Below are 224177 nucleotides of genomic sequence, written 5' to 3' on the forward strand. Positions count from 1 at the left end.
GGCCGTGCACGGCCTGCCCGAGGACGCGCTGCTGGACATGGGCGACTTCGCCGGGGCCGTGCTCAAGTACCTCAAGCGGCACCCGGTGGAGCGGCTGACCATCGCCGGCGGCTTCGCCAAGCTCTCCAAACTGGCCGCCGGCCACCTCGACCTGCACTCGGCCCGATCCCAGGTGGACAAGGGCTACCTGGCCGGGCTGGCCCGCCTCGGCGGCGCCGACGAGGAGCTGGCCGAGGCGGTGGCGCAGGCCAACACCGGGCTCCAGGCGGTGCAGCTCTGCCGGGCGGCCGGTGTGCCGCTCGGCGACCTGGTCGCCGAGGCCGCCCGGCAGACGGCGCTCGGCGTGCTGCGGGGTTCGCCGGTCGCGGTGGACGTGATCTGCATCGACCGCGCGGGCACCATCGTCGGCCGGGCCGGCTGAGACCGCACCGGTGGTGCGGACGGTCACTCGCAAGAGTGGCGGTCGCGCTCGGGGGAGTAGAGGTGGCTGTCGCGGAACTCGTCGGCGGCCAGGGTGCGGCCGACGATGATGACGGCGGTGCGGATCAGGCCGGCCTCGTGCACCTGGGCGGCGATGTCGGCGAGGGTGCCGCGCAGGATCAGCTCCTCCGGGCGGCTGGCCATCGCGACCACGGCGGCCGGGCAGTCGGCGCCGTAGTGCGGCAGCAGCTCCTCGACCACGCTGTCCACGTAGCGGGTCGCCAGGTGGAGCACCAGCAGGGCGCCGCTGCGGCCGAGGGTCGCCAGGTCCTCGCCGGGTGGCATCGGGGTGGCCTGGCGGGCGACCCGGGTCAGGATCACCGTCTGGCCGACCGTCGGGACGGTGAGCTCGCGCTTGAGGGCGGCTGCCGCCGCCGCGAAGGCGGGCACGCCGGGGACGACCTCGTACGGGATGCCCGCCGCGTCGAGGCGCCGCATCTGCTCGGCGACGGCGCTGAACACGGACGGGTCGCCCGAGTGCAGGCGGGCCACGTCCTGGCCCTCCTCGTGCGCCCGGACGATCTCGGCGACGATCTGGTCCAGGTCGAGTTTGGAGGTGTCGACCAGCCGGGCCCCGGGCGGGCACTCGTCGAGGAGTTCGCGCGGCACCAGGCTGCCCGCGTAGAGGCAGACGCCGCTCGCCGCGAGGATGCGCTGGCCGCGCAGCGTGATCAGGTCGGCGGCGCCGGGCCCGGCTCCGATGAAGTGGACGGTCACGCGGGGGACTCCTGGGTGAGGTGGCGGTGGGCTTCGGTGTGATCAACCTACCGATGCCGGGTCAGGTGGTGGACGTGGGCTTGGTCACCGGACGGGTCGGCTCGGGCCTGCGCGCGGCCCGGGTGGTGGCGGCGCTGGCTCGGCCGTCGACCCGCTGGAGCGGCGACCGCTGGTGCGGTGGCCGGTCGGTCGGTCGGTTGGTTGGCCGGTTGGCCGGTCGGGCTCGGTGACCGCACCGACGCCGCCCTCGGCCCGGGCACCGGTCAGGCGGGCTTGACGACCGACCACTGGGTGACCGGCATGGCCTGCTTCCAGCCGGTGAAGCCGCCGACCGGGACGGCGTGGGCCACGGCCAGGCGCAGCAGTTCGCCGCCGTGGCGGCGGTACCAGTCGGTGAGCAGGGCCTCGGATTCGAGGGTCACGGTGTTGGCCACCAGCCGTCCGCCCGCCGGCAGGGCGGCCCAGCAGGCGTCGAGCAAGCCGGGGGCGGTGAGGCCACCGCCGACGAAGACGGCGTCCGGGGTGGGCAGACCGGCCAGGGACTGCGGGGCCGGGCCGGTGACCACGCGCAGCCGCGGGACGCCGAGGGCGGCGGCGTTGCGGGCGATCCGTTCGGCCCGGACGGGGTCGCGCTCCACGGTGACGGCCCGGCAGCCGCGGTGGGCGCGCAGCCACTCGATCGCGATGCTGCCCGAACCGCCGCCCACGTCCCAGAGCAGCTCGCCGGGCCGGGGCGCGAGGGTGGCCAGGGTGGCGGCGCGGACGTGCCGCTTGGTCAGCTGCCCGTCGGATTCGTACGCCTCGTCCGGCAGGCCCGGCACCAGCGGCAGCCGGGGGGCGTCGGGGGTGGCCGTGCACTCGACGGCCAGCAGGTTGAGCGGGTCGCCGACCGGGTGCGGCCAGGCCTCGGCGGTGCCGGTCAGGGTGCGTTCGGCCGGACCGCCGAGCTGTTCGAGCAGGCGCAGCGGGCTGGGGCCGTAGCCGCGCTCGCCGAGCAGGGCGGCCACGGCGGCCGGGGTGCTCGCGTCGGCGCTCAGCACCAGCAGGCGGCGGCCGGGGTGCAGGGCGAGGGTGAGCGAGTCGAGGGGGCGGCCGACCAGGCTGACCACCTCGGTGTCCTCCAGCGGCCAGCCGAGCCGGGCGCAGGCCAGGCTCACCGAGGAGGGGTGCGGCAGCACCCGCAGCGCCGCGGGCCCGACGGTCTCGGCCAGCGCGCGGCCGATGCCGTAGAACATCGGGTCGCCGCTGGCCAGCACCGCCAGCCCGCGCCCGCCGTACTCGGCCAGCAGCCCGGGCACGGCCGGGCGGAGCGGCGAGGGCCAGGCCACCCGCTCCGCCGTCACCTCGGCGGGCAGCAGGTCAAGCTGACGCGGCCCGCCGAGCACCACCCCGGCCTCGCGCAGCGCCGCGCGGGCGGTCTCGGCCAGGCCGGGCCAGCCGTCGGCGCCCACCCCGACGACCGTGATCGGCCGGTTCGGCGGCACCGGGGGCTGGGGGGCGGCGGCCAAGGGGTACTCCTCGCGCGTTTCGGGGTCCGGGTGGCGTCCTGCCTGGTCGGACGGGGCAGTCCGCAGCCTACCGGGGGTCCGCGGTGAGCCTGGTGGGGTGGGCCCGGAGTGGGCGGCGCAGGGGGAGGTCTTGGCTGGTCCGGTGGTGTGAAGCTCCGATTGCGTCCTGGTCGGGGGGCGCAGTAGCCTCACCGGGCCGACGGATCGTCAGCAGACGGTCGGCTGGACGGAGTGGGGGCGGTCGGGTGTGAGCGGGCTGGGGGACATCGCGAAGGGCCTCGTCGGGTTCGTCGGGGACGCGCCGTTGGCGCACATCCAGGCCGAGCTGGCGGCGCTGGCCGGACAGGTCGGCGACCTCGCGCAGGAGCTGGAGCGGACCAAGGATTCGGTGCACTGGGAGGGCGGCGCGGCCGATGCTTTCCACCGGCATGCGGACCAGCGGGTGCAGGATCTCCGTGCGCTGGTACGGGAGTTGGATGCCGCCGCCGGTGCGGCGGGCGGCGTGGTGGTGGCGGGTGGCCTGCTCTAGCGGCCTGCTCCGGCGCAGCGGGTACGGCGCCGGGCGCGGCGGGGCCGGCGGACGGCACGGGAACGACGGGGAACGACGGGGGACGAGATGGCTGAGCACTACCGGGTCTCGCCGGACCAGCTCGACCAGCTGGCGCGGCAGTGGGAGGCCGAGGCGGCCAAGCTGGAGCAGGTGGCTCAGCGGGTGCGGGCGCTGCTGGGGGAGTTCGGCAAGGCCGAGCTGACCACGCTGCTCAGCCGGGGGCTGGTCGCGGCCGAGCTGGTGGTCGCGGTGGAGAAGGTGGTCAAGGACGCCGAGGGCAAGGCCGGCGAGCTGGCCGGCTCGCTGCACCAGGACGCGGCCGGGATCGCCAAGTGCGCCGAGAACTACCGCGAGGCCGAGGCCGGGGTGACGGCCGGCCTGCCCGGTGGTGGCAGCGGCGGCAGCGTGCCGCCGCCCAAGCACCCCACCGGCGGCACTGGCACTGGTAGTGGCGGTGGCAGTGGTTCTGGCGGTGGCAGTGGTTCCGGCGGTGGTCACCACCCCGTGCCGCCGCCCCCGCAGCACCCGACCGGCGGTGGCAGCAGCGGCGGCGGCGGCTCGCACGCGCCGCTGCCCAAGGGCGAGTACGCCAACCGCGAGCAGGTGATGGCCTGGATTAACCAGGCCTTCGACATCCTCAAGGCCAACGGCGTGCCGGCCGACCGGCTCAACGCCGAGGGCGTGCTGCTGATGATCGAGCACGAGTCCGGCGGCAACCCGCGGGCGATCAACAACTGGGACAGCAACGCCAAGGCCGGCCACCCGTCCAAGGGCCTGATGCAGACCATCGACTCGACCTTCCAGGAGCACACCCTCCCGGGTCACGGGGACATCTACAACCCCGTGGACAACATCATCGCGGGCACCCGGTACGCGCTGAGCACCTACGGCTCGATCGACAACGTGCCGGGCGTGAAGGCCGTCAGCCAGGGCAAGCCCTACGTCGGTTACTGATGCTCCGTCAGATCCATTGTCAGCGCCTGCGGGTGGCCTCCAGCTGGAGCGCCCGCAGCGCCACCTCGATGGCGAACCGGCCTTCGGGGTCGCTGAGTTGGGCGCCGAAGGCGCGGTCGAGCAGGCGCATCCGGTAGCGGACGGTCTGCGGGTGCACGCCGAGCGCCTCGGCCATCTGCGCGGCCGTGCCGCGGGTGGTGAGCCAGGTGCGCAGGGTGTCGATCAGGCGGTGGCGCTGGGCCGGGGTGAGGTTGGCGAGCGGGCTGAGGTGGCGGGCGGCGAGCTGGCGGATCAGGCCCGGGTCGCCGAGCAGCCAGAGCGGGAGCAGGTGGTCCTCGCTGCGGGTGAGCGGGCGGTCGGCGATCACGCCGTTCTCGGCCAGCACCAGGGTGTGCCGGGCCCAGCGCAGCGAGTCGGCCGCCTCGTCCAGCGAGGTGGTCGGGCCGAGGGCGGCCCGGCAGCCGGCCAGCGCGTGCTCCAGGGCGGTGCGCCGCTCCTCGTCGAGCCGGCCGGGGATCAGCAGGTGCGGGTCGGGCTCGCCGAAGTCCACCAGCACGTCCCGGTCCAGGGCCGCGCGGGCGGGCAGCCCGGGGCTGCGTAACGCGACCATGGTCACCTCCTGCGGGAGCGGCCAACCGGCGTGCTCGGCAAGCTCGTTGAGTGCGCCCCGGGCGACGGTGGTGCCGCCGAGGATCCGGCGCAGCAGCCGGCGGCGGCGGTTGTCGGGCTCCTCGCCGAGCTCGGTCATCGCCTGCTGGTAGCCCTCGCGGGAGAGTTCGGCGATGTCGCCCATGTAGGCGAAGAGCGCGTCGGCGAAGGCGAGCATCACGGTGACCGAGAGGTTGTACCGCTTGCCGACGGTGCGCACCCGGCGCAGCGCCACCTGGCAGCCGATCCGGTAGGCGGCCTGGAGCATGTCCAGGCTGCGCCCCTCGTAGGCCTCGAACCGGCCGAAGCGGCGGCAGATCTCGTCGCGTAAGGAGGTGGTGGCGGCCGGGGCGGCGATCTGGTCGACGAAGGTGGCGATGTTCTGCTCGATGCCGACCCAGATGACCCGGGCGTTGGGCCCCTCCAGGAGCTCGCCGTACTCGGGGATGGCGGCCACGATCTCGGAGGCCATCTCCTTGAGCAGGCTCGGCAGTTCGGGCCGCATGACGGCGGCCAGCTCACGCGGGATCGGCCCCAGCGGCTCGGTGCGCTCCGGGGGTTGTCTCGCCACGGTCATGCTTTCGGCCCCCAGCTGGTCGCGTAGCGTACAAACTCTCTCGGCGGCATCGTGAAAGATAGACCACCGGGAGCGATCGGTGCACCCTCCGCGCACGGAAACTTCCGCCGGGTCAGGTCGGTGGCCCCCGAGGGCAGCCCTCCGGGTCCGAACGGCCGGGGGTGGGGCTGGCCGGTCCAGGTGGTCCGTGCGCGGTGGGGGTGCTCATTTCCTTATAAAGGCGAACTGCGTTCTGTTGCTTGGGAGATAAAAAAATACCCGCCGGTAAGTCGATGTCGGGAATCTCGGACCGGAGTGTTGCGCCCTCAGTTACCCGTGCGTAACGTCCAGAACCATGACGGCGGCCGAGTCGTATCGGTGCAACGTCCCAGGTAGCGGGCCGTCGTCGGATTCCCGCGGTGCGTCACACCGTAATTCCGGTGAATCCGGCCCGCGAACTCCGAGAAAGGATCAGACGTGCGCAAGCTGACCAAGACCTCCATGGTTGCCGCCGCCGCGCTCACTGCGGCCCTCGGCATGACCGCTTCGGCCACGGCCGCCGGCACCTGGACCGCCACCCCCGGTGGGGCGTGGACGGCGAAGGCGACCTCGCCGAAGCTGGTCGACACCGCCACCGGCACCCAGCTGAGCTGTGCATCCTCCAGTGCCGCGGGCACCCTCGGCAGCGGCTCCGGCCTGAACGGCACCGGCATATCCTCCATCACCTCGGTGAGTTGGACGAGCTGCACCGGCCCGCTGGGCATCACCTTCGCGGTGACGGCGCAGGGCCTGCCCTGGTCGCTGAACGCGGTGAGCTACAACGCCACCACCGGTGTCACCACCGGCAACATCACCGGCGTGAAGGCCCACATCAGCGGCGCCGGCTGCACCGCCGACTTCGCCGGCGCGACCAGCACCAGCACCGCCACCCTCAACGGGACGTACAACAACTCCACCCACACGCTGAGCCTCAGCGGCGGCAACCTGCACGCCTACAACGTGTCCGGCAGCTGCCTCGGTCTGCTCAACAGTGGCGACGCGGGCAACTACACCGCCAACTACGTGCTGGCCGGGGCGCAGACCATCACCCAGCCCTGATCCGGTACGGCTGATTCCGGTCGGTCCTCCACCCGGCCGGTGCTCAACGGGCCCACCGCCCCCGTCTCCTTCCGGGAGTGGTGGGCCCTGCCGTGTCCGGAGCGTCGCGCACCGAATGACAAAGCGGGGGTTGGCAGTTGTCATCCGTTGACAATATTTGTCCGTCGGCACGAGATCGGGAACTTTCCTGTGTGCGATCACTTGTCGCTGCTTGTTACCGGACCGTAGTGTCCTGCGTCCCGAACGAATTCCGGCCTGAGGCCGTGCAGTTGCTGCCAGGAGAGGGGCACGGGCATGAGGGGTGAGCCGACCCGGCGCGCTGCGCGCCTGGCGGCGGTGGCCGCCGCCGGGTTGCTGGCCGGGCTGCTGCCCGGCACCGAGCCGGCCTCGGGCGGGCAGGCCGCGGAGCTGCCGCTGGCGTACGACTGCGGCATCCCTGGGGGCAGTCGGCCCGTCACAGTGGAGCTGAGGCAGGGCTACCCCGCCTCGGCCACCGCCGGAGTCGCCTTCCAGCCGGGCCAGTTGACGGTGCGGGTGCCGCTACCGGCCGGGGTGCTGCCGAGCGGCACGGTCGGGGTGAGCGGGACGGCGAGCCTGGCGGCCACCATCAGCTCGGGCGGCAGCTCGCTCGCCACCGACTGGTCGGGGCTGACGGCCACGGTGACACCGCTGCCCGGCAGCGGTAACGGCCTGCTGACCTTCACCGGGCCGGTCGCGCCGGTCACCGTCTCGGCGCCCGGTGCGGTCGTGTTCACGGCCGGCACCCTCTCGCTCGACCTCAGCCCGCTGCAGACCGTCCCCGCGAGCCCCTCCCCGGCGGCCACGCCGAGCGGCGGCCCGAGTGGCAGCCCCGGCGGTACGGCGCTGACCCTGCACGCGGCGGCCGGCCCGGGCCGGCTGGCCGTCTCCTGCACCCTCGCGGCGGGCCAGCAGGGGCAGTTGGGCACCGTCGCGGTGGGAGCCTCGGCCGCACCGGGCACCCCGGGGGCCACTGCTTCGGGAAGTGCCGGAGGATCGCCGAGCAGCACCGCTTCGACCGGCGCCACCCCGACCGGTACCGCCTCCGGATCCGCCGCACCGGGCGGGTCCGGGAGCGGGATCAACTCGGCTGGCCCGAGCGCCAGTTCCTCTGCGAGCGGCAGCAAGCCACTGGCGAGCAGCGGCAAGCCGACCAGCTCCGCGCCCGGCCGGCCCGGTGCCCCGGTGATCTCGGTGCGGCCCGCGTACCACTCCGGTGTCGACACCTGCCCGCCCGTGCCGACCGGCGTCCTCGACCCTGCCCGGCTGCCGCCGGTGCCGGTCGGCCACGGCGTGCACGTCATCCCCCCGGCGGGGGTGGAGTTCCCGCCGAACCCGGCCTGCGCCTACGCCGACGGCTTCGCCAACGTGGCCAAGCTCGGCCAGGCCACCCTGATCAACGACCCGGCCCGGCAGCCGACCCTGGTGTCCGTCAACATGACCCGGCGGTTCGTGGTCTCCTGGCAGCCGCCGGTGCTGTACAACGAGGCCGATTCGCTGGGCGAGATGCACCTGCCGGTGGCCGATTCGACCTTCCTCACCTACGGCTTCGTGCCGACCACGGCGAAGATGGAGTTCACCTCGCTCGGCCTGCTCACCATCGTGACGGTCGGCAACACCAACTGGAACCAGCCGGTGCTCTCCACCATCGGCGGCTACCAGTCGATCCGGATCTTCGACGTCAAGGTCAACGGCGTGCCGCTGGACGTCGGCCCGACCTGCCACACGGCCCAGCCGGTGGACCTGGTGCTGCACGGGCGGCAGGACGACTACCTGCCCGGTGGCGGTGACGGCAAGCCCGACTACACGATCCAGACCGGCGGGCCGCTCTCCCAGACCGACCTGTTCATCCCGGCGTTCACCGGCTGCGGCAGCCACGGCGAGAGCTTCGACAACCTCTTCACCGCCGCCGTCTCGGGGCCGGGCAACTCGCTCAACCTGATGCAGGGTCCGCTCTGCACCCCCGCGAGCGACCAACCCAACGGCTGCGAGCCCGAGATCGTCGTCCCCGACCCGCCGCGCCACCGCTGAGCGCGGACCAGCCGCTGAGCGCCGTGCGACGTGCCGAGCGCCGCACGACGGTCGAGCGCCGAACGACTGCTGAGCGCCAAACGACCTCGACTCCGGGAGGTGTCATGGGCATCGAAGTGATCGTGGAAGGTCTGACCAAGTCCTTCGGCGAACAGACCGTCTGGCAGGACGTGACCCTCACGCTGCCCGCCGGTGAGGTCAGCGTCATGCTCGGCCCTTCCGGGACCGGCAAGACCGTCTTCCTCAAATCCGTGATCGGCCTGCTCAAGCCCGAGCGCGGGCGGGTGCTGGTGAACGGCGTCGACATGGTCAACAGCCCCGAGCGGGACGTCTACGAGGCTCGCAAGCTGTTCGGCCTGATGTTCCAGGACGGCGCGCTCTTCGGCTCGATGACGCTCTACGACAACATCGCCTTCCCGCTGCGCGAGCACACCAAGAAGAAGGAGAGCGAGATCCGCCGGATCGTGCTGGAGCGGATCGAGATGGTCGGCCTGATCGGCGCCGAGGGCAAGCTGCCCGGGGAGATCTCCGGCGGGATGCGCAAACGGGCCGGGCTGGCACGGGCGTTGGTGCTGGACCCGCAGATCATCCTCTGCGACGAGCCTGACTCCGGCCTCGACCCGGTGCGCACCTCCTACCTCTCCCAGCTGCTGATCGACCTCAACACCCAGATCGACGCCACCATGCTGATCGTCACCCACAACCTGGACATCGCCGCCACCGTGCCCGACAACATGGGCATGCTGTTCCGGCGCGAGCTGGTCGCCTTCGGGCCGCGCGAGCTGCTGCTGACCAGTGAGGAGCCGGTGGTGCGGCAGTTCCTGACCGGCCGCCGGGCCGGGCCGATCGGGATGTCCGAGGAGAAGGACGAGGCCCAACTCGCCCAGGAGGCGGGCTGGGAGGCCGGCCCGCCCGGGCCGCTGGTGCCGCAGCTGGAGCCCTCGCCGGGCCTTGGCCCGCGCGCCGCCGTCGACCGGCGCCGGGCCCGGGTGCTCTCGATGTGGGACCAGCTGCCGCCCGCCGCCCGGGAGGCCGTCCGCACCGGGCTGGCCCCGAGCCAGGGCGGCCCGGCGTGAGCGCCCCGGCAGCCGACCGGCCGGCCAAGCCGGTGGGGCGCCCGTACCGGCCGGGCTTCCCCGGGCTCGGTGCGCTGCGGCAGACCGGCCGGCTCTTCCAGCTCGCCGCCACCACCGTGCGGGACACCTTCCGGCGGCCGTTCCAGTGGCGCGAGTTGATCGAGCAGTTCTGGTTCGTGGCCAGTGTGACCATCCTGCCCGCCGCCCTGGTCTCGATCCCGTTCGGCGCCGTGATCGCACTGCAAGTGGGCTCACTGGCCCAGCAGTTGGGTGCACAGTCGTTCACCGGTGGGGCGAGCGTGCTGGCCGTGATCCAGCAGGCCAGCCCGCTGATCGTGGCGCTGCTGATCGCGGGGGCGGGGGGCTCGGCGATCTGCGCCGACCTCGGCTCCCGGAAGATCCGCGAGGAGCTGGACGCGATGGCGGTGATGGGCGTCTCGCCGATCCAGCGGCTCGTGGTGCCGAGGGTGCTGGCCACCATGCTGGTGGCCGTGCTGCTGAACGGCCTGGTGTCAGTGGTCGGCACCCTCGGCGGCTACTTCTTCAACATCGTGCTCCAGCACGGCACTCCGGGCGCCTACCTGTCCAGCTTCTCCGCCCTGGCCCAGCTGCCCGACCTGTACGTGAGCGAGTTCAAGGCGCTGGTCTTCGGCTTCATCGCGGGCATCGTGGCCGCCTACCGCGGCCTCAACCCGCGCGGCGGCCCGAAGGGGGTGGGCGACGCGGTGAACCAGTCGGTGGTGATCACCTTCCTGCTGCTCTTCCTGGTCAACGTCGCCATCACCGGCGTCTACCTCCAGCTCGTCCCGCAGAAGGGAGCCTGAGCCGTGGCCCTGCTCGACAAGCTGGACGAGACCGGCGACCACCTGCTCTTCCACCTCACCGCCCTGCTCTGGGTGCCGCGCACGCTGCGCCGCTACTCCCGCGAGGTGCGCCGCCTGCTGGCCGAAGTGGCCTTCGGCAGCGGCGGGTTGGGCGTGATCGGCGGCACCGTCGGAGTGATGTTCGGGATGACCCTGTTCACCGGCACCGTGGTCGGCCTGCAGGGCTACGCGGCGATGAACCAGCTCGGCACCACCGCCTTCACCGGCTTCATCTCCGCCTACTTCAACACCCGCGAGATCGCCCCGCTGGTGGCCGGCCTCGCGCTCTCCGCCACCGTCGGGGCCGGCTTCACCGCCCAGCTCGGCGCGATGCGGATCAACGAGGAGGTGGACGCCCTGGAGGGCATGGGCATCCGCTCGATGCCGTACCTGGTCACCACCCGGGTGATCGCCGGGATCGTGGCCATCGTGCCGCTCTACGGCATCGGCCTGCTCAGCAGCTATCTCGCCTCGCGGGCCGTCACCGTCCTCGTCAACGGCCAGTCGGCGGGCACCTACGACCACTACTTCAACCTCTTCCTCTCCCCGGCCGACGTGCTGCTCTCCACCCTCAAGGTGCTGCTGTTCAGCATCGTGGTGATCCTCGCGCACTGCTACTACGGCTACACCGCCAAGGGCGGCCCGGCCGGGGTCGGCATCGCGGTGGGCCGCTCGGTGCGCAACGCCATCGTGGTGATCAGCCTGGCCGACTTCCTGCTCAGCCTCGCGATCTGGGGCGCGACCACGACGGTGCGGGTGGCCGGATGACCGCCAACGGATCCAACGCCCGCCGCAGGTACCGCCGTTACGGCCGCCGCGGCGCCGGAGTGGTCTTCCTGCTGGTGCCCGCCCTGCTGGCCTGGCTGGCGGTGGCCGTCTACGACCGGGCCTTCACCGACTCCGCCGACGTCACGGTGGAGACCGGCAGCGCCGGCCACGAGCTGCACCTGAACGCCGACGTGAAGCTGCGCGGGGTGGTGGTCGGCCAGGTGCGCCGGATCAGCAGCGACGGCGGCGGCGCCCGGCTCACCCTGGCGCTCGACCCGGCCAAGCTGCCGCAGATCCCCGCCCAGGTCTCCGTCCAACTGCTGCCCACCACGCTCTTCGGCGAGCGGTACGTGGCCCTGGTGCCCGACACCCCGCAGCCCGCCGGCCACCTGGCCGCCGGCGCGGTGATCCGGCAGGACCACTCGGCCGACGCGGTCGAGCTCCAGCAGGTGCTCGACCACCTGATGCCGGTGCTCACCGCCGTGCAGCCCGCCAAACTCTCCGCCACGCTGAGCGCGGTGGCCACCGCACTCAGCGGCCGGGGCGCGCAACTCGGCCAGACCCTGGACTCGTTGGACGCCTACCTGAAGCAGCTCAACCCCGAGCTGCCCACCCTGAACGCGGACATCCGCGAGCTGGTCACCGTCAGCCGGGCCTACGACCGGGCCGCGCCCGACCTGGTGCAGGCACTCACCGACTTCACCCGCACCAGCTCCACCATCGCCCAGCAGCAGGCCGGCCTCGCCGAGGTCTACGGCAGCACCACCAGCGCCGCGCAGGACCTCACCGCCTTCCTGCAGCAGAACAAGGACAACCTGATCCACCTGACCGCCGACAGCACCGGCACGCTCAACCTGCTGGCCGAGTACGCCCCTGCCTTCCCCTGCACGCTGCGCACCATGGCCACCTTCGTGCCGGCCATGGACCACGCGCTCGGCAAGGGCACCGACCAGCCGGGGCTGCACGTCAGCGTCAGCACGCTGCCCTCGCGCGGCGGCTACCAGGCGGGCACCGACGCCCCGAGCTACCGGGCGAGCACCGGCCCGCAGTGCTACGCCGTGCCGTACACCGGGCGGACCACCCCGCTCAGCAACGCCCCTTCCTTCACCGGGCCGGACCCGAGCAGCCTCGGCCTGCCCAACTCCCCGCAGGAGAACCACCTTGTCGGCGAACTGCTCGCCACCGCCACGCCGGCCCCGGCCGCTGCCGCCCCCGCCGGGCCCGGGGCGCCCGACTGGGCCAGCCTGCTGGCCGGGCCGGTCTACCGAGGGGCGGAGGTGACGGTGCGATGAGAAGGCGCAGCCTCGCCGGGCCGGTCACCAAATCGCTGGTCTTCGTGGTGGTCACCAGCCTGGCCACCGGCGCCCTGGCGCTCAGCATCGCGGACACCGGGGTGGGCGACACCGTCGGCTACACCGCGCAGTTCACCGACGTGACCGGCCTGGCGCCCGGCGATTCGATCCGGATCGCGGGCGTGCGGGTCGGGCAGGTGGACAGCGTCGGCGTGGTCGACCACCGGGTGGCCCAGGTGCGGTTCTCGGTGGACCGGGACAAGCCGCTGCCGGAGACCGTCACCGCCTCGGTCAAGTACCTCAACCTGGTCGGCCAGCGCTACATCGACCTGGAGCGCGGCCCCGGGGCGGTCGGCGCCGACCTGACCCCGGGCGGGCTCATCCCGCTCGCCCGCACCACCCCGGCGCTCGACCTCACCCAGCTCTTCCACGGCTTCCAACCGCTCTTCCAGGGCCTGGCCCCCGACCAGGTCAACCAGCTCGCCAACGAGATCGTCCAGGTGCTCCAGGGCGAGGGCGGCACGGTGGACGGACTGCTGCAGTCGATCGGCTCGCTCACCACCACGCTGGCGGCCAAGGACCAGGTGATCGGGCAGGTGGTGGACAACCTCAACGCCGTGCTGGCCACCGTCAACGGCCGGGAGAGCGGCTTCACCGACCTGGTGGCCACCCTCCAGCAGCTGGTGAACGGCTTCGCCGCCGACCGGGCCCCGATCGGCCAGTCGATCAGCGCCATCTCCCAACTGGCCGACAGCACCGCCGGGTTGCTCCAGCAGGGCCGGGCCCCGCTGAAGGACTCGATCGCCCAGCTCGGCCGGCTCTCCACCAACCTGGCCGACAACTCGGGCGAGTTGGAGAGCTTCCTGCGCAACACCCCGGAGAAGATGCGGACGATCGGCCGGGCCGCCTCCTACGGCTCCTGGCTCAACCTCTACCTCTGCGAGGCCACGGTCACCGGCGTCACCACCTACGACGGCAGCAAGGCGCCGACCGGCCTGCCCGTCACCGAATCGAGGTGCCGAGGATGACTCGCACGCCCGACACTCCCCGGCGGGGCCCGCTGTACCGCCCGCTGCGCGAACGCAATGCGGCGGCCGTCGGCGCCCTCGGCCTGCTGCTCCTGCTGCTGCTCACCGCGGTCGCCTACCGGGCCGACGCGCTGCCGTTCATCGGCCAGGGCACCCACTACGACGCCGAGTTCAGCGACGCCGCCGGGCTGCGGCCGGGCAACGAGGTGCGGATCGCCGGGGTCAAGGTGGGCAAGGTGACGGCCGTGTCGCTGGACGGGGCGAAGGTGAAGGTCGGCTTCGCGGTGCAGGGCGCCTGGATCGGCGACGCCTCCACCGCCGCGATCGGCATCAAGACCCTGCTCGGCGAGAAGTACCTGGCCGTCGACCCGCTCGGCGCCCACACCCAGGACCCGAGGGACCGCATCCCGCTGGCCCGCACCACCTCGCCGTTCGACGTCACCCAGGCCTTCGACCAGCTCGGCCGGACGGCCGGCGCGATCGACGGCAAGCAGCTGGCCCAGAGCTTCCAGGTGATCGCCGACACCTTCAAGGACACCCCCGCCTCGGTGCGCACCGCCGCCGACGGACTCTCTGCGCTCTCCAGGACCATCGCGAGCCGGGACGACCAGCTCGCGCAACTCCTGGCCGGGAGCAAGCAGTTGACCAAGACGCTGAGCGAGCAGAACGGCCGGTTCGAGCAGATCCTCGGCGACGGCAACCTGCTGCTCGGCGAGATCCGGCAGCGGCGCGACGCGATCCACCAACTGCTGACCGGTACGCAGCAGTTGAGCACCCAGCTGACCGGCCTGGTGGCCGACAACACGCGGCAGCTCGGGCCGACGCTGGACGCGCTCGACCGGGTCACCGCCGTGCTGGCCGCCAACCAGAGCAGCCTGGACCAGACCCTCGCGCTGGCCGGGCCGTACTACCGGCTGCTCGGCAACACGCTGGGCAGCGGGCGCTGGTTCGACGGCTACCTGTGCGGGGTGATCCCGAAGTCCTACCTGCCCGCAGGCAGCACCCCGGCCAGCGGGTGCCTGCCGGCCAAGCCCCAAGGCGGTCACTGATGGCCATGCATCCCCTGCGCCGCCGGGCGCTCACCGGGGCCGCCGCCCTGGTCGTGGTCGGCGGCGTGGTGACCGCCGGCGTGGTGGCCGCCCGCCCGCCCGAGGGCAAGCACCTCACCGCCGTGTTCGACCACGCCACCGGCGTCTACCCGGGCTCCGACCTGCGGGTGCTCGGGGTCAAGGTGGGCACCGTGGACTCGGTGCGACCGGAGGGCACCAAGGTGCTGGTCACCCTCACCCTGGACGCGGGCGTCCGGGTGCCCGCCGAGGCCCAGGCCGTGGTGGTCGCCCCCAGCGTGGTGGCCGACCGGTACATCCAGCTCACGCCGGCCTGGACCGGCGGACCGGAGATCGCCGACCACACCGAGATCCCGCTCTCCCGCACCGCCAACCCGCTCGAACTCGACCAGCTCTACCAGTCGGTGACCCAACTCGCCGACGCCCTGGGCCCGAACGGCGCCAATGCCACCGGGGCGCTCTCCCGGCTGCTCGACACCGGCGCGCAGAACCTCGGCGGCAACGGAAAGGCGATCGGCGACTCGATCGCCGGCCTCGGCCAGGCCGGCCGCACCCTCTCCGGCCACAGCGGCGACCTGTTCGCCACCCTGGACTACCTGCAGTCCTTCACCGCCATGCTCAAGGAGAACGACGGCAAGGTGCGCACCGCCACCGACCAACTGGCCTCCGTGACGGGCTTCCTGGCCCAGGACCGGCAGGACATCGGCGCGGCCCTGCAGCAACTCGCCACCGCGCTCGGCCAGGTGAAGGGCTTCATCCAGGACAACCGGGACCGCCTGAAGACCGTGGTCGAGCGCCTGGCGCCGATCACCCAGTCGCTGGTCGACCAGCGCACCTCGCTGGCCGAGCTGCTCGACACCGCTCCGCTGGCCGCCGACAACGTGCTGAACGCCTTCGACACCACCAACGGCACCCTGGACGGCCGGGTCGATCTCAACGAACTCGGCGGCGCACCAATGCCGTTGCCCCTGCCACTGCCCCCCACCGGCACCATCGGCTCCGGAGGTACCCGATGAGGCGCGCCACGGCCGCGGCCGGCCTGCTGGCCCTCACCACCCTGGCCGGCTGCTCCGGCTCCTTCCACGGGATCCAGGACCTGCCGCTGCCCGGCGGCGCCGACCTCGGCAGCCACCCGTACGAGGTGACCGCGCACTTCGCCGACGTGCTCAGCCTGGTGCCGCAGGCCGCCGTCCGGGTCAACGACGTGGCCGTGGGCCGGGTCACTGGCATCGCGCTCGCCCCCGGCGACTGGTCGGCCGTGGTCACCATGCGGATCAACGGCGACGTGCACCTGCCCGCCAACGCCTACGCCCACCTGGAGCAGTCCAGCCTGCTCGGCGAGAAGTACGTGCAGCTGAGCAGCCCGCCCACCGGCCAGAGCGCCGCCGGCAGCCTCGGGGCGGGCGGGGTGATCCCGGCGAGCCGGACCGACCGCAACCCCGAGGTGGAGGAGGTGTTCGGCGCGCTCTCGATGCTGCTCAACGGCGGTGGAGTAGCCCAACTGAACACCATCACAACTGAGTTGAACAAGGCGCTGACCGGCAACGAGCCGCAGCTGCGCTCGGCGCTGGCCCAGTTGAACACCCTGGTCGGCAATCTGGACGCCCACCGCAAGGACATCACCGACGCGCTGGACGGCGTCAACAAGCTCTCCGCCACCCTGGCCGCCCGCGACCAGCAGATCGGCACCGTGCTCACCGGGCTCAGCCCCGGCCTCAAGGTGCTCGACCAGCAGCGCGGCGCCCTGGTCACCATGCTCCGCTCGCTGGACACCCTCTCCGGCGTCGTGGTGGACACCGTGAACCGCAGCCGGGACGACATGGTGGCCGACCTGCACGCCCTCGCCCCCACCCTGCAGCGCCTGGCCGACGCGGGCAAGGCCCTGCCGGACGCGCTCCAGGTGCTGCTCACCTACCCGTTCACCGACGAGGTGTTGCGCGGCGTCAAGGGCGACTACCTCAACCTCTACCTCGACCTCACCGCCGCCCCGGGCACCCAGATCATCCCGGCGCTCTCCCCGGACGACAACGCCTCACCCCCACCGCTCCCCAGCCCGTCCCCGACGGACACCCCCACTGACCAGCCCACGGACACTCCGACCGACACCCCGACCGACACCCCCACGGACGCCCCGACCGATACGCCCACGGACACCCCTACCGACACTCCGACGGACACGCCCACCGACACTCCGTCCGACACCCCCAGTGACACGCCCACCGACCCGGCTCCGCAGCACCGGACCGCCAGCCCGCGCCCGCCGCTGCCGCTGCCCCCGGTCACCGCCCCCACCACGACCGGTCACCCCGGCGGAGGCCGCTGATGCTCACCCTCGCCACCCGGCTGAAGAACCTCGCCTTCCTGCTCATCGCCGTCCTGGTGCTGGGCTACCTGGGCATCCGGTACGCCGACCTGGGTCGGTACGTCGGCCTGCGCGGCTACTACACCGTGCGGGTCCAACTCCCCGATACCGGCGGCCTGTTCGAGCACGCCAACGTGACCTACCGGGGCGTCTCGGTGGGCCGGGTCGGGCCGATCCGGCTGACCCCCGACGGGGTGGAGGCCGAGCTGCGGATCCAGGACTCGGCGCCGCGCATCCCCACCCACCTCAAGGCCGTGGTGGCCGACCTCTCCGCCGTCGGCGAGCAGTACATCGACCTGCGCCCGACCAGCGACGCCCCGCCGTACCTGGGGAACGACTCGGTGGTGGCCCGGGCCGACGCGAGCGTGCCGCCGCCGGTGACCAACCTGCTGACCAGCGTGGACTCGCTGGCGAGCTCGGTGCCGGTGCAGTCGCTGCGCACGGTGGTGGACGAGTTCGGCGCGGCGTTCAACGGCCAGGGCGCCAACCTGCAGGCGCTGCTGGACAACAGCGGCCACCTGCTCGACTCGGCGAGCAAGGCGCTGCCCGGCAACATCACGCTGATGGAGGACGGGCGGGCCGTGCTCTCCACCCAGATCGAGGAGAGCGAGGCGCTGCGCTCCTTCGCGAGCAGCGCGGCCCAGCTGGCCGCACAGCTCAACGCCTCCGACACCGACCTGCGCCGGCTGATCGCCGCCGCCCCCGAGGCCACCGGCCAGGTCGCCGCGCTGCTGCGCGACCTGAACCCGAGCCTGAGCGTGGTGCTGGCCAATCTGCTGACCACCTCCGACCTCGCGGTGACCCGCCAGCGCGGCCTGGAGGAACTCCTGGTCCGCCTCCCGGCGGTGGCCGCCGCCGGCGCCACCGTGATCGACGACAAGGGAGCCCACCTCGGCATGGCCGTCACCTTCTTCTCACCGCTGCCCTGTACCGCAGGCTACGGCGGCACCACCTACCGCAACGGCCTGGACCTCAGCCCGGCCCCCGCCTTCAACACCGCCGCCCGCTGCACCGCCGACCCCAGCACCGGCGTCGAGGTCCGGGGCTCGGCCAACGCCCCCGGTGGCGCCCCGCTCGCGCCGCCCGCCCAGTCCGGCGCGCTGCTCCCCGCCGTCGCGAATCAGCCGACCGGCCGGACGGCCATCCCGCAGCTCCCCGGTGCCCTGGGCCTGCCCGCCCTCCCGCAGGGCCCGACCGACCTCGGTGGTCTGCTCGGACTGGTGGCCCGATGAGCGCCCCGACCCAGGCGCGGACGGTCGAGGACGCGGTCGAGGCGGAGGAGCGGTCGGCGGCCGAGCGGCCGGGGCCGCGCCGGGCCCACCGCTGGCTGGCCTGGGCCGTGGTGGTGGCCTCGGCGGTGTTCTGCGCGGTGGCCACGGTGACGTACCAGCAGGCGCGATCGTCCGAGGCACTGGCCTACGGCCGGGCCCGGGACGCCGCGCTGGCCGACGCCCGGCAGGGGCTGGCCCGGCTGAACACCGTGCAGGCGGCCACCGTGGAGGGGAGCCTGCAGAGCTGGCTGTCGGCCACCACCGGCCCGCTGCACGAGCAGCTCCAGCGCACCGGGGGCGCCGACGCCACCACCCTGCGCCAAGCGGGGGCCTCGGCGCGCGGCACCGTCACCGAGGCCGCGCTCACCGAGCTGGACACCCGGGCGGGCACGGCCCGGCTGATCGCCACCGTCACGGTGGAGCTGACCCCCAAATCCGGTGCGCCGAGCACCGACCGCAAGCGCTTCGAAGCGGGCCTGGCCCGGACCCCGGACGGCTGGAAGATCACCTCGCTGACCGCCGTCCCGGTCGGCGCGAGCTGAGAGGAGACCCGGCGTGAGCAGCGAAGAGAACATCGAGCCCCGAGGTGAGCGCCGCTGGTGGCTGCTGCCGACCCTGGTGGCTCTGGCCCTGCTGGCCACCGGCGGCTACCTGGTCCGCCAGGCGGGGCAGGCGGAGGACGCGGCCGACGCCAATCGGGCGCTGACCGACAGCCGGGCCACCACGGAGGTGATCGGCGACGTGGGCAATGCGCTCGGCCGGATCTTCTCGTACACCCCGGCCGACGCGGATGGCACGGCCAAGGCCGCCGGGCAGCTGCTCGACGGCCGGGCGGCGCAGCAGTACCAGACCCTGTTCGCCCAGGTGCGGCCGCAGGTGAAGGACCAGCAGCTGACCCTGACCTCGCGGGTGGTGCGGGCCGGAGTGACGCAACTGGCCCGTGACCAGGCCGAGTTGCTGGTCTTCCTGGACCAGAGCTCGCAGCGGGCGGGCAAGCCCGCGACCAGTGCGGCGGCCCAACTCTCGGTGACGGCCCGCCGTGAGGGCGGGCACTGGCGGATCACCGAACTCAAGAACCGGTAGGGGAGCGGGAGATGGCGGGAGTGAAGCGGCACCCGGTGCTGCTGGCGGCGCTGGCCCTGGTGCTGGCGGCAGTGGTGGCCGCCGGCTGGACGGGTTGGTCCTGGTACGCGGCCGCGCACGACGACACGGCCTCCTACGCGCGGGCCCGGGACCAGGCGCTGGCGGCGGGGGAGCAGGCGATCCAGAACATGAACACCCTGGACCACGCTGACCTGACCCGGGGCCTGGACCTCTGGGAGTCCTCCACCACGGGCGACCTGCACGACCAACTGGTGCAGGGCCGATCGGAGTTCAGCAAGCAGGTGCAGCAGGCCCAGACGGTGAGCACGGCCAAGGTGCTGGCCGGGGCGGTGACCGAGCTGGACGAGCGGGCCGGCCGGGCCGGGGTGATGGTCGCCCTCCGGGTCACCGTGCAGGCCCCGAAGGCCCAGCCCGCCACCAAGGAGACCCGAATGCTCGGCGAGCTGACCCGTACGGCGACCGGCTGGAAGCTGAGCGCCCTCGGCCAGGCCCCGATGGGCTCCACCGCCGGCCAGTAAGCCGCCCTGCTCGTCCTGGAGAGGATCCGCCCCGATGTCGACCACCACCACCCGCCACCTGATCAACCGCCGGCGCCGCCTGGCCGCCCGCCCGACCTCCCCCGACGTGATCCGGCCCGAGCCACCGGAGCCGCAGGACCAGGCCACGCCCGAGGAGGCCCCCGCCGCCGGTCGCCCGGGCCGGCTGACCCACCGCGCCCTGCTGCCCCTGCTGGCCGCCCTCACCGTGCTGCTCGGCGGCTTCAGCGCCTGGGCGGCCACCCACGCCGCCGAGCTCCGCACGGGCGGCGGCTCGCACAACGCCGCCCTCGCCGACCCGGCCCGGACCAGCGAGGTGAAGGGCGCCGTGACGGCGGCGGTGAACGCGCTGTTCTCGTACAACTACGCCGACACCGCCCGCACCGACAACGCGGCGAAGTCGCTGCTCACCGGCGGCGCCGTGCAGCAGTACGCGGGGATGCTGGCCCAGGTGCGGCAGCAGGCGCCGCAGCAGAAGTTGGTGCTGACCACCACGGTGACGGACAGCGGGGTGGTGCAGCTGGACGGCGACCGGGCCCGGCTGCTGGTCTTCGCCGACCAGCGCAACACGAGCACGGCGGCCGGCAGCGGGCAGTCGAGCTACGCCGCCGCGATGTTCGCGGTGGACGTGATCCGCCAGGGCGGCAGCTGGCGGATCAGCAACCTCGACACGTTCAACTCCTGACCCGCGCGCCCGCCGCCGGCCGAGTCCGTGGGGCACAAGGCGTCCGAGTACCTGTTCCTTCTTGAGGCTAACTCAACTCGACTCAGCCGAGGTACGGCGTCGGCCGGGCCTCGCGGAAGTGCTGGAGGCGGAGCCGCTGTGTGTGGTGCATGGGTAGGCCATCCAGTTCCTTGGGGGTGACCCACCGCAGTGCCGTGGACTCGTCAGAGATGGCCAGCTCTCCGCCCACGACCCGGGCCGTGAAGCACACGTTGAACTGCCGCCGCACCTCTCCGTCGCTGTACGCGATGATGTGGCGCGGGTCAGTGTAGGTGCCGACCAGCCCGGTGATCTCGACGTCGAGGCCGGTTTCCTCCTTCACCTCCCGGACCGCCGTGCCGGGGAGGGAATCGCCCAGGTCCATCCCGCCGCCGGGCAGGGCCCACAGGCCGCTGTCGGTTCGACGCTGCATCAGGATGCGTCCGGCGTCGTCGGTGACCACGGCCGAGGCGGCTACCACCATGCTGTTCGGGGCCGGGGCGGCCGGGTCGTCGTAGTACTCGGTGCGTGCCACTGGTCAGCCTTCCATCAGGGGTCTTGCCATTGCCCACACGGCGTCGAAGCTTGCGGCGTAGCTGTCGAACATGCCGCCGTCGCCCGCTCGGCGGAGGTGCCAGACGGGTGCGCCGAAGGCGTTCACGCCCCACACATCGGCGTTCACCATCATGTGGTCGTCGGCGCGGTAGAGGCTGTTGTACAGGGTGGTGCCATGGGTCCGGACCTCTACGCCAGGCACACCGAGTAGAGGTCGGTAGTGCATCGCGGCGAGCCGGCATCGGGACTCGATCCCGTGCCCGAACTTCTCCTCCCTGCCGCGCTGTTGGACATTGGCTCTGTCTGCGTCCCCGAGGGCGATCCGGATGCGGCACCCTTCGGCCGCCTGCCTCTTCAACTTCTCGTTGAGGCGCGGGTATGCCTCGTGCAGGAAGACGGCGCCGGCCATGACGGCGCGTAGACGCTCGTTCGCCATGCTTGCCTTTGCCGTTGTCATGGGGACCTTCTGCCGCATGCGGGACATCCCGAAGTGCCGTCTGTACGAGGTTCCACCGTCCTGGGTGACGTCAGATCATCAGTGAGGGGGCGCGTGAATCCTGACGCGAACCGCCCAGTCGACGCGACTGGGGCGGACCTCAAGTCGCTGCTGCACTCCCTCTCGCTCGATACCGGATCGGCCCGATGGACCTGGGCCGGGACGACTACGACCCGGTGGAGTACCACGCGTTCATGGAGGCGTTGGAGCGGGACGGCGTATCCCTGCCGATAGCGTTCCTCCGGCTGATGGACCACGACGGGCAGCACTGACTGCCGGTGATCAACCCAGCCCCGCCCGCGCGATCCGGGAGCCGGCGGAGCGTCAGAACGTGTAGGTGAAGTGGGCCTTGGAGAGGATGCCGGGAGCGACGTCGAGGTTGACGTAGCTTGGGGCGGTCTCGCTGGAGAAGCCGAAGGTCATCGTGGTGCTCTGGCCCGGGGCCAGGGTGCCGCCGGCGAAGTCGCCGATGCCGCGGCCGCTGTCGATGATGCTGCGGGTGGCGCCGCCATCGGAGACGGCCGTGGCGGTGGCCAGGCCGAGGTCCACGTTCTTGCCGCCCTTGTTGGTGAAGACGACCTTGACCTGGTAGTTGTGCGCGCCGGTGCCGATGCCCTCGTACTCGCCGGGGGTGTAGGCGACGGGCGCGGCCGGGGCGATCTCCAGGCCGTTGCCCAGCTTCACGGCGTCCGTGCCCAGCACGGCGGTCTGCCCGCCCGGGGTGGCGGCGGCCGTCCCGGCGACCTTGCTGCCGGTGTCGGTGGAGAGGCTCTTCACGGCCTTGTCGACCCCCAGGAAGACCGTGCAGATCACCACGACGGTCAGGACCAGCCCGAGCACCCCGGTGAGGATCCCGCCGATCGCGGCTCTGCGGCCCACGCCGAGCCTGCGGGCCTTGCCGAGGCCGACGAAGCCGCAGACCACCGCCGGGATGGCGACCAGCCCGGAGACCAGGTTGAGCCCGGGCACGATCCCGCCGACCAGGGCGATCACGCCGCAGACCAGCGCGGCCGTGGCCGCGCCGTTGGTGGGGCGGGGCTGCGCCGGCTCGGGCAGCACGGAGGGCGGGGGCGGGGTCAGGTGGGTCTGGGGCACGACGGAGTTCCTTCCGGCAGGGGCGGGGGCCATGGGGCGGGAGCCACCAGGGCAGGTGGAGGCAGTGCCCCCGAGGTCGTCAGGGGGCACGGCAGGTCAGTCAGGAGTACAGGGCCCGTACAGGCGCAAGGGCCGCCGCAGCGGCCCTTAGTAACTCCATACAATCAGCCGCCGCGAGGCGCGGGCCGCCGCACAGGTCCCGAGTTGCCGGGTCGAAGGTCCCATCCGGCCGGGATGCGCCGCGTAGCGGCGGGCAGCACGATGAGCGGAGGAACGATCACCCCCGGGCGCCCGGGGCACGGCGGCGGCACCGCGGACGGGAGGCGGCCGATGGGCGGCGGCGACAGCCACTGGCCGGAGCTCACCGGGCCGCTGCGGCAGATCCTGGAGGGCACCGCAGCCGGGGTCGGCGTGCTCGACACCGAGCTGCGGTACCGGTACGTCAACCCGGCGCTGGCCCGGATGAACGGGGTGCCCGCCGCCGAGCACCTCGGCCGCACCATCGCCGAGGTGGTGCCCGGCATCGACGCCCGCGAGGACGTGCTGCGGGCCGTGCTGGCCGACGGCGAGCCGAGGGAGACCACCTCCAGCGGCCACACCCGCGCGCTCTCCACGCTGCGCCGCCGGTACTGGCACGGCGCCTACCACCGGCTCACCGAAGGCGGCCGCACCACCGGCCTGGTCGGCATCGTGCTGGAGGTCACCGCCTCCCGCGAGCAGCAGCACGAGCTGGAGCAGGCCCGCAACCGGCTCACCCTGCTCGACGCCGCCGCCACCCGGATCGGCACCACCCTCCACATGGACACCACCTGCGGCGAACTCGCCGACTACCTGGTGCCCACCCTGGCCGAGATCGCCACCGTGGAGGTGCTGCCCTTCCAGGACGCCCCGGAGGCCCGGCCCGCCACCAAGGGCCACCTGCGGCTGCGCCGGGCGGCGATGGCCGCCCTGGCCGAGCTGCGCGAGGAGGTGGGCGCCTTCGGCACCCCGGGGGAGTACGTGGACTACCAGCCCGGCTCGGCCGTGCCGCGCTGCCTGGCCACCGGGCGGCCGGTGATCTCCAACGTGCCGGACGACGAGACGCTGCGCCGGGCCGCCCCCAACGCCGGGCGGGTGCCCGGGTACCGGGCGCTCGGCATCCACTCCGCGCTGGTGGTGCCGCTGGCCGCCCGGGGCCACCAGATCGGCACCGTCACGCTGACCAGGGTGGCCGGCTCGCCCGCCTTCACCGGGGACGACGCCACCGCCGCCCAGGATCTGGTGCGCCGGGCCGCGATCAGCCTGGACAACGCCCGCCGCTACACCCGCGAGCACTCCATCGCCCTCGACCTGCAGCGCGCCCTGCTGGCCGACCCGGGCGAGCCCCACCCCGACCTGGACGTGGCCTTCCGCTACCGCCCGGCCGGCACCAGCGCCCTGGTCGGCGGCGACTGGTACGAGACCGCCGCGCTGCCCGACGGCCGCACCCTGCTGGCGATCGGCGACGTGATGGGCCACAGCCTGGAGGCCGCCGTCGAGATGAGCCACTACCAGGCGATGCTGCGGGTGCTGGCCGGGATGCAGCTGCCGCCCGAGCAGATCCTGGAGCAGATGGACACCCTGCTCGGCCGGGCCAAGGCCGCCCGCCCGGCCACCTGCCTGGTGGTCACCGCCGACCCGGCCGGCGGCAGCTGCCGGTACGCCAGCGCCGGTCACCTGCCCCCGGCCGTGGTCCACCCCGACGGGCGCACCGCCCTGCTCCCGGTCAACCCCGGCCCGCCGCTGGGCACCGGCCTCGGCGGCTACCGCTCGGCCACGGCCGAGCTGCCCGCCCACCACACCCTGCTGCTCTACACCGACGGCCTGGTCGAGCGCCGGGGCGAGGACATCGACGACTCGCTGCGCCGCCTCACCCGCCTCAGACTGCCCCCGCACGCCCCGGCCGACCAGCTGCTCGACGCCGTGCTCGCGCTGGCCCCCGCCCCGGCCGAGGACGACATCGCGCTGCTGGCCGCCACCGCCCTGCCGTACGGCTCGACGGTGTGACCCATGGGCCTGACCAGCCACAAGGTGCTCCTGCTGGCCGCGCTGATCACGGTGGCGCTGGTGGCCGGCACGCTCTGGATCTGGCCGCGGCTGGCCGTGCGCAGCTGGCCCGCGCTGTTCGCGCGCCTGGCCACCGTGCTGCTCACCCAGCTGGCGCTGGTCTGCACGCTCGGGCTCCTGGCCAACGACTACTTCGCCTTCTACAGCTCCTGGGGCGATCTGCTGGGCACCGACCACGGCGGCCGGGTCACCCTGACCACCACCGCCGGGGGAGGGCCGGGCCCGGCCGCCGGGGTGGTGCCGCTGCCAGCCGACGAGGTGCACGGGCCCGGCGCGCCCGGGCAGGCCCCCGACCAGGTGGGGCGGCTCGACCACGTCCGGCTGCCCGGCGCGGTCAGCGGGCTCAGCACCGACGGGTACGTCTACCTGCCGCCGCAGTACTTCCAGGGTGCCTACGCGCACAAGGCCTTCCCGGCGCTGGTGGTGCTCACCGGCTTCCCCGGGGACGCCAAGAACCTGGTCACCAAGCTCGACTACCCCGCCAGCCTGCTGCGCCTGCTGCGGGCGGGCGGCGTCACCCCGGTGGTGCTGGTGCTGCTGCGGCCCTCCCCCTCGATGCCCCGGGACAGCGAGTGCGAGGACGTGCCGGGCGGCCCGCAGGCGCTGACCTACTTCACCACCGACGTGCCGGCCGCCGTCCGGGCCTCCTACCGGGTGCTCGGCGGGGCGCACGCCTGGGCGGCGATGGGGGATTCGACCGGGGGCTACTGCGCGCTGAAGTTCGCGCTGACCAGGCCCGAGGTGTACGCCTCGGCGGTCTCGCTCTCCGGCTACTTCCGGGCGGCCGAGGACGTGACCACCGGCGACCTGTTCGCCGGCAGCCCGCAGCGCCGGCAGGACGCCGACCTCACCTGGCGGCTCACCCACCTCCCGCAGCCCGCCGTCTCGCTGCTGCTCGCCGACAGCCGGCAGGACGGCAGCACGTACGCCGACAGCACGGCCTTCGCCGGCCTGGCCCGGCCGCCGCTCACCGTGGACCGGGCGAGCGTGCCGACCGGCGGGCACAACTTCACCACCTGGACGCAGCTGATCCCGCCCGCCCTCCAGTGGCTCTCACCCCGGCTGACCCCGCCGGGCTGAACCAGGTGGCCCTCACAGGCCCCGGGCGCCGTCGATCCGCTCGCGGAGCAGGTCGGCATGGCCGTTGTGCCGGGCGTACTCCTCGATCAGGTGCACCAGCACCCAGCGGAGCGAGACCACGCCGCGCCAGGAGTCCACCCCCTCGAGGTCCAGATCGGGCGCACCGGCGGTGAACTCCTCGGCGAAGGCGACCTCGGCTCGCCAGGCGGCCCAGGCCGCCTCGATCACGGCCGGGTCGGCCACCGCGCCGTCGAAGTCGGCATCGGGGCACTCGGGCGTGCCGTGGAGCGGGGCCAGGTCACCGCGGCCGGCCAGCACCCGGCGGAACCAGCGGTGCTCGACCTCGGCGAGGTGGCGGACCAGGCCGAGCAGCGAGAGCGTGGAGGGCGGCACCGAGCGCAGCGCCAACTCACCCGTCAGACCGGCGCACTTGAGCTCCAGGGTGGCCCGCTGCGCCGCCAGCAGGTCGGTGAGCAGGGTGCGCTCGTCGGCGTTGGCGGGCGTGCGGAAGCGGGTGTCCGCCTCCTCGGGGACGGACAGTCCTGCTCTGCGCTCGGCCACGGGTGTGCCTCACATCCGGTCGGGGCTCTCGATGCCGAGCAGGTCGAGCCCGTGGGCCAGGGTACGGGCCGTCAGGTCGCAGAGCGCGAGCCGGCTCTCCCGGACGGGGCTCTCGGAGCGCAGCACCGGGCAGTGCTCGAAGAAGGTGGTGAAGGCGCCGGCCAGGCCGAACAGGTAGGCGGCCAGCCGGTGGAACTCCAGCGACTCCCCGACGGACTCCACCACCGCGCCGTAGCCGAGGAGTTCGAGCGCGAGCGCCCGCTCGGCCGGCTCGGTGAGCACGAAGGCCGCCGCCCCGGACCGGTCGGGCTGCTGCCCGGCCCGCCGGAAGATCGAGCAGATCCGGGCCCGGGCGTACTGCAGGTACGGCGCGGTGTTGCCCTCGAAGGAGAGCATCCGGTCGAAGTCGAAGACGTAGTCCTTCTGCCGGTCGATCGACAGGTCGGCGTACTTGACCGCGCCGATGCCCACCGCCCGTGCCACGGCGGCCCGTTCGGCCTCGTCGAGCTCCGGGTTCTTCTCGGCGATCACGGCGGAGGCCCGGGTGACGGCCTCGGTGAGCAGGTCGACCAGCTTGACCGAGACGCCGGCCCGGGTGCGGAGCATCCGGCCGTCCGGCCCGAGCACCGAGCCGAAGCCGATGTGCTCGGCCCGCGCGGGGGCGGCAAGCCAGCCGGCCTCCGCCGCCGTCTCCCGCACCATCTGCAGGTGCTGCCGCTGCGGCAGCCCGACCACGTAGAGCACCCGGTCGGCGCCGAGGTCGGCGAGCCGGTACCGGATGGTGGCCAGGTCGGTGGCGCCGTAGCCGAAGCCGCCGTCGCTCTTGCGGACGATCAGCGGCAGCGGCTCGCCGTCCCGGCCCCGGTGCTCACCGGGGAAGACGCAGCTCGCGCCCGCGCTCTCCCGGAGCAGCCCGAGCCCGGACAACTCCTCGACCACCGAGGGGAGTACCTCGTTGTAGGCGCTCTCGCCCCGGAAGTCCCCGGGGGTGAGCCGGACGCCCAGCAGGCCGTAGACGGCCAGGAAGTAGGTCTGCGATTCGGCCACCAGCTGACGCCAGAGCCGCAGCGTCACGTCGTCGCCGCCCTGGAGCAGCACCACCCGCCGCCGGGACCGCTCCCGGTACTCCTCGGAGGCGTCGAACTTGGCCCGCGCGGCCTGGTAGAAGCCGCTCAGGTCGCCCACCGAGAGCTCGTGCGCGGCCTCGGCCTCGCCGATGTCCAGCAGGTGCTCGACCAGCATGCCGAAGGGGGTGCCCCATTCGCCGAGGTGGTTCTGCCGGATCACCTCGTGGCCCCGGGCCTCCAGCACCCGGACGGCGGCGTCGCCGATGATGGTCGACCGCAGGTGGCCGACGTGCATCTCCTTGGCCGCGTTGGGCCCCGAGTAGTCGACCACCACCCGCTCGGGCTCGGCCGCCGTCGGCACGCCCAGCCGCTCGTCCGCGGCCCGGGCCGCGAGCAGCCCGGCCAGCGCCGCGTCCGAGAGCGTCAGGTTGACGAAGCCGGGCCCGGAGATCTCCACCGCCGAGCAGAGGTCGGCCAGTTCGGCCTTGGCGACCACCTCGGCGGCCAGCGCCCGGGGGTTGGTGCCGAGCCGCTTGGCGGTGGGCAGGGCGGCGTCCGACTGGAAGTGGGCGTGCTGGGAGCGGCGGACGAGCGGATCCACCGTCTCGCCCGTCACCGTCTCGTACGCCGTCTGCAGCCGCTCGCGCAGCAGCTCTTCCAAGTTCGTCATGGGCGCGAAGGTAGCGGAGCCGCCGGGCCGCCGTCCACGGCTTTTCCGCAGGTGGGCGGCGGTCGGCCGGCGGTCGGCGGACGGGGCCCGGGCCCGCTGCCGGTGGCCTGCCGGGCTGCGCCGGCGCAGGGGCCGCCCGGCCGTCAGTCGGAGTCGGCCAGCACGGCTTCGGCGGTGCGTAGCGCGTCGTCCAGGGCGGCCCGGTCGGCCTTCAGGGCGGCGGACTCGCGCTGTTCGGCGGGGAGTTGGAGGCGGGCTTCGGCGTCGAACCAGATCTTGGCGACCTGGGTGCGAACTCGGCAGGCGATGTCGGCGACGGCCGTCTTGCGTTCTGCGGTGGAGACGCCGGAGCTGTCCCAACCGGCGTTCGCGTCCATCGGCTCGCGGTAGTGGTAGCCCTGCTCCGCCATGCAGGCCGACCAGCGGCCGAAGGCCTCGACCACGGCGGGCTCGCGCTTGGCCTGCCCCCAGGCCTCGCCGGCCAGGGTGTCGGCCAGCTTGCCGTGCTCGCCGGCGCCGAGCTGCGCCCGGCTCTTGATCGCGCAGGAGTCGACGGTGGCCGGCTGGGTGCGCATGGTGTCGGCGAGGGCGGCGTCGTAGGCGGCCTGTTCGTCCGCGTCCGGGTGGTAGCCGCGTCGCTCGGCCAGGGCGGCGTCGTGGATGCCGTACCGCCAGTCGGTGTAGGTCTTGCCACCGAGCTTGGGCAGGGGCGCCGGCGCCTCCCAGTCGGCCAGGCCGCCCTCCCGCACGCAGCGCTGGGTCAGCACGGTGGCGGCCTTGGCCAGCTTGGCCTCCTCGGCCGGGCTGAGGCGGTACGCCTCCAGCGGGAGCCGCCAGGTGGCCGGGTCGGCCGGGTCAACGGGGGGCTCGCTGGCGGAGGGGCTCACCGAAGCGGCGGCGGCCGGGGCCTCGGGGCTGGCCTGGTCGGTGCCCGGGCCGGTGCAGGCGGCGAGGGCGCAGGCAGCGGCGGCCAGGGTGAGCAGGGGCCGGAGTGCCGTCATGGCAGGCACCGTTCTCTTGGGAAAGGTAAAGGGTCGGTCATGGCATTAGAGCAGCCGGGGATCGGGACGAATCGGACAGTCCGGCTCAGTGGCCCTTAACGTTTCCGCATCCTTCGTGTGCACAGCGACTTCGCCCCCGTCGTCCGGCGGGGATTGCTTGACAGTCTCAACTATGTAGGTCTACGGTCGGAGCAGTTACTTCAGCAAGTCAATGATTCAGGAGTACCACCATGAAGGCCATCACCTACCGCAGCTACGGCGGCCCCGAGGTCCTGGAGTACGTCGACGCCCCGATGCCGAAGCTCGGGCCCGACTCGGTGCTGGTCAAGGTCCGCGCCGCCTCGGTCAACCCGGTGGACTGGAAGATCCAGGCGGGCTACCTGGACGGGGTGCTGGACGCGGTCTTCCCGGTCGTCCCGGGCTGGGACGTGGCCGGGGTGGTCGAGCAGGTCGGCGTCGGCGTGACCGAGTACGCGGTGGGCGACGAGGTGATCGGGTACGTGCGGGAGGACATGGTCGGCCGAGGCACCTTCGCCGAGTACGTCGCTGCGCCGGTCCGCACCCTCGCCCGCAAGCCGGCCGCGCTGAGCTTCGAGCAGGCGGCGGGCCTGCCGCTGGCCGGGCTCACCGCCTACCAGGCGCTGGTCGGGGCGCTCGCCGTCAAGCCGGGGGAGACGGTGCTGATCCACGCGGCGGCCGGCGGGGTCGGTTCGCTGGCCGTGCAGGTGGCGGTGAGCCTCGGCGCGCGGGTGATCGGCACCGCGAGCGAGCGCAACCACGACTACCTGCGCGGGCTCGGCGCCGAGCCGGTGGCCTACGGCGAGGGCCTGGCCGAGCGGGTCCGCGTGCTGGCCCCGGCCGGGGTGGACGCCGTGCTCGACCTGGTCGGCGGCGAGGCGCTCCAGCTCTCCCCGGCCCTGCTCGCCGAGGGCGGCCGCCTGGCCTCGATCGCCGACGGGGCCGTGCTGGCCCTCGGCGGCCGGTACGTCTTCGTCCGCCCCGACACCGCCGACCTGACGGCCCTGGCCGAGCTGGCCGACACCGGCCGCCTCCAGGTGGAGGTGGCCGCCACCTTCCCGCTCGCCGAGGCCGCCGACGCCCAGCGGCTGAACGCCGAGGGCCACACCCGCGGCAAGATCGTGGTCACCGTGGCCTGACGGCCGGTAGGGACACGGCCACCGGAGGTCGGACCGGGTCCGCCGCCCTCTCGAGGGCGGCGGACCCACAGGGGTCAGACCGGGTCCGTCGCCGTCCCGAGGTCGGCGGCGGTGCCCGCCAGGATCTCGCGCGCCTCGGCGGCGGAGAGCGAATCCGAGTCGCTCGCCGCGATCTCGGCGAGCAGGGCGCGGTGGGCGGCCTCCAGCGCCTCGGCCGGCTCGGTCTCCACGTCCGGGGCGATGCCGGTCAGCTCCCAGTTGGTGCCGTCCACCGGGCTGATCGCGCGGGCCACCGGGATGGTGGCCTCCAGGTGGGGGTGGACGGTGAAGCCCTGGCGCGGGTTGGCCCCGCCGCCGGTGCGCTCGCCGTAGACCAGGGCACGCCCCAGCTGCTTGAGGTCGTAGGTCAGCTCCTCGCCGGCCGAGAAGGTGGCCCGGCTGGTCAGCACGGCCAGCGGCTTGCCGCCGCCGAAGCGCGGGCCCGGCACGTGCGGCGGGCTCCAGTAGTCCCGCTCGGTCTCGGTCTCGCGGTCGTAGAGCGTGTTGAGGTGGGTCGGCTCGTCGAACAGGTACCCGCAGATGTACGCGACGGTGTTCGGGTCCCCGCCCACGCACTCGCGCAGGTCCAGCACCAGCGCCTCGGCGCCCGCCACCAGGTTGAGCCCGGCCGTCAGGGTGTCCGCCGTCATGCTCAGCGGGAAGAGGATCGGCGCGAGCTTCAGCACCGCCACCCCGCCCGCCAGCCGCTCCACCCGCGGCACCCCGCCGAGCGAGGTCTCGGCCTTCCGGGTCAGCTCCGTCATCAGCGCGCCGTCCTTCACGTCCGGCACCTCGTACGGGTGGAACTTCAGGCGCAGGTGGCGGTCTCCGTTGACGGACTGCAGGTCCTCGGTGACCAGCGCGCCGAGCTGCTCGGCGTCGGTCACCTCGGCGTAGCGCCCGGCGGCGAGGCGGTCCCCGAGCACGGCGGCCGTCTCGACGCCCACATCCGGGAAGACGTAGAAGTCGGTGGTGAGGCGGGCGGTCTCCTCGACGATGCGGGTGATCTCGTCGGGCTGGAGCGCGGTCATCCGGTGGTTCCCCCTGGTACGGCGGTCGGTCTGTCCGGGTGATCATGGCCTGCCCACCGGCCCGTGGCAAGGGACGGTAAAGCCCCGCTGACCGCTCGTGGCACCGCGATCTTCCTGCGCTAGAGTGCGCCCGATCTCCGCTGGCCGGCAGCGGGCACACCGGCAGCGGGAACGCGGAAACCGAGGGGCCGTGACTGAGGAGACCACCCGGACCAGGCCCGGGCCGCCGCCCCCGGTGGTGGCCGCGCTGCCCGTGGCGGAGCGCTCCCGGGCCGGCGAAGTGCTGCGCACCGCCTGGCAGGTGACGGTCTGTCTGGTGGTGGTGGGCTTCGCGCTCTCCCAGGTGGTGCCGGATTTCGTGCACCGGGTCGGGGTGGCCGCCTTCCAGGCCTGGGGCACCGTGCTGGCCGCCGTGGTGCTGCAGGGGGTGCCCTTCCTGCTGCTCGGCACCCTGGTCTCGGCCGCCGTCAGCGCCCTGGTGCCCGACCGGGTGCTCACCCGGCTGCTGCCGCGCAACCCCGTGCTCGCCGTGCCGGTGGCCGGGGTGGCCGGGGCGGTGCTGCCCGGGTGCGAGTGCGCCTCGGTGCCGGTGGCCGCCGGGCTGATCCGGCGCGGGGTGGCCCCCGCCGCCGCGTTCGCCTTCCTGCTCTCCGCTCCCGCGATCAACCCCGTGGTGCTGGTGGCGACCTCGATCGCCTTCCCCGGCCACCCCGAGATGGTGGCCGCCCGGCTGCTCGCCTCGCTCGGCTGCTCGGTGACGATGGGCTGGCTCTGGCTGCGCCTCGGCCGCCCGGAGTGGCTCAAGCTGCCCGGCCGGGCCCCGGCCGCCCGGGCCGGCGGGCGGATCGACGCCTTCCTGCGTGCCCTCCAGCACGACTTCCTGCACGCCGGCGGGTTCCTGGTGCTCGGTGCGGCGGCCGCCGCGACCTTCAACATCCTCGTGCCGCCCTCGGTGCTCGAGACCTTCGCCGGCTCGCCCTGGCTCGCGGTGCCGCTGCTCGGCGCGCTCGCCGTGCTGCTCTCGATCTGCTCGGAGGCCGACGCCTTCGTGGCCGCCTCCTTCGGCGGCTTCTCGCTCACCGCCCGGCTGACCTTCATGGTGGTCGGCCCGATGGTCGACCTCAAGCTGATCGCGCTCCAGGCGGGCACCTTCGGCCGGTCCTTCGCGGCGCGGTTCTGCGCCGCCACCTTCGGCGCGGCCGTGCTGGCCAGTGCCCTGGTCGGGGGAGTCCTGCTGTGAACCGGCTGCGCGCGCACCTCCCGGGGCTGCTCCAGGCCTCGATCCTGCTGCTGGTCGGCGGCGCCGTGCTGCGGGTCAGCCTGTTCAGTGAGCTCTACCTGCGGTACGTCAAGGCGGGGCTGCGGCCGGTGCTGATCGCCTCCGGCCTGCTGCTGGTCGCCCTCGGCCTGCTCGCCGCCGTCCGCGACCGGGGCGGCCCGGCGGCACACGACCACCACGAAGGGGAAGGCCACCGGCACGGCGCCGCCGGGCCGCGCTCGGCCTGGCTGCTGATCGCCCCGGCCGTGATGCTGCTGCTCTTCGCCCCGCCGGCGCTCGGCTCCTACACCGTGGCCCGGGACGGCTCGGGCGCCGTGGCCAAGCGCACCTCCTTCCCGCCGCTGCCCGCGACCGGCCCACTGACCCTGACCCTGAGCGACTACGGCTCGCGGGCGGTCTGGGACGCCAACGCCTCGCTGCGCGGTCGGACGGTCCGGCTGACCGGCTTCGTCACGCCCAAGGAGGGCGCCGACTGGCGGCTGAGCCGACTGATCGTCACCTGCTGCGCGGCCGACGCCAAGGTGGTGGGGGTCGCCGTGCACGGCGCCCCGGCTCCGGCGGCCGACAGCTGGGTCACCGTCACCGGCAGCTGGCACCAGGGAAGCGCACTGCCCACCCTGGACGCGGCCACCGTGACAGCGATCGCCACCCCCAAGGACCAGTACCAGGACACCGTGCAGCCCTGAGTCGAGGACGGGTGGGCCCGGGCGGTCGGGGGCCCGGGCCCACGGTGGGTCAGACGCGGCCGACCAGGGCGAAGCCCGCCTCGTCGACCGCGCCGCGCACCGTCGCCTCGTCGAGGTCGCCCTCCGAGGCGACGGTGACCAGGCCGGCCTTGGCGTCGGCCGTCACCGAGGTGACCCCGGGCAGCGCGGCCAGGCCGAGGCTCACGGTCTTCTCGCAGTGGCCGCAGCTCATCCCCTCGACGGAGAAAGCGGTGGTGACGGACATTCGGGTACCTCCAGCGGATCGGTGGTCGGGAGCCTCCAGCAGAGCGCACCGCGGCAGCCGGATGCGGGGACACGCCGAGCCGGTGCCCCCAACGAGTGGCTCCCGCAGGCGACATGTCGATCTGTCGCCGGAGATCCGGACCGTTCCGTTCACTCGAACGGGTGGTCGTCGTGATGGTTCGCCCTGCCCGGGGCAGGCGCCGTCAGAGCAGGCGGTCGAACCAGGCGTGGATCCGCCGGAGCGCGTCGAGCTGGTGGGCGCGCTCCCGGAGGCCGTGGCCCTCGCGGGGGTAGACGCGGAGCTCGTGCTCGACGCCGAAGTGGCGCAGGGCGCGCTGGAAGTGGATCGCCTGGCTCAGCGGCACGTTGGTGTCCTCCTCGCCGTGCAGGATCAGCACCGGGGTGCGGATGGCGGCGGCGTAGGAGATCGGGCTCTGCCGGTCGTGGCGGTGCGGGCCCGGGCCCTCCCAGCCGGTGCTGCCGCCGAGCGCGGCGTCGAGGAGGCCCCAGTCGCCGGTGCCGGCCTGCATGCCCCAGTCACTGATGCCCGCGCCCATCACGGCGGCCTTGAATCGGTCGGTGCGGCCGATCGCCCAGGCCGCCAGGAAGCCCCCGTGGCTCCACCCCGAGATGCCCAGCCGCGCCGGGTCGGCGACCCCTTCGGCCACCAAGTGGTCGATCCCGCCGAGGACATCGGTCCACTCCGCGCCGCCGACCGCGCCCGCCGCCGTGGCGGCGAACTCGTGGCCGTGCCCCGAGCCGCCGCGCGGGTTGGCCAGGAAGACCGCGTACCCGGCGGTGGCCAGCCACTGGCCGCAGTCCACCACGGTGAGGGCGAACTCGTCGGCGTGGCGGCCGTAGGGCCCGCCGTGGACCAGGGTGACCAGCGGGAACGGGCCCTCCTCCCGGGTGCGGCCGACCGGCAGGATCAGCAGGCCGTCCAGCGGGAGCCCGTCGGCGGCCCGGTAGGCCAGCCGCTCCTGCACTCCCCAACCGACCCCGCGCAGCTCCGGTGCGGTGTCGCTGAGCCGGGTCAACGGGCCCCCGGTGGGCCCGGCGTGGACCTCCTTGGGTGCGTACGCCGTGCTCGCCAGCAGGGCGAGGGTCTCGCCGGAGCGGCTCGCGCTCACCCCGGTGAGTAGGCCCGGGTGGTGGGACAGTCGGCGGAACCGCAGGGTCGCCGGGTCGAGCCGGTGCAGGGCGGTGTCCAGTCCGTCGGCGAACAGCGCGAGCGGCGGGCCGTCCGCGACCTGGGCGAGCTCGGCCGGGCAGACGGTCAACTCGGCGGTGAGGTTGCAGTGTTCGGGCACCGGGCCGCTCGCCGGTGGGACGGTGTCGAGCACGGCGAGCCCGCCGATCAGCTCTCCGGGGGTCACGGCCAGGTGGGCCAGGTGCCAGCCGTCCTCGTGCCGCCACCAGACCGGGGAGTGCGCCTCGGCCCCGACCGGGCCCAGGTCATGGACGGCCCCCGACTCCGGTTCCACCAGGTGGAGTTCGGCCGTCAGCACGCCGGGGCCGAGCTCGGCGGTGGACCAGCTCAGCACCGCCAGCGGCCCGCCGTCCGGGCGCTGGGCCACCTCGACCACGTGCCGGTCGCCCAGGCCCGTCACGGTGCGCAGCGCGCCGGTGGCCAGGTCGAGCAGGCGCAGCCGGGTGACGGGCAGGTGCCGGCCCCAGACCTTGGCGTCCTCCCGTTCGGCGGTCCGGCGCTCCTGCTCGGCGGTGGGTTCGTCGGCGGCGAGCAGGGCGACGGTGCGGCCGTCGAGCAGCGGGTGGTGGTCGGCGATGCCGCCGCGCCAGGTGGTCAGGGCTTCGTCCGGGCCGAAGTCCGGGCCGAAGTCCGGGCCGGAGTCGGGGCCGGAGTTCGAGCCGTCGTCCGGGTGGATGCGGATCCGGATCCGGTGAAGTTGGGGGGTGCCGGGCTCCGCGCGGTCGGAGGTGAAGTAGAGCGAGGCCGAGTCGGGGGCCCACTTCGGGGCGAGGTCGTCGGCCGTGCCGTCGGTGAGCTCGCGCGGGGGCGTGCTGCCGTCGGCGGCGCCGATCAGGATCGACCCCTGCGGGCCGCCGTTGCGACCGCCGTCCCGGCCGCTGTCCTGGCGGCCGTGGGCGAGCACGCCGTAGGCGACCAGTCGGCCGTCCGGTGAGACGGCCGGGGTCACGGCGGCGGCCAGGTCGGCGATCAGCTCGGCGGTGAGGGGGGTCGGCGGTGCGGCGCTCGGCTGCGGCATGTACGGGCTGCCCTTCGCTCGTCGGTATGACAACTCGCCACGGTGGCAAGCGGACATCCTGTCGCACGGGCGAGCCGAGGGCAGGTCGATTTCCGGCGGGCCGGCGGTCTTCGGCGCGCGGCCGGGCTCAGCGCAGGGTGGTGCCGGCCGGGGCGTCGAGGAGGGGGAGGTCGGTGCGGGTGGGCAGGCCCTCTCAGTCGCCGGGGGTGGCGACGGCGAACGCGCCGGTGAGGGTGGCGCGTTCGAGGCGGGCGGCTGGGGGGAGGTCGTCCAGGAGGCCGGAGAGGTAGCCGGCCACGAAGGCGTCGCCCGCGCCGACCACGTCCCGCACCAGCCCGCCGAGCCGGTCCTCCCGGGTGAGCAGCCCGGTCGGTCGCACCTCGCGGTCGGCCCGCACCTGCCGGACGTCCACCCGCTCGGCCCGCAGCGTGCGCAGCACCAGCTCGCCGAACTCGTCCTCGCCCACCCGGCCGACCCAGCCCGCCCGGTGGCCGAGCCGGGCCAGGCCGATCGCCACGGTGGCCTCGGAGCCCGCGACGGAGAGCGCCATCGGCGCGCCGAGCCGCACCGGCCCGGTGGCCCGGAGGGCGGCCATGGTCTCGCCGAAGGTGACCACCTCGGGGTGGTGCGGTGTGTGGTCCACGGTGGTTCCTTCCCGGGAGTGTCGGTTCATCTCGCGGCTGCCTCGGTGAGGGCCGCGCGCCAGTGGGCGGCGCGGGTGCGCAGCGCGGCGAGATCGCCGCCGTCGGCCGCGTCGCCGATCAGCGGGGAGCCGACGCCGACGGCCACCGCGCCGGCGGCCAGGTAGGCGGCGGCGGAGGCCGCGTCCACCCCGCCGACCGGGAGGAACGGCACCTCGGGGAAGGGCGCGCGCAGGGCGCTCAGGTAGGCCGGGCCGCCGAGCGAGGCCGGGAAGAGCTTGACGGCCAGCGCGCCGCGGCGCCCGGCCTCGATCACCTCGGTCGGGGTGAAGGCGCCGATCAGGTGCGGGAGTCGGCTCTCCGTGTCGGTGATGCCGGGGGTGACCAGGAAGCTCGCCCCGGCCTCGGCGGCCCGGGCGGCGTCGGCGGCGGTGAGCACGGTGCCCGCGCCGAGCAGGGCCGAGGGCCCGAGGCTGCGGCGGGCCCGTTCGATCACCCAGAGGGCGTCGGCGGTGGTGAGCGAGACCTCGCTCGCGGTGAGGCCCTCCTCGGCGAGGGTGAGCACGGTGCGGAGGGCGGCCTCGCGGTCGCGGCCGCGCACGATCGCCAGGGTGCGGCAGGGGAGTTCGGCGAGGTTCACGCGGGTGGGCCCTCTTGGTCGGGGTGGCTGGTGGCGGTGAGATCGAGCTCCCAGCGCAGCACGCCGCTCGCGGGGACGGTGGCGGCGTCGGGCCCGGTGTCCTCGGCCCCGGCCTCGACCTCGGCCAAGTCGAAGACCCGGCCGAGCATGGGCTCGACGCCGATGCTGCGGTAGGGGGCGGTGGCCGGGAAGCCGCCGAGGTTGCGCCAGAGGGCGACGGAGCAGGGCGTGCCGGCCTCGGCCCGCAGGGTCAGGGTGAGCTGGTCGGCGCCGTCCTGGACGGTGACGGAGGGGCAGTCGGTCAGGATCGCCCCGACGGCGGTGCCGTCGGCCGGGCCGAGCCGCTCCAGCGGGAGGCCGCAGGGGGCAGGCCAGGGGCCGGTGCGGTACCGGGCCCCGGGCGGCCAGGGGGCGGCGAGCAGCTCCGCGGCCTCGGGGAAGAGCCGGGTGGGCGTGCCGGCCGGGGCGAGCAGCCGGGCCGCGGGGGAGAGGTCGAGCAGGGCGTGCGCGGCCCAGAGGAAGCGGTAGCCCGGGGTGGCGCGCAGCTCGTACGAGACGGTGGTGGTGGGGGAGTTGTGGGCTATCCGGCGGCGGAGGGTGTAGTCGGGGGTGACCAGCAGGTCGTCCTCGCCGGACCGGTGCCAGGGGCGGGACCAGGCGTCGCCGTGGTCGGGCAGGCCGCGCACGGTGGGCAGGCACTCCTCCAGCCCGCCCGCGTCCACGAAGGCGTCGCCGGGTCGCACGCCGGCCCGGGCCGGGTCGGGCCGGTGCCAGAGCCACTCGCGTCCGGCGGCGCGCAGCGAGGTCCAACGGCCGCCGTGGGCCAAGTCGGTGGCGATGTGGAGGGGGTGGGTCACCATTCGGCGAAGGACCCGTCCTCGTGCTGCCAGACCGGGTTGCGCCAGCGGTGGCCGACGGCGTCGGCCCGGCGGACGGCGGCCTCGTCGATCTCGATGCCCAGCCCGGGGCCGGTGGGGAGGGCGGCGTGGCCCTCGGTGAAGCGGAACGGGGTCGGGTCGAGCAGGTGGTCGAGCAGGTCGTGGCCCTGGTTGTAGTGGATCCCCAGGCTCTGCTCCTGGATCAGGAAGTTGGGCGTGGTGAAGGCGAGTTGGAGGCTGGCGGCGAGGGCGATCGGGCCGAGCGGGCAGTGCGGGGCGAGCGAGACGTCGTGCAGCTCGGCCAGGGCGGCGATCCGGCGGACCTCGGAGATGCCGCCGGCGTGCGAGACGTCGGGCTGGGCCACCGCGATCCCGCTGCCCAGCACCTCGCGGAAGTCCCAACGGGAGTAGAGCCGTTCGCCGGTGGCCAGCGGCACGGAGCTGCAGTCGGCGAGTCGGCGCAGCTCGCGGGAGTGCTCGGGCAGCACCGGCTCCTCGACGAAGAGCGGGTGCAGCGGTTCGAGCAGCGGCAGCAGGCGACGGGACATCGCGGTGGACATCCGGCCGTGGAAGTCGATCGCGATGTCCCGCTCCTCGCCGAGGACTTCGCGGACGGCGGCGACCCGGTCGAGCACCTCCTGGGTGCGGGCGGGGGTGTCGATGGCGCGCAGCTGCGCGGAGCCGTTCATCTTCACGGCGGTGAACCCGGCCTCGGTCTGGGCCCGGGCGAGCTCGGCCACCTCGGTGGGCCGGTCGCCGCCGATCCAGGCGTAGACCCGGACGCGCTCGCGCACGGCCCCGCCGAGCAGTTGGTGCACCGGCACCCCGTAGGTCTTGCCCGCGATGTCCCAGAGCGCCTGGTCGATGCCGGCCACGGCGCTGGAGAGCACCGGGCCGCCCCGGTAGAAGCCGCCCTTGGTGAGCACCTGCCAGTGGTGCTCGATCCGCAGCGGGTCCTGCCCGATCAGGTAGTCGGCCAGCTCGTGCACGGCCGCCCGCACCGTCTCGGCCCGGCCCTCCACCACGGGCTCGCCCCAGCCGACCACCCCTTCGTCGGTGGCCACCCGCAGGAAGAGCCAGCGCGGCGCGACCAGGAAGGTCTCCAGCCCGGTGATCCTCACCTCCCCTCCTCGTCGTGCAGCAGTCGGTGCAGGTCGGCGGTGGCCTGGGCGAGCAGGCGGTGCACGGCCTGCTCGGCGGCCTCCGGGTCCTGCGCGCGGACGGCGGTGAGGACGGCGCGGTGGGCGGGGAGGGAGTCGGCCCAGGAGTCGGCGCCGTGCACCAGGTCGTTGCGCACCCGCAGACCGGTCTCGATCACCACCTCCATCCGGGTGAGGAGTTCGTTGTGGGCGGCGGCGAGCAGGGCACGGTGGAAGCGGAGGTCGGCCTCGACCAGGGCCGCGCCGTCCGCGCCGGCCTCGGCCATCGCGGCCAACGCCTCGTCCAGGGCGGCGAGATCGGCCTCGTCCCGGCGCTGGGCGGCCAGCCGGGCGCCGGCCGGTTCGACGATGGCGCGGACCTCGGCGAGGTTGTCGAGGAAGCCCTCGGCCGGCACGCCCTGGCCCTGCCAGCGGAGCAGGTCGCTGTCGAGCAGCCGCCAGTCGGCGCGCGGGCGCACGAAGGTGCCGCGCTTCTGCCTGGAGGCGATCAGCCCCTTGGCCGCCAGCACCCGCAGGGCCTCGCGGACCACGGTCTTGCTGACGCCGAGCTCCTGCTCCAACTGCTCGGGGTGGATCGGTGCGCCCTCGGGGTACGCGCCGTCGACGATCCGGCCGCCGATGATCTCCACCGCCTGCCCGTGCAGGCCGCGGGCGGTCACGCCGAGTCCTTGAGCACGGACCAGCCGCCGTCGACCACCAGGGTGGTGCCGGTGATGTACGAGGCCTCGGCGGAGGCGAGGAAGGCCACGGCGGCGGCCACCTCCTCGGGGCGCCCGAAGCGCTTGACCACGGTGCCGGCCACGCTGGCGGCCCGGCCCGCCGCGTCCACCCGGTCCCAGGCGGGGGTCAGGATCGGGCCGGGCAGCACGGTGTTGACCCGCAGCAGGGGCCCGTACTCCACGGCCAGCTGGCGGCCGAGCGCGCAGAGCGCGCCCTTGGCCGCCGCGTAGGCCGGGTGGCCCGGCAGCCCCATCAGAGCGTGCACCGAGGAGGTGAGCACCAACGCGCCTTCGGCGGCCTGCAGTTGGTCGGCCAGAGCGCGGACGGCCAGCCAGGAGGCCTTGAGGGTGACGGCCAACTGGCCGTCCCACTCGGCCTCGGAGAGCTCGTGCGCGGGCTTGACCACCACGGCGTAGGCGTTGCTGTGCAGGACGTCCAGCCGGCCGTACCGGGTGCGGACGTGCTCGGCCAGGTCGGCCCAGACCGCCGCCGAGGTCACGTCGCCGTGCCGGTACTCGGCCCGGCCGCCGGCCGCCTCGATCTCCGCGACGATCGCCTGCCCGGCCCGGTCGGCGAGGTCCACGGCGATCACCGCCGCTCCTTCGGCTGCCAATCGCCGCGCGGTGGCGGCGCCGATGCCGCCGGCCGCGCCGGTCACCACCGCCACCCGGCCGGTGAATCGTCCACTGGTGTCGCTCATGCGCGCCACCCTAGCCCTTGGCATTAATTATGCAAATATCTTGACGACCCTCCGTCACTCGCGCCAAGCTGGCCGTGCCCCGCCCCGGGTCGCCCGGCCGAGCCACCCCTCCGGCTCGCCGTCCCCCACCGATCCGGGTCCGGCCGCCCGGGTCCCCTCCCGGGCGGCCCGGGGCCTCCTGCGCGCGATCGGGTAATCTCCCGGTAAAGCCAACCCGTCGTCAGCAGGATGCAGGGTGCAGGATGTGCTCCGTCCACGGACCAGCGCACGAGCCGGCGCAGGGAACAGCGCGCGGACCAGCCCACGAGCCGGCGGCCATCGCGGCCGAGATCGAGCGGCGGATAGCCGACGGGCGCTACCCCACCGGCACCAAACTGCCCAGTGAGCAGGCCCTCGCCGGGGAGTACGGGACGACCCGGGCGCGGGTGCGGACGGCGCTGGCCGCGCTGGCCCGGCGGGCCGTGCTGGTCTCGCGGCCGAACTCCGGCTGGGTGGTGCAGAGCGGGCACCGGGCGCAGACGGTCGGTCAGATGCGGGCGTTCTCGCGGTGGGCCGCCGAGCACGGCCGGGAGGCCAGCGGGCGGATCGTGCAGCGCGGGCGCGGCGGCGCCACGGCGGGGGAGGCCCGGCTGCTCGGGATCGGGCTGGGCGAGGAGGTGCTGCGGTTCACCCGAGTGCGGACGCTGGACGGACGGGCCGTCATGGTCGAGCGCTCCACCTGGGCGCCCTGGGTGGCCGCCGTGATCGACGCCCTGCCGGACGACGCCCCGTCGGTCTTCGGCGCGCTGGACGCCGCCGGCGTCGACGTGCTGCTCGGCGACCACCGGATCGAGGCGGTGGCCGCCTCCAGCGACGACGCCCGGCTGCTGAACGTCCGCCGCTCCAGCCCGCTGCTCCAGGTCAGCCGCACCAGCGCCACCCGCGACGGCCGCCTGATCGAGGTGGCCACCGACCGGTACGTGGCCGACGCGGCGGCCATCGACGTCCGGGCCGACGACGTGGCCCCCACCCTGCTGCCGCCGGCCGGCTGAGCAGCGGCCCACTGCGCACACTCGGCGGGCGAATCCCACCGTTCGTGCCCGGAACGGGGCCGGGGTCGGCCGGAGTTCACTGGGCATTCACCCGTGGCGCTTTGGATCCGGTGCGTCCTCCCCAGGTACCCACCGGCTGCAGGAGCCCCCCATGACGAGCACCCCCGACCCGTCCCGTCCCGGCCACCTTGCCGGGCTCTCCCCGGAGTTGCTGAACTCCGGCCTCTCCCGCCGGGGCATCCTCAAGGCCCTCGGCCTGTTCGGCGGTGCCGCCACGCTCACCGGCGGCGCCGCGGCGGCCGCCCAGGCGGCCGGCGGCAGCCAGGCGGGGCCGGCCGGCCAGGCCGCCTACGTGCTGCCCGCAGGCTTCAGCGGCACCATGGCCGACCTCAAGCACGTGGTGATCCTGATGCAGGAGAACCGCTCCTTCGACCACTACTACGGCGCGATGCCTGGCGTGCGCGGCTTCAACGACAAGCAGGCGCTGCGCTTCCCGAACGGCACCGACGTGTTCGCCCAGCCGAACGGCAGCGCGGTGGCCCGCCCCAAGCACGTCACCACGGTGGCCCAGACCACCACCGGGCTGGACCACAGCTACGGCGGCGGCACCAGCGCCTGGAACGGCGGCAGGTACAACAACTGGGTGCCCGCCAAGAGCGCCGCCACCATGAACTACCTGACCGGCGACGAGATCCCCTGGCAGTGGTCGCTGGCCAGCAGCTACACCCTCTGCGACAACTACCACTGCTCGGTGATGGGCCCCACCACGCCCAACCGGCTCTACCTCTGGACCGGCACCTCCAACGGCGTGACCGCCAACGGCGGCGAGACCGCCGGCAACCGGGCCTGGCAGACCTACCCCGAGGCGCTCCAGGCGGCCGGCGTCTCCTGGCGGGTCTACGTGGACAACAACAGCGGCGACGGCTGGCGCGGCGACTACGAGGACAACCCGATCCGCGGCTTCGCCACCTTCACGCCCAGCGCCGCCAACCTCGCCGACCCGGTCAAGACCGCCCCCGGCACCGGGCTGGTCTGGCGGGCCAACTCCTTCCCGTACGCCCCCGACGGCCTGCCCGACGACGACAGCGACACCAACCTCGACGGCGTGCTGCGCGAGTTCATCGCGGCCTGCGCCCCGGGCGCCGCGCACCCGCTGCCGCAGGTCTCCTGGGTGGTCGCGCCGTACGAGTGGTCCGAGCACCCCTCGGCCAACCCCGAGCACGGCGCGCACTACACCAACCGGGTGCTCAAGGCGCTGCAGAGCAACCCGGACATCTGGAACCACACCCTGCTGATCCTCAACTTCGACGAGAACGACGGGTACTTCGACCACGTGCTGCCACCCTTCCCGGAGACCGGCACCGCCGGGGAGTACTCGGGCAGCACCCCGATCGGCTACGGCGCCCGGGTGCCGATGACGCTGGTCTCGCCCTGGACGCGCGGCGGCTGGGTCAACTCCGAGGTGTTCGACCACACCTCGGTGATCCGCTTCCTGGAGGTCTGGACGGCCTCGCTGGGCACCCCGGCGAAGAGCACCACGATCACCCCCTGGCGGCGCGGCATCAGCGGCGACCTGACCAGCGCGATCGACTTCTCCCGCCCGGTCCTGGACACCCCCGCGCTGCCGGACACCGCCGCGCTGGTGGCCATCGCCCGGGCCGGCGGCATCATCGCCACCCAGGTGCCCACCGGCGACAAGTGGGCCGACTACCCGGCGCTGCGCCCGCGCCCGCTCGCCTTCCACCCGCACGGCACCTTCACCGAGGACCGCCGCACCGGCAAGGTGACGGCCGCGCTGAGCCTGGTGGGCGGCCCGGCCGGCAAGGCCGTCAGCCTCCAGGTCTTCCCGGACAAGTACAGGGCCTTCGCCAACACCCCGTACACGGTGACCGCCGCCGCCCCGCGCACCCACACCTGGGACGCCACCGCCTACCAGGGCCGGTACGCCTTCTCGGTCTACGGGCCGGACGGCTTCGTCCGCTCGCACGCCGGCACCGTGCTGCCCGCCGGGCAGAACAACGCGGGCGTGCCCCGGATCGAGGTCGACCTGGTCACCGGCGCGCAGCCCGCCCTCGCGGTCACCCTGCACAACGACGGCCTGCGGCAGGTGCACTACACCCTGACCGCCAACGACTTCCTGGGCGGCACCCAGGACTTCTGGGTCGCCCCCGGCGCCACCACCCAGGTGAGCTGGCCCACCTCGGACGGCTACTACGACCTGGTGCTCACCGCCGACACCGGCAACGGCTGGCGCCACCGCTACGCCGGCCGCATCGCCACCGCCTGACCCGCTCGAGCGCCCCCAGCCCGTACCACCCCTCCAGGAGTCACCCCATGGCCGTCCGGCCACTCCCACCCCTGGCCGCGCTGCTCGCGGCCGCCCTCGCCCTCGGCGCCGCGACCCCCGCGCTGGCCGACCCGACCCACGACCCGCACGACGCCGTGCTGCCGGTGGTCTCGTACACCTTCGACGGTGACACCGGCAGCACCGTGCTCGACGACTCGGGCCACGGCAACAACGGCACCTGGAGCGGCACCCCGGCCTACGCGGCCGGGGTGTCCGGCCGGGCGCTGCACATCAGCGCGGGCAAGAACTTCGTCACCCTGCCCAAGGCGGCCGGCCAGACCGACGGCACCGGCAGTTTCTCCTTCCAGACCTGGTGGTACGACAACGCCGCCACGGCCGACGCCCCGCTGGTCTCCAACCAGGACTTCAACTCCTGCGCCAACGCGGGCTTCAGCCTCTACCACCTGAGCGGCACCTACCAGCAGCGCTCCTGCTTCGCGGTGGGCGGCACCAAGACCTACAGCCCCACCCGCACCGCCTCGATCCAGAACGGCTGGCACCACCTGGCCGTGGTCCAGGACGCCGCCGCGCACACCTACGCGTACTACGTGGACGGCGTGCTCGCCTCCAGCACGGCCACCGGCTCGGGCACGAACGCCGCCAACTTCGCCTCCGGCAGCCCGATCCGGATCGGCCAGGACGGCGCCGGCGCGTACAGCGCCACCGAGGACGCCCTGGTGGACGACTTCACCTTCTACAACCAGGCCATCACGGCCGACCAGATCGCGGCCGACTACGCCGCCACCAACCCCGCCACGCACCTCCCGGCCGCCGTCACCGTGCACTTCGACGGCAACGGCGCCACCGGCGGCAGCACCGCCGACCAGCAGCTGACCTACGGCCAGGGCGCCGCGCTGAACGCCAACGGCTTCACCAAGGACGGCTCCGGCTTCCTCGGTTGGGCCACCAGCCCGGCGGGCCGGGTCGAGTACGGCGCCGGGCAGCAGGTCACCGACCTGCCCGCCACCGACGGTGGCAAGGTCACCCTCTACGCCGTCTGGGGCAAGGTCCGGGCGGCCGGCGACACCGCCGCGCCCATCGTCTCCTACGACTTCGAGGCCGACCAGAACGGTGTGGTGAGCGACGGTTCGGGCCAGGGCGCGGACGGCTCCTGGCACGGCACCGCGACCTACGCCAAGGGCTTCGCCGGCAAGGCCGCGCACGTCAGCTCCGGCAGCAACTTCGTCCGGCTGCCGCTCAGCGCCGGCCGCACCGACGGCTCCGGCAGCTTCTCCTTCTCCACCTGGTGGGGCGAGTACGCGGAGACCTCGGACACCGCCCTGGTGAGCAACCAGGACTCCAACTCCTGCTTCAACGCCGGGATGTCGCTCTACCACCTCTCCGGCACCTCGACCACCCGGGCCTGCTGGGGCCAGCCCACCGGCACCACCCGGCAGTACTCGGCCACCAGTGCCACCGCTCTGCAGGGCAGTTGGCACTACCTGACGGTGGTGGTCGACCGCGGCGCGCAGACGCTCAGCTACTACGTGGACGGCAAGCCGGTCACCACCTCGGCGGCGGGCCAGCTGACTTCGGCCACCAAGCTGCTCTCCGGCCTGCCGTTCACCATCGGCCAGGACGGCACCGGCGCCTACGCCGCCTCGGTGGACGCCCTGGTGGACCAGTTCGACTTCTACGACCAGCCTCTGACGGCCAGTCAGGTGGCCAACGACTACAACGCCACCAAGCCCGCCGCCACCGTGCTGCCGGACGAATCCACCGTGGACATCCAGCCGCCGGTCTCCACCCTCCCGGCCGGCTTCGTCACCGACACCTTCCACGCCCGCCAGACCCGGGTCGGTACCGCGATCACCCAGCCGCTGGCCGCCCTCTGGCACGGCGCGGCCGTCACCTCGTACACCCGCACCGGCGGCGACGACTGGCTCTCGGTGGACGCCCAGGGCGTGGTGCACGGCACCGCCCCGGCGAGTGCGCCGCAGCACCCCGGCACCGTCACCGTGCAGGCCACCGACGGCAGCACCACCGGCAGCATCACCGTCGAGGTGCCGGTGCTCGCCGCCGGCGAGGCCCCGCAGCTGGCCACCACCACCTGGAACCTCTGGGACGCCGGCAGCCACGTGGACGACGCGCTGCTCAAGGACCTGGCGGTGATCGGCGGCAACGGCTTCGACGTGATCGGCGTCCAGGAGGACGGCGGCACCGTCGCCCACCAGCTGGCGCAGGCCCTCGGCTGGTACGACCGCGAGGGCCCCGGCGGGGTCGGCATCCTCTCCGCCTGGCCGATCTCCGCCGACGGCGTGGTCACGGCCGGCCCGGCGCTCGGCGTCACCGTCTCGGTGGCCGGCCGCGACCTGCGGGTCTGGACGGCCGCCCTGGACGAGGGCGGCTACGGCCCCGACGCGGCCTGCGCCGAGCCCGGTGCCGACCCGGCGGCCGTGACCGCCGCCGAGCGGGCCACCACCCGCTACGCCCAGGCCCAGGCGCTCGCCGCCGCCCTCAGGCCCGAGGCGGCCGCGGCCGGCCGCACCCCGCTGGTGCTGCTCGGCTCGCTCGCCTCCCCCTCGGCCGCCGACTGGACGGCCGCCACCGCCGCCGCGCACTGCGGGACCGGCGCCGTGGACTGGCCCGCCACCGGCGCGCTCACCGCCGCCGGCCTGACCGACTCCTTCCGGGCGGCCAACCCCGACCCGGCCGACAACCCCGGCACCACCTGGTCGCCGATCGCCACCACCGGCCCGCACGACCGGATCGACTACGTGGACTACGCGGGCGCCGACCTGCGGGTGCTCGGCTCCAACACCCTGGTGGCCGGCTGGCCCTCGGCCGAGAACGTCAACGCCAACGCCTGGACCAGCGACCACACCGCCGTGGTCACCACCTTCAGCCTCGGTACCCCGCAGCCGCCGGTGGTCAGCACGGCGATCACCCCGGGCGCCCCCGACGGCCGCTCCGGCTGGTACGTCACCGCCCCCGTGGTCACCGCCTCCGCCACCGACGGCTCGGCCCTCGCGCCCGCCCTCGAGTACCGCACCGGCGGCGGCAGCTGGGCCCCGTACCCCGGCCCGGTCACCGCCGCCGAGGGGGCGCGGAGCTACGAGTTCCGCGCCACCGGCCACACCGGCCTGACCGGTGACCCGGTCGCCGTCCCGGTCCGCTACGACGGGACGGCGCCCAGCACCACCGCGAGCACCACCCCCGGCGCCACCAGCACCGCCCCGGTCACCGTCACGCTCACCGCCGGCGACACCGGCTCCGGCGTGGCCGGCACCGAGTACCGCCTCGGGGAGGGCGGTTGGACGCCCTACGCCGGCCCGTTCACCGTCGCCCCGCTCTTCGCGGACCAGACCCTCAGCTACCGGTCCACCGACATCGCCGGCACCACCGAGCCCGACCGCCGGCTGGTGATCCCCGCGATCAAGCCGGTCGCCCCGGCGATCAGCACCACCGCCACGGCACCCCGGTACGGCACCGCCGCCACCGTCACCGTGACGGTCAGCTCCCCGGGCCTGCCCGCCACCGGCACGATCACCCTCACCGAGGGCACCACCCCGCGCGGCACGGCCCGGCTGGCCGACGGCACCGCCACCTTCACCCTCCCGCCCGGCCTGGCCGCCGGCGGCCACGTGCTGCTCGCCGCCTACGCGGGCAGCGAGCTGCTCACCCCGGCCGGCCAGACCCTGCTGCTCACCGTCGGCCTCCCGCCGGCCTGGAGCGCCACCGCCACCTACCGCGCGGGCGACCAGGTCTCCTACCGGGGCGCGGCCTACACGGCGAGCTGGACCACCAAGGCGCAGCAGCCGGGCGACCCGCAGGGCCCCTGGCAGGAGTACGCGCTGACCGAGGACGGCACTGCCGCCTGGACGGCCTCGCACGTCTTCGAGGGCGGCGAGCTCGCGGTGTACCAGGGCCGGATCTACCGGGCCGGCTGGCACACCCGCAACCAGACCCCGGGCTCGCCCACCGGCCCCTGGGAGGAGCAGGCCCCCGCCGGCCCGGACGGCCTGGCCCCCTGGACGGCCACCACGGTCTACCTCGCCGGTGCCGAGGTCAGCTGGCAGGGCGGCACCTACCAGGCCCGGTGGTACACCCGGAACCAGACCCCGGGCACCCCGAGCGGCCCCTGGCGCAAGCTCCCCTGAGCCCGTCGGGGCACGGGCCTCTCCGACGGACCAGGTCGGAGAGGCCCTGGGCCGGATGCCCCCGAATTCGGCCCTCCCGACGCCGACCGGCCCCGCCGCTCCCTGCGGCGGGGCCGGTCTGCTCTCCGCGTCTCAGCCCTGGGCTCAGCCCTGGGCGCGCAGGTGCGCGAGCACCAGCGGGTCGATCCGGTCCTGCACCAGGCGGCCCTCCAGGTTCTCGACCCCGGCCCAGCGGTCGAGCGAGTCGTAGCCCAGCGCGGCGACCCGGCGTCCGACCTCGGCGGCCAGCTCGCCGGTCAGCTCCAGCAGGGTGGCCGGGTCCGGGACGCCGTGCAGGATCTCGTGGATGCCCAGCAGCCGCCGCAGCTCGGCCACCGGCTCGGCGTGGTCGTCCACCCGGAGGTCGTAGGCTATGTCGCCCGAGCCGCCGAAGCCCCGGCCCCGGTCCACCACGTACAGCGCCGCGCTCTGCCTGCCCCGGCGGTCACCGCCCGCCGCGTCCCCGGCCGCCAGCGCGGCCACCAGCCTTTCGGCGAAGGGGAGTTCGGCCCCCGTCAGCCAGGCCGCTTCCATGTCCCGGACCACCTCGGGCCCGGTCAGCACATTGCCCTGGATCGCGTATCCGTCCCCGGTGAGACCACCCGCCCAGGGCAGGCACTCCTCCCCGGTGTAGCCGGCCCCGGCCCCCTCGGGCCCGACCACCCCGAGCTGGCGGTGGATCCGGTCCGGATCGGCGGCCGTCAGCCCGGCCACCACCTGTTCCGGAGCCACCCCGGTGCGCAGCAGCGCGAGTCCCTGCTCGCGGTACGCGAGATTGGCCCAGGCCTGAGTGGCCAGGGCCCCGGCCCCGGCCGCAGCGGCCGGGACGGCGGAGCCGACGGCGAGAAACTTGCTGGCCACGGCCACCCCGAGGGCGGAACCGGACCGAGCCACGATGGAAAAGGTCACGCCGGCCGACGATAGCCCCACCGGCCGGTCCCGTCCACGCCCCCGGACAGCGCCAGCCGGCGCTGTCCGGTCCGCTGCTGCCCGGCGCGGTCAGGTGCGGTCCTGCGCGGTGCTGCCCGGCGCGGTCAGGCGTCGAAGCCCAGCACCGACTCCACCGGCCGCCGCAGCGACCGCAGCTGCGGCGCCGGTGCGTAGGAGAGCCGGAAGAGCAGCAGCTCGGCCTCGCCCGGCCGGTGCGGGGCGATCGCGTCCAGCCGGGCGCGCAGGCCGCGCAGCGTGGCGACCTCCTCGCCCGCCAGCCCGACCCCGCCGCCACGCTCGACCCGGGCGAGCAGGTAGGTGAGTGCGGTGAGGGGTTGCAGGCCGAGCCCCAGCGAGGTGGCCGTCAGCCAGAGCCGCTGGACGGCCCGGCCGCCCCGCAGGTACGCCTCCGGCCCGGTGCCCGCGATGCTGAGCAGGCCGACCGCAGAGGAGGCCGCCACGGTCTTCCGCGCCGGCTCCTCGAAGGAGGAGCCGCCCCCGACCGTCCGGAGGAAGGCCAGATTGGGCCAGTGCCGGGCGACGGCGACCCCCGCCAGGTCGGTGCGGTCGAAGCCGAGCGTGGCGAGGTCGATGCCGTCCCGGGTCCGCCGGGTCTCGGCCTCGCTCCACCGCAGCTCGCCCATCATGTCCCGGTGCAGCGGCTGCGACATCATCCGCAGCCGGTCGGCCACCCCGAGGATCCGCCCCAGCTCGGCCAAGTCGTCCCTGTCGCTGACGAGTTGGAGTCTGGCTCCGCTCTCCTCGGCGCAGCTGGCCAGCGCCGCCGCCGCCCTCTCGTCGAGCGGCACGGCCGGGCCCGGCTCGCGATTGGTCACCCGCTGCTCGATCCAGCCGGCCAGCGGCGGCCGTTCGGCGGCCGGGTCGGCGGTGAAGGTGAGCCGGTAGGCCAGGTCCGGGTCGGCCGGGTCGGGGCAGGGCTCGGCCTGGCAGGCCCATCCGGCGGCCCGGGCGGCCAGATCGATGTTCTCCACCGCGGCCCCGATCGCCAGCCGGCTGGCCGAGCGCTCGAAGTCCAGTACGGTGAGCGGCTGTTCGTGGTCCACCCGGCAGTCCAGTGCCCGCCCGCGCCAGACGAACCGCCACGGCTGGGTGTTGCCGCCGGAGGGCGCCTGGATCCCGTACCCGACCAGTCTCCGCACCCCTTCCTCGTCCAACTCCAGCCCCCGCTCGGGGAGAACGAGCTCCTCCGTCTTCAACTCCTCCCCGACGGCGGCCTCCTCCCGCTCGGGCAACGGCAACTCCGTCCCGTCCCGGACCAGTTCGGCCGGATCGACGAACCACCGGCCCGAGGCGGTGAAGCCGCCGAGCAGCAGCCGGCGGGCGGTGTCGGTGACCAGGGCGGCGCCCAGTGCCACGCCCGAGGCGAGTTGGGGCCAGGAGGAGATGGTCTGCCCGATCTCGACCAGGGAGGGGACGAAGCGTTCGGAGGGCCGGTCCTGGTCGAGGATCCGCAGGACGTACGGCACCTTCTCGCGGCTGGAGAGCGTCTTGAGCTCGGCCGCCGTCACGCCGTCGAGCAGGCCGTGCAGCAGTGGCCGGCCCGGGTCGAGGTCGAAGCGCTCCACGTCGAGCATGCCGCGTTCGTTGGTCTCCATCAGCACCGGGATGCCGTGCGCCCGGGCGCGCTCGCGGGCGTGGACCTTGAGGTGGAGGTCGTCGCACTCCTCGACCAGCAGATCCACCCGCCCGCCCGCGCTCCCGTCCCCGGCCAGAAAGGCGTCGATCGAGGACTCGTCCAGCCCGTCCGGCCAGGTCTCGATGCTCAGATAGGGGTCGATCTCGTACATCTGCCGGGCGGCGATCACCACCTTGGGCAGGCCGAGGTCGGCCACCGAGGCCCGCAGGCGGTTGAGGTTGGAGAGCGAGAGGGTGTCGAAGTCGGCCAGCCGGAACCGGCCGCCCACCCCCTCCTGGGCCAGCGTGACGGCGCTGGCCGCACCGACCGAGAGCCCGATCACGGCGATCGTCCGCTCGGTCAGCAGGGCCTGCTCGGCAGCGGTGATCTTGTACCGGTTCCGGGACTGCCGCAGCTCGCGGTACTCCTCCCGGGGCAGCACGTGCACCAACCGCCGCGACCACGGGTACCAGACCCAGCTCCCGTACTCGGCCGGCCGTCCGCTCAGGTACGAGTCCACCGCCCCGGCCAACTCGCCCGCCCCGGGCCGCCAGTCGGGCCGGCGGGCGGTCAGCAGCTCGCCGACCTGTTCGGCCAGGGTGTCGTGCAGGGCGGCCACCTCGCCGCGCAGGGCGCCCAGCTCCGCGTACCGGTAGAGCACCGGCTGCCAGGAGGTGTCGTCGGCCGGCCCGGCCGTCAGCTCGTCGAGGTTCACCGCGCGCCCGCCAACTGCCCCAGCAGTGCGGCGGCTTGGCGGAGCACCGGGTCCGGCAGCAGGTCGCCCTCGGCCAGGGCCGAGTCGAGCAGGGCCAGGGCGGCCGTTAGCTTCTCGTCCCGGCGGAGCAGCTCGCTCAGCCGGTTGACGGCGAAGTACGAGGTCAGGCCCGGGAAGGGCGTGTCCGGCAGCGGGTGGTCGCGGTGGAAGCGGTAACCGCAGCGCTCCAGCGCGGGCAGCCGCGGCTCGGCGGCGCTGCCCACCAGGACGGTGGCACCCATCCGGGCCGCCGCCGCGCTCGCGGTGACGGTGAGCAGCCAGGCCAACTCGGCCCGGCGGTCGCGCCGGATCGGCTCGGCCCAGAGGCCGCAGGTCTCCGCCACCGTCTCGCCCGCCGCCCGCTCGCCCGCCACCAGGCGGCTGAACTCCGGGCTGGCCAGGTGGACTTCGGAGGGCGTCAGGCCCGCCGTGGGCAGATGCAGCCGGATCCCGCCGAGCAGGGTGCCGTCCTCGTCGGAGGCGGCGACGGCGCGGATCGGATCCCGGGTGGTCTCCGGGTGGTCGGTGCCGTACCGGACCATCGCCTGATGGCCGAGCCGGCCGTAGGCCCGCTCCTGACCGGCCAGGAAGGCCCGGTAGAAGGGAACGTCGAGATGGATGTCGAAGAGTCGCAGCCGCACGTGGTACCCCCGTGGCACGTCGCCGGATCGAACGGACGGACGACATCCTGCCATTCGGTGTACGACCTGATGAAGCATCAGCCCGGAACGGGAGAGGGCGCGGGCAGAGCGCGGTGGCGGCTGCCGCCCGATCCGTCCGGTACCGGATGGTCGTTTCCTGGGCCGTCACCGCGCGTTCCGCCGCCGCTGGCCCCCGTGTGGCCCGGGGCTGCCAATCTCCCGGCGTTCACCCGAGCACAGGAGGCAGCAGTGGCACCGAACCCTTCCCGCAGGACCGTCATCCGCAGCACGGCGGTGGCGGGTTCACTGGCCGCCCTGCCCGCCTCCACCCTGCTCTGGAGTCAGCCCGCCGTGGCCGACGCCCCCGGCCCGGAGCAGGTGCACCTCAGCTACGGTAACGAGCCCGCCCGCGAGATGACCGTCTCCTGGGCCACCGCCGGCACCGTCCGCCGGCCCCGGCTGCGCCTGGGCACGGCGCAGGAGGGCTTCGGCCGGGTGGTCTCCGCCGAGACCCGCACCTACGTGGACGGCCTCAACAAGGTCGAGACCTACACCCACCGGGTGCGCCTGCACGGCCTGCGCCCCGACACCGCGTACGTCTACGAGGTCTCGCACGACGGCGCCACCCCCAAGCGCGGCACCTTCCGCACGGCCCCCGAGCGCGGGCGCGTCCCGTTCCGCTTCACCAGCTTCGGCGACCTGGGCACCGGCTCGGCCGCGTTCTCGAAGTCCTCGATCCACGGCGCGGCGGCCGTCCGGCACGTGGAGCAGTTCAACCCGCTCTTCCACCTGCTCAACGGCGACCTGGCCTACGCCAACAACAACACCAGCCGGCAGCCGCAGGCCTGGGACGCCTTCATGAACAACATGTCCGTCTCGGCGGCCAACCGCCCGTGGATGCCGGCCCCCGGCAACCACGAGGTGGAGGCCGGCGGCGGCGAGCTCGGCTACGCCTCCTACCACACCCGGTTCGACCTGCCGGACAACCACACCCGCGATTACTGCGGCAACTGGTACAGCTTCCAGGTCGGTTCGGTGCTCTTCCTCTCCATCGACGGCAACGACCTCGCCGTCGAGGACGACGCCAGCATCGACCCGGCCACCGGCCAGTCGATCTACATCTCCGGCTACAGCGAGGGCGCCCAGCTGCGCTGGCTTGAGCGCACCCTGGCCCGGGCCCGGGCCGGTCGCGAGGTCGACTGGATCGTGGCCTCCATGCACCAGTTCGCGATGTCCTCCTCCGCCGCCAGCCACGGCGGCGACCTCGGCATCCGCGAGCAGTTGCTGCCGGTCTTCGACCGCTACCAGGTCGACCTGGTGCTCTGCGGCCACGACCACGACTACGAGCGCACCTACGCCGTGCGCGGCACCGACCCGGGCAGCCTGCTGCGGCCCGCCGTGGCCAGCGACGAACTCCGCGACATCGACACCTCCCAGGGCACCGTCCACCTGATCCTCGGCGGCGGCGGCACCGCCTCGCACGACGACACCTTCCTCAGCGACCCGGCGGGCGGCGTGCCGGACGCGTTCGTCCGCACCCAGCGGCTGACCTTCAAGGCCGACCCGGACGCCAAGGAGAAGGCCACCTGGTCCGCCGTCCGCGACCCCGACACCGCCTTCCCCTACGGCGTCGCCGTCTTCGACGTGGACCCCGGCCACCTCTCCGGCGGCCGCACCACCATCACCGTCAGCTACTACCACACCCCCGCCGCCACCCCGGCCGTCCCCGTCCCCACGCCGGTCCTCTTCGACCGCTTCACCCTCCACCGCCTCCGCCGCGACGGCCACCCGTCCCACCACGGCGACCTCGTCACCACCAACGTCTGACGTCCGACGTCTGTCCCTGATGCCGCCCCGGCCCACGACGGCCGGGGCGGCATCGGCCGTCCGCCGGCGCCGAGCCCCGGCCTGCGCCGCCGACCACCACCGTGCCGCCCGCCGGCCGGGCGTCGGCCTGGTGCGCCCGACCCCACCCCGCCCACCGCCCGGCCTGACTCCCGACAGTCGAACTGCCTTCCACCACGCCACCTTCCGGTAGCGCATCCAGCCCTGGCAGACTGACCCCCGCCATGACCGCGACCCACACTCCCCACGAGCCCCGCACGGCCGCGACCGACGTGCGGCTGGTCCGTGCCGCCGCGTTCGCCTCGGCCGGTGCGGTGCTCGGTACGGCCGGGCACGCCGCCGCCTGCGGCGGCCTGGCCTGGGGCATGGTCGGGGCCGGCTGGCTCTTCCTCTTCTCGGTCGGCACCCTCGCGGCCGGCCACCGGCGCGGCCCCCGCTCGATCGTCGCGGCCACGGCCCTCGGCCAGGTCCTGTTCCACCTGCTCTTCCAACTCGCCGCCGCCGCACCCGCCCCACGGGTGGGCCTTGCACTCCCGGCCGCCGGCCACCTCGGCCACGCCACCGGGGGCCTCGGCCTCTCCTCCGCGATGTTCGGCGCCCACCTCGCCGCGGCCCTGGCCGTCGGCGCGGTGCTGCACCAGGTCGAGACGGCGCTCTGGCGCCTGCTCGGCCTGGCCCGCCGAGTCCGCGCGGCCGGCCGACGCCTCGCCCACCACCTCGCCACCCTGCTGGCGCGACTGGCCGGAGGCCCGGCCCAACCGCCCCTCCCGAGGCGGCCCCGCCGCCGCCCCACCCCCCTCCGCAGCGCGAAGCCCGCCCTGCTCACCCACGTCCTGGCCCGCCGCGGCCCACCGACCCCGGCGTACGGCCGGCCGTAACCCGGGCCACCCGCCCGCCTCGGCCAGGCCGTACGCACGGGCACACCCGCCGCAGTCGGGACCCAGCAGCGCAGGCTTCCGCCCGGCTCCGCCCACACAGCGCCCGCCGACAACCGGTACGCGCTGCCCGGCACTCGCCGGGGTCTGCCATGCGCTCGCGCGTTCGACGGTCCCTCAGCTGCTGAGACCGGTTGCGCCGCCCGGGGACGAACCCCGCCCCGGCCACCCGCGCACCCCAGCCGCTCTCCCGACCACCGAACGCCGAACCCTCGGCCGCCCGCGTCCCGCGTCCCGCGTCCCGCGTCCCGCGTCCCGCGGCGCAGGCCTGCCCGTGCCCTCACTTGGCTGCCGCCCGCCCTGTGGGGCGGCGCTCCACCGCCGCGCCCACACCGCGCCGCGATCCACCGTCCGGCAGTACTCCGCCGCGCGGCCGCTCCGCCCTGCCGACCACCGGCCGGGCGGACGGCACCGCGCGCCCGCTCCCCAGGAGGGGACCTCCATGCGTACGTCCACCGCTCGCCGCCTCGCCACCCCGGGCGTCCTGGCCGCCGCCACGCTCGCGGCCACCGCCGTCCCGGCCTTCGCCCACGTCACGGTCCAGCCCGGCACGGCCGCCCAGGGCGCCTACACCGCCGTGGCCTTCCGCGTCCCGGACGAGAGCGACAAGGCCTCCACCACCAAGCTCGAGGTCAGCCTCCCCGCCGACCACCCGGTCGCCTCGGTCGCGATCCAGCCCGTCCCCGGCTGGACGGCGGTGGCCGCCAAGACCCAGCTCGCCACTCCGCTCAAGACCGACGACGGCGACTCCATCACCGAGGCCGTCTCCACCATCACCTGGACCGCCGACCCCACGGCCAAGATCGCCCCGGGCCAGTTCCAGGAGTTCAAGGTCTCCCTCGGGCCGCTCCCCACCGACACCGACGCCCTGGTCTTCAAGGCCCTCCAGACCTACGACGACGGCACCGTGGTCCGCTGGATCGACGACACCAAGCCCGGCCAGCCCGAACCCCAGCACCCGGCCCCCACCCTGACCCTCACCAAGGGCGTCGCCCCGACCCCCACCACCCCGCCCAAGACCACCCCCGCCGCCGCTGCACCGACCACCTCCTCCGCCGACTCCACCGCCCGCACCCTCGGCGTGATCGGCATCGTCATCGGCGCGATAGCCGCCCTCCTCGGCGCCCTCGGCTTCCGCCGCCGCCCCTCCGCCTGACGCCCCGCGAACCATCCGGCTGACGGCGGGCCCCGTCCCGCCGTCAGCCGTACCCAAGCCACGGGCGAGAACACGAACAGGTACTCCTCGAGGCCCGACGGAACCTCGGCGCCGCTGCGTTCCACCGCCTCGGCGTCAGGGGCGGTCCGGCGAAAGACCTGGAGCAGGAAGCCCGTTCGGGCCGCTTGGAGGTCCAGCGAGACGCCGGCGGCGACCCGTAGTTCGCTCATCCTCCGCTGCTCTCAGACCGTTGCGGGACGGCCGTCACACGCCGTCAGCTGTACGCGATGCGTTCGACCTCGAAGAGCTGTGCGGCGCCGATCCGGCCCTCGTCCAAGGAGAGCAGCCAGTCCACCAGCTCCGGGCCGACGAGCAGCTCGTCGTAGAAGCCCAGCCGGAGCCCGGCGAGTCGCCGTTCTTCCGGCCAGTGACCGATCCAGTGGTCGAGTGCGTCGTCCAGGTGCCGGTCCGCGGCCTCGGTCCGGGTCTCGGCCCAGATGGCCAGCCATGGGGTGAGGATGCCCGTGCTGACGGCGACGGTCTCCAGGACGGCGGTCGCGGGGTCGGTGGCCGGGTACGCGTGCAGGGTCGATCGCCACCAGTCATCCCAGACCTGCTCCAGGGCCTGCCGCTCCGGGGCCGGCCACTCCCGCCAGTGGGCGGCGAGCAGCCGGGAGGCGATCAGCCCGTGGTCGAGGTGCAGTCGACCGGTGGCCAGCAGGCGGACGATCCGGGGCGTCATCCGGCGGTAGAGGCTGGCGAAGTCGTCCCAGTGGTCGACGGACATGCGGGCGACCGAGCTGATCAGGCGGTCCGGCACCACCTGCGCGGGGCCCGCGAGAGCCGCGAGGTCGGCATCCGCGTAGCAGTGGGTGCAGCCGCCGACCGTGGGCGAAGGCTCGGCGAGCAGCGGTGCGAAAGCGGAGTCGAGCGCGTCGAGAGCGAGCAGGAGTCGCTGGGGAGGGGTGGTCATGAGCACCTACGGGGGACCTCATCCGGCACGCCGGAGAAGGGAACGACCCTACCACCGAGCCGGATGTGGTACGTGCACGTCCTAGAGTTGCGCGATCAGGTCGGCGACGGCGGCTTCCACCTCCGTCTCGGTGTGGGTCTCAAGGCGGTGGTACTGGACGTCCTTGAGGAATTCGGGGAGGGCGGTCGGGCGCAGGCGGACCGGGAAGAGGCGGGCCTCGCCCTGGACGCTGGCCTGGTAGAGGCGGCGGGATTCCAGGAGGCAGTAGTTGCTGGAGAGGTAGTCGGGGGAGAGGAGCAGGACGCCGACGGCGCTCTTGGCGAGGCTGCCCATCAGTTCGTCCATCCAGTTGTGGCCGGCCCGGATCGAGCCGGTGCGGCGGTAGTCGAAGACCTCCTGGAAGGAGGAGCGCAGGACGCGGCTGAAGACGGCCGCGATCTCGCTGTCCTCCCGGGCGTAGCTGAGGAAGACCTGCTCCTTGCGCAGGGTGGCCGCGCGGAAGTACCGGGCGGCCTGCTCGGCGTCGTGGATCAGCCGGGGCTGGCGGCCGATGACGTGCAGGGTCTCCTCGAAGGCCTGCCCCAGGGCGGCCGGTTCGCTCCACTGGAGGACGGCCCGCGGGTGCCGGTCCTCCAACTCGCCGAGCACGGTGGTGTCCACGGCCTCCGCCGGCGCCGCCTCCGAGGCCTCGGCCCGCGGCTCGCGGACCAGCTGCAGCGAGGGCACCCCGTGGCCCAGCATGAAGGAGGCGGCCCCGACGGCGGCGGGGTGGTCGATCGCGACCACGCCCCAGTCGAGTTCGCGCATCCGGGTGGTGAAGGCGAGGTCGAAGCGGGGCGGCCAGGGGAGGTTCACCGGCTCCCAGGCGGCCGTCCGCAGGGCGTCCTCGAGGAGCGGGCCGACCTCCGCGCGGGTGTCGGGAGGCAGTAGCAGGCCGACGGAGTGCTTGTGGAAGGAGGAGCGGCTGGAGGACCGGGCGGTGATGCTGGACTCCAGGCGGCCGACGAAGGTGCGGAAGGCCTGCGTCACCCGGGCGGAGAGCACCGAATCCTCGGCCTCGGTGATCTCCTGCTGGTCGTACTCGATCACCCAGATGTCCGCGGGGGCGCGCAGCACCGGGCCGTAGCGGTGGTCGCAGAACACGATGGCCGGCCGGTGGCAGCGGGCCGCGATGCCCAACTCCAGGAGGAAGTACCGGGCTTCGTGCCGCAGCGCGGCCAGGCTCCAGTTCTCCTGGGCGTCCCCGGGGAGGGGGTAGATGCCGACGAAGGCGTCGGCCTCGCGGATCATCCGCTCCAGCCGGGTGGGGCTGGTGAAGGTGAGGCCCTCGTCCACCCGGAAGGAGACCTGCTGGACCCGGCTGATCAGCTGCCAGAAGTAGAGGTTGATCTCCGGCGAGCGGTAGCGGTGGCTCAGGAAGATGTTCGGCCGCCGCGTCCGGGGGTGCTCAGCCACGGCTGCCGCCCTCCTGGTCGGTGCCCACCACGGCCCGGACGGCGGAGGTGTCCACCACGTCCTGCTGCCGGAGCTTCGCGTAGACCGCGTCGAAGGTGTAGCCGGCGATGAAGCCGACCGAGAGGACGAAGAAGAGCAGCCGACGGGCACCGCCCGTGGTCAACAGGTCGGGTGAGGTGGCCAGTTGGGCCGTCACGAAGAGCAGGACGGCGATCGCCCCGGCGGACATGCCGAGCACGGCGGCCCGCGCCCAGTCCTGGCCCCGGTCCACCGCCGTACGGGTCATCGCGCCCGCCGTCGCGGTCAGCAGCGCACCGGCGATCAACGCGATCAGGTTGACCGCGGCATTGCCGCCCGCCGCGTACGTCAGCGGGATGGTGGCCAGCCCGGTGATCAGCAGCAGTGCACTGGCCGCCAGCCCCAGCCCGCTCCGGCGGGCGGCCCGCCGCTCCAGGCGCTCGCGCTCCGCCGCGGCCTCGCGCTGACGGCGGCGCTGGCCGAGCAAGGTGGCCAGGATGCTCGCGGTGGAACCGGGGTGCCAGGCCGCGCCGAGTGCCGAGATCTCCTCCTCGGTGGCCTGGTTGCGGACGCGGTTGAGGGTCTCCCAGGCCGTCCGCCCGCCGCCGCCGAAGGCGGCAACCGGGGCCACGGGTATGTCGAAGGCGAGCGCCACCATGGCGGTGATCAACGTGGTCCGGCCGCCGCCGACCAGGATCAGCCCGTCAACCTCGCGCAGCGAGCGGTAGAAGGCGACCTCCCAGTCGTCCCCGGGCTCGTGCCGGTGCTCGAACGCCGCCGGCTGCGAGGCGGCCTCGGGGAACCGCCCGCCGCTGCTCCCGAAGGCCGGCCGCACGTGCACCGACCCGGCCGGGACCGGCCCGTTCGCCAGGTAGCCCGCGACCACGTGGCCGTCGATGAACCGGGGCTTGCTCGAATACACCACGAGATCGCAGCCGGCCTCGGCCACCGCCGCGCCGATCTCCCGGCCCACCGCCCCGGCCTCCTCGGCGGTCCAGGCCTGCTCGTCCCCGAGCCCCCCGGCGTGCGCCCCACCGACCACGGCCACCCTCGGCCGCTCGCCCACCCCGTCGCCCCCACCGCTCGCCGCCAAGGCTCCTCCTCCGCTGCGCCGCCCGGTCACTGACACCGAGTCAGGCTAGCGCCGCCCGTAGGGCCAACGAACAGGCGGTGGCCGGTTCGCGGCCGTCGGGGGCCGGGCTGCGTCGGCTCAGGAGACGACGGCCACCGGGTGGCCGGAGTGGTGGTAGGCCATCCCGTAGCCGGGTACGGGTGAGAACACGTCCGACTGCGGATAGTCCGACATCACCATGGTGGGGTGGTTGCGGTGATCGGCGGTCGCGGCGGCGGCAGCTCCGGTGGCGGCGGCCACCGCCGGCGCGGTGAGGGCCAGGACGGCGGCGGACAGCAGGGCGGTACGGCGGGCGGAGCGGTGCACTGACGGTCTCCTCTGTCGAGGTGCTCGATGTGCTTGCTTCTCGGTCTCGGTCTCGGGTTCGGCGGCGGGCGCGGGCCGGCCGCGGGTCGGTCAGGTGCCGGACGGCTCAGGTCAGGCACTCCTCCAGCGCTGCGGCGAACTCACGCATCGACGGGTGACGCAGCCGAGGGTCGGCGTGCAGCGCGGTGCCGAGGACGGGCGCCAGGCCGGGCCAGCTGCGGGCCGGCCAGCCGGTCACCAGTGCCTCGCGATCGACGGTGGAGCGCGGGCCCGGGACGGTTCCGTTCAGGACCTGGCCCAGCACGGCCGCGACCGCGTACTGGTCGGAGGCGGCGGTCGGGCGGCCGTCGCTGACGAAGCCGCCCGGGACGGGGAGCAGTTCGAGCTCGGGCGGGGCGTACAGCCGGGTGACCTTGCCGCCGCGGGCCGGGCCGGCCGGGCCGGCGAGCGGGCGGGCGTTCTCGAAGTCGACGAGGGCCGCCTCGCCGTCCGGGGTCAGCAGGATGTTGGTGGGGCTGACGTCGCCGTGGGCGATCCCGTGCTCGTGCAGGCGGGTGAACGCCTCGGCCACCGCGCCCGCCACGGCGGCGAACAGCTCCGCCGTCTCCGGGGTACGGGCCCGGGCCACCGGCCCGTGTTCGTGCAGCCAGTGGGCCAGGGGCACCCCGGAGCGCCACTCGCTCGCCAGGTACCGCACGGCGCCGCAGCTGTCGTGGCCGAGCGGTCGCGGGGCCAGGCCGGAGTGGCGGAGTTGGTCGAGGACGGCGCGTTCGTGGTCCAGCAGGGCGAGTTCGGCGGCCGGCGCGGCCAGGCAGGCGAGCTTCAACGCCACCGGCCCGTGCGCCCGGTAGACGGCGGAACACCCGCGCGCACGGAGGCGGGCGGCCGTCACGAACCCGCCCACGCGAAGCCCCGGCACGTCTTCGTGCGCGCACCCGTGCCCCTGAACCGGTGTCGCGTGATTCGGTGTCGCGTGATCCGGTGCCACCCGCCGCCTCCCGTCCGCCGCTCGGGCCGTCGGCCGGATCAACGAGGGCGGCGTCATCCGGACACCTCCCGGCGGTCGAGATGACCCAACCGGCCCCGCCAGGGCGTCCCCGGCGTCGGCGAAGGGCGCCGGGGGGCGCCCGGGAGCGCGCCTGAGGTGGCCGAATAGTGATGCGGTACAGTCTGGGCCGCTCGGGCGGCAGCCGCCCGATGTCATGGCCGGAACAGCACTGGACAGCAACGGGGGACAGGCAGTGGCGATCGACGATCTTCCAGGGCCGGTCGTGACCTTCCTGAACGTGATCGGCGTGCCCTGGCCGTACATCAACGAGGACGAGGTCCGGCAGTTCGCCACCATGGTGCGCCAGTTCGGCGAGGCGGTGGAGCGGACGCACGCCGAGGCGACCCGGACGCTGGGGGACTTCGCGCAGGCGTACCAGGGTGCGGCCACCCGGCAGATGCAGTCGGGGTGGGCCAAGCTGTCCGAGCGGCACACCCAGGAGCTGGTGGCGGGCTGCCACGTGCTCGCCGAGGCGCTGGAGATCGGCGCGGACGTGATCGTCGCGCAGAAGGTCGAGGCGCTGGCGGAGTTGGCCGTGATGGCGGCCACCTTCATCGCCGACCAGGCGGCGGCCGTGGCCACCTTCGGCCTGGCCGAGGCCGCGGTGCCGGTGATCGTGGAGACCGGCAAGAAGCTGCTGGAGACGCTCAAGCAGCAGATCATCCAGTACATCATCGGCGAGATCATCGAGGCGGCGGCCAAGCCGCTCTTCGCGAAGATCGAGCACGCCATGTCCGGACTGGACTGGGGGCAGGCGGGCGCGGCCGCGGCCGGCGACGCGGGGGACGGGTTCATGATCCACCACGGCGATGCCGGCGGTCACCTCCAGGTGCTGCGCAGCCACACCGACACCTTCCGCGAGCACGCGCAGACCCTGCGCGCCGGGCTCGAGGGGCTGGCCTTCTGATGGCGGGGGGAGGCGAGGAGAAGGCCGTCTTCCACGCGCTGCGGACGGACGCGCTCGACGCGCTGCCCAAGATCGCCGAGAAGCACGCCGCCGTGGTGGAGGACGCCGTCGAGAAGGGCGGGCGGAACATCGCCGCCCACGCGGCCAACGACGCCAAGCTGGTCGAGGACCTCAAGCCCCGGCCGCCCACGAGCGAGGTCAAGGCGCCCCAGGTGCCCGGCGCCCGCACGGCCACCGACTCGGTCACGCCGGCCGGAGCGGAGAAGGACCTGCGGCCCACCTTCGAACCGAAGGCCGAGGTCGAGCCGGGCCCGCGCCCGGACGAGACCCCTTGGCACGGCAACAGCGCGCTGCGCGACGGCCCCAGCTACCAGCAGGAGATCGACGACCAGCTGCGCCCGCGCGGCCTCGACCGCGCCGAGCACGACCGGCTCCGGCTCAGCCCCACCAACGACCTCTCCGAGGCCGAGGCCCGCCAGGTGGTCGAGGTCCGCGACTCGATCAAGCTCGAAGAGGGCCGGATGGTCACCAAGGTGGTCAAGCCCGAGATCGCCCAGGCGTACCTGGACAACGCGGCCAAGCTCGGCACCCGTGACTTCAACCCCGGCGAGTTCCGGGGCTCCATCGCGCGCGGGTCCGACACCGCCGACCTGCGGAGCATGGACGAGCTGCGGGACGGGCTCGCCCTCGACGACGGCGGGGCCGGCTGGTCGCCCGTCCCGCCGGGGGCCACCGAGGCGTACCAGCTGCGCTTCCCCGCGCCGCACGGCATGGCGGCCGACCCGACCCTCGGTGCGGTCGGCGACCAGGCACTGGCGGACAAGGTGGCCGGCATGGCCGGGCAGACCCCGGGCCGGGCCTGGGACGAGCCGTTCCTCGGCACCGGCTACACCGGTGGCGGCGTGCCGGAGTGGGACGCCAAGCCGACCGGCTTCCCGCACCATGCTGAGATATGGCGCATGAACGCCGACGGCACCGAGGAGGCCGTCGGCTACTTCGACAAGAACGAAGGGCTGTGGAAGTACCATGACTGACCCCGCCGGCCGCCGCTACCAGGTCAAGGGTGAGCTCGCGGCCTTCCGAGGGGTGCTCTTCCCCGCCCGGACCGCCGCCGGCCTGTGGCCGTACGTGGAGCTGCTGCCCGAGCCCGGCGCCGCCGCGCCCGAGGGCGTCGAGCCGCGGCGGGCCGCCGACGGCTCGGTGGCCGGGTACCCGGTGGCGCCGGAGCAGCTCGAGGCCTGGTACGCCGTGCACTGGACCTTCCACTGGCGGGGCGAGCCCTTCGAGTGCACCGGGGCCACCGACACCACGATCGCCGGCACCTACCTGGGCACCGACCAGGAGTTCGCCAAGGCGCACCTGAAGCGACGGGTGATCGGCTACCGCGGCGAGTTCCCGCGCGCCGAGGTCACCGACCCGACGGAGCACCGCGAGGACCTGCTCGGCCCCCGTACCGCCCTGGCCCGCCGTCTCGCCGAGGCCGGCCACTTCCGCCCGGCGGTCCAAGCGACTTACCGGGGCCGCACCTACCCGGCCGCCGCCGAGCCGGACGCCACCGGCCGGATCGGCCTGACCGGCGCCGACCTGGCCCACTCCGACCTCCCCGTCGACCCCCAGGACCCGACCCGCCACCTCGCCGCCCCGGCCCAACTCGACGCCTGGTACCGCACCCACTGGACCTTCCACTGGCAGGGCGGCCCCTTCCAGGCCGTCGGCACCTCCGAGGGCCGGATCAAGGGCGTCTACACCGGCGCCGACTGGGGCTTCGTCGACGGCCTCCAACTCACCCAGGAGCCCGCCCCCGACGGCGCCCGCCCCCACTACACCGTCGAGGTCGCCCTCGACGAGGTCACCGACCTCGAACAGCACCGCACCGACCTGCTGCCCCCGCTCACCGACTGACCCGCCCCCGGGTGCTCCTCGGCGCGCCTCGCCCGGCCACCGGGGTTGCTAGTGCTGCTCCGCGGAAGTTCGTGGAGGGTGTTGATCAGGCGGCTTTGAGCGGGGTGCCTTCGTAGGTCCACCGGTAGGGCCTTGCGGTGTCGTTGTGCCCGATTACGTAGGCCTGCAGCTTATCGATCAGGTCGTCGCGGCTGGAGAAATCGCCGTGCCGCACGACCCGGCGGGTCAGGGCGGAGAAGAACAGTTCGACCTGGTTGAGCCACGAGGCGTGCGGCGGGGTCCACCGGACGTGCCAGCGCGGGCGGGCCGCCAGCCACGCTCTGGTGTGTCTGGCCGTGTGAGAGGAACCGTTGTCGAGCACGACGTGGATCTCCTTGCCTGGGGCGATCGCCCGGTCGAGTTGCTCCAGGAACGCGGTGAAGGTCACCGCGTCGTTACGGGTGATCACCTCGGTGAGCACCTCACCGGTGCAAACATCGAGCGCGGCCACGAGGGAAGCCGTGCCGTGGCGCCGGTACTCGAACTCCTGCCTGACCGGCTCGCCGGGCCGCGCGGGACGCCCAGGACAGCGGCGCGAGCGGGCGGCGATCGCGGTCTTCTCGTCGATCGAGAGCACCACCGCTCCCTCGGGCGGATCCAGGTAGAGGGCGCACACCTCGGCGGCCCGCTGCCAGAAGTCCGGGGTGTCCCGCCGGGTGAGCCAGCCTCGCACCTTGTGCGGCTTCAGGTCTAGGCCGGCCAGGATCCGGCCGACCTGGGAGGCGGAAACCGGCGCGAAGCACGTGCCGGCCACCCGCCGGGCGATGGCCCGGTGCGACCAGGTCGACTCCGGATACGGCGGCGCGCTGGTCGCGGTGGCCACGATCGCCACGCGGACCTCGGGCCCGTACGATCGCGGCCGGCCCGAGCGTTCGGCGTCCCGCAGGCCGCCCAGACCCAGGGCTGCGAACCGCCCCCGCCACTTGCGCACCGTGTTCACGCTGACGTCCAGCTCCCGGGCGATCGCGCCGTTGGCGAGTCCGTCCGCCGCCGCGAGTACGATCCGGGCCCGCAGCACCACCCGCACCTCGGACTTCGCCGAAGCCACCGTCCTCACCAGCCGCTCACGGGCCTTGGCCTCCAGCACCACCGCAACCGCCGTCCCCGCCCGTCGCCCACCATGCACGGCCAACGATCATGGCGGGCCGCCGCCGCACCCGGCAGGATGGGCCCGTGCCGAAGAATCCGCCGGAATCTATGCAGCACCACCTACGCCAGCGCCTGAACCGCCACGCCCGCGAACGCTGGCCGCACGTGGACGCCATCGGGGTCCGCTTTCGCGCCGGATTCGCCTACCTGGCAGCCGAGTTGCCCGGTGGACAGAGCCTGCCGCTGTGTCGCCTGCGCTTCACCGGCGTGCTGCACACCTGGGGCTTCGCCCTCTACCTGGCCAGCAGCGACAGCTACAAGGACAACATCCTGCCCAGCGAACTACCGGCCGGCTCCCCGAGGAAGCCCTCGACTGCGCGGGCGACCTCTACCTCAGCGGACTGGCTATCTGATCAACACCCCTCCACGAACTTCCGCGGAGCAGCACTAGGGTCGACAGCTGGCGATGTTCCGCTGTTCGAAGCCCGGCCCTCGGCCACCCCGTCCTGGAGCTGCTCAGCGAGCGCCCGCACGCGGTGGCCGAGCTGCTCCCGCAGGTCGGCGTCGAGCCGGCCCATCTCTCCCAGCAGCCAGCGGTCCTGCGCCGCAGGACCGAGTACCGGTATTACGAGTTGAAAATTTATGAAAGTCGTCAGGTTGGATAGGGTCGGAGCATGAGCGACCACCTGCCCCCGTGTCCGAAGTGCTCCAGCGAGTACACCTACGAGATGAACGCCCTGATCGTCTGCCCGGAGTGCGGCAACGAGTGGGTGCCCGCGGGGGACGAGGGCGAGAGCGCCACCGGCGAGCGAGTGATCAAGGACTCGGTCGGCAACGTCCTGAACGACGGTGACACCGTGACGGTCGTCAAGGCGCTCAAGGTCAAGGGCAGCGTCTCGGGCATCAAGGCGGGCACCAAGGTCCGCAACATCCGGCTGGTCGACGGCGTGGACGGCCACGACATCGACTGCCGGATCGAGGGCTTCGGCGCCATGCAGCTCAAGTCCAGCGTGGTCAAGAAGGCCTGACGCCCCGGCGGCGGCCCCGGGCCGAACCCCGGGCCCGACCGGGCCTCGGTCAGTCGAGCCCTTCGACGATGCGGAACTCGCGCTCGACGCCGTCGGCCAGCACGGCCAGCGCCTCCTGGTAGGCCGCACTCTCGCGCGCCGCGACGGCCTGCTCGAAGCTGTCGAACTCGATCAGCACGGTGCGCTCGGCGACTCCGCCGTCGTACGCCGCGACCCGACCGCCCCGGACGAAGGTCCGACCGCCCCCGGCCCGGACGGCCGGAGCGGCCAGCTCGTTGTAGGCGGCCAGCTTCTCGGGGTCCGCAATGCTGCGGTAGACGCTGACCCAGTAGCCCTTGGGCATGGCACGAACCTCCAGTGTCGGGATGAGCGGATCTGCCGTACGCCGGGCCGGCCGCCGGGTCGGCGATGACCATCAGGGCGGTTGCCCGGTCACCGCCGGGCCCCTCGCGGCCCCGGCTTTCGAGCCCCACCAGATGCTCCAGCGCCCCGGCCTCCTGGCCGGAGCGGGGCGCCTCGTCGAGCCCGTGGCGCATGCGCAGGGCGATCTACCCCGTGGTCGCGCCGGTAACCGCCGTCGCGCTTCCGAGCCCCTTTCCGCCCCACCCTCACCGGCGCTCCCGGGTGACGGAGCCTCAGGGCCGTCCCTGGTGCTCCTCCCGTGGCTCTCGTCCGGCGATTCCCGCGCCGAAAGCACCGAAGAGGCGGTCGCGAAGGGCGTCGAGGCGCTGGAGGCAGTCGTCCAAGGCGGCGACCGTCGCGCCGGTCTCGTCTCGCAGACGTCGTCCGACGTGGTCCAGCTGGTGCTGGATGTGGTCCCAGCGTGCTTCGGCGGTGGGTTCAGGCGCGTCGTTGGTCACTGTCCTGGCGGAGCTGGTCGGTGTGGTCGGAGAGGGCGTCGAGGCGGTCCGTGAGCGCCGGGTGGGCGGCTGCGAGGTGGGGGCGGATCTCGGCGAGCGGGGCGAGGAGGCCGGCCGGATCGGGGGCGCCGAGTGCGGTGGTGAGCGCGGCCTGAGCGGCGCGGCCCCGGGGCGGGAGGCCGGTGAGTGCGAGGGCCTGGGCAGCGAGGACACGCAGGTCGGCAGCGTTCGCACGGGCCCAGTCGTCCACCGTGCGGTCGGCGGCCCGGCGGTCGCGGACGGCCTTGACCCGCTCGGCGCCGGTGCTCTTCCCGGTGGCCGGGCGCAGTCGCAGGTAGCGGTTCTCGGCGGCTTGACGGCTGGCGACGCCCATGGGCCGGGCCAGGTCGGCCCAGGTGGCGCCGGAGGCCCGGGCGGTCTCCACCAGGCCGGCTTCCCAGGTGGCGAGGCGGCCGCGCAGCTCGTGCAGCAGCAGGACGGCGGCCAAGGCCTGCACCGGGTCGGCCGGGGGTTCGTCGGCCCCCGGTCCGGCGGTCTCGGCGGTGCGCATGGCCTCGTCCATGGCGGCCAGCGCCGCCGCCGCGGCGAGGAACGACACGGGGTTGTCGCCGTCTTCGGGGCCGGTCGGTCTCGCGCGCACCATTGTCACTCTCCTGGCGACTCTCGCAGTTGTCATCGGATGGATGACATGTTAGAACGGATTCAGGTGAAGCGCACTGGCACCCACAGTCCTGGAGGTGTTTCGCATGCTGATGCGCACTGACCCGTTCCGCGATCTGGACCGTCTGACCCAGCAGTTCCTGGGTGCGAACGGCACTTGGTCCCGGCCCGCCCCGATGGCGCTGGACGCCTGCCGTGTCGGGGACGAGTACGTGATCTGCTTCGACCTGCCGGGCGTGGATCCGGAGGCGATCGACATCGACGTCGAGCGGAACATGCTGACCGTCAAGGCCGAGCGCCGTCCCCGCCACCAGGGCGAGGACGTGAAGTGGGAGCTGTCCGAGCGCCCGCTCGGCGTGTTCTCCCGGCAGGTCATGCTCTCCGACACCCTCGACCCGGAGGGGATCAGCGCCGACTACGACGCGGGCGTGCTGACCCTGAAGATCCCGGTCGCCGAGAAGGCCAAGCCGCGCAAGATCGCGATCAGCCACAGCGGCGACCGCAAGCAGATCCGGGCCTGACCGCCCTGGCCGGGCCGTCCCGCGCGCACACCCCCGTCGCGCGGGCGGCCCGCCCTCGCACACCACTCCCGCACCGGCCCGCACGGCGGGCCCGCGAGGCAGGTGAGGTGCCATGACCAGCAAGGACACCATGGCCGCGGTGGTCCGGGCGTACGGCGATCTCGACCTGGACACCGCGCCTGCCCTGTGCCGCGACCTCACCGCGGCCCTTCCCCGCCACCGGCAGGTCGTCCTGGACCTGTCCGGGGTGGACTTCATGGACTGCTCGGGCATCGGTGCTCTCGTCCACGCGCAGAACCAGGCCGACCACCTCGGTGTCGCCCTGGAGGTGCGCGGGGCCGGTCCCGCCGTCCGGCGGCTGATCGAACTGACCGGACTCGGCACCCGGGTGACCCTCCGGCCCTGACCGGACGGCTCCCGCCCGAGCATCCCGAAGGGAGACACAGAGTGACACTCCGATGGGAAGCCTTCCTGGATCGCGTCCAGGAGCGCGGTGCGTACGCCACCCGGGACGAGGCCGAGCGGACGGCGCGCGTCGTCCTGGCCCTGCTCGGCGCCCACCTCCTCGGACAGGTCCGCGCCGACCTCGCCGCCCGGCTGCCCGAAGCCCTGGCCCTGGTCCTCCTCAACCCGCTGCCCGCCACCGAACCGCTCACCCCCGAACGGTTCGTACGCGCCACCGCCGCCTGGATCGAGGGCGCCACCGAGGCCACCGCCGTGTGGGACATCGGCGCCGTCCTGTCCACCGTCGTCGACGCCGCCGGCCAGGACCTCATGCACCACATCCTGCTCCAACTGCCACCCGGCTACGAGGCGCTGTTCGGCCGACCGGAGCGCGACCTCCGCCCCTGACCCACCCTCATCCGGCCGCCCCAGGCGGCCCCGACCACCGAAGGCCCGCCATGACCTGGCACCAACTCCTCGACCACGTCCGCCGGCTCGGCCAGTACGCCACCGAGCAGGAGGCCCAGCAGGCCCTCGACGTCGTCCTCGGCATACTCGGCTCCCAGCTCGGCGGCGACGAACGCTGCGCCCTCGCCACCGTCCTGCCCGAGCGCGCCCGAGCCACGTTCGTCGCACCGATCCCGCTCACCCGGCCTGCCACCGCGCCGGCTTTCGTCGAGGCCGTCGCCCGCAACCTCAACACCACGCTGGCCCAGGCCCGCTGGCACACCTCCACCGTCCTGGCGGCCCTCGCCGACGCCGCCGGCCCCGACCTCACCGATCGCCTCCTCGCCCACCTGCCCCGCGGCTACGCCTTCCTCTTCGGGCGCGCCGACCTCATCGCCGCAGCTGCCTGAACCGGGCGGCACCACACGTCCTGCGGGGCGCAGATTACCTCCCTCTCGGACACCGAAAAATCTATGCTCGCTGGAGTAGACATTGCCCCGCGGTGTGGTTAGTGTTTCTCTCGTAGACGCGGTCAAGAAGTAACCGCCAGACACGAACTGGCGGGTAGAGTTGGAGAAGTCTGCAGGTCGGCACGGTTGCGGGATCCTGGCGCCAGGGTTGGTGCAGTAGGCGACAGGGTTGGCAGCCGGGCCGGGTGGCCCGCGGTGATCAGGGGCCGCCACGAGTGGTATCAGCAGTCGCAGTACGCGGTATCCCAGCAAAGGCGCCAGACTGCGGGCGCGCGTGCTGGGAGTCCGGCAGTGGGGTTCCAAGCCGAGCAGGTGAGCAGGACGGGCGACGGGGCTGGCTGTCGGACCACGTGGCCCACCAGGGCCCTGGCATGACAGGCAAGTGGCAGTTCAGCAGTACCGAGAAGGTTCGTAGTATCCGCAGTTGGCAGTATCAGTCCGTGAAGAGGATGAACGGAGGGACAGAGCGCCATCAGGATCGCCCGGCCCGTGAAGACGTCACCCGGGCGGACACCGCAGACCCCCTTTTGAGTACGAGGACGGTGGTTTCCGGTCACGCATACGCGATCCCTGCATCCCCCCACCGACGGGGAGTTGCGGAACAAGGAACCCGGCCCCGGCCGGTAGATGGTGTTGTTTCCCCTTCGGGGCCCCGGAGCCGCTTTGGCGCCGGGGCCCCTCGACGCGTTCCCCAGGAACCAAGAGAGGTGCAGTGACTACGACGACCGACAAGCCCCACACCCCCGACAGCGTCAGCTCGTTCGACGATGACGACTACCCCGCCTACACGATGGGGCGCGCCGCCGAGATGACCGGCACCACCCCAGGCTTCCTACGCGCCCTGGGCGAGCAGGGCCTCATCACTCCGCTACGCTCCGGCGGCGGCCACCGCCGCTTCTCCCGCTACCAGCTGCGGATCGCGATGCGCGCCCGCGACCTCGTCGACCAGGGCACCGCCATCGACGCGGCCTGCCGGATCGTCATCCTCGAGGACCAGCTCGAGGAAGCCCTGCGCATCAACGAACAACTGCGCCGCTCGCAGGCCGGCCCGGAATCCGCAGCCGACACCTGATCCGACGACCTCCCCCCGCCTCGTGGACAGGCCCGCGGTGAGCGCCAGTGCTCGCCGCGGTCTGCCGAGCGCGGGCGGGCCGAGGCGGCGCGGAGTCCCGAGCGGCCGTCCGCGCCGGGTTCGCTCCCGCCGGTAGGTGTGACGGGGCGGGGGATGATCGGCCGGATGGTCCCTGCGGCTGGGTGCTCAGAAGGTGAGCAGGCCGATGGCGTGGCCGTCGTGGTCCACCACCGGCCACGCGTCGAGACGGCGGGCCCGCATGGCGGCGGCGGCCGAGGCGGCGGGCAGGTCGGCGGTGGCGAACGGGGCCCGGTCGAGGACGATGTCGCGCACGGCTGTGCGTTCGGTGTACCAGGACCGGGCCTGGAACGGCGCGAGGTGCAGGCGGGTCAGCAGCCCGGCGCAGCGGCCGTCCTCGTCGCGGACGAGGACGTGGTCTGCGCCGGAGCTCCGCAGGATGTCCATCGCCGTGTCGACCATGACGTCGTCACTGATCTGCAGCTCCGGGCGTTTCATGAGGTCGCCGACCGTGGCGGTGGGCACGGGGCTTTCGAGGGTGCTGAGCATGAGTGGACTCCTTCGCGTCCGTGCCGCCGTCCGTGCCGCCGGTCGGGGCGGGGGTCGGGACACTGGCGGTGGTAAGGGGGACGGCTCTGGCGAGCGGGCACGGCCCGCGCGGTGTCCTACGCGGCGAGGGTGACGCGCCTGGGCGCCGCGTTGCGGGAGCCGGTGGCGGCCTGCGTGTTGCGGCCGGCCTGTGCGGGGCGGTTGCGGCGGTTGCGGTTCGCGGAGGTGTTGCGGCGGGGGCGTTCGACGACGGGGTCGGGGATCACGGTGGGGATGCCGGTGGGCACGCGGGCGCCGGTGATGCGGGCCAGCTCCTCGTCGCCGGCGCTGACCCTGGTGGTGACGGGGGTGATGGCGGCGGTGGCCAGCATGCGGGCCATCCCTCGGCGCTGGTTGGGCAGCACCAGGGTGACGACGGTCCCGGACTCGCCCGCCCGGGCGGTGCGGCCGCCGCGGTGCAGGTAGTCCTTGTGGTCGGTCGGCGGGTCCAGGTTGACGACCAGATCGAGCCCGTCGACGTGGATGCCGCGGGCGGCGACGTTGGTCGCGATCAGCGCGGTCACCTGGCCGGTGCGGAACTGCTCCAGGGTGCGGGTGCGCTGGGGCTGGGACTTGCCGCCGTGCAGCGCGGCCGCCTTCACCCCGCTGGCGAGCAGGTCGAGCACCAGGCGGTCGGCGCCGTGCTTGGTGTCGGTGAACATGATCACCCCGCCCTCGCGGGAGGCGATATGGGCGATCGTGGCGGCCTTGTCGTGGTTCTGCACCTGCAGCACGTGGTGCTCCATGGTGCTGACCGCCCCCGCGGACGGGTCCACCGAGTGGGTGACCGGGTCCTTGAGGAAGCGGCGGACCAGGCGGTCGACGTTGCGGTCCAGGGTGGCGGAGAACAACATCGTCTGGCCGCCCTCGGCGACCTGGTCGAGCAACTCGGTGACCTGCGGCAGGAACCCCATGTCGGCCATCTGGTCGGCCTCGTCCAGCACCGTGATGCCGACCTCGTCCAGCCGGCAGTCACCGCGCTGGATCAGGTCCTTGAGGCGTCCGGGGGTGGCCACCACGACCTCCGCACCGCGGTTCAGCGCCTGGGCCTGGCGGCCGATCGACATCCCGCCGACCACGGTCGCCATCCGCAGGCGCACCGCGTGGGCGAAGGGGGTGAGGGCCTCGGTGACCTGCTGGGCCAGCTCGCGGGTGGGCACCAGCACCAGTGCCAGCGGGCGGCGCGGCTCGGCCTTCCGCCCGGCGGTGCGGGCCAGCACCGCGAGCCCGAACGCGATGGTCTTGCCGGAGCCAGTGCGCCCGCGGCCCAGCACGTCACGGCCGGCCAGCGAGTTCGGCAGGGTCGCGGCCTGGATCGGGAACGGGGAGGTGACGCCCTGGCGGGTCAGCACCGAGAGCAGCGCGCTCGGCATGTCCAGCTCGCCGAAGGACTCGACGGCCGGCAGCGCCGGGGTGGTGCTCACCGGCAGCGCGAACTCGGCGTGCGAGGAGGAGCCCTGACGGCCGCCCCGACCGGAGGAAGGCCGGCCACCGGCCGGGCGGTCGCCGTAGAAGGAACCGCCACCGGAGCGGGACCCGTGGGTGCCGGCGCCGGAGCGGGAGCCCGTGGCGGAGCGGGAGTCGGAGCTCCGGTAGGAGGAGCGGCTGGAGCGGTTCATGCGGGGAACCTTCCTCGGGGTGGCACGTCACGAGGAAGGCTCCGCAGCGCGGAGGCGCCGGGCGGAGCTCGCAAGGAACGGGCCGGAAGTGTGACGGACGGGGCGTGGACGGTAGAACCGTGCGGCACGTCACCTACGGTCGGCGCTCACCGCGAAGGTGCGGGAGCGAAAGACCTCGAACCGTGAAGCCTCACGGCAGGGCGCCGATCCGGACGCGGCGCCGGGCGTCTCGCGTGGGGATGGCTGCCGGTGGCGGAGCCAGGGGGCCTGAAAGGCCGGGGCGTGCGTCGTGGCGCAAGGCCGAGGGGCCCGCACCGAGCGTGTACGCGGTGCGGGCCCCTCGCTGCCGGGCGGGGTGCCTTCAGCAGTAAGAACTACAGCGGGCGAATGTTCTCCGCCTGCGGGCCCTTCTGGCCCTGCGTGACGTCGAACTCGACCTTCTGGCCCTCGAGCAGCTCACGGAAGCCGTTGGCGTTGATGTTCGAGTAGTGGGCGAAGACGTCCGGGCCGCCACCCTCCTGCTCGATGAAGCCGAAGCCCTTTTCCGCGTTGAACCACTTCACAGTGCCATTAGCCATAAAGAAATCTCCTTCAGAGGCTGTCCGAAGCCCGCACTGTGCGGGATCCGAGTGCCGAGATGATGACCCACCCGGAGAGGAGCCGGGAAACAGAAATGCGCCTGCGAAACATCAGCAGGCGCACACAAAGTTCATGGGAACCACTACTGCAACTGAGATCGACTCTAGCAGGCCGTGGCCTTCCGTGGTGGATCATTTCCCTCCGGGTTTCGCGGGCGCCTCCTGCGGGGCGCACCGCCTCCGGTGCCCCGATGAGGCCAACACGCCGCACTGGCAGGAACGTTGAAGGCGTGGCCGGGGGTCGTGTGCGCCTCGGCGGCTCAACCGGCGGAGGCGAGGAGAATGGGACCGGGGCGCTGTCGAACGGGCCCGGCGCAGCGATTTCTGGCGCATACTGCAGGGAATGACGAAATCAGCAGCAGTCCGCCGGCCCCTGCCCACCAGCCCCTTCAAAGCCCAGGCCCAGGCACCGCTCAAGCGGTTCGCCGTGGGCGACCGGGTGACTCACGACCGCTACGGCCTCGGTCGGGCCATCGGCGTCGAGGGCGACAGCGACATCGCCGTACTCGTCGACTTCGGATCGCGCCAGGAGCGCATCACCCAGCCGTACACCGAGATGTTCAAGCTCTGATCCCGAGCAGTGCCAGGGCCGGCCGCCGGCCGCTCGCGCCGCCCCGCCGCTCGGCGTGACGGGGTGAGGGCGGCGCGAGGGGCCGGTGGCCGTGTCATATTCTTGGGTCCATGTCGAACCCTGACGGGCTGCTCGTCGACATCGCGGCGATGGTCGAGTCCGAGCGCAGCAATCAGATGTCCCTGACCGTGGTGGTCCCCGGCGCGGTGATCACCGGCAGACTTGCGCCGGTGACGCTGTGGTGGGACCGAGTGGCGGAGGTCCTCCAGGCATCGGAGCACCTCAAGCCGTTCGCCGCCCTCTTCGCGTCGCCTCCCGAGGGCCCGGCGGTGCGGCCCACCCACCTGCACTTCCATCGGGCGAAGATCCTCCAAGGCGACTTCGGCCTGCCCCACACCGGCGGCATGTACCGCATCGCCATCGAGGACGTCAGCAGTTGGACGGTCGGGGACCTCAGCTACTCCGACTCCTGACGCCCGACGTAGCCGTGGCGTGGCCGCCTCGGGCAGCCACGCCACGCAACGGTGCTCGGCCCGGGCTGCGAGCCGGAGCGTGCTCGGAAGGCGTCCCCGAGAACGAGAGAACCCCCGATCAGAGACCTGATCGGGGGTTCTGCTATCTGGTGTCCGAGGGGGGACTTGAACCCCCACGCCCGATAAAGGGCACTAGCACCTCAAGCTAGCGCGTCTGCCATTCCGCCACCCGGACAGGGTGTGTGCCTCGGGGTTTCGCTTGCTGTTCCCCTTGGCGACACGGAGAACACTACCAGGGTTCCGAGCTGGTTCTCACCAGTGTTTTGGCTGCTCGGGGGCGGGAGTGGTGGGGGAACGGTCGGAAGGGGGTGGGGAGCGGACGGGAACGGTCGGGGGGTGGTCGGAAGTGGTCGGGTCGGGCCAAGTTGGCTGTCGCTGCCACGGAGTGGGGCGGTGCTCTCCTAGCCTCGGTGCACCGAGGGAAGCCTTGAGCGGAACGCCGGATTCCCCGTTGTGCCGGAAGGCGACCGGAAGGCGAAAGGCGGCCTGGAGTGGAGCAGATCGGTGGGGCGGCCGAGCCGGTGGTCGGGCGAGGGCGGGAGCTGGAAGGGCTGGAGCCGCTCGGGGCCGTACCGGGGGAGGGGTCGGCCGAGGGGCCGGAGCCGGGGGTGTGGCGGTTCTCGGCGGTGGCCCACGAGGCGGCGGTGCCGCAGACCCGGCACGCGGTGCGCGACCGGCTGCTCGCCCAGGGGATGGCCGGGCAGCAGTACCAGGAGCTGATCGACGACGTGCTGCTGATCGTCTCGGAGCTGGTGAGCAATGCCGTGACGCACGCCGCCGTGCTCTCCCCGTACCTGACGGCGGAGCTGCGGATCGGCGGCGGCTGGGTGCGGATCTCGGTGGAGGACGGCCACCCGTACCGGCCGAGGGCCCTGGAGAGCGATCTCGGGCAGCTCGGCGGGCGGGGGCTGCTGCTGGTGAAGAGCGTGACCCTGCAGGCCGGCGGCGTCTGCGACGTGGAGCGGACGGGCGAGGGCGGCAAGGTGATCTGGGCCTCGCTGCCGATCCCGGAGAAGTCGGGGAGCGACCAGCACGAGGGCCCCGGGGCGCTGGCCGAGCTCGGCTTCGAGCCGGGCCTGGAGGAGGGGCAGTGGTCGTTCTAGGGCTTCGTCCGCAAGAGCGGCCCTGACTCGGGGGTGGGCGGCGGCCCGGCGCCGCCGCCCACCCCCGAGGGCGGCTACCAGTCGCGGCCGGCGATCTCCCGGATCCCCGGGAGGGCGGCCTCGAAGACCGTCCGGAACCAGACCGAGAACGGCCGCTCGGCCTCCAGCGCCTTGAGCTCCTCGGCCGTGACGAACAGGGTGTCGTCCACCTCGTCCGGGTCCGGGTTCAGGTCGGCGGTGACCAGGCCGACGAAGAGGTGGTTCCACTCGCGCTCGATCAGGCCGGAGGCCTCGTCGGGCAGGTCGTAGCGGACGGTGCCCGCCTCGCAGAGCAGGGCGGGGGCGGCGCCCAGCTCCTCGGTGGTGCGGCGGGCGGCGGCGACGAAGGGGGCCTCGTCCGGGTAGGGGTGGCCGCAGCAGGTGTTGGACCAGACACCCGGCGAGTGGTACTTGCCGAGGGCGCGGCGCTGGAGCAGCAGCCGGCCCTGGCGGTCGAAGAGGAAGACGGAGAAGGCCCGGTGGAGCCGCCCGGGCTGCTGGTGGGCGGAGAGCTTCTCGGCGGTGCCGATGGTCACACCCTCGTCGTCGACGAGCTCCAGCAGGATCTCCGGCGCGGTCAGGGTCTGGGGGGTCGAGCTCTCGGACAAAGGGGCCTCTTTCGGCACGAGGGGACCGGAGCCGTGGCCCGGGCATGCGGGCCCGGCCCGGCCCGCCAGGTCCGGCGGTCGGCTGCACGGCGCCGACGGGCCCTCGCCGAGCCCGGGCGGACGGTGGCCACGGCTCCGGCGGAGCAGAAACGACTCCGGTGGAGAAAGGGGAGACCTCTGGCGGATCGCGGGCGGGCCGTGGCCGGTTCGCGAGGGTTTCGCGGTGCGGCCCCGACATCGTCCACGACACCTCCACGGCTCCACCGCGGAACGGCCGTACGACGTACCTGGGACGGGACGGAGGCTTGCACCGGCGTCGGGGGCCAGTCTGCCGTATGGGTCGAGACCCTGGGTGATCTGACGCTCACGACGGCGCGAAAGACTCGAACGCAGCCGAACAACGGACCAAGTTGTTCGATTTGTGACCGAGTTGGTCGGTCTCCGGTCGACGTTCGGTCGGTTCCGCTTCACCCGCTGTCCGGCTGCTCGTCAGGTCGCCGTGGGGCTCGGAGTGGTAGGCGGCTTGAACCTTCGACCCGCCGTCCGGAATGATGATCCGCACGGTCCGGGGTCGTCAGCTGCGGATAAGTGCTGCCTGCTGCCGTTTCGATGGCGAACTGATGGTCCGGTAGCCTCGATCGGTGCGTCCGGTTCTGTCCGAAGCGCCCCCAGCCGTGCCACCTGCCGCCTGTTCGAGACCGGATCAGGCGCGAACCGGGTGCGGCAGCGACACCGACCGAGAACGCACCGACCCAGAAGCAGGCACCGGGAGACCGGCGCCCGACCCCCACCGTCCCACCGCACTCCGTTGTGGCCGGACCGCACACCACCGCCAGGGAGTGAGTCCCGCTGTCCACTGTGATCGTGACCGGCCCCGCGCTGCTCGACAGCGCCGAGGCCCGCTCCGAGGCGCACCCCGGGGCCCGCTCCGCCGAGACCGCCCGCTCCGGTGCCGCCGCCGGCTCCGATGCCGCCGGCCCGGGCGGGACGCGGACGGCCGTCGAGACGACCGCCGCCCCGGCCCTGTCGCCGACGCTCGCCGCCGACCTCGCGGCGCTCGGCTTCGACCGGGTGCTGCACGCCGCCGACCCCGCCGAGCTGGCCGCGCTGGCCGCCACCGTGCTGGCCCCCGTGGCGGGCCGGTCCGGCGGCCGCCGCAGCTCGCGCGAGGCGAAGGCCGAGCGAATAGCGGTGGTGGACGGCGGCTTCACCGGCCACCGGCACGCCCTGCGGCTGGCGCTGACCGACCCGCGCTTCCCGGCCGCGGCCGTGCCCGGCGCCGTGGTGCTGGCCGGCCCGCAGGCCCGCACCGCCCTCGCGGCGGCGGCCCACGCGCTGGCCCCCACCCCCGCCCCGGCGGCGGAGCAGCTGCACCCGGCGGACCGCATCCCGCACCAGGCCGGGCCGGCGCACCTCGAGACGGAGACCGCGGCCCCCGCCGGGCTGCCCCTGCCCGACCGCCTCGCCGCCGCACTGGACGCCCAGGGCGTCCCGGTGCAGCGCCCCGAGCTCGGCGCCCTGGTCGCCACCGTGCCCGCCTCGGCGAGCGAGCTGCGGGCCGCCCAGGCGGCCGTGGCCGAGGTGGACGAGGAGGCGATCCGGCTGCGCCGGGCGGTCAAGGCCCGGGACGGCTTCTTCACCACGTTCTTCATCAGCCCCTACTCGCGCTACGTGGCCCGCTGGTGCGCCCGGCGCGGCCTCACCCCGAACCAGGTGACCACGGCCTCGCTGCTGGTCGCGCTGCTCGCGGCCGGCTGCGCCGCCACCGGCACCCGGGGCGGCTTCGTCGCGGCCGGCGTGCTGCTGATCGCCTCCTTCGTCCTGGACTGCACCGACGGCCAGCTGGCCCGGTACGACCTCCAGTACTCCACGGTCGGCGCCTGGCTGGACGCCACCTTCGACCGGGCCAAGGAGTACTCCTTCTACGCGGGCCTGGCGCTCGGCGCCGCCCGCGGCGGCGACCACGTCTGGGCGATGGCGCTGGCCGCGATGGTGCTGATGACCTTCCGGCACAGCGTGGACTTCTCGTTCATGGCCGCCGACCAGACCAGCGCCGCCTCCGCCGCCGCCGCCTCCGCGAAGGCCACCGGGGAGAAGGCCGCCCCGGGCGCCCCGGGCGCGCCGGTCAACACCAGCCCCACCGCCCAGCTATCCAACCGGCTGGACCGGGTCGGCTGGACGGTCTGGGCCCGCCGGATCATCGTGCTGCCGATCGGCGAGCGCTGGGCGATGATCGCCGTGCTCACCGCCTGCACCACCCCCCGGATCACCCTCTCGGTGCTGCTGGTCGGCTGCGCGCTGGCCTGCTGCTACACCACGGCGGGCCGGGTGCTGCGCTCGATCAACCGCCGGCGCCCCCGCCCGGACAAGGCCGCCGCCGAGGTGGCCGCGCTGGCCGACGGCGGCCCGCTCACCGAGCTGCTCGCCCCCGTGCTGCGCCCGGTCCACCGCCTGCCGGGCCTGGCCGCCCCCGTGCTGGCCGCGCTGGCCGCCGTCGGGCTCCCGGTCGCGGTCTACACCAGTGCGGGCACCTGGCAGGCCGTGGGCGCCGCTGCGGGCTACGTGCTGCTCAGCTCCCTGGTACTGGCCCGCAGGCTGACCGGCGCGCTGGACTGGCTGGCCCCCGCCTTCTTCCGGGCCGGGGAGTACCTCACCGTGCTCGCGCTGGCGCTGCGGCTGGACATCGGCGCGCTCCCGGCCGCGTTCGGGCTGGTCGCTGCCGTCGCCTACCATCACTACGACACGGTGTACCGCCTGCGCGGCGGCACCGGGGCGCCGTCCCGATGGCTGGTACGGGCGACCGGCGGGCAGGAGGGCCGGGCACTGCTCGTGACGGTCATCGCGGCGCTCGCGTACCACGGCAGCCCCACCGGCCCGATCGGTCACCAGGGTGCCGGGGCGTCCGCCCTGCAGACCGCCATGGTGGCGCTGGCGGCCGTTCTCGCCCTGGTCGTGGTCGCCGAGAGCATCCACTTCTGGGTCCTCGGGGATGCCACCGCCGAACACGACGAATCAGGAGACACCGCATGATCGGCCTCGTTCTCGCCGCCGGCGCCGGCCGCCGGCTGCGCCCGTACACCGACACCCTGCCCAAGGCACTGGTGCCGGTGGACGGCGAGCGGACCGTCCTGGACCTCACCCTCGGCAACTTCGCCGAGGTGGGCCTGCGCGAGGCCGCCATCGTGGTGGGCTACCGCAAGGAGGCGGTGTACGACCGCAAGGACGCGCTGGAGCAGAAGTACGGCGTCAAGCTCACCCTGGTCGAGAACGACAAGGCCGAGGAGTGGAACAACGCCTACTCGCTCTGGTGCGCCCGTGACCTGTTCGGCGAGGGCCTGCTGCTCGCCAACGGCGACACCGTGCACCCGGCCTCGGTGCAGCGCACCATGCTGGACGGCAACGACCGGCGGATCAAGGAGGGCGACGCCCCCGGCATCCTGCTGGCGCTGGACACCGCGAAGAAGCTGGCCGACGAGGAGATGAAGGTCGTCGTCGACCCGGCCACCGGGGTGCGCCGGATCACCAAGCTGATGGAGCCGGCCGAGGCGACCGGCGAGTACATCGGCGTCACGATCATCAACCCCTCGGCCGCCGGCGACCTCGCCAGTGCCCTGCAGGCCACCTTCGAGCGCGACCCGCAGCTGTACTACGAGGACGGCTACCAGGAGATGGTCAACCGCGGCCTGCGGATCGACGTGCAGCCGATCGGTGAGGTCTCCTGGGTCGAGGTGGACAACCACGACGACCTGGCGAAGGCGCGGGAGATCGCGTGCCAGTACTGACCCGGCTGGTGCCCTCGCCGGTCTTCGTGGAGATCCGCTCGGGGGCGCTGAACGCCCTCGGCGGGATCCTCGCGGACCAGCGGCTCTCGGCCAACGGGCGGATCGCGGTGGCGATCAGCAACGGCTCCGGCGCCAAGCTCCGCGCCCGGCTGGAGCCGCTGCTGCCCGACGCGGTCTGGTTCGAGGTGGCCGACGGCACCCTGGACTGCGCCGTCGGCCTGGCCGACCAGCTGCGCGGCGGGCACTTCGACGCCCTGGTCGGGCTCGGCGGCGGCAAGATCATCGACGCGGCCAAGTACGCCGCCGCCCGGGTCGGCCTGCCGATCGTCTCGGTGGCCACCAACCTGGCGCACGACGGCCTCTGCTCGCCCGTCTCCACCCTCGACAACGACGCCGGGCGGGGCTCCTACGGGGTGCCCAGCCCGATCGGCATCGTGGTCGACCTGGACGTCATCCGACAGGCCCCCAAGCGCTTCGTGGCGGCCGGGATAGGCGACGTGATCTCCAACATCTCCGCCTGCGCGGACTGGGAGCTCTCGCACCGCGTCACCGGCGAGCCGGTGGACGGGCTGGCCGTCGCGATGGCCCGCTCGGCGGGCGAGAACGTGCTGCGCCACCCCGGCACCCTGGAGGACGAGGACCTCCTGATGTGCCTCGCGGAAGCCCTGGTACTGTCCGGCATCGCGATGAACATCGCGGGCAGCACCCGGCCGTCCTCGGGGGCCTGCCACGAGATCTGCCACGCCCTGGACGTGCTGTACCCCAAGCGCTCCGCGCAGCACGGGGAGCAGTGCGGACTGGGCGCCGCGTTCGCCAGCCACCTGCGGGGCGAGCACGAGCTCACCGGCCTGATCGCGGAGCGCCTGCGCTTCCACGGCCTGCCGGTCACGGCGGCTCAGATCGGCTTCTCGGAGGCGGAGTTCACCGAGGCGGTGCACTACGCTCCGAACACCCGGCCGGGCCGCTTCACCATCCTGGAACACCTCGACCTCTCCCCTTCAGACATCAGGGACGCGTACGCCGACTATGTCCAAGCCGTCAACAGCTGACCGCCCCCCGGTGGACCTCACCCGCCGCCCCTCGATCGAGGAGCTGCGCGCCGTGATCCACCCGGAGGGCATGCTCCAGCGCCGCAGCGCGGAGCACTGGGCGGGCCGCCTCTACATGCGCAGCATCTCGCTGCGCATCACCCGGGTGCTGTCCACCATGACGGTGATCACGCCCAACGGGCTGACCTACCTGATGATGTTCACCGGCATCCTGGCCGGCGCCGCCCTGGTGATCCCCGGCATCGCCGGTGCCCTGCTCGGCGCCCTGCTGATCCAGGTCTACCTGTTGCTCGACTGCGTGGACGGCGAGGTGGCCCGCTGGCGCCGGCAGACCTCGCTCACCGGGGTCTACCTGGACCGGGTCGGCCACTACATGTCCGAGGCGGCCCTGCTCACCGGCCTGGGCCTGCGCGGGGCGGACCTCTTCCACCGCCAGGGCACCGCCTCGCACTGGGAGTGGGCCTTCCTCGGCACGCTGGCCGCGCTCGGCGCGATCCTGATCAAGTCCGAGACCGACCTGGTGGACGTGGCCCGGGCCCGCAGCGGCCTGACCGCCGTCGAGGACAGCGCCTCGGTGCCGCGCTCGGCGGGCGTGGCCAAGGCCCGCAAGGTGGCCTCGCTGCTCAAGTTCCACCGCCTGGTCGGAGCGGTCGAGGCCTCGCTGTTCATCCTGGCGGCGGGCATCGCCGACCAGGTGCACGGCGGGCTGTACTTCACCCGGCTCGCGGTGGTCGTGCTGGCCGCGATCGCGATGCTCCAGACCGTGCTGCACCTGCTCAGCATCGTGCTCTCCAGCAGGCTGCGATGAGCACGGCCACGGACTTCAAGCTGGGCGCCGTCATCATCACGATGGGCAACCGCCCGGCCGAGCTGAACGCGCTGATCGAGTCCGTCCGGGCCCAGGAGGGCCCGGCCGTCGAGCTGGCCGTGGTCGGCAACGGCGCGCCGCTGCCGCCGCTCCCGGCGGGCGTGCGCAGCGTCGAGCTGCCGGAGAACCTCGGCATCCCCGGCGGGCGCAACGTCGGCATCGAGCTGTTCGGCCCGGACGGGCGGGAGGTGGACGCCGTCCTCTTCCTGGACGACGACGGCGCCCTGCCCCTCAAGGACTCGGCGAAGCTGCTCCGCGAGGCGTTCACCGCCGACCCGGAGCTCGGGATCGTCTCGTTCCGGATCGCCGACCCGGACACCGGCGAGACCGCCCGGCGCCACGTGCCCCGGCTGCGGGCCAGCGACCCGCTGCGCTCCTCCCGGGTGACCACCTTCCTGGGCGGCGCCAGCGCCGTCCGGACGGCGGTCTTCCCGCGGGCCGGCCAGCTGCCCGGCGAGTTCTTCTACGCCCACGAGGAGACCGACCTCGCGTGGCGCGCGCTGGACGCGGGGTGGTCGATCGACTACCGCGCGGACATCGTGCTGCACCACCCCACCACCTCCCCGGCCCGGCACGCCACGTACTTCCACAACGTGGCCCGGAACCGGGTCTGGCTGGCGCGACGGAACCTTCCGGCCCCCCTGGTGCCTCTCTACCTGGGGGTCTGGTTGCTGCTGACCCTGGCCCGGCGTCCCTCCGGCGAGGCCGCCAAGGCCTGGCTGGGCGGCTTCCGGGCGGGCTGGAGCGAGCCCTGCGGCCCGCGACGGCCGATGAAATGGCGTACTGTATGGCGATTGACCAGGCTGGGTCGACCGCCAGTCATCTGATCGCAGCCGCCGGCGGCCCCCGTCGCCGGCGGACAAATCCCCCCGTGAACCCTGTGGGTCCCCACCGGCCGCCTTGCCGGACCGATCCCGCGAAGGACGAATGTGTCGACAGTGAGTGACTCCGTCAGCCTCTCAACTCCAGGTGGAGCTGATGCGGGTCTGACCCCGAAGCAGTTGGCGGACAAGTACGGCCTGACGGTCAGCGGCAAGCGCCCCGGGATCGTGGCGTACACCAAGCAGGTCTGGCAGCGACGCCACTTCATCGTGGCCTTCGCCACCGCCCGCCTGGTCGCCCAGTACACCACCGCCAAGCTCGGCCAGCTGTGGCAGGTGCTGACCCCGCTGCTCAACTGCGCGGTCTTCTTCCTGGTCTTCGGCGTCATCCTGAAGAGCCGGGACGGCATCCCCGTCTACATCGCCTGGCTCTGCGTCGGTGTCTTCACCTTCCAGTTCACCCAGAGCGCGATCCAGTCCGGCACCCGGTCGATCTCCGACAACCTCGGCCTGATCCGCGCGCTGCACTTCCCGCGCGCCTCGATGCCGATCGCCTTCACCGTGATCCAGCTCCAGCAGCTGCTGATCTCGATGGTCGTGCTGGTCGTCATCGTGCTGGCCAACCAGGTCCCGCCGAGCGTGACCTGGCTGCTGGTGATCCCCGCGTTGATCCTGCAGGCCATGTTCAACACCGGCCTCGCCCTGGTGATGGCCCGGATCGGCGCCAAGGCCTCCGACATCTCGCAGCTGATGCCGTTCGTGCTGCGCACCTGGATGTACCTGTCGGGCGTCATGTACAGCGTGCAGGCCCAGCTGGAGACCTACCCGAAGATCGTCCAGAAGATCGCGGACCTCAACCCGGCCTCGGTCTACATGGACCTGATGCGGTACGCGTTCATGCCGGACAGCTTCGACAAGAAGAAGTACCCCGCGCACGCGCACGACGCGGCCGGCCACGCGCTGCCGCACTACCTGACCCTCCCGCACCACGTCTGGGCGATCGCGATCGCCTGGGCCGTCGTCGCCCTCGCCTTCGGCTACCTGTTCTTCTGGAAGGCCGAGGAGGAGTACGGCCGTGGCTGACACCGCAACCACCGAGACCCCTGGAGCAGCGGCGATGACCAAGGCCGACACCCGCATCCCGACCGTCGTCGTGGACGACGTGCACATCGTCTACCGGGTGCACGGCGCCGGCTCCGGCAAGGGCTCCGCCACCTCGGCGCTCAGCCGGCTGATCTCCAAGCGCAGCTCGCCCGCGATCCGCGAGGTGCACGCCGTGCGCGGCATCAGCTTCACCTCGTACCGAGGTGAGGCGGTCGGTCTGATCGGCTCCAACGGTTCCGGCAAGTCGACCATGCTGGCCGCCATCGCGGGCCTGCTGCCGACCGAGAAGGGCGGCATCTACACCAACGGCCAGCCCTCGCTGCTGGGCGTCAACGCGGCCCTGATGAACGACCTGACCGGTGACCGCAACGTCATCCTGGGCTGCCTGGCGATGGGCATGTCCCCGGAGGAGGTGAAGCGTCGCTACCAGGAGATCGTGGACTTCTCCGGCATCAACGAGAAGGGCGACTTCATCTCGCTGCCGATGCGCACCTATTCCTCGGGCATGGCGGCCCGCCTGCGCTTCTCGATCGCGGCGGCCAAGACCCACGAGGTGCTGCTCATCGACGAGGCGCTCGCCACCGGTGACCAGAAGTTCCAGAAGCGCAGCGAGGCCCGGATCCGGGAGCTCCGCAAGGAGGCCGGCACGGTCTTCCTGGTGTCGCACAACAACAACGCGATCCGGGACACCTGCGAGCGGACCATCTGGATCGAGAAGGGCGAGATGGTCATGGACGGCCACACCGACGAGGTCGTCCGCGAGTACGAGAAGTTCAACCGCGGCTGATAATCCGAATGCTCCGGCCTCCCTGCCTTCTGAGACGGGGAGGCCGGAGCATTTTGGTAGAGGCGTTCGGATTACGGCTGACGTGCCGCTCGGATTAGCGGCACTCGTGCACTGTGCCCTGCAGGTTGTTGTACGTTCCGGAGTCCCAGATGGGAGTGCCCGACGGCGTGTAGATCACCAGATTGCCGTCGTCCTGCACGGCGACGCGGCCCTCTGCGGCGGAGGAGTCCCCCCAGATGCACTCGAGCTGGTGGCCGTACCAAGGGTGAGAGAACAACTTGATGTACCCCTCGTGCGAGAAGCTCAGGAGGTCGGGTGTCCACCCGTTGCCCTGGTAGGTGCCGGTGGCCCACATGGCGTGGTTGTCGCTGATGCGGTAGAGCACCAGGTTGCCGTCGCACTGGAATGAGAGGCGGACCGTGCTGGAAGAAGTCGACCAGCCGCACTTCTCGTCGGGAGTGGAGAGAAGGAGGGGAATTGATTGCGTAGCGGCGGATGCGCTCGGGCTCACACCCAGAACGGTGGCGAGCGCGGAGGCGACGCATGCTGCGGTAACGGAAAGGCGCTTGACCATGCGATTCACGTGCGGATCTCCAGAATTTCTAGACGATGGCCGTGGTGAAGTGGTGCGTCAGTTCGTGTGTAAAGACTATGAAGGTCGAAGATCATCCGCAACAGAATTTTTGAATATGGGCATATGGAGCGATTGCCACGCAAGAGTAAAGACGTGATTCTTGTGGCTGATTGCCTGGCAATGCCGCGCTTGTCCGTTTGACCGGCCCGGGGTGCGTCATGGGAGGCTCGCCGAGACGGGCTGGCAATCGGAAGCGTGTCCGAGGTGGCCACCGTGCCCGAGCGGTGTAGAACGGGGGAGTGACGGCAGTGGCGGCTTCGGCCAAATCAGACAATCAGACGGACGGCACCGGGTCGACGCTGAGCAAGGCGGACCTGGAGAACTTCCCGGTGGCGCCCGGCTTCCTGCCCGCCGCCTGGCGCACCGACCTGATGGCCGTCTACGGCTTCGCCCGGCTGGTCGACGACACCGGGGACGGCGACCTCGCCGACCCGGCGGGGACGGCCCGGCTGCTGGGCGTCACTCCGGCGGAGCAGCCCGACGAGACGGTCTTCAGACTGGCCATGCTGGACGGTCTGGAGCGCGACCTGGACCGGGCCTTCGAGGCGGCCCTGCCGGGAGCCGCGGGGGAGCCGCCCCGGCACCCGCTGCTGCGGGCCCTCGTCCCGCTGGTGCGCCGGCACGAGGTGGAGCCCGAGCCGTTCCGCCGGCTGATCGAGGCCAACCGGGTCGACCAGGTGGCCGACCGCTACCCCACGTACCAGGACCTGCTCGAGTACTGCACCCTCTCCGCCGACCCGGTCGGCCGGCTGGTGCTGGCGCTGGCGGGGGTGAGCACCCCCGAGCGGATCGCGCTCTCCGACGCCGTCTGCACCGCGCTGCAGATCGTCGAGCACCTCCAGGACGTGGCCGAGGACCTGGCCCGCGGGCGGATCTACCTGCCCGGCGAGGACCTGGAGAAGTTCGGCGTCACCGAGGCGATGCTGGCCGAGCCCACGGCTGGTCCGCAGGTCCGGGCGCTGGTCGCGTTCGAGGTCGAACGAGCGCGCACCCTGCTCGATCGCGGCGCACCACTGGTCGGTACGGTTCGGGGAAGGCTCCGACTGCTCCTCGCGGGTTTCACCGCGGGCGGGTACGCGGCCCTGGCGGCGATCGAGACCGCCGGGTACGACGTGCTGGCGACGCAGGCGAAGCCGGACAAGCGCCGCCTCGCAGTGAAGGCGGCGACACTCTTCGCGAAGGGAAGGTGAACGCCCGCGTGGCGGCATCACCACTGGCCTCGGCTCAGGTCATGGCGGCGTACCGGTACTGCGAGGCGGTCACCGCCCTCCAGGCCCGGAACTTCAGCTACGGCATCCGCCTCCTCCCGGAGGCCAAGCGGCTCGGCATGTCGGCGCTCTACGCCCTGGCCCGCCGGGTCGACGACATCGGCGACGGCGACCTCCCGGAGGACCGCAAGGCCGAGCAGCTGCTGCGCACCCGCGAGCTGCTCGACGAGGTGCGCAAGGGCGAGGTGAGCGAGGAGGACACCGACCCGATCAAGGTGGCCCTGGCCGACGCCGCCCGGCGCTTCCCGATCCCGCTGGACGGCTTCGACGAGCTGATCGACGGGGTCGAGATGGACCTCAAGGGCGTCGAGTACCGCACCTACGAGGAGCTCAAGGTCTACTGCCGGTGCGTGGCCGGCGCGATCGGGCGGCTCTCGCTCGGCGTCTACGGCTGCGCCGACCCGGTGAAGGGCGCCGAGTACGCCGACACCCTGGGCCTGGCCCTGCAGCTCACCAACATCCTGCGCGACCTGCGCGAGGACGCGCTCAACGGCCGCACCTACCTGCCGACCGAGGACCTGGTCCGGTTCGGCTGCCAGCAGGGCTTCGCGTTGGACCGCCCGGCGGCCGGCGCGGACTTCACCGGGCTGATCGCCTTCGAGGCCGCGCGGGCCCAGGAGTGCTTCGAGGAGGGACTCAAGCTCCTCCCCCTGCTCGACCGCCGGAGCCGGGCCTGCACGGCCGCGATGGCGGGCATCTACCACCGCCTGCTCGGCCGGATCGCCGCCGACCCGGAGTCGGTTCTGCGCGGTAGGGTCTCGTTGCCCGGTTGGGAGAAGGCATACGTGGCACTGGCTGGGCTCGCCGGAGGGCGTTCTTGATTCTTCGGCCAGTTCTGTCACGCTGTGTCAGCAAGAATGTACCCAAGGGTGGACACGTGGTGTCCATGAGCCGAGAGCGACACCAGGGGAGGGGGAGAAGTCATGACGTCACGGCCTGACACCACCCCCACCGCCGTGGTCGTCGGCGGCGGCCTGGCCGGCCTCACGGCGGCCCTGCGCCTCGCCGAGGCCGGGCAGCGGGTGACCCTGCTGGAGAGCAGGCCCAGGCTGGGCGGCCTGGCCTTCTCCTTCCGCCGCGGCGAGCTGACCGTGGACAACGGCCAGCACGTCTACCTGCGGTGCTGCACCGCCTACCGCGGTCTGCTCGACCGGCTGGGGGCCGCCGGGCTCACCGAGATCCAGCCCCGGCTGGACGTCCCGGTGCTGGCCGTCTCGCCCGACGGCAGCCGCCGCACGCTCGGTCGCCTGCGTCGCGCAGAGCTACCGGTGCCGCTGCACCTGGCCGCCAGTCTGGCCCGCTACCCCCACCTCTCCACGGCCGACCGGCTGCGCGTGGTGCGGGCCGCACTGGCTCTGCAGGGCCTCGACCTGACGGAGTCGGGCCTGGATCGAATGTCATTTTCCGAGTGGTTGGGCCGCCACGGACAGACCCCGCAGACCCTCGCGGCCCTCTGGGACCTGGTCGGTGTGGCGACCCTCAACGCCACCGCCGAGCAGACCTCGCTCGCGCTCGCCGCGATGGTCTTCAAGACCGGTCTGCTCTCCGACCCCGGCGCCTCCGACATCGGCATCGCCAGCCGCCCGCTGGGCGAGCTGCACCACGACAAGGCGCTGGCCGAGCTGGAGCGGGCCGGGGTGCGGGTGCTGCTGCGCGCCAAGGCCACCGAGCTCAAGACCGGCGAGGGCCGGCACGACGTGCGGCTGGAGGGCGGGGAGCTGCTCAGCGCCGACACCGTGGTGCTGGCCGGCGCCCAGGAGTCGGCCGCCGCGCTGCTGCCCGCCGGGGCCGTGGAGCAGCGGATCGACCTGCTGGGCCACGCGCCGATCCTCAACGTGCACGTGGTCTACGACCGGCAGCTGCTGCGCCGCCCGTTCTTCGCGGCGCTCGGCTCGCCGGTGCAGTGGGTCTTCGACCGCACCGCGCACTCCGGCCTGGCCGCGAGCGGCATCGGCGAGCGGCACCCGGGCGCGCAGTACCTCGCGCTCTCGCAGTCGGCCGTGCAGGAGGAGATCGACCTGCCGGTGGCCGAGCTGCGCCGCCGCTACCTGCCCGAGCTGGAGCGCCTGCTGCCGGCCGCCAGGGGCGCCGAGGTGCTCGACTTCTTCGTCACCCGGGAGCGCACGGCCACCTTCGCGCCCGCCCCGGGCACGGCGGCGCTGCGCCCCGGCGCGCGCACCAGCGTGCCCGGCCTGCTGCTGGCCGGCGCGTGGACGGCCACCGGCTGGCCCGCCACGATGGAGAGCGCCGTGCGCAGCGGGCACGCCGCCGCCGACGCCGCCCTGGCGGGCGGCCGGCTGCCCACCGACCGGGGTGACGGCAGGTGGCCGCGATGACGGGCGCCACCGACCTCACCACCACCGCATCAGCCCCGGCGCGCGCCGCGCGCCGGGCCCCTCACGGACAGGGAGCACCCGTGGAGCCTCGTACGGGCACGGCCGCCAGAGCTGCGACACCGCTCAAGGAGGTGCCGTCGGTCCCCGAGCTGCTGGCGCAGGCCCGCGCGCTCTGTACCCCGGCGCTGCGCTCGGCCGTGGCCCGGCTGGCCGCGCCGATGGACACCGTGGGCGCCTACCACTTCGGCTGGATCGACCGGGACGGCAACCCCGTCGCCGGGGACGGCGGCAAGGCGGTGCGCCCGGCGCTCGCGCTGCTGTCGGCCCGGGCGGCCGGGGCCTCCTTCGAGGCCGGGGTGCCCGGCGGGGTCTCGGTCGAGCTGGTGCACAACTTCAGCCTGCTCCATGATGATCTGATGGACGGTGACGAGACCCGGCGGCACCGGGCCACCGCCTGGACGGTCTTCGGCCCCGCGCAGGCCATCCTGGTCGGCGACGCGCTGGCCACGCTGGGCACCGAGGTGCTGCTGGACGCGGCCGTGACCGGCGGGGCCACCGCCACAGACGCGGCCCGCGCCGTGCGGCTGATCACCACCGCGACCCGCAAGCTCATCGACGGCCAGGCGATGGACGTGGCCTTCGAGCAGCGCGACACCGTCACGGTCGAGGAGTGCCTGACCATGGAGGGCGGCAAGACCGGCGCCCTGCTGGCCGCCGCCGCCGCGATCGGCGCGGTGCTCGCCGGGGCCGACGACCGCGTCTCGGACGCGCTCCAGCGCTACGGTCACCACCTGGGCCTGGCCTTCCAGGCCGTGGACGACCTGCTCGGCATCTGGGGCGCCACCGAGGTGACGGGCAAGCCGCACTGGGGCGACCTGCGCCAGCGCAAGAAGTCGCTGCCGGTCGCCGCCGCGCTCGCCGAGGGCGGGGCCGCCTCCCGCACCCTGGCCGAGCAGCTGGCCGACCCGCGCGGCCGGGGGGAGGAGAGCGAGCCGCAGCTCGCCGCCCGGGCCGCCCTGATCGAGCAGGCCGGCGGCCGCGCCTGGACCCAGGACGAGGCCCGCCGCCAGCACAAGACCGCCCTCGCCGCCCTGGACGAGGTGCCGATGTCCGACGAGGTGCGCGAGCACTTCGTCGCACTCGCCGAATTCGTGGTGGTACGAGAGAGGTGAATGCACGTTGACAGCAACCGCGGACGGCCGGCTCGACCCTGAGTACGATTCCGAGCCGGTCGCGGTGACCGAACGACCGTCAGTCATGGGGAATCTGAACGGTCGTCACAGCACAGTGGGGCACGCCGCCCTGCCATCGGACGGGGCGACCACCCCCGCCGAGGCACTGGCCCGGGCCACCAGCCACCTGCTCTCCCTCCAGCACGCGGAGGGATGGTGGAAGGGTGACCTGGAGACCAACGTCACGATGGACGCCGAGGACCTGTTACTGCGGCAGTTCCTCGGAATCCGTACGGCGGAGGAGACCGCCGCGAGTGCCGCCTGGATCCGCTCCCAGCAGCGGGCCGACGGCACCTGGGCCACCTTCCACGAGGGCCCGCCGGAGCTCTCCGCCACCGTCGAGGCCTATGTCGCGCTCAAGCTCGCGGGGGACGACCCGCAGGAGCCGCACATGGCCGCCGCCGCCGCGTACGTGCGGGCGGCCGGGGGGATCGCCGCCACCCGGGTGTTCACCCGGATCTGGTTGGCGCTGTTCGGCTGGTGGCCGTGGGAGCGGCTGCCGGAGATGCCGCCGGAGGTGATGTTCCTCCCGCGGTGGCTGCCGCTGAACATCTACGCCTTCGGCTGCTGGGCCCGGCAGACCATCGTGCCGCTCACCGTGGTCTCGGCGCACCGCCCGGTGCGCCCGGGCCCGTTCGAGCTCACCGAGCTGCACACCGACCCGGCGGATCCCTTCCCGGAGCGGCCGCTCTCGCCGGCCGCCAGCTGGGACGGGCTGTTCGAGCGGCTCGACAAGCTGCTGCACGCCTACCACCACGTGGCCGCCCGGCCGTTGCGCCGGCTGGCCCTGGCCAAGGCCGGCCGGTGGATCGTGGAGCGCCAGGAGGCGGACGGCTGCTGGGGCGGGATCCAGCCCCCGGCGGTCTACTCGCTGATCGCCCTGCACCTGCTGGGCTACGAGCTGGACCACCCGGTGATGAAGGCGGGCCTGGCCTCCTTCGACAAGTTCACCGTGCACACCGAGGACGGCCGCCGCTGGATGGAGGCCTGCCAGTCGCCGGTCTGGGACACCTGCCTGGCCACCATCGCGCTGCGCGACGCCGGCCTGCCGGCCGACCACCCGGCGCTGGTGACCTCGGTGGGCTGGATGCTGGACGAGGAGATCACCATCCCGGGGGACTGGTCCGTGCGGCGGCCCTCGCTCACCCCGGGCGGCTGGGCCTTCGAGTTCGAGAACGACAACTACCCGGACGTCGACGACACCGCCGAGGTGGTGCTCGCCCTGCGCCGCGTCACCCATCCGGAGCAAGCCAGGCTGGACGGCGCGGTGAGCCGCGCGGTCGAGTGGGGCCTGGGGATGCAGTCGCGCAACGGGGCCTGGGGGGCCTTCGACGTCGACAACACCAGCACGCTGCCGAACAAGCTGCCGTTCTGCGACTTCGGCGAGGTGGTCGACCCGCCCTCGGCGGACGTCACCGCGCACATGGTGGAGATGCTGGCCGAGGTCGGCCTGGCCGAGGACCCGCGCACCCGGCGGGGCATCGCCTGGCTGCTGGCCAACCAGGAGGCCGACGGCTCCTGGTTCGGCCGCTGGGGGACGAACTACATCTACGGCACCGGTTCGGTGCTGCCCGCCCTGGTGGCGGCGAAGCTGCCCACCGACCACCCGGCGATCCGCCGGGCCGTGGGCTGGCTGGAGAGCCGGCAGAACGCCGACGGCGGCTGGGGCGAGGACATGCGCTCCTACGCCGACCCCGAGCAGTGGTCCGGCCGGGGGGCCTCCACCGCCTCGCAGACCGCCTGGGCGCTGATGGCGCTGATGGCGGCCGGCGAGGGGATGGCGGGGGCGCGCAGCGAAGCGGTCGAGCGGGGGGTGCGGTGGCTGGTCGACACCCAGCTGCCCTCCGGCACCTGGGACGAGCCGCAGTTCACCGGCACCGGGTTCCCCTGGGACTTCTCGATCAACTACCACCTCTACCGGCTGGTGTTCCCGGTCACCGCGCTCGGCCGGTACCTGCACCAGACCCCGCTGGGCGGTGGGCGGCGGTGACTCGTGCACCCCTGCTCGTGCTCTGCGCGCTGGCGCCCGAGGTCTGGGCGCTGCGCGGCGGGGACTGGACGGGCGCCGCGGGGGCACCCGTGCTGGCCCGCACCGGGATGGGCCCGGCCCGGGCCCGGGCCCGGGCGGCCGGGCTGCTCGCCTCCGGGCGGTACGGCGCCCTGGCGGTGGCGGGCTTCGGCGCCGCCGTCGGCCCGGGCTGCTCGCCCGGGGACGTGATCGTCGCCGACCGCGTCCAGGACGGCCGGGGGGCCGCCCACCCGCTCGCCTCGGCCGCACCACTGGCCGGGGCGCTGCGGGAGCGCGGTCTGACCGCGCACATCGGACCGCACCACACCGCCGACCACGTGGTCCGCGGCCTGGAGCGGCGGGCCCTGCACGCGCAGGGCGCGCTGGCCGTGGACATGGAGGCCGCCGCCGTACTGGCGGCCCACGCCGAGCTCCGCCCCGACCTCCCCGTGGCCGTGCTGCGGGTGGTCGTCGACACGCCCGAGCGCGAGCTGCTGCGCCCGGGCACCCTGCCCGCCGGTCTCCGGGCCTGGCGGGCCCTGCGCGCCGCAGTACCGGCGCTCACCGCCTGGCACCGTTTCGCGGCTTCCGCCACCGAATCCCTGCCCTCGACGCTCCCACAGGAGGCGAGCTAACCATGGCCATGCCGCTACGCCAGTCCATCCGCGTCAGCACCTACTTGATGCAGCAGAAGCTCATGAAGCGGGACAAGTTCCCGCTGATCGTCGAGCTCGAACCGCTCTTCGCCTGCAACCTCGCCTGCGAGGGCTGCGGCAAGATCCAGCACCCGGCCGGCGTGCTCAAGCAGCGCATGCCGGTGGCCCAGGCCGTCGGCGCCGTGCTCGAATCCGGCGCCCCGATGGTCTCCATCGCCGGCGGCGAGCCGCTGATGCACCCGCAGATCGACGAGATCGTCCGCCAGCTGGTGGCCCGCCGCAAGTACGTCTTCCTCTGCACCAACGCGCTGCTGCTGCGCAAGAAGCTGGACAAGTTCACCCCCTCGCCGTACCTGACCTTCACCGTGCACATCGACGGCCTGAAGGAGCGGCACGACGCCTCGGTGGCCAAGGAGGGCACCTTCGACGAGGCGGTGGCCGCGATCCGCGAGGCCAAGCGCCGCGGCTTCCGGGTGACCACCAACTCCACCTTCTTCAACACCGACACCCCGCAGACCATCATCGAGGTGCTCGACTACCTCAACGACGAGCTCAAGGTCGACGAGATGATGATCTCCCCTGCCTACGCCTACGAGAAGGCGCCCGACCAGGAGCACTTCCTCGGGGTCGAGCAGACCAGGGAGCTCTTCCGGAAGGCCTTCGCCGGGGGCAACCGCCGCCGCTGGCGGCTCAACCACAGCCCGCTCTTCCTGGACTTCCTGGAGGGCCGGATCGACTTCGAGTGCACCGCCTGGGGCATCCCGAACTACTCGCTGTTCGGCTGGCAGCGGCCCTGCTACCTGATGTCCGACGGCTACGTGCCGACCTACCGCGAGCTGATCGAGAAGACCGACTGGTCCAAGTACGGCCGCGGCAAGGACCCGCGCTGCGCCAACTGCATGGCCCACTGTGGCTACGAGCCGACGGCCGTGCTGGCCACCATGGGCTCGCTCAAGGAGTCGATCCGGGCCGCCCGGGAGACCCTCGGGGCGTAGCGGTCCTCACCCGCACCACGGCACAGCCCAGCGTGTGGGCAGGCGCGCCCGCCGCGTCGGCCGCACGCTGGGATCCGGACCGTCCACGACCCGCGAGGTGAACCCATGTCACGCCCGCCCCTCCTGCTCGGCATCCACGGCCCGGCCGACCTCCGGGCGGTCGCCCCCGCCGACCTCCCGGTGCTGGCCGAGGAGATCCGGGACTTCCTGATCGACGCGGTGACCCGCACCGGCGGGCACCTCGGCCCCAACCTGGGCGTGGTCGAGCTGACCATCGCCCTGCACCGAGTGTTCGACTCACCCACCGACCGGATCCTCTGGGACACCGGCCACCAGTCCTACGTGCACAAGCTCCTCACCGGCCGTCACGACTTCTCGCGGCTGCGGGCCAAGGGCGGACTCTCCGGCTACCCCTCCCGGGAGGAGTCGGAGCACGACGTGATCGAGAACTCGCACGCCTCCACCGTGCTCGGCTACGCCGACGGCCTGGCCAAGGCCCACCAGCTGCTCGAGCGCCCCGACCGGCACACCGTCGCGGTGATCGGCGACGGCGCGCTCACCGGCGGGCTGGCCTGGGAGGCGTTGAACAACATCGCCGACGCCAAGGACCGCCCGCTGGTCATCGTGGTCAACGACAACGAGCGCTCCTACGCCAAGACCGTCGGCGGCCTGGCCCACCACCTCGCCACCCTGCGCACCACCAAGGGGTACGAGCGGTTCCTGGCGCTGGGCAAGGGCGCGCTCCAGCGCACCCCGGTGGTCGGCCAGCCGATCTTCGAGGCGCTGCACGGCGCCAAGAAGGGCTTCAAGGACGCCTTCGCCCCCCAGGGCCTGTTCGAGGACCTGGGCCTGAAGTACCTCGGCCCGATCGACGGCCACGACCTGGGCGCGGTGGAGCAGGCGCTGCGGCAGGCCCGGGGCTTCGGCGGGCCGGTCATCGTGCACTGCCTGACCGTCAAGGGCCGCGGCTACCGCCCGGCCGAGCTGGACGAGGCCGACCGGTTCCACGCCGTCAACGCGATGGACCCGTACACCTGCCTGCCGGTCAGCCCCGCCTGCGGCACCTCCTGGACCTCGGTGTTCGGCAAGGAACTGGTGCGGCTCGGCGCCGAGCGCCAGGACCTGGTGGCGATCACCGCCGCCATGCTCCAGCCGGTGGGCCTGGCCCCCTTCGCCGCCGCCTACCCCGAGCGCACCTTCGACGTGGGCATCGCCGAGCAGCACGCCGTCACCAGCGCGGCCGGCCTGGCCACCGCCGGGCTGCACCCCGTGGTCGCGGTCTACGCCACCTTCCTCAACCGCGCCTTCGACCAGGTGCTGATGGACGTGGCCCTGCACAAGCTGGGCGTCACCTTCGTACTCGACCGCGCGGGCATCACCGGCAACGACGGCGCCTCGCACAACGGCATGTGGGACATGTCGATCCTGCAGGTCGTCCCGGGCCTCAGGCTGGCCGCCCCGCGCGACGCCGAGCAGCTGCGCGAGCAGCTGGGCGAGGCCGTGCGGGTCGAGGACGCGCCCACCGTGCTGCGCTTCCCCAAGGGCGAGACCGGCCCGGCCGTGCCGGCCGTGGAGCGGATCGGCGGGGTGGACGTGCTCCAGCGCACCGGGCCCGACCCGGACATCCTGCTGGTGGCCGTCGGCGCGCTGGCCCCGGCCTGCCTGGACGCCGCCGCGCTGCTGCTGGCCGACGGCTTCACCACCACCGTGGTCGACCCGCGCTGGGTCAAGCCGGTGCCCGAGGCCCTGGTCGAGCTGGCCGCCCGGCACCGCCTGGTGGTCACCGTGGAGGACAACGGCCGGGTCGGCGGCGTCGGCTGCGCCGTCGCCCAGGCCCTGCGCGACGCCGAGGTGGACGTGCCGCTGCGCGACCTCGGCATCCCGCAGGAGTTCCTGGCCCACGCCTCCCGGGGCGAAATCATGGAGGAGGCCGGCCTCACCGGCACCGGCGTGGCCGCCCAGGCCGCCGCCTTCGCCAAGCACCTGCTACCGATCCGAGGAGCGAACCCGCACCATGCCTGAGCCAGGTCTCGACCTCGCCGCCCTGCTCGCCGAACGCGGCGCCGAGCGTTACGAGCTGCACGCCAAGTACCTCAACCCGCAGCTGCCCCGGATGCTGCACACCATCGGCTTCGACAAGACGTACGAGCGCGCCGAGGGCCCGTACTTCTACGACTCCGAGGGCCAGGAGTACCTGGACATGCTGGCCGGCTTCGGCATCTTCGCCCTCGGCCGGCACCACCCGGCGGTGCGCTCGGCCGTCCAGCAGGTGATGGACCTCGACCTGCCCGACCTCACCCGCTTCGACTGCGCCCCGCTGCCCGGGCTGCTGGCCGAGGCCCTGCTCGCCGAGGCCCCCGGCCTGGACCGGGTCTTCTTCGGCAACAGCGGCACCGAGGCCGTGGAGACGGCGCTGAAGTTCGCCCGCTGCGCCACCGGCCGCCCGCGGGTGCTCTACTGCGACCACGCCTTCCACGGCCTGACGGCCGGCGCGCTCTCGGTCAACGGCGAGGGCGGCTTCCGCAAGGGCTTCGAGCCGCTGCTGCCGGACACCGCGATCCCGCTCGGCGACCTGGGCGCGCTCGCCCGCGAGCTGCGCAAGGGGGACGTGGCCGCGCTGATCGTCGAGCCGATCCAGGGCAAGGGCGTGCACGCCCCGCCGCCCGGCTGGCTGCTCGCCGCCCAGCAGCTGCTGCACGAGCACAAGGCGCTGCTGATCTGCGACGAGGTGCAGACCGGCGTCGGCCGCACCGGCGACTTCTTCGCCTACCAGCACGAGGAGGGCGTGCTGCCCGACCTGGTCTGCGCGGCCAAAGCGCTCTCCGGCGGCTACGTGCCGATCGGCGCCACCCTCGGCAAGAGCTGGATCTTCGAGAAGGTCTACTCCTCGATGGACCGCGTGCTGGTGCACTCGGCCAGCTTCGGCTCCAACGCCCAGGCGATGGCGGCCGGGCTCGCCACCCTGCACGTGATGCGCGAGGAGAAGGTGGTCGAGAACGCCCGCCGGGTCGGCGACCTGTTCCGGGCCCGGCTGAGCGAGCTGATCGACAGGTACGAGCTGCTCGCCGAGGTGCGCGGACGCGGGCTGATGATCGGCATCGAGTTCGGCCGCCCCAAGTCGCTCAAGCTGCGCACCGGGTGGACGGCGCTGCAGGCGGCCCGCAAGGGCCTGTTCGCGCAGATGGTGGTCGTGCCGCTGCTCCAGCGGCACCGGATCCTCACCCAGGTCTCCGGCGACCACCTGGAGGTGATCAAGCTGATCCCGCCGCTGATCATCACCGAGCGCGAGGTGGACCGCTTCGTCGAGGCGTTCACCGACGTGATGGACGACGCCCACCGGGGCAGCGGCCTGATGTGGGACTTCGGCCGCACCCTGGTCAAGCAGGCGGTCAGCAGCCGCTAGAGCTCGGTCCGCCGGCGGCGGACGACCACGACCAGGTCGGCCGCCGCCAGCAGGGTCAGCACTCCGCAGGCCACCGCGAAGACGGTCAGCGTGCCGTCGGTGGGCACCGAGCGGCCGTCGGAGTGCGCCGTCCAGAGGGCGAAGCCGGCGGTGCAGAGCGCGAAGAACGGGGTGAAGACCACCGAGAGCAGGAAGCGCAGCCTGAGGTCGCTGCGCGCGGTCACCGGCTCGGTGCCGCTGCGCCACTCCCGGGGCGTCTTCGCACTCACCCTTCCAGACTAGGGCGCCGGCGGGCGCCAGAGGGCGATGATCCGGCGGTCCAGCTCGGCCACCGTGGGCTCCACCAGGGGCAGGGCGAGCAGCACCAGGGCGCCCGCCGCCCAGCCGGCCAGCACGTCCGAGATCCAGTGGGTGCCCAGGTAGACCGTGGTCAGGCCGATCGAGACGGCGGTGAGCCCGGCCAGCACGGTGCCCAGGCGGCGCCAGCGGACGGCCAGGTAGGCCAGCACGCCCCAGGTGACCACCGCGTTGGCGGTGTGGCCGGAGGGGAAGATGGTGCCCCCGGAGAAGAGCTCGGGCGAGCCGATGTAGTGCGCGTAGTGCGGGCCGAGCCGCCCGGTGACGATCTTGACCGCGCCCACCGTGACGTTGAGCAGCAGCAGGGCCGCGCCCATCACCAGCAGCGGCCGCACCGTCCGGGCCCGCCAGCAGCGCCAGCCGAGCCAGGCGCAGGCCACGATCGCCGAGGGCCCGCGCTGGCCGGCCACGATCCAGACGTTGAGGAAGGGCTGCACCTCGGGCCACTGCTTGTAGGGCCGCAGCTGCTTGAGCGCCCAGTCGAGGTCGACCAGTCTGGTGTCGCAGACCACCGCGACCACCACCAGCAGGTAGACCAGCCCCGTCAGGCCGAAGAGCAGCGCGTGCCGCTTGCTCATCGGCGGCCAGTCGCCGGTGTCGCTCGCCGCCGGTCTGGGGGAGTCGGTGGATGGGGTCTGCACTCGCACGGAGCCGACACTACCGGGTGAACCCGGAGTAAACGGTCACCCCGCAGAGTGATCACGAACAGGCGCGCAAAGGGGCGCGAGCTCGAAGCGCTCGCGCCCCCGTGGGGGATTCTGTGGGGTCCTGGGGAGAGTTGGGGCCGCCCGGCCCGCCGGTCAGGGCAGCAGGCGCTCGACGGCCGCCGCGCCCTGCTCCTCCAGCTGCTGCTTGGCCTTCGCGAGGAGCGCGGGCGTCGGGGTGCGTCCCGAGGCCATCACCAGGTCCTCCGGGTCCACCGGGTGCTCGGCACCGGTGTGCAGCAGGTGGTCCGGCGTGGGCTTGGAATCGACGTCACTGGTCTCGCTCATCGGTGCCTCCCGGGGTCGAGCGCCGCCCGGGCCCACCCGGGCGGTCGCCGCGTCTGCCGTGCGGCAGACCTCCGCACCCCGAGTCTCCCCCCACCCCGCCCGGCCCGCATCGCGAGCGGGCGCGGTGGGGGAGGGGGGATGCCGCCGGTCCTCTCCTTATATATAGGAGAGGTAAAAGAAGCCGGTCGGCCGGTTTTGCCGGGCGCCGCTCGGTATGGATGCGGAGCGCCGTTGGGGCGACTAGTCGAGCGGCCCGCCGGCCACGTAGATCACCTGGCCGGAGACGAATCCGGCGGCCTCGGCGGCGAGGAAGGAAATCGTGTTGGCGATGTCGGCCGGAGTGCCGACCCGGCCGACCGGGATCTGGGTGGCGGCCGCCGCCATGAAGTCGTCGAACTCCATGCCGACCCGGGCCGCGGTGGCGGCCGTCATGTCGGTGGCGATGAAGCCGGGGGCCACCGCGTTGGCGGTGACGCCGAACTTGCCGAGCTCGATCGCCAGGGTCTTGGTGAAGCCCTGGAGGCCGGCCTTGGCGGCCGAGTAGTTGACCTGGCCGCGGTTGCCCTGGGCCGAGGAGGAGGAGAGGTTGACGATCCGGCCGAACTTGGCGTCGACCATGTACTTCTGGACCGCCCGGGTCATCAGGAACGCACCCCGCAGGTGAACGTTCATGACCGTGTCCCAATCAGACTCGGACATCTTGAAGAGCAGGTTGTCCCGGAGCACCCCGGCGTTGTTGACCAGGACGACCGGGGCGCCCAGCTCGGCGGCGATCCGCTCGACGGCGGCGGCCACCTGCTCGGCGTCGGAGACGTCGGCGCCGACGGCCAGGGCCCGGCCGCCCGCCGCGAGGATCCGCTCGGCGGTCTCCTTGGCCGACTCCTCGGTCAGGTCCAGGACGGCGACGGCGTACCCGTCGGCGGCGAGCCGCTCGGCGGTCGCGGCGCCGATGCCGCGGGCGGCACCGGTGACGACGGCGACCCGGGCGGCGCTGTGCTGGGAGGGGACGGACTGCTCGGTCATGCTCGTACTCGTCTCTCTCGGTCGGGTGACGGGTACAGGTCGCCCCGCAGGACGGGCCTGACCCGGATGGGTGGTGGTGAGAGCGCTGCGGCGGCAACCCTACCGGCGGGTAGGGTTCCGAACCAGAGGGCAGAGTCGCAGGTGACAGAGGGTGAGGGCAGTTCGCGGGCGTCCGTAGGTCGCGGAACTGGTCGTGATCGCGACAGGTTGTGGAAATATGCCAACTTCAACGAACAGCCGTCCACTATTGGCCCCCGCCTGCCAGTACGGGCCGACCGTTTGTATAGTGTGCGCCAGCAGCCACCGGCTGCACGGCTGGCGCGCTTACCTTCACAGCAGGACGCTCACTCGCCGTTACTGCCCCGCCCGGGTGTCCCACACACACCGGGTGTGACATCGGGACGGATTTCATGGTGCTGGGGGAGATCCCGACGACCCGTGTGCCCGGTCGACTTCAGCAGTCGCCCGGTCACCTCATCCGCGTGGCCCAGCAGGTACACACCCGCTTGTGGTCCGAACATGTAGGTACCGAACTGACCGCTCCGCAGTTCGCCGTGCTCCTGGTGCTCGCTCTCGAACCCGGCGCTGACCAGCGCACGGTGGGCGAGCGCGCGTCCCTGGACAAGGCGACCATGGCGGAGATGGTCGCCAGGCTGGTCCGACGCGGTCTGGTGCTCCGGCGCCGCGACCCCGCCGACGGCCGGCGCAAGTTGCTGGCCCTCTCGCAGAACGGTGCACAGGCCGTCCGCGAGGCGACCGGCGGAGTGGTCCGCGTGCAGCGGACGCTCTTCGAGCCGCTGACCCAGGACGAGCAGCAGGAGCTCGTCCGGGTGATGGCGAAAATAGCCAGACTGGAGCCCGGGGCGGTCGCCATGGTGACCGACTCCCGTCCGGTGCTGGACGCCCAGCGGGCGATCGGCTACCTGATCCGGGTGGCCCAGCAAGTCCACACCAAGCTCTGGTCCGACAAGGTCGGCTGCGACCTGACGGCTCCTCAGTACGCGGTGCTGGACGCGCTGGAGACCGAGCCCGGGGCCGATCAGCGCACCGTCGGCGAGCTCGCCTCGCTCGACAAGGCGACGATGGCGGAGATGGTCAGCCGCCTCGTCCGACGCGGTCTGGTGCTGCGTCGGCGCGACCCCTCGGACGGACGGCGCAACCTGCTCTCGCTCTCGCCGGCCGGACAGGAACTCCTGCACCGGTCGACCGCGGGAGTCCGCGAGGTGCAGGAACTGCTGCTCGCCCCGCTCGAGCCGCACGAGCACGAGACCGCGCTCGCGCTGCTCGCCAAGGCAGCCAGGCTGTAGCCGAACTGCTTGTACCATCGCAGGAACGATTTACCGGACGGGCGTAGGTGCTGAACGCCTGGCCAACGCAAGAGGGGTCGCACTGCCGGCCGGGCACGAAGGGTGTGCCCGGCCGGTGTGCGGCCCCTCTTGTCGTCGCTACGCCGCCACGGGCTAGTTCCAGTCGAAGCCCTGCGGGTCCGGGCCGATCCGCTCGCCGGTGGCGAGGCCGGCCAGGGCCGACAGGTCCGCCTCGTCGAGCTCGAAGCCGAGCACGTCGATGTTCTCCCGGATGCGGGAGGGGGTGACGGACTTCGGGATGGCGATCACGCCGCGCTGGAGGTGCCAGCGGAGCACCACCTGGGCGGGGGTGCGGCCGTGCTTCTCGGCCACCTGCACCAGGGCCGGCTCACCGAGCAGGGTCTTGCCCTGGCCGAGCGGGCTCCAGGCCTCGGTCGCGATGCCGTGCTCGGCGTGGTACGCCCGCAGCTCGTCCTGCGGGAAGTACGGGTGCAGCTCGACCTGGTTGAGCACCGGCACCAGGCCGGACTGCTCGCGCAGCGCGTCGAGCTGGGCCGGGCCGAAGTTGGAGACGCCGACCGCGCGGGCGCGCCCGTCGGCCGCCAGCTTCTCGAAGGCGCTCCAGATGTTGCCGAAGCTGCCGTGCATCGGGCGCGGCCAGTGGATCAGGTACAGGTCGACGTAGTCGAGGCCGAGCTTGGCCAGCGAGGCGTCGAACTCGCGCAGCACCGCGTCCTGGCCCTGCGGGCCGGACCAGTCCTTGGTGCCCGAGTTCCACAGCTTGGTGGTGATGTACAGCTCCTCGCGGGGGACGCCCGCGGTGGCGATGCCCCGGCCGGTGCCGGTCTCGTTCTCGTAGATGGCGGCGGTGTCGATGCTGCGGTAGCCCGCCTCGATGGCGGTACGCACGGCGGCCTCGGCCGCGTCGTCCTCGACCTGCCAGACGCCGAAGCCGAGCTGCGGGATCCGGGTGCCGTTGTTGAGGGTGATGCTGGGAATCGTGCTCACGAGAAAGGGAAACCCTCCGGATTGTCCTGATGGTGCCGCTGGGGAGTAACCGGCCTCGGTGGGGCGTTGTTCCCGGCTCGCTGGAATTGGCCCGCACGTGTCGAACGATCGGCATTCCCGGGCTGCGCCCGGAAAACCTGTTGCGTGCGTCACGTGCCGCCCGGCAGGCTCGGACTCCCAGTAATCGGCACACCGTGACCCCCGGGCCCGGCCGGTCCATCGCAGAGCCCAGGTGGCGTCGCGAACATCCCTCGCGTTTCCGAGGGAGAGGCCCCGGAGATCCGCCTTCCTCGCAAATCCGTGCGAGTGCATTCCGCCTTGCTCACTCCTCATGCTCATGACGGAGCGTCATGCCGCTCACCTCCCTCCCCCTGCCCGATCCCGGCCGCCCCGACCTGCGCGGCGCGCTGCCCTTCCTGCGCTGGCTCGGCCGCAGCCAGCGCCGCGGCCAGGTGCTGGCCACCTGTTGGTCGCTGCTCGAGCTCGGCGGCCAGGCCGCGCTGCCCGCCGCGCTCGGCCTCGGCATCCAGGCCGCCGTCGACCGGAGCCAGGCCGGCGTCTGGCGGGCCGCCGCCCTGGTGCTCGCCCTGGCGGTGCTCCAGTCGATCGGCGGGGTGCTCTGCCACCGCCAGGCGGTCTGGAACTGGATCACCGCCGCCGCCCAGACCAGACAGCTGCTCGCCCGGCAGGCCTCGCACCTGGGTGCCGGGCTGGTGCGCCGGATCGCCACCGGCGAGATCGTCGCGGTGGGCAGCGGGGACGTGGAGAAGATCGGCTGGTACGTGGAGCTGGTGGCCCGGCTGCGGGCCGCCGTGCTGGTCTGGCTGGGCGTCAGCGTGGTGGTGCTGGTGCGCCAGCCGCTGCTCGGCCTGGCCGTGCTGCTCGGCGTGCCGGTGCTGGCCGTCGCGGTCTGGCCGCTGCTGGGCCCGTTCGAGCGCCGGTACACCGAGCAGCGCGCGCTGGGCGGCAAGGCCGGGGCGCTGGCCGCCGACACGGTGGCCGGCCTGCGGGTGCTGCGCGGCATCGGCGGCGAGGAGCTCTTCCTGGCCCGGTACCGGGCCGCCTCCCAGCTGGTCCGGGGCGCCGCCGTGCGCAGCGCCCGGATCCAGTCCCTGCTGGAGGCCCAGCAGGTGCTGCTGCCCGGCCTGTTCGTCATCGGGGTCACCTGGTACGGCGTCGAACTCGCCCTCTCCGGCCGAGTCCAGGTCGGCGAGCTGGTCGCCGTCTACGGGGCGACGGCCTTCCTCGCCTCGCCGCTGCGGGTGATCGGCGAGGCGGCCCGGGCCTGGAGCGTCGCCCGGGTCTCGGCGGGGCGCGCGGTCCGGGTGCTCGCCCTCGACCGGGGCACCGCGGCGCCGGTCGAGGGCGCGGCGCTGCCGGCGGTGGAGGCGGCCGACCTGTACGACCCGGTGACCGGGCTGACCGTGCGGGCCGGGCGGCTGACGGCCGTGGTCTGCGGGGATCCGGACGCCGCCGGGGCGCTGGCCGCCCGGCTCGGCGGGCACGTGCCGCTCGCCGAGGGGGAGCGGGCCGAGCCCGGGGCGCGGCTGGGCGGGATGGCGCTGGACGCCGTACCGCTGGCCGAGGCCAGGGCGGCCGTACTGGTGCACGACAAGGAGCCGGTGCTGCTCTCCGGCACGCTGGCCGAGCTGTTCGAGGTGCCGGCCTCCGGGCGGGTGGCGGTGCCGGAGGCGGTGGCCGCCGCCCAGGCCGAGGACGTGCTGACCGCCCTGGCCGACGGCTCGCCCGAGTGCGGGGGAGACCCGCTGCGGGCTGTGGTCACCGAGCGCGGCCGCTCGCTCTCCGGCGGCCAGCGCCAGCGCCTGGCGCTGGCCCGGGCGCTGCTCGCCGACCCGCCGGTGCTGGTGCTCGACGAGCCCACCAGCGCCGTGGACGCCCACACCGAGGCCCGGGTGGCGGCCGGCCTCACCGCCCTGCGCAAGGGCCGCACCACGGTGGTGCTCGCCACCAGCCCGCTGCTGCTCGACCGGGCCGACACCGTCGCCCTGGTCCACCGGGGCCGGGTCGCCGCGACCGGCACCCACCGCGAGCTGCTGCGCAGTCATCAGGAGTACCGGGCCGTGGTCACCCGTGCGGACGACCGCCCGGCCGTCACCGTTCAGGAGGAGTCGTGAAGCCGCCGGTCGTACAGGAGAGCGGGCCCGCCACCATGCTGCCGGTGGGGTCGCCGGGGGCGGTGCGGGCGTACGTGCGGGAGCTCGGGCGGCGGCACCGGCGGGGGTTCGGGGCCGTGGTCGGGCTGCACACGGTGGCCACCCTGGCCGGGCTGGTCGGGCCGTGGGTGCTGGGCGCCCTGGTGCAGCGGCTCAGCACGGGAGGCCCGGTGGGGCTCGGGTGGGCCGTCGGCTGGTACCTGGTGGCGCTGGCCGCGCAGGCCGCCTTCACCGGGTGGTCGCGGCTGCGCGGCGGGGTGCTCGGCGAGGAGGTGCTGGCCGACCTGCGGGAGGACTTCCTGGTGCGCTCGGTGCAGCTGCCGCCCGGAGTGCTGGAGCGGGCCGGCACCGGCGACCTGGTCTCGCGCGGGACGACCGACATCGACCGGCTGGCCAAGTCCGTCCGGGAGGCGGTGCCCGAGCTCGCGGTGGCGGTGGTCTCGGTGGTCGTGGTCTTCGCCGCGCTGCTCTTCACCTCCCCCCTGCTGGGCCTCACCTCGCTGGCCGGGGTGCCCCTGCTGCTGGTCACCTCCCGCTGGTACTTCCGCCGGGCCCCGCAGTCCTACCGCGCCGAGGGCGCCGGCTACGCGGCGGTCAACACCGTGCTGGCCGAGACGGTGGACGCCGGGCGCACGGTGGAGGCGCTGCGCCTGGGCGAGCGCCGGGTGCGGCTGACGGACCGCAAGATCGGCGAGTGGGTGGCCTGGGAGCGGTACACCATGTGGCTGCGCACGGTCTGGTTCCCGAGCGTGGACGCCACCTACGCGCTGGCCGTGCTGGTCACCCTCACGGTCGGCGGCCTGGCCGCCGCCGCGGGCCGGCTGGGGGTCGGTGAGCTGACCGCCGGGGTGCTGTACGCGCAGGCGCTGGTGCACCCGGTGGACCGGATCCTGCGCTGGTACGACGAGATCCAGGTCGGCCAGGCCTCGCTGGCCCGGCTGGTGGGCGTGCGGGAGGTGGCGGCGGTCGAGACGGACGAGGAGGCCAGGCCGAGCGGGCGTCAGATGACGGCCGAGCAGGTCAGCTTCGGGTACCGCGAGGGCGCGGACGTGCTGCACGGGATCAGCCTGGCGGTGGCGCCGGGCAGCCGGGTGGCGCTGGTCGGGCCCTCGGGGGCGGGCAAGTCCACCCTCGGGCGGCTGCTCGCGGGCATCTACGCGCCGGGCCGGGGCAGCGTCACGCTCGGTGGGGCGGCGCTGGCCCGGATGCCCGCCGAGCGGGTGCGGGCCGAGGTGGCCCTGGTCAACCAGGAGCACCACGTCTTCGTCGGCACCCTGCGGGACAACCTGCGCCTCGCCCGGGCCGAGGCCTCCGACGCCGAGCTGCACGAGGCGCTGGCGGCGGTGGACGCCACCGGCTGGGTGGCCGCGCTGCCCGGCGGCCTGGACACCGAGGTGGGCTCGGGCGGCACCGCGCTGACGCCCCCGCAGGCCCAGCAGCTCGCGCTGGCCCGCCTGGTGCTGGCCGATCCGCACACCCTGGTGCTGGACGAGGCCACCTCGCTGCTCGACCCGCGCGCGGCCCGGCACCTGGAGCGTTCGCTGGCCCGGGTGCTGGCCGGCCGCACGGTGATCGCGATCGCGCACCGGCTGCACACCGCGCACGACGCGGACGTGATCGCGGTGGTCGAGGGCGGCCGGATCAGCGAGTACGGCAGCCACCCCGAGCTGGTGGCCGCCGCCGGGCCGTACGCGGCGCTCTGGCGCTCCTGGCGGGACGAGTAGTCCCTCGTGCGGGTGCAGGCGTTAGGCCTTTGGGTGGACGAGCGGGTGGCGAGCCGTCACGCGGGAGGAGGCGCGGCGCAGACTGCGAAGGTGACCAAGACTTCAGACGGCTCGTCATCCACCGGATCGCGCGGGGGCGGCCAGATCGCGGGCATCCCCAACCGGGTGATCGCGATCGGTGCCATCGTCATCCTGGCGATCTGGTTCCTGTTCGCGAACCTGGACAAGGTGAAGATCCAGTTCTGGGTGTTCACCGTCTCCTCGCCCCTCTGGATCGCCCTGCTCGCCACCCTGCTGGCCGGGTTCGCGCTCGGCTGGCTGGTCAAGGGCCGCCGGGGTTGAGCGGCACGGCGGCCCCGCCCGGCTCCACCCCCGCCGACACCCCCGGCGCCACGCCCGGCTTCACCCCGCTGATCGAGCTGCGGGGGGTGAACAAGCACTTCGGCAGCCTGCACGTGCTGCAGGACGTGGACCTCACCGTCGGCCGGGGCGAGGTGGTGGTGGTGATCGGCCCCTCCGGCTCGGGCAAGTCCACGCTCTGCCGGGCGATCAACCGGCTGGAGCAGATCGAGAGCGGCACCATCACCATCGACGGGGTGCCGCTGCCCGAGGAGGGCAAGGGCCTGGCCAGACTGCGGGCCGAGGTCGGGATGGTCTTCCAGTCCTTCAACCTGTTCGCGCACAAGACCGTGCTGCAGAACGTGGTGCTCGCCCAGGTGAAGGTGCGCGGCCGGGCCAAGCCCGAGGCCGAGCGCACCGCCCGGGAGCTGCTGGAGCGGGTCGGGCTGGCCGAGCAGGCGGACAAGTTCCCCGCGCAGCTCTCCGGCGGCCAGCAGCAGCGGGTGGCGATCGCCCGGGCGCTGGCGATGAGCCCCAAGGCGCTGCTCTTCGACGAGCCCACCTCGGCCCTCGACCCCGAGATGATCAACGAGGTGCTGGACGTGATGCGCTCGCTCGCGCACGAGGGCATGACCATGGTGGTGGTCACCCACGAGATGGGCTTCGCCCGCTCGGCGGCGAACCGGGTGGTCTTCATGGCCGACGGCCGGATCCTGGAGGACCGCACCCCCGAGGAGTTCTTCAGCGCCCCGGAGACGGACCGCGCCCGGGACTTCCTCTCCAAGATCCTCAAGCACTGAGGGGCCGCCCGGTGACCCGCAAGACCGTCGGCGCGGCTCTCCTCGCGCTGCTCCTGCTGGCCGGCTGCGGCAAGCCCGGTACGCCGCCGCCCAAGGGCCCGCAGCCCAGCTCCCTGCCCAGCTACCAGGTGCGCAGCACCGACGCGGTGCAGGGCTCGCCCACCCTGGACTCGGCCCGCAGCCGGGGCCACCTGGTGGTCGGCGCCAAGGAGGACCAGCCCTACCTGGGCCAGAAGAACCCGGCCACCGGCGAGTACTCGGGCTTCGACATCGAGATCGCCAGGATGGTCGCCGCCGACCTGGGCTTCGGCCCCGGCCAGGTGCAGTTCCGCACGATCGCCTCCGCCAACCGGGAGACGGCCCTGCAGAACGGCCAGGTGGACTACTACGTGGGCACGTACACCATCAACGACAACCGGAAGAAGCTGGTCGGCTTCGCCGGACCGTACTTCGTCGCCGGGCAGGCGCTGCTGGTGCGCAAGCACGAGGACTCGATCCGCGGCCCGCAGGACCTGGCCGGCAAGAAGGTCTGCTCGGCGGCCGGCTCGACCCCGTACCAGCGGATCCAGCAGCAGTACCCCAAGGCCCACCTGGTCGGCTACGACACGTACTCGGCCTGCGTGGACAACCTGATCACCGGTCAGGTGGACGCGGTGACCACTGACAACGCGATCCTGCAGGGCTACGCGGCCAAGGTGCCCGACGAGTTGAAGATCGCCGGGCAGCCGTTCTCCACCGAGCCGTACGGCATCGGCACCCCGAAGTCGGACCGGGCGCTGCGGCTCGCGCTGGACGACGCGCTGGCCCGGCACGAGGCGAACGGGGACTGGAAGGCCGCCTACCAGGCGACGCTCGGGCTCTCCGGGGTGCCGGCGCCCGTGCCGCCGCCGATCGACCGGTACTGAGGGGGCACGCGAGTTGAAAGTCCTGACCGACAACTTCTCCACCTACTGGCACGGCTTCCTGGGCACCCTGGAGCTGACCGGGGTGAGCGCCCTGCTCGCCCTGGTGCTCGGGGTGCTGATGGCCGCCTGCCGGGTCTCGCCCGTCGGGCCGCTGCGCACGCTGGGCGCGGCCTGGGTCACGGTGCTGCGCAACACCCCGCTGACGCTGCTCTTCTTCATCGTGGTGCTGGGCCTGCCCCGGTTCGGGGTCTCGCTGCCGTTCTTCACCTTCGCGGTGCTGGCGCTGGGCTGCTACACCTCGGCCTTCGTCTGCGAGGCGCTGCGCTCGGGCATCAACACGGTGCCCACCGGTCAGGGCGAGGCGGCCCGCAGCCTCGGGATGACCTTCGGCCAGACCCTCGGCCTGGTGGTGCTCCCGCAGGCCTTCCGCTCGGTGATCGCCCCCGTGGGCAGCGTGATGATCGCGCTGGCGAAGAACACGGCGATCGCCGGCTCGTTCAGCGTGGTCGAGCTGCTCGGCACCTACCGGACCCTCAACGAGCTGGGCTACAGCATCATCTGGACCTTCGTCTGGATCGCCGTCGGCTACCTGGTCATCACCCTGGCGATCAGCGCCGTCTTCAACCTGATGGAGCGCAAGTGGGCGGTGGCCCGGTGACCCGCACGGCGAGTGCGTCCGCGCTGTACGACGTCCCCGGCCCGAAGGCGGCCGCCCGGCACCGGCTGTACGGGGGGCTCGCCCTGCTCGGGCTGGCCGCCCTGCTCGGCTGGGTGGTCTGGGAGCTCTTCGACACCCACCAGTTCACCTACCAGAAGTGGATGCCCTTCGAGTACCAGGGCATCCAGCGGCTGCTGCTGCACGGCCTGGGCAACACCCTCAAGGCCTTCGGCCTCACCGTGCTCTTCGCGCTGCCCTTCGGCGCGCTGTTCGCCGCCGGCCGGCTCTCCGACCACCGGGTGGTGCGCTGGGCCTCGACGCTGGTGGTCGAGTTCTTCCGGGCGATGCCGCTGCTGGTGATGATCTTCTTCATCTTCGTCGCGATGAAGGTGCAGCCGCTCTGGGCGCTGGTCGCCGGGCTCACCCTCTACAACGGCTCGGTGCTGGCCGAGGTCTTCCGGGCCGGGGTGCTCGCGGTGCCGCGCGGGCAGCGGGAGGCCGCGTTCGCGCTCGGCCTGCGCAAGACCCAGGTGATGGCGTACGTGCTGGTGCCGCAGGCCAACCGGGCGATGCTGCCCAGCATCATCAGCCAGCTGGTGGTGGCGCTCAAGGACACCTCGCTGGGCTTCTTGATCACCTACGAGGAGTTCCTGCACGCGGGCAAGCTGATCGCCACCAACCTGGACTACGACCTGCCGTTCATCCCGGTGGTGCTGGTGATCGCGCCGGTCTACATCGGGCTCTGCCTGCTGCTCTCCTGGCTGGCCCGCTGGGTCGAGCGACGCGGGCGGCGCAGCCCCCGGGTCAAGGGCGGGGCGCCGATGGCCAAGGCCGGGGTGGCGCTGGGGCTGCCGCCGGAGGCGCGGCAGTGAGATCGTGACGGCGATGTTTCGACCTCCAAGCTGTGGTTGAGGAACTGGTTCACCACCCCAACTTCTGCTTATGATTCCGATGTGTTCGACTCACGGCACATCAAGACCTTCCACGAGGTGGTCAGCTCGGGTTCGTACTCGGCGGCCGCCCGGGCGCTGGGCTACACCCAGCCCGCCGTCACCCAGCAGATGAAGGCGCTGGAGCGCTCCGCCGGAGTGCCGCTCTTCACCCGGGCCGGCCGGGGCCTGCGGCTCACCGAGGCCGGCGAGGCGCTGGCCCGGCACGCCGAGACCATCCTCGGCAGTCTCACCGCCGCCCAGCAGCAGCTCGGCGCGCTGGCCCGGCTGCGGGCCGGCCGGGTGCGGATCTGCGCCTTTCCCAGCGCCAACGCCACCCTGATCCCCGAGGCCACCGCCCGGCTGCTGGCCGACCACCCCGGGGTGCGGGTCGAGCTGCTCGAGGCCGAGCCGCCCGAGTCGGTGCACCGGCTGCTGCGCGGGGAGTGCGACATCGCGCTGGCCTTCACCTACCCCGGCTCACCAGGGGTGGTGAGCTCCGGCGCCGAGAACGGCCCGGAGGAGCTGGTGGAGATCCCGCTCCTGGAGGACCAGCTCACGGTGCTGCTCCCGGTCGGCCACCCCTTCGCCCGGCGGCACGCCGTGCGGCTCTGCGACCTCACCGAGGAGCGCTGGATCGCCGGCTGCCCGCGCTGCCGGGCCAACCTGCTGCAGATCTGCGCCGAGGACGGCTTCGCCCCCGACGTGGTCTTCACCACCGACGACAACCTGGCCGTGCAGAGCCTGGTGGCGGCCGGGGTCGGGGTCGCGCTGATGCCCTCACTGGTGCTCTCCTTCCTGAGCCACCGGAAGGTGACCGGCCGTCTGGTGGAACCGCACGTGCGGCGGCGGGTCTGCGCGTACGTGCTGCGCGAGCACCTGCGGGTGCCGGCCACGGCGCTGGTGCTCGACGAGCTGCGGGCGGTGGCGGCGGCCCGGCAGGGGTGCTGAGCCCTGTTGGACAGGAGCACGCTTTCGCTGACTGATAAGCAGATATTTGAAAACGGTGAACGAACTGTCGTTGGACGTGATGGCTGAACCGGTCGGACGCTGTCCACATGACGGAATCCGCCACCATCGGTGTCAGTCACCGCACCGACCGCATGCTCAGCCTGCTGGACGACCTGCGCGCCGTCGTCGGCCGGGGCCTCGCGCCCGAGCTGACGGCCTACCTGGCGGGTGAGGCGCTCGTCCCGTTCCTGGGCCGCGCCGATCTCCTCACCGCCGAGCAGCAGCTCGGCCACCCCGACCGCTACCGCCAGCACCTGGTGCACGCCGAGGCCGACGGCAGCTTCTCGCTGGTCGCCCTGGTCTGGCTGCCCGGCCAGGGCACCTCGATCCACGACCACCTGGCCTGGTGCACCACCGGCGTCCACCGCGGCCAGGAGACCGAACAGCGCTACCGCCTGGTCTCCGACGGCCGCACTGCCCACCTGGCCGCCACCGAGCGGGTGGTCAGCGGGGTCGGCGAGGTCTGCGGCTTCGCCCCGCCCGGCGACATCCACCGGGTCACCAACTCGGGCACCGAGACCGCCATCTCGCTGCACGTCTACGGCGCCGACATCGCCCGGATCGGCAGCAGCGTCCGCCGGGTCTACCGCCTGCCCTCCGAGGAGTGCTGAGCCCGCGATGGCACTGACCCTGCGGGCCGCCGCGCGTCCGACGGCCACCCCGACCACCCCGTCCGGCATGCGCCGGGACGCCCCCGGCCTGCTGCTCGCCGCCTGCGGGGTGGCCACCGCCTGGGGCGTGCACGCCGTGGCGCCCGTGGTGCCGCGGCTGACCGCCGCCGTGCTGCTCGGGGTGGCCGCCGCCCACCTGCCGCTGCTGCGGCCGGTGGTCAAGGGCATCGCCCGGCCCGGGCTCTCGATGGCGGGCAAGCGGCTGATGCGGGCGGGCGTGGTGCTGCTCGGCCTCAAGCTCAGCCTGCACGACGTGGCCGGGCTCGGCTGGGCCACCGTGGCCATGGTGCTGAGCGTGGTGGCCGCCACCTTCTTCGGCACCCTCTGGCTCGGCCGCAGGCTCGGCCTGCCCGGCGACCAGCCGCTGCTGATCGCCACCGGCTACTCGATCTGCGGAGCCTCCGCGATCGGCGCCGTCAGCCAGGCCGTCGGCAGCGAGGAGGAGGACATCGCCTCCTCCGTCGCCCTGGTCACCCTCTGCGGCACCCTGGCCATCGCCGTCCTCCCGCTGCTCCAGCACCCGCTCGGCCTGGACGCCGACGCCTTCGGCCGCTGGGTCGGCGCCTCGGTGCACGACGTGGGCCAGGTGGTCGCCACCGGCCAGACCGCCGGCCCGGACGCCCTGCGCGAGGCCGTGCTGGTCAAACTGATGCGCGTCACCCTGCTCGCCCCCCTCACTGCCGGCGTCGGCCTCGCCCTGGCCCGCCGCCGCGAGGGCAGCCCGGCCACCGGCACCCGGCCCCCGCTGCTGCCGCTCTTCGTGGTCGGCTTCCTCGCGATGATCGTGCTGCGCACCCTGGTCGACCTCCCGGCCGGCCTGCTCTCGGGCGCCCAGAACGCCCAGGAACTGCTGCTCGCCTTCGCCCTGTTCGGCCTCGGCAGCGCCATCCACCTGCCCACCATGGCCAAGACCGGCGGCCGGGTCGCCCTGCTGGGCCTGGCCTCCTGGGTGGTGGTGGCCGGGGTGAGCTACGGCGGAGTGCTGCTGACCGCTTAGGGTGGGGTTTCCGTACCGCTCGGCCGAAGGACCCGTGATGACCGACCCGTTCAGTGACCTCACCACCGTCCTCGACCGGGACGCGCTCGGGGCGCCGGAGGTGGTGGACCGGCGGGAGGGGCCGTACGGGGAGGTGGTGCTGCGGGAGCGCGGCGGGCAGTACGAGATCATCGCCAACGGCTGCTTCCTGATGGACACCGCCGACGGGCGCTCGGAGCGGGTGCTGATCCAGGCGGCGTTGGACGCCCTGGGCGGCGAGGGCCGGTCGGTGCTGATCGGCGGGCTCGGGGTAGGGTTCTCGCTCGCGTACGCGGCGGCCGAGCCGCGCTGGGGGCGGATCGCGGTGGCCGAGCGGGAGGGGGCCATCATCGAGTGGCACCGCAGCGGCCCGCTGGCCGCCTTCTCCGAGCATGCCCTGGACGACCCCCGGGTGAGCGTGCTGCACGGTGACCTGGTCGCGTACCTGGCCGACACCGAGGACCGTTACGACGCGCTCTGCCTCGACATCGACAACGGCCCGGACTGGACGGTCACCGACTCCAACGCCGGCCTGTACGGCCCGGACGGGCTGGCGAACGCGCAGAAGTGCCTCAACCCCGGTGGGGCGCTGGCGGTCTGGAGCGCGCAGCCCTCCCCGGCCTTCGAGCAGGCGCTGCGCGCTGCGGGCTTCACCGAGGTGCACACCGTGGAGATCCCGGTGCCGCGCGGCGTGCCCGATGTGGTCCACCTGGCCCGCCGCGCTGCCTGATCGGCCCGTTACTTCAGCCCGTTGTCGACGGCCGCCATCAACTCCCCGTTGGGGGTGTCGCCGTCGAAGGACCAGACCATCGCGCCCGCCAGGCCCTGCTGCTTGATCCAGGCGGTCTTGCGGGCCATCTCGGTCGGGTCGTCGTAGGTGTAGAAGACCGACCCGTTGTAGAGGTACGCGTAGCCCGCCACCGGGTCCCGGTAGATGGTGTAACCACCGCTGGTGGCCATGGACTTGAGCTTGTGGTAGTCCTCGTACCCGTTCTCGTAGGTGCCCGGCGCCGGCCCGGTGGAGGTCTGGAACAGGCCGTGCGTGGAGCCCGCCGGGACGCCCGTCCAGCCCCGGCCGTAGAACGGGATGCCCAGGGTGAGCTTGCTCTTCGGGGCGCCGCCGTTGACGTAGGCGTTGACGGCGATCTCGGAGCTGAACTGGAACGGGCCCGGGTCACCGGCGGCCAGGTGCAGCGCCGACTGCTGGTTGGTGGTGGTCTCCCAGGCGCCGTGGTAGTCGTAGCCCTGGATGGTGGCGAAGTCGAACTGGCCGAACAGGCCCGGGATGTCGATGCCCGCCGAGATCTTCGCCGGGTCGGCCGGGAGGAAGGCGCTCAGGGTGTAGTGCTTGCCGGTGGTGGCGCCCAGCGCGTCCAGCTGGCGGCGGAACTCCTGGGCCAGCAGCACGTAGTTGGCCTTGTCCGCCGGGTTGTAGACGTTGCCCAGGTGCCCGGCCGAGTTCGGCCACTCCCAGTCCAGGTCGATGCCGTCGAAGATGCCGGCCGCCGTGCCCGCCCCGCCCCGGCCGTCCATCGCGGGCAGGTTGCCCTTGAGGTAGAGGTCGATGCAGGAGCTGACCATCGCCTTGCGGCCCGCGTCGGTGGCCGCCGCGTCGGAGAACCACTTGCTGTAGGACCAACCCCCGATCGAGATCTGGATCCTGAGGTTGGGGTACTTGGCCTTGAGCTGCCTGAGCTGGTTGAAGTTGCCCGCCAGCGGCTGGTCCCAGGTGTCGGTGGTGCCGTTCACTGAGGCGCTGCCGTCCCAGCCCTTCTCGAAGTCCGCCCAGGCGTCACCGGCGCCGTCCCCCGCGTTCGGGTCCGAGTCGTTGCCGGCTGCGTGGTTGGTGATGAAGCACTTCTTGCTGGTCGGATCGATGTTGGCGAAGGCGTAGTTGAGCGTGCTGAGGCGGGCGGCGCTGCCGGAGGTGTCCAGCTGCTTCACGCTGTAGCCCCGGGCGTAGATGCTCCACTGGGTGAAGTACCCGATCTTCAGCGCCCCGCCCGGGGGGCCGCCCCCGGGCTGGGTGCGGGCCGTCACCGCGCCGGAGGCGGGGGAGGTGTTGCCGGCCGCGTCCCGGGCCTTCACCGTGAAGGTGTACGGGGTGTCGGCCGCAAGTCCGCCCACGGTGGCGGAAGTCGAGGTGACCGTGGTGGCCAGGGCCGAGCCGTTGTACACGTCGTAGGCCGTCACCCCGACGTTGTCGCTGCTGGCCGCCCAGCCGAGCGAGACGCTGCTCGCGCTGGTGCCGGTCACCGTGGGCGTACCGGGCGCCGTCGGCGGCTGGCTGTCCGGCGGCGGGGGCTGCACCGTCACCGAGACCGGGCCGGCGGGTGTGGATCGGTTGCCCGCCGCGTCGAAGGCGACGACCGTGAAGGAGTACGTCCCGGCGGGCAGCCCGCTCACGGTGGCGCTGGTGCCGGTGACGGTCGCGGCCTTGGCCGAGCCGTTGAACACGTCGTACCCCGCCACGCCGACATTGTCGGAGCTGGCCGTCCAGCTGAGGCTCGCCGAGCCGTTGCCCGCCATGCCCTGCAGATTGCCGGGGCTGGTCGGCGGCTGGGTGTCGGTGCCCGAGCCGTCGCAGGGCTTGCCGTTCAACTTGCAGTTGAGCAGCGGGGCGTAGGCGCCGGAGTAGGCGATGTTGAAGCCGAAGTTGTACGTGCCGCCGGGCGCGATGCTCGTCTGCCAGCTCGGCGGTTTGACCGTCACGTGCGAGGCGGCCGCCGTGTAGGTCGCATTCCAGAGCGAGGCCACGGAGTTGGCGGCGGGCAGGTCGAATTCGAGCACCCAGTTGTTCAGCGCGCTCGTGGTGGCGTTGTTGATGGTGTAGCTGCCGCCGTAACCCGTGCCCCAGTCCTGGTCCTTGGCGAAGGCGGCGGTGGCCGTGGCGGCGTGGGCGGCGCTCGGCAGCGCGACCGCGAGGAAGGGGGCGAGCAGGGCACCTGCGGCGAGCAGGGGCAGGCGGTACCGACGTCTGCGCATGGGGGCGTGCTCCTCTACCTGTGGGGCGGTGTCAGGTGCGGGCCTGCCGGACCCTCGGCCCGGGCAGGGCGGAGCTGGGCCTCCGGGCCGTCGGGGTGCCACGGAGGACGTGTTGCTTGGAGGGTAGGGACGCAACTGTGCCCTGGCAATAGGTCTGGACCACGCGCGAGGCGTCGGCGCCTCGGCCGTTCTCCGCGCCCGGCGTCACCGAGGCGCGGAGGACGGCCGCCGGGATCAGAGCTCGACGCGGACCCGGTACTCGGTGACCCAGGTGTTGAACTCGACGAGCCGCTCCAGCACGGCGCGGGCGCTCCAGGGGCCGCCGAAGCCGTACGAGCCGACCGGCAGGTCGAGCAGCTTGCGCACCTCGGCCTCGGAGACCAACTGCAGCACGGGGGTGCCCTCGACGAGGATGCCCTCGACCTTCTCGCGCAGGGCGACCTCGTAGGTGCGCCGCCCGACTCGGTGCTCGACCGCAAGAAGAACCCGTCCCCCTCCACCCAGAACCGTTCCCAGCGGGTGGGGTTGAGGTGCGTCAGCTCACGCATCCGCGCCGCGAGCCCGGTCTCGCCCTCCAGCCGGGGCACCTCGGCCAGGGCCTCGATGTAGCGCTCCTTCACTACTCGGTGAGCCCGAGCCTCGTCGTGGAACCAGGTGTAGCCGCCGAAGAGTCCGTCCGCCGCCTCGCCGGAGAGCGCGACGGTCATCCGCTTCTTGAGCTCACGGCAGAGGATGAGCAGCGAGTACTCCATGGCGCCGGTGGAGACCGGCAGGTCCGGTGGCCGCGCGGCACCGGGGGCGGCGGGGTGCGGCAGCGGCCCCGGCGACCTGACAGAGGGCTCGACCGTTGATTGCCAAGGCTCGTGCGCGGACGCACATTCCATACCGTGGAACCGACGTCTCTCGACACAGACCCCCGGGCTGCACGGCACCCCTTACCGGCGCCCCGCCGCCCGACCCCCCTCCTGGTGATCGCGGGCTACGAGTTCGCGCTCACCGCCGGCATGCTCTTCACCGTGGTCACGGCCGTCCGCTGGATGGCCGGCCCCGGCACGCCGCTCGCCGCTCTACTGCCCGACCTGCGCTCCCAGTTGGTGGTGATGGGGCTGCTGGTCGGCGGGATCGTCACCGCCGTGCTCGGCCCCTCCATGCGGCGGGAGACCGCCGGGCACCTCAACCCCGCGGTCAGCATCGGTCTGTGGCTGCTGCGCGTCTTTCCGGGCAAGGCGGTGCTGCCCTTCGTCGTGGCGCAGCTGACCGGCTCGCTCTGCGGGGTCGCGCTTGCCCGGCTGGTCTGGGGCGAGGCCGCCGCCGCGGTGGGCGAGGCCGCACTGGCCCCCGGCCCCGGCTGGGGCGCCGGCCGCGTGTTCCTGGCCGAGGCGGGGTCGATGGCCGTGATGATGCTGGTCGTGGCCTGGTTCGGGACCCGACCGGCGCTGCTGCGCCGACTGCCGCCCGTCATGGGCGCCTGCGTGGCGGCCATGATCATCTTCCTCGGGCCGCTCTCCGGCGGCGGCGGGAACCCGGCGCGGCAGTTCGGGCCGGCCCTCGTCTCCGGTACGACCGGCCTGTTCTGGGTCTACCTGCTCGCGCCCGTCGCCGGATCGGTCCTCGCAGGCGCGGTGGCGGCGCTGGCGCGCCGCCGCTGAACCTCGGCTAGGGCGCCGCTCCGGCCCCGGCACGGCAGCGCCCGGGCCGACCCGCCGTCGGCCCGGCACACCCCGCACCGTGAGCTAGGAGACCGCTCCTCGCCCGCCCCTCAGTCGCGCGGCGAACGCCCGCGCGGCAGCCAGGTCCCCGTCGTTCGGCCGCTGCTTCCGGATGCCGCCGACCAGCCGGAAGGGCCCCATGGTGTCCAGGGCCCGGCAGGAGAAGATCCCGTCCACCGCAAAGCCCTTGGCTTCCAGGAGCTTGACCAAGGGGCGGGAGAAGGGCGCCAGCGGCAGCTCGGGAAGCCCGCTGGTGGCGAACACGAAGGCCCGGCCCCGCCCGGCGGGCAGCGCCTTGACGAGGTCGACCAGGCTGGGGTGGAGCCGCTGGTAGAAGACGCCCGAGCCGAATCCCACCAGGTCGGCACCGGCCAGCTCCGCCGGGTCGGCCTGCTCGGGGGAGACGACCTTCGCGCCCAGTGTCCGGGCCATGCTGTCAGCGACCCGGCGCGTGTTGCCGTGCGACACGGAGGCGCACACGATGACGGTCTTCATCTTCACGATCCCTCTCTCTCGGTTCCGTGATGAAGACAGCGCAGCGGCGTCAGATGTGACACCACTCGGGTGCGAAGACAGCCGTGCCACGTCAGGCCACAAGCGGGCAGCGCCCAGCCCCGGTGGGGCTGGGCGCTGCCCGTTGCTGCTCGATCCGGCCGGACGGAACCTAGCCGAAGGGGTTGTTGGCCGGGGCCTCGGGCGGGGCCGGCGGGGCGGCGGGGGCGGTCGTGCTCGGGGCCTGGGGGGCGAAGGGGTTGAAGTCGGCCGGGGGCACCTGGACGGGGGTGCCCTTGCCCTCACCCGGGGCTGCGGCGGCGGGCGGGGCCGGCGGGGCGAACGGGTTGAAGTCGGCGGGCGGCACGTGGACCGGGGTGCCCTTGGGCTCGCCGGCCGGTTCGGCGGCTGCGGCGGCCGGGGCCGGGGGCGCGAACGGGTTGAAGTCCGCCGGGGGTACGTGGACCGGGGTGGCCTTGCCCGCCGTGGGCGGCTGGGTGGGGGCCGGGGGAGCCGCGATCGGGGCCGGTGGGGCTGCCTGCTGGGAGCCCTGGGGCGCGACCGAGGTGCCGAAGGGGTCCTTCGGCGTGGTCACGGTGCCGAAGGGGTCGGCGGCGGCCGGGGTGGCGACCGGGGCAGCGGCCGGAGCCACCGGAGCCGCCGGAGCAGCAGCGGTGGCCGTGCCCGGGGCCGGGGGCGCGAAGGGGTTGAAGTCGGCCGGGGGGACGTTGACCGCGGTGCCCTTGGGCTCACCGGTCGCCGCGGCCGGGGCCGGGGGCGCGAAGGGGTTGAAGTCCGCCGGGGGCACGTGGACCGGGGTGCCCTTGGGCTCGCCGGTCGGTTCGGCGGCAGCTGCGGCGGGGGCCGGGGCCGGCGGTGCGAAGGGGTTGAAGTCGGCGGGCGGGACCTGGACCGGGGTGCCCTTGGTCGGGGCGGCTTCGGTGGAGGCCAGGGCGGTCCGGGCCGGCGCCGGGGCGCCGAAGGGGTCGGCAGCCGGTGCGGCGGGGGTCGGGGTGCCAAAGGGGTCGAACGCGGCTGCGGCAGCGGCCGGGGCCGGGGTGGCCTGGGCGGGCACCGAGCCGGGGGCCGGCGGCGCGAAGGGGTTGAAGTCGGCCGGGGGCACGTTGACGGCCGTGCCCTTGGGCTCACCGGTCGCCGCGGCGGGGGCCGGGGGCGCGAAGGGGTTGAAGTCCGCCGGGGGCACCTGGACCGGGGTGCCCTTCGGTTCCGCCGGGGCGGTGGCGGTGGCGGCCGGGGCCTGCGGCGGCACGGCGGGCTGCGCCGGCTGCGCGGGCTGGGCCGGCGGGGGCGGCGTGGGGCGGGTCTCGGCGGCGGCCGGCCGGTCCGCCGGGTGCGGGGCGGTGGGCTGCTGCGGCTCGCTCGGGGCCGGCGGCGCTGCGGCGGTGGCCTGGTCGGCCCCGGCGCCGGTCGGCTGCTGCGCAGCCGGGTGGGCGGCGGCCTGCGGTGCGGCCGGGCCGGCCGGGGCGAGCACGCCGTCCCAGCCGAGCTGGAGGCTCTTCAGGATGTCGGCGAAGGCGCCGGCGTAGAGGTCCCAGTCCTCCGCACGGACGGTGCCCAGCTGGACGGTGAGGACGGTGGCGCCGTCGGGCAGGGGCACGAAGGCCTGGGCGACGGAGGTGACGGCCCAGCGGCGGGTGGGGTCGGGGGTGAGGGGGGCCGGGATGGCGGCGGCGCGGCCCTCGACCAGGACGGCGGCGGGGCCGGCCGGGAGGAGGACGGTCCAGACCTCGGCGTTCGGGCGGCTGTCGGCGAGGTGGGTGGCCAGCTCGGTGACGGGGGTGCGGTCGGCGGTGAGGGAGACCACCAGGGAGGCGTGGCTGGGGCGGCCGCCCACGCTGAGGGCGGCGAGGCCGGCGAAGACCACGCCGGCGGAGTGCAGGGGCTCGGCGAGGGCGGCGCTGAGCAGCGCCCAGTCGCGGCGGGCCGGCTGGGCGGCGCCGGCGAAGAGCTCCTCGGCGGTCTCGACCAGGTGCTCGGCGCGGTCCTCGTGGGCACCCCGGGTGGTGACGGAGTGGAAGACCGGCGGGACGACCAGCCGGACCTCGACGCCTGCCCCGGTGGCCAGCTCGTCCGGCACCAGCGTCTCCCGGCCGGCGGCCAGTTCGGCCAGCACGGCGGGGAAGGGCGGGCGCAGGCCCGGGTCGGAGCTCTCGGCGGTGACCGGCAGCTGGAAGTGGGCGGCCGTCGGGCCCTCGCCGGGGGCGCCCTCGACGCCCCGGACCGGTCCCGCGCCCAGGCGGCGCAGCAGCTCGGCGGTGAGGCCGGCGTCGGCGTCGGTGCCGCGCAGCGAGCTGCCCTCGACCACGGTGCCCAGGCCCCGGACGGTCATGGTGCCCTGGCCGGTGCTGGTCAGCCGGAGGCCGAACAGGGCGCCCGCCGTGGGGTGGTCGGCGCGCCGGAAGGCGGTGAGTGAGTCGACGGGGTAGTGCGAGGCGCTGCCGTCGAGGAGTGCCTCGGCCAGCACGTCGAGCGTGGCCCCGATCTGCTCCGCGCCCGCGAAGCCGTTCTGAGTCATGCTGCTGAGCCCCCTCGCCCCGGTGAATGCACACGGCCGGGACGTACGCGTCCGACCGGCCTGATCCTGCCCATTTTCTATCAGACCGAGCGGGCCCTCCGGCACTGTGCCCGGCGGCCGGACCGCTCCACCGGGCCGGTGGACCGGCCGGACGGGTGGTCAGGCCTCGGGGGTGGCCAGCCGGGTCAGAGCGGTGGCCAGGCCGGGGACGGCCAGCAGCGAGGTGAGGTCGCGGACCAGCAGGCCGGTCGGGCCCTCGGGCTGCTCGGCGGCGAGGAAGTCCGCGAGCTCCACGGCCACGGCGGGCTCGCGGGCGGCCGTCACCACCAGGGCGACCACGAAGTCCTGGACGAGCTGGAGTTGGAGCTCCTCGCGGGGGACGCTGCGTTCGGCCAGCCACTCGAGCGAGGTGATCTCGGCGTTGGCGATCCAGGCGCGGACGGTGCGGCGGATGCCGGGGCTCGGGGCGGGCAGCGCGAGGTGGAGCAGGATCTGCTCGTACGCGGCTTGGCGGACCTCGTCGATCACGGCGGTGGTGCCGGGGCTGGCGGCCACCGAGCCGCCGCGCAGCAGGGCGGAGAAGCCGGGGCCGTGGCTGTCCACGAAGTCGAGGTAACGGCCCATCACCCGGTGCAGCCGCTCGGAGAGCGGGCCCTCGGCCTTCTCCTCGAACCGCCCGGCCAGCTCCTGGCCGGCCCGCCGCATCGACTCCTCGTAGATCGCCTGCTTGCCGGGGAAGTAGTGGTAGACCAGCGGCCGCGAGGCCCCCGCCGCAGCGGCGATGTCGTCGATCGACACCTCCTCGGGCGGGCGGTGCGCGAAGAGCTCGAGCGCCACGGCGATCAGCTGCTCCCGCCGCTCGTCCACGCTCAACCGCCGCCGGGCCGTCCGCCCGCCCGGCCGCTCCTCCCCGGACCGACCGCCCGTCACCGCCTGCGTTCCCGAAGCCATGGGCTCCACCCTAGTCGGCTCACGTACTGGACCGGCAGGCCAGGGCGGGGAGGGAGACGGGACGGAGTGGCCTTGTGGAGTGTGACGAAAGTCTGACGGGGGGCCGTGGGGGCTGGATCCGGGGGGTGCGGGCTGGTCGAATCGGAGGGTGAGTGGTGAAGGCGAGAAGGCGCGGCAGGCGCTCGGGGCTCCGGTGGGGCGGCGGGTGGTGCTCGGGATGCTCGGGCTCGGGGCGGTGGGGGTGGCGGCGGGGCCGTACCTGCAGCGGGGCGTGGAGAGCGTGACGAGCAAGGACCCGACGGGGTTGTCGGACCTGCTGCCGGGCGGCGGCGGGTTCCGGTACTACTCGGTGGCCGGCTCGGTGCCGAACCGGTCGGCGGCGGAGTACACGCTGACCGTCGGCGGGCTGGTGGAGCGGCCGGCGGTGTTCGGGCTGGCCCAGCTGCAGGCGATGCGGCAGCAGCGGGTGGTGCACGACGTGCAGTGCGTGACGGGCTGGCGGGTGCCCTCGGTGCCGTTCGAGGGGGTGCCGCTGGCGGACCTGCTGACGGCCGTCGGGGTGCGGCCGGAGGCGACGGCGGTGCGGTTCGGCTGCTTCGACGGGGAGTACAGCGAGAGCCTGACGCTGGATCAGGCCCGGCAGGACGGGGTGCTGGTGGCGCTGCGGATGAAGGACGCGCCGGTGAGCCACGAGCACGGCGGGCCGGTGCGGCTGTACGTGGCGCCGATGTACTTCTACAAGTCGGCGAAGTGGCTCTCCGAGATCACGCTGACCTCGGCGGTGCAGCCGGGGTACTGGGAGCACTACGGCTACGACGTGGATGCCTGGGTCGGCCGGTCGAACGGGAGGGACGATGCGCCCACGGGCTGAGTCCGTCCGGCGGTTCACCCGGGCCGAGCACTGGGTGCACCGGGCCACCGCCGCGCTGATGGCGGTCTGCCTGGTGACGGCCGCCTTCCTGTACTACCCGCCGCTGGCCGAGCTGGTCGGCCGCCGGCGGCTGGTGGTGACGGTGCACGAGTGGTGCGGGCTGGCGCTGCCGGTGCCGCTGCTGCTCGGGCTGGTCTCCCGGGCGCTGCGGGCCGATCTGGTGCGGCTGGGCCGGTTCGCGCCGTACGACCGGGAGTGGCTGCGGGCGGTGCGGCGGCGCTCGTACCGGCGGCCGGCGGGCAAGTTCAACGCCGGGCAGAAGCTGTACGCCTCCTGGATCGCCGGGGCGGTGCTGGTGATGCTGGGCACCGGGGTACTGATGTGGTTCACCCACCTGGCGCCGCTGGTCTGGCGCACCGGGGCCACCTTCGTGCACGACTGGCTGGCGGTGGCCGTGGCGGTGGTGGTCGGCGGGCACGTCTGGATGGCGGTGAAGGACCCGGAGGCCCGGCGCGGGCTGCGCACCGGGCTGGTCGACCCGCTCTGGGCCGCGCGGGAGCACCCGGACTGGGACCACGCGGCGGACCACGCGGGGGATCAGGGGGAGCGCCGCTCCAGGTAGCCCTGCCAGGCGGCCAGGCCGTCCGGGACGAAGGGCCATTCGGTGAGCTTGGCGGTGAGTTCGGCCTCGGTGAGCCAGTCGTGCCAGGCCACCTCCTCGACCTGCGGGGAGACCGGGCCGTCCCAGGTGGCCTGGTAGACCTGGCACCACCACTGGTCGCCGGTCTCCTCGTCGTGGAAGAGGAACTTGTGCAGCGGGCTCGGGCTGACCCCGCTGACCCCCAGCTCCTCCTCGGCCTCGCGGACGGCGGCCAGGTCGTAGCTCTCGCCGGCACCGACCACGCCGCCGACGAAGCAGTCGTAGTAGCCGGGGTAGTAGGTCTTGGTGTCGGTGCGGCGGTGGGTGAAGATCCGGCCCTGCGGGTCGCGGACCAGGATGAAGACGCAGCGGTGGCGCAGGCCGTCGCGGTAGACCACGTCCCGGTAGGCCTGGCCGGTCACCCGGTCCTGCTCGTCCACCACGTCAAGCAGCTCTTCGGCGGGGTTCGTCATGGGGAGGACGCTACCGGGGTCGGTCGAAGGGTGATCATCGGTTTATCGTTCCAAGCTGGATGCGGAGCAGCCGGGTCCGGAACGAGGGCGGTGCGCGGTGGTGGACATCTGGGGCGAGACGGCGCCGGGCTTCGAGCCCGTCCGGGAGGCGTTCGCGCGCAACTTCCGCGAGCACGGCGAGCTCGGGGCCGCCTTCGCGCTGTACGCGGGCGGCCGCAAGGTGGTCGACCTCTGGGGCGGGGACGCCCGGCCCGAGGTGGGCGGGCGTCCGGCGCCCGCCGTGCCGTGGACGGCCGACACCGCGCAGGTGCTGCGCTCGGTCACCAAGGGCCTGACCGCCACCGCCGCCCTGCACCTGGTGCAGCGCGGCGGGCTCGACCTGGACGCGCCGGTGGCCGCCTACTGGCCGGAGTTCGCGGCGGCGGGCAAGGAGCGGGTGCCGGTGCGCTGGCTGCTCTCGCACCAGGCCGGGGTGCCCGCGCTGGACGTGCCGCTGCGGGTCGAGGACGTGATCGCCTGGGAGCCGGCGGCCGCCGCCGTGGCGGCCCAGGCCCCCGCCTGGGAGCCCGGCACCGCGCACGGCTACCACCCGTACACCTTCGGCTGGCTGGTCGGCGAGGTGGTCCGGCGGGCGAGCGGCCGCAGCCTCGGCCAGTACTTCGCCGAGGAGATCGCCCGGCCGCTCGGGCTCGACCTCTGGATCGGCCTCCCGGCGGAGGCCCGCCCCCGGGTCGGCCTGCTGGTCGACCTGCCCGCCCCCGAGGCCGCCCAGACCGGCCCGAACGGCCTGCGGCTGCGCCCGCGCCAGGCCGTGGTCGACGCCTACCAGGACCCGACCTCGCTGACGGCCCGTTCGTTCGCCGCCGTCCGCCCCGGGGTGGACCTCAACGACCCGGCCGTCCAGTCGGCCGAGATCCCCGGCGCGGGCGGCATCGGCACCGCCCGCTCGGTGGCCCGGCTCTACGCGGCCCTGATCGGCGGGGCCGACCGCCACGGCGGCCCGGCCGGGCAGCTGCTGCCGCCGCTGCTCGACCCGGCCCTGCTGCACGAGGCCACTGGCCCGGAGGTGAAGGGCCCCGACCGGATCCTGATCGTCTCCACCTCCTTCGGCCTCGGCTTCTTCCGCCACGGCCCCAGCTCCCCGATGTCCTCCCCGGCCGCCTTCGGCCACCCGGGCCGCGGCGGCTCCCTCGGCTTCGCCGACCCGGAGCTCGGCATCGGCTTCGGCTACGTCACCAACGGCATGCAGCCGGGCGTCACCGGGGACATCCGCTCGCGGACGCTGATCGCGGCCGTGCTCGGCTGCCTCTGAGCCGGGTGTCGGGGTCGGGCTCAGGCGAAGGCGACCTGGGAGACCCCGGCCCGGTAGAACCTGGCGGCGTACCCGTAGGCCGCCGGGTCGAGTCCCTGCGACCGCGTGCGCAGGCCCTGGGCGTCGAAGAGGCCGATGCGGTCCTTCCACCAGTAGCCCGCGAGGGCCGGATCGGTCGAGGTGGCCGCGGTGGATTGGAGCCGACGGCGGTGCGTGTGGCCCCGGGGAGCAGATGGTTCGCGGTCGGGCGAATCCAGCGCGTGCCCGTTCGATCCCTCCCCCGGGGGCGGGTCAGGCCTGGCCGGTCTCGAAGTGGCTGATCCGGCCGTCGGTGACGGTGAAGCGCCAGGCGGTGCGCATGGTGCCCCAGGTGTCGTTGGCGTAGTCGGCGGTCAGGGAGCAGCCGTCGGCGGCCTCGGAGGTGACGGTCAGTCGGCCGTTGGCGGAGAAGATCTCGCGGTCCACCCAGGGGGCGAGGTCGCGGCCGGTGCCGTCGTCGGACATCGTGGCGTCCGGGGTGAGCAGGGCGAAGAAGGCGGTGCGGTCACCCTTGTTGATCGCGTCGATCAGGGCTTGGACGGTGGGGTCGGGCATGGCGGTGCTCCTTCGGGCGGTTCGCTGGGGCGGTCCGGGGGTCCGGTGTGCTTGGATCCGATTGTGGGGGATTCGTCACGATATGTGCGGTACGAACCCGAAAGGAGGCGGGCGATGGGCCCAGCCGAACTGCTCGTCCTGACGTTCCCGCAGGAGACCATCACCGTCGAGGCCGCCTCGGCCCTGGTGAAGCTGCGGACGGCGGGTGACATCCGGGTGATCGACTCACTGGTCGTCACCCGGCATCCGGACGGTGAGGCCAGCTACGGCGAGCTCGGCGACTTCGAGCACCTCAAGGGGGTGGTGGCCGGTGCGGGGGAGGAGCTGCCGCTGATCGGGCCGGAGGACGCCCAGGAGGCGGCGGAGCTGCTCAAGCCGGGCACGGTCGCGCTGCTGGTGCTGATCGAGCACGTCTGGGCCGAGGCCGCCGCCACGGCCCTGCGGGAGGTCGGCGGCCGGATCGCCTCCGGCGTCCGCATTCCGCCGGAGAACATCGAAGAGGCCGTGCGCGCCGCCCAGGCGCGCGTCGCGGCCGGGAAGTGAGTGCGCCGTGTTCCGACCGATGCGGCCGATCAGGCCGGTGAGGCGGGTGCGTCCGGTGGGCGCGCCGTTGGTGCGGGGGCTGGTGGTGGGCGGGGCCGCGTACGCGGCGGGCCGCAGCGCCGCCAACGCGGCCCGCGACGAGCAGGACCAGAACCAGGCGATCGCCGACCTCCAGGCCCAGCAGGCCCAGGCGGCCTACCAGGGTCAGCAGGCGCCGCCCGCCGGGTATCAGCAGACCGCCGGGTACCAGCCGCCCGCCACCGATGTGGCGGGCAAGCTGACCCAGTTGGGCGAGATGGTGCAGCAGGGGTTGCTCACCCCGGCGGAGTTCGCGGCGGCCAAGGCGAAGCTGCTCGCCTGAACCCGCGGCCCGGCCGGGGTCAGTCCTCCTCGGTGAGCAGCCGGGAGCGGGTCAGGAAGCGGCGTCCGGTCGGGGCTTCGAGCGAGAAGCCGCTGCCCCGGCCGGGCACCACGTCGATGGTCAGGTGGGTGTGGGACCAGTAGGCGTACTGGTCCCGGGCCATCCAGACCTGGACGGGGGCCAGGCCCTCGATGTGCAGCTCGCCGAGCAGGTGGTCGGCGTCGGAGAGCAGCAGCTCGCCGATCGGGTAGCACATCGGGGCCGAGCCGTCGCAGCAGCCGCCGGACTGGTGGAACATCAACGGGCCGTGGTCGGAGGTCAGTTCGCGGATGAGCACGGCCGCCTCGGCCGTCACGTCGACCTGGGGCATCGCGGGCCTCCTAGAAGAAGCCGAGGGCCTGCGGGGAGTAGCTGACCAGCAGGTTCTTGGTCTGCTGGTAGTGCTCGAGGAGCATCTTGTGGGTCTCCCGGCCGATGCCGGAGTTCTTGTAGCCGCCGAAGGCCGCGTGGGCGGGGTAGAGGTGGTAGGAGTTGGTCCAGACCCGGCCGGCCTGGATGGCGCGGCCGGCCCGGTAGGCGGTGGAGCCGTCGCGGCTCCAGACGCCGGCGCCGAGGCCGTAGAGGCTGTCGTTGGCGAGGTCGACGCCGTCGGTGAAGTCCTCGAAGCGGGTGACGGCGACGACCGGGCCGAAGATCTCCTCCTGGAAGATCCGCATCCGGTTCTCGCCCTCGAAGACGGTCGGGGCCATGTAGTAGCCGCCGCTCAACTCCCCGCCGAGGTCGACCCGTTCGCCGCCGACCAGCACCTTGGCGCCCTCGGCCTGGCCGATCTCGACGTAGGAGAGGATCTTCTCCAGCTGGTCGTTGCTGGCCTGGGCGCCGACCATGGTGTCGGTGTCCAGCGGGTTGCCCTGGCGGATCGCCCGGACCCGCTCCAGGCCGTCGGCCAGGAAGGAGTCGTAGATCGAGCCCTGGATCAGGGCCCGGCTCGGGCAGGTGCAGACCTCGCCCTGGTTGAGGGCGAACATGGTGAAGCCCTCGAGGGCCTTGTCGTAGAAGGCGTCCCGCTCGGCGGCCACGTCGGCGAAGAACAGGTTCGGGCTCTTGCCGCCCAGCTCCAGGCTGACCGGGATGAGGTTGGCACTGGCGTACTGCATGATCAGCCGGCCGGTGGTGGTCTCGCCGGTGAAGGCGATCTTGCCGATCCGGGAGCTGGAGGCCAGCGGCTTGCCCGCCTCCACGCCGAAGCCGTTGACCACGTTGACCACGCCCGGGGGCAGCAGGTCGGCGGTCAGCTCGATCAGCACCAGCACCGAGGCCGGGGTCTGCTCGGCGGGCTTGAGCACCACGGTGTTGCCGGCCGCCAGGGCCGGGGCGAGCTTCCAGATCGCCATCAGGATCGGGAAGTTCCACGGGATGATCTGGCCGACCACGCCGATCGGCTCGTGGAAGTGGTACGCGACGGTGTCCTCGTCGATCTGGGAGAGCGAGCCCTCCTGGGCGCGCAGCGCCCCGGCGAAGTACCGCAGGTGGTCGATGGCCAGGGGTATGTCGGCGGCCAGGGTCTCGCGGACGGGCTTGCCGTTCTCCCAACTCTCGGCCACCGCCAGGGCTTCGAGGTTCTCGGCCATCCGGTCGGCGAGGTTCAGCAGCACCTGGGCGCGCTCGGCGGGGGAGGTCCGCCCCCAGCCGGGCGCCGCCGCGTGGGCGGCGTCCAGGGCGGCCTCCACGTCCTCGGCGGTGCCCCGGGCCACCTCGCAGAAGACCTGTCCGGTGACCGGGGTCGGGTTCTCGAAGTACTGGCCCCGGGCGGGGGCGCGCCATTCGCCCCCGATCCAGTGCTCGTACCTGGCACGGTAGTTGACGACACTGCCGGGCTGGCCGGGGGGCTGGTAGACCGTCATGCTCCGGTGTCTCCTCGCTGCGGGCAGGGTGGTTCGCTGCGGTGGGTCGGTCAGACGTGCACAGCGCACCCTAGCCGTGGCGGCGAGGAGCCGCTACCGTGCGTCGGGGGATCGGTACGTTCGGTGGTCGGGGGGTCGGGGCGTTCGGTGGGCGGGGATCGATGCGTTCAGCTGTTGGCGGACGGGTGCGTTCGGTCGAGGCGGTCTGGCGGGGCCGCCGGGGTCAGGGGGTGTGGTACCGGCCGGTGTGGCGCTCCCAGTGCAGGTAGCCCGCGAGCCAGTGGGCCAGGCCGTCCGCGTACCGCTGGGCGGCCGTGCGCTCCTCCGGGGTGAGCTCCAACCAGGTGTAGGCGTCGGGCAGTTCGGCGGCGAGCTTGACGAAGCGGTCGGCCATCAACTGGGCCTCGTCGAGCACCACCGCGCACGCCTCCTCCACCGAGCAGCCCCGCTCGCGCTGGGCGATCAGCACCAGGTTGCAGACGTCCCCCCGCGGGGCCTCCAACGGGAAGGAGCGCACGTCGTTGGTGAACGAGGGTATGTCGGCCGCGAGTTGGCGCAGCTGACGGAGCACCGGGTGGTGCAGTACGGCCTGCGGCACCTCGAAGCGGCCGAGCCGCTCGATCATGTCGAAGACCGTCTCCATCGCCGCCGTGCCCCGACGCAGCATCAGGTAGCCCTGACGGTCCGGCAGCAGGCCGGAGTTGCGGCCGGCCGCCTCGGCCGCGTGGCTGGCGAAGTACCACTCCCAGTCGTACGCGGTGCGGGCCCGCCAGCGGGCGGGCATGCCCTGCTGGCTGCGCCGCCACAGGTCGGCGAAGGCGCGTTCGACCGGGGAGGTGCCGTCCGGGCGGGCTCCGTGCAGGATCCCGCCGAGCCGGTCGCAGAGCCGGGCGATCTGCTCAGGGCGGCGGCCGAGCGGGCCGTCGAACTGGTCGTCGAAGAGGAAGTAGAACCCCAACAGGTCGGCGGCCAGGCCGAGATCGGCGGCCGAGGCGTCGGGGTAGCTGAGCGCGGCGAGTTCGGCGATCTCCCAGTGCGCGTAGGCTTGGTCGGCCGTGCCGGCGGCCAGGTCGCGGTGCCGGTGCAGCCAGTCTCGGTGGTGTTCGACGGCTTGGGCGTGGTGCGGGCTTCTGCGGTGAGCAAAGGGAAGCTCGAGCGTGGTTTCGTCGGACATCGGTCTCCCGGTGCTGCTGAAGGTGCGGTGTGTGCTGGGCTCCGTGGGTCGTTGCGGTGCGTGGTGCGAGAAGAACCTGCAGAAGACGATCTTTGCTCCCGTGTGCGGCGAGAGAGTATCCGATCTGATCATCAGATGGCAGGCATGTGAGGGCATTTGCCCCGGATGCCCGGTCCGAACCCTGCAAGTGCTCCCCGGCCTGCGTGAATGCGCCCCATGGGGGCGCACACGGCGCTAATCTCGGCGGGGAATACCCGGAGCGCGGTAGCGTCCGAGGCCGGACGTGTCCGAAGGTGTGCCCCAGGGCATGCCGCACGGGCGAGCGCGACGGAACGGCGAGGCGGAGGCGCGGCAGTGGCCGGAGAGCAGGACGCGGTGCGGGGCGAGGCGGAACACCTGACGGACCATCCGGAGAGCGGGCAGCGGTTGCACGAACGCGACCGCGAACTGGACTCCGCCACGCGCTCGTTGGACAGGCTGTGCCACGAGTTCGAGGCGGGCGGCACCGAGATCGGTGAGGTGCTGCTCTTCTCCGGCCCGGCCGGCAACGGCAAGACCTCGGTGCTCGACGAGCTGCGCCGGATGGCCGGGCTGCGGCGCGGCTGCACCTTCCTCAGCGGCCGGGGCGGCGAGCGGCAGACCAAGGAACCCTTCCACGTGCTCCGGCAGTTGCTGCTCCCGGTGCTCGGAGGAATGACCGAGGCCGAGCGCGCCGAGGTCTTCGGCGACTGGTACAGCATCGTCGGCCCGGCGATCGGCCTGAAGCCGCCGAACGACGAGATGGAGCCGCTCGACCCGCAGGGCATCCGGGACGGCCTGACCCACGTCATCACCCAACTCGCCCCGCGCCGCGCACCCTTGGTGATGGTGGTGGACGACCTGCACTGGGCCGACCTGGAGTCGCTGGCCTGGCTGGCCTCCTTCGCCGGCCAGGCCCGGTACCTCCCGGTGCTGCTGGTCTTCGCCTACCGCGACGAGTTCGTCGAGGAGGCCTCGGCCCACCACCAGCAGATCGAGAGCCAGGCCAGCCGCAAGCACCTGCTGCGCCCGCTCACCCCCGAGTCGGTGGCGCTCTGCTCTGCCGGGAGGAGTTCGGCCCGGAGGCCGAGGACGTGTTCTGCCGTCAGGTCTGGGCCGTCACCGCGGGCATCCCGTTCGACACCCACGCCCTGCTGCGCGAGGTCCGCGAGCAGGGCCTGGCCCCGATCGAGGACACCACCCCGAAGCTGCGCGACCTGGCCGCCACCGCCAAGGGCATGGACGAGACCTACTGGGCGGGCAAACTCGGGCTCCGCGCCCTGCGGTTCGCCCAGGCCGCCGCGCTGATCGGCACCGACATCCAGCAGAGCCTGGCCGCCAACATCGCGGGCCAGACCCCGGCCGAATCCGAGGAGTCCGTCCGCGAGCTGCGCCGCCACCGGGTGCTCACCAGCAGCCCCAGCGGCAGGCTGGACTTCGTCCACCCGCTGATCGCCACCTCGCTCTACCTCTCGATGAAGCCCGCCTTCCGCACCGCGATGCACGGCCACGCCGCCACCGTGATCGAGAACTCCGGCGGCAGCCTGCTGGACGCCTCCCGCCATCTGCTCGAAACCCACCCCGAGGGCGACGACCTGGTGGTGTCGCGGCTGCGCAAGGCGGCCATCGAGCACCTGGCGATCGGCGCACCCGACGCCGCGTACCGCTGCCTGGAGCGCGCCCTGCTGGAGCCGCCGGACGAGGACGACCGGGCCGTGGTGCTCTTCGAGGCCGGCCGTGCGGCGCTGCTCACCAACCCGCTGGCCACCGTCAACCAGCTCAAGCTCGCCCTGGAGATCGAGGACGGCCTCGACCCGGACCAGCGGGTGGACGCCACCTTCCGGCTGGCCGAGGTGCTGGGCCACGCCGGGGAGCTGTTCACCGCCGCCGAGATCTGCCGGGTGGAGGCCGACCGCACCCCGCCCGGCCCCGGCCGGGTGCGGCTGCGCGCCACCCAGCTGATGTGGCACATGTGGCAGCGCGACGAGACCGACGGCCTCGGCCGCTCGTCCCGGCTGCGCGAGCTCTCCAAGCAGGTGACCAGCGAGGACCCGGCCGCCCGGGCCATCCGCGCGCTGCGCGCCTGGGATCTGACGCTGCACGGCAAGCCGGTGGGCCGCACCCTCGATCTGGTCGAGGAGGCCCTGCTGCCGGACGGCGAACTCCCGCCCGAGCTCGGCTGGTGCCGCGACACCTGGGGCTTCGAACTGCCCGCGATCATCGGCCTGACCTACGTCTACACCGACCAGCTGGCCAAGGCCGAGAAGCTGTTCTCGGACGCCATCATGGACTTCACCGTCGCCGGGTGGAGCGGCGCCCACCTCGGCTTCGGCCACTTCCTGATGGGGCTGGTGCGGTTCCGCCGCGGCTTCCTGACCGAGGCGGAGGGATTCCTGCGCGAGGGCCTGCGGCTCTCCGAGCGCATCGCGCCCGACATCCCGCTCCAGTGGGACGCCGTCGGCGTCCTGGCCGACACCCTGCTCGCCCGGGGCCGCGCCGAGGAGGCCTGGGCGCTGGCCGAGAAGTACCGCTTCCGGCCGCCCTTCCACCCCAGCGCCATGGTGCTGCCCGACGCGCCCAGCCTCTACGGCAAGCTCCAGCTGGCCCGCGGCGACTACGCCGGTGCGATCCGCACCTTCCGCGAGGTCGGCGCCCAGCTGGACGACCGCGGCCGCCGCAACACCGTCTGGGCGCCCTGGGCCTCGCACCTGGCCGTGGCCCTGCACGCCACCGGCGAGGTGGAGGAGGCCCGCAAGACCGCCGAGGACGCGGTGGCCCGGGCCCGCGAGTTCGGCACCGCCTCCGCCGTGGGCACCGCGCTGCGGCTGCAGGCCGCGGTCTGGGACGGCACCGCCGCCGTCGAGCTGCTGGAGGAGGCGGTGAGCACCCTCACCCTCTCGCCGGTCGCCTACGACCTCGCCTACGCCCTGGTCGACCTCGGCGCCGCGCTGCGCCGGGCCGGACGCCTCGAAGAGGCCGCCGAGTACCTCTACCAGGGCATCGAGATGGCCCAGCACTGCACCGCCGACGGCCTGGTCGGCCGGGCCCGCCGCGAGCTCTCCTACTCGGGCCTGCGGCCCAACCGGCTGCGCACCCTCAGCAAGGACGCGCTCAGCAAGCCCGAGTGGGACGTGGCCAAGCTCGCCGTCCGGGGCGTGCCCCCGCAGCGGATCGCCGAGCAGCTCGGCCTCGAACTGAGCCTGGTCCAGCGCCGCCTGGCCAGCGTCCACCGCAAGGCCGGCACCGGCCCGGACGGCCTGGCCGCCGCGCTCGGCCTCACCCCGCCGCCGGACGCCGACCTGATCTGAGGCCCGATCCGATCCGCCGGGCCGTCTCCTCGGCGGCCCGGCGATCTGACGGGGTGACGGAGCGCGGGCCGACCTGACGGGTGGTCGGCCCGCACCCGGCTAGGCTGCGCACGAGGACCGAGCTTTCCGACACGATCCGACAAGATCCGACACGAGGAGCCAGGCATGACAGGGCGGGCCGCAGCCACCGAGTTGAGCCGGGAGCCGTTCGAGGCGACCGGGGCCGGGGCCGCGATCACACGGTGGCGGCTGCGCAGCGGCCCGTACGAGGCGACCCTGCTCAGCCTCGGCGCCACCCTGCACACCCTCACCGCCCCCGACCGCTTCGGCGCCGTGGCGCAGGTGCTGCTCAGCACCGAGGAGCTCGGCTCGGTGCTCGGTGCCGCCCGCCACTACGGCACCACCGTCGGCCGGTACGCCAACCGGATCGCCGGCAGCCGGATCACCATCGACGGCGAGGACCACCCGTTGGCCCCCACCGGCGGCGGCGTCACCCTGCACGGCGGCCCCGACGGCTTCGCCAACCGGATCTGGCAGGGCGAGGAGGCCGAGGGCGGGGTCCGCTTCCACCTCCACAGCCCCGACGGCGACCAGGGCTTCCCCGGCGCGCTCGACGTCTGGGTCACCTACCGGCTCGCCGGTCCCGAGCTCACCATCGACTACCGGGCCGTCACCACCCGCCCGACCGTCGTCAACCTGACCAACCACGCGTACGTCAACCTCGCGGGTGAGGGCAGCGGCGACGTGCTCGGCCACCTGCTGACATTGGACGCCGACGCCTACACCCCCGTCGACGAGCGCCAGATCCCGCTCGGCCCGTACGCACCGGTGGCCGGCACCCCGTTCGACTTCACCACCGCCCGCCCGATCGGCAAGTCCATGCAGGACGAGCAGGTCGCCGAGGGCTACGACCACAACTGGGTGCTGCGCGAGCGCCCCGCCGACGGCAGCCCGGCCCGCGCCGCCCTCCTGGAGGACCCGGCCTCCGGCCGCACCCTGGAGGTGCTCACCACCGAGCCCGGCATCCAGGTCTACACGGCCAACGGCTTCCACGGCGCGGTCACCGGCGCGGCCGGCGTCCCCTACGGTCCGCACGCGGGCGTCGCCCTGGAGACCCAGCACCACCCCGACTCCCCGCACCACCCCGACTACCCCTCCACCGAGCTGCGCCCCGGCGAGGAGTTCCGCTCCACCACGGTCCTGCGCCTCGGCGTCTCGGCCTGAGGCCCGCTGCGGCGGCTCGGTGCGGCTCGCGGCGGCCTCCTCGTTTGTAGACTTGGGCGGATGGAGACCGGGAGCGGTGCGGCGGGGGTGCACAAGGCGTTGGCGGTGCCCGCGCGGCGGGCGCTGCTCACGGCGCTCACCGACGCCGCCGAGCCGCTGGACGTGCAGCAGCTGGCCGCCCTGCTCGGGCAGCACGTCACCACGCTGCGCCACCACCTGACCGCGCTGGTCGAGGCCGGCCTGGTGACCACCGCCCGCGACCAAGCCGCCACCGGCCGGGGGCGGCCCAAGCTGCGGTACGCCGCCGCGCCGGTCCGGGACCAGCTGGCCGCGTACGAGGTGATGGTCGACGTGCTCGCCCGGGGCTACGGCGCCGACCGGGCCGAGCGGGCCGCCCGGGCCGAGGAGGCCGGCCGGGCCTGGGCCACCGAGGAGTCCACCGGCGCGGGCCCGCTCGCCGCGCAGGCACCGGCTGAACAGGCGCTCGCCGCGCAGGCGCAGGCCGAACAGTCGCTGGCCGAACGGGCACTGGCCGAGGCCGCGGGCTGGGGCTTCAACCCCGAACTCGCCCCCGGCGGCGCGGAGATCACCCTGCACGGCTGCCCCTTCCAGCGCAACGCCGCCACCCACCCCGAGGTGGTCTGCTCCGTCCACCAGGGCCTGCTCGACGCCATCGCCCTGCGGGCCGGCCGGCCGGGCGCGCTGCGCCTGCACCCGTTCAGCGGTCCGCACACCTGCACGATCAGCATCGGGCCCCGGGATCCCTGAGAATTTTTCCGAATCGGGGGTACGGAAATGTCGCGATCGCCGTCCCGGCTTCGACCCATGGGTGAGAACGCGCCCGGCCGAGGGCGCACCGGAGTGGAGGAGCAGCCATGAAGTACATGCTGTTGATGCAGTTCAGTGGCCGACAGTCGGACGAGATCCCGCCGATCGGCACCTGGAGCGCGGAGGAGTTCCGGGCCCACATCGACTTCATGACCGAGACCAACCGCAAGCTCATCGCGGACGGTGAGTTCGTGGAGGCCCAGGGGCTCGCGGGGCGCGAGACGGCGCGAATCGTCCGGGCGAGCGCCGGTGGCCCGCCGCTGATCACCGAGGGCCCGTTCGCCGAGACCAAGGAGTTCCTGGCCGGCTACTGGATCGTCGACTGCGAGGACGAGGACCGCGCCCTCGCGATCGCCGCCCACGTCTCCACCGCCCCCGGCCCCGGCGGCCGCCCGCTGAACATGCCGATCGAGGTCCGCCAGGTGATGTCCGGCCCGCCGACGGAGGCGGAGCGCGAGGCCGCGGCCGGCCGCTGAGCACCTGCCGTGACCCCACACCGTCCTGACCGGCTCGACGTGGAGACCGAGGACCTGCTGCGCACGCTCGCGCCGCAGGTCCTCGGCGTGCTCGCGCGCCGGACCGGCGACTTCGACACCGCCGAGGACGCCGTCCAGGAGGCGCTGCTGGCCGCCGCCCGGCAGTGGCCCGGGGACGGGCTGCCGGACAACCCGCGCGGCTGGCTGCTCCAGGTGGCGAGCTGGCGGATGGCCGACCAGGTGCGGGGCGAGCAGGCCCGGCGCAGCCGGGAGGTGCGGGCGGCCGTCCGGGAGCCGGCCGGCTCCGCCTCGGCCGCGCCCGCCGACGAGAGCGCCGAGACGGCGGCCGGGGAGCGGGACGACACCCTCACCTTGCTGCTGCTCTGCTGCCACCCCGCCCTGACCCCGGCCTCGGCCGTGGCCCTCACCCTGCGCAGCGTCGGCGGTCTCACCACGGCGGAGATCGCCCGGGCCTTCCTCGTGCCCGAGACCACCATGGGCCGCCGGATCAGCCGGGCCAAGGAGCGGATCGCCGCCACCGGCGCCCGGTTCGCCCCGCCGACCGAGGCCGAGCTGCCCGGCCGGCTCGACTCCGTCCGCCGGGTCCTCTACCTGGTCTTCACCGAGGGGTACGCCGCCAGCGGCGGCCCGAGCCTGCGCCGGGTCGAGCTCGCGGAGGAGGCGATCCGGCTGGCCCGCCTGCTGCTCGCCCTGCGGCCTGCCGACGCCGAGGCGGCGGGGCTGCTGGCGCTGATGCTGCTGACCGAGGCCCGCGGCCCGGCCCGCACCGGGCCGGCCGGCGAACTCGTCCCGCTCGACGAACAGGACCGCTCCCGCTGGGACACCGCCCGGATCGCCGAGGGCACCGGCCTGCTCACCGCCGCGATGCGGCGCGGCCCGGTCGGCCCGTACCAGCTCCAGGCCGCCATCGCCGCCCTGCACGACGAGGCCCCCACCGCCGAGGCCACCGACTGGCCCCAGATCCTCGCCCTCTACACCGTCCTCGACCAGCTCACCCCCAGCCCCCTGGTCACCCTCAACAGGGCCGTCGCCCTCGCCATGGCCACCACCCCCGCCGCCGGCCTCGCCCTCCTCGAAACCCTCGCCCCCACCCTCACGGGCCACCACCACTTCCACGCGGCCCGCGCCCACCTCCGCGAACGCGCCGGCGACCTCCCCGGCGCCCTCACCGACTACCGTGCCGCCGCCGCCCGCACCGCCAGCACCCCCGAGCGCAATTACCTCCTCCTCCGCCAGGCCCGCCTCAACGCGGCTGCCGACGGTTGAGAGCGTCCGGCGCCGGAGCGCTCACGCGAGGTCGAGCCTGGCCCGCTGATCGGCGCTCAGGTCGAGGTCGACCGCGTCCAGGGCCTCGTCGAGCTGGGCCACCGAACTGACGCCGATCACCGGCAGCACGCTGACCTCGCCGCCCATCAGCCAGGCCAGCACCACCTGGTTCGCCGTTGCGCCCGTCTCCCGGGCGACCTCCCCGAGGGCGGCGAGGCGGGCCGCCGTGCCCGGGTGCCGGTACTGGGCCGGCAACTCCTTGGCCGGATCGGTGTAGGCGCCGTTCAGCAGCGGGCCGTAGGCCAGCACGGTCAGGTCGGGCTGCCCGGCCGCGTAGGCGAACAGCGCGTCGTCCGCCGCGACCTGGTAGTCGAAGTCGGTGCCCGGGGCGGGCCGCAGGTAGCTGTGGCGTTGCTGGACCGCGAGGTACGGCGCCACGCCCTGCCCGATGGCCTCGGCGCGGGAGCGGACCAGCCGCTCGGTGCTCTGGTTGCTGATCCCCACCGCCGCTGCGACGCCCTCCCGGACCAGCTCACCGAAGGCGGAGACGGTCTCCTGGATCGGGGTGGCCGGGTCGTCCACGTGACCGTAGAGCAGGTCGATCCGCTCGGTGCCCAGGCGCCGCAGGCTCGCGCGTGCCGCCCTCGCCACCAGCCCGGCGGAGAGCCCCTCGCGATTGGCCGGCCACTCGCCGCCCTTCCCCGGGTCGGGCAGTGCGCCGATCTTGGTGGCCACCGCGGTCTCTCCCCGGCGGCCCCGGGTGGCGAGCCAACCCCCCACCAGCAGCTCGCTCTCCTCGCCGCAGCACCCGTCCAGCCAGAAGCAGTAGCAGTTGGCCGTGTCCACGAAGGTGCCGCCGCGTTCGGCGAACCGGTCCAGCAACGCGTACGAGGTGGCCTCGTCCACCACGGTGCCGAACGGCAGTGTCCCCAGACACAGCGCCGAAACCTGACGCTCACCCAGCTTGCGGTAACGCATCGTCATCTCCATCGTCCGCGGTGGCCGGACCGGACCGGCCACGGCCCCGATCCTGACAACTGGAGTGCGCTCCAGGTCAACCACCGGGCAGAATCCCCTGAATGACCACCGCACCCGCCACCGCAGCCACGACCCTCCTCACCCCGGCCGAGGCCGCCGCCCGCTCGGGGTTCAGCCTCGACACCCTCCGCTACTACGAGCGGATCGGCCTGCTGGCCGGGATCGGCCGCGCCACCAGCGGCCACCGCCGCTTCACCTCCGACGACCTGGCCTGGCTCGGCATCCTGCGCTGTCTGCGTGACACCGGCATGCCGATCGCCGACCTGCGCGAGTACGCCGAGCTCGCCCGTGAGCAGGGCCCGGCGAGCCTGGCCGCGCGACTGGACCTGCTGGAGCGCCACGACAGCGCGGTGACCGACCGGATCACCGCACTGCGGGCTCAGCAGGAGCATCTGAGAGCCAAGATCGCGTACTACCGGGGCGAACTCGCGAGGGGCACGGAGTCGGGCTCGTGACGGCCGCCGCCGAAGGACCCGCCGTCGGCGGGCCGGGGCCCGGGGGTCAGCCCGCGATCCAGAGGTCGGGGCCGAAGACCTCGTAGTGGATGCGCCCGCTGGGGATGCCGCGGGCGAGGAGGGTGGCGCGGGCCGCGCGCATGAAGGGGAGGGGGCCGCAGAGGTAGGCGCGGAGGCCCTCGGGGAGGGGGAGGTCGGTGAGGTCGACGTAGCCGGTGCGGTCGGTGGTGGGGGCGTCGGTCTCGTACCAGCGGTGCAGCTCGGCGGCGGGGAGCCGGGCGACCAGGGTGGTGAGGTCGGCGGCGTGGGCGTGGTCGGCGGGGGAGCGGTCGCCGTGGACGACGGTGGTGGGGCGGGTGGCGCCGGTGCGGACCAGGTGGTCGAGCATGCCGACCATGGGGGTGACGCCGATGCCGGCCGAGGCGAGCAGCAGGGGCTCCTCGCCCTCGGCGAGGGTGAGGTCGCCGCAGGGGCGGGAGAGGGCGAGCACGGTGCCGACCCGGGCGTCGGAGTGCAGCCACTGCGAGACCTCGCCGTCCCGCTTGACGGTGATCCGGTAGCCCTCGGCGCCGGGGGCGGCGGAGAGGCTGTACTGGCGGATCTGCCGGGCGCCGTCGGGCAGGTGGACGGCCACGCTGACGTACTGGCCGGGGGCGAAGGCGGGGGCGGGGCTGCCGTCGGCCGGGCGCAGGGTCAGGGCGAGGGCCGAACTGCCCTGCGGGGTACGGGAGGTGACGACGTAATCGGTCCAGATCGCGCCGGGCAGCGCCCCCGAGGCATCGTAGAGCCTGGTCTCCAGGGCGATCAGCTCGCCCGCCATCAGCCAGTAGACCTCGTCCCAGGCGGCCGCGACCTCGGGGGTGACGGCCTCGCCGAGGACGTCGACGATCGCGGCGAAGAGGTACTGATGGACGATCTTGTACTGGTCCTCGGTGACGCCCAGCGAGACGTGCTTGTGGGCGATCCGGGCCAGCATGGCCCCCGGCCGCACCTCGGGGTGCTCCACCAGCATGGTCGCGTACGCGGCGATCGCGCCCGCCAGGGCTCGGCGCTGCGCGCCGGCGGCCTGGTTGCCCCGGTTGAAGAGGTCGCGCTCCAGCTCGGGGTGGGCGGCGAACATCCCGGCGTAGAAGCGCGCGGTGATCTCGCCGAGGGCACCCCCGACGGCGGGCAGGGTGGCGCGGACGACTTCGGTGGACTGGGGAGAGAGCACGGCGAACCTCCAAAGACTCGGCGGGAGAGCGTGTTCTCAATATAAATGATGGTGATCCTCTAAAAGGTGCCAGGGTATGCCAAGGTGCCCGGAGGCCGGGCGGGAGAGGGGGGAAGACATCGGCGCGCCAAGAAGTGGCAACGCGGAGGACACGCGGGCGTAACGATCGCAGGATCTTGCAGAAACTTGCTGCAAGCTCTTTCTTCGGCGATTGCATCGCTGTTACGTTCCTCCCCGAGCCCGACGGCCGTAACGGCGCGGTCGGAGCGGGACAGCCATTATGCGCCGTCCACACAACCCCTCGGGCACCCCCACCTCTGAAGGAGTTCTCATGCGGCGTGGCATCGCGGCCTCTGCCCTCGTTGCGGCCCTCGCGGTCTCTCTCGCGGCCTGTGGCAGCAGCGGCTCCGGTTCGGACAGCGCCAACGGTGGCAAGGCCGACAGCGGCCCGGTCACCATCACCTACTGGGACACCTCGAACGCGACCAACGAGGCGCCGAACTACCAGGCGCTGGTCAAGAAGTTCGAGGCCGCCAACCCGAACATCACGGTCAAGTTCGTCAACGTCCCGTTCGACCAGGCGCAGAACAAGCTCCAGACCGCCATGGGCGCCTCCGGCGCGCCGGACGTCTTCCGCTCCGAGGTCGGCTGGACCTCCGCCTTCGCCAAGGCCGGCTACCTGGAGCCGCTGGACGGCACCCCGGCCGCCGCCGACGTCTCCGCCTTCCAGGCCAGCCTGATCCAGCAGGCCAAGTACGACGGCAAGCTCTACGGCATGCCGCTGGTCACCGACACCCTCGGCCTGATGTACAACAAGGCCCTCTTCACCAAGGCCGGCATCACCACCCCGCCGAAGACCTGGGACGAGCTGAAGGCCGACGCCGCCCAGCTCAAGGAGAAGGCCGGCGTGGACGGCTTCTGGATGCGCGCCGCCGACGGCTACTACGCGATGCCGTTCCTCTACGGCGAGGGCACCAACATGGTGGACGCCGCGGGCAAGAAGATCACCATCAACTCGCCCGAGGCCGCCAAGGCCGTCGAGACCTACAAGTCGATGTTCACCGCGCCCGGCACCGTCAAGGCCGACGTGACCACCGACTCCTACGCGCACATGATGGACGCCTTCAACAGCGGCAAGGTCGCGGCGATCATCCAGGGCCCCTGGGAGATCACCAACGTCTACAAGGGCAGCGCCTTCAGCGACAAGACCAACCTCGGCATCGCCGCCGTCCCGGCCGGCTCCGCCGGCAAGGCGGGCGCCCCGACCGGCGGCCACAACGTCTCGGTCTACGCCGGCTCCGACGCCGCCCACAAGGCGGCCGGCGAGAAGCTCGCGGCCTTCCTGACCTCCGCCGAGAGCCAGACCTTCCTCGCGCAGAAGAACTCCACCCTGCCGACCCGCTCGGACGCCTACACCGCCGACGTGAAGGCCGACCCCGGCATCGCCGGCTTCCAGGCGATCCTCCCGGTCGCCCAGCCGCGCCCCGAACTCCCCGAGTACAGCTCGCTGTTCGGCTCCATCGGCACCAACCTCGGCAAGATCGTCCAGGGCCAGTCCTCGACCCAGGCCGGCCTCGACGCCACCGCCGTCGACTACGCCAAGCTGCTCCCCGGCTTCGCCAAGTAGGACCCCAACAGCCGCCCGGTGACCCCCACCACCGGGCGGCTCGTGGCCGTAGCCACCGCCGTGAAGAACGCAGCCGTGACGAATGAGGTGTCAACAGATGGCAGTCGCCGTGCAGGGCGCTCCGAAGGAGCGCAGCCGTGAGCGGGAGGAACGCCCCGGCCTCGTCCAGCGGTTGAAGCTCTCGTACAGCAAGTACTGGTACGCGTACGCGATGGTCGCGCCGGTCGTGATCGTGCTCGGCGTGCTGGTCGGCTACCCGCTGGTCAACGGCCTCTACCTGACCCTCACCGACGCCAACAGCCTCAACTCGGCGCGGCAGATCGGCGTCAAGCACATCCCGGCCAGTTACCACTTCATCGGCTTGCACAACTACGCCGACGTGCTCTGGGGCCCCGGCAGCTACGACCGGTTCTGGTCGCACTTCGTCTGGACGATCGCGTGGACGGTCATCTGCGTCACCGTCACCTTCGCGCTCGGCCTGGGCCTGGCCCTGCTGATGAACCAGAAGCTGCGCGGCCGGGGCCTGTACCGGATGCTGCTGATCCTGCCCTGGGCCGTGCCCACCTTCGTCACCGTCTTCTCCTGGCGGCTGATGCTGGCCGACGGCGGCGCCGTCAACGCGCTGCTCGGCTCGGTGGGCCTGCCCGAACCCTCCTGGCTGGCCGACCCGCTGGCCCAGAAGGCGGCCGCGATCCTGGTCAACACCTGGGTCGGGGTGCCGTTCATGATGGTCTCGCTGCTCGGTGGCCTGCAGGCCATCCCCGGTGAGCTGTACGAGGCGGCGGAGATGGACGGCGCCTCGCCCTGGCAGCGCTTCGTCAACGTGACCATGCCCGGCCTGCGCAGCGTCTCCAGCACGGTGCTGCTGCTCGGCGTGATCTGGACCTTCAACCAGTTCGTGGTGCTGTTCGTGCTGTTCGGCAACAACGCGCCCGACACCCAGATCCTGGTCACCTGGGCCTACTACCTGGGCTTCGGCCAGCAGCCGCGCGACTACGCGCAGTCGGCCACCTACGGCGTGCTGCTGCTCTCGATCCTGATCGTCTTCACCACCTTCTACCGCCGCTGGCTGGCCCGCAACGAGGAGGCCTCCCGATGACGACCCCCCGAACCCAGCGTCGCCGGGGAGAGGCCTCCCCGCTCGCCGCCGCGCTCTCGCACGGCGTGCTGATCGTCGCCAGCCTGGTGGCACTGCTGCCGGTGGCGTACATCGCGTACATCTCGCTCGGCCCGGACAAGATGGACTACCTCCACCCGGGGGCGATCCTCTCCAAGGCGACCTTCGCGAACTACACCAAGGTCATCTTCCACACCGACTTCTTCACCTGGTTCGCCAACTCGGCGATCGTCGCCGGCGGCACCACGATCTTCGGCGTGCTGGTCTCGGCCACCACCGGGTACGCGGTTTCGCGGATGCGGTTCGCGGGGCACCGGCAGCTCATGTGGACGCTGTTGGTCACCCAGATGTTCCCGATCGCGGTGCTGATCGTGCCGCTCTACACGATCCTCTCCGACCTCAAGCTGCTCGACGGCTACCTCGGGCTGATCCTGGTCTACGCGGGCACCACCGTGCCGTACTGCGCCTGGCTGCTGAAGGGCTACTTCGACACCATCCCGGTGGAGATCGACGAGGCCGGCCGGGTCGACGGCCTGTCCCCCTTCGGCACCTTCTGGCGGCTGGTCCTCCCGCTGGCCCGGCCGGGCCTGGCCGTGGCCGCGTTCTACTCCTTCCTGACCGCCTGGGGCGAGCTGGCCTACGCCTCGACCTTCATGCTCAGCTCCGGCAAGTACACGCTCGCCGTGGGCCTGCAGACCTTCGTCAGCCAGTACGAGAGCCAGTGGAACCTGATGGCCGCCACCTCCGTGCTGATCGCACTGCCCGCCGCAGGGTTCTTCTACCTGGTGCAGCGTCACCTGGTCTCCGGCCTGACCGCCGGCGCCGCGAAGTCCTGAGCCACAGCTCCTTATCTCCAAGGGATGACCATGACCCAGAACCTGGCCGCCACCTCCCGGCCCGACGCCGCGCCGACCGCCCAGGACGGCGCCGCGTCCAGAGACTGGTGGCGCAGCGCGGTCATCTACCAGGTGTACCCGCGCAGCTTCGCCGACTCCAACGGTGACGGGATGGGCGACCTCCCCGGTGTCCGCAGCCGCCTGCCCTACCTGCGCGACCTCGGCGTGGATGCGGTCTGGCTCTCCCCGTTCTACGCCTCCCCGCAGGCCGACGCCGGCTACGACGTGGCCGACTACCGCGCGGTGGACCCGATGTTCGGCTCGCTGCTCGACGCCGACGGGCTGATCCGCGACGCGCACGAGCTGGGCATGCGGATCATCGTCGACCTGGTGCCCAACCACTCCTCGGACCAGCACGAGTGGTTCCAGCGCGCGCTGCGCGAGGGCCCCGGCTCGGCGCTGCGCGAGCGCTACCACTTCCGCGCCGGCAAGGGCACGGAGGGCGAACTGCCGCCCAACGACTGGGAGTCCATCTTCGGCGGCCCGGCCTGGACGCGTTCGCACAACCCCGACGGCACCCCGGGCGAGTGGTACCTGCACCTGTTCGCCCCCGAGCAGCCGGACTTCAACTGGGACAGCCCGGCCGTGGCCGACGAGTTCCGCTCGATCCTGCGGTTCTGGCTGGACATGGGCGTGGACGGCTTCCGGATCGACGTCGCGCACGGCATGGTCAAGGCCCCCGGCCTGCCCGACATCGGCGGCTCCGAGCAGCTCAAGCTGCTCGGCAACGACGTGATGCCCTTCTTCGACCAGGACGGCGTGCACGAGATCTACCGCAGCTGGCGGAAGATCCTGGACGAGTACCCGGGCCAGCGGATCGGCGTGGCCGAGGCGTGGACGCCCACCGTGCAGCGCACGGCCAACTACGTGCGCCCCGACGAGCTGCACCAGGCCTTCAACTTCCAGTACCTGGGCACTCACTGGGAGGCCGGGGCGCTGCGCGAGGTGATCGACCTCTCGCTGGACTCGATGCGGCCGGTCGACGCGCCCACCACCTGGGTGCTCTCCAACCACGACGTCACCCGGCACGCCACCCGCTTCGCCAACCCGCCCGGCGGCACCCAGATCCGGACGGCGGGCGACCGCGAGCTGGGTCTGCGCCGGGCCCGGGCGGCCACCCTGCTGATGCTGGCCCTGCCCGGCTCGGCCTACCTCTACCAGGGCGAGGAGCTGGGCCTGCCCGACGTCACCGACCTGCCCGACGAGGTCCGCCAGGACCCGTCCTTCTTCCGCGCCAGCGGCCAGGACGGCTTCCGCGACGGCTGCCGCGTCCCGCTGCCGTGGTCCGGCACCGAGGCCCCGTACGGCTTCGGCCCGGTGGCCGGCGGCCCGTCCTGGCTGCCGCAGCCGGCCGAGTGGGCGGCGCTGAGCGTGGAGAGCCAGACCGGCGACCCGACCTCCACCCTGGAGCTCTACCGCAGCGCGCTGGCCGTGCGCCGCGAGCACCCCGCGCTCGGTGGCGGCACCGGGGTGACCTGGCTGGACGCCCCCGAGGGCGTGCTCGCCTTCCGCCGCGAGAGCGCCGAAGGCTCCTTCGTCTGCTATGCCAACACCGGCGCCGAGCCGGTCCGGGTGGCCGCCCCCGGCCGAGTGCTGCTGGCCTCCGGGGACGAGCCGGTGGTGGACGGCGGCGAGACCGTTCTCGCGCCGGACTGCACCAGCTGGTGGGCGGTCTGACATGGGTGCAATAGGCTCTGGGATCGTGACTACGGCGCGACTCTCGGACATCGCGGCGCAGGCGGGGGTCAGCGAAGCGACCGTCAGCCGCGTCCTCAACGGCAAGGCAGGCGTCTCCGCCACCACACGGCAGTCCGTGCTGGCGGCGCTCGACGTGCTCGGTTACGAGCGCCCCACCCGGCTGCGGCAGCGCAGCGCCGGGCTGATCGGCCTGATCACCCCGGAGCTGAGCAACCCCATCTTCCCCGCCCTGGCCCAGGTGATCGAGCAGGGGCTGAGCCGGCACGGCTACACGCCCGTGCTCTGCACCCAGACCCCGGGCGGCTCCACCGAGGACGAACTGGTGGAGATGCTGGTCGACCGGGGCGTGGCGGGCATCGTCTTCGTCTCCGGCCTGCACGCGGACACCACCGCCGACCACGACCGCTACGCCAAGCTGACCGGCCGCCAGGTGCCGTTCGTGCTGATCAACGGCTACAGCGAGAAGATCTCGGCGCCGTTCATCTCCCCGGACGACCGCTCGGCGATGTGGATGGCCGTGCAGCACCTGCACGAGCTCGGCCACGAGCAGATCGGCCTGGCCGTCGGCCAGCGCCGGTACGTGCCGGTGCTGCGCAAGATCGAGGGCTTCACGGCCGCCCTGCGGGAGGTGCTGCACAAGACCCCCGAGGAGGCCGAGGCGCTCGTGCACCACACCCTGTTCAGCGTGGAGGGCGGCCACGCGGCCGCCGGCGCCCTGCTGGACAAGGGCTGCACGGCGATCGTCTGCGGCTCCGACCTGATGGCGCTCGGCGCGATCCGGGCCGTCCGCCAGCGCGGGCTCTCGGTGCCGCAGGACGTCTCGGTGGTCGGCTTCGACGACTCGCCGTTGATAGCGTTCACGGAGCCGCCGCTGACCACCATCCGCCAGCCGGTCGAGGCGATGGCCACGGCCGCTGTGGACGCCCTCCTGGAGGAGGTCGGCGGCAACCCCGGGCAGCGGGCGGAGTTCATGTTCCAGCCCGAGCTGGTGATGCGCGGTTCGACGGGGGCCGCGAAGTAGGTCGTGCTCCGTGGCGGGGCGTCGTGCGGGGTGTTCCCCCGGACGGCGCCCCGTTCGGCGTGTCCGGGCCGCCCGGCCCATGCACGGGGCGACTATCGGATCATGGAGTCGACAGGGACGGACGAAGCAGGGGCCCCGGCCGCACAGCCGGTGGCGCACCGGGACTGGCGCAAGCGGGTGCTGCTGGGCGGCGGCCTGCTGGTGGTCGTGGTGGTCGCGTACTTCGTCCTGGCCGCCACCATCCCGCGCTGGTGGTCGCAGCGGGTCGGCGACGCCGTGGACGGGCGGCTCAGCACCGGCCTGGTGCTCGGCCTCTGCCTGGGCGTCAGCTGCACCCTGCTGCCGCTGATGGCGGCCTGGGTCGGCCTCTACCGCCGCCGGCCCTGGAAGGTCACCCTCGCCTGGCTGGCCCTGGCCGTGCTGCTCGCCCTGCCGAACCTGTGGACCCTGGGCGTGGTGGTCGGCCGCGGCAGCGGCGCCCACGCCGGCCAGCGGGTGATGGACGTCAACGCCCCCTGGTTCCGCGGCGCCACCCTGGCCGGCGTGATCGTCGCCGTGGTCGCCTTCGTCGGCTTCCTCTTCTTCACCCGCCGCCGCAACGCCCGGCCGGCGAAGGAGCGTGCCGAGTGAGTGGGGCTAGCCCTCGGGGTCGAGCCGTCGGCGGTCGACCGGTGCGCGGTTCTGCTGGGCCTCGGCGGTGCGGGCCTCGGTGCGGCGGCCGCGGGCCAGGTAGTCGTGGACCAGCAGCTCGACGGCGTCCTGCGGGCTCTTCGTGCCGGAGAGCAGCATGAGGTCGATCGCCAGGTCGGCGTCGAGCGAGACGGTCACCTTGGCCATGGCTTCCCCCTGGGATCGGTGGGCATCAGCATGCCCCGGTGGCCGGGAACGCCACAAGGGCCCACCCCCGGTGCAGGGCGGTGCCGCCGACCCCCGTGTGTCGGCGGCACCGCTGCGCGGGCAGGTCAGCCCGCGGCGGTGAAGGCGGCCTTCAGGTGCGGGATGTAGTCGGCGATGGCGGGGGCGAAGCAGGTGTAGCTGTGGGTGCCGGCGCAGGTGGGCGAGAGCGAGGCGCCGTTGCCGTAGTCGACGTACCGGCTCGGGATGCCGAGCCGGTCGAGGCGGCTCTTCACGTTGTTCGCGGCGATCTCGGTGAAGTGCTCGAAGACGTCGTTGTTGCCGGTGTAGAGGGTGACGTGGGTGTGGGCGAGCTTGGCCAGGTTCGCCGGGGCGGCGGGGTCGACCTCGTTCCAGACGTGGTCGGCGCCGAAGACCGGGTACGGCGAGCCGAAGACCGCGTCGCTGTCGACCACCGGGCCGTAGTCGGCGCACCGACCGGTGGGCACGCCGGCGCCACTGATCGCGCAGAGCCCGCCGGTCACGTTGAGTTCGGAGGCCAGCACCGCGGCCCGGATCGCCGGGAGGCCGAAGTCGAAGGCGCCGGAGAGGGCGACGGTGTGCCCGAACAGGTCGGGCCGGTTCTCGGCGTAGCGCAGCGCGCCGTAGCCGCCCATCGAGAGGCCGATCACGGCCCGGTGGCCGCGGTCGGGGAGGGTGCGCAGGTTGGCGTCGATGAACGGGACCACCTGGTCGAGGTGGAAGGTCCGCCAGTTCGCGGCGCCGACCACGGTGTTCTGCATGACCCAGTCGGCGTACCAGCCCTTGAGGCCGCCGTCCGGGGCCACGGTGATCATCGAGTCGTCGTGCAGGGCGGGCACGGCGGCCGAGTCGTCCTGGTTGCCGGGCCCGCCGTGCAGGAAGTACGCCACCGGCCAGCGCTTGGCGGGGTCGGCCGCGTAGCCGGCGGGCAGGTAGATCCGGATCCTGTGGAGGCCGGCCAGCTGCGGGGTGCTCACCGTGACGGTGAAGTCGGTGGGCGAGTGCACCTCGGGAGTGCCGACCTGGGTCAGGCCGAAGCCGTCGGTCAGCACGGGTGCGGTGGGGGCGCCGTCCGCGTGGGCGGGGGCGGCGCCGAGCAGGGCGGAGGCGGTCAGCGCGGCGGCGGCCAAGGCGGTGCCCAGGTGGCGCCGGGTGGGTCGGGTGGTGGCCATCGTGCGGTCCTTTCGCGGTGGCTGAGGGTGGGTCAGAGCGCGCAGAAGGCGGCGGAGGTCGCCCGCCCGGTGTCCTGCTGGCCCCTGGTGGGGCCGCCCACCAGGTGGTACTCGGTGTTCGCGCGGAGGACCTGCCTGGTGCCGTCCTCGCTGCTCAGCCAGTCGCTGTCGTAGCCGAGCACGTCGCCGCCGTGGCTCCAGGCCCACTGCCCGCAGGGCAGCTGCTTGTGGATGACCCCGAGGCCGTAGCCCCCGAGGCTGCTCGGCACGGTGGTCGTGAGCTCGGTCTGCTGGGCGGGCGGCAGCAGCTTGCCGGTCACCAGCGCCCGGCTGAAGGCGGCCATGTCGTCCAGGGTGGAGACCATGGCCCCGGCCGCGCCGAAGGTCTGCACGTTGGAGACGGTGACGTCGAGGATCACCAAGGAGGACCCGAGCGGGTACTCGTAGCCGTGCAGGTAGTTGCCGTGCAGGCTCGGGTCGCTGGTCGGGAAGGTGGTGTCGGTGAGCCCCAGCGGGGTGATGATCCGCTGCTGGATCTCGGCCGCCGGGCTGTTGCCGGTCACCGCGGTGATCACCATGCCGGCCAGCACGTAGTTGGTGTTGGCGTAGCCCCAGGTCTGGCCGGGGGCCGAGGCGGGCGCGTGCTGACGCAGCGCCAGGTTTACCAGCGCCTGCGGGGCGAAGGCCTGGTCGGGCTGCAGGTCGGCGCCGTAGTTGAACGCGAAGGCGGCGTCGGCCGCGTAATCCGGCAGCCCCGAGGTGTGGTTGAGCAGCTGACGGATGGTGATCTTCGAGCCGTCGTAGCCGTTGGCGCTGACCGCGCCGGGCAGCCACTTGGCGACGGTGTCGTCGATCGAGAGGCGGCCCTCGGCCTCCAGCTGGAGCAGCACGGTGGAGGTGAAGGCCTTGGTGCTGCTGCCGATCCGGTACTGGGCCTTCGGGTCGGCGGGCGTACGGGTGGCGCGGTCCTTCACCCCGGCGGCGACGTACTGCACGGCGTCGCCGCTGCGGACCAGGCCGACCACGGCCGGGTAGCCGTCGGCCACGCCCTGGCGGGCGCCGGCCTGGAGCAGTGCCTGGGCGCTCGGCACGTCGGCCCGGGCCGGCGCCGTGGTGGCCAGGGCGGCGAGCGCGGCCAGGGCCGCGGCGGCCAGCGTGGTGCGGTTCGGCTTCATCGAGTTGTCCCCTCGGACGATCGTCAAACATGGGCATGACATCACAGGTGCCGTGGATCGGCGGAACCCATGCTGGCCCGGAGAGGGGGCGGGCGGCAGGACAGACGACCGGCAATCCGTTGCCGGTCACGTCATGGCTGGTCAGACCGGCCGTGGCCGCGGTACCGGCAGTGGGCGGGCGCCGCGTGGTGGCCGCCCACGGCCGGTACCGCGGCCACGGCCGAGGAATTGGTCGATCCATGCGCAAGGGCCCACCCCCTGGGGAGGGGGCGGGCCCTGGTGCGCTATTGGTGCGCTACTGCTGCGGTCAGATGCGACCGGCGAAGTCCGGCGCCCAGTTGGCGACGGTCTCGGTCTTCACGCCGGCCCGCGGGTTGGCGGCCTCGACGTACTTGCCGTCACCGACGTACAGGGCGACGTGGTAGACGCCCGAGTTGCTGCCGTTGTTCGACCAGAAGAGCAGGTCGCCCGGCTGCAGGTTGTCCAGGGAGACGCGGGTGGTGGCGTCGGCCTGGTCGGCGGCCACGCGCGGCAGGGAGATGCCGGCCTGGCGGAACGCGGCCTGGGTCAGGCCGGAGCAGTCCCAGCCACCGTCGCTGGTGCCGCCGTAGACGTAGGCCTGGCCCAGCTTGGACTCGGCGAAGGAGATCGCGGCGGCCATGCTGCCGGTGGCGGCCGGGGCCTGGGTCTGCGCCTTGGCCGGGGCCTGGGCCTGCGGGGTGGAGCGCTTGGCCGAGGTGGTGCGGGTGGTGGCCTTGGGCGCGTCCTGCTGCTGCGGGGCGGCCTGGGCCGGGGCCTGCTGCGGGGTGGCGACGGCGGAGCCGAGGCTCAGGTGCTGGCCGGGGTAGATGGTGTCCGGGCCCTCGGTGAGGACGGACTTGTTCAGGTCGTACAGCTTCTGCCAGCCGCCCTGGACGTTGTTCTTCTGGGCGATGGTGGAGAGCCAGTCGCCCTCGACCACGGTGTAGCTGCCGGCGGCGGCGGGAGCGGCGGCCGGCTTCTGGCCCCAGTCGCCCTGGCCGCGGTGGCCCCACTTGGAGCCGGACTGCGCGGTGGGGGCCGACTGCGCGGCCGAGTCGGAGCTGCTGCTGTCGGCCTTGGCGGCCGGCGCGCTCGACTTGGCGGAGGTGTCGACCTGCGGGGTCTCGCCGCCACGGGTCAGACCGCCCTGGATGGAGCAGACCGGCCAGGCGCCGGGGCCCTGGTCGGCGAGCACCTTCTCGGCGACCGAGATCTGCTGGTCCTTGGTGGCCTGGTTGGCCTGCGCGGCGTAGTCGTGACCGCCGTACGCGGCCCAGGTGGAGGAGGTGAACTGGAGGCCGCCGTAGAAGCCGTTGCCGGTGTTGATCGACCAGTCGCCGCTGCTCTCGCACTGGGCGACCTTGTCCCAGGTGGAGACCGAGGCGGCCGAGGCGGCACCGGCGGTCAGGCACGGGATGGTCAGGCCGAGGCCGACGACGCCGGTGGCGGCGATGAGGCGGCGGGCACGCTTGGTCGCGTTGATGGGCAGCATGAAGAAGCGTTCCTCTCCCACGCCTGCGAGGTGAGCTGTCGGATTCGGGCTGGAGTTGCCCGGCCGTGCGGCTGCACGGCTTCACCCCAAGCCCGGTCGCGGTCCGAGGACCGCTGCCGGGCGACTTACCTGGTTCCCCCGCCCCTGCCGTGGTGCGTTTTCGCGTTTCCAGCTCGCCCGGCGGCAGGACTCGGCGTCCCGGATGAGCTGGGTCCGTGTGACCACGAACGGGAGGACATTAAGCAGACTTAAGTTGAATCTGCAAACACTGTGATCGCCATCACAGATCATCTTCAAGTCGTTTACCTGCATCGAATTTCCGACACGTCAGGTTCGATCGCTCGCACACCGTCAAAACCCGTGCCGCAGCGGAAAGCTGGCATCCGTTCAGCCCCGGGATCTGACGCCGATTCCGCCCCCGCCCGCCAAGGTCTCGAACGGGTAAACCACCGGCAAAGACCGGCCGCCAGGGTCGAAGGTCCCGCCGTCGACGGGGTCGAAGGGCCTCCCGGGGCCGGGTCCGAGGGCCGGGTCCGAGGGCCGGGTGGCTCCCGGGCACGGAGAAGGGCCCCGGACGGGTGTCCGGGGCCCTTCGGGGTGGCGCGTCAGGCGGTGGGGGCTTCCTCGGCGGCCTCTTCGGCCGGGGGAGGGGTGGGGAGGGCGGCCAGGTAGGTGGAGGCGATCAGCTGGCCGACGGTCTGGTAGGCGCCGATCGGGGCGGCGCCGGGGCAGCCCGTCTCCTCGGCGGCGGTGGCCAGCAGCTCGGGGTCGGCCTCGGGGCCGATCACCAGCGGGGCCAGGGCCGGGCGCTGGGAGCCGGTGGCCCGGAGGTGCTCGACGGCGGCGGCGACCGAGCCGGGCACGTCGAGCGCGGCGGCCACCACCGGCACGGCGAGCCGCGCGGCCAGCAGGACGCCGGTGATGCCGGCCGCAGCGGCCGCCTCCTCGCCGCCCACCGTGGTGAGGACGACGCCGTCGGCGGCGGTGGTGATGGCGAACAGGCGGGCGCGGTCGGCCCGGGCCAGCCCGGCCTCGGAGAGGCGGACGTGCACGGCCTCGGCCAGCAGCGGGTGCGGGCCGAGCGTGTCGGTCACGGTGGCCCCGTGCTCGGCGGCCAGCTTGTGCAGCTCGACGAGGTACTCGTGCGGGCCGGCCAGCAGCGGCACCAGCACGGGGGCGGGCAGCCCCGCCTCGGCGGCCGCGGCCAGCAGCCCGGCGACGGTGGCGGCGCCCTCCTCCGCGGGGGAGCCGTCCAGGTAGGCGGCGGTGGCCTCGATGCCCGGCTGCTCGCCGCGCACGACGGAGAGCAGCTCCTCGACGACGGGGCGGGCCTCGGGCCCGGCCGTGGCCGGCACGGCCAGCACCAGAGCCGGTGCGCCGGCGGGGACCTCCGGGCGCTCGGGACGACGGTGGCGCCCCCGCGCACGGGAGCCTGGCGTACGGACGGGCAGTGGTGCGCCCGGGATCGCTGCGGTGCTCATGGCGGAGATCGTAGGACATTACGCCGACAGGCCTGCAGTCGGCTCCCGCCCCCGGCCCGTCCGGATCCACGGGACGGGCCGGGGAAAGCGGACATTCACCACCAAACCGCCCGCGAATGGCCGCTGACGTGCGATCTCTTCACCGAAACCGCCCAGCTGTGCCCGATCTCCGTCAAGTTGAAGCCTCCGTTCCGCGTGACCTCGGTCACAGGAGGGGTGCGAAGTGACGGACCGTGAGTCGGCCCGCCCGGTCGAAGATCAACGCCGCGCCGCGCCTCCTGTACGGGGCGTCATCGAACCAGTTCTCTTCGCCCGGCTATGTCCGCTTACGAGCCGTCAACTGTGCCCGGAGGGGCAGGAAAACCGTCCAGTGACGCTGGCTTATGCACGCGCAATTGCCCGTGCTGATGCACGTGCATTCGGGCTATCATCACGTCAAGTAAGGCGAATCCCAGTCAGGTCGCAGTCAGGTCGGGAGAATGACGATGCAGAACACGTACAACGGCATGGCGGCTGCGAGCCTGGAGGGCGTGGTCTGGCAGAAGAGCAGCCACAGCAACTCGCAGGGCAACTGCGTCGAGTTCGCCGCGCTCCCGGGGGGCTCCGTGGCGATGCGCAATTCGCGTTTCCCCGAGGGCCCGGCCCTCATCTACACCCGCGCCGAGATCGAGGCGCTGCTGCTGGGGGCCAAGGACGGGGAGTTCGACCACCTGGCGTTCTGACGGAGGCTCGGAGCGCTGCGGCGCTCCGCCGGGGCCGCCGTGGGTCATGGGACCTGCGGCGGCCTCCGCGTTTCCCGGTCCTGCTCGAGGGCGCGTGCGCGAGAGGGGCGCGGCGCCCCGTACCGTCAACTGCGGGCACGAGCGGCCGGCGGGCCGACTTCGTGCGCGCGGTTGGTGGTACGGAGCCCCACGCCCCTCGATGACGGGTGGTCGGACTGCGGCGGGGCGGTCCTCGGCGGCCACCCGGACGGGGAGTCAGGCGGAGCGGCGGTGGCGGCCCGACGGGCCGTCGGAGCGGCGCGGCTGCGGGCGCTCCTCCTCGGCCTCGAAGACGGCCCAGACCACCTTGCCGGCGCCGGCCAGCGGGTGCCAGCCCCAGGAGCGGCTGAACGAGTCGACCAGGTGCAGGCCGCGGCCGGATTCGGCGACGAAATCCGCCTCCCGGGCCACCGGGCCGCTGCTGCTCGGGTCGCTCACCGCGCAGACCACCTGCGGAGCGCGGTGCACCAGGCTTATTCGGATCGGCAGCACCCCCGCCGACAGCGCCTCCGCAGCCACGACCGGAGCGCCGACGGAGCGCGGGCCCGGCTGCACGGGGAAGCGGGTCGGCTCGATCACCGGACAGCCGGACTCGGCCTGGGTGAGCGCGTGCCGCAGGGCGTTGGTCACCAACTCCGAGGCGACCAGCGCGACATCGTCGAAGAGACCGCCAAGGCCCCAGCCCTGGAGCGTCGAGCGGGCGAACTCCCGGGCGGTTCTCACGGCTTCCAGACGGGGCGCGAGGGTACAGGTGACCACGTGGGGGTCGGCCGCGACGGCCGTACCTGTGCTCATGAAGAGCTCCTCCCATAAGGGGGCCGACACGGCTGGACCCGCCGGGGTCATGCCGGTCACCTCCGACTCGCTCGGTCGCGCCGTCACCTCACCCGACACCACCACGCACGCACACGTGAACCCAGCCGTGCGGGGGCGCGGCCGGGGTGCGGTGTGCGGTTACGCGTGAGGGGTCGACGCGGTGCCCGCGGGGTTGCCAGGGATGTGCAGGTGCACGTGCACCATGGTCCTCTGCGCCCACGGCAGATGCAAGAGTCGATTCACGTGCAGTCGCACAATCGGCATATGCAAGCGCCGGATGCACGTGCATCATGGGGGATCTCATGCAGAACTGGTAGATCGTTGCCCCAGTACCGGCACCGAGAGCGCTCAACTGATGGCAGACTGTGCGCTGTTTGTCCAAGGCGGAGGTTTCGACGGCATGACCACAGCTCAGCCCGGTGGTGGCTCGATGGTTCGCCGCATCCTCCTCGGCTCCCAGCTGCGGCGGTTGCGGGAAGGACGCGGCATCACGCGCGAGGACGCGGGGTACGCGATCCGCGCATCCGAGTCCAAGATCAGCCGGATGGAGCTCGGTCGCGTCTCCTTCAAGGAGCGCGACGTCGCCGATCTGCTCAGCCTCTACGGCGTGGACGACAGCGGCGAGCGCGAGGCCATGCTCGGCCTGGTCCGCGAGGCCAACAAGTCCGGCTGGTGGCACAGCTTCAACGACGTGCTGCCCGGCTGGTTCCAGACCTACGTGGGCCTGGAGGAGGCCGCTGCGATGATCCGCACCTACGAGGTGCAGTTCATCCCCGGCCTGCTCCAGACCGAGGACTACGCCCGGGCGATCTTCTCGCAGACCCGCCCGGTGATCTCCGAGGAGGAGCTGGAGCGCCGGCTCGGCCTGCGGATGCGCCGTCAGAAGCTGCTGACCAGCGGCGAGAGCCCGATGCTCTGGGCCGTCATCGACGAGGCCGCGCTGCGCCGCCCGGTCGGCGGCCCCAAGGTGATGCGGGCCCAGGTCCAGTACCTGATCGACATGGCCGAGCAGTCGAACGTGGTCATCCAGGTGATGCCGTTCCGCTTCGGCATGCACGCGGGCGAGAGCGGCGCGTTCTCGATCCTGCGCTTCCCCGAGCAGGACCTGGCCGACGTGGTCTACCTCGAGCAGCTGACCAGCGCGCTCTACCTGGACAAGCGGGACGACGTGGACGCCTACGTGCAGGTGATGGAGCGCCTCTGCGTGGACAGCCTCACCCCGGACCGGACCACCGAGCTGCTCGCCGCGATCCTCGCCGAGGGATAGCCGGTCTGACGGTCGGTCAGGCCGGGCCCGGGCCCGGTGGGGTGCCCAGCTCCCAGGGCAGGCGGTAGCGGGCGAACAGGTCCGCCCGGATCGGGGTCAGCGGGATCGACGCCCCCGGCAGCAGGACACCGATGCAGCCGCCCATCAGCGCGCTGCGCAGCACGGCGTGGTCGCCGACCGGATCGGCGGAGCCCCAGTCGCGGAGCAGCTCCTGGAGGATGCCGCCGAGCCGGCGCTGCTCCGGGTCCTGCACGAAGGCGCCCACGTCCGGGTCGAGGATCAGCGCCAGGTGGGAGCGCATCACCCGGGGGTGGGTGAGCGCGAGGGTCAGCACGGTGTCGATCCCGAGCGCCAGCCTCGCCTCGCCGCCCGCCTCCGCCGGCAGGCCGTCCAGGGCCGTCGAGAGGGTCTGGTGCATCAGCCGGTGGGTGGCCGACTGCATCAGCAGCCGTTTGCTCTCGAAGTAGTACGTCAGCAGCCCCCGGGCCAGCCCGGCGCGCTCGGCGATGTCACTCAGCGTGGTGCGGGCGTATCCGTGCTGGTCGACCAGCTCGACGGTGGCCCGGAGGATGCGCGCCTGGGAACGTTGGCGCATTTCCTCGTTGACCGAATCCCCACGAGGTGCCATCGTGTCTGCTCCGTACGTTGATTGGCTCCCGGCCAATATACTGGCGCAGCCCGTCCGTACGGAGAGCCGACTCCACCAACACGGGGGTTTGGTGGAGTCGGCTCCTGGGTCCTCGGTATTCGCACCGATGGGTGCGGATCGGTCAGACCGCCCGGCGGCGCCGGGCGTCGACCAGGGCGCCGTACACGGTGACCAGCAGGCCGAGCAGGGCGATGCCGACCACCAGCAGCAGGGCCGGGCGGTAGCCCGCGAGCTGCTCCTGCGGGCTCTGGCCGCCGTGACTGCCGCCCGTGATGACGGCGGTGACCGCCGCGAGGGCCATGGCCGTGCCGACCTGGATCGCGGTGTTGACCAGCCCGGAGGCCAGGCCCTGCTCCTCGTCCGCGACGCCGTCGGTGGCCGCGATGTTGACCGAAGGGAAGGCGAGCGAGAAGCCGACTCCGATCAGCAGCATGCTCGGCAGCACCAGGCCGAGGAAGGTGCTGTGCTCGTCGAGGCGGAGGAAGAGGGCGAAGCCGGCCAGGAGGGCGAGCAGCCCGATCGGCATCAGCCGGGCGGTGCCGAAGCGGTCGACGATCGCGCCCATCTTGGTGGCCGAGAGGGCGATCAGCGCGCCGGCGGGCAGGAAGGCGAAGGCCATCTCCAGCGCCGACCAGCCGAGCAGGCGCTGGAGGTACAGCGTGGCGATGAACTGGAAGCCCGCGTAGGCGCCGACCATGCCGAGGGCGGTCAGATTGGCCCGGCTCACCCCGCCGTTCCGGAAGATGCCGAGGCGCACCAGCGGGGCGGCGCTGCGCTGCTCGATCAGGACGAAGGCGACCGCGAGCAGCACGACCACCAGCAGCGAGCCGAGGGTGCGCAGGCTGGCCCAGCCGGCCGACTGCGCCTCGGTGACGGTGAAGACCAGCAGGAGGAGGGCGGCGGTGCCGGAGACCGCCCCGGCTATGTCATATCCACCGGCGGTGCGCTGGCGCTCGGTGGGGCGGGGGAGCAGCCGGACGGCGGCGACCAGGGCGGCCAGCGCGATCGGCACCGGCATCAGGAAGGTCCAGCGCCAGCCGACGGCGGTGAGCAGGCCGCTGAGCACCAGGCCGAGCGAGAAGCCGCTCGCGCCGCAGGTGGTGTAGATGCTCAGGGCGCGGTTGCGCGCCGGGCCCTGCGGAAAGGTCGTGGTGATGATCGAGAGCCCGGCCGGGGCGGTGAAGGCCGCGGCCACCCCCTTGAGGAAGCGGGCGGCGATGAGCAGCCCGCCGTCGCTCACCAGCCCGCCGAGCAGGGAGGCGGCGGCGAAGACGCCGAGCGCGACCAGGAAGACCCGGCGCCGCCCCAGCAGGTCGGCCGCCCGGCCGCCGAGCAGCAGCAGACCGCCGTACCCGAGCACGTACCCGCTCACCACCCACTGGAGGGCATTGGTGGAGAGCCCGAGGTCACTGCCGATCGAGGGCAGCGCGACGCCCACCATCGAGACGTCCAGCGCGTCGAGGAACAGGGCGGCGCAGAGGACGACGAGGGTGCCCCATAGTCGTGGGCTCCACCTGTCCAGGGCGGGTGACGGAGCGTCATGGTAGCTGGTGGGAGCGGTAGTCGGGCGGGTGGCGGGCTCGGTGGCAGGGCTGGCTGTGGTCATGGGCAAGAGACTACATGCATGTGCATGAGATGCAACTGCATTTAATGCGAGCGCAATAGATGCACGGGCATCTGGTAGGGTGGAGGGGTGTCGTACCCAGACTTCATCCCCGCCGATTCGCCGGAGCCGCACCTGGTCGCCGAGTGGCGCGGCCTGCTGGCCCGCCACGCCGCGACGGCCTGCGCGCTCGACCGCGAGCTGGGCGAGCAGCACGACCTCGGCATGAGCGAGTTCGAGGTGCTGGAGCGGTTGGCCGAGCACCGCGTCCCCGGCGAGGGCCAGCGCCTCCAGGAGCTCGCGCCGACGGTCCACCTGAGCCAGAGCGCCCTCTCCCGGCTGATCGGCCGGCTGGAGAAGGCCGGCCTGGTCGAGCGCTCGATGTGCGCCAACGACCGGCGCAGCATCTACGTGATGCTCACCGAGGCCGGCTGCGCCCGGTACCAGGAGGCCAGGCCGCTCCACCGCGAGATCCTGGCCCGCACGCTCACCGAGCCGGTCGAGGAGTAGCCCCTCAGGCGGCCATGACGTCAGGCGTGGCAGTGCGCCCACAGCAGTAGCGCGGCGCAGGGCGGGCCGGGGCCCGGGCCTGCCGGGCGATTTCGCAGGTCAGCCGAGGCGGAGCAGGGCCGTCAGGCCCGGGGCGGCGGCGAGCAGGAGGGCCGTGGTCGGGGCGGCGAGGGCGGCCAGGGTGAGACGCAGGCGGTGGTCGACCGGGAGGCGGGGCTCGCCGGCCAGCAGGCGGTCGACGCGGCGGGGGGCCTGGGCGGTCAGCTGCGGGGCGCGGGTGGAGGAGAGCGGGGAGGGGCAGGGGCCGAAGACGCCCCGGCCCGAGTTGAGTTCGACCAGGGCGTGGGCCGTGGTCAGGCGGCCGTGCAGGCGGGCGGCCCGGTCGTCCGCCGCGAGTTCGATCAGCTCGCCGACCTGGTCGCGGAAGGCGGTGAACATCGCCACCCCGGGGAAGCCGGCCGCCAGGGCCTCCGCGCACTGGGCCAGCCAGTGGTGCCGGGCCCGGACGTGACCGCGCTCGTGGCTGAGCACCGCGGCCAGTTCACCGTCGGTCAGCTGGCGGAGCGCCTGGGTGGTCACCACCAGCCGGGCCCCCGGGCCCGGCAGTGACCAGGCCTCGGGGCTGGCGTCCTCCAGCACCACCAGCCGCTCCCGGTCGCCGCCCCGGCGGCCGGCGGACTTCCGGCGGGTCTTCAGCTGGGGCGGGATCTCCGGTGCGCGGTGGTCGAGTTGGGCCTGGCGGCGGCCGCGCAGCGCGCGGGCGGCGAGCACCTCGCGGGTGAGCGAGTAGGCCGTCCAGAGCCCGCCGGCCGCCAGCAGGCCGGCGACCAGCCGCCCCCAGCCCTCGCGGCCGGCCAGGCCGTAGGCGGCCTCGACCCCGTGCGGGGCGCCGGAGAAGACCAGCGTGCGCAGCTCCGGCAGGGCGGCCGCCCCGGCCAGCAGCAGGCTGAGTAGACAGCAGAGCAGCACCGCCACCACCAGGCACTGCCAGACGCAGAGCGCCAGCACCGGCTCCCGCTCGGCCCAGCGCGCCCGGGCCAGCCGGCCCGGGGCCACGGTGGACAGGAGGAACCCCAGCAGCAACAGACTCAGCAGGGCGGTCATCGCAGGGGCTCTCCCCGGGGCACGGGCGCGGCGGTGCGCCGACCCCAACCTACGCCCGCCCCCACCCCGGCGGAACGCCTTCGCCACCCAGGTGACCAACGCCACGCGGCCACCCCGGGTCGCCCTGCCTGACGCCCCGTCGCCGGGGCGCGCACCGCCGGGGCCGACCTGCGTTCAGGGGCAGAGCTGCCGTCGGGCCGTCGCGGTGCTCACCTCCACCTCCTCCTGCCAGGTGTAGACCTCCAGCCAGGAGAGGTAGCCCTGCTCCGCGACGACCAGGACCCCGCCGACGGTCTCCCCGTCCGGGCCGGTCAGCGCCGCCTCGGCGACCACGCTGTTGCCGGGTTCGCAGAGGGCCGGCTCGACCGGCTCGCGGTCGAACTCGAAGTAGGTGCTGCCGCAGCCGCACGGGCAGAGGCATCCGTCACCGGTCAGCTGGTCGAGTGGTCGGCTGGTCAGGTGCCGAGCAGCTTGCGCTTGGCGGCGGCGAACTCGGCTTCGTCCAGGGCGCCGGCGGTGCGCAGCGCGGCGAGGCGCTCCAGCAGGTCGAGCAGTTCGGCGGCCGGTGCGTGGTCCGGGGTGGGGGCCGGCGCCGAGAGGACGGCCGGAGCGGTGTCCGTGGCGAGGGGCTGGGCCCGGTCGGCCGAGGCGATCGCCGCGTGCAGGTGCTTGGTGAACTCCTCCGCGTTCTCCAGGCCCTCCCACCGGTGGGCGCCGGTCAGCGCGGTGACCTTGAGGACCTTGCCGCTGAGCCGGGTGGAGCTGAGGGCGGCGTCGACGACCCCGGGCAGTGGCACCGAGACGGCGGGGCGGCCCTCCTTGAGGTAGAGCAGCCGGGCGCTGGTGAGCAGCAGAACGCCCTTGAGGAAGTCGTCCTTGCCCCGGGCCGCCGTCATGGCCAGTGGCCGCTCGCCGGGCAACGCCTCCGCCCGGGCGGCGTCGACCAGCCGCTCCCGTTCGCCGTCGCCCTTGCGCAGCACGTCGGCGGCGACATCACCCAGCAGATCGCTCCAGTCCATCACCCCACCCTAACCGCTGCGTTCGAGGCGCCGGACCTGAGGTCTCGTCAGCTCCGGAAGCCGTGGTGGACGGCGTGCGCCTCGGGCATCGGGGCGGGGCGGGTGACCCGGACCGGGCGCCGGCCGGCGGCGAAGGCGCCGAGTCGCCCTCGGCACCGGCCCCCGGTAGGGAGTCAGGAGCCGGTGACGACGGTCACGTCGGTGAAGCCGAGTGAGCGGAGCAGCCCTTCGAGGGTGGCGCGGGCGCTCTGTTCGGCATGGTCGGCGAGCCCGGAGGTCTTGGCGGCCGCGCCGATCTTCTGGGTGGCGAGGACTTCCAGCGGCTGCTCACTGCTCGGAGCGGAGCCGAAGAAGTCGCCCAGGCGGTCGAAGAACCCGCGCTGCTGGAGGTAGACGTACGAGCGCTGCACATCGAGCGCGGCTGGGGCGAGTTGGGCGTGGGGGAGGGTGAGACGCACGGTGGTGCGGTCGGGTGAGACGGTCACGGCGCCGGGGCCCAGGCCCGACAGGTCGGTATAGGCGTCGACGGTGCCCGAGGCCACGTACAGGGTGCGCTTGCCGAGCAGGGCGGAAGGCAGGAACTTCGCCTCCTGATCGAGATCGACGATCACCTGGTAGTTGCCCTGTGCTCCGGTGAGCCGCTTCATGTCCTGGATCGACCGGAGCAGCACCGGCTGGCTGCGGTCGACCGTGCGGCGCCCGAACAGGTCGGGCAACGAGGGCAGCAGGGAGAGGCGGGTCGCGGCCAGCAGCAGGGCGAGGACGGCCGCCAGCGCCAACGGGACACCGAAGTACCAGGGCAGACGGCGCCGCACCGCGACCGGACGGTGCGCTGCGGCGGACCCGGCGGTGGTGCTCTCGGTCGGTGCGGTCGGTGCGGTCGGTGCGGTCGGTTCAGCTCGGCGGGTGGACCACGGTCTCATGTCCTCATCTCCCGTTCCTCGAAGGGCCGTTGACCGCTTACCCGGCCTCGCCCGGTCCACGCGGGGTGAGGGCGGTGGCCAGCCCTCCGAAGACCGTCTGCTGTAAGCGGGCCGCGGCGCCCAGGTGGCAGTGGTCGCGTCAGATGTTGAGGTAACGCTCCAACCGGACGGGCGTCCGCCGACCCGCCAGGTGCACGTCCGCCGTGAGGTGGAAGTCCCCCCAGGCGCGGACCTTCAGGCTGAAGGCGCTCTCCCCGTCGGTGATCGTGCGATCGGGATCCGGAAAGGTGGGGTGCAGGTGGTAGACGACCTTGGTGACCTCGTCGAGGACGGCGGCGTCGAAGCTCGCCAGGTAGAGGTGGACGAGGAAGTAGGGCCTGCCGTTCTCCGCGTACGTGCCGTCCGCTCGCGAGGTGTGGGCCAGGTGGAGGGCGGTCCGTGGTGCGGGGGCGGCCGAGTCCGCGTGGTGGCCGGAGCGAGGGTGCAGGTTGCGGACCAGGCCCAGCAGGTCGGCGGTCTCGGTGCCGCACTGCTGCGGCACCGGCAGCCCCTCGGCCCTCAGTTCGGCTTGGAGGTGCCGGTAGATGTCGCCGAGGCTGAGCGACTCCCCGGCGGCCGGGCTGCCGGTGCGCAGCAGTCGCAGCAGCCGCCCGGTGAAGGCGGTGTGCTCCTCCCCGGGGATCGTCAGCGCGGTCCGGTTCCCCGGAGCGGCGGTCAGGGTGTACGTCCCGGCCACCTGGAGCTGCCCGAGGATCGCGTCGGCCTCCCCGGCCAGGTGTTCGCCGATCGCCCGCCCGCTGAAGCAACTGTCCAGGATCACCACGCGGACGGCCGCCCTGCTGTCCAGGAACACGTCACGCACGGCCTCGAACGGCAGGGCGGTGAACCTCGGCTGGTTGGGCCTGGAGTCGGACAGGCTCAAGTACAGTTCGCGGCGCCGTGGTTCGAGCAGCCCGTGCCCGCTGAAGTAGAACAGCAGGAGGTCCTCGGCCTCCGCAGCGGCCTTCGCCAGCAGGCCGCCGACCTCGGCGAGACTGACGTCGTTCGGGGCCGGTACGCAGGAGTCGGAGTCGAAACCGCCCAACTGCGGGTCGGTGAGCACCTGGTACAGCTCGTCCACGTTGTTGGCGATGACCGGGATGTCCGCCAGCCCCGGATCCTCGTAGTAGGGGACGCCGACCAACACGATCCGCGACCGGCTGCGGTCGGCTCGCCGGGCCTCGGCACCGTCGGTCGGCGAGCGGTCCGGGAGGATCTGCTGGATGCGTCGGGCCATGCGTGGAGCGGCCTTGGTCTCCTCGCCCGGTATTTCCATCAGCCCAGGTGCCGCAGGGTCTCGCGGAGCAGAGCCTCGACGTCCTTGACCCTCGTGGCGTCCACGGTCACGCTGTGCTCGGGCCCGCGGACCTCGATCCGGACATCGGATTTGCGCGGTTGCGAGAGATAGGCCCGCAGCGAAGCGGCCAGCACCGTCAGGGCGCCTCCGCTGCCCACCGCCACGGCCAAGGCATCGGCCAGTGCGCCGAGTTCACCCGGCCCGGGCTCGGCACCGACGAAGGCGACCAGCCCGCGGAGCTCGGGCTCGTGCCTCAACCAGTCCGCGAGATCCGCGAGTTCGTCGACGGCATCCTCACCCGTCACCGACAACAGCAAGCCGCTCATGTGTTCTCCCCCATCAGGCTGCGCCCAGTATGCATGCCACGCGACCGGCGGTGGGCCGGTGTGCGTGCGATCCTGCGGCCGCAGCCCTTCGGGCCGTCACATGGTGAGCAGCATCGAGAACATGCCGATGCCCATCGCGAGCCGGCAGGCGCGGGAGACGGCGGGGGTGGTCGTCCCCGTGGAGCCGGTGACGGTGCCGGACGGGGTGAGGAGGTGGGTGCCGGTCCAGAGGGCGTAGCTGCCGAAGTAGAGGAGGAGGGCGCCGGTCAGCAGGGGCAGGCCGGGGGTGGGGTGGTGGTGGGCGGTGCCGGTGGGCATGGTGAGGGCGAGGTAGGCCATGGCCAGGGCGCCGACGGCGTGGTGGAGGCGGTGGGCGCGGCGGGCCGGCCCGCCGGGGGCGGCGGTGGCCAGCAGCAGGGCCAGGCCGAGCAGGCCGTACGGCCAGCCCCAGGCGGGGCCGGGCCAGAGGGCCATCGCGGCCATCCCGAGGCCCATCAGCGCTTCGGCGGCGTCGCCCTCGCGGGCCGGCCAACGGCTCGTGGCGGGGCCGCAGGCCGTGGCGGTGGAGCGCAGCCGGGTCAGGCAGTAGAGGCCGGAGGCGGCGGTGAGGGCCGCCAGCAGCCAGGTGACGACGGCCGGTCCGTGCATGGGGGCCCCTCTCGGCCGTGGACGTACGGGTACGTCCACGGTCACCGATCGGGGCCCGGCGCAGCAGGGCGCGAACGGGGGCGCATGGAGGTGACGGCACCTCGGCCCGCCCCCGACGCTCCGTCAGAACGATTGGCAGAGCGAACGGCGGGGCGGATGGCAGAGCGGGCGTCAGGGCCCGGGGCTGAGCCGTCCGGTGGCCACGATGCGCTTGAGGAACTGCCGGGTGCGCTCCTCCTGCGGGTCGCCGAAGAGCTGGGCCGGCGGGCCCTGTTCGAGCACCACGCCCGCGTCCAGGAAGCAGACCTGGTCGGCCACCTCGCGGGCGAAGCCCATCTCGTGGGTGGAGAGCACCATCGTCATGCCCTGCTCCTTGAGGTCGCGGACCACGGCCAGCACCTCGCCGACCAGCTCGGGGTCGAGCGCGGCGGTGATCTCGTCCAGGAGCAGCAGCCGCGGCGAGGTGGCCAGCGCCCGGACGATCGCCACCCGCTGCTGCTGGCCGCCGGAGAGCCGGTCCGGGTACTCCTTGGCCTTGGCGGCCAGGCCGAGCCGGTCGAGGAGCTCCAGGGCCTTGGCCTCGGCCTCGGCGCGCCCGACCCCGTGGACGCGGCGCGGGGCCAGCGTGACGTTGTCGAGCACGTTCATGTGCGGGAAGAGATTGTAGGCCTGGAAGACCACGCCGATCTTGCGGCGGGCGGCGTCCTGGTCGGTGCGGGGGTCGGTGATCTCCTCGCCGTCCAGGTAGATCGCGCCGTCGTCGACCTCCTCCAGCAGGTTGGCGCAGCGCAGCAGGGTGGACTTGCCCGAGCCCGAGGCGCCGATCAGCACCGTCACCGAGTGCGCGGGCACCGAGACGGAGACGTCCCGCAGCACCAGTTGGCCGCCGAAGCTCTTGCGGAGGGACTCCAGCCGCAGCACGTCCGTCATACCGCACCCCCCTGCTGCTGACGGCGGTTCATCCGGGCGGTCATCCAATCGGTCAGGCGGGTGAGCGGGAGGGTCAGCGCGATGAAGACCAGCCCGGCCACCAGGTAGGGGGTGTAGTTGAAGGACTGCGAGGTGACGATCTTCGCCGCGTACACCGCGTCCACCACCCCGCCGATCGAGACCAGCCCGGTGTCCTTCTGCAGCGAGACGAAGTTGTTCAGCAGCGGCGGCACCACCCGCCGCACCGCCTGCGGCAGCACCACGTACCGCATCGCCTGGGCGTTGGTCAGGCCCAGCGAGCGGGCGGCGGCGCGCTGGCTCGGGTGCACCGACTGGATGCCGGCCCGGAACACCTCGGCCACGTACGCGGAGTAGGTGAGCACCAGGCCGGCGCCGCCGAGCACCAGCGGGTCGGTGGTGACGCCGGTCAGCCGCAGGGCCGGTACGCCGGTGATCATGATCAGCAGGCAGATGATCATCGGCAGGCCGAGGAAGAAGTCCACGTACACCGTGGCCAGCAGCCGCACCGGCAGGAAGACCGGCCCGCGCAGGGTGCGGGCGATCGCCAGCAGCAGGCCGAGCACCAGGATCAGCGCCCCGCAGACCAGCATCAGCTCGAGGTTGACCCGCAGGCCCTTGAGGATCTCCGGGAAGGCCAGGCTCGCGTAGTGCCAGCTGAAGAAGGTCTCCCGGGTGCGCTCCCAGCCGGGGGAGTTGACCACCACCAGGTAGAGCACCACGGCCGTGGCCACCGTGCTCACCGTGGCGATCAGCGCCGAGCGGCGGGCCCGGCCGCGCCGGTACGCCTCCCGGGCCAGCCGCCGCTCCGAGGGCCGGTACTCGCCGACCGCCGTGGGCTCCCCGGACATCCGGGGTTCGTCGGTCAGGCTCACTTCAGCACCGGCGCGGAGACGGCGTCGGAGAGCCAGCGCTGCTCCAGCTTGGCCAGCGTGCCGTCGGCCCGCAGCGAGTCCACCGCCTGCGAGACGCAGGTGGTCAGCGCGCTGCCCTTGTCGAGCACCAGGCCGAACTGCTCGGCGCCCGCGCCGGCGCTCGGGAACTGGCCGACCACCGCGGCGTCGGTGATCTCGGCGCCGGTGATGTAGAAGGCGGTCGGCAGGTCGACCACCAGGGCGTCGATCTGACCGTTCTTCAGCGCCGCCTTCGCCAGGTCGTTGTCGTCGAACACGGCCGGCTGCGCCGAGGGCTTGATCTGCTGGGTGATGGTGGAGAGGCTGGTGGTGCCGACCTGGGCGCCCAGCTTCACGCCCTTCAGGTCGGCCAGGCTCTTGGCGCCCGCCGCCTTGGAGCTCTTCAGCGCGACCACGGCCTGCCGCACGTCGTAGTAGCCCGAGGAGAAGTCCACCGCCTGCTTGCGCTCCGCGCTGATCGACACCTGGTTGATGTCGAAGTCGAAGTCCTTCGCCCCGGGGGCGAACGCCTTGTTGAACGGGCTCACCGTCCAGGCCACCTTGTCCTTGGCGTAGCCGAGCCGGTCCGCCACCACGTAGGCCACCGCCGACTCGAAGCCCTCGCCACTGGCCGGCTTGTCGTCCGCGAACCAGGGCGCGTACGCCGGCTTGTCGGTGCCCACCGTCAGCGTGCCGCCCTTCTTGGTGGCCAGCGCACCCTTCGCGCAGCCGCTCGGCGCGGCCGAGGCACCGGTCTTCACCTCGTCCTGCGGGGCGCAGGCGGCCAGCGCCACCAGGGCGAGCAGCCCGGCGAGGGGCGCGAGTCGACGGAGACGCGGGGCGGGGGCAGAAGTCATGGCAGGGCTCCATGGAGAAGAGAGAGGACTGCCGGGAAGAGTGCCCGGCACACGCGGAGTGGACACCGGCTGTCCGGTGGCGGCGCTACGGGGCTCAGGGCATGGTCGGCGTACGGCGGTGTCCCTCCGTGGTGCCTCCCGAGCGCGCGTCAGCGGCGACGGCGACAGCCGTGCGGGCGACAACAGGACGGCACCCGGAGCAGGTCGCTGTGGCGCTCGGCCACTCGGGTCACCGCCGGGAGCATGGCGGGAGGTTCGCATCCCACCGGCACGTCTGTCCAGGTCATCCATAACGGAGTCCATATGCCGGACATCTTGACTTCGTCCGCCCGGGTGATCCAACCCCCCTTGAACAGGAGAACCTTTCGAACTTATGGTGTCCCTGTCGAAATAACTCCTGTCTAAGTAGGTCTCCGATGCAGAATCTTTCGCCCAGCTCCGCTGTAGCGGCTGACCTTCCCGTTCAGCCCGCCACCGGCCACGCCCAGCACCCCGCCTGGCTCCGTCTGAAGGACGCGGTCGAGGCGCTGCGCCCCCTGCAGTCCAAGGACGGCTCCATCGACCTCTCCGCCGTGCAGCGCCACACCGTCGACCCGCTGGTCGAGACGGTCATCGGCGCGATCGAGGAGCTCTCCCCGCTCTTCCCGCACGACGCCGAGTACCACGCCGCCCTCGTCTCCGACCTGCGCAAATGGGGCGAGACGGGCTACCGCACCCCGGACTTCCTCGACTCGCTGCTCGCCTTCCAGCCCGCCGCGAAGCGCGAGGACGGCCTCCAGCACCTGGTCGTCTTCCCGATGTACACCCAGAACGGGAACCCGAACCACAACCTCGAGGCCGTGCTGCTGAACGTGGTCTGGCCGGAGTGGCTCTCCGAGCTGGAGCGGACGCGTTTCGACAACCCGATGTTCCTGGCCATCACCTTCACCGACTTCACCGCCGGGTACGACACCAACTCGGCCGTGCTCTTCCCGGAGACGGTCTCGGTCAGCAAGGCCCCCGACCGCTTCACCTGGGGCGGCATCTTCTGCGACCGCGAGGCCGCCCGCTTCCGCGCCGTCGCCACCAGCGCCGTCCAGCAGCTCGGCCTGGAGATCCCCGAGGACGCGGCCGGCCTGCTGGCCGACCAGTTCCGCGCCCAGCAGACCTTCGCCCTGTGGGACCTGGTCCACGACCGCACCCACAGCCACGGCGACCTGCCGTTCGACCCGTTCATGATCAAGCAGCGCAGCCCGTTCTGGATGTACGGCCTGGAGGAGCTCCGCTGCGACCTGACGACCTTCAAGGAGGCCGTCCAGCTCGAGGCCGAGGGCAACGAGCACGCCCGCGACGTCCAGTACGCGATCCTCTTCGACCGGATGTTCCGCTTCACCGTCACCGGCGACCGGGTCCGCAACTACGACGGAATGGGCGGCCAGCTGCTCTTCGCCTACCTGCACAAGAACGGCGCGCTGGCCTGGCGCGACAACAAGCTGACCATCGACTGGTCGCGGGTGGCCGAGGTCACCAACGGGCTCTGCCGCGAGATCGAGGACCTCTACCGGGCCGGCATCGACCGCCCGAAGACGGCCCACTGGATCGCCGCCTACGAGCTCGTCTCGCGCTACCTCACCCCGCACCCCGCCTCCACCTGGGCCAAGGGCCCGGAGGCGCTGCCGCTCGACATCGCCGAGGAGAAGGCCCTCAAGAAGGCCCTCTGCGACGCCGTGCTGGCCGACGAGTTCCCGCTCTCCATGTTCTTCGAGGCCCTGAACAAGAAGCTCAGCGGCGTCATCGCCAACACCCGGGGCATCACCGGGACCAACCTCAAGGGAGTCGCCGCATGACCGCCAGCCTCGCAGGCAAGGTCGTCGCCGTGGCCGGGGCCAGTGGCCTCGGCGGCCCGGCCGTCGTCCGCCGACTGGCCGCTGACGGCGCCACCGTCATCGCCGCCGACATCGACCAGCAGCGCCTGGACGCCGTGGTCGACTCGGTGAAGCTCGCCGTCCCCGGCGCCAAGGTCACCGCCCAGGTGATCGACCTGCTCGACCCGCAGGAGGTGCACGACTGGGCCGACCACCTGGAGGCCGAGCACGGGCACGTCGACGGCCTGCTCCACCTGGTCGGCGGCTGGCGCGGCAGCAAGACCTTCTTCGAGACCCGGATCGACGACTGGGACTTCCTGCACGACCGCGTCGTGCGCACCCTGCAGCACACCTCGCTGGCCTTCCAGCCCGCGCTGGTCCGCAGCGCCTCCGGCCGCTACGCGATGGTCTCCGCCGCCGGCGCCCACAAGCCCACCGCCGGTGGCGCCGCCTACGCCGCGGCCAAGGCCGCCACCGAGGCCTGGACCCTCTCGATGGCCGACTCCTTCAAGAAGGAGACCACCGCGGAGAGTGGCGAGCCGACCGCGGCCGCTGCCATCCTGGTGATCAAGGCCCTGGTCAGCCCCGAGATGCGTGCCGAGAAGCCCGAGGCCAAGTTCCCCGGCTACACCGACATCGCCGACCTGGCCGACACCCTGGCGGGCCTCTGGGACCGCCCCGCAGCAGAACTGAACGGACAGCACCTGTGGCTGACAGCCCGATGACCACCGCTTTCGGCACCACCGACGCCGTACGCCGCCACGACCCGGCCGTCCGGGGCTTCGCCAGCGACAACTACGCGGGCATCCACCCCGAGATCCTGGCCGCCCTGGCCGTCGCCAACGAGGGCCACCAGGTCGCCTACGGCGAGGACCAGTACACCGACCACCTCCAGGAGGTCTTCCGCCGCCACTTCGGCGAGAAGGCGGAGGCGTACCCCGTCTTCAACGGCACCGGCGCCAACGTGGTCGCCCTCCAGGCGCTGCTCCCGCGCTGGGGCGCCGTGATCGCGGCCGGCACCGCCCACATCAACGTGGACGAGTGCGGTGCCCCCGAGAAGATCGCGGGCATCAAGCTCCTCACCATCCCCACCCCGGACGGCAAGCTCACCCCCGAGCTGATCGACCAGCAGGCCTGGGGCTGGGGCGACGAGCACCGCGCCCAGCCGCTCGCCGTCTCCATCACCCAGAGCACCGAACTCGGCACCGTCTACACCGCCGAGGAGATCAAGGCGATCTGCGAGCACGCCCACGAGCGCGGCATGCTCGTCCACCTGGACGGCTCCCGCGCGGCCAACGCCGCCGCCTCGCTCGGCCTGCCGCTGCGCGCCTTCACGACCGACGCGGGCGTGGACGTGCTCTCCTACGGCGGCACGAAGAACGGCCTGATGCTCGGCGAGTGCGTGGTCGTGCTCAACCCGGAGCGCGTCCGCAACCTCAAGTACCTGCGCAAGATGTCGATGCAGCTCGCCTCGAAGATGCGCTTCGTCTCCGTGCAGTTCGAGGCCCTGCTGGCCGGCGACCTCTGGCTGCGCAACGCCTCGCACGCCAACGCCATGGCCAAGCGCCTGGAGACGGCCGTCGCCGGTATCGAGGGCGTCCAGCTGGTCCGCCCGGTCCAGGCCAACGCGGTCTTCGCCATCCTCCCGCGCGAGGTCAGCGAGCGCCTGCAGAAGCGTTACCGCTTCTACTTCTGGGACGAGCACACCGGCGAGGTCCGCTGGATGACCGCTTTCGACACCACCGAGGCCGACATCGACGCCTTCGCGGCGGCGATCGCCGAGGAGCTCGGCCGGGCCTGAGGCCCGAGCCAGACCGGTTTGACGTGGGGTGACCCGGTGCGTAATGTTCTCCGGGTTGCCCCACGGCCGGTGGGTCTCGCTCCGAAATTCGATTGACTCGAATGCACGAGCGGGAAAAGCGGCCGAAGAACTCTGGTAGAGTTTGGGAGCGCCGAAAGGCGGAAAGCAAACCAGAAAGAGCCCGGCGGAAATCGCGCGGAAAACATCTGGTAAGCTGGAAACACGAAAGAACGAAACGAACGAAGCCCGGAGAGCTTGCGAGAGCGGCTTGAAGGAAGCGTCCGTTCCTTGAGAACTCAACAGCGTGCCAAAAGTCAACGCCAGATATGTTGACATCCCCGGCCTTGGTCCTTCGGGATCGGGGTTGGAGATTCCTTTAGTAACAAAACACGGCGAGGACGCAGTGCGCGGGATCACCCTATTCCGGTGGTTGCCGTGCCGCTCAACGCGAGTGTCACCCGGTTTGGTCCGGAAAACATTCACGGAGAGTTTGATCCTGGCTCAGGACGAACGCTGGCGGCGTGCTTAACACATGCAAGTCGAACGATGAAGCTCTTCGGAGTGGATTAGTGGCGAACGGGTGAGTAACACGTGGGAAATCTGCCCTGCACTCTGGGACAAGCCTTGGAAACGAGGTCTAATACCGGATATGACCTTCCTCCGCATGGGGGTTGGTGGAAAGCTCCGGCGGTGCAGGATGATCCCGCGGCCTATCAGCTTGTTGGTGGGGTAACGGCCCACCAAGGCGACGACGGGTAGCCGGCCTGAGAGGGCGACCGGCCACACTGGGACTGAGACACGGCCCAGACTCCTACGGGAGGCAGCAGTGGGGAATATTGCACAATGGGCGAAAGCCTGATGCAGCGACGCCGCGTGAGGGATGACGGCCTTCGGGTTGTAAACCTCTTTCAGCAGGGAAGAAGCGCAAGTGACGGTACCTGCAGAAGAAGCACCGGCTAACTACGTGCCAGCAGCCGCGGTAATACGTAGGGTGCGAGCGTTGTCCGGAATTATTGGGCGTAAAGAGCTCGTAGGCGGCCTGTCGCGTCGGATGTGAAAGCCCGGGGCTTAACCCCGGGTCTGCATTCGATACGGGCAGGCTAGAGTGTGGTAGGGGAGATCGGAATTCCTGGTGTAGCGGTGAAATGCGCAGATATCAGGAGGAACACCGGTGGCGAAGGCGGATCTCTGGGCCATTACTGACGCTGAGGAGCGAAAGCGTGGGGAGCGAACAGGATTAGATACCCTGGTAGTCCACGCCGTAAACGTTGGGAACTAGGTGTTGGCGACATTCCACGTCGTCGGTGCCGCAGCTAACGCATTAAGTTCCCCGCCTGGGGAGTACGGCCGCAAGGCTAAAACTCAAAGGAATTGACGGGGGCCCGCACAAGCAGCGGAGCATGTGGCTTAATTCGACGCAACGCGAAGAACCTTACCAAGGCTTGACATATACCGGAAACGGCTAGAGATAGTCGCCCCCTTGTGGTCGGTATACAGGTGGTGCATGGTTGTCGTCAGCTCGTGTCGTGAGATGTTGGGTTAAGTCCCGCAACGAGCGCAACCCTTGTTCTGTGTTGCCAGCATGCCTTTCGGGGTGATGGGGACTCACAGGAGACTGCCGGGGTCAACTCGGAGGAAGGTGGGGACGACGTCAAATCATCATGCCCCTTATGTCTTGGGCTGCACACGTGCTACAATGGTCGGTACAAAGGGCTGCGATGCCGCGAGGCGGAGCGAATCCCAAAAAGCCGGCCTCAGTTCGGATTGGGGTCTGCAACTCGACCCCATGAAGTTGGAGTTGCTAGTAATCGCAGATCAGCATGCTGCGGTGAATACGTTCCCGGGCCTTGTACACACCGCCCGTCACGTCACGAAAGTCGGTAACACCCGAAGCCGGTGGCCTAACCCTTGGGAGGGAGCCGTCGAAGGTGGGACCAGCGATTGGGACGAAGTCGTAACAAGGTAGCCGTACCGGAAGGTGCGGCTGGATCACCTCCTTTCTAAGGAGCACACAGCAGCTCGAAGCGAATGTCTTCGAGTGCTAGCTCATGGGTGGAACGTTGACTATTCGGCACGATGAGGGTCACCTCTCCAAGTACTGCTTCGGCGTGGAACGGGTTGGTTGGTCTTGATCGTGTCGGGCACGTTGTTGGGTCCTGAGGGAACGGCTTGATGTCGTTGCTTCAGTGATCGCCGGTCTCACTTGAGAGCCGCCTTGTGCGGGTCGAGGGTGGGGGACTGGTCGTTGTTTGAGAACTGCACAGTGGACGCGAGCATCTGTGGCCAAGTTTTTAAGGGCGCACGGTGGATGCCTTGGCACCAGGAACCGATGAAGGACGTGGGAGGCCGCGATAGTCCCCGGGGAGTCGTCAACCAGGCTTTGATCCGGGGGTTTCCGAATGGGGGAACCCGGCAGTCGTCATGGGCTGTCACCCGCACCTGAACACATAGGGTGTGTGGAGGGAACGAGGGGAAGTGAAACATCTCAGTACCCTCAGGAAGAGAAAACAACCGTGATTCCGGGAGTAGTGGCGAGCGAAACCGGATGAGGCTAAACCTTGAGCGTGTGAGACCCGGCAGGGGTTGCGCTCAAGGGGTCGTGGGAAAGTTCTTCAGCTGTCTGCCGGCAGTTGGGCGAGTCAGAAACCGTATGGATAGTCGAAGGACATGCGAAAGGTCCGGCGTAGAGGGTAAGACCCCCGTAGACGAAATCTGTACGGCTCGCTTGAGCTTCTCCCAAGTAGCACGGGGCCCGAGAAATCCCGTGTGAATCTGGCGGGACCACCCGCTAAGCCTAAATATTCCCTGGTGACCGATAGCGGATAGTACCGTGAGGGAATGGTGAAAAGTACCGCGGGAGCGGAGTGAAATAGTACCTGAAACCGTGTGCCTACAAGCCGTGGGAGCGTCGGACATGCAGCTTGCTGTGTGTCTCGTGACTGCGTGCCTTTTGAAGAATGAGCCTGCGAGTTTGCGGTGTGTAGCGAGGTTAACCCGTGTGGGGTAGCCGTAGCGAAAGCGAGTCCGAATAGGGCGATTGAGTTGCACGCCCAAGACCCGAAGCGGAGTGATCTAGCCATGGGCAGGTTGAAGCGCGGGTAAGACCGTGTGGAGGACCGAACCCACCAGGGTTGAAAACCTGGGGGATGACCTGTGGTTAGGGGTGAAAGGCCAATCAAACTCCGTGATAGCTGGTTCTCCCCGAAATGCATTTAGGTGCAGCGTCACGTGTTTCTTGCCGGAGGTAGAGCACTGGATAGGCGATGGGCCTCACCGGGTTACTGACCTTAGCCAAACTCCGAATGCCGGTAAGTGAGAGCGTGGCAGTGAGACTGTGGGGGATAAGCTCCATGGTCGAGAGGGAAACAGCCCAGAACACCGACTAAGGTCCCTAAGCGTGTGCTAAGTGGGAAAGGATGTGGAGTCGCAGAGACAACCAGGAGGTTGGCTTAGAAGCAGCCACCCTTGAAAGAGTGCGTAATAGCTCACTGGTCAAGTGATTCCGCGCCGACAATGTAGCGGGGCTCAAGCACACCACCGAAGTCGTGTCATTGCAGCTATAGGGCCAACGCCTGCTGTGATGGGTAGGGGAGCGTCGTGTGCCGGGTGAAGCAGCGGAGGAATCCAGTTGTGGACGGTTCACGAGTGAGAATGCAGGCATGAGTAGCGATACAAGAGTGGGAAACTCTTGCGCCGATTGACCAAGGGTTCCTGGGTCAAGCTGATCTGCCCAGGGTAAGTCGGGACCTAAGGCGAGGCCGACAGGCGTAGTCGATGGACAACGGGTTGATATTCCCGTACCCGCTTTGAAGCGCCAACGGCGAACCTCTGAATGCTAAAGCCGTGAAGCCGGCCCGGAGTCTTCGGACGATGGGACGTGGTGGAGCCGCTGACCCAACAGGGTAGTAGCTGAGCGATGGGGTGACGCAGGAAGGTAGTCCAGCCCGGGCGGTGGTTGTCCCGGGGTAAGGGTGTAGGGCGTTGTGTAGGCAAATCCGCACAACAATAGCCTGAGACCTGATGCCGAGCCGATTGTGGTGAAGTGGATGATCCTATGCTGTCGAGAAAAGCCTCTAGCGAGTTTCATGGCGGCCCGTACCCCAAACCGACTCAGGTGGTCAGGTAGAGAATACCGAGGCGTTCGGGTGAACTATGGTTAAGGAACTCGGCAAAATGCCCCCGTAACTTCGGGAGAAGGGGGGCCGGAGCTGGTGATCGGATTTACTCCGTGAGCTGGGGCCGGCCGCAGAGACCAGCGAGAAGCGACTGTTTACTAAAAACACAGGTCCGTGCGAAGCCGTAAGGCGATGTATACGGACTGACGCCTGCCCGGTGCTGGAACGTTAAGGGGACCGGTTAGTCAACTTTCGGGTTGGCGAAGCTGAGAACTTAAGCGCCAGTAAACGGCGGTGGTAACTATAACCATCCTAAGGTAGCGAAATTCCTTGTCGGGTAAGTTCCGACCTGCACGAATGGCGTAACGACTTCTCGACTGTCTCAACCATAGGCCCGGTGAAATTGCATTACGAGTAAAGATGCTCGTTTCGCGCAGCAGGACGGAAAGACCCCGGGACCTTTACTATAGCTTGATATTGGTGTTCGGTTCGGCTTGTGTAGGATAGGTGGGAGACTGTGAAGCCGTGACGCCAGTCATGGTGGAGTCATCGTTGAAATACCACTCTGGTCGTGCTGGATGTCTAACCTGGGTCCGTGATCCGGATCAGGGACAGTGTCTGGTGGGTAGTTTAACTGGGGCGGTTGCCTCCTAAAGAGTAACGGAGGCGCCCAAAGGTTCCCTCAGCCTGGTTGGCAATCAGGTGTTGAGTGTAAGTGCACAAGGGAGCTTGACTGTGAGACCGACGGGTCGAGCAGGTGCGAAAGCAGGGACTAGTGATCCGGCGGTGGCTTGTGGAAGCGCCGTCGCTCAACGGATAAAAGGTACCCCGGGGATAACAGGCTGATCTTCCCCAAGAGTCCATATCGACGGGATGGTTTGGCACCTCGATGTCGGCTCGTCGCATCCTGGGGCTGGAGTAGGTCCCAAGGGTTGGGCTGTTCGCCCATTAAAGCGGTACGCGAGCTGGGTTTAGAACGTCGTGAGACAGTTCGGTCCCTATCCGCTGTGCGCGTAGGAATATTGAGAAGGGCTGTCCCTAGTACGAGAGGACCGGGACGGACGAACCTCTGGTGTGCCAGTTGTCCTGCCAAGGGCATGGCTGGTTGGCTACGTTCGGGAGGGATAACCGCTGAAAGCATCTAAGCGGGAAGCCTGCTTCGAGATGAATGTTCCCACCTCCTTGAGAGGGTAAGGCTCCCAGTAGACGACTGGGTTGATAGGCCGGATGTGGAAGCCCAGTAATGGGTGGAGCTGACCGGTACTAATAGGCCGAGGGCTTGTCCTCAGTTGCTCGCGTCCACTGTGTTGTTCTGAAACAACGACCCCACGCAGGGAAAGACATGCGTGGTGCGGTTGATAGTTTCATAGTGTTTCGGTGGTCATAGCGTGAGGGAAACGCCCGGTTACATTCCGAACCCGGAAGCTAAGCCTCACAGCGCCGATGGTACTGCAGGGGGGACCCTGTGGGAGAGTAGGACGCCGCCGAACAATCATTGTGGAGAAGCCCCATCCGGGAGACCGGATGGGGCTTCTCTGCGTTTTGCGGTCGCGATCCAGGCGGCCCCGTCCGACCATGGAGTCGAGCGGGGGCAGTGCGACGACCTGGAGGAGAGACGCCGTGGCTGACGACGGGTTTGTGACGTGTCTGTGGTTCGACGGGAAGGCGGAGGAGGCGGCGGAGTTCTACACCTCGGTCTTTCCGGGGTCGAAGATCGGGCGGGTCGGGCGGTATCCGGAGGGGAGTCCGGGGCCGGCCGGGTCGGTGATGGTGGTGGAGTTCGAGGCGAACGGGCAGCGGTTCGTGGCGTTGAACGGTGGGCCGCAGTTCGTGTTCAACGAAGCGGTGTCGTTGCAGGTGATGTGTGACGACCAGGCGGAGGTGGACCAGTACTGGGCCAAGCTCTCCGATGGGGGTGAGGAGGGGCCGTGCGGGTGGTTGAAGGACCGGTACGGGCTGTCCTGGCAGGTGATCCCGAAGGCCGCGGTGGACCTGTGGAGCGACGCCGAGCCGGAGAAGGCGGCGCGGGCCTTCGAGGCGATGATGACGATGAAGAAGCTCGACCTGGCTGCTCTGCAGGCGGCGTTCGAGGGGCGTTAGGCGAAGACGGTCGACGGTAGACCGGCAGGGGGAACAGCGGTGGCCCCACCTGGGAGACCAGGTGGGGCCACTGTGCGGAGGTGGGGAGCGGGGTCAGCCCCGGGCGGCGCGGCGTTCGGCCTTGGCGGCGGCTTCGGCCTCGTCCTCGGCCTCGGCGGTCTCCAGGGTGGGGGCGGTGCCGCCGAGGTGGGCGGGGAGCCACCAGGTGTCGTCGGCGCCCTTGGGGCTGCCGGGGTACTCGCGCTGGGCGCGGTCGAGCATCTCGCTCATGGCGGCGCGCAGGCGGCGGGTGACCATCACCGGCTTGTCGGTGGGGGCCAGGTGGATGGGCTCGCCGATCATGATGGTGACCGGCACGTGGCGCTTGGTGAGGGTCTTGGGGCGGCCCTTGGTCCAGAGCTGCTGGGTGCCCCAGAGGATCACGGGGAGCAGCGGGGTGCCGGAGTCGGCGGCCATCCGGGCCGCGCCGGTCTTGAACTTCTTGAGCATGAAGGAGCGGCTGATGGTGGCCTCGGGGAAGACCCCGACCACCTCGCCGGCGCGCAGGGCCTGCACGGCGGCGTCGTAGGCCACCTGGCCGTCGGTGCGGTCGACCGGGATGTGCTTCATGCCGCGCATCAGGGGGCCGGAGATCTTGTGCTTGAAGACGTCGTCCTTGGCCATGAAGCGGGTCTTGCGCTTGCCGCCGCGGATGGCGCCGAGGCCGGCGAAGAGGAAGTCCAGGTAGCTGATGTGATTGCTCACCAGGACGGCGCCGCCGGTGGCCGGGATGTTCTCCGCGCCCTCGATCTTGATCCGCACGTCGAGTGCGCGGAAGACGGTCAGTGCCGCGCCGATCACTGGCGGGTAGACGAACTCTGCCACGGGGTCAGCCCTTACTCCCTCGGGCTGCCGCCCGGTCGGTGTTACAGGGAGATAATCCCCCGAAGCGGTGCAGTCTGTCACGCGAGGGTGTCCCGCAGGTGATGCAGGCCGCGGGTGGCGGGTGTGGCGCGTGAGGTGTCCCACATCTGACGGCGTCGGGTACGAAGGGTGAGGGTGGTGCGCGGTGGAGCGGCTGACGGCGGTGGAGCTCGGGGCGGAGCTGGGGGAGCGGGCGACGCTGGTGCAGTTCTCGACGGCGTTCTGCCAGCCCTGCCGGGCGACCCGGCGGGTGCTCGCGGAGGTGGCCGGGATGGTCGCGGGGGTGGCGCACGTGGAGGTGGACGCGGAGGAGCGGCTGGAGCTGGTGCGCCGGCTGGGGGTCGTGCGTACGCCGACCGTGCTGGTGCTCGATTCCGCAGGTCAGGTGGTGCGCCGGGCGGCCGGGCAGCCCCGGCGGGTGGACGTGATCGCGGCGCTGGGCGCGGCCTGCTGAGGACCCCGGGAAACGACAGGCGCACGGCGTCTTAAGGGAGCTGAAAGCGGAGCCGGGCAGGGTGGGGTGAAGGACCGTCCGGCCGAGTGGATCTGTCAAGACCGTTCAATCTCACAGCGGATCTGCTGCGCAGTCAGGTGGTCGCGGGTCCGTACTGGGGCAGGATGGGCGCAGACGGCAGTGCAGCTGTCCCGCACCCCTCCCGGCCAGGGAACACAGGGGGTGCGAGATGCTTGGCCGGGACCTTGCAGCGCTAAGCTACTGGCCAGTAGTGACGGCTAAGCTACTGGCGAGTATGCTGCCAGGAAGTTCCGGACGGGCACGGGAAATCGCTGCCCGGAGCGGGTACGGAGTATGCCTCCGACCTGCTTGCACAGCCGCAGCCGCCGGACGAGACCAGTACAGGAGACAGGCCGTGAGCTTGAGGATCGTTGTCTGTGTGAAGTACGTGCCCGACGCGACCGGTGACCGTCGCTTCGCGGACGACACCACCACCGACCGGGAGGGCGTCGACGGCCTCCTTTCGGAGCTGGACGAGTACGGCGTGGAGCAGGCGCTCCGCATCGCCGAGGCCCACGGCGACGCCGAGGTGACCGTCCTGACCGTCGGCCCGGACGACGCCAAGGACGCGCTCCGCAAGGCGCTGTCGATGGGTGCCGACAAGGCCGTCCACGTGAACGACGACGACATCCACGGCACGGACGTGATCGGCACCTCCGCGATCGTCGCCGCGGCGCTGGAGAAGACCGGCTACGACCTGGTCGTCTGCGGCATGGCCTCCACCGACGGCACCATGGGTGTCCTGCCGGCCCTGCTGGCCGAGCGCCTGGGCGTCCCGCAGGCCACCCTGCTCTCCGAGGTCGCCCTCGAGGGCACCACGGTCAAGGGCCGCCGTGACGGCGACGCCGCCACCGAGCAGGTCGAGGCCGAGCTCCCCGCGGTGATCTCCGTCACCGACCAGTCGGGCGAGGCGCGCTACCCGTCCTTCAAGGGCATCATGGCCGCCAAGAAGAAGCCGGTCCAGGAGTACGACCTGGACGACCTGGGCATCGAGGCGGACGAGGTCGGCCTGGCCGGTGCGTGGACCGCCGTCGAGGCGATCGCCGCCCGCCCGGCCCGCACCGCCGGCACGATCGTCAAGGACGAGGGCGAGGGCGGCAAGCAGCTCGCCACCTTCCTCGCCGAGCAGAAGTTCATCTGACCCGTTGACGTGGTGACTGTCCTCCCCGAGCGGTGAAGGACAGTCAGGAGAAACTGGAGACATAGAGCAATGGGTGAGATTCTCGTCCTCGTCGACCACGCCGACGGCGTGGTCCGCAAGCCGGCCCTGGAGCTGCTGACCCTGGCCCGCCGCATCGGCGAGCCGTCGGCCGTCGTCCTGGGCGCCGGTTCGGCCGCCGCCGACATCGCCGCCAAGGCCGGTGAGTACGGCGCCGCCAAGGTGTACGTCGCCGACGCCGCCGAGTTCGCCGACCAGCTGGTCGTCGCCAAGGTCGACGCCCTGGCCCAGATCGCCAAGGCCGCCGAGGCCGGTGCCGTGCTCCTCACCTCCTCGGGTGAGGGCAAGGAGATCGCGGCCCGCGTGGCGCTGCGCCTGGGCTCCGGCATCATCACCGACGCCGTGGACCTGGAGGCCGTGGACGGCGCCCCGGTCGCCACCCAGTCGGTCTTCGCCGCCTCCTTCCAGGTGAAGTCCAAGGTCTCGCACGGCACCCCGGTCATCACCGTGAAGCCGAACTCGACCAGCCCCGAGGCCGCCCCGGCCGCCGGCGCCGTCGAGAACGTGACCGTCGAGTTCACCGGCAAGGCCGCCAAGGTCGTCGCCCGCACCCCGCGCGTCTCCTCGGGCCGCCCGGAGCTGACCGAGGCCGCGATCGTGGTCTCCGGTGGCCGCGGTGTCGGTGCCGCCGAGGGCTTCGGCGTGGTCGAGGAGCTGGCCGACTCGCTCGGCGCGGCCGTCGGTGCCTCGCGTGCCGCCGTCGACGCCGGCTGGTACCCGCACACCAACCAGGTCGGCCAGACCGGCAAGCAGGTCTCGCCGCAGCTGTACGTCGCGGCGGGCATCTCCGGTGCGATCCAGCACCGGGCCGGCATGCAGACCTCGAAGACCATCGTGGCCGTCAACAAGGACCCCGAGGCCCCGATCTTCGAGCTGGTCGACTACGGCGTGGTCGGCGACCTCTTCGCCGTCCTCCCGCAGCTGACCGCCGAGGTCAAGTCCCGCAAGGGCTGATCGCTCAGGCGGGTGCCGAAGGGCGCGGTACGGGTTTTCCCGGACCGCGCCCTTCGGCGTACCCGGCCGCGTAGAGTCCAAGGTCATGAGCGAGGGTGCGGTGGAGCCGCTGCTGACGGCGTTGGCGGGCGGGTACGGCGACGAGGCCGGGGCGCTGCGGGTCGACGGGCAGGCGATGTCGCGCGAGGAGCTGCTCGGCGCGGCCACGGCCTTCGCGGACCGCGTCGCGGGCGCGCCCGCCGTGGCGGTGCTCGCCCGGCCGAGCGCGGAGACGGTGACCGCCGTGGTCGGCGGGCTGCTGGCCGGGGTGCCCGTGGTGCCGGTGCCGCCGGACTCCGGGCCCAAGGAGCGGGAGCACATCCTGCGGGATTCGGGGGCCACGCTACTGGCCGGCGGCGCCCCGGAGAACGGGGTGGCGGGCGTGCCGGTGGAGCTGACGGCGCGTTCGGCCGCCACCTACGCCGAGCCCGCGCCGGAGCGCGCGGCCTTCGTGCTCTACACCTCCGGCACCACCGGGGCGCCCAAGGGCGTGGTGATCCCGCGCTCGGCCGTGGCGGCCGGGCTGGACGCGCTGGCCGAGGCCTGGCAGTGGACGGCCAAGGACACCCTGGTGCACGGGCTGCCGTTGTTCCACGTGCACGGGCTGGTGCTCGGGGTGCTCGGTGCGCTGCGGACCGGTAGCCGGCTGGTGCACACCGGGCGGCCCACGCCCGGGGCGTACGCCGCGGCGCGCGCCGAGCACGGCGGGAGCCTGTACTTCGGCGTCCCGACGGTCTGGTCCCGGCTGGCGGCCGAGGAGGCTGCGGCGAAGGAACTGGCCGGGGCCCGGCTGCTGGTCTCCGGCAGTGCGCCGCTGCCGGTACCGGTCTTCGAGCGGCTGGCCGCGCTCACCGGGCACCTGCCGATCGAGCGGTACGGCATGACCGAGTCGCTGATCACCGTCAGCACCCGGGCCGACGGCGAACGGCGGCCGGGCAGCGTCGGGCTGCCGGTGGCCGGGGTGCGGACCCGCCTGGTCGGCGAGGACGGCGCGCCGGTCGCGTGGGACGGCGAGACGGTCGGCGAGCTGCAGGTGGCCGGCCCCACGCTCTTCGAGGGCTACCTCGGCCGGCCCGAGGCCACGGCGGAGGCCTGGACGGCCGACGGCTGGTTCCGGACCGGGGACGTGGCCGTGATCGGCCCGGACGGCTTCCACCGGATCGTCGGCCGGGCCTCGGTGGACCTGATCAAGAGCGGCGGCTACCGGATCGGCGCCGGCGAGGTCGAGGCCGCGCTGCGCGACCACCCGGCCGTGGCGGACGCCGCCGTGGTCGGCGCGCCGGACGCCGACCTCGGGCAGGCCCTGGTCGCGTACGTGATCGCGGACGGCCTGGTGACCGGTGAGCAGCTGACCGCCTTCGTGGCGGAGCGGCTCTCGGTGCACAAGCGGCCCCGGCGGGTGGTGCTGGTCGAGGAGCTGCCGCGCAACGCGATGGGCAAGGTGCTCAAGAAGCAGTTGCTCGACCGGCTGTGAGGCGCCGGCCCCGGCCGGGTTGTGCGGGTGGAATGTGCCGCGCGGCCGGGAAGTGACGGTGCGCCGGGCGGCGATGAGTGGGGACGGGCGCGCGGCGGGTACCACCTGGGGGCGGTGGGTGACCTGGCCGCGCCGACCGGTGCGGAGGGCGCCGGGGGGATGCAGAAAGCAGGGGATATCGTGATCGTCTGGGTCAATGGCGCGTTCGGCGCGGGCAAGACGAGTGCCTGCCGGGAACTGGTCGAGCTGCTGCCGGGCAGTCTGCTCTTCGATCCGGAGACGGTCGGCCAGGGTCTGCGGCGGCTGCTGCCGATGGACCGGATGACCCCGGTCTCCGAGTACCAGGACCTGCCGTCCTGGCGGCGGCTGGTGCCGGAGGTGGCGGCGGCGCTGCTGACCGAGGTGGCCGGGCCGCTGGTGGTGCCGATGACCCTCCTGCGGGAGGACTACCGGGACGAGATCTTCGGTGCGATGGCCGCCCGGGGCCTGGCCGTGCACCACTTCGTGCTGGACCCTGCGGAAACGATCCTGCAAGAGCGAATCGAGGCCCGGGAGGAGTGCCCCGGCGATCCGGCGGCCAGCTCCCGGCTGCGGGAGTGGTGCCTGGAGCACCTGAGCCAGTACCGGCACGCCCGCCGCTGGCTGGCCCGGGACGCCGAACTGGTCGACACCAGCGAACTGGACGCCGTCGCCACCGCGCAGCGGCTCGCCGAGCTGGTCAAGGACGGCACGGCCCGCTGCCCGATCGTGCAGAGCACCGACTCGACCGGGGACACCGTGGCGGCGGCCGTCCTGCTCTTCGACGCGGCCGACCGCGTGCTGCTGGTCGACCCGGTCTACAAGCCCGCCTGGGAGTTCCCCGGCGGGGTGGTCGAGCGGGGCGAGGCGCCGACGGACGCGGCGCAGCGGGAGGTGGCCGAGGAGCTCGGCCTGCGGCTGGAGACCTCCGCCCTGCGGCTGCTCGCGGTGGACTGGGAGCCCCGGACCGGCCCGCGGCGGGGCGGCCTGCGGCTGGTCTACGACGGGGGCCGGCTCTCGGAGGCGGCGCTCGGCGCGCTGCGGCTGCCCGCCGAGGAGCTGCGGGGGTGGCGGCTGGTGACGCTGGAGGAGGCGGCGGGGCTGTTGCCGCCGGCGCGGCTGCGGCGGCTGGGGGCGGCGTTGGAGGCGCGGGGGAGCGGGGAGCTGCGCTACCTGGAGGCGGGGCTGCGGGCGGCGGTCGGGCAGCTCTGAGGGGGCGTCGCGCGGGTGGGGCGGGGCTTTGAGGGCCTGCCCGGGCTGTCCAGGGCTTTCCGGGGGCTTTCCAGGGCTTTGAGGGGCTTTCCGGAGCGTGAGCTTCGGGGATGTGGAGCTAGGAGACCGGGGGCGTGGTGACGGGGATACCGGGGATGCCGGGTGTGCCGGAGCTGGTGGGGGCGGCCGAGAAGGTCGCGGTGGAGCTCGGGTTCGGGAAGAGCTCGCTGCCCGAGGTGGGGCGGTTGCTGGCCGCGTTGGCGGCGTCCAAGCCCGGTGGGTCGGTCGCGGAGAGCGGCACCGGGGTCGGGGTCGGGACGGCCTGGCTGCACAGCGGCCTCGGGCCCGGGGCCCGGCTGGTGACGGTCGAGCGGGACGCCGGGCCGGCCCGGCGGGCGGCCGAGCTGTTCGCCGGGGACGAGCGGGTGCGGGTGCTGCACGGGGACTGGCGACTGCTGGAGTCGTACGCCCCGTTCGACCTGTTCTTCTGCGACGGCGGCGGCAAGCGGGACGACCCGGAGCGGGTGGTCTCGCTGCTCGCCGTGGGCGGGGTGCTGGTGCTCGACGACTTCACCCCGAGCGGCGAGTGGCCGCCCCGGTTCGAGGGGCAGGTGGACGACCTGCGGGTCTTCTACCTGACGCACCCGCAGCTGCGGGCGGCGGAGGTGCTCACCACCCCGCACAGCTCGGCCCTGGTGGCGGTCCGGATCGCCTGACCGATGGTCACGGTGTCGGCTCGGGGGCGGCCGGGGTGGTGGCGTAGCGGGCCATGGTGGTGAGGGTGGCCTTGGTGGTGAGGGGCTGGGCGGTGGTGAGGGCGGTCTCCAGGTCGCGGAAGTACTGGAGGTAGAAGTCGGGGGTGAAGGTGCTGAGCAGGACGGCGGGCTGGTCGGTCGGGTTGGCGAAGGTGTGCGGGGCGCCGGGCGGGACGATGACGAGGGTGCCGGCGGAGGCGTCGTGGTGGTGGTCGCCGACGGTGAAGCGGATGGTGCCGGCCAGGACGTAGAAGCCCTCGTCGTGGCGGCCGTGGCGGTGCTGCGGGGGGCCCTGGGTGTGCGGGGCGAGGACGGATTCGGTGATCGCCAGGCGGTGGCCGGTGTGGCTGCCGTCCTCCAGGACGCGCATCCGGGTGGGGCCCAGGACGATCGTCTCGCCCTCGCCGGGGCGGACCACGGAGACGGCGGGCGGCTGGTGCGCGGTGTGTTCTTCGTGTTCTTCGGTCATGGGACGAGTCCACCGCCGGGGGCCGGTGGGTGTCCAAGACCTGTTCGGGAGACCTGATACCCCGTCGGTATCCTCGCAGCGTGGAGCTCCGTACCCTGCGTTACTTCGTGGCCGTCGCCGAGGAACTCCACTTCGGCCGGGCCGCCACCCGACTGCACCTGAGCCAGCCCCCGCTGAGCCGGGCGATCAAGCAGCTGGAGGCCGAGCTCGGGGCGCTGCTCCTGGTCCGTTCGCCCGCCGGTGCGGCGCTGACCCCGGCGGGAGCGGTGCTGCTGGCGGAGGCGCGGGCGCTGCTGGCGCAGGCCGACCGGCTCCGGGCCCGGGTCGGTGCGGCGGCCGGCCGCGCGAGCCTGACCGTCGGCATCCTGGGCGACGGCACCGACCCGGGCGCGACCAGGCTGGCCGCCGCCTTCCGCCGACGGCATCCCGGCCTCGACGTCCGGATCCGCGAGACCGATCTGACCGACCCGACCTGCGGGCTGCGCGCCGGGCTGGTGGACGTGGCCCTGACCCGGGCGCCGTTCGACCGGACCGGGCTGACGGTGCGGGAGCTGCGGGCGGACCCGGTGGGTGTGGTGCTGCGGGCCGACGATCCGCTCGCCCGCCGGGACCGGCTGTGGCCGGCCGAGTTGGCGGAGCGGCGCTGGTTCGTGTTCCCGCCGGACACCGACCCGGTCTGGCAGGAGTACTGGAACGGCGGGCGGCCCCGGCGGGGCCCGGTGGTGCGGGCCGTTCAGGAGTGCCTGCAGACGGTGCTCTGGAACGGGACCGTCGGGCTCGCCCCGCTCGGGCACGAGCTGCCGGCCGGACTGGTGGTCGTGCCGCTGGCCGATCAGGCGCCGAGCCGGGTGGTGGTGGCCTGGAAGGAGGGCGACGGCGATCCGCTGGTCCGGTCCTTCGTCGAGACCGCGGTGGCGGCGTACCGGAGTTGAGCGCCGGCGGGTGGGGCGGTGCCAGGATGGGGGCATGCCTTTCACGTTGAGCCATGCCGCGGCGGTGCTGCCGTTGGTCGACGGGCCTTGGGTGGCCTCGGCGCTGGTGGCCGGGGCGCTGGCGCCCGACCTGCCGTACTACCTGGAGTCGGTCTGGCCCGGCTCGTACGTGGCCGGGGCGGTGACGCACCGGTGGTGGGCCGTGCCGACGGTGGACGTGGCGGTGGCCGGTGGCCTGGTGCTGCTCTGGCACGGACTCGCCCGGCGGCCGCTGGTCGGCGTGCTGCCGGAGCCGTGGGCGGGTGTCGCCGAGGCCGTCACGGCCCCTCGCGGCGGTTGGCGCACGCCCGGGCGGGCCTGGTGGTTCCTGGGCTCGGCCGCCGTGGGGGCCGGTACCCACCTGGGGCTGGACGCTTTCACGCACCGCAGCGCGGTCGGCCGGCTGCCGGGGGCCGGGCGGGTGGTGGCGGGGGTGCCGGTGTACGAGGCCCTCCAGTACGGCACCTCGGTGGTGGGGCTTGGCTTGCTGGCGCGGCACGTTCTCCGACTCGGACGGGAGGTCGAGCCGGAGCCGGTGGAGGTGTCCCCTCGTCGGCGGGCCGTGTGGGCGGGGTTGGGCGCGGCGACGGTGGTGGGGGCGGCGCTCCGGCTGGCCCGGCGGGAGCGGGGGTTCATCGGGGAACTCTGCTTCGGGGCGGGAGCCGGGCTCGCCCTTGGCGTGATCGGGTACGCGGTGGGGGCACGCGTGCCCGGTGGCACCGTCAACGGACAGTGCCACCGGGCCGCTGCGTAGGAGTGCGCTGGGCTGGTGCTTGGCCGCGCCGTGCCCCGCGCCCCTAGACGGCTCCGTAGTTCTTCAGGAAGAGGGCCTCGGTGAGGGCCATCCGCTCCAGCTCCTCCGGGTCGACGCTCTCGTTGACGGCGTGGATCTGGGTGGTGGGCTCCTCGACGCCGATCAGGACGATCTCGGCGGTGGGGTAGAGGGTGCGGAGGGTGTTGCAGAGGGGGATGGAACCGCCCTCGCCGGAGGCGACCATGGGGGTGGCGTAGGCCTCCTGCATGGCGGCGGCCATGGCCTCGTAGGCCGGCCCGGTGGTGTCGGCATTGAAGGGGTCGCCGCCGCTGAGGATGGTGGCGGTGGCCCGGGCGCCGAAGGGGACGTGGGCGAGGAGGTGGGCGACCAGGGCGTCCTGGGCGGTCTTGAGGTCGGTGCCCGGGGGGATGCGGAGGCTGACCAGGGCCTTGGCGGCGGCCTGGACGGAGGAGGTGGCGCCGACCATCGGCGGGGCCTCGATGCCCAGGACGGTGACGGAGGGGCGGGCCCAGAGGCGGTCGGAGACGGTGCCGGTGCCGGTGAGCTCGACGCCGTCGAGGATGCGGGCGTCGGCGCGGAACTGCTCCTCGGAGTACTGGACGCCGGACCAGGTCTGGTCGGTGGTCAGGCCCTGGACGGCCACGTCGCCGTGCTCGTCGTGCAGGGAGGCGAGGGTGCGGACCAGCGCCTGGAGGGCGTCCGGGGCGGCGCCGCCGAAAGCGCCGGAGTGGAGGTTGCCGGCCAGGGTGTCGATGGTCAGTTCGACCACGGTCATGCCGCGCAGGGAGGCGGTGACGGTGGGCAGGCCGGCGGTGAAGTTGCCGGTGTCGCCGATCACGATGGCGTCGGCGGCCAGCAGCTCGGGGTGGGCCTCGGCGTAGCGCTCCAGGCCGCCGGTGCCCTGCTCCTCGGAGCCCTCGACGATCACCTTCAGGCTGACCGGGTAGCCGCCGTCCACCTCGCGCAGGGCGCGCAGGGCGGTGAGGTGCATCAGGATGTTGCCCTTGCAGTCGGCCGCGCCGCGGCCGTACCAGCGGCCGTCACGCTCGGTCAGTTCGAAGGCCGGGCTGGTCCAGCCGGCCTCGTCGAGCGGGGGCTGCACGTCGTAGTGCGAGTAGAGCAGGACGGTGGGGGCGCCCTCGGGGCCGGCCAGCTCGCCGTAGACGGACTGGGTGCCGTCGGGCGTGTCGAGCAGCCGGACGCCGGTGAAGCCCTCGGCCGCGAAGGCGTCGGCCACCCAGCGGGCCGCCTTCTCGCACTCCTCGACGGGGAACTGCCGGGGGTCGGCCACGGACGGGAAGGCCACCAGCTCGGCCAGGTCGGCCTTGGCGCGCGGCATCAGGGATCGGACGGCCGCGGCCAGGGGCTGCTGGGTCATCTACTGCTCCGGGATGTGACGGGGGATCGTGAATCCGATCATAGGCCGAGGTGAAGGTCGTACCGAGACAACCGACGGCCCGTCGGGTCGGGCCGCACCCGACCGGCGGTCGAGCCGCACCCGACGGGGAGTCGAGCCGCACCCGACGGAGAGCCGAGCCGCACTCGACGGGGAGTCGGCAAGTGGAACCGGCCGGTCCGAGTGGTGGCGCGGACTAGAATTGCTGGTCGTGACTGACTCCGGTAGCTCCCCTGACCGCGACCGTACCGACCGGGCCGAGGACGACCTCCTCGCCGCGGTGGCCGACGACGGTGCCGACACCCCCGGACCGGACCCGCTCGACGGGGTCTGGGACGTGGTGGTGGTGGGCGCCGGGCCGGCCGGCTCCTCGGCGGCGTACGCCGCGGCCGTGCAGGGGCGCCGGGTGCTGCTGCTCGACAAGGCCGAGCACCCCCGGTACAAGACCTGCGGCGGCGGCATCATCGGCCCCTCCCGGGACAGCCTCCCACCGGACTTCAAGCTGCCGCTGCAGGACCGGATCCACGCCGTCACCTTCGCGCTGACCGGCAAGTGGAGCCGCACCCGGCGCTCGGAGCGGATGCTCTTCGGGCTGGTCAACCGGGACGAGTTCGACCTGCGGCTGGTGCAGGCCGCCGAGCAGGCGGGCGCGGTGCTGGTCACCGGGGTGACCGTCACCGGCGTGGAGCAGAAGGGCGGCGACACCCGGACGGTCACCGTGACCACGGCCGACGGCCGGGCGGTGACGGCTCGGGCGGTGGTCGGGGCGGACGGTTCGGCGAGCCGGGTCGGGCGGCACGTCGGGGTCACCTTCGACCAGATCGACCTCGGCCTGGAGGCGGAGATCCCGGTGCCGGAGGCCGTCTCGCGGGCCTGGGCCGGGCGGATCCACCTGGACTGGGGGCCGCTGCCGGGCAGTTACGGCTGGGTCTTCCCGAAGACCGACTCCGGCACGCTGACGGTGGGCGTGATCTCGGCGCGCGGCGACGGCGAGCGCACCAAGCAGTACCTGGCCGACTACATCGGGCAGTTGGGGTTGGCGGGCTTCCCGGCCGCGATCGAATCCGGCCACCTGACCCGGTGCCGGGCCGAGGACTCGCCGCTCTCGCGTGGGCGGGTGCTGGTCGCGGGCGACGCGGCGGGGCTGCTCGAGCCGTGGACCCGGGAGGGCATCTCCTACGCGCTGCGCTCCGGGCGGCTCGCCGGCGAGTGGGCCGTGAAGGTGGCCGAGGCGAGCGGGGCGGCGGACGTGCGGCGGCAGGCGCTCAACTACGCGTTCGCGATCAAGGCGGGGCTGGGCGTGGAGATGCGGGCGGGGAAGGTGATGCTCGGTGCCTTCGAGCGGCGGCCGTACCTCTTCCATGCCGCCGTCTGCCTGGTGAACCCCGCGTGGCGGGCCTTCGCCCGGACCACGCAGGGGCACACCACCTTCGCCCAGGTGATGCGCGACTACCGCGCCGCGCGTCGACTGGCGTCGATGGCGGCGCGGTAGCGCAGGGCCTTGACGGGGTTTCTATCAGGGAGGCTTCCTGATCGTTGGGCCTCGGCGGAGCAGCTATCAGGAAGGGTCCCTGATAGTCATGTCCTGGCGGAGCAGCTATCAGGAAGGGTCCCTGATAGTTACGTCCTGGTGGGGCATTGATCAGGAAGGGTTCCTGATCATTACGGCAGGTTGGAGAACAGGGTGCCGCTCGGGGTGTCGCCCGACATCTCCCAGATCATGGTGCCGAGCAGACCCTTGGACTTGACGTAGGCGGCCTTCTGGGCGATCGACCAGGGGTCGTCGAAGGACCACCACTGGCCGCCCGCGCCGGTGTAGCCGTAGGTGGCCACGGCCTGGGTGTCGTGGTAGACGGTGAGGCCGGGGACGCTGGTGATCAGGTTGTTGTAGCCGCGCGTCCCGGCCTCCTCCTGGAACTGGCCGGGGGCCGCGCCGCCCGCTGCCTGCCAGAGGCCGTGGGTGCCGCCGTCGGTGACGGTCTGCCAGCCGCGGCCGTAGAACGGGATGCCGATGGTGAGCTTGCGCGGGTTGATGCCGGCGGTGAGGTACTGCTGGACGGCGGCGTCGGTGCTGAAGTGGAAGCCGTACGGGTCGGCGGTGGAGGCGTAGAGGTTGGCCTGGTGGCCGGTCAGGTTCGGCTCCCAGGAGTTGTCGCTGCCGGAGCCGTGGAAGTCGTAGCCCTGGATGTTGCCGATGTCCAGGGACGTGAAGTCCTGGCCGAGGTCCCAGCCGGCGCCGATCTTGTTCTGGTCGGCCGGGGTGAAGGCCGTGAGCAGCTTGTGCGGGCCGGGCAGCGCGTCCAGCTGGCGGCGGAACTCGGCCAGCAGGGCGGTCAGGTTCGCCTTGTCGTTCGCGGAGTAGTGGTTGCCCGGGTGGCCGTCGGGCGAGCCGGGCCACTCCCAGTCGATGTCGATGCCGTCGAAGATCCCGGCCGCCGTGCCCGGGCCGCCCGCGCCGCTGTAGGAGGGCAGGTTGCCCTTGATCCAGGTGTCGATGCAGGAGGCGACCAGCTTCTTGCGGGAGGCGTCGGTGGCCGCCGCGTCGGAGAAGAACTTGGAGTACGTCCAGCCGCCGAGCGAGACCACCACCTTGAGGTTCGGGTACTTGGCCTTGAGCTTCTTGAGCTGGTTGAAGTTGCCGCGCAGCGGGGCGTACCCGTCGTCGGCCACCCCGTCCACCGACTGGGCCGCGCTCATCGGGCGGGCGTAGTCGGCGTCGGCGTCACCCGCGCCCGTCCCCTGGTCCGGGTCCTCCGGGTTGCTGGTGGTGCCCTTGGTGACGCCGGCCAGGCAGGTGAGGTTGGTCGGGTCGATGTTCTCGAAGGCGTAGTTGACCACGTCGAGCTTGGCCGCGCTGCCCGAGGTGTCGAGGTTCTTCACGAAGTACTGGCGCCCGTAGATGCCCCACTGGACGAAGTACCCGACCTTGGCGTACTTGCCCGAGCCCACGATGTCCCCGGTGGTGACGGAGAGTTGGTTCGAGGCCGGGGAGGCGTTGTCGGCGGCGTCCCGGGCCTTGACGGTGAAGGCGTAGGCGGTGGCCGGGGCCAGGCCCGTGACGGTGGCCGAGGTGCCGGCCACGGTCTGCACCAGGGCGCCGCCCTGGTAGACGTCGTAGGCCACCACGCCGACGTTGTCGGTGGCCGCGTCCCAGGCGAGCGAGACGCTCGAGGAGGTGGTGGCGGTGGAGCGCAGGTGGCCCGGGGCGGTGGGCGGGACCGGGTCGGTGGCGGGGTCGACCGTGGTGGCCGTCAGCGGGGTGCTGAGCGGGCCGGTGTTGCCCCGGGTGTCCTTGGCGCGGACGGTCAGGGTGTAGGAGGTGGCCGGGGTCAGCCCGGTGAGGGTGGCGCTGGTGGTGGTGGAGCTGCCGAGCACGGTGGTGCCGCTCAGCACGTCGTAGGAGGCCACCGGGAAGTCGCCGGCCGTGGCGGCCGGCCAGCCGAGCGCCAGGGTGTGGGCCGTGGCGGTGGTGAGCTTGGGCGCGCCGGGGGCGCCCGGTGGGACGTCCGCGCTGCCGTCGCACTTGTCGCCGTTGATCCGGCAGTTCAGCGGGGTGGTGATCGGGCCGGTGGCCACGAACCAGAAGCTGTACGGCTCGGTGGTGGAGTGTGCGGCCACCGTGCCGTTGTAGTACGCGTTGGTGGCCGTGACGTGCTGGCCGCTGGTGGTGGCGGTGCCGTTGTAGCTGCTGGAGATCGAGACGCCGGCCGGGAGGTCGAAGGTGAGCGTCCAGCCCGTGACGGCGGTGGCGTTGTCGTTGTGCACCACGTAGGTGCCCTTCCACCAGGAGCCGTTGTCGGCCGTGGTGAAGGTGGCGGTCAGCCTGCCCGCCGCGTGCGCGGGGGCGGCCACCAGCAGGGCGATCGGCAGGGCGAGGGCGGCCAGCACGGCGGCGGCCCGGGACCTGAAACGGTGACGGATGTGCATGCGGTTGCTCCCTGTGTGGTGTGGGGGTGCCGTACAGGGGTGCAGGGGAGTGGGGGTGCCCTCGGGCAGGTTAGGAGGACTGGACCAATCCGTCAACAGGACTAGACCAGAAGGTAAATGACGGCAGGTCAGCCCGAGGCGGCTCAGCCCCGGGCGGCTCAGCTCGAGGCCCGTCAGCCCGAGGCCGGCCGGCCAGGGCGGGTCAGCCGCAGAGTTCGTCGGCCAGCGGGCTGCGCGCGTACAGCACCACCCGGCCGTGCCGGACCCGGGTGACCAGGCGGGTCGCGTGCAGCACGCCCAGGTGCTGGCTCACCGCGCCGGGGCTCACGCCGAGGTGGCCGGCCAGCTGGGTGGTGGAGGCGGGCTCGGCGAGCAGGGTGAGCAGGCGGGCCTTGGGGGCGCCGAGCAGCTGGGTGAGGGCCTGCGGGGTGGGCGGCAGCTGCGGGGTGGAGGCCATCGCGCCCTGGCCGCGCACCGGGTAGGTGACGATCGGCGGGGAGTGGTAGCTGATCGTGGTGATCGCGCCCCGGCAGAAGAAGGTCGGGGTGAAGACCAGGCCCCGGCGGGCCACCGGGATCTCCTCGTCCTCGGGCGTCCAGTCGCGGTCGATGGTCAGCACGCCGTCGTCCCAGGAGAGCCGGTGGTCGAGGTCGGCGAAGAGGGCCGCCGAGCCGCGTTCGGCCAGGATCTTCGAGCGGTGCACGATGTCGGCGTGCAGCACCGGCCGGGCGCGCGGCCACCAGGCCGGGGCCAGGCAGTGCTCCCAGTACTCCGCCAGCGCGTCGGCGATCTCGCCCAGCAGCCGGGCCGGATCGGCCAGGCCGGCCGCCAGGCGCGGCGGCAGCTCCTGGTCGTGCGGCAGGAAGGTGCGCTCCAGCTCGCCGGCCAGCTGCTCCGGCGGCAGGGCCCGGACCAGCTCCAGCTCACTGGCGAAGCTGGGAAAGGCGGTGGCCGGACGGGGCGTCAGGAAATCCGGGATGTACCGGTTGGTGGTGGCCACCAGCGAGCAGAGGAACTCGGTGTCCAGCTCCTCGAAGCGCGGCCGCAGCCGCTCGAACCAGGCCGTCTGCTGGACGTAGACGCCCGGGTGCTTCCACATCCGCAGGCTGAGCGCGGCCTCCTGGAGGGGCGAGCAGGCGAAGGAGGCGTCGGCCAGATCGGCCAGCGAGAGTCGGAATCGGTGCATTTGCCCCTCTTGTTTCCGCAGGTCCGGGCCCATGTCTTAGCCAGAGCCTAAATCAGTACCGGAGCCGTCCGGCAGCCGGTGTGATCGGGGCATGACCGCCACCTCCACGGCCGAATCCCCGGCCGCTCCAGCACGCCGTCGCAGCCTGCTCCATCCGGATCCGATGGTCCGTCGGCTGGCCCGGATCACCTTCGTCAACACCTTCGGCAACGGCCTGCTGATGACCCTCAGCGCGCTGTTCTTCACCCGGGTGCTCGGCTTCGCCGCCGGGCAGGTCGGCCTCGGCCTGACCGCCGCCGGGCTCTGCGGGGTGCTCGCCTCCATCCCGGCCGGCCGGGCCGCCGACCGCTGGGGCGCAAAACCGGTGCTGATCGCCCTGATCACCCTGGAGGGGCTCGGCACTCTCGGGTACGTGCTGGTGCACAGCTTCCCGCTGTTCGTGCTGCTCGCCTGCTTCACCACCGCCGCCGACCGGGGCTCGGCCGCCGTGCGCAACGCGATGTACGCCGAGGTGCTGCCCGCCGACGGCCGGGTGGCCGGGCGGGCGTACCTGCGGGTGGTGACCAACGTCGGCCTCGGCGGCGGCACCGTGCTCGCCTCCTTCGCGCTCCAGGTCGACACCCGCGGCGCGTACGTGCTGGCCATTCTGGCCGACGTGGTCTCCTTCGCGGTGGTCGCGCTGATGTGGGCCCGGGTGGGCACGCCGCGCCGGGCCACGGCCGGGGGCAGGGCCGGCGCCGCCGCGGGGGCGTCGTCGGCCGAGCCGGCGGAGAAGCAGGGCAACCCGGCGCTGCGCAACCTGCCGTTCCTGGTGGTGACCGCGCTCAACGCCGTGATGGCGCTGCAGTTCGCGGTGGTCGAGATCGGGGTGCCGCTCTGGATCGCCAAGGAGACCGCCGCGCCCCGGGTGATGGTCGCGGGCTCGCTGGTGGTCAACATGGTGCTGGTGGTGGCGCTGCAGGTGCGGGCCACCAAGGGCACCGAGCGGCCGGGGGCCGCCGGGCGGATCTTCGCCCGGGGCGGGCTGTTCGTGGCGGTGGCCTGCGTGGTGGAGGCGCTCGCGCACGGGCTGCCCGCCTGGGTGGCGGCGGTGCTGGTCTCGGCCGGGGTCGGCTTCCAGGCGCTCGGCGAGGTCTACACCCAGGCGGCCGGCTGGGCGCTCAGCTACGACCTCGCGGGGGAGGGCGCGCACGGCGCGTACCAGGGCGTGTTCAACGCCGGGATGTCCGCCTCGCTGATGGTCGGCCCCGCGCTGGTCACCACCGTGGTGATCGGGCACGGGCTGCTCGGCTGGAGTCTGCTGGCCGCGGTGTTCGCGGCGGCCGGTCTGGCGATGTCGCCCGCCGTGAAGTGGGCGCACCGCCGGGACGGGCTGAAGGCGGCCTGACCCACGGACGAGGCGGACCGGGCCCGGTGGGGTCTGGATCAAGGCGGGCGGACGTGCCAGAGTCCTCCCCGGGAGGCCGCGCCGGACCGGCGCCGTCCGACCGCAGACCCTCGCCCGGGCCCCGGCCCGGGGCCCTCACCAGCCGGAAAGCAGGCCAGCCGCGATGACCCGCGAAGTACCGCTCGTCCGCACCACCACCGCCGACTCCGTCACCACCCTGGAGCTGGACTCCCCGCACAACCGCAACGCCCTCTCCACCCGGCTGATGGCCGAGCTGACCGAGGGCCTCGCCAAGGCGGCGGCCGACCCGGACGTGCGGGCGGTGGTGCTCGGGCACACCGGCAAGGTGTTCTGCGCGGGGGCCGACCTCTCCGAGGCCACCGGCAGCGACCCGACGGTCGGTCCGCGCGGCCTGGTCGACATCCAGCGGGCCCTGGTCGACTGCCCCAAGCCGGTGATCGCCCTGGTGGACGGGCATGTCCGGGCCGGCGGCCTGGGCCTGCTCGGCGCCGCCGACCTGGTGATCGCCGGGCCGAAGTCCACCTTCGCCTTCACCGAGGTGCGGCTCGGGCTGGCGCCCGCCGTCATCTCGCTGCCGCTGCGCCCCAAGCTGACCTCGCGGGCCGTCTCCCGCTACTACCTCACCGGTGAGACCTTCGACGCCGCCGAGGCGGCCCGGATCGGCCTGATCACCGAGGCGGCCGAGGACCCGGCGGCGGCGCTGGCCGTGGTCCTGGACGCCGTCCGGCTCGGCTCGCCGCAGGGCCTGGCCGAGTCGAAGAGGCTCACCAACGCCGCCGTGGTGGCCTCCTTCGAGCAGCACGCGGAGGAGCTGGTGCAGCTCTCCGCCCGCCTGTTCGGCTCGGCGGAGGCGCAGCAGGGCATGCGCGCCTTCCTGGAGCGCCGCCCGGCCCCCTGGGCGGCGCCGGCCGAGCAGTGATGCCGGTTCAGACCCGGGCGAGCTCGCGCCAGACGGCGAACACCGACTGATCGCCCGTCACCTTGACGGCCGTCTCGTCCCGGAGGCGGTTCCAGAGCAGCAGGTAGAGGTCGTGGGCCGACCCGGCCAGCTCGCACTCGGCCGGGCCCTCGGCCCGCTCGACCACGAGCCGCCCCGGGTTGATCCGCAGCAGCCAGGGCGCGGGGCCGTCGGTCGGGCGGACCAGCAGGGTGCGCTCGCGGTCGCTGTGGATCCGGGCCTTCTCGCGGGAGAGCAGACCCGCCGTCAGCTCGGTGATGCCGTCGGCGGCGAACTCGGGCTCGAAGGCCGCGATCTCCAGCCCGGCCGCCGCCTCGGCGTCGACCCGGTGGATCGCGGTCTCGTGCGCCTGCCGCCGGGTCCAGAACGCCAGCGGGGAGGGCGCGGCCAGGAAGGTCCAGCACTCCAGGTCGGCGGGGGCCCCGGCCAGCGCCGCCACCAGCGCCCGGTGCCCCTCGACGAACCAGTCGTGCAGCTCGGCGTCGGCGGGCGCCTCGGCGTCCAGCGGCACCGGCTCGCGGTGGCCCTGCACCACGTACGAGGCGGCCCAGCGGTGCACCTTGCCGGTGTGGTGCACCAGGTCGCGCAGCGTCCAGCCCGGACAGGTGGGCACCGGCGCGTCGGGGGAGGCCGCGGCGATCGCGGCGGCGAGGAGCTCGCCGTCGCGGCGCAGCGCGGCGAGGTGGGCGGTGGTGGCCGGGGTCTGCGTGGTCTCCATGGGCGGGAGTCTGCCAGGGCGCTGTGACTTTGCTCGCCCTTTTTGTCAGGCTCGCAGCTCAGACCGATAGCGTGGGCCCATGCCGAACGCCCGTACGCTCCTGTCCGCCGCCCGTCTCGGGGCCCGCCGCGCCGCCGGCCGGCTGGTGCACCGGGGGTGGCGCTGGGTGCAGGAGACCGGGGCGGTCTCCAACCTGAACCCCGGGCCGTACCGGTTCGGGGAGTTGGGCGACGGCACCAAGCTGGCCTTCCCGATGGGCGCCGTCTTCAACGAGCGGTGGATCCACATCGGGCCGTTCTCGATCATCGGCGAGCGGGTCACCATCTCGGCCGGCTTCCTGCCCGGGCTCGACCTCGGCGAGGAGCCGGTGGTGCGGATCGGCGGCGGCTGCGTGATCGGGCGGGGCAGCCACATCGTCGGCCACCAGTCGATCACCCTCGGGGACGACGTCTGGACCGGCCCGTACGTCTACATCACCGACACCGCGCACTCGTACCACGACACCGAGCTGCCGATCGGCAAGCAGTGGCCGCGCAACGAGCCGGTGGAGATCGGGGCCGGCAGCTGGATCGGCACCGGCGCGGTGATCCTGCCCGGCGCCCGGATCGGCCGCAACGTGGTGGTGGCGGCCGGCTCGGTGGTCCGCGGCGAGGTGCCCGACCACAGCGTGGTGGCCGGCGCCCCGGCGAAGGTGGTGCGCAGCTGGGACGGGGCCGAGGGCTGGCAGCCGCCGTTCCGGCACGAGCCGCCGCAGCCGATCCCGGACGTGACCGCCGAGCAGCTGCGCGCCCTGATCGGCTGGGACCTGCGGCTGCCGGGCCAGAGCCAGGACTCCGCCTGACGGGTCGTCAGAGGGTTGCTGAGGCGAAGATCACTGATTGGTACGTACCGGAACCACCTCGCCTCGGCCTAGGATCTCCCTGGTCTGCGCACGATCTGCGCACATCTTTTCGACCTCGGGGGATTCATGAAGCTCCGCATCGGTGCCATCGCCGGCGCCGCCCTGCTCGGTTCGCTCGCGCTGCCCGCCCTCTCCGGCCAGGCCGTCGCCGCACCCGGCGACCTTTACGTGAACAAGAACAACGCCGCCTGCACCGACACCGGCAGCGGCACCGAGCGGGCGCCGTACTGCTCGATCCAGGCCGCCGCCGACCTGGTGCTGCCCGGCCAGACCGTGCACGTGGCGCGCGGCCAGTACCCGGCCGGGCTCAAGCTGACCCGCTCCGGCACCGCCGAGGCGCCGATCACCTTCCTCGGCGGCGCGGACGCCCCGGGCGACGTGAACAACGAGGCGGCCATCAACGCCTCCGGGGCCACCGTGCCCGCCATCACCGTCTCCGGCGCCCGGCACGTCTCGCTGAACGGCTTCACCGTGCTCGGCGGCGACAAGCCGGCCGTGCTGGTGCAGAACTCCTCGGCCGTCAGCCTGATGCGCGGCCTGATCGGCGGTGGCCGAGGCCCGGCGGTGCAGGTCACCGGCGAGTCGAGCGGGGTCACCGTCGGCCGGTACCGGTTCCTCAACAACGGCACCTCGGTGCAGGTCGACCCGGGCGTGCGGGGCACCGTGGTCACCACCAACTACTTCCACAACGACGACACCGTGGTCGCCGCCACCGACGCGCCCGGCACCGTGGTGGTGGCCAACACCGTGCGCAGCGAGTGCCACCCCGGCATCGTGCTGGCCGGGGCCTCCACCGGCTCCACGGTCGAGAACAACGCGGTGGAGACCGGCAAGCTGGACGACAGCAACCACGGCGGCGCCTGCGCCGACGGCTCGGCCGCCACCGGCATCACGGTGGCCGAGGCCGCGACCGCCGGCACCTTGGTCGACTACAACGTGGTCAGCCCGCTCAGCGGCGGCGCCGCGTACAGCTGGGCCGGTCACGCCTACGCCGGCCAGGCGCAGTTCGCCGCCACCGGCCAGGGCGCGCACGACCTGGTCGCCGACCCCATGGTGCCCACCGACGGCCGCCGCCCGGTCGGCCCGACCGTCGACTCGGCCGACGAGAAGGCGCCCGGCATGCTGCCGGTCGACCTGAGCGGCTACGGCGCGGTGGACGACCCGCTGGTGGCGAACTCCGGCACCGGCGCGGGCTACCGCGACCGGGGCGCCACCGAGTACCGCGAGTTCGGCTCGCTCTACACCCCGCTCGCGCCCCGCCGGGTGCTGGACACCCGCAGCGGCCTGGGCACCACGGCCGCCGGCCCGGTCCGCACCGACGGGTACGTGCACCTCAAGCTGCCCGCCGAGCTCAAGGGCGCCAAGGCCGTCACCATGAACGTCACGGTGACCGCCCCGACCTCGGCCGGCTACCTGACCGTCTACCCCGACGGCGTCGGCGGCACCACCGGCATCTCCAACCTCAACTGGACGGCCGGCACCACCATCGCCAACCTGGTGACCGTGCCGGTCACCGACGACACCGTCTGGTTCCACGTGGGCGGCCAGCCCGGCACCGTGCAGATCGTCGCCGACCTGCAGGGCTCCTACGGGCAGCAGGGCAACGCCTTCACCCCGACCGGCCCGGCCCGGGTGCTCGACACCCGCGAGGGCAACGGCGCCGCGCTGCGCCAGGGCCAGACCCTGGACCTGCCGCTCGCCGGCCTGCGCGGCATCCCGGCCGACGCCACCGCCGTGACCCTCAACATGACGGTCACCCAGCCCACCGACCGGGGCTACCTGACCGTCTACCCGGCGGGCACCGAGCGGCCCACCGCCTCCAACCTCAACTGGGTGCCCGGCCAGACCATCGCCAACCTGGTCACCGTGCCGGTCAAGGACGGCAAGGTCACCCTCTTCGCCGGCGGCGGCCAGGGCGAGGTGCACGTGGTCGCGGACGTGGCGGGCTACTACAGCCCCGGCAGCTACGGCACCTTCCGCTCGGTCACCCCGTACCGCCTGCTCGACACCCGCCAGGACGGCACCGCGGAGCCGGTCCGCAAGGCCGCCAAGGTGCCCGCCCGCGGCACCCTCGACCTCGCGATCGGCGGCAAGCCGGAGCTGGGCGACCCGTCCTCCCGCAACGGCGTGGCCGTGCTGAACGTGACGGTCACCAACACCTCGACGCCGGGTTTCCTCACCGCCTACCCGTACGGCACCGAGCGCCCGCTGGCCTCCAACCTCAACTGGACGGCCGGGCAGACCATCCCCAACCAGGTGGTCGTGCCGGTCAAGAACGGCAAGATCTCGCTGTACAACGGCAGCACCGGCAGCACCGACCTGGTGGTCGACGTGCTGGGCTACCAGACCTGGTAGCCGCCTCCGGCCCCGCCATGTGACTGGGATCACGCGGCGGGGGCCGGGCAGGCGAAATGCGCGGGGCGGCGGGGTGGTTGTGGGCCGTGAAGCATGTGCAGCACCTGAAGTGTGCAGCACGTGAAGTACGTCCGAGTACGTCGAAGTACGTCCAGCCAGAGCGTCGATATCCTGCGAGGAACACCGATGACCAGCACCGCAGCACCCGCCTCCCGCGCGGCCGAGATCCTCTCCCGGCCGGTGCAGCTCAACGGCCTGACCGTGCCCAACCGGATCGCGATGGCGCCGATGACGCGCCAGTTCTCGCCGGGCGGGGTGCCGGGGGAGGACGTGCGGTCGTACTACGCGCGGCGCGCCGCCGCCGGGGTGGGGCTCATCGTCACCGAGGGCACCTACGTCGGGCACGACTCGGCCGGCCAGAGCGACCGCATCCCGCGCTTCCACGGCGAGGAGCAGCTGGCCGGCTGGGCCAAGGTGGCCGAGGAGGTGCACGCCGCGGGCGGCACCATCGTGCCGCAGCTCTGGCACATCGGCATGGTGCGCAAGCAGGGCGAGCCGCCCTACGCCGACGCCCCCGCCCTCGGCCCCTCGGGCCTGCGGCTGGACGGCACCGAGGGCACCGGCCGGGCGATGACCCGCACCGACCTGGACGAGGTCACCGCGGCCTTCGTCGAGGCCGCCGCGGCCGCCGAGCGGATCGGCTTCGACGGCATCGAGCTGCACGGCGCCCACGGCTACCTGCTCGACCAGTTCCTCTGGGAGGGCACCAACCGGCGCACCGACGGCTACGGCGGCGACCCGGTCTCCCGCACCAAGTACGTGGCCGAGCTGGTGGCCGCCGTCCGCGCCGCCGTCTCGCCCACCTTCCCGGTGATCTTCCGCTACTCGCAGTGGAAGCAGGAGGCCTACTCCGCCCGCCTCGCCGAGACCCCGGCCGAGCTGGAGGCCATCCTCGCCCCGCTGGCCGAGGCCGGCGTCGACGCCTTCCACGCCTCCACCCGCCGGTACTGGATCCCCGAGTTCGAGGGCTCCGACCTCAACCTGGCCGGCTGGACCAAGAAGCTCACCGGCCGCCCCACCATCACCGTCGGCTCGGTCGGCCTGGACGGCGACTTCATCCACGCGTTCATGGGCGAGGGCGCCCCGACCCGCAGCATCGACGAGCTGCTCGACCGCCTCGAGCGGGACGAGTTCGACCTGGTCGCGATCGGCCGCGCGCTGCTCCAGGACCCGGAGTGGGCCGCCAAGGTGCTGTCCGGCCGGTTCGAGGAGCTCAAGCCGTACGAGGCCGCGGCGGTGAAGACCCTCAGCTAGGGCCTCAAGAGAAGCCCCGATCCCTGTCGCTCCGCCAGGCGTCGGCCACCAGCTCGGTGAGGCCGGAGCGTTCGGGTCTCCACCCGAGCGCTCCGGCGATCCGGGTGGTGTCGGCCGCCAGGTACGGAGCCTCGTTCTTCGGCGGGTGGCGGCGGACCGGCACGGGCCGGCCGGTGACCCGCTCGACGGTGGCGATGATCTCGGCCATCGAGGCCGGGGTCGCGCCCACGTTGAAGGTGTGGACGCCCGGCGCGAGCGGGGCGGTCAGCGCCAGCGCGTAGGCCCGGGCCAGGTCGGCCACGTGCACGAAGTCGCGGACCAGGCCGCCGTCCCCGTTGAGGTCCAGCTGCGGGTGGCGGCCGGCCGCCACGGCCAGGGCACGCGGGATGATCCGGGTCTCGTCCCGGTCCTCGGTGCCGCCCACGTTGAAGCAGCGCAGCACCACGCCGGTCAGCTCGCCGTTCAGCCGACCGGCCCGGGCGTGCAGGGCCTGCTCGGCGGCCAGCTTGGAGGCGCCGTACGGGTTGCCGGGCGCGGGCTCGGTGAGCTCGGTGATCGGCTGCCGCTCGGGCGCGCCGTAGACCGCCGCCGTGGAGGCGAGCACGAAGCGCGGCGGCGGGCCCGGGCCGGCGGTCACCGCGTCCAGCAGCGCCTCGGTGCCGCCCAGGTTGACCCGCCGGTACTCCTCGGCCAGCTCGCCGGAGGCCCGGCCGTTGGTCAGCGCGGCCAGGTGGCAGACTGCGTCCACCCCGGCCACGGCCGGAGCGAGGGCGACGGGGTCGCCGCGGTCGGCGTGGTCGCCGAGGTCGGCGTGGTGCACGCCCTCCACCGGCAGCTCGGGCAGCGGCTCGCCGCTCGGGCGGTGGGTCAGCGCCCGGACACGGTGGCCGTCGGCGGCCAGCCGGCGCACCACGGCGCGGCCGACGAACCCGTACGCGCCGGTGACCAGGACCAGCATCAGCCCGCCCGGCCGAGCGCCGGTCCGGCGACCAGGGCCCGCATCAGGCCGCCCGGCGGAGCGTCACCACGGCCACCACGCCGTCCACCCGGAGCTGGTCCTCGCCCTGCTCCAGCAGCACCGCGTCGTACTCGCCGAGCACCAGATCGGCCGCGCCGAGCTCGGCGGTGCCCTGCAGACAGACCAGCAGCACCACCGCGCCCGCGGGCACCGCCACGTCCCGCTGGAAGTCGGCCAGCTCCACCTCGGCGGTGGCCCGGCCCCGGCGGGTCATCACGTTGAAGTCGACCACCGGGCCGCCGAGCAGCCGGCAGTCGGTCTCGGCCCCGCCGTCGAAGGCGAACGGGAGGTAGGGCTTGCAGAGCTCGTGCGGGGTGCCGCCGACGGTGAGCGCCATGCCCTCGCCCCGGACCACCGTGATCACCCGGTCGATGCCCTCGAACCGGGAGAACGGTCCGCCCTGCGCCACGTCGGCCAGGCTGACCCGCCAGTCGAACTCCGCCAGCCCGGCGCCCTCGGGGTGCCCGGCCACCTCCCGCGTCACGCCGCCGCCGTTCAGCCAGGGCGTGGCCGCCCGGCTCGCGGCCCGCAGTACCCGTACCGTCATCTGCCCTCCTCGTCCGCCACCTGCTGGTCCTCCGCAAACTGCTGGTGAGACTAGCCCACGGCGGTACGGGCGGGCGCCGGCTGCGACCGGCGCCCGTACCGGCAGTCCGACCGGCGCCGGAGCGGCCGGGTGCGGCTGCGCCGGGCTCACGCCAGGGCCTCCGCGAGCAGGGCGGCGGTGGCGGCGATCAGCGGTTCGTCGGCGGGGGCGGCCTGGTCCTGCTTGGTGGCGAGCACGGTGAGCACGATCGGGGCGCGGCCGGGCGGCCAGGTGAGGCCCGCGTCGTTGGTGGTGCCGTAGTCACCGGTGCCGGTCTTGTCGGCCAGCGTCCAGCTCTCCGGCAGCCCGGCGCGGAAGCGGTGGGTGCTGGTGGTGTTGCCCTTCAGCCAGTCGGTCAGCCGGGCCCGGTCCGGCGCGTCGAGCGCGTCCCCGAGGGTGAGCCGGGCGTAGGTCCGGCCCAGGGCCGCCGGGCTGGAGGTGTCCGTCACCCGCCCCGGCTCCGCCGAGTTCAGCGCGGGCTCCCAGCGGTCGAGCCGGGTGGTGCGGTCACCGACGGACCGGCAGAACCGGGTGACGGCGGTCGGCCCGCCGAGTTCGCGCAGCAGCAGGTTGGCCGCGCAGTTGTCGCTGTACCGGATCGCCGCCGCGCAGAGGTCGGCCACGGCCATCCCGTTCGCGAGGTTGGCCGGCTGCCCGGTGATCGGGGCGTAGCCGGCCGCCTTCACCTCCTGCTCGGAGTAGCGGATCACCTTGGCCAGGTACGTGCCGTCCCGGTCGAGGTCGCGGAGCACGGCCGCGACGGCGATCGTCTTGAAGGTCGAGCAGAACGGGAACAGCTCCTCGGCCCGGTAGCGGACCGTGCGGCCGGTGCCGGTGTCCTGGGCGAAGACGCCGAGGCGGGCGGAGTGCCGCTGCTCCAGGGCGCTGAGCCGGTGGTCGAGGTCGACCGTGGTGTCCTTCTCGGTGCTCGGCTGCTGGGCAGGCCCGGCTTCAGGCCCGGGGTCGGGGTCGGCGCTGGCCGTGGAGCGCTCGGCGGTGGCCAGGACGACGGTGAGGCCCGCCGCGGCGGCTCCGGTGAGCACCTGACGCCGACTCGGTCGCAGCAGCATGGATGTGGTCCTCTGTTCGGTGCGGGGCTTCGGGTGAGTGGGGTTCCGTTCGTGTTCGTCCCTTGGTCCGACGCCGGTGCGGGCGGTTCCGGTTCCGTTCTTGAGGGGTGGTCAGCGGCGGCGGGCGGTGCGGGCAGTGGGGCTCAGCGGCGGCGGGCGGTGGTGGCGAGCAGGCCGGAGAGGGCGGCTGCGGCGGCCACCGTGGTGAGCGCGGCCGGCAGGCTGGTGGCGTCCGCGAGCAGACCGATCACCGGCGGGCCGATCAGCATGCCCGCGTAGCCGAGCGCCGAGGCGGTGGCCACCCCCTGGGGGCCGCCGACCGCCCCGGCCCGGGCGATGGCCAGCGGGAAGGTGTTGGCCAGCCCGAGGCCGACCAGCGCCAGCCCGAGCAGCGCGACCGGTACGGAGGGCGCGAGCGCCGCCGTGAGCATCCCCGCGCAGGCCGTCAGCCCGCCGGCCAGCATCAGCCTGGTCTGGCCGAGCCGGACGGAGAGCCAGGTGCCGCTCACCCGGCCGGTGGTCATCGCCAGCGCGAAGGCCGCGTACCCGCCCGCCGCCACCCCGGCGCTCGCGTGCACGTCATCGGTGAGGTGGAGGGTGGCCCAGTCGGCGAGGGCTCCTTCGCCGTACGAGCTGCAGAGGGCCGTCAGGCCGAGCAGCAGCACCAGGAGGTGGGTCTTCTTCGGGCCGGTGGGGGCGGGGGAGGCGGCCGTGGCCTTGGTGCGGACGGGCGGGGTGGGCCGCTGCTCGCGGAGCAGCACGGCGCCCGCGAGAGTGGAGACCAGCAGGCCGAGCGCGCCGCCGAGGGCCAGGGCCCAGGCGGTGGTGAGGCTGCCGGCCAGCGCGCCGCCGACCGCTGCGCCGAGCAGGCCGCCGAGGCTGTACCCGGCGTGGAAGCTCGGCATCACCGGCCGCCGCAGGGCCGCGACCAGCTCGACGGCGGCGCTGTTCATCGCCACGTTGGCCGCGCCGTAGCCCGCGCCGAAGAGCAGCAGGCCCGCGCCGAGGGCGGTGACGGTGTGGGCGTGCGCGGGCAGCGGCAGAGCGAGGCTCAGGGCGATCAGGGAGGCTACGGTGACCTGGCGGGAGCCGTACCGGACGCAGAGCCGCCCGACCAGCGGCATGATCGCGACGGCGCCGGCCGAGATGCAGAGCAGGGCGAGGCCCAGGGCACTGTGCGAGGCGCCGACCTGGGCGCGGATGTCCGGGATTCGGACCACCCAGGCGGCGAAGAGGAATCCGTCGACGGCGAAGAAGGCGGTGAGGGCGAGGCGGGCGGGGCTCCAGGGCTTGGGGCCGTCCGGGTGAGGTGGTGGCGTGGTGGCACGGGCGCGGGTTTTGTTCAGCAGCGGCACAAAGTCAGAATAGGGGCAGGCGGCGGACCCGGACAAGCTCGGAGTCTCAGGCTGAGCTGAAGGGTGAGATTGAGGTGGCAGGGACGGATGAGGTGGACGGGAGTGGAGTGGCTCGGGTGGCTCGGATGAGTGGTGCGGGTGCAGAGGGTACTGCTGCGGCGGGCGGTGCGGCAGGTGCGGAGGGTGCTGTTGCGGGGGGCGGTGCTGCGGGCGGTGGTGCGGGTGCGGAGGGCAGTGCTGCTGCGGCGGGCGGTGGTGCGGGTGCGGAGGGTGCCGGTGGTCTCGGCGGTGCCGGCGCGAGTGGGGAGGTGCGGCGGGTGGTGCCGGATCGGGGGCGGACCCTGCTCGGGCCGGCGCTGGCCCTGGTGCACACCGGGCAGGCGCCCACCCGGTCGGCGCTGACCAGTGCGTTGGACGTGACCCGGGCGACGGCCGGGGCGATCAGCGCCGAGCTGGAGGCGCTCGGGCTGATCACGGTCGACTCCAGCCCGGCCGGCGGCGGCCGCGGCCGCCCCTCGCACCGGCTCGCGATCGACCCCGAGGGCCCGGTGGTGATCGCCGCCCAGCTGCACGCGGACGGACTGAGCGTCGCCCTGGCCGGGCTCGGCGGGCGGATCGGCACCCCCGTGCACCATCCGCTGCCCGCCGCGACGGATCCGGTGCGGCTGCTGCGGGCCGTGGCGGCGGCCGGCGCCGAGCTGGCCCGGGCCTCGGCCCGGCGTTGTCTGGGCGCGGGCCTCGCGCTGCCCAACCCGGTGACCGAACCGGACGGCGCCGCGCTGGCCGCCCTGCACTTCGCCTGGCCGAGCGGCACGCCGGTGGCGGACCTGTTCGCCGAGGAGATCCGCAAGGCGGACCTCGGTCCGCGCGCCCGCAGCCCCTTCCCGAACGCCGTGGCCAACGACGCCAACCTCGCCGCCCTGGCCGAGCACCGCCACGGTGCCGGCCGCGGCGCCCGCCACCTGCTCCTGGTCACCTCGGGCCACCGAGGCGTCGGCGGCGCCCTGGTGATCGACGGCCGCCTGCACACCGGCAGCGCCGGCCTCGCCCTGGAGGTCGGCCACCTGACGGTCGACCCGCAGGGCCGCCCCTGCCCGTGCGGCAACCGGGGCTGCCTCAACGTCGAGACCGACCCGGAGGCCCTGCTCGCCGCCGCCGGCCGGGCGGTGGAACCGGGGCGGCCGGTCCTCGAGCAGGCGAGGGAGGTGGTGGCTGCGGCTTACGGGCCCCTGCGGGCGCCGGCGGTGGACGACTGCGCCCTGGCTTCCGGCGGGGGCGGCTCGGTTTCCGGTCGGGCTGTCGACGCTCGCTCGGGCGGCCCGAGCGGGTACGACTCGGCTTCGGGCTCGAGTGAGGAGGGCCGGTCGGTGGGCCTGGGCACCTCCGGGAGTTCGACGGCCGCGGCGGCGGTGGGGCGTCCGTCCGTTGCGGCGATCGACGACTGTGCGGCGGACCCGGCCGCATCCGGTTCGGCGCCGGATCCGGCGGCCAGGGCGGCCGTCGACCGGGCCGTGGACCACCTGGGGCTCGGGCTGGCCGGGTTGGTGAACATCCTCAATCCGGACCGGATCGTACTCAGCGGGTTGCACCGTGACCTGCTGCTCGCCGCGCCGGAGCGGCTGGCGGCTGTGGTGGCCGAGCGGTGCCTCTGGGGCCGGAGCGGGCGGGTGCCGATCGTCCCCGCCGAGGTGGTGCACGCCGGGCTGGTCGGAGCGGCGGAGCTGGCCTGGGAGCCGTTCCTCTGTGACCCGCAGTCGGTGCGGGGGTAGCCGCCGAGGTGAGTAGGGCTGCCATCTCGTCCGGCAGGATGCATGGGAGTGTCGCGGTCCAGGGCGACGGCCCCACATGTGCCTCCCGGTCGTGCGGATCGGGGCACCCGGCCCGCTCCAAGGCGGCCGTTGGTCTGATGACGGTCCCGTACCTGCGGATTCGGATGCCGTCTTCGGCAGCTGTGGCTCAGGGAGCACCCAGCACTGCCCGACGACGCGCTCACCCGGCTCCGGTACCTCGCCCCGAGGTCGGCTGCCTCAACAAGTGCGCGATGTGCAGCCGGGCCGCCGGCAGCGACCTGTGGCGCTTTATTCCGCTCGGCCTCACCCAGCTGGCGACCGCCCTCGCCGACGGCGCCGCCGCCCGGGGCGTGCAGATCGCCGGTGGCCGCATCCACCGGCCCGGCGTGCTCTTCCCCTACCTGGACAACGACCTCAGCTCCTGCCCCTACCGCGACACCTATGCCGAGCTGGCCCGCGACGTCCTCGGGGTGAAGATCCGCATGTCCTCGGTCGGGTTCTCCGCCCAGAACGCCGGCCTGACCGAGATGCACCGCCGGATCGTTGCCGAGTTAGGGGAGGTCTTCGACGGCATCCGCTTCTCGCTCACCCCGTACGCCACCGGCTACGTCGCCACGGCCCCGGCACCTCCTGCGACCAGTACACCGCTGACCTCGCCCACACCCCGCGGATCTGCCGGCCGCTGCTGGACTGACCGACACCACCGTGCACGACGCGCTCGCCGGGCTGCTGGCCGTGCAGCACCGGGCCGTCCCGGTACGCCTGCACCGGCTCAGCAACGCCGACGGCGACTACTACAGCGCCGACCCCGACTTCCACCCCGGCGGGCACTTCACCACCCTCAACCTCTACCCGGCCACCTGGAACTACGGGAGGAACGCGGCTTCGGGCGGGCCAGCCTCTCCACCGTCCGGGGCCCGATCTGGCGGATCACCCCGCTGCCCTTCACCGGCACCCGCCTGCCCGCCGCCGTCACCGGCCGCAAGATCGCGCCGACCGAGCAGCCCACCGTCCTCATCGAGGGGATGGACCCCTGCCACCTCGTCCTGGTCATGCGCGCCTCCGGCTGGCGGCTCCGCCGCTTCACCCTGGCAAGCAGATCGCCGACCTCGACAGCCCCGCCGCCCCGGTGCGCCGGTTCGAGCTGGAACCGATCACGGACGACAACTACACCTGGATCTGACCCTCGAACTGCCCACTGCCCACTGCCCACTGCCCACTGCGCTCCAGCCTCGGCAGCCCGCAGGGATTCAGCCGCGTGAGTGATTCCCTGCGGGCGCCTCCAGCAGGAGTCTGCTGTTCACGGCCGACGGTGCCGCATCGATCGGTATCTCGACCTTCCTGGCGGCTCGGTGATCAGGCCTGGTAGAGAGGAGCCCGACGAAGGAGACCAAAGGGCCGAGCGAGACCGGCCCACCCCCGCGTCGGCGGGGAGCACCCCGGCAAGTGGGTCCAGGCCGAGGGTTCGGTCGGCCCACCTCCGCCTCGGTGGGCACACCTTCTGACCTGCGGTGCAGCGACGGCTTTGCGATTTCTGTGCCCGGATCGTGCCGCGCAGACCACCTGTCCCACCGTCACGGTACTTGCTTCAGCCGACCAGCCGGCTCTCCATCGCGCTGCCCGCCACCGCCGTGGAGCGGGCGTCGGCCGATGGCGGTTCAACACTGCCATACCTTCCGATACGGCTCACCGTCGCATCGGCGCGGGTCTGTACGGATCCAACGCCGGGACGCTGTGCCTTCCCTGTTGCTACCTTCGCGGGGTGGACCGCGCACAGCTGACCGACGAGCACCCGATCCTGTTCCACATGGCCGAGGACGGCACGTGGCCCTCGATCCAGAAACATGGCTTGCTGAGCACCAAAGCCCTCGTCGACCTCTACGACCCGCCCCCGGCCGACCGCGCCGCCATCCTCCAGAACAGGCGCAGCGCGGGCTTCGTCCTGGAGGACCCGGCACGCGGCCGTGCGGTGGTCCGCGACCAGAAGCCGCTGCAACGCCTCGACCGCCTAGCGCCCGGCACCACACCGCAGGAGTTCCTCGACCTCCTCAACGGCCGGGTCTTCTTCTGGCTCACCCACGCCCGCCTCGACACGCTGCTCCGCGCCAAGGCCTACCGGGACCACGCCCAGCTGGTTCTCTACTTCGACACGGCCGAGCTCTTGGAGCGGCACGGCGCGAAGGTGCAGTTGTCCCCGTACAACAGCGGCAGCATCACGCGGGCCAACTCCCCGGTCCGCGGGCGCGACCTCTTCTGCGATATCGACGACTTCCCGTACGACAACTGGCGCAAGAAGGGCCGATCCCGCAGCAACGCCGTGGTGGAGCTGACCGTGGACCACGCCGTTCCCGATGCCGGCCGGCTTGCCGTCCGCGTGGAGCGCTGGCAGGGCGGCCACCGCACGGAGACCCTCCACCAGCGGTGACCACGACGACCGCTCTGCGACTCCCGAGTAGGGAGAACGTATGGCCATCGAGCCACTCCTTCCAGACCGCCGGAGCACCCCCGCATCGGCGGGAGGACCGGGCGGCCTCGTCCTACCCGCGCGTCGGCAGGGACCACCTCATCTGGAGCGACACGGCAGCGTAAGTGTCCGCCCCCGTGCCCCCGGGGGGAGCACGTTGGTGACTGCTGGTTGGAGTCGGCGGCGATGCTGGTCACGGATCGTGGGGAGTTCAGATGTAGGGCAGCAGGACCGAGGTGTCCAGGGCGAAGCCGAAGGGCTGCGGGATGTGGACGGTCTCGCCGAAGTCGGCTTCTTCCCTGGTCCGGTAGCGGCCGTTCTCGGGCTCGCTGAACAACGTGGCGGTCTTCTGGGAAGGGTCCACGATCAGGTAGAGGGGGATCCCCATCAGCGGGTAGTCGCGCAGTTTCCCCACCCAGTCGTTCTCGGGGTTGGAGGGGGAGACGATCTCCACCGCGATCAGGGCCGCCTCGGCCGGCAGCTCGTTGTTCTCGCCTTCGGGCACGTCCTCGGGCAGGACCGTCAGGTCAGGGGTGCGGGACTTGCGGACCTGCGGTGAGGCCAGTCCGCTGTTCTGGCTGGAGAAGTACCCGGCGGGGACATGGCCGGCGAACTGGCGCGCCACGTGGTCGAGGTTGCGCTGGTGGACGGCGGACGGGGCCGCCTGCATGATGATCACCTCGCCGGAGAACTCCACCTTGACGTTCTCCGGGGCGATCCTGCGGACTTCCTCGATCAGCTCGAGATGGTTCGGGTCCATGTCGTCTCCAGGGTAGGTGGACTCAGCCTACGGTCTTGATGTGACGCTGGGGCAGCAGGCGCCGTGGGAGTCCCGCGCGGACGCCGGTTCGCCGCCGCGTACGGGCGTGTCCGCCCCACTCGGCTCCGGTGCCCCGGTGGCGGCCGCGAACGGTACCGGCACGACCGTCGCCCCGGGAGCGCCCACGTCCTCAGCCCCACCGAGCACCCCAGCCGGGCCAGCAGCCGGCGGACCCGGTGCCCGGCCAGGTCGTCTCGGGCCCCGGCAGCCAGAGTGGTGGCACCACCGTCAGCGGCGGCGGCAACGGTGGCACGGGTTCCGGTACCGGCGCGAGTGGCGGGGGCGGAACCGGAACCGGAACCGGAACCGGAACCGGTACGGGAGGCGGTGGCGGGGGGCGGCGGCACCCAGCGCAGCCCGCAGCCGCCCGTCAACACCCCGGTCGACCCGCCGGCCTCGCCGCCGGCCTCGAACCCGCCCGCGCAGAGCGGCCCGCCGCAGGGCTGCGGTGGCACCGGCTGGGGTTACATCACCGGTGTCGGCAGCGGCCAGCGCCTTGGCCTCGGCTCCGGCGGTCTGGCGGGCGGCACTCCAGCGGTGGTGGGGCGCAACACCTCGTACGGCTGGCTGCGTTCGGCTCCGGACCCGGGTGGCTGGTACACCATCTATCCGTGCAACATGAGCTCGCCGGTGCTGGTGCAGAGCATGAACGACAAGACGGTCGGGCTGTACCCGGACTGGAGCGCGATGACCCGCTGGAAGGTGGAGACCGCCTCCACCCGGGGAGCGGTCTACCTGGCCAACTACATGGGCTCGACCTGCCTCACCGACAACGGCGCCGGTAACACCGCCACCATGGAGACCTGCACGCCCGGCAACTCCGCGCAGGAGTGGTACATCCCGTAGCGCGGCTGTGGTGTGTGCGAGCCTGTGCTGCCTCGCGGCGCAGGCCCGTGCCGCTCGGCCCTGATTGGTAGAGCCAGGTGGCGGCCCTACGTTCGGCGGTCAGACGTGGAGTTCGGGGGGAAAGCCCGTCCAGCGCAGGTCGTCGGGGAGGTGGCGGGTGTCGTTGGAGACCAGGACGGTGGCGGGGCGGCCGGGGGCGTAGCGGATCACGGTGAGGGCGGCGTTGGCGTGGTTGAGGCCGAGCCAGCGCCAGGCCGGGGCGTGCATGGCCTCGCGGACCAGCCAGGCGATCAGGAAGTTGTGGGTGACGACCAGTTCGTGGCGGTCGGTGGGGCCGGGCACCGGGCCGGTGAAGTGGGCGAGGGCCTCGCGGGCGAGGGCGGGGCCGGTGCGGCGGTCTTCTTCGGTGGCCTGGGCGAGGAAGCGGAGGTAGTGGTCGGCGGCCTCGGGCGGGAGCTCCTCGCGGGTGGGGAGGTGCGGGACGTAGTCGCCGGCGGGTTCGCAGACGTGCTGCGGGAGGTCGGGGAGCTGGGCGCCGATCAGGCGGGCGGTCTCGGCGGCGCGGGGGAGCGGGCCGTGGTGGACGGCGGTGAGGGGCACGCCCCGGAGGCGGCGGCCGAGGAGGGTGGCCTGCTGCCGGCCGGCCGCCGTGAGGCCGGTCTCGTCGGGGGTGGCCTCGCCGTGGCGGGCCAGGTAGAGGTAGCGGGCGGCCGTGGCGGGCATGGTGCGGCTCCGTGGGGGCGTGCAGGCGCCGTGGGCGGGAGGTGACGGGGTCGTTGTGGCGTGGGTGACGATAAGTCAGGCCACTGGTTATGGTAAAGGTCACTTATCGTAATTAACGGTTACACTCGGTTGGGAGACCGGGAGATCCCCGGTGTTATCGAGGAGAAGCGTGATGGCTGCTGTGACCATTGATGTGGACCGCTCCGATGCCGTCTACCGCGACTGGCTGAAGGAGGCCGTCCGCCGGGTCCAGGCCGACGCGAACCGGTCGGCCGACACGCACCTGCTGCGCTTTCCGCTGCCCGAGGAGTGGGGGATCGACCTCTACCTGAAGGACGAGTCGACCCACCCGACCGGCAGCCTCAAGCACCGGCTGGCCCGCTCGCTCTTCCTGTACGGGCTGTGCAACGGCTGGATCAGACCGGGCAAGCCGGTGATCGAGGCGTCCAGCGGCTCCACCGCGATCTCGGAGGCGTACTTCGCCAACCTGATCGGGGTGCCGTTCATCGCGGTGATGTCGAAGACGACCAGCCAGGCCAAGATCGACCTGATCGAGTTCCAGGGCGGCACCTGTCACCTGGTCGACAACCCGGCCGAGGTGTACGAGGTCTCCGCCCAGCTCGCCGAGAAGACCGGCGGGCACTACATGGACCAGTTCACCTACGCCGAGCGGGCCACCGACTGGCGGGGCAACAACAACATCGCCGAGTCGATCTTCCACCAGCTCCAGCTGGAGCGGCACCCCGAGCCGGCCTGGGTGGTCGCCACCGCGGGCACCGGCGGCACCTCGGCCACCATCGCCCGGTACGTGCACTACATGCAGTACGACACCCGGATCTGCGTGGCAGACCCGGACAACTCCTGCTTCTTCGAGGGCTGGATCGGCGAGGACCCGGAGGCGCTCTGCCCCAAGGGCTCGCGGATCGAGGGCATCGGCCGCCCCCGGATGGAGCCCAGCTTCGTGCCGGGCGCGGTCGACCGGATGATGAAGGTGCCGGACGCCGCCTCGATCGCCACCGTGCGGGTGCTCGAGCGGGTGCTCGGCCGCCGGGCCGGCGGGTCGACCGGGACGGGGCTGTGGAGCGCGCTGCGGATCGTCGGCGAGATGCGGGCGGCCGGGCGGCGCGGCAGTGTCGTGACGCTGCTCTGCGACCCGGGCGACCGGTACCTGGAGAAGTACTACTCGGACGCCTGGCTGGCGGAGCAGGGCCTGGAGATCGAGCCCTACGTGGCGATGCTCGACGCCTTCCTGGCGGGGAACGGGCGCCTCGACTGAGCGTGCAGTGGTCTCTGCCGTGGCCGCTGCTCTGATTGCTGATCTGATCGCCGAGCGAAAAACCCCTGGCCGGGCGCGGTGCGGGCGTGATAGTCAACGGCGTATGGAAGACCTTTTGACTGAGCGTTTGATCCTGCACCCCTTCACCGGCGCCGAGGCCCGGCAGGTGGCCGACGTCGTGCGCGACGGGCAGGAGCACTGGGCTGCGGACTACCCGCAGATCGGTGAGCAGGTGGGCGCGCGGATGTTCGCCCAGGCCTGTGAGGCCGGGCTCGACCCGCGTCCCTTCGGTGGTTACGAGATACGGCTGGCCGAGACCGGCCAGGCCGTGGGCGGCATCGGCTTCCACGGCGGGCCGGACGAGAACGGTGCCGTGGAGATCGGGTACGGGCTGTCCCCGTCCGCCCGGGGCAAGGGGTATGCGGCCGAAGCCGTGCGGCGGATGATCGAGCTGGCGCGCGAGCAGGGCGTGAAGACGTTCACCGGGAACGCGGACCTGGACAACCCGGCCTCGCACCGGGTGATGGCGGCGGCGGGGATGGAGCTCGTGCGGCAAGACGAGAAGCTCGTCTACTTCGAGTTGCCGCTCAGCTGAGCTCTGGAGCAACCTGACGGGGGTGGGCGCGGGGCGCTGCGCAACCGGGCACCTTGGGAGGTGGCTGGGCGCGCAGTTCGCCGCGCCCCTTTTTGTGCCGCCCCAGCGATCACTGCCCGGGCCAGGACGGTGCCGATCTCGGCGAGGAAGGCGGCGGCGGTGTCCAGGCGTTCGCCGGCCGGCGTGGCCGGGCCGAGCAGGGCGGCGCCGTCTCGGGTGAACTCGGCCAGCAGGGCGTTGCGTTGGGCTGCCGCCAGCATGGAGCGGTACCAGACGTCGTCGTCGATCAGGTAGCTCTCGCGGCGGCCCGGCTCCTCGCGGACGCGGCGGATCAGCTCCTGGGCCTCCAGGTAGCCGACTGCCTTGGAGATTGAGGCCGGGCTCACGGCGAGCCGCTGCACCAGCTCGGCCGAGGTCAGCCTGCCGGTGTCGGTGACGTAGAGGCAGCTGAGCACCCGGGCCGCCATGCGCGGCAGGCCGAGGTGGGTCAGCAGGTCGGCGAACCGGTCGGCGAACTCGGCGACGGCGGCCGGATCGCGCCCCTCCGGTATCTGGGCGCTGCCCTCGGGGAGGCGGGTCGGGCCCGGGCGGCGGCGGGCCCGGCGGAGGGTGGCGCGCTGGGCGGTCTCCGCGCGGTAGCGGGCCGGGCCGCCGTTGCGGGCGATCTCGCGGGTCACGGTGGAGGTGGGGCGGGCGATCCGCCGGGCGATCGCCGCGTAGTCCAGCCCCTCGGCCAGCCCGGTGGCGATCGCCTGACGGTCCTGCGGGCTCAGCCTGCTGCCCGGCACGGGTGGCTCCCCTCCGTGATTGCAATCGACCTCGGCAGATTGCAATCGTCGGCATCGTCATTGCAATGATTGTACGTCAATGACCTGTGCTTATGGCCTCTTTGAGGCTCGGGGTTGTTGATGGAGGGTCGAAGATCGCCGTAACTTCTTCAGCGAAGAGGAAAGCACCGACCGACCAGGGGGACCCACCATGAAGACCACTGCTGTCACCGCAGTACTGACCGCCGCGCTGCTCTCCGTCACTCCGGTGGCGTTCGGCGCCGACCGGGAGAGCGGCGGGCACCGGGAGTTGCAGGCGGCGCTGGACCGGGCGGTCACAGAGGCCCACCTGCCGGGGGTGCTGGTGGAGGTCCGGGACGGCGGCGCGAGCTGGTTCGGGCAGGCCGGCACGGCCGAGTTGGGCACCGGGCGGGGGTTCGAGCCGCAGGACCGGTTCCGGATCGGCAGCACCACCAAGACCTTCGTCGCCACCGTGCTGCTGCAGCTGGAGGCCGAGCACCGGCTGAGCCTGGACGACAGCGTGGAGCGGTGGCTGCCCGGGCTGGTGGACGGCAACGGCTACGAGGGCTCGAAGATCACGATCCGTCAGCTGCTGAACCACACCAGTGGGATCGCCAACTTCGCGACGGCGGTGCAGGACGAGTTCAGCGGGGAGCCGTTCCTGCGGCACCGGTTCGACCGGTTCACCCCGCGTCAGCTGGTCGAGCTGGGGCTGAGCACCGAGCCGCAGTTCGCCCCCGGCGCCGGCTGGCAGTACTCCGACACCAACTACGTGCTGGCGGGGCTGGTGGTCGAGCAGGCCACCGGGCGCAGTCTCGGGCAGGAGATCACCGACCGGCTGGTGCGACCGCTGCACCTGAAGAGCACCTACGAGCCGGCACCCGAGGACACCGGCATCCGGGGCCCGCACGGGCGGTTCTACTCCAAGCTCGGCCCGACCTACGCCCCGGCGTCGCCGGTGTACGACGTGACCGAGCTCAACCCCAGCTGGGGCTGGGGCTCGGGTGACCTGGTCTCCACGGCGGGCGACCTGGCCACCTTCTTCCAGCAGCTGCTGAAGGGCCGGGTGCTGCCGCCCGCCCAGCTGGCGGAGATGCTCGACACGCAGGACCCGGGCCGGAACTGGATCCCCGGCACCCGGTACGGGCTCGGGCTCGCCTCGGCCACCCTGTCCTGCGGCCAGGTCTGGGGGATGGGCGGCGCGATCGACGGCTCCTGGTCGTACACCTTCGGCACCCGGGACGGCCGCCACCTGCTCTCCACCGAGGTCAACGGCGACTGGGCCGACGACGCGCCCTCGAAGCTGGGGCCGATCTCGGTGTTCCAGCAGGAGTTGGAGGCGGAGTTCTGCGGCGGTGGCGCGGCCGCCCGCTGAAGGCGGCCGCAGCCGGGGTCAGCCCGCGAGGATGAGTTCGCGGACGTGGTCGCGGGCGGCCTCGGCGGCCTCCGGGGGGAGGGCGGTGTCGGTGACCCAGGTGTCGACCTCGGCCAGCTCGGCGAAGGTGGAGAGGCCGACGATGCCCCACTTGGTGTGGTCGGCCACGGCCACCACGCGGCGGGCCGAGGCGACGAAGTTGCGGTTGGTCTCGGCCTCGGCGAGGTTCGGGGTGGAGAGGCCGGCCTCGGGGGAGAGGCCGTGGGTGCCGAGGAAGAGCAGGTCGAAGTGGAGCGAGCGGATCGCCCGGTCCGCGACCGGGCCGACCAGCGCGTCGGAGGGGGTGCGGACGCCGCCGGTGAGCACCACGGTGGCGCCGGGGGCGCCGGTGCCGCGGGCCCGCTCGAAGACGTCGGCGACCCGGACGGAGTTGGTCACCACGGTGAGCTGCTCGATCTCGGTGAGGTGCTGGGCCAGCGCGAAGGTGGTGGTGCCGCCGGAGAGGGCGATCGCGCTGCCGGGGGAGACCAGCCGGGCCGCGGCCAGGGCGATCTCCTCCTTGGCGGAGAGCTCGAGGGCGGATTTGGCCTCGAAGCCGGGCTCGTGGGTGCGGGCCTCCTCGACCACCACCGCGCCGCCGTGCACCTTCTCGATCACGCCAGCGCGGGCGAGGGCGTCCAGGTCACGGCGGATGGTCATGTCCGAGACGTTGAGCCGCTTGGTGAGCTCGTTGACGCGCACGCCGCCGCGCCGCCGCACCTCGTCGAGGATCAGCGCCCGGCGCTGTTCCGCGAGCAGATTGCTGTTGTCGGCCACGTGCTTCGCCCTCCCGGTCCGTTGATCAGCCCATCCTTGCAGATTCCCGGCCGGGAAGATCCTCCGGGAGCAGCAGTTGGAGCTCCTCGGTGGAGGGTTCGGCGAGTTGGGCCACCCGCATGGCGTGTCGTTCGACCATCGTCTCGAAGACCTGACGGGCCGTCCGGCCGTTGCCGAAGCCTGGGCCGCGCTCCAGGGTGCCGAAGTACCCGAGCAGGGCCTCGGCGCTCGGGTCGGAGAGCACGTACTCGTGCTCGGTGCACTGGGCCCGGGCGATCTGCAGCAGCTCGGCGGCGGTGTAGTCGGGGAAGGTGATGGTGCGGGAGAAGCGGGAGGAGACGCCGGGGTTGGCGGAGAGGAAGCGCTCCATCTCGGCGGTGTAGCCGGCCACGATCACCACCACCTCGTCGCGGTGGTCCTCCATCAGCTTGACCAGGGTGTCGATCGCCTCGCGGCCGAAGTCCCGGGCGCCGTCCTCGGGGGCCAGCGCGTACGCCTCGTCGATGAAGAGGACGCCGCCGCGGGCCTTGTCGAAGGCGGCCTGGGTGCGGATCGCGGTGGAGCCGATGTGCTCGCCGACCAGGTCGACCCGGGCCACCTCGACCAGGTGGCCCTGCTGGAGCACACCGAGCGAGGCGAGGATCTCGCCGTAGAGGCGGGCCACGGTGGTCTTGCCGGTGCCGGGGGAGCCGGTGAAGACCAGGTGGCGGCGCAGGGACGGGGCCTTGAGCCCGGCCTGGCGGCGCCGGCGGCCGACCGAGATCAGGTCGATCAGGGTGCGCACCTCCTGCTTCACGGTGGCCAGGCCGATCAGCGAGTCCAGCTCGGCCAGGGCCTCGTCGGCCGGGCGGCAGTCCGGGATCGGGGCGATCTGCGGGGCCGAGGGGGCGAGCGGGGCCGGGGCGGTGGTGAGTTGGGCGGTGCGCGGGGCGGGCAGCTCGACCGGCGGGCCCACGTCGTCGGAGGTGCAGCCCTCGGTGACCGGGCCGGGCTCGGCGAACTCGAAGCCCGCGCGGCCGTTCTGCTCGGCCCGGCAGCGGGTCAGCTCGGTGCGGCAGCCGTCGATGATGTGGAAGCCGAAGCCCTTGCCGTGCGAGACCCGGCAGTCCTCGAAGGTGCCCCTGCCCTGGGCGGAGACGTAGACGGCCGCCTCGGCGGCGGCCCGCACGGTGCACTCGCGCAGGGTGGGGTCGGCGCCCTTGGTGACGATCACCCCGGTGGCCACCTCGGAGATCTCACAGCCGGTCAGCTGCCCGCCGCTGCCGTGGTCGCGGAACCAGAGGCCGGTGCCGGCCTCCTGGATCCGGCAGTCGGCCAGCGCCACGCTGGCCCCGCCGCTGACCGAGACGGCCGAGCTGCGGATCCGGCTGAACGAGCAGTCGCGGGCGGTGGCGATGGATTCGCGGTCGAGCACGAAGAGCGCGTCGGGCAGGTCGTGCAGCGAGCAGTCGGTGAGGGTGAGCCGGGCGCCGTCGCTGACCCAGACGGCGGGGTAGTCGCCGGTGCTGGAGTGCAGCTCGCAGGAGAGCGCCTCGGCCAGGGTGCCGCTGTCCCAGACCGAGAGGGCGCCCCGGCCGAATTCGCGCAGGGTGGTCTTCTCCATGGTCAGCCGGGAGCGGCCGCGCAGGTCGGCGGCGTTCTCCGGCAGGTCGTGCACCCGGCAGCCGGTGAGCACCAGCTCGGCCTCGGTGTCCAGGGTGAGCCCGTTGCCGCTGACCCGGCGGATCTCGCAGTCGTCCAGGCGGCCGGTGGCCTGGGCCTCGGCCTGCACGCCGCTGCCGCGGATCTCGTAGATCTCGCAGCTGGTCAGGGCGGCGCTGGAGCCCGGGTCGGTGAGCAGCACCCCGGCGCCGCTGGCGTGGTGCAGCCGGGAGCGCTCCACCTCCGCGCTCGCGCCCTCCAGCACCGCGAGGCCGGCCTGGCCGGAGTCGAGCAGCTCGCAGTCGGCGATCAGCGCCCGGGCGCGCGAGCGCAGCCGCACGCCGAGGCCCGCCGGGTTGCTGACGGTGCAGCCGCGCAGGGTGGCCCGGGCCTGCTCGGTGATCTCCACCCCGGCGGCGGCCCTGGTCTCCACCCGGCAGCCGGAGAACTCGGCCTCCGCCCCGGCGCCGGTGACCAGCACGGCCGGGGCGGAGCTCTCCGAGCCCTCGATCACCAGCCCGCGCACGGTGGCGGCGGCCGTCACGGTGAGCGGCACGCCCGAGGGCGGGTCGATCCGCACCGTGCCCGGGCCCTCGGCGGGCTGCAAGGTGACGGGCCGGTCGAGCAGCACGTTCTCCCGGAAGACCCCGGGCCGCAGGGTCAGGGTGTCGCCCGGCTCGGCCGCCGCGAGCGCCTCGCGCAGCGTCTCGTACTCGCCCGCCCGACGGCGCCAGCGCGAGGCGCTGTCCTGCGTGACCCGGACCCTGTGCTCAGCCATGCCGCTCCGTCATCCCCACCGTCGTCTCCGTGCCGGCCCTGGGGCGCGCGCCACCGCGCCGACGCTCCCGCCCGCTCAGGAGCTACAACGAGTGGGCTCCCACTCGGTTCCTGCGGGGCCGAACCAGTGTCGGTCCGGCCCGGCCTGTCAGTCTTCCTCCGGGCCGTCCGGCACCAGGCGCGGGCCCTCCTCCAGGACGGTGAAGGCGTCGCCCAGGCGGACGGTGCCCAGCTGGTCGCCGGTGCGGCCCTCGGGGCGCTCGGGGACGACCTGCACGCCGAAGGCCAGGCTCTTGCCGAAGCGGTGGTGGCGGCCGAGCGCGCGCAGCGGTTCGGGGCCGCGGCGGGCACCGGTCTCCTGGTCGGTGGTGGTGATCACGCAGCGGCCGCAGGGCTTGGCGACCCGGAAGGTGACCTCGCCGACCCGTACCCGGCGCCAGCCGTCCTCGGCCCAGGGCTCCAGGCCGTCGATGACCAGGTTCGGACGGAACCGCTCCATCGGCAGCGCGGCGGACTTGCGCGGGTCGTCCGGGTGGTCGGCGGCGAGGTGCTCGTTGAGCGCGGCCAGCGAGGCGGTGCTGGCGATCTGCAGCGGGAAGCCGTCGGCCAGGCTGACCGTCTCGTGGCCGTGGGCGAAGTCGGGGTGGACCGCGCGGGCGGCGGCCGGGTCGTCCAGGTGCACCAGGCGGACGGCGCCGACCCGGCGCGCGAAGCGCTCGCCGAAGCGCTCGCCGAACCAGGCGCCGGTCTCGGCCGGGGCGAGGGCGGTCTTGAACAGCGCGCCGAAGATCTCCACCTCGGCCAGCGGGGCGCCCGCGGCGGCGCTCGGCGCCTCGACCCGGAGGGTGGCGCCGTCGGGCGCGGTCAGGGTCAGCGAGCCGTCGGGGGCGGAGTGGACCCGGAGCTGACCGAGCGCCGGCTCCTCGCGCTGGGTGACGGCCCGCCCGGTGGCGTCGACCAGCATCCAGCGCCGGTCACCGGTCAGCCCCCAGGGCTCGACGGTCGCGCTCTCCGGGCTCAGGCGGTAGGCGGACTTGAGCGGGTAGACGTGCAGTCCGATCAGCTGTGGCATACGCCTATCCTGCCAGCCGCCGCCCACCCGTTCGGCCCACGGCCCCGGCCGGGCCGAACGGCCCCGGGGAACGCGAAGGCCGCCCGGGCCCCGCATCGCTGCGGTGCCCGGGCGGCCCGGTGTGGAACGACCCCTGTGGAGACGGGTCCGGCTGCCCCTCGTCAGCCGGATCCGCGCGGTGCTGCGGGTGGGTTCAGTAGCCCTGGCCCTGGTAGCCGCCCTGCTGGTAGGGCTGCTCGGCGTACTGCGCCGGGCGCTGCGGCGGCACCGGGCGCATCGGCGCGGGAGCGGTGGGGCGGAACTGGTTGCCGCCCATGCTCTGCTGACCCGTCGCCTGCTGGCCCTGGTCGGCGAAGCCCTGCGGCGCGGCCGGCTGAGCGCCGAACGGCTGGCCGCCGAAGCCCTGCGGGGCGGCGGCGAAGGTGTTCTGGCCGCCGAAGCTCTGCCCGGCGAAGCCCTGGCCGCCGCCGAAGCCCTGCCCGCCGAAGCCGGGCGCGGGCTGAGCCGGCGTGAACTGCGGGGCGGCCGGCGGCTGGAAGGCCGGGGCGGCCGGCCGCTGCGGCTGGGCCACGTAGGACTGCTGGCCGCCGTAGCCCGGGGCGGGCGGCACCGCGTAGGTGCCGGCCGCCGGCTGGGCCGGGAGGTAGGTGGTGGCCGGGCCGCTGCTCGGGCCGGGACCGAGGGCGAGCCGGGCGGGGGGCAGGGCCGGCAGGTTGCTCGCCGGGCCGTCGAAGCCCGTGGAGCCGAAACCGGTGGGGCCGGCCTGGCCGTAGGACGAGCCGTAGCCCGTCTGGTAGCCCGTGGACAACGCCGGCGGCAGTGCGGCCGGGACGTTGATCGGGGCGATCTGCGGGACACCGCGCTCTGCGACCAGGCTGTCGTAGATGGGCGTGCCGGAGGAGAAGGACGGAGAGGGGTAGCCGACTCCGTCGTAGGAGCGGGGCGAGGTCATGGGGCATACCGTAAGCCCACAATGCGCCTGCTGAGGAGAGTGGGAGGCCCAGGAGTTCGAGTGTTTACACAGTCTTCGCTCGAACAAAACCCTCGAATGTAGGAAGATCGGACATTTGGGCGCCGAGATCCGGCCAGGTCCCCGCCGGTCGGGGGGTCGACAAGTGCCCCACAAGTGGTCGAACGGTGCTCGAACGGGCCGGAAGCCGCCCCCGCTCACCACCCCGGCGGAGGCTGAGGGCGCGTGTCGGCACGCCCGAGCCCCCTCGGCTTCGCCGAGAGGGCTCCGGTGCAGGTCAGCGGGCGGACGGGCCCGGACTGCTCAGCGGGTCTGCAGGGCCTGGGCCGGGAAGCCCGGGCGGCCGGCCAGCTCCGAGGTGCAGAAGGAGCAGCGGGTGGCCGCGGCGGGCACGCTGCTCAGGCACTCCGGGCAGTCGGTCTTGGGCGCGGCCTTCTCCTTCGGGGCCTCGAACCGGGCCTGGAGCTTGCCGACCGGCAGCACCACGGCGAAGTAGATGACGGCGGCCACGATCACGAAGCTGATCAGCGCGTTGAGGAAGGCGCCGTACGGGAAGGTGGTGCCGGCGACCGAGAAGGTCTCCTTGCTGAAGTCGCCGACGCTGCCGGCGGCGACCCCGATCAGCGGGGTCAGGAAGGCGGCCACGAACCCGGTGACCACGGCGGTGAAGGCCGCGCCGATGACGATACCGACCGCCAGGTCCACCACGTTGCCGCGCAGCAGGAAGCTGCGGAATCCCTTGAGCACCGGGTCACTCCAAAATGTGCGGAGACCGGATCGCCACCGGCCTCGTGAGGGTGGGGCCGAGCGGCCCGGCGCGCCATCCTTCCGACTCAACCGCCATGCAGTCCAACCCAGTTCACCTGATCCGGCTAATCCTGCGCCCGGCCGCCGGGCGGTGCCCCGACGGTCCGTACACCTCCGCCGGGCGGCGGGTGGACGTCCGGTGGGGGCGCGGTGGCCGAAACGTGCGCCCCTCTGGGCGGGAGGGTGGCGAACGGCGGGGAAACGGCCACCGACCGGCGTCCGACGGCCAACCCTGCGGCGGGTGGCGTCGGCTTCCCGGAACGGCCTGCGCGCGGGGACAGCACTGTGCGAGTGTCGAGCACATGTCCGACGCAGTGTCAGCGCCACCCAGAGTCCTGCACCTCGTCACCGGGCCCCGGCCGCACGGCGCGCAGCACTGCGCCTACGAGTTGCACGGCGAGCTGCTGCGGCGCGGCCACCCCTCGGAGCTCCGCGCCCTCCACCCCGGCCTGCCCGAGGCCCCCGCGCTCGGCCCCTCCCCGCTCGCGCCGAGCACCCTGCGCGCCCTGCGGGCCGCCGCCCGGCAGGCCGACGTGGTGCTCGCGCACGGCCCCGCCGCACTGCCCGCCGCCACGATCGGCCTGCTCGGCACCGGCGTCCCGTTCGTCTACGTGGTCGGCGCCGGATCGCGCTGCCGCACCCGGGAGTCGCGCCTGCGCACCCTGCCGCACTGCGGGATGCTGCACTGCGCCGTCGCCGTGGCCGCCCCCTCCGACGGCTCCCGGCAGGCGCTGATCCGCCGGTTCCGGCTGCCCGCCGCGCGCGTGCGGACCATCCCCGGCGGCCGCTCCGCCGATCGGTTCCGCCCCGACGAGGGCTCCAGCCGGCGGCAGACCGCCCGGGCCGCGCTCGGCCTGCCCGGCCACGGCCCGCTGGTGGCCTGGGTCGGCGCCGCCACCGCCGAGAAGCGGCTCGACCTCGCGCTGGACGTGCTGCACCGGCTGCCCGACCTGCACCTGGCCGTGGTCGGTGCCGGCCTCGGCCCCGGCGGCTGTCCCGACGGCGAACACCGCGCGCACTTCCTCGGCCCGCTCTCCGACACCGCCCCGCTCTACCAGGCCGCCGACGCCCTGCTGCTCACCAGCGACAGCGAGGGCGTGCCCGCCCAGCTGATCGAGGCCGCCCTGGCCGGCCTGCCCGCCGTGGCCACCGACGTGGGCTGGGTCCGCGACCTCGTCCAGGACGGCGTCACCGGCGCCCTCGTCCCGCCCGGCGACGCCCAGGCCCTGGCCGAGGCCCTCGGCCGCACCCTGGCCGTCGCCCCCGCACTCGGCGCCGCCGCCCGCGAACGCGCCCTGGTCCGCTTCGACCTCGCCGTGGTCACCGACGCCTGGCAGCTGCTGCTCCAGCAGATCACCGACAACGCGTAACTCCCCTCCCCGGCACTGTCCCTGAGCTGTCGGCAGGCGCATACTGACGGGCGTGGGCATACTCGCGGTCGTGGCAGGGCTCGGGATCCTCTGGCTGATCACCGGGGTACGGATCGTCCAGCAGTACGAGCGCGGAGTGGTGTTCCGGCTCGGGCGGGTGCGCGGCACCGTCCGGGACCCGGGGCCGGCCTTCCTGGTGCCCGTGCTGGACCGGATGCGCAAGGTCAACGTCCAGGTGATCACCATGCCGGTGCCCGCCCAGGAGGGCATCACCCGGGACAACGTCTCGGTGCGGGTGGACGCCGTGGTCTACTTCCGGGTGGTCGACCCCGTCCGGGCCACCGTGGACGTGCAGAACTACACCTTCGCGATGTCCCAGGTGGCCCAGACCTCGCTGCGCTCGATCATCGGCAAGAGCGAGCTCGACGACCTGCTCTCCGGCCGGGAGAACCTGCACCAGGGCCTCGAGCTCATGCTGGAGAGCCCCGCCGCCTCCTGGGGAGTGCACATCGACCGGGTGGAGATCAAGGACGTCGCGCTGCCCGACTCGATGAAGCGCTCGATGGCCCGCCAGGCCGAGGCCGACCGCGAGCGCCGGGCCCGGATCATCACCGCCGACGGCGAGTACCAGGCCGCCAGCAAGCTGGCCGAGGCCGCCGGGATGATGGACGCCACCCCCTCCGCGATGCAGCTGCGCCTGCTGCAGACCGTGGTCGAGGTGGCCGCCGAGAAGAACTCCACCCTGGTGCTGCCCTTCCCGGTCGAGCTGCTGCGCTTCTTCGAGAGCGCCGCCCAGCGCGTGCAGGACGGCGGCGAGGCTGCTCCGCGCGGGTGAACAATCGGGCAAGTAGCCCGTTGGAGCTGGGGGCTGACCGACCGTCACTGGCAGGCTGTCGGCGTGAAACCCCTGCTGCGCACCGCCGTCCTGCTCGCCGTCACCGGCAGCCTGCTCACCGGCCCGACGGCCATGGCCGCCCCGCGCGCGAGCGCCCACTACGTCAGCCTGGAGCACCCGCAACCCGTCCGGGCCGGCGTCAAGCACGAGGTCCTCGAGTTCTTCTGGTACGACTGCACCCACTCCGCCCTGCTCGAGCAGCCGCTCGAGGACTGGGCCGACCGGCACCGCGAGGACGCCGTGCTGCGCCGCGTGCCGGCCGTCTGGCCCGGCGCCTCGAACGAGGCCGAGCAGCGCGCCCACGCCCGGCTCTACTACGCGCTGGAGCAGCTCGGCGCGGCGGACCGGCTGCAGGCCCAGGTCTTCCAGGCCGTGTACCACCAGCACGCCGACCTCACCACCGAGGACCGGGCGGCCGCCTGGGCCGGCCGCAACGGCCTGGACACCGAGCGGTTCCGCACCGCGTACCGCTCCCCGGAGGTGGCCCGGGCCGTCCAGGAGGCGCCCGAACTGTTCACCCGGTACGAGGTCACCGAACTGCCCACCGTGGTCGTCCAGGGCCGGTACCGGACGTCCCCCAGCGCGGCGGGCGGCGTGGACAAGATCCCCGGCGTGCTGGACACCCTGGTCGACCAGTAGCCCTGCCCGTCAGTCCGGCTGCGGGTAGGTCCGGCCCTTCCAGGCCGCGCCCTGCCCGCGCCAGTGCTGGACGGCCGAATCCACCGTCATCAGCAGGTAGAGCAGAGCGGTGAACGGCAGCAGCAGCGCCGAGCCGGCCGGCTGGCGGTAGTACCGGACCATCGGCAGGAAGGTGCCCGTCATCAGGGCCCAGGCCGCCGCCCCGACCAGCAGCACCTCCGGCGCCCACCCCAGCAGCCCGGCCAGCACCGCCAGCGGCGGCACCAGGTAGATCAGGGCCAGCCCGAGCACGGTGCCGGCCAGCAGCAGCGGCGAGTGCCGCAGCTGGGCGTACGCGCTGCGCGAGACCATCCGCCAGAGCTGGGCCAGCTCCGGGTACGGCCGCACGCTGTCCACCTGCTCGGCGAGGCCCAGCCAGGTGCGCCCGCCCGAGCGCTTGACCGCGCGGGCGATCGAGACGTCGTCGATCACCGCCCCGCGCACCGCCGCCACCCCGCCGGCCCGCTCCAGCGCCTCGCGGCGCACCAGCGAGCAGCCGCCGGCCGCGGCGGCCGTCCGCGCCTTCGGGCGGTTGCTGCGGCGGAAGGGATAGAGCTGGGCGAAGAAGTACACGAAGGCCGGCACGATCAGCCGCTCCCAGCGGGTGGCCACCCGCAGCCGGGCCATCTGCGAGACCAGGTCGAGACCGTTCGCCTCGGCCGAGGCCACCAGGGCGGCCAGCGAATCCGGGCCGTGCGCGATGTCGGCGTCGGTCAGCAGCAGGTACTCGCAAGTACCGGCCGCCGCGACGCCGTGCCGCAGCGCCCAGAGCTTGCCCGTCCAGCCCGGCGGCAGCGGCGGGGGCGTGGTCACCTCCAGCGGCAGGCCGCCCGCCGCGCCCAGCCGCGCGGCCAGCTCGCCGGTGCCGTCCGAGCTGTGGTCGTCCACCAGGATCACCCGGGCCTCGCCCGGGTAGCGCTGGGCCAGCAGGCCGGGCAGGCTCACCGGCAGCACCTCGGCCTCGTCCCGGGCCGGGACGAGCACCACCACGCTCGGCCAGCGCTCCGGCGCCGGGTGCGGCGGCAGCCGCTGGTCGGTACGCCAGAACAGGCCGTGGCAGCACGTCAGCCAGAGCCAGCAGAGCAGGGACAACCCCGAGATCCACAGCAGCACGGTCACCCCGGCAGTCTGCCGCACCGGACCGTGCCGGCGGGGGCGGCCGGGCGGGTTCCAGTAGAGTTTCGGCCTATGAAGATCGCACTGATGGACTCCGGGATCGGCCTGCTCGCCGCTGCCGCCGCGCTGCGCGGCCTGCGGCCCGACGCGGACCTCGTGCTCTCCTCCGACCCCGCCAGCATGCCCTGGGGCCCCCGGCCCGAGGCCGAGATCGTCGAGCTCGCGCTCGGCTGTGCGCGGGCCGCCGCCGAGCTGCGGCCGGACGCGCTGGTGGTCGCCTGCAACACCGCCTCGGTGCACGCCCTGGAGGCCCTGCGGGCCGCCCTCGAACCGGGTATCCCGGTGATCGGCACCGTCCCGGCGATCAAGCCGGCCGCCGCGGCCGGCGGCTCGGTGGCGATCTGGGCCACCCCGGCCACCACCGGCAGCGCCTACCAGCGCGGCCTGATCCGCGAGTTCGGCGGTTCGGCCGCCGTCACCGAGGTGGCCTGCCCCGGGCTGGCCGACGCCGTGGAGCGCGGCGACGCCGCCGCGGTGGAGGCCGCCGTCGCGGACGCCGCCGCCCGCACCCCCGCCGGCACCTCGGCCCTGGTGCTCGGCTGCACCCACTACGAGCTGGTCGCCGAGGTGATCCGGGCCGCCGTCGGCCCGACCCCCCGCTTCTTCGGCTCCGCCGAGGCCGTGGCCGCCCAGGCCCTGCGCCGGATCGCCTCTGACACTCCGGTTGGCGCGGGCCGCCTTACGGTCCTGCACGCGGGCGTCGAGACCGCCCTGCCGCCGGCTGCCCTTGGTTATGAGGAGGGGCGACTGCTACTCGGGGGTACGCGGTCGGAAGAAGCGGAGTCGCTGCTCCCGCACTGAGCCAGTTGCACTACCCAGGGGCGCGGGGAACTGCGCGCAGTCGGAAGGCGACAGGCCCGTACCTTCCGCACTCGCGCAGTTCCCCGCGCCCCTGGGTATACGCCCCCAGCAGGGTTACGCCCGCCGTAGGCGGTTCAGCCAGCGGGCCAGGCCGGTGCGCTCCAGGCCGGAGAGCAGGCTGTCGATGCGGCGGATGCTGGTGGTGGCGTCCACCTGGAGGCGGCTGATCCGCAGCGGGTGGGCGGGCAGCCGGGGGCTCAGGCGGTGGTCGGAGAGGAAGGCGAGGCGGTAGCCGAGCTGGCGCAGCACGGCGTCGGCGCGGGGGTCGTAGCCGCCGTCGGGGTAGGCGAAGGCGGCGGGGGCCTCGCCGAGCCACTGGGTGAGGATCGCGTGGGCGCCGTTGATCTCGGCCTGGACGGTGGTGTCGTCGCACCGGCTCAGGCTCGGGTGGCCCAGCGTGTGGTTGCCGATCGCCACCCCGGCGGCGCGCAGC

At 72.9% G+C, this 224177-nt stretch carries 208 protein-coding genes, 1 tRNA gene, 3 rRNA genes, 4 pseudogenes and 1 riboswitch (2 of these 217 running past the window's edge); of the genes and pseudogenes, 125 read left to right on the forward strand and 91 right to left on the reverse strand.

The genetic code is table 11. The features are described 5' to 3' along the window. On the forward strand, positions 1-421 hold the 3' portion of the coding sequence (locus tag CFP65_RS32730) for a cobalt-precorrin-5B (C(1))-methyltransferase (protein WP_104819573.1). It extends 716 nt beyond the left edge of the window; only the last 421 of its 1137 coding nucleotides appear in the window; its start codon lies off the left edge, out of view; it ends in the stop codon at positions 419-421. A 23-nt stretch (positions 422-444) separates the two neighbouring features. Here CFP65_RS32730 and cobM read toward each other — a convergent pair whose 3' ends face one another. Next, positions 445-1197 carry a precorrin-4 C(11)-methyltransferase gene (gene cobM, locus CFP65_RS32735; RefSeq protein WP_104819574.1) on the reverse strand — a complete coding sequence of 251 codons (753 nt, stop codon included), beginning with the start codon at positions 1195-1197 and terminating at the stop codon, positions 445-447. A 263-nt stretch (positions 1198-1460) separates the two neighbouring features. Then, positions 1461-2705: a precorrin-6y C5,15-methyltransferase (decarboxylating) subunit CbiE gene (gene cbiE / locus CFP65_RS32745; protein ID WP_104819576.1), complete on the reverse strand. Its 1245-nt coding sequence runs from the start codon at positions 2703-2705 to the stop codon at positions 1461-1463. 247 nt (positions 2706-2952) lie between these two features. On the opposite strand from cbiE, the gene CFP65_RS32750 reads away from it, so the two are divergent. Beyond that, positions 2953-3234, forward strand: coding sequence for a hypothetical protein (locus CFP65_RS32750; protein ID WP_104819577.1), 282 nt, complete (start codon positions 2953-2955; stop codon positions 3232-3234). Between the two features lie 87 nt (positions 3235-3321). Next, a complete protein-coding gene (locus tag CFP65_RS41465) occupies positions 3322-4209 on the forward strand; it encodes a transglycosylase SLT domain-containing protein (RefSeq protein ID WP_104819578.1) in 888 nt (295 codons plus the stop codon). 19 nt (positions 4210-4228) lie between these two features. Here CFP65_RS41465 and CFP65_RS32760 read toward each other — a convergent pair whose 3' ends face one another. Then, on the reverse strand, positions 4229-5434 hold the full coding sequence (locus CFP65_RS32760; protein WP_104819579.1) for a CdaR family transcriptional regulator: 1206 nt from the start codon (positions 5432-5434) through the stop codon (positions 4229-4231). 456 nt (positions 5435-5890) lie between these two features. On the opposite strand from CFP65_RS32760, the gene CFP65_RS32765 reads away from it, so the two are divergent. The 15 genes from CFP65_RS32765 to CFP65_RS32835 all read left to right on the forward strand — a co-directional run bounded on the left by CFP65_RS32765 (position 5891) and on the right by CFP65_RS32835 (position 20612). Further along, positions 5891-6511 carry a hypothetical protein gene (locus CFP65_RS32765; RefSeq protein ID WP_104819580.1) on the forward strand — a complete coding sequence of 207 codons (621 nt, stop codon included), beginning with the start codon at positions 5891-5893 and terminating at the stop codon, positions 6509-6511. Positions 6512-6805: 294 nt separating this feature from the next. After that, positions 6806-8560 carry a DUF6801 domain-containing protein gene (locus CFP65_RS32770; RefSeq protein WP_104819581.1) on the forward strand — a complete coding sequence of 585 codons (1755 nt, stop codon included), beginning with the start codon at positions 6806-6808 and terminating at the stop codon, positions 8558-8560. Between the two features lie 104 nt (positions 8561-8664). Next, positions 8665-9636, forward strand: a complete 972-nt coding sequence (locus tag CFP65_RS32775) for an ABC transporter ATP-binding protein (RefSeq protein ID WP_104819582.1) — start codon at positions 8665-8667, stop codon at positions 9634-9636. Between the two features lie 32 nt (positions 9637-9668). Then, positions 9669-10460, forward strand: a complete 792-nt coding sequence (locus CFP65_RS32780; RefSeq protein ID WP_104821293.1) for an ABC transporter permease — start codon at positions 9669-9671, stop codon at positions 10458-10460. 3 nt (positions 10461-10463) lie between these two features. Further along, the gene (locus tag CFP65_RS32785) at positions 10464-11267 is read left to right on the forward strand and encodes an ABC transporter permease (RefSeq protein WP_104819583.1); all 804 of its coding nucleotides are present in this window, start codon (positions 10464-10466) and stop codon (positions 11265-11267) included. Further along, the gene (locus tag CFP65_RS32790; RefSeq protein WP_104819584.1) at positions 11264-12559 is read left to right on the forward strand and encodes an MCE family protein; all 1296 of its coding nucleotides are present in this window, start codon (positions 11264-11266) and stop codon (positions 12557-12559) included. Before CFP65_RS32785 ends, CFP65_RS32790 begins: the two co-directional genes overlap by 4 nt. Continuing rightward, entirely contained in the window at positions 12556-13587 is a 1032-nt protein-coding gene (locus CFP65_RS32795; protein ID WP_104819585.1) for an MCE family protein, read from the forward strand. Before CFP65_RS32790 ends, CFP65_RS32795 begins: the two co-directional genes overlap by 4 nt. Further along, on the forward strand, positions 13584-14636 hold the full coding sequence (locus CFP65_RS32800; protein WP_104819586.1) for an MCE family protein: 1053 nt from the start codon (positions 13584-13586) through the stop codon (positions 14634-14636). Before CFP65_RS32795 ends, CFP65_RS32800 begins: the two co-directional genes overlap by 4 nt. After that, the gene (locus tag CFP65_RS32805) at positions 14636-15670 is read left to right on the forward strand and encodes an MCE family protein (RefSeq protein WP_254552694.1); all 1035 of its coding nucleotides are present in this window, start codon (positions 14636-14638) and stop codon (positions 15668-15670) included. Before CFP65_RS32800 ends, CFP65_RS32805 begins: the two co-directional genes overlap by 1 nt. Beyond that, complete coding sequence (locus tag CFP65_RS32810) at positions 15667-16977, forward strand: MCE family protein (protein WP_104819587.1); 1311 nt, start codon at positions 15667-15669, stop codon at positions 16975-16977. The genes CFP65_RS32805 and CFP65_RS32810 overlap by 4 nt, the downstream gene beginning before the upstream one ends. Continuing rightward, positions 16977-18248, forward strand: coding sequence for an MlaD family protein (locus CFP65_RS32815; RefSeq protein ID WP_104819588.1), 1272 nt, complete (start codon positions 16977-16979; stop codon positions 18246-18248). The genes CFP65_RS32810 and CFP65_RS32815 overlap by 1 nt, the downstream gene beginning before the upstream one ends. Then, positions 18245-18829, forward strand: coding sequence for a hypothetical protein (locus CFP65_RS32820; protein ID WP_254552695.1), 585 nt, complete (start codon positions 18245-18247; stop codon positions 18827-18829). Before CFP65_RS32815 ends, CFP65_RS32820 begins: the two co-directional genes overlap by 4 nt. Positions 18830-18842: 13 nt before the next feature. Further along, positions 18843-19370 (forward strand): hypothetical protein, encoded by a 528-nt coding sequence (locus tag CFP65_RS32825; RefSeq protein WP_104819589.1) that lies wholly within the window; start codon positions 18843-18845, stop codon positions 19368-19370. Between the two features lie 11 nt (positions 19371-19381). Beyond that, entirely contained in the window at positions 19382-19909 is a 528-nt protein-coding gene (locus tag CFP65_RS32830; protein WP_104819590.1) for a hypothetical protein, read from the forward strand. A 34-nt stretch (positions 19910-19943) separates the two neighbouring features. Then, positions 19944-20612, forward strand: a complete 669-nt coding sequence (locus CFP65_RS32835) for a nuclear transport factor 2 family protein (protein ID WP_104819591.1) — start codon at positions 19944-19946, stop codon at positions 20610-20612. Between the two features lie 82 nt (positions 20613-20694). Here CFP65_RS32835 and CFP65_RS32840 read toward each other — a convergent pair whose 3' ends face one another. Together CFP65_RS32840 and CFP65_RS32845 are read right to left on the reverse strand one after the other, a co-directional pair. Continuing rightward, complete coding sequence (locus CFP65_RS32840; protein WP_104819592.1) at positions 20695-21165, reverse strand: NUDIX hydrolase; 471 nt, start codon at positions 21163-21165, stop codon at positions 20695-20697. A 3-nt stretch (positions 21166-21168) separates the two neighbouring features. Continuing rightward, positions 21169-21657, reverse strand: a pseudogene (locus tag CFP65_RS32845) (XRE family transcriptional regulator); the annotation flags it as partial. A gap of 170 nt (positions 21658-21827) precedes the next feature. Here CFP65_RS32845 and CFP65_RS41915 point away from each other — a divergent pair. Beyond that, the gene (locus tag CFP65_RS41915; protein ID WP_256387291.1) at positions 21828-21953 is read left to right on the forward strand and encodes a hypothetical protein; all 126 of its coding nucleotides are present in this window, start codon (positions 21828-21830) and stop codon (positions 21951-21953) included. A 52-nt stretch (positions 21954-22005) separates the two neighbouring features. On the opposite strand, the gene CFP65_RS39375 is transcribed toward CFP65_RS41915, so the two are convergent. Continuing rightward, the gene (locus CFP65_RS39375; protein WP_158702474.1) at positions 22006-22776 is read right to left on the reverse strand and encodes a hypothetical protein; all 771 of its coding nucleotides are present in this window, start codon (positions 22774-22776) and stop codon (positions 22006-22008) included. 330 nt (positions 22777-23106) lie between these two features. Here CFP65_RS39375 and CFP65_RS32855 point away from each other — a divergent pair, with 330 nt between their 5' ends. Continuing rightward, entirely contained in the window at positions 23107-24801 is a 1695-nt protein-coding gene (locus CFP65_RS32855) for a SpoIIE family protein phosphatase (protein WP_104819594.1), read from the forward strand. A gap of 3 nt (positions 24802-24804) precedes the next feature. Further along, on the forward strand, positions 24805-25941 hold the full coding sequence (locus tag CFP65_RS32860; protein ID WP_104819595.1) for an esterase family protein: 1137 nt from the start codon (positions 24805-24807) through the stop codon (positions 25939-25941). 12 nt (positions 25942-25953) lie between these two features. Here CFP65_RS32860 and CFP65_RS32865 read toward each other — a convergent pair whose 3' ends face one another. The 3 genes from CFP65_RS32865 to CFP65_RS32875 all read right to left on the reverse strand — a co-directional run bounded on the left by CFP65_RS32865 (position 25954) and on the right by CFP65_RS32875 (position 29240). Continuing rightward, positions 25954-26502, reverse strand: a complete 549-nt coding sequence (locus tag CFP65_RS32865; protein ID WP_104819596.1) for a DinB family protein — start codon at positions 26500-26502, stop codon at positions 25954-25956. Between the two features lie 9 nt (positions 26503-26511). Continuing rightward, positions 26512-28239, reverse strand: coding sequence for an arginine--tRNA ligase (gene argS / locus CFP65_RS32870; protein WP_104819597.1), 1728 nt, complete (start codon positions 28237-28239; stop codon positions 26512-26514). A 143-nt stretch (positions 28240-28382) separates the two neighbouring features. Continuing rightward, complete coding sequence (locus CFP65_RS32875; RefSeq protein WP_104819598.1) at positions 28383-29240, reverse strand: hypothetical protein; 858 nt, start codon at positions 29238-29240, stop codon at positions 28383-28385. Between the two features lie 230 nt (positions 29241-29470). On the opposite strand from CFP65_RS32875, the gene CFP65_RS32880 reads away from it, so the two are divergent. Next, on the forward strand, positions 29471-30397 hold the full coding sequence (locus CFP65_RS32880) for an NADP-dependent oxidoreductase (RefSeq protein WP_104819599.1): 927 nt from the start codon (positions 29471-29473) through the stop codon (positions 30395-30397). Between the two features lie 74 nt (positions 30398-30471). On the opposite strand, the gene CFP65_RS32885 is transcribed toward CFP65_RS32880, so the two are convergent. Beyond that, on the reverse strand, positions 30472-31467 hold the full coding sequence (locus CFP65_RS32885; RefSeq protein WP_104819600.1) for a S41 family peptidase: 996 nt from the start codon (positions 31465-31467) through the stop codon (positions 30472-30474). Positions 31468-31657: 190 nt separating this feature from the next. Between CFP65_RS32885 and CFP65_RS32890 the strand changes: the two genes are divergently transcribed. Continuing rightward, the gene (locus CFP65_RS32890) at positions 31658-32707 is read left to right on the forward strand and encodes a permease (protein WP_371682486.1); all 1050 of its coding nucleotides are present in this window, start codon (positions 31658-31660) and stop codon (positions 32705-32707) included. Beyond that, entirely contained in the window at positions 32704-33432 is a 729-nt protein-coding gene (locus CFP65_RS32895) for a TIGR03943 family protein (protein WP_254552696.1), read from the forward strand. The genes CFP65_RS32890 and CFP65_RS32895 overlap by 4 nt, the downstream gene beginning before the upstream one ends. A 49-nt stretch (positions 33433-33481) precedes the next feature. Here CFP65_RS32895 and CFP65_RS32900 read toward each other — a convergent pair whose 3' ends face one another. From CFP65_RS32900 to CFP65_RS32935, 8 genes and pseudogenes are all read right to left on the reverse strand, one after another. Next, positions 33482-33697, reverse strand: a complete 216-nt coding sequence (locus CFP65_RS32900; protein WP_104819601.1) for a heavy-metal-associated domain-containing protein — start codon at positions 33695-33697, stop codon at positions 33482-33484. 202 nt (positions 33698-33899) lie between these two features. Next, positions 33900-35957, reverse strand: coding sequence for a prolyl oligopeptidase family serine peptidase (locus tag CFP65_RS32905; protein WP_254552697.1), 2058 nt, complete (start codon positions 35955-35957; stop codon positions 33900-33902). A 94-nt stretch (positions 35958-36051) separates the two neighbouring features. Then, positions 36052-36597, reverse strand: a pseudogene (locus CFP65_RS32910) (PfkB family carbohydrate kinase). Next, positions 36594-37205: a bifunctional 4-hydroxy-2-oxoglutarate aldolase/2-dehydro-3-deoxy-phosphogluconate aldolase gene (locus CFP65_RS32915; RefSeq protein WP_104819603.1), complete on the reverse strand. Its 612-nt coding sequence runs from the start codon at positions 37203-37205 to the stop codon at positions 36594-36596. Before CFP65_RS32915 ends, CFP65_RS32910 begins: the two are co-directional and overlap by 4 nt. Then, positions 37202-38065 (reverse strand): hypothetical protein, encoded by an 864-nt coding sequence (locus CFP65_RS32920; RefSeq protein WP_104819604.1) that lies wholly within the window; start codon positions 38063-38065, stop codon positions 37202-37204. Before CFP65_RS32920 ends, CFP65_RS32915 begins: the two co-directional genes overlap by 4 nt. Next, positions 38059-39204, reverse strand: a complete 1146-nt coding sequence (gene dgoD, locus CFP65_RS32925; RefSeq protein WP_104819605.1) for a galactonate dehydratase — start codon at positions 39202-39204, stop codon at positions 38059-38061. The genes CFP65_RS32920 and dgoD overlap by 7 nt, the downstream gene beginning before the upstream one ends. Beyond that, positions 39201-39902, reverse strand: a complete 702-nt coding sequence (locus tag CFP65_RS32930; RefSeq protein WP_104819606.1) for a FadR/GntR family transcriptional regulator — start codon at positions 39900-39902, stop codon at positions 39201-39203. The genes dgoD and CFP65_RS32930 overlap by 4 nt, the downstream gene beginning before the upstream one ends. Then, positions 39899-40663: an SDR family NAD(P)-dependent oxidoreductase gene (locus CFP65_RS32935; protein WP_104819607.1), complete on the reverse strand. Its 765-nt coding sequence runs from the start codon at positions 40661-40663 to the stop codon at positions 39899-39901. Before CFP65_RS32935 ends, CFP65_RS32930 begins: the two co-directional genes overlap by 4 nt. A 242-nt stretch (positions 40664-40905) precedes the next feature. Here CFP65_RS32935 and CFP65_RS32940 point away from each other — a divergent pair, with 242 nt between their 5' ends. From CFP65_RS32940 to CFP65_RS42245, 3 genes are all read left to right on the forward strand, one after another. Beyond that, a complete protein-coding gene (locus CFP65_RS32940) occupies positions 40906-41694 on the forward strand; it encodes a GntR family transcriptional regulator (RefSeq protein WP_104819608.1) in 789 nt (262 codons plus the stop codon). 151 nt (positions 41695-41845) lie between these two features. Continuing rightward, the gene (locus CFP65_RS32945) at positions 41846-43981 is read left to right on the forward strand and encodes an alkaline phosphatase family protein (RefSeq protein ID WP_104819609.1); all 2136 of its coding nucleotides are present in this window, start codon (positions 41846-41848) and stop codon (positions 43979-43981) included. Between the two features lie 47 nt (positions 43982-44028). Then, positions 44029-48141: an OmpL47-type beta-barrel domain-containing protein gene (locus CFP65_RS42245; RefSeq protein ID WP_104819610.1), complete on the forward strand. Its 4113-nt coding sequence runs from the start codon at positions 44029-44031 to the stop codon at positions 48139-48141. A 144-nt stretch (positions 48142-48285) separates the two neighbouring features. Here CFP65_RS42245 and CFP65_RS32955 read toward each other — a convergent pair whose 3' ends face one another. The 3 genes from CFP65_RS32955 to CFP65_RS39380 all read right to left on the reverse strand — a co-directional run bounded on the left by CFP65_RS32955 (position 48286) and on the right by CFP65_RS39380 (position 52141). Then, the gene (locus tag CFP65_RS32955; protein ID WP_104819611.1) at positions 48286-49089 is read right to left on the reverse strand and encodes a DUF1028 domain-containing protein; all 804 of its coding nucleotides are present in this window, start codon (positions 49087-49089) and stop codon (positions 48286-48288) included. 125 nt (positions 49090-49214) lie between these two features. Continuing rightward, positions 49215-51461, reverse strand: a complete 2247-nt coding sequence (locus CFP65_RS32960) for an Rv1355c family protein (protein ID WP_104819612.1) — start codon at positions 51459-51461, stop codon at positions 49215-49217. Next, positions 51458-52141 (reverse strand): hypothetical protein, encoded by a 684-nt coding sequence (locus CFP65_RS39380; protein ID WP_158702475.1) that lies wholly within the window; start codon positions 52139-52141, stop codon positions 51458-51460. Before CFP65_RS39380 ends, CFP65_RS32960 begins: the two co-directional genes overlap by 4 nt. Positions 52142-52390: 249 nt before the next feature. Between CFP65_RS39380 and CFP65_RS32965 the strand changes: the two genes are divergently transcribed. The 3 genes from CFP65_RS32965 to CFP65_RS32975 all read left to right on the forward strand — a co-directional run bounded on the left by CFP65_RS32965 (position 52391) and on the right by CFP65_RS32975 (position 56077). Continuing rightward, positions 52391-53968 carry a metallophosphoesterase family protein gene (locus tag CFP65_RS32965; protein ID WP_158702476.1) on the forward strand — a complete coding sequence of 526 codons (1578 nt, stop codon included), beginning with the start codon at positions 52391-52393 and terminating at the stop codon, positions 53966-53968. Positions 53969-54210: 242 nt separating this feature from the next. Next, positions 54211-54864, forward strand: a complete 654-nt coding sequence (locus tag CFP65_RS32970; RefSeq protein ID WP_104819614.1) for a hypothetical protein — start codon at positions 54211-54213, stop codon at positions 54862-54864. Between the two features lie 499 nt (positions 54865-55363). After that, complete coding sequence (locus CFP65_RS32975; protein WP_104819615.1) at positions 55364-56077, forward strand: YcnI family protein; 714 nt, start codon at positions 55364-55366, stop codon at positions 56075-56077. A 274-nt stretch (positions 56078-56351) separates the two neighbouring features. On the opposite strand, the gene CFP65_RS32980 is transcribed toward CFP65_RS32975, so the two are convergent. The 5 genes from CFP65_RS32980 to CFP65_RS39385 form a co-directional block, all read right to left on the reverse strand. After that, entirely contained in the window at positions 56352-57050 is a 699-nt protein-coding gene (locus CFP65_RS32980; protein WP_158702477.1) for a hypothetical protein, read from the reverse strand. Positions 57051-57131: 81 nt separating this feature from the next. Then, entirely contained in the window at positions 57132-58505 is a 1374-nt protein-coding gene (locus CFP65_RS32985) for a toll/interleukin-1 receptor domain-containing protein (protein ID WP_104819617.1), read from the reverse strand. After that, positions 58498-59616 (reverse strand): hypothetical protein, encoded by a 1119-nt coding sequence (locus CFP65_RS32990; RefSeq protein WP_158702478.1) that lies wholly within the window; start codon positions 59614-59616, stop codon positions 58498-58500. Before CFP65_RS32990 ends, CFP65_RS32985 begins: the two co-directional genes overlap by 8 nt. A gap of 117 nt (positions 59617-59733) precedes the next feature. Further along, complete coding sequence (locus CFP65_RS32995) at positions 59734-59961, reverse strand: hypothetical protein (RefSeq protein ID WP_104819619.1); 228 nt, start codon at positions 59959-59961, stop codon at positions 59734-59736. 106 nt (positions 59962-60067) lie between these two features. Further along, positions 60068-60865, reverse strand: coding sequence for a lipopolysaccharide kinase InaA family protein (locus CFP65_RS39385; protein WP_158702479.1), 798 nt, complete (start codon positions 60863-60865; stop codon positions 60068-60070). Between the two features lie 367 nt (positions 60866-61232). On the opposite strand from CFP65_RS39385, the gene CFP65_RS39390 reads away from it, so the two are divergent. From CFP65_RS39390 to CFP65_RS33010, 3 genes are read left to right on the forward strand one after another with little or no spacing between them, the layout of a single operon-like run. Next, complete coding sequence (locus CFP65_RS39390) at positions 61233-61916, forward strand: hypothetical protein (RefSeq protein WP_158702480.1); 684 nt, start codon at positions 61233-61235, stop codon at positions 61914-61916. Then, the gene (locus tag CFP65_RS33005; protein ID WP_104819621.1) at positions 61916-62950 is read left to right on the forward strand and encodes a hypothetical protein; all 1035 of its coding nucleotides are present in this window, start codon (positions 61916-61918) and stop codon (positions 62948-62950) included. The genes CFP65_RS39390 and CFP65_RS33005 overlap by 1 nt, the downstream gene beginning before the upstream one ends. Further along, entirely contained in the window at positions 62943-63818 is an 876-nt protein-coding gene (locus CFP65_RS33010) for a hypothetical protein (protein WP_104819622.1), read from the forward strand. The genes CFP65_RS33005 and CFP65_RS33010 overlap by 8 nt, the downstream gene beginning before the upstream one ends. An 85-nt stretch (positions 63819-63903) precedes the next feature. Here CFP65_RS33010 and CFP65_RS33015 read toward each other — a convergent pair whose 3' ends face one another. Next, positions 63904-64983: an IS630 family transposase gene (locus CFP65_RS33015; protein WP_158702018.1), complete on the reverse strand. Its 1080-nt coding sequence runs from the start codon at positions 64981-64983 to the stop codon at positions 63904-63906. A gap of 454 nt (positions 64984-65437) precedes the next feature. On the opposite strand from CFP65_RS33015, the pseudogene CFP65_RS41475 reads away from it, so the two are divergent. Together CFP65_RS41475 and CFP65_RS33030 are read left to right on the forward strand one after the other, a co-directional pair. After that, positions 65438-65554, forward strand: a pseudogene (locus tag CFP65_RS41475) (transcriptional regulator); the annotation flags it as partial. Positions 65555-65620: 66 nt separating this feature from the next. Next, the gene (locus tag CFP65_RS33030) at positions 65621-65974 is read left to right on the forward strand and encodes a zinc ribbon domain-containing protein YjdM (protein WP_104819623.1); all 354 of its coding nucleotides are present in this window, start codon (positions 65621-65623) and stop codon (positions 65972-65974) included. A gap of 49 nt (positions 65975-66023) precedes the next feature. On the opposite strand, the gene CFP65_RS33035 is transcribed toward CFP65_RS33030, so the two are convergent. Continuing rightward, the gene (locus CFP65_RS33035; protein WP_104819624.1) at positions 66024-66317 is read right to left on the reverse strand and encodes a DUF1330 domain-containing protein; all 294 of its coding nucleotides are present in this window, start codon (positions 66315-66317) and stop codon (positions 66024-66026) included. A gap of 497 nt (positions 66318-66814) precedes the next feature. After that, entirely contained in the window at positions 66815-67477 is a 663-nt protein-coding gene (locus CFP65_RS33045) for a hypothetical protein (RefSeq protein WP_104819626.1), read from the reverse strand. A gap of 103 nt (positions 67478-67580) precedes the next feature. On the opposite strand from CFP65_RS33045, the gene CFP65_RS33050 reads away from it, so the two are divergent. From CFP65_RS33050 to CFP65_RS33070, 5 genes are all read left to right on the forward strand, one after another. After that, on the forward strand, positions 67581-68015 hold the full coding sequence (locus CFP65_RS33050; RefSeq protein ID WP_104819627.1) for an Hsp20/alpha crystallin family protein: 435 nt from the start codon (positions 67581-67583) through the stop codon (positions 68013-68015). A gap of 112 nt (positions 68016-68127) precedes the next feature. Beyond that, complete coding sequence (locus CFP65_RS33055) at positions 68128-68421, forward strand: STAS domain-containing protein (protein ID WP_104819628.1); 294 nt, start codon at positions 68128-68130, stop codon at positions 68419-68421. A gap of 41 nt (positions 68422-68462) precedes the next feature. After that, the gene (locus CFP65_RS33060) at positions 68463-68867 is read left to right on the forward strand and encodes a DUF2267 domain-containing protein (RefSeq protein WP_104819629.1); all 405 of its coding nucleotides are present in this window, start codon (positions 68463-68465) and stop codon (positions 68865-68867) included. Positions 68868-68917: 50 nt separating this feature from the next. Further along, entirely contained in the window at positions 68918-69316 is a 399-nt protein-coding gene (locus CFP65_RS33065; protein ID WP_104819630.1) for a DUF2267 domain-containing protein, read from the forward strand. Between the two features lie 850 nt (positions 69317-70166). Beyond that, a complete protein-coding gene (locus tag CFP65_RS33070) occupies positions 70167-70448 on the forward strand; it encodes a MerR family transcriptional regulator (RefSeq protein ID WP_104821298.1) in 282 nt (93 codons plus the stop codon). 186 nt (positions 70449-70634) lie between these two features. On the opposite strand, the gene CFP65_RS33075 is transcribed toward CFP65_RS33070, so the two are convergent. From CFP65_RS33075 to CFP65_RS33085, 3 genes are all read right to left on the reverse strand, one after another. Beyond that, positions 70635-71015 carry a CBS domain-containing protein gene (locus CFP65_RS33075; protein WP_254552698.1) on the reverse strand — a complete coding sequence of 127 codons (381 nt, stop codon included), beginning with the start codon at positions 71013-71015 and terminating at the stop codon, positions 70635-70637. Between the two features lie 116 nt (positions 71016-71131). Then, entirely contained in the window at positions 71132-72673 is a 1542-nt protein-coding gene (locus tag CFP65_RS33080) for a DEAD/DEAH box helicase (protein WP_104819631.1), read from the reverse strand. A 374-nt stretch (positions 72674-73047) separates the two neighbouring features. Continuing rightward, positions 73048-73251 (reverse strand): cold-shock protein, encoded by a 204-nt coding sequence (locus CFP65_RS33085; RefSeq protein ID WP_030918248.1) that lies wholly within the window; start codon positions 73249-73251, stop codon positions 73048-73050. A gap of 403 nt (positions 73252-73654) precedes the next feature. On the opposite strand from CFP65_RS33085, the gene CFP65_RS33090 reads away from it, so the two are divergent. Both CFP65_RS33090 and CFP65_RS33095 read left to right on the forward strand, forming a co-directional pair. Further along, positions 73655-73882, forward strand: a complete 228-nt coding sequence (locus tag CFP65_RS33090; protein ID WP_104819632.1) for a hypothetical protein — start codon at positions 73655-73657, stop codon at positions 73880-73882. Positions 73883-73992: 110 nt separating this feature from the next. Continuing rightward, a complete protein-coding gene (locus CFP65_RS33095; RefSeq protein WP_104819633.1) occupies positions 73993-74355 on the forward strand; it encodes a hypothetical protein in 363 nt (120 codons plus the stop codon). Between the two features lie 147 nt (positions 74356-74502). On the opposite strand, the gene CFP65_RS33100 is transcribed toward CFP65_RS33095, so the two are convergent. Beyond that, positions 74503-74590, reverse strand: a tRNA-Leu gene (locus tag CFP65_RS33100). A 316-nt stretch (positions 74591-74906) separates the two neighbouring features. Here CFP65_RS33100 and CFP65_RS33105 point away from each other — a divergent pair. Next, positions 74907-75518 carry an ATP-binding protein gene (locus tag CFP65_RS33105; RefSeq protein ID WP_371682487.1) on the forward strand — a complete coding sequence of 204 codons (612 nt, stop codon included), beginning with the start codon at positions 74907-74909 and terminating at the stop codon, positions 75516-75518. A 74-nt stretch (positions 75519-75592) separates the two neighbouring features. On the opposite strand, the gene idi is transcribed toward CFP65_RS33105, so the two are convergent. Further along, positions 75593-76165 (reverse strand): isopentenyl-diphosphate Delta-isomerase, encoded by a 573-nt coding sequence (idi, locus tag CFP65_RS33110; protein WP_104819634.1) that lies wholly within the window; start codon positions 76163-76165, stop codon positions 75593-75595. Positions 76166-77188: 1023 nt separating this feature from the next. On the opposite strand from idi, the gene CFP65_RS33115 reads away from it, so the two are divergent. The 7 genes from CFP65_RS33115 to CFP65_RS33145 all read left to right on the forward strand — a co-directional run bounded on the left by CFP65_RS33115 (position 77189) and on the right by CFP65_RS33145 (position 84576). Next, positions 77189-79195, forward strand: a complete 2007-nt coding sequence (locus CFP65_RS33115) for a DUF5941 domain-containing protein (RefSeq protein WP_371682557.1) — start codon at positions 77189-77191, stop codon at positions 79193-79195. Then, entirely contained in the window at positions 79192-79947 is a 756-nt protein-coding gene (locus tag CFP65_RS33120; protein ID WP_104819635.1) for a sugar phosphate nucleotidyltransferase, read from the forward strand. Before CFP65_RS33115 ends, CFP65_RS33120 begins: the two co-directional genes overlap by 4 nt. Further along, the gene (locus tag CFP65_RS33125) at positions 79935-80996 is read left to right on the forward strand and encodes an iron-containing alcohol dehydrogenase family protein (RefSeq protein WP_104819636.1); all 1062 of its coding nucleotides are present in this window, start codon (positions 79935-79937) and stop codon (positions 80994-80996) included. Before CFP65_RS33120 ends, CFP65_RS33125 begins: the two co-directional genes overlap by 13 nt. Positions 80997-81066: 70 nt before the next feature. Beyond that, a complete protein-coding gene (locus tag CFP65_RS33130; RefSeq protein ID WP_174805673.1) occupies positions 81067-81804 on the forward strand; it encodes a CDP-alcohol phosphatidyltransferase family protein in 738 nt (245 codons plus the stop codon). Next, positions 81801-82691, forward strand: coding sequence for a glycosyltransferase family 2 protein (locus CFP65_RS33135; RefSeq protein WP_104819637.1), 891 nt, complete (start codon positions 81801-81803; stop codon positions 82689-82691). Before CFP65_RS33130 ends, CFP65_RS33135 begins: the two co-directional genes overlap by 4 nt. A 102-nt stretch (positions 82692-82793) precedes the next feature. Beyond that, a complete protein-coding gene (locus tag CFP65_RS33140) occupies positions 82794-83768 on the forward strand; it encodes an ABC transporter permease (RefSeq protein ID WP_104819638.1) in 975 nt (324 codons plus the stop codon). 34 nt (positions 83769-83802) lie between these two features. Continuing rightward, entirely contained in the window at positions 83803-84576 is a 774-nt protein-coding gene (locus tag CFP65_RS33145; protein ID WP_104819639.1) for an ABC transporter ATP-binding protein, read from the forward strand. Between the two features lie 94 nt (positions 84577-84670). On the opposite strand, the gene CFP65_RS33150 is transcribed toward CFP65_RS33145, so the two are convergent. Further along, positions 84671-85159: a hypothetical protein gene (locus tag CFP65_RS33150; protein ID WP_158702481.1), complete on the reverse strand. Its 489-nt coding sequence runs from the start codon at positions 85157-85159 to the stop codon at positions 84671-84673. Positions 85160-85458: 299 nt separating this feature from the next. On the opposite strand from CFP65_RS33150, the gene hpnC reads away from it, so the two are divergent. From hpnC to CFP65_RS33195, 9 genes are all read left to right on the forward strand, one after another. Next, entirely contained in the window at positions 85459-86400 is a 942-nt protein-coding gene (gene hpnC / locus CFP65_RS33155; protein WP_104819641.1) for a squalene synthase HpnC, read from the forward strand. Between the two features lie 41 nt (positions 86401-86441). Continuing rightward, entirely contained in the window at positions 86442-87299 is an 858-nt protein-coding gene (gene hpnD / locus CFP65_RS33160; RefSeq protein ID WP_104819642.1) for a presqualene diphosphate synthase HpnD, read from the forward strand. Between the two features lie 102 nt (positions 87300-87401). Beyond that, a complete protein-coding gene (gene hpnE, locus CFP65_RS33165) occupies positions 87402-88814 on the forward strand; it encodes a hydroxysqualene dehydroxylase HpnE (protein WP_104819643.1) in 1413 nt (470 codons plus the stop codon). After that, complete coding sequence (locus CFP65_RS33170; protein WP_104821302.1) at positions 88811-89986, forward strand: polyprenyl synthetase family protein; 1176 nt, start codon at positions 88811-88813, stop codon at positions 89984-89986. The genes hpnE and CFP65_RS33170 overlap by 4 nt, the downstream gene beginning before the upstream one ends. 7 nt (positions 89987-89993) lie before the next feature. Further along, positions 89994-92036: a squalene--hopene cyclase gene (shc, locus tag CFP65_RS33175; RefSeq protein ID WP_371682488.1), complete on the forward strand. Its 2043-nt coding sequence runs from the start codon at positions 89994-89996 to the stop codon at positions 92034-92036. Further along, positions 92033-92689 carry a 1-hydroxy-2-methyl-2-butenyl 4-diphosphate reductase gene (locus tag CFP65_RS33180; RefSeq protein ID WP_104819645.1) on the forward strand — a complete coding sequence of 219 codons (657 nt, stop codon included), beginning with the start codon at positions 92033-92035 and terminating at the stop codon, positions 92687-92689. Before shc ends, CFP65_RS33180 begins: the two co-directional genes overlap by 4 nt. 2 nt (positions 92690-92691) lie before the next feature. Further along, positions 92692-93705 (forward strand): adenosyl-hopene transferase HpnH, encoded by a 1014-nt coding sequence (hpnH, locus tag CFP65_RS33185; protein ID WP_104819646.1) that lies wholly within the window; start codon positions 92692-92694, stop codon positions 93703-93705. A gap of 105 nt (positions 93706-93810) precedes the next feature. Next, positions 93811-95727: a 1-deoxy-D-xylulose-5-phosphate synthase gene (dxs, locus tag CFP65_RS33190; protein ID WP_104819647.1), complete on the forward strand. Its 1917-nt coding sequence runs from the start codon at positions 93811-93813 to the stop codon at positions 95725-95727. Then, on the forward strand, positions 95720-97108 hold the full coding sequence (locus tag CFP65_RS33195; RefSeq protein WP_104819648.1) for an aspartate aminotransferase family protein: 1389 nt from the start codon (positions 95720-95722) through the stop codon (positions 97106-97108). Before dxs ends, CFP65_RS33195 begins: the two co-directional genes overlap by 8 nt. Here the strand turns inward: CFP65_RS33195 and CFP65_RS33200 are convergent. From CFP65_RS33200 to fabG, 4 genes are all read right to left on the reverse strand, one after another. Further along, positions 97105-97377: a DUF6343 family protein gene (locus CFP65_RS33200; protein WP_104819649.1), complete on the reverse strand. Its 273-nt coding sequence runs from the start codon at positions 97375-97377 to the stop codon at positions 97105-97107. The genes CFP65_RS33195 and CFP65_RS33200 overlap by 4 nt on opposite strands. Before the next feature lie 9 nt (positions 97378-97386). Next, positions 97387-98112 (reverse strand): phosphatase PAP2 family protein, encoded by a 726-nt coding sequence (locus CFP65_RS33205; RefSeq protein WP_371682489.1) that lies wholly within the window; start codon positions 98110-98112, stop codon positions 97387-97389. 153 nt (positions 98113-98265) lie between these two features. After that, entirely contained in the window at positions 98266-98457 is a 192-nt protein-coding gene (locus CFP65_RS33210; protein WP_104819650.1) for a hypothetical protein, read from the reverse strand. Positions 98458-98697: 240 nt separating this feature from the next. Further along, positions 98698-99480, reverse strand: a complete 783-nt coding sequence (gene fabG / locus CFP65_RS33215; protein WP_104819651.1) for a 3-oxoacyl-ACP reductase FabG — start codon at positions 99478-99480, stop codon at positions 98698-98700. A gap of 482 nt (positions 99481-99962) precedes the next feature. Between fabG and CFP65_RS39395 the strand changes: the two genes are divergently transcribed. Then, on the forward strand, positions 99963-100787 hold the full coding sequence (locus tag CFP65_RS39395; protein WP_254552699.1) for a MarR family winged helix-turn-helix transcriptional regulator: 825 nt from the start codon (positions 99963-99965) through the stop codon (positions 100785-100787). A gap of 153 nt (positions 100788-100940) precedes the next feature. On the opposite strand, the gene CFP65_RS33225 is transcribed toward CFP65_RS39395, so the two are convergent. Next, positions 100941-101795: an aldo/keto reductase gene (locus CFP65_RS33225; protein ID WP_104819652.1), complete on the reverse strand. Its 855-nt coding sequence runs from the start codon at positions 101793-101795 to the stop codon at positions 100941-100943. Between the two features lie 350 nt (positions 101796-102145). Here CFP65_RS33225 and CFP65_RS33230 point away from each other — a divergent pair, with 350 nt between their 5' ends. From CFP65_RS33230 to CFP65_RS33280, 11 genes are all read left to right on the forward strand, one after another. Beyond that, the gene (locus CFP65_RS33230) at positions 102146-103930 is read left to right on the forward strand and encodes an ABC transporter ATP-binding protein (RefSeq protein WP_104819653.1); all 1785 of its coding nucleotides are present in this window, start codon (positions 102146-102148) and stop codon (positions 103928-103930) included. Between the two features lie 35 nt (positions 103931-103965). Beyond that, the gene (locus tag CFP65_RS33235; protein ID WP_104821304.1) at positions 103966-105693 is read left to right on the forward strand and encodes an ABC transporter ATP-binding protein; all 1728 of its coding nucleotides are present in this window, start codon (positions 103966-103968) and stop codon (positions 105691-105693) included. A gap of 90 nt (positions 105694-105783) precedes the next feature. Next, entirely contained in the window at positions 105784-106035 is a 252-nt protein-coding gene (locus tag CFP65_RS33240) for a LapA family protein (protein ID WP_104819654.1), read from the forward strand. Positions 106036-106103: 68 nt separating this feature from the next. Next, complete coding sequence (locus CFP65_RS33245) at positions 106104-106832, forward strand: amino acid ABC transporter ATP-binding protein (protein ID WP_104821305.1); 729 nt, start codon at positions 106104-106106, stop codon at positions 106830-106832. Between the two features lie 11 nt (positions 106833-106843). Then, positions 106844-107737 carry a glutamate ABC transporter substrate-binding protein gene (locus CFP65_RS33250; protein WP_104819655.1) on the forward strand — a complete coding sequence of 298 codons (894 nt, stop codon included), beginning with the start codon at positions 106844-106846 and terminating at the stop codon, positions 107735-107737. 13 nt (positions 107738-107750) lie between these two features. Then, the gene (locus CFP65_RS33255) at positions 107751-108395 is read left to right on the forward strand and encodes an amino acid ABC transporter permease (RefSeq protein WP_104819656.1); all 645 of its coding nucleotides are present in this window, start codon (positions 107751-107753) and stop codon (positions 108393-108395) included. Further along, positions 108392-109267 carry an amino acid ABC transporter permease gene (locus CFP65_RS33260; protein ID WP_104821306.1) on the forward strand — a complete coding sequence of 292 codons (876 nt, stop codon included), beginning with the start codon at positions 108392-108394 and terminating at the stop codon, positions 109265-109267. The genes CFP65_RS33255 and CFP65_RS33260 overlap by 4 nt, the downstream gene beginning before the upstream one ends. An 81-nt stretch (positions 109268-109348) precedes the next feature. After that, positions 109349-110275, forward strand: a complete 927-nt coding sequence (locus CFP65_RS33265; protein ID WP_104819657.1) for a LysR family transcriptional regulator — start codon at positions 109349-109351, stop codon at positions 110273-110275. Positions 110276-110382: 107 nt separating this feature from the next. Then, on the forward strand, positions 110383-110946 hold the full coding sequence (locus CFP65_RS33270) for a cysteine dioxygenase family protein (protein WP_104819658.1): 564 nt from the start codon (positions 110383-110385) through the stop codon (positions 110944-110946). A 7-nt stretch (positions 110947-110953) separates the two neighbouring features. Beyond that, positions 110954-112003 carry a YeiH family protein gene (locus CFP65_RS33275; RefSeq protein ID WP_104819659.1) on the forward strand — a complete coding sequence of 350 codons (1050 nt, stop codon included), beginning with the start codon at positions 110954-110956 and terminating at the stop codon, positions 112001-112003. Positions 112004-112040: 37 nt separating this feature from the next. Then, complete coding sequence (locus CFP65_RS33280) at positions 112041-112751, forward strand: spermidine synthase (RefSeq protein WP_168219642.1); 711 nt, start codon at positions 112041-112043, stop codon at positions 112749-112751. A gap of 8 nt (positions 112752-112759) precedes the next feature. Here CFP65_RS33280 and CFP65_RS33285 read toward each other — a convergent pair whose 3' ends face one another. The 3 genes and pseudogenes from CFP65_RS33285 to CFP65_RS42655 form a co-directional block, all read right to left on the reverse strand. Continuing rightward, positions 112760-115006 carry a glycosyl hydrolase family 18 protein gene (locus CFP65_RS33285; RefSeq protein WP_104819660.1) on the reverse strand — a complete coding sequence of 749 codons (2247 nt, stop codon included), beginning with the start codon at positions 115004-115006 and terminating at the stop codon, positions 112760-112762. 234 nt (positions 115007-115240) lie between these two features. Next, entirely contained in the window at positions 115241-115399 is a 159-nt protein-coding gene (locus CFP65_RS41480; RefSeq protein ID WP_254553297.1) for a hypothetical protein, read from the reverse strand. Positions 115400-115557: 158 nt separating this feature from the next. Continuing rightward, positions 115558-115890: pseudogene (locus CFP65_RS42655) on the reverse strand (asparagine synthase-related protein); the annotation flags it as partial. An 84-nt stretch (positions 115891-115974) separates the two neighbouring features. On the opposite strand from CFP65_RS42655, the gene CFP65_RS33295 reads away from it, so the two are divergent. Next, a complete protein-coding gene (locus CFP65_RS33295) occupies positions 115975-116655 on the forward strand; it encodes an aquaporin (RefSeq protein WP_104819662.1) in 681 nt (226 codons plus the stop codon). Positions 116656-116739: 84 nt separating this feature from the next. Here the strand turns inward: CFP65_RS33295 and CFP65_RS33300 are convergent, their stop codons facing one another. From CFP65_RS33300 to CFP65_RS33310, 3 genes are all read right to left on the reverse strand, one after another. Then, the gene (locus CFP65_RS33300) at positions 116740-117210 is read right to left on the reverse strand and encodes a flavodoxin family protein (RefSeq protein ID WP_104819663.1); all 471 of its coding nucleotides are present in this window, start codon (positions 117208-117210) and stop codon (positions 116740-116742) included. Positions 117211-117379: 169 nt separating this feature from the next. Next, positions 117380-119743 (reverse strand): hypothetical protein, encoded by a 2364-nt coding sequence (locus CFP65_RS33305; RefSeq protein ID WP_104819664.1) that lies wholly within the window; start codon positions 119741-119743, stop codon positions 117380-117382. A 159-nt stretch (positions 119744-119902) separates the two neighbouring features. Continuing rightward, entirely contained in the window at positions 119903-120694 is a 792-nt protein-coding gene (locus CFP65_RS33310) for a TetR/AcrR family transcriptional regulator (RefSeq protein ID WP_104819665.1), read from the reverse strand. A 148-nt stretch (positions 120695-120842) separates the two neighbouring features. Here CFP65_RS33310 and CFP65_RS33315 point away from each other — a divergent pair, with 148 nt between their 5' ends. Together CFP65_RS33315 and CFP65_RS33320 are read left to right on the forward strand one after the other, a co-directional pair. Next, positions 120843-121565 carry a molybdopterin-dependent oxidoreductase gene (locus CFP65_RS33315; RefSeq protein WP_254552700.1) on the forward strand — a complete coding sequence of 241 codons (723 nt, stop codon included), beginning with the start codon at positions 120843-120845 and terminating at the stop codon, positions 121563-121565. Then, a complete protein-coding gene (locus tag CFP65_RS33320) occupies positions 121549-122187 on the forward strand; it encodes a cytochrome b/b6 domain-containing protein (RefSeq protein ID WP_104819666.1) in 639 nt (212 codons plus the stop codon). The genes CFP65_RS33315 and CFP65_RS33320 overlap by 17 nt, the downstream gene beginning before the upstream one ends. Here the strand turns inward: CFP65_RS33320 and CFP65_RS33325 are convergent. Continuing rightward, a complete protein-coding gene (locus CFP65_RS33325; RefSeq protein ID WP_104819667.1) occupies positions 122163-122678 on the reverse strand; it encodes an NUDIX hydrolase in 516 nt (171 codons plus the stop codon). The genes CFP65_RS33320 and CFP65_RS33325 overlap by 25 nt on opposite strands. 97 nt (positions 122679-122775) lie before the next feature. On the opposite strand from CFP65_RS33325, the gene CFP65_RS33330 reads away from it, so the two are divergent. Then, on the forward strand, positions 122776-123990 hold the full coding sequence (locus CFP65_RS33330; protein ID WP_104819668.1) for a serine hydrolase domain-containing protein: 1215 nt from the start codon (positions 122776-122778) through the stop codon (positions 123988-123990). A gap of 291 nt (positions 123991-124281) precedes the next feature. On the opposite strand, the gene CFP65_RS33335 is transcribed toward CFP65_RS33330, so the two are convergent. Next, on the reverse strand, positions 124282-124584 hold the full coding sequence (locus CFP65_RS33335) for a nuclear transport factor 2 family protein (RefSeq protein ID WP_104819669.1): 303 nt from the start codon (positions 124582-124584) through the stop codon (positions 124282-124284). Positions 124585-124698: 114 nt separating this feature from the next. On the opposite strand from CFP65_RS33335, the gene CFP65_RS33340 reads away from it, so the two are divergent. Together CFP65_RS33340 and CFP65_RS33345 are read left to right on the forward strand one after the other, a co-directional pair. Then, positions 124699-125127 carry a DUF6325 family protein gene (locus CFP65_RS33340; protein ID WP_104819670.1) on the forward strand — a complete coding sequence of 143 codons (429 nt, stop codon included), beginning with the start codon at positions 124699-124701 and terminating at the stop codon, positions 125125-125127. 37 nt (positions 125128-125164) lie between these two features. Continuing rightward, positions 125165-125488 carry an SHOCT domain-containing protein gene (locus CFP65_RS33345; protein ID WP_217368209.1) on the forward strand — a complete coding sequence of 108 codons (324 nt, stop codon included), beginning with the start codon at positions 125165-125167 and terminating at the stop codon, positions 125486-125488. A 19-nt stretch (positions 125489-125507) separates the two neighbouring features. Here CFP65_RS33345 and CFP65_RS33350 read toward each other — a convergent pair whose 3' ends face one another. The 3 genes from CFP65_RS33350 to CFP65_RS33360 form a co-directional block, all read right to left on the reverse strand. Continuing rightward, a complete protein-coding gene (locus CFP65_RS33350; RefSeq protein WP_104819671.1) occupies positions 125508-125858 on the reverse strand; it encodes a DUF779 domain-containing protein in 351 nt (116 codons plus the stop codon). A 10-nt stretch (positions 125859-125868) separates the two neighbouring features. Continuing rightward, positions 125869-127392: an aldehyde dehydrogenase family protein gene (locus CFP65_RS33355; protein ID WP_104819672.1), complete on the reverse strand. Its 1524-nt coding sequence runs from the start codon at positions 127390-127392 to the stop codon at positions 125869-125871. Positions 127393-127615: 223 nt separating this feature from the next. Further along, positions 127616-128566, reverse strand: coding sequence for a terpene cyclase (locus CFP65_RS33360; protein ID WP_104819673.1), 951 nt, complete (start codon positions 128564-128566; stop codon positions 127616-127618). Positions 128567-128920: 354 nt separating this feature from the next. Here CFP65_RS33360 and CFP65_RS41490 point away from each other — a divergent pair, with 354 nt between their 5' ends. The 6 genes from CFP65_RS41490 (at position 128921) to CFP65_RS33385 (ending at position 135707) form a co-directional block, all read left to right on the forward strand. Further along, complete coding sequence (locus CFP65_RS41490; RefSeq protein WP_158702483.1) at positions 128921-129892, forward strand: AAA family ATPase; 972 nt, start codon at positions 128921-128923, stop codon at positions 129890-129892. A gap of 662 nt (positions 129893-130554) precedes the next feature. Beyond that, positions 130555-131892, forward strand: coding sequence for a tetratricopeptide repeat protein (locus CFP65_RS41495; protein ID WP_254553204.1), 1338 nt, complete (start codon positions 130555-130557; stop codon positions 131890-131892). Between the two features lie 165 nt (positions 131893-132057). Further along, positions 132058-133116: an aldose epimerase family protein gene (locus CFP65_RS33370; RefSeq protein ID WP_104819675.1), complete on the forward strand. Its 1059-nt coding sequence runs from the start codon at positions 132058-132060 to the stop codon at positions 133114-133116. Between the two features lie 60 nt (positions 133117-133176). After that, positions 133177-133884, forward strand: a complete 708-nt coding sequence (locus CFP65_RS42250) for a helix-turn-helix domain-containing protein (protein ID WP_104819676.1) — start codon at positions 133177-133179, stop codon at positions 133882-133884. A gap of 107 nt (positions 133885-133991) precedes the next feature. Continuing rightward, positions 133992-134420 carry a YciI family protein gene (locus CFP65_RS33380; protein WP_104819677.1) on the forward strand — a complete coding sequence of 143 codons (429 nt, stop codon included), beginning with the start codon at positions 133992-133994 and terminating at the stop codon, positions 134418-134420. 9 nt (positions 134421-134429) lie between these two features. Continuing rightward, the gene (locus CFP65_RS33385; RefSeq protein WP_254552701.1) at positions 134430-135707 is read left to right on the forward strand and encodes an RNA polymerase sigma factor; all 1278 of its coding nucleotides are present in this window, start codon (positions 134430-134432) and stop codon (positions 135705-135707) included. A gap of 21 nt (positions 135708-135728) precedes the next feature. Here the strand turns inward: CFP65_RS33385 and CFP65_RS33390 are convergent, their stop codons facing one another. Continuing rightward, positions 135729-136685: an aldo/keto reductase gene (locus CFP65_RS33390; protein ID WP_104819679.1), complete on the reverse strand. Its 957-nt coding sequence runs from the start codon at positions 136683-136685 to the stop codon at positions 135729-135731. A gap of 101 nt (positions 136686-136786) precedes the next feature. Here CFP65_RS33390 and CFP65_RS33395 point away from each other — a divergent pair, with 101 nt between their 5' ends. Continuing rightward, on the forward strand, positions 136787-137200 hold the full coding sequence (locus CFP65_RS33395) for a MerR family transcriptional regulator (protein ID WP_104819680.1): 414 nt from the start codon (positions 136787-136789) through the stop codon (positions 137198-137200). Positions 137201-137246: 46 nt separating this feature from the next. On the opposite strand, the gene CFP65_RS33400 is transcribed toward CFP65_RS33395, so the two are convergent. Then, positions 137247-138413, reverse strand: a complete 1167-nt coding sequence (locus tag CFP65_RS33400) for a globin domain-containing protein (protein WP_104819681.1) — start codon at positions 138411-138413, stop codon at positions 137247-137249. Positions 138414-138744: 331 nt separating this feature from the next. On the opposite strand from CFP65_RS33400, the gene CFP65_RS33405 reads away from it, so the two are divergent. The 6 genes from CFP65_RS33405 (at position 138745) to CFP65_RS33430 (ending at position 145402) form a co-directional block, all read left to right on the forward strand. After that, positions 138745-140040, forward strand: a complete 1296-nt coding sequence (locus CFP65_RS33405; protein WP_104819682.1) for an extracellular solute-binding protein — start codon at positions 138745-138747, stop codon at positions 140038-140040. A gap of 97 nt (positions 140041-140137) precedes the next feature. After that, on the forward strand, positions 140138-141139 hold the full coding sequence (locus tag CFP65_RS33410) for a carbohydrate ABC transporter permease (RefSeq protein WP_104819683.1): 1002 nt from the start codon (positions 140138-140140) through the stop codon (positions 141137-141139). Next, positions 141136-141993 carry a sugar ABC transporter permease gene (locus CFP65_RS33415; protein WP_104819684.1) on the forward strand — a complete coding sequence of 286 codons (858 nt, stop codon included), beginning with the start codon at positions 141136-141138 and terminating at the stop codon, positions 141991-141993. The genes CFP65_RS33410 and CFP65_RS33415 overlap by 4 nt, the downstream gene beginning before the upstream one ends. Positions 141994-142023: 30 nt before the next feature. Beyond that, positions 142024-143730, forward strand: a complete 1707-nt coding sequence (locus tag CFP65_RS33420; protein WP_104821310.1) for a glycoside hydrolase family 13 protein — start codon at positions 142024-142026, stop codon at positions 143728-143730. A gap of 1 nt (position 143731) precedes the next feature. Further along, positions 143732-144772 carry a LacI family DNA-binding transcriptional regulator gene (locus CFP65_RS33425; protein ID WP_104819685.1) on the forward strand — a complete coding sequence of 347 codons (1041 nt, stop codon included), beginning with the start codon at positions 143732-143734 and terminating at the stop codon, positions 144770-144772. Positions 144773-144874: 102 nt separating this feature from the next. Next, entirely contained in the window at positions 144875-145402 is a 528-nt protein-coding gene (locus tag CFP65_RS33430) for a permease (RefSeq protein ID WP_158702485.1), read from the forward strand. 6 nt (positions 145403-145408) lie between these two features. Here CFP65_RS33430 and CFP65_RS33435 read toward each other — a convergent pair whose 3' ends face one another. The 5 genes from CFP65_RS33435 to CFP65_RS33455 all read right to left on the reverse strand — a co-directional run bounded on the left by CFP65_RS33435 (position 145409) and on the right by CFP65_RS33455 (position 150989). Beyond that, complete coding sequence (locus CFP65_RS33435) at positions 145409-145609, reverse strand: hypothetical protein (RefSeq protein ID WP_104819687.1); 201 nt, start codon at positions 145607-145609, stop codon at positions 145409-145411. 125 nt (positions 145610-145734) lie between these two features. Continuing rightward, a complete protein-coding gene (locus CFP65_RS33440; protein WP_104819688.1) occupies positions 145735-146820 on the reverse strand; it encodes an alpha/beta hydrolase family protein in 1086 nt (361 codons plus the stop codon). A gap of 32 nt (positions 146821-146852) precedes the next feature. Next, positions 146853-147995: a serine hydrolase gene (locus CFP65_RS33445; protein ID WP_104819689.1), complete on the reverse strand. Its 1143-nt coding sequence runs from the start codon at positions 147993-147995 to the stop codon at positions 146853-146855. Positions 147996-148302: 307 nt separating this feature from the next. Next, complete coding sequence (locus tag CFP65_RS42255; protein ID WP_158702486.1) at positions 148303-149529, reverse strand: transglycosylase family protein; 1227 nt, start codon at positions 149527-149529, stop codon at positions 148303-148305. Further along, a riboswitch (cyclic di-AMP (ydaO/yuaA leader) is annotated at positions 149514-149675 on the reverse strand. (Overlaps the previous gene by 16 nt.) Before the next feature lie 438 nt (positions 149676-150113). Continuing rightward, complete coding sequence (locus tag CFP65_RS33455) at positions 150114-150989, reverse strand: hypothetical protein (protein WP_104819691.1); 876 nt, start codon at positions 150987-150989, stop codon at positions 150114-150116. 485 nt (positions 150990-151474) lie between these two features. Here CFP65_RS33455 and CFP65_RS33460 point away from each other — a divergent pair, with 485 nt between their 5' ends. Beyond that, the gene (locus tag CFP65_RS33460) at positions 151475-151711 is read left to right on the forward strand and encodes a DUF397 domain-containing protein (RefSeq protein WP_104819692.1); all 237 of its coding nucleotides are present in this window, start codon (positions 151475-151477) and stop codon (positions 151709-151711) included. A gap of 255 nt (positions 151712-151966) precedes the next feature. On the opposite strand, the gene CFP65_RS33465 is transcribed toward CFP65_RS33460, so the two are convergent. Continuing rightward, positions 151967-152545, reverse strand: coding sequence for an ATP-binding protein (locus CFP65_RS33465; RefSeq protein ID WP_104819693.1), 579 nt, complete (start codon positions 152543-152545; stop codon positions 151967-151969). Positions 152546-152966: 421 nt separating this feature from the next. On the opposite strand from CFP65_RS33465, the gene CFP65_RS33470 reads away from it, so the two are divergent. Continuing rightward, complete coding sequence (locus tag CFP65_RS33470; protein WP_104819694.1) at positions 152967-153833, forward strand: helix-turn-helix transcriptional regulator; 867 nt, start codon at positions 152967-152969, stop codon at positions 153831-153833. A gap of 16 nt (positions 153834-153849) precedes the next feature. On the opposite strand, the gene CFP65_RS33475 is transcribed toward CFP65_RS33470, so the two are convergent. Together CFP65_RS33475 and CFP65_RS33480 are read right to left on the reverse strand one after the other, a co-directional pair. After that, complete coding sequence (locus tag CFP65_RS33475; RefSeq protein ID WP_254552702.1) at positions 153850-154428, reverse strand: TetR/AcrR family transcriptional regulator; 579 nt, start codon at positions 154426-154428, stop codon at positions 153850-153852. 175 nt (positions 154429-154603) lie between these two features. Then, on the reverse strand, positions 154604-156088 hold the full coding sequence (locus tag CFP65_RS33480; RefSeq protein ID WP_104819696.1) for an MFS transporter: 1485 nt from the start codon (positions 156086-156088) through the stop codon (positions 154604-154606). A gap of 87 nt (positions 156089-156175) precedes the next feature. Here CFP65_RS33480 and CFP65_RS33485 point away from each other — a divergent pair, with 87 nt between their 5' ends. Then, positions 156176-156595, forward strand: a complete 420-nt coding sequence (locus tag CFP65_RS33485; protein ID WP_254552703.1) for a MarR family winged helix-turn-helix transcriptional regulator — start codon at positions 156176-156178, stop codon at positions 156593-156595. Between the two features lie 99 nt (positions 156596-156694). Here the strand turns inward: CFP65_RS33485 and CFP65_RS33490 are convergent, their stop codons facing one another. The 10 genes from CFP65_RS33490 to CFP65_RS33530 form a co-directional block, all read right to left on the reverse strand. After that, a complete protein-coding gene (locus CFP65_RS33490; RefSeq protein WP_104819697.1) occupies positions 156695-157699 on the reverse strand; it encodes a M56 family metallopeptidase in 1005 nt (334 codons plus the stop codon). A 174-nt stretch (positions 157700-157873) separates the two neighbouring features. Beyond that, positions 157874-158032, reverse strand: coding sequence for a hypothetical protein (locus CFP65_RS39405; protein WP_158702487.1), 159 nt, complete (start codon positions 158030-158032; stop codon positions 157874-157876). Positions 158033-158154: 122 nt separating this feature from the next. Next, positions 158155-158718, reverse strand: coding sequence for an SHOCT domain-containing protein (locus CFP65_RS33495; protein ID WP_104819698.1), 564 nt, complete (start codon positions 158716-158718; stop codon positions 158155-158157). A 173-nt stretch (positions 158719-158891) separates the two neighbouring features. Beyond that, positions 158892-159641, reverse strand: coding sequence for a DUF4230 domain-containing protein (locus tag CFP65_RS33500; RefSeq protein ID WP_104819699.1), 750 nt, complete (start codon positions 159639-159641; stop codon positions 158892-158894). A gap of 139 nt (positions 159642-159780) precedes the next feature. Continuing rightward, positions 159781-160917: a pYEATS domain-containing protein gene (locus tag CFP65_RS33505; RefSeq protein ID WP_158702488.1), complete on the reverse strand. Its 1137-nt coding sequence runs from the start codon at positions 160915-160917 to the stop codon at positions 159781-159783. A gap of 38 nt (positions 160918-160955) precedes the next feature. Then, a complete protein-coding gene (locus tag CFP65_RS33510; RefSeq protein WP_104819701.1) occupies positions 160956-161303 on the reverse strand; it encodes a hypothetical protein in 348 nt (115 codons plus the stop codon). 96 nt (positions 161304-161399) lie between these two features. After that, positions 161400-161951, reverse strand: a complete 552-nt coding sequence (locus CFP65_RS33515) for a DUF5134 domain-containing protein (protein WP_104819702.1) — start codon at positions 161949-161951, stop codon at positions 161400-161402. A 171-nt stretch (positions 161952-162122) separates the two neighbouring features. Then, a complete protein-coding gene (locus CFP65_RS33520) occupies positions 162123-162881 on the reverse strand; it encodes an amino acid ABC transporter ATP-binding protein (RefSeq protein ID WP_104819703.1) in 759 nt (252 codons plus the stop codon). After that, positions 162878-163750 carry an amino acid ABC transporter permease gene (locus CFP65_RS33525; RefSeq protein WP_104821312.1) on the reverse strand — a complete coding sequence of 291 codons (873 nt, stop codon included), beginning with the start codon at positions 163748-163750 and terminating at the stop codon, positions 162878-162880. Before CFP65_RS33525 ends, CFP65_RS33520 begins: the two co-directional genes overlap by 4 nt. A gap of 20 nt (positions 163751-163770) precedes the next feature. Beyond that, on the reverse strand, positions 163771-164649 hold the full coding sequence (locus CFP65_RS33530) for an ABC transporter substrate-binding protein (protein WP_104819704.1): 879 nt from the start codon (positions 164647-164649) through the stop codon (positions 163771-163773). Between the two features lie 416 nt (positions 164650-165065). On the opposite strand from CFP65_RS33530, the gene CFP65_RS33535 reads away from it, so the two are divergent. From CFP65_RS33535 to CFP65_RS33565, 7 genes are all read left to right on the forward strand, one after another. Next, positions 165066-166475 carry a DUF6421 family protein gene (locus CFP65_RS33535; protein ID WP_104819705.1) on the forward strand — a complete coding sequence of 470 codons (1410 nt, stop codon included), beginning with the start codon at positions 165066-165068 and terminating at the stop codon, positions 166473-166475. Next, positions 166472-167218, forward strand: a complete 747-nt coding sequence (locus CFP65_RS33540) for an SDR family NAD(P)-dependent oxidoreductase (protein ID WP_104819706.1) — start codon at positions 166472-166474, stop codon at positions 167216-167218. The genes CFP65_RS33535 and CFP65_RS33540 overlap by 4 nt, the downstream gene beginning before the upstream one ends. Next, positions 167215-168294: a low specificity L-threonine aldolase gene (locus tag CFP65_RS33545; protein WP_104821313.1), complete on the forward strand. Its 1080-nt coding sequence runs from the start codon at positions 167215-167217 to the stop codon at positions 168292-168294. The genes CFP65_RS33540 and CFP65_RS33545 overlap by 4 nt, the downstream gene beginning before the upstream one ends. 478 nt (positions 168295-168772) lie before the next feature. Continuing rightward, positions 168773-170294: ribosomal RNA gene (locus tag CFP65_RS33550) — 16S ribosomal RNA — on the forward strand. 281 nt (positions 170295-170575) lie between these two features. After that, positions 170576-173696, forward strand: a 23S ribosomal RNA gene (locus tag CFP65_RS33555). 86 nt (positions 173697-173782) lie between these two features. Continuing rightward, positions 173783-173899 (forward strand): 5S ribosomal RNA (rrf, locus tag CFP65_RS33560). Together the 16S, 23S and 5S rRNA genes form the textbook arrangement of a ribosomal RNA operon. A gap of 130 nt (positions 173900-174029) precedes the next feature. Then, the gene (locus CFP65_RS33565) at positions 174030-174509 is read left to right on the forward strand and encodes a VOC family protein (RefSeq protein WP_104819707.1); all 480 of its coding nucleotides are present in this window, start codon (positions 174030-174032) and stop codon (positions 174507-174509) included. A gap of 93 nt (positions 174510-174602) precedes the next feature. On the opposite strand, the gene CFP65_RS33570 is transcribed toward CFP65_RS33565, so the two are convergent. Next, the gene (locus CFP65_RS33570) at positions 174603-175373 is read right to left on the reverse strand and encodes a 1-acyl-sn-glycerol-3-phosphate acyltransferase (protein ID WP_104819708.1); all 771 of its coding nucleotides are present in this window, start codon (positions 175371-175373) and stop codon (positions 174603-174605) included. Positions 175374-175557: 184 nt separating this feature from the next. Between CFP65_RS33570 and CFP65_RS33575 the strand changes: the two genes are divergently transcribed. The 6 genes from CFP65_RS33575 to CFP65_RS33600 all read left to right on the forward strand — a co-directional run bounded on the left by CFP65_RS33575 (position 175558) and on the right by CFP65_RS33600 (position 181558). Beyond that, positions 175558-175866 carry a thioredoxin family protein gene (locus tag CFP65_RS33575; protein WP_104819709.1) on the forward strand — a complete coding sequence of 103 codons (309 nt, stop codon included), beginning with the start codon at positions 175558-175560 and terminating at the stop codon, positions 175864-175866. A gap of 415 nt (positions 175867-176281) precedes the next feature. Next, positions 176282-177067 carry an electron transfer flavoprotein subunit beta/FixA family protein gene (locus CFP65_RS33580; protein WP_104819710.1) on the forward strand — a complete coding sequence of 262 codons (786 nt, stop codon included), beginning with the start codon at positions 176282-176284 and terminating at the stop codon, positions 177065-177067. 69 nt (positions 177068-177136) lie between these two features. Continuing rightward, entirely contained in the window at positions 177137-178099 is a 963-nt protein-coding gene (locus CFP65_RS33585) for an electron transfer flavoprotein subunit alpha/FixB family protein (RefSeq protein WP_104819711.1), read from the forward strand. An 85-nt stretch (positions 178100-178184) separates the two neighbouring features. Next, a complete protein-coding gene (locus CFP65_RS33590) occupies positions 178185-179612 on the forward strand; it encodes an acyl-CoA synthetase (RefSeq protein ID WP_104819712.1) in 1428 nt (475 codons plus the stop codon). A gap of 180 nt (positions 179613-179792) precedes the next feature. Continuing rightward, the gene (locus tag CFP65_RS33595) at positions 179793-180842 is read left to right on the forward strand and encodes an NUDIX hydrolase (RefSeq protein ID WP_104819713.1); all 1050 of its coding nucleotides are present in this window, start codon (positions 179793-179795) and stop codon (positions 180840-180842) included. 155 nt (positions 180843-180997) lie between these two features. Continuing rightward, on the forward strand, positions 180998-181558 hold the full coding sequence (locus CFP65_RS33600; RefSeq protein ID WP_104819714.1) for an O-methyltransferase: 561 nt from the start codon (positions 180998-181000) through the stop codon (positions 181556-181558). 7 nt (positions 181559-181565) lie between these two features. Here the strand turns inward: CFP65_RS33600 and CFP65_RS33605 are convergent, their stop codons facing one another. After that, a complete protein-coding gene (locus tag CFP65_RS33605) occupies positions 181566-182066 on the reverse strand; it encodes a cupin domain-containing protein (RefSeq protein ID WP_104819715.1) in 501 nt (166 codons plus the stop codon). A gap of 80 nt (positions 182067-182146) precedes the next feature. Here CFP65_RS33605 and CFP65_RS33610 point away from each other — a divergent pair, with 80 nt between their 5' ends. Both CFP65_RS33610 and CFP65_RS33615 read left to right on the forward strand, forming a co-directional pair. Beyond that, a complete protein-coding gene (locus CFP65_RS33610; protein ID WP_174805594.1) occupies positions 182147-182998 on the forward strand; it encodes a LysR family transcriptional regulator in 852 nt (283 codons plus the stop codon). 34 nt (positions 182999-183032) lie between these two features. Continuing rightward, positions 183033-183791, forward strand: a complete 759-nt coding sequence (locus CFP65_RS33615; protein WP_104819716.1) for a DUF4184 family protein — start codon at positions 183033-183035, stop codon at positions 183789-183791. Between the two features lie 43 nt (positions 183792-183834). Here CFP65_RS33615 and CFP65_RS33620 read toward each other — a convergent pair whose 3' ends face one another. Continuing rightward, the gene (locus tag CFP65_RS33620; protein WP_104819717.1) at positions 183835-185190 is read right to left on the reverse strand and encodes a dipeptidase; all 1356 of its coding nucleotides are present in this window, start codon (positions 185188-185190) and stop codon (positions 183835-183837) included. Between the two features lie 229 nt (positions 185191-185419). Here CFP65_RS33620 and CFP65_RS33625 point away from each other — a divergent pair, with 229 nt between their 5' ends. Then, the gene (locus tag CFP65_RS33625) at positions 185420-186700 is read left to right on the forward strand and encodes a geranylgeranyl reductase family protein (RefSeq protein ID WP_371682490.1); all 1281 of its coding nucleotides are present in this window, start codon (positions 185420-185422) and stop codon (positions 186698-186700) included. 170 nt (positions 186701-186870) lie between these two features. Here the strand turns inward: CFP65_RS33625 and CFP65_RS33630 are convergent, their stop codons facing one another. Together CFP65_RS33630 and CFP65_RS33635 are read right to left on the reverse strand one after the other, a co-directional pair. Beyond that, entirely contained in the window at positions 186871-189135 is a 2265-nt protein-coding gene (locus CFP65_RS33630; RefSeq protein WP_104819718.1) for a glycosyl hydrolase family 18 protein, read from the reverse strand. Between the two features lie 202 nt (positions 189136-189337). Then, positions 189338-190321, reverse strand: coding sequence for a helix-turn-helix transcriptional regulator (locus CFP65_RS33635; RefSeq protein ID WP_104819719.1), 984 nt, complete (start codon positions 190319-190321; stop codon positions 189338-189340). Positions 190322-190412: 91 nt separating this feature from the next. Between CFP65_RS33635 and CFP65_RS33640 the strand changes: the two genes are divergently transcribed. After that, positions 190413-191708 (forward strand): MFS transporter, encoded by a 1296-nt coding sequence (locus CFP65_RS33640; RefSeq protein WP_104819720.1) that lies wholly within the window; start codon positions 190413-190415, stop codon positions 191706-191708. Positions 191709-191871: 163 nt separating this feature from the next. Further along, positions 191872-192648 carry an enoyl-CoA hydratase family protein gene (locus CFP65_RS33645; protein ID WP_104819721.1) on the forward strand — a complete coding sequence of 259 codons (777 nt, stop codon included), beginning with the start codon at positions 191872-191874 and terminating at the stop codon, positions 192646-192648. A 7-nt stretch (positions 192649-192655) separates the two neighbouring features. Here CFP65_RS33645 and CFP65_RS33650 read toward each other — a convergent pair whose 3' ends face one another. Beyond that, positions 192656-193405 (reverse strand): maleylpyruvate isomerase family mycothiol-dependent enzyme, encoded by a 750-nt coding sequence (locus CFP65_RS33650; RefSeq protein WP_104819722.1) that lies wholly within the window; start codon positions 193403-193405, stop codon positions 192656-192658. 79 nt (positions 193406-193484) lie between these two features. Between CFP65_RS33650 and CFP65_RS33655 the strand changes: the two genes are divergently transcribed. From CFP65_RS33655 to CFP65_RS33665, 3 genes are all read left to right on the forward strand, one after another. Further along, entirely contained in the window at positions 193485-194246 is a 762-nt protein-coding gene (locus tag CFP65_RS33655) for an acyltransferase (RefSeq protein ID WP_104819723.1), read from the forward strand. A gap of 126 nt (positions 194247-194372) precedes the next feature. Next, positions 194373-196661, forward strand: coding sequence for a right-handed parallel beta-helix repeat-containing protein (locus tag CFP65_RS33660; protein ID WP_104819724.1), 2289 nt, complete (start codon positions 194373-194375; stop codon positions 196659-196661). A 186-nt stretch (positions 196662-196847) separates the two neighbouring features. After that, positions 196848-197975: an NADH:flavin oxidoreductase gene (locus tag CFP65_RS33665; protein ID WP_104819725.1), complete on the forward strand. Its 1128-nt coding sequence runs from the start codon at positions 196848-196850 to the stop codon at positions 197973-197975. Positions 197976-197979: 4 nt separating this feature from the next. On the opposite strand, the gene CFP65_RS33670 is transcribed toward CFP65_RS33665, so the two are convergent. The 4 genes from CFP65_RS33670 to CFP65_RS33685 all read right to left on the reverse strand — a co-directional run bounded on the left by CFP65_RS33670 (position 197980) and on the right by CFP65_RS33685 (position 202004). After that, on the reverse strand, positions 197980-198933 hold the full coding sequence (locus tag CFP65_RS33670; RefSeq protein ID WP_104819726.1) for an NAD(P)-dependent oxidoreductase: 954 nt from the start codon (positions 198931-198933) through the stop codon (positions 197980-197982). Positions 198934-198976: 43 nt separating this feature from the next. Continuing rightward, positions 198977-199540 (reverse strand): HutD family protein, encoded by a 564-nt coding sequence (locus CFP65_RS33675; protein WP_104819727.1) that lies wholly within the window; start codon positions 199538-199540, stop codon positions 198977-198979. A gap of 146 nt (positions 199541-199686) precedes the next feature. Continuing rightward, complete coding sequence (gene bla, locus CFP65_RS33680; RefSeq protein WP_104819728.1) at positions 199687-200649, reverse strand: class A beta-lactamase; 963 nt, start codon at positions 200647-200649, stop codon at positions 199687-199689. 143 nt (positions 200650-200792) lie between these two features. Further along, positions 200793-202004 carry an MFS transporter gene (locus tag CFP65_RS33685; protein ID WP_104819729.1) on the reverse strand — a complete coding sequence of 404 codons (1212 nt, stop codon included), beginning with the start codon at positions 202002-202004 and terminating at the stop codon, positions 200793-200795. Positions 202005-202321: 317 nt separating this feature from the next. Here CFP65_RS33685 and CFP65_RS33690 point away from each other — a divergent pair, with 317 nt between their 5' ends. From CFP65_RS33690 to CFP65_RS33710, 3 genes are all read left to right on the forward strand, one after another. After that, entirely contained in the window at positions 202322-203773 is a 1452-nt protein-coding gene (locus CFP65_RS33690) for an ROK family protein (RefSeq protein ID WP_371682491.1), read from the forward strand. A 272-nt stretch (positions 203774-204045) separates the two neighbouring features. Next, complete coding sequence (locus tag CFP65_RS39410; RefSeq protein WP_158702489.1) at positions 204046-205056, forward strand: hypothetical protein; 1011 nt, start codon at positions 204046-204048, stop codon at positions 205054-205056. 500 nt (positions 205057-205556) lie between these two features. Further along, the gene (locus tag CFP65_RS33710) at positions 205557-206219 is read left to right on the forward strand and encodes a hypothetical protein (RefSeq protein ID WP_104819733.1); all 663 of its coding nucleotides are present in this window, start codon (positions 205557-205559) and stop codon (positions 206217-206219) included. A gap of 250 nt (positions 206220-206469) precedes the next feature. Here the strand turns inward: CFP65_RS33710 and CFP65_RS33715 are convergent, their stop codons facing one another. Further along, a complete protein-coding gene (locus CFP65_RS33715; protein ID WP_104819734.1) occupies positions 206470-207018 on the reverse strand; it encodes a Uma2 family endonuclease in 549 nt (182 codons plus the stop codon). Positions 207019-207405: 387 nt separating this feature from the next. Between CFP65_RS33715 and CFP65_RS39415 the strand changes: the two genes are divergently transcribed. Then, a complete protein-coding gene (locus CFP65_RS39415; RefSeq protein WP_158702490.1) occupies positions 207406-207924 on the forward strand; it encodes a hypothetical protein in 519 nt (172 codons plus the stop codon). A gap of 99 nt (positions 207925-208023) precedes the next feature. On the opposite strand, the gene CFP65_RS33725 is transcribed toward CFP65_RS39415, so the two are convergent. After that, positions 208024-208647 carry a histidine phosphatase family protein gene (locus CFP65_RS33725; RefSeq protein WP_104819735.1) on the reverse strand — a complete coding sequence of 208 codons (624 nt, stop codon included), beginning with the start codon at positions 208645-208647 and terminating at the stop codon, positions 208024-208026. A gap of 172 nt (positions 208648-208819) precedes the next feature. Here CFP65_RS33725 and CFP65_RS33730 point away from each other — a divergent pair, with 172 nt between their 5' ends. Next, positions 208820-209923, forward strand: a complete 1104-nt coding sequence (locus tag CFP65_RS33730; RefSeq protein WP_104819736.1) for a PLP-dependent cysteine synthase family protein — start codon at positions 208820-208822, stop codon at positions 209921-209923. Between the two features lie 115 nt (positions 209924-210038). Further along, entirely contained in the window at positions 210039-210518 is a 480-nt protein-coding gene (locus CFP65_RS33735; RefSeq protein WP_254552704.1) for a GNAT family N-acetyltransferase, read from the forward strand. Here CFP65_RS33735 and CFP65_RS33740 read toward each other — a convergent pair. Continuing rightward, on the reverse strand, positions 210494-211306 hold the full coding sequence (locus CFP65_RS33740; RefSeq protein WP_104819738.1) for a GbsR/MarR family transcriptional regulator: 813 nt from the start codon (positions 211304-211306) through the stop codon (positions 210494-210496). The two genes, CFP65_RS33735 and CFP65_RS33740, sit on opposite strands and share 25 nt — an antisense overlap. Positions 211307-211496: 190 nt before the next feature. Here CFP65_RS33740 and CFP65_RS33745 point away from each other — a divergent pair, with 190 nt between their 5' ends. Continuing rightward, positions 211497-212681 carry a serine hydrolase gene (locus CFP65_RS33745; protein WP_104819739.1) on the forward strand — a complete coding sequence of 395 codons (1185 nt, stop codon included), beginning with the start codon at positions 211497-211499 and terminating at the stop codon, positions 212679-212681. Positions 212682-212699: 18 nt separating this feature from the next. Here the strand turns inward: CFP65_RS33745 and CFP65_RS33750 are convergent, their stop codons facing one another. From CFP65_RS33750 to mscL, 5 genes are all read right to left on the reverse strand, one after another. Then, entirely contained in the window at positions 212700-213497 is a 798-nt protein-coding gene (locus CFP65_RS33750; protein ID WP_104819740.1) for a DeoR/GlpR family DNA-binding transcription regulator, read from the reverse strand. A gap of 25 nt (positions 213498-213522) precedes the next feature. Beyond that, on the reverse strand, positions 213523-215916 hold the full coding sequence (locus CFP65_RS33755) for a right-handed parallel beta-helix repeat-containing protein (RefSeq protein WP_104819741.1): 2394 nt from the start codon (positions 215914-215916) through the stop codon (positions 213523-213525). A 147-nt stretch (positions 215917-216063) separates the two neighbouring features. Further along, positions 216064-216987 (reverse strand): MOSC domain-containing protein, encoded by a 924-nt coding sequence (locus CFP65_RS33760; RefSeq protein ID WP_104819742.1) that lies wholly within the window; start codon positions 216985-216987, stop codon positions 216064-216066. Between the two features lie 193 nt (positions 216988-217180). Beyond that, positions 217181-217939, reverse strand: coding sequence for a DUF6643 family protein (locus CFP65_RS42660; protein WP_104819743.1), 759 nt, complete (start codon positions 217937-217939; stop codon positions 217181-217183). 321 nt (positions 217940-218260) lie between these two features. Beyond that, positions 218261-218704 (reverse strand): large conductance mechanosensitive channel protein MscL, encoded by a 444-nt coding sequence (mscL, locus tag CFP65_RS33770; protein WP_104819744.1) that lies wholly within the window; start codon positions 218702-218704, stop codon positions 218261-218263. 362 nt (positions 218705-219066) lie between these two features. Here mscL and CFP65_RS33775 point away from each other — a divergent pair, with 362 nt between their 5' ends. The 3 genes from CFP65_RS33775 (at position 219067) to CFP65_RS33785 (ending at position 221668) form a co-directional block, all read left to right on the forward strand. Then, the gene (locus CFP65_RS33775; RefSeq protein WP_158702491.1) at positions 219067-220134 is read left to right on the forward strand and encodes a glycosyltransferase family 4 protein; all 1068 of its coding nucleotides are present in this window, start codon (positions 219067-219069) and stop codon (positions 220132-220134) included. A 70-nt stretch (positions 220135-220204) separates the two neighbouring features. Beyond that, positions 220205-220969, forward strand: coding sequence for a slipin family protein (locus CFP65_RS33780; RefSeq protein ID WP_371682492.1), 765 nt, complete (start codon positions 220205-220207; stop codon positions 220967-220969). A gap of 63 nt (positions 220970-221032) precedes the next feature. After that, entirely contained in the window at positions 221033-221668 is a 636-nt protein-coding gene (locus CFP65_RS33785) for a thiol:disulfide interchange protein DsbA/DsbL (RefSeq protein ID WP_104819747.1), read from the forward strand. A gap of 9 nt (positions 221669-221677) precedes the next feature. On the opposite strand, the gene CFP65_RS33790 is transcribed toward CFP65_RS33785, so the two are convergent. Next, positions 221678-222826: a glycosyltransferase gene (locus CFP65_RS33790; protein ID WP_174805595.1), complete on the reverse strand. Its 1149-nt coding sequence runs from the start codon at positions 222824-222826 to the stop codon at positions 221678-221680. A 69-nt stretch (positions 222827-222895) separates the two neighbouring features. On the opposite strand from CFP65_RS33790, the gene CFP65_RS33795 reads away from it, so the two are divergent. Beyond that, the gene (locus tag CFP65_RS33795; RefSeq protein ID WP_104819749.1) at positions 222896-223684 is read left to right on the forward strand and encodes a glutamate racemase; all 789 of its coding nucleotides are present in this window, start codon (positions 222896-222898) and stop codon (positions 223682-223684) included. Between the two features lie 114 nt (positions 223685-223798). Here CFP65_RS33795 and CFP65_RS33800 read toward each other — a convergent pair whose 3' ends face one another. Further along, positions 223799-224177, reverse strand: the end of a protein-coding gene (locus CFP65_RS33800) for a polysaccharide deacetylase family protein (protein ID WP_254552705.1). The gene runs 641 nt beyond the window's last position; 379 of the gene's 1020 nt are visible here — the last part of the coding sequence; its start codon lies off the right edge, out of view; it ends in the stop codon at positions 223799-223801.

The sequence above is a fragment of the Kitasatospora sp. MMS16-BH015 genome (genome assembly GCF_002943525.1).
Taxonomy (GTDB): domain Bacteria; phylum Actinomycetota; class Actinomycetes; order Streptomycetales; family Streptomycetaceae; genus Kitasatospora.

Excerpts from the sequence above, each read along its gene's own strand:
- CFP65_RS41465 (WP_104819578.1), top strand. The coding sequence starts at position 3,322 with ATGGCTGAGCACTACCGGGTCTCGCCGGACCAGCTCGACCAGCTGGCG.
- CFP65_RS32760 (WP_104819579.1), bottom strand. The coding sequence starts at position 5,434 with ATGACCGTGGCGAGACAACCCCCGGAGCGCACCGAGCCGCTGGGGCCG.
- CFP65_RS32770 (WP_104819581.1), top strand. The coding sequence starts at position 6,806 with ATGAGGGGTGAGCCGACCCGGCGCGCTGCGCGCCTGGCGGCGGTGGCC.
- CFP65_RS32775 (WP_104819582.1), top strand. The coding sequence starts at position 8,665 with ATGGGCATCGAAGTGATCGTGGAAGGTCTGACCAAGTCCTTCGGCGAA.
- CFP65_RS32790 (WP_104819584.1), top strand. The coding sequence starts at position 11,264 with ATGACCGCCAACGGATCCAACGCCCGCCGCAGGTACCGCCGTTACGGC.
- CFP65_RS32795 (WP_104819585.1), top strand. The coding sequence starts at position 12,556 with ATGAGAAGGCGCAGCCTCGCCGGGCCGGTCACCAAATCGCTGGTCTTC.
- CFP65_RS32800 (WP_104819586.1), top strand. The coding sequence starts at position 13,584 with ATGACTCGCACGCCCGACACTCCCCGGCGGGGCCCGCTGTACCGCCCG.
- CFP65_RS32805 (WP_254552694.1), top strand. The coding sequence starts at position 14,636 with ATGGCCATGCATCCCCTGCGCCGCCGGGCGCTCACCGGGGCCGCCGCC.
- CFP65_RS32810 (WP_104819587.1), top strand. The coding sequence starts at position 15,667 with ATGAGGCGCGCCACGGCCGCGGCCGGCCTGCTGGCCCTCACCACCCTG.
- CFP65_RS32815 (WP_104819588.1), top strand. The coding sequence starts at position 16,977 with ATGCTCACCCTCGCCACCCGGCTGAAGAACCTCGCCTTCCTGCTCATC.
- CFP65_RS32820 (WP_254552695.1), top strand. The coding sequence starts at position 18,245 with ATGAGCGCCCCGACCCAGGCGCGGACGGTCGAGGACGCGGTCGAGGCG.
- CFP65_RS32830 (WP_104819590.1), top strand. The coding sequence starts at position 19,382 with ATGGCGGGAGTGAAGCGGCACCCGGTGCTGCTGGCGGCGCTGGCCCTG.
- CFP65_RS32835 (WP_104819591.1), top strand. The coding sequence starts at position 19,944 with ATGTCGACCACCACCACCCGCCACCTGATCAACCGCCGGCGCCGCCTG.
- CFP65_RS41915 (WP_256387291.1), top strand. The coding sequence starts at position 21,828 with ATGGACCTGGGCCGGGACGACTACGACCCGGTGGAGTACCACGCGTTC.
- CFP65_RS32855 (WP_104819594.1), top strand. The coding sequence starts at position 23,107 with ATGGGCGGCGGCGACAGCCACTGGCCGGAGCTCACCGGGCCGCTGCGG.
- CFP65_RS32860 (WP_104819595.1), top strand. The coding sequence starts at position 24,805 with ATGGGCCTGACCAGCCACAAGGTGCTCCTGCTGGCCGCGCTGATCACG.
- argS (WP_104819597.1), bottom strand. The coding sequence starts at position 28,239 with ATGACGAACTTGGAAGAGCTGCTGCGCGAGCGGCTGCAGACGGCGTAC.
- CFP65_RS32875 (WP_104819598.1), bottom strand. The coding sequence starts at position 29,240 with ATGACGGCACTCCGGCCCCTGCTCACCCTGGCCGCCGCTGCCTGCGCC.
- CFP65_RS32880 (WP_104819599.1), top strand. The coding sequence starts at position 29,471 with ATGAAGGCCATCACCTACCGCAGCTACGGCGGCCCCGAGGTCCTGGAG.
- CFP65_RS32885 (WP_104819600.1), bottom strand. The coding sequence starts at position 31,467 with ATGACCGCGCTCCAGCCCGACGAGATCACCCGCATCGTCGAGGAGACC.
- CFP65_RS32900 (WP_104819601.1), bottom strand. The coding sequence starts at position 33,697 with ATGTCCGTCACCACCGCTTTCTCCGTCGAGGGGATGAGCTGCGGCCAC.
- CFP65_RS32920 (WP_104819604.1), bottom strand. The coding sequence starts at position 38,065 with ATGGTGACCCACCCCCTCCACATCGCCACCGACTTGGCCCACGGCGGC.
- CFP65_RS32935 (WP_104819607.1), bottom strand. The coding sequence starts at position 40,663 with ATGAGCGACACCAGTGGACGATTCACCGGCCGGGTGGCGGTGGTGACC.
- CFP65_RS32940 (WP_104819608.1), top strand. The coding sequence starts at position 40,906 with ATGTGCTCCGTCCACGGACCAGCGCACGAGCCGGCGCAGGGAACAGCG.
- CFP65_RS32945 (WP_104819609.1), top strand. The coding sequence starts at position 41,846 with ATGACGAGCACCCCCGACCCGTCCCGTCCCGGCCACCTTGCCGGGCTC.
- CFP65_RS42245 (WP_104819610.1), top strand. The coding sequence starts at position 44,029 with ATGGCCGTCCGGCCACTCCCACCCCTGGCCGCGCTGCTCGCGGCCGCC.
- CFP65_RS32970 (WP_104819614.1), top strand. The coding sequence starts at position 54,211 with ATGACCGCGACCCACACTCCCCACGAGCCCCGCACGGCCGCGACCGAC.
- CFP65_RS32975 (WP_104819615.1), top strand. The coding sequence starts at position 55,364 with ATGCGTACGTCCACCGCTCGCCGCCTCGCCACCCCGGGCGTCCTGGCC.
- CFP65_RS32980 (WP_158702477.1), bottom strand. The coding sequence starts at position 57,050 with ATGACCACCCCTCCCCAGCGACTCCTGCTCGCTCTCGACGCGCTCGAC.
- CFP65_RS33005 (WP_104819621.1), top strand. The coding sequence starts at position 61,916 with ATGGCGGGGGGAGGCGAGGAGAAGGCCGTCTTCCACGCGCTGCGGACG.
- CFP65_RS33010 (WP_104819622.1), top strand. The coding sequence starts at position 62,943 with ATGACTGACCCCGCCGGCCGCCGCTACCAGGTCAAGGGTGAGCTCGCG.
- CFP65_RS33030 (WP_104819623.1), top strand. The coding sequence starts at position 65,621 with ATGAGCGACCACCTGCCCCCGTGTCCGAAGTGCTCCAGCGAGTACACC.
- CFP65_RS33035 (WP_104819624.1), bottom strand. The coding sequence starts at position 66,317 with ATGCCCAAGGGCTACTGGGTCAGCGTCTACCGCAGCATTGCGGACCCC.
- CFP65_RS33045 (WP_104819626.1), bottom strand. The coding sequence starts at position 67,477 with ATGGTGCGCGCGAGACCGACCGGCCCCGAAGACGGCGACAACCCCGTG.
- CFP65_RS33050 (WP_104819627.1), top strand. The coding sequence starts at position 67,581 with ATGCTGATGCGCACTGACCCGTTCCGCGATCTGGACCGTCTGACCCAG.
- CFP65_RS33055 (WP_104819628.1), top strand. The coding sequence starts at position 68,128 with ATGACCAGCAAGGACACCATGGCCGCGGTGGTCCGGGCGTACGGCGAT.
- CFP65_RS33065 (WP_104819630.1), top strand. The coding sequence starts at position 68,918 with ATGACCTGGCACCAACTCCTCGACCACGTCCGCCGGCTCGGCCAGTAC.
- CFP65_RS33070 (WP_104821298.1), top strand. The coding sequence starts at position 70,167 with ATGGGGCGCGCCGCCGAGATGACCGGCACCACCCCAGGCTTCCTACGC.
- CFP65_RS33075 (WP_254552698.1), bottom strand. The coding sequence starts at position 71,015 with ATGCTCAGCACCCTCGAAAGCCCCGTGCCCACCGCCACGGTCGGCGAC.
- CFP65_RS33080 (WP_104819631.1), bottom strand. The coding sequence starts at position 72,673 with ATGAACCGCTCCAGCCGCTCCTCCTACCGGAGCTCCGACTCCCGCTCC.
- CFP65_RS33085 (WP_030918248.1), bottom strand. The coding sequence starts at position 73,251 with ATGGCTAATGGCACTGTGAAGTGGTTCAACGCGGAAAAGGGCTTCGGC.
- CFP65_RS33090 (WP_104819632.1), top strand. The coding sequence starts at position 73,655 with ATGACGAAATCAGCAGCAGTCCGCCGGCCCCTGCCCACCAGCCCCTTC.
- CFP65_RS33095 (WP_104819633.1), top strand. The coding sequence starts at position 73,993 with ATGTCGAACCCTGACGGGCTGCTCGTCGACATCGCGGCGATGGTCGAG.
- CFP65_RS33120 (WP_104819635.1), top strand. The coding sequence starts at position 79,192 with ATGATCGGCCTCGTTCTCGCCGCCGGCGCCGGCCGCCGGCTGCGCCCG.
- CFP65_RS33130 (WP_174805673.1), top strand. The coding sequence starts at position 81,067 with ATGCTCCAGCGCCGCAGCGCGGAGCACTGGGCGGGCCGCCTCTACATG.
- CFP65_RS33135 (WP_104819637.1), top strand. The coding sequence starts at position 81,801 with ATGAGCACGGCCACGGACTTCAAGCTGGGCGCCGTCATCATCACGATG.
- CFP65_RS33145 (WP_104819639.1), top strand. The coding sequence starts at position 83,803 with ATGACCAAGGCCGACACCCGCATCCCGACCGTCGTCGTGGACGACGTG.
- hpnD (WP_104819642.1), top strand. The coding sequence starts at position 86,442 with ATGGCGGCGTACCGGTACTGCGAGGCGGTCACCGCCCTCCAGGCCCGG.
- hpnE (WP_104819643.1), top strand. The coding sequence starts at position 87,402 with ATGACGTCACGGCCTGACACCACCCCCACCGCCGTGGTCGTCGGCGGC.
- CFP65_RS33170 (WP_104821302.1), top strand. The coding sequence starts at position 88,811 with ATGACGGGCGCCACCGACCTCACCACCACCGCATCAGCCCCGGCGCGC.
- hpnH (WP_104819646.1), top strand. The coding sequence starts at position 92,692 with ATGGCCATGCCGCTACGCCAGTCCATCCGCGTCAGCACCTACTTGATG.
- dxs (WP_104819647.1), top strand. The coding sequence starts at position 93,811 with ATGTCACGCCCGCCCCTCCTGCTCGGCATCCACGGCCCGGCCGACCTC.
- CFP65_RS33195 (WP_104819648.1), top strand. The coding sequence starts at position 95,720 with ATGCCTGAGCCAGGTCTCGACCTCGCCGCCCTGCTCGCCGAACGCGGC.
- CFP65_RS33210 (WP_104819650.1), bottom strand. The coding sequence starts at position 98,457 with ATGAGCGAGACCAGTGACGTCGATTCCAAGCCCACGCCGGACCACCTG.
- fabG (WP_104819651.1), bottom strand. The coding sequence starts at position 99,480 with ATGACCGAGCAGTCCGTCCCCTCCCAGCACAGCGCCGCCCGGGTCGCC.
- CFP65_RS33230 (WP_104819653.1), top strand. The coding sequence starts at position 102,146 with ATGCCGCTCACCTCCCTCCCCCTGCCCGATCCCGGCCGCCCCGACCTG.
- CFP65_RS33235 (WP_104821304.1), top strand. The coding sequence starts at position 103,966 with ATGCTGCCGGTGGGGTCGCCGGGGGCGGTGCGGGCGTACGTGCGGGAG.
- CFP65_RS33270 (WP_104819658.1), top strand. The coding sequence starts at position 110,383 with ATGACGGAATCCGCCACCATCGGTGTCAGTCACCGCACCGACCGCATG.
- CFP65_RS33275 (WP_104819659.1), top strand. The coding sequence starts at position 110,954 with ATGGCACTGACCCTGCGGGCCGCCGCGCGTCCGACGGCCACCCCGACC.
- CFP65_RS33280 (WP_168219642.1), top strand. The coding sequence starts at position 112,041 with ATGACCGACCCGTTCAGTGACCTCACCACCGTCCTCGACCGGGACGCG.
- CFP65_RS33285 (WP_104819660.1), bottom strand. The coding sequence starts at position 115,006 with ATGCGCAGACGTCGGTACCGCCTGCCCCTGCTCGCCGCAGGTGCCCTG.
- CFP65_RS33300 (WP_104819663.1), bottom strand. The coding sequence starts at position 117,210 with ATGAAGACCGTCATCGTGTGCGCCTCCGTGTCGCACGGCAACACGCGC.
- CFP65_RS33305 (WP_104819664.1), bottom strand. The coding sequence starts at position 119,743 with ATGACTCAGAACGGCTTCGCGGGCGCGGAGCAGATCGGGGCCACGCTC.
- CFP65_RS33310 (WP_104819665.1), bottom strand. The coding sequence starts at position 120,694 with ATGGCTTCGGGAACGCAGGCGGTGACGGGCGGTCGGTCCGGGGAGGAG.
- CFP65_RS33320 (WP_104819666.1), top strand. The coding sequence starts at position 121,549 with ATGCGCCCACGGGCTGAGTCCGTCCGGCGGTTCACCCGGGCCGAGCAC.
- CFP65_RS33325 (WP_104819667.1), bottom strand. The coding sequence starts at position 122,678 with ATGACGAACCCCGCCGAAGAGCTGCTTGACGTGGTGGACGAGCAGGAC.
- CFP65_RS33335 (WP_104819669.1), bottom strand. The coding sequence starts at position 124,584 with ATGCCCGACCCCACCGTCCAAGCCCTGATCGACGCGATCAACAAGGGT.
- CFP65_RS33340 (WP_104819670.1), top strand. The coding sequence starts at position 124,699 with ATGGGCCCAGCCGAACTGCTCGTCCTGACGTTCCCGCAGGAGACCATC.
- CFP65_RS33350 (WP_104819671.1), bottom strand. The coding sequence starts at position 125,858 with ATGCCCCAGGTCGACGTGACGGCCGAGGCGGCCGTGCTCATCCGCGAA.
- CFP65_RS33355 (WP_104819672.1), bottom strand. The coding sequence starts at position 127,392 with ATGACGGTCTACCAGCCCCCCGGCCAGCCCGGCAGTGTCGTCAACTAC.
- CFP65_RS33360 (WP_104819673.1), bottom strand. The coding sequence starts at position 128,566 with ATGTCCGACGAAACCACGCTCGAGCTTCCCTTTGCTCACCGCAGAAGC.
- CFP65_RS41495 (WP_254553204.1), top strand. The coding sequence starts at position 130,555 with ATGTGGCAGCGCGACGAGACCGACGGCCTCGGCCGCTCGTCCCGGCTG.
- CFP65_RS33370 (WP_104819675.1), top strand. The coding sequence starts at position 132,058 with ATGACAGGGCGGGCCGCAGCCACCGAGTTGAGCCGGGAGCCGTTCGAG.
- CFP65_RS42250 (WP_104819676.1), top strand. The coding sequence starts at position 133,177 with ATGGAGACCGGGAGCGGTGCGGCGGGGGTGCACAAGGCGTTGGCGGTG.
- CFP65_RS33380 (WP_104819677.1), top strand. The coding sequence starts at position 133,992 with ATGAAGTACATGCTGTTGATGCAGTTCAGTGGCCGACAGTCGGACGAG.
- CFP65_RS33390 (WP_104819679.1), bottom strand. The coding sequence starts at position 136,685 with ATGCGTTACCGCAAGCTGGGTGAGCGTCAGGTTTCGGCGCTGTGTCTG.
- CFP65_RS33395 (WP_104819680.1), top strand. The coding sequence starts at position 136,787 with ATGACCACCGCACCCGCCACCGCAGCCACGACCCTCCTCACCCCGGCC.
- CFP65_RS33405 (WP_104819682.1), top strand. The coding sequence starts at position 138,745 with ATGCGGCGTGGCATCGCGGCCTCTGCCCTCGTTGCGGCCCTCGCGGTC.
- CFP65_RS33410 (WP_104819683.1), top strand. The coding sequence starts at position 140,138 with ATGGCAGTCGCCGTGCAGGGCGCTCCGAAGGAGCGCAGCCGTGAGCGG.
- CFP65_RS33415 (WP_104819684.1), top strand. The coding sequence starts at position 141,136 with ATGACGACCCCCCGAACCCAGCGTCGCCGGGGAGAGGCCTCCCCGCTC.
- CFP65_RS33420 (WP_104821310.1), top strand. The coding sequence starts at position 142,024 with ATGACCCAGAACCTGGCCGCCACCTCCCGGCCCGACGCCGCGCCGACC.
- CFP65_RS33425 (WP_104819685.1), top strand. The coding sequence starts at position 143,732 with ATGGGTGCAATAGGCTCTGGGATCGTGACTACGGCGCGACTCTCGGAC.
- CFP65_RS33430 (WP_158702485.1), top strand. The coding sequence starts at position 144,875 with ATGGAGTCGACAGGGACGGACGAAGCAGGGGCCCCGGCCGCACAGCCG.
- CFP65_RS33435 (WP_104819687.1), bottom strand. The coding sequence starts at position 145,609 with ATGGCCAAGGTGACCGTCTCGCTCGACGCCGACCTGGCGATCGACCTC.
- CFP65_RS33440 (WP_104819688.1), bottom strand. The coding sequence starts at position 146,820 with ATGGCCACCACCCGACCCACCCGGCGCCACCTGGGCACCGCCTTGGCC.
- CFP65_RS33445 (WP_104819689.1), bottom strand. The coding sequence starts at position 147,995 with ATGAAGCCGAACCGCACCACGCTGGCCGCCGCGGCCCTGGCCGCGCTC.
- CFP65_RS33455 (WP_104819691.1), bottom strand. The coding sequence starts at position 150,989 with ATGAGCACCGCAGCGATCCCGGGCGCACCACTGCCCGTCCGTACGCCA.
- CFP65_RS33460 (WP_104819692.1), top strand. The coding sequence starts at position 151,475 with ATGCAGAACACGTACAACGGCATGGCGGCTGCGAGCCTGGAGGGCGTG.
- CFP65_RS33465 (WP_104819693.1), bottom strand. The coding sequence starts at position 152,545 with ATGAGCACAGGTACGGCCGTCGCGGCCGACCCCCACGTGGTCACCTGT.
- CFP65_RS33470 (WP_104819694.1), top strand. The coding sequence starts at position 152,967 with ATGACCACAGCTCAGCCCGGTGGTGGCTCGATGGTTCGCCGCATCCTC.
- CFP65_RS33475 (WP_254552702.1), bottom strand. The coding sequence starts at position 154,428 with ATGCGCCAACGTTCCCAGGCGCGCATCCTCCGGGCCACCGTCGAGCTG.
- CFP65_RS33480 (WP_104819696.1), bottom strand. The coding sequence starts at position 156,088 with ATGACCACAGCCAGCCCTGCCACCGAGCCCGCCACCCGCCCGACTACC.
- CFP65_RS33490 (WP_104819697.1), bottom strand. The coding sequence starts at position 157,699 with ATGACCGCCCTGCTGAGTCTGTTGCTGCTGGGGTTCCTCCTGTCCACC.
- CFP65_RS33495 (WP_104819698.1), bottom strand. The coding sequence starts at position 158,718 with ATGGACTGGAGCGATCTGCTGGGTGATGTCGCCGCCGACGTGCTGCGC.
- CFP65_RS33500 (WP_104819699.1), bottom strand. The coding sequence starts at position 159,641 with ATGAGACCGTGGTCCACCCGCCGAGCTGAACCGACCGCACCGACCGCA.
- CFP65_RS33505 (WP_158702488.1), bottom strand. The coding sequence starts at position 160,917 with ATGGCCCGACGCATCCAGCAGATCCTCCCGGACCGCTCGCCGACCGAC.
- CFP65_RS33510 (WP_104819701.1), bottom strand. The coding sequence starts at position 161,303 with ATGAGCGGCTTGCTGTTGTCGGTGACGGGTGAGGATGCCGTCGACGAA.
- CFP65_RS33515 (WP_104819702.1), bottom strand. The coding sequence starts at position 161,951 with ATGCACGGACCGGCCGTCGTCACCTGGCTGCTGGCGGCCCTCACCGCC.
- CFP65_RS33520 (WP_104819703.1), bottom strand. The coding sequence starts at position 162,881 with ATGACGGACGTGCTGCGGCTGGAGTCCCTCCGCAAGAGCTTCGGCGGC.
- CFP65_RS33525 (WP_104821312.1), bottom strand. The coding sequence starts at position 163,750 with ATGTCCGGGGAGCCCACGGCGGTCGGCGAGTACCGGCCCTCGGAGCGG.
- CFP65_RS33530 (WP_104819704.1), bottom strand. The coding sequence starts at position 164,649 with ATGACTTCTGCCCCCGCCCCGCGTCTCCGTCGACTCGCGCCCCTCGCC.
- CFP65_RS33535 (WP_104819705.1), top strand. The coding sequence starts at position 165,066 with ATGCAGAATCTTTCGCCCAGCTCCGCTGTAGCGGCTGACCTTCCCGTT.
- CFP65_RS33540 (WP_104819706.1), top strand. The coding sequence starts at position 166,472 with ATGACCGCCAGCCTCGCAGGCAAGGTCGTCGCCGTGGCCGGGGCCAGT.
- CFP65_RS33545 (WP_104821313.1), top strand. The coding sequence starts at position 167,215 with ATGACCACCGCTTTCGGCACCACCGACGCCGTACGCCGCCACGACCCG.
- CFP65_RS33585 (WP_104819711.1), top strand. The coding sequence starts at position 177,137 with ATGGGTGAGATTCTCGTCCTCGTCGACCACGCCGACGGCGTGGTCCGC.
- CFP65_RS33590 (WP_104819712.1), top strand. The coding sequence starts at position 178,185 with ATGAGCGAGGGTGCGGTGGAGCCGCTGCTGACGGCGTTGGCGGGCGGG.
- CFP65_RS33600 (WP_104819714.1), top strand. The coding sequence starts at position 180,998 with ATGCCGGGTGTGCCGGAGCTGGTGGGGGCGGCCGAGAAGGTCGCGGTG.
- CFP65_RS33605 (WP_104819715.1), bottom strand. The coding sequence starts at position 182,066 with ATGACCGAAGAACACGAAGAACACACCGCGCACCAGCCGCCCGCCGTC.
- CFP65_RS33615 (WP_104819716.1), top strand. The coding sequence starts at position 183,033 with ATGCCTTTCACGTTGAGCCATGCCGCGGCGGTGCTGCCGTTGGTCGAC.
- CFP65_RS33620 (WP_104819717.1), bottom strand. The coding sequence starts at position 185,190 with ATGACCCAGCAGCCCCTGGCCGCGGCCGTCCGATCCCTGATGCCGCGC.
- CFP65_RS33630 (WP_104819718.1), bottom strand. The coding sequence starts at position 189,135 with ATGCACATCCGTCACCGTTTCAGGTCCCGGGCCGCCGCCGTGCTGGCC.
- CFP65_RS33635 (WP_104819719.1), bottom strand. The coding sequence starts at position 190,321 with ATGCACCGATTCCGACTCTCGCTGGCCGATCTGGCCGACGCCTCCTTC.
- CFP65_RS33640 (WP_104819720.1), top strand. The coding sequence starts at position 190,413 with ATGACCGCCACCTCCACGGCCGAATCCCCGGCCGCTCCAGCACGCCGT.
- CFP65_RS33645 (WP_104819721.1), top strand. The coding sequence starts at position 191,872 with ATGACCCGCGAAGTACCGCTCGTCCGCACCACCACCGCCGACTCCGTC.
- CFP65_RS33650 (WP_104819722.1), bottom strand. The coding sequence starts at position 193,405 with ATGGAGACCACGCAGACCCCGGCCACCACCGCCCACCTCGCCGCGCTG.
- CFP65_RS33655 (WP_104819723.1), top strand. The coding sequence starts at position 193,485 with ATGCCGAACGCCCGTACGCTCCTGTCCGCCGCCCGTCTCGGGGCCCGC.
- CFP65_RS33660 (WP_104819724.1), top strand. The coding sequence starts at position 194,373 with ATGAAGCTCCGCATCGGTGCCATCGCCGGCGCCGCCCTGCTCGGTTCG.
- CFP65_RS33665 (WP_104819725.1), top strand. The coding sequence starts at position 196,848 with ATGACCAGCACCGCAGCACCCGCCTCCCGCGCGGCCGAGATCCTCTCC.
- CFP65_RS33670 (WP_104819726.1), bottom strand. The coding sequence starts at position 198,933 with ATGCTGGTCCTGGTCACCGGCGCGTACGGGTTCGTCGGCCGCGCCGTG.
- CFP65_RS33675 (WP_104819727.1), bottom strand. The coding sequence starts at position 199,540 with ATGACGGTACGGGTACTGCGGGCCGCGAGCCGGGCGGCCACGCCCTGG.
- bla (WP_104819728.1), bottom strand. The coding sequence starts at position 200,649 with ATGCTGCTGCGACCGAGTCGGCGTCAGGTGCTCACCGGAGCCGCCGCG.
- CFP65_RS39410 (WP_158702489.1), top strand. The coding sequence starts at position 204,046 with ATGTGCAGCCGGGCCGCCGGCAGCGACCTGTGGCGCTTTATTCCGCTC.
- CFP65_RS33715 (WP_104819734.1), bottom strand. The coding sequence starts at position 207,018 with ATGGACCCGAACCATCTCGAGCTGATCGAGGAAGTCCGCAGGATCGCC.
- CFP65_RS33725 (WP_104819735.1), bottom strand. The coding sequence starts at position 208,647 with ATGCCCGCCACGGCCGCCCGCTACCTCTACCTGGCCCGCCACGGCGAG.
- CFP65_RS33730 (WP_104819736.1), top strand. The coding sequence starts at position 208,820 with ATGGCTGCTGTGACCATTGATGTGGACCGCTCCGATGCCGTCTACCGC.
- CFP65_RS33745 (WP_104819739.1), top strand. The coding sequence starts at position 211,497 with ATGAAGACCACTGCTGTCACCGCAGTACTGACCGCCGCGCTGCTCTCC.
- CFP65_RS33755 (WP_104819741.1), bottom strand. The coding sequence starts at position 215,916 with ATGGCTGAGCACAGGGTCCGGGTCACGCAGGACAGCGCCTCGCGCTGG.
- CFP65_RS33760 (WP_104819742.1), bottom strand. The coding sequence starts at position 216,987 with ATGCCACAGCTGATCGGACTGCACGTCTACCCGCTCAAGTCCGCCTAC.
- CFP65_RS42660 (WP_104819743.1), bottom strand. The coding sequence starts at position 217,939 with ATGACCTCGCCCCGCTCCTACGACGGAGTCGGCTACCCCTCTCCGTCC.
- CFP65_RS33775 (WP_158702491.1), top strand. The coding sequence starts at position 219,067 with ATGTCCGACGCAGTGTCAGCGCCACCCAGAGTCCTGCACCTCGTCACC.
- CFP65_RS33795 (WP_104819749.1), top strand. The coding sequence starts at position 222,896 with ATGAAGATCGCACTGATGGACTCCGGGATCGGCCTGCTCGCCGCTGCC.